Here is a 209,975-nt window from a genome sequence, read left to right as displayed (position 1 = left end):
TTCCGTGTTGTTGTCGCTCCGCGCCCCCCCCGGGCCCCCCCCCCCCCCCGCGGGGCCCCCCCCCCCCCGGGGTCCGGGGCGGAGCCCCGCGGCCTCAGCCCCGTCGTGGTTGCGCACCCGGCCGCTCAATCGCCGCGGGGGCTTGGATCGCACGCGCCGCGGAGGTCGGATACGGGTCGCCGAGCGGTCACACCGTCCCGTACAGCGCGTCGACCTCCGCCGCGTACGCCTGCTCGATCGCCTTGCGCTTCAGCTTCAGGGACGGGGTGAGCAGGCCGTGTTCCTCGGTGAACTGGTGGGCGAGGATCCGGAACGTACGGATCGACTCGGCCTGCGAGACCAGGGTGTTGGCGGCGACCACCGCGCGTCGCACCTCCGTCTCCAGGTCCGGATCGCGCACCAGGTCCGCCGGGGACATCGACTGCTTGCCGCGCATGCCGAGCCAGTGGTCGACGGCCTCGGTGTCGAGTGTCACGAGCGCCGCGATGTACGGGCGGTCGTTGCCGACGACCAGGCACTGCGCGATCAGCGGGTGGTCGCGCACCCGCTCCTCCAGCTGCTGCGGCGAGACGCTCTTGCCGCCGGAGGTCACGAGGATCTCCTTCTTGCGGCCCGTGATGGTGAGATAGCCGTCCTCGTCCAGGGAGCCCAGGTCACCGGTGGCGAGCCAGCCGTCGTACAGGGAGGCGTCGGTGGACTTCGGGTCGTTGAGGTACCCCTGGAAGATGTTGCCGCCGTAGATCCAGACCTCGCCGTCATCGGCGATGTGCACACTGGAGCCGGGGATCGCCTGGCCGACCGTGCCGTAGCGGGTCTGCTCGGGCGGGTTCGCGGTCGCGGCGGCCGTGGACTCGGTGAGGCCGTAGCCCTCGTAGATCGTGACGCCCGCACCCGCGAAGAACAGGCCAAGCCGCCGGTCCATGCCGCTGCCGCCGGACATCGCGTGCCGCACCCGGCCGCCCAGCGCGGCACGCACCTTGGAGTAGACGAGCTTTTCGAAGACCGAGTGCTGCATGCGCAGCGATGCGGAGGGGCCCGGGCCCGTGCCGAATGCTTTCGCCTCCTGCGCGTCCGCGTACTTGACGGCGCACTCGATGGCCTTCTCGAACGGCCCCGACTTGCCGTCGTTCTCGGCCTTCCTGCGGGCCGCGTTGAACACCTTCTCGAAGATGTACGGCACGGCGAGGATGAACGTCGGCTGGAAGGACTGGAGGTCGGGCATGAGCGCGGATGCCCGCAGCTCCGGCTGGTGGGCCAGCTTCACGCCGCCGCGGATCGTAGCGATCTCCACCATCCGCCCGAAGACGTGGGCGAGGGGCAGGAAGAGCAGCGTCGACGGGGTGCGGTCGCGCTTGGAGGAGAAGACCGGCTCCCAGCGCGTGATCATCGTGTCGGCCTCGTACATGAAGTTACCGTGCGAGATCACACAGCCCTTGGGACGGCCCGTGGTGCCGGAGGTGTAGATGATCGTGGCCGTCGACTCGGGGGTGATCGCCCGGCGGTGCCGGTGCACCGTCTCGTCGTCGATGTGGGTGCCGGACGCGGTGATCTCGTCGACGGCGCCGCCGTCGAGCTGCCACAGGCGGTGCAGTTGGGGCAGCCGCCCTATGACCGTGGCGACGGTCATCGCGTGGTCCTCGTGCTCCACGATCGCCGCCGACACCTCGGAGTCGTACAGCATCCAGAAGACCTGCTCGGCCGAGGACGTCGGGTAGACGGGGACGACCTGGGCGCCGATGGTCCACAGCGCGAAGTCGAACAGCGTCCACTCGTAGCGCGTGCGCGACATGATCGCGACGCGGTCGCCGAACCGGATGCCTTGCGCGAGCAGGCCCTTGGCGAGGGCCATCACCTCGTCGCAGAACTGGGCCGCGGTGACGTCCTGCCACTTCTCGTGGCGGTCCTTACGAGCCAGGGCTATATGTCCCGGTGTGTCCAGGGCATGGTCGAACACGGCGTCGGCCAGGCCGCCGACCAGCGGCGCCGACGCCACAGGGGGATTGGTGAACTCACGCAAAGTTGCTCCTTGTGGCGCTCCGCACAGCGTCGGTGACGGTACCCGACCTCGGGCCCCCGTGGGAGTGCCTGCGGAGGGCGGAAGGTGCGCGGAATTTGCACAGGTCAGACGTTTATAACGGCCCACAACGGGTGGAGCTGGGCAGAATACTTACGCCGCAGTAAGTTTCGGGAGCGTAATCTCCCGGGCCTCTTCACGGCCCTCCATCGGATCTGTGCAAAGAGGTCACCGCCGACCGGCGTCCGAGTCTTTTAGACGGAGTAGTCGGTTCCGGTGGACGCTACCACTGTGCCTATCGCGCACTCCGGTGCAGCCGGTCCCCGCCCGCCAGGATCGCCTGCGCGAGCGCCCGCGCGGGCTCGCTCTCGTCCCGGGTCGCGCTGCGCACCACGAAGTCGACCTCGCCAAGCTCCGGAAGGCCCGCCCTGTCCGGCACCCGCACGAGGCCCGGCGGAATGAGGCCGCGCGAGTGGGCCATCACGCCGAGCCCGGCCCGCGCCGCCGCGACAAGCCCGTTCAACGAACCGCTCGTGCAGGCGATCCGCCACGCCCGCCCGTGCCGCTCAAGGGCCGCAAGGGCCAGCGCGCGCGAGATCCCCGGCGGCGGGTAGACGATCAGCGGGACGGGGCGGTCCTGGTCGATGCGGAGCCGCTCGGAGCCGATCCACACCAGCCGGTCGTGCCACACCGACTCGCCGCGCGGATCCTCCGGGCGCCGCTTCGCGAGCACCAGATCGAGTTTGCCCGCGTCCAGCTGCGCGTGCAGCGTCCCCGACAGCTCGACCGTCAACTCCAGGTCCACTTCGGGGTGTTCGGCCCGGAACGACTCCAGGATCTCGGGCAGCCGGGTCACCACGAAGTCCTCCGACGCCCCGAACCTGAGCCGGCCGCGCAGCCGCGTCCCCGTGAAGAAGGACGCCGCCTGCTCGTGCACCTCCAGAATCCGCCGCGCGAATCCGAGCATCGCCTCCCCGTCCTCCGTCAGCTCCACGGAGTGCGTGTCCCGCGTGAACAGCGTGCGCCCCGTCGCGTCCTCCAGGCGCCGCACATGCTGGCTCACGGTCGATTGCCGCAGGCCGAGGCGGCGCGCGGCCTGCGTGAAGCTCAACGTCTGCGCGACGGCGAGCAGGGTCCTGAGCTGTCCGGGGTCGTACATGCCACGAACCGTACCCCCGCTCATCACGCGACGCGATGACAGTCAGAGCGGTATGCAGGATTCCCGATCAAGAACAAGGAGGGGACTATGGAGAGGGCACGACGTGAACCGAGAGCAAGGAACCAATGAAACGCCTGACCTGGCCGCGCTGGATGCCGATCGACCCGTACATCCTGGCGTTGATCGCGACAGTGGGCCTCGCCGCACTGCTCCCGGCCCGAGGGGCCGCCGCCGACGTCGCGTCCGGCGCCTCCACCGCAGCCGTAGCCTTCCTCTTCTTCCTCTACGGGGCGCGCCTTTCGACCCGTGAGGCGATGGACGGACTGCGCCACTGGCGGCTTCACGTCGCCGTCCTCGCCTGCACGTTCATCGTGTTCCCGCTGCTCGGCCTCGCGGCCCGCGGCCTGGTCCCCGTACTGCTGCCGCAGAACCTCTTCGAGGGATTCCTCTTCCTCACCCTCGTCCCGTCGACGATCCAGTCGTCCATCGCCTTCACCTCGATCGCGCGCGGCAACGTCCCGGCGGCGATCTGCGCGGGCTCCTTCTCCTCGCTCGCCGGCATCGTCCTCACGCCGCTGCTCGCGGCGGCACTGCTCGGCAACAGCGGCGGCGGTTTCTCCGCCGACTCGGTCATCAAGATCGTGCTCCAGCTCCTGGTGCCGTTCCTCGCGGGCCAGTTGCTGCGCCGCTGGGTCGGCGGCTTCCTCGCCCGCCACAAGAAGGTCCTCGGCTACGTCGACCGGGGCTCGATCCTGCTCGTCGTCTACACCGCGTTCAGCGAGGGCATGGTGCAGGGCATCTGGCACCAGGTCAGCGCGGTCCGCCTCGGCGGACTCCTGGCCGTCGAGGCGGTGCTGCTCGCGATCATGCTGACGGTCACCTGGTACGGCGCGAAGGCCCTCGGGTTCAACCGCGGCGACCGCGTCGCCATCCAGTTCGCGGGCTCGAAGAAGTCCCTCGCCGCGGGGCTCCCCATGGCGAGCGTGCTGTTCGGCGCGCACGCCTCGCTCGCCGTGCTGCCGCTGATGCTCTTCCACCAGATGCAGTTGATGGTGTGCGCGGTCATCGCCAAGCGCCGCTCGAAGGATCCGGAGGAGCCCGAAGTCACCGGGACGCTGGAGGACCGAGCCGAAGAGACACGAACCGCGGTCGGTACAGCGACACGTTCCGGCTGAGCTCCGCCTGTGCGGCGGCGGGCGCGGCGTCCAGCCAGTTGACGTCATAGCTCAGGACGAGCCGGCCGCCGCCGCTCAGCGCCGGGTGCGCCTGCGGGTTGTACGCCGCCGTGCGCGAGGGCTTCGCCCCGTCGCGGGGGAGGGGCGGCGTGAACGCCTTCGCGGGGCCGTGCCAGGGCCCGGTCGGTGAACAGGCCCAGTACGAGGTGACCTTCGTCAGCCCTTCCGGGCCCGCCGCCGTCGTGAACAGGACGTACGTTCCCGCGTCCCGCACCACCGAGAAGGCGGTGCCCACGCCGCGGCGCCCGCCGTCGCCCAGGACCGGCGCGGCGCGCGTGCCCCACCGCTCGCCGTCCCAGTACCGCCACGCCCGCGCGTCGCCGAGACGCCCTCGCGGAACCCTCGCCACGTACGCGCGATGCACGGCCTTCTGCCCGTCGTCGGCACCGAAGACATAGGTCCAGCCCTGGTGGTCCACGGTCGTCGTCCCGTACAGCACGCGCCGCGCCGGATCCCGCACCTGCCGCTGGTCGAGGACCTGCGTGATGCCTTCGAGCCGCAGGTCGGGCAGCGACAGGGTGGCCACCTCGGTCGCGTTCGGAACCCCATAGACGTACGGTCCCGTGCCCTTGGCCCGCGTCCACAGCAGCACCCGTACGACCTGCCTGCCGCCGCTCTCCTCGACGTGCGCGGCGACCGGCCAGCGCCACTCGCCGGCGGCCGTGTCCGGGAACAGCGGCGCGGCCACGGTCCGGTCGAGGCGTCCCGAACGGTCCGTCACCACCCCGGAGTTACGGACGAAGGGCGCCTCGGCGGTCCGCCAGGGGTGCGGCTGTCCGGCCGGGTTCGGGGGCTGGTTCACGGCGCCCAGATAGGTGTCGGAGAACAGCCACAGCAGCCGCCCGTCCGGCAGCCGCACGGAGTGCGTACCGTCGCCGCCGGTCCAGTCGTCGAGCCGCGTCGCGTCGTCACCGTAGCGGGCGAACGCGCCGGTGAGGCGGTTGTCCGCGGACCACGAGGTGACACCGCGGGGCGCACAACGCTCGTCGTCCTCCCGGTCGGGGAGGGCGACGAGCGTGATCAGTACGAGGACGAGCGCGGCGAGCAGGGCGATCAGCGGCGCCCGTCTCCCGCGCCGCGTCGATGCCCGCTCATGGCCCCGCATGCGCGGCGGCTCAGCTGGGTGTGGCCGCGGCGTGCAGGGCGATCCGGTCCTCACCCGCGTACACGTTCATGGAGCTGCCCCGCAGGAAGCCGACCAGGGTCAGGCCCGTCTCGGCCGCGAGGTCCACCGCGAGGGACGAGGGCGCCGACACCGCCGCGAGCACCGGGATGCCCGCCATCACGGCCTTCTGTGCCAGCTCGAACGAGGCGCGGCCCGAGACCATCAGGATCGAGCGGGACAGCGGCAGCTCATCGTTCTGCAGGGCCCGGCCGACGAGCTTGTCGACCGCGTTGTGCCGCCCCACGTCCTCCCGGATGTCGACGAGTTGCCCCTCCTCGTCGAAGAGCGCCGCCGCGTGCAGCCCCCCGGTCCGCTCGAAGACGCGCTGGTCCGCGCGGAGCCGGTCGGGGAGCGAGGAGAGCAGCTCGGGCGCGATCCGGAGCGGGGGAGTGTCGGCGATCGGGAACCGGGCCGTGGTGCGCACCGCGTCGAGGCTCGCCTTGCCGCACAGGCCGCACGACGAGGTCGTGTAGACGTTGCGCTCCAGGGTGATGTCGGGCAGGACGACGCCCGGCGTGGTCCGCACGTCGACCACGTTGTACGTATTACTGCCGTCCTCCGTGGCGCCCGCGCAGTACACGATGTTCTGCAGGTCGTCGGCGGATCCCAGGACGCCCTCGCTGACCAGGAAGCCGGCCGCGAGCGGGAAGTCGTCGCCCGGGGTGCGCATGGTGATGGCGAGCGGCTTGCCGTTCAGTCGGATCTCCAGCGGTTCCTCGGCGACCAGGGTGTCGGGCCGCGTGGAGACGTGTCCGTCCCGTATCCGGATCACCTTGCGTCGTTCCGTGACTCGTCCCATGTCCCGATACGTCCTCATCGCTGCTGTGGTGGTGGCCGGTGTGCGTCCGGTCCCATTCTCCTGTACCGGACCCGGACGGACGCCGTCGCCTCCATGCCGCCACTGGGCGGGATATTGCCTACAGTATGGAAGCCGTCACCTTCGTCGACAAGGTGCTGGGCAAAGGGGGTTCCCAACTGCCTTGTCGCTGCCATACGTTCGGGATCATGAGGCCCCCCGTCGCGCCGGCCGGCTGGAGCCGCTGGCTCGTTCCCCCCGCCGCGCTCTCCGTCCATCTCTCCATCGGCCAGGCCTACGCCTGGAGCGTCTTCAAGCCGCCCCTGGAGTCGGCGCTCGGGCTGAGCGGCACGCAGAGCGCGCTGCCGTTCCAGCTCGGCATCGTGATGCTCGGCCTCTCGGCCGCCTTCGGCGGCACGCTCGTCGAGCGCAACGGGCCGCGCTGGGCGATGACCGTCGCGCTCATCTGCTTCTCCTCCGGCTTCCTGCTCTCCTCGCTGGGCGCCGCCACGGAGCAGTACTGGCTCATCGTGTTCGGCTACGGCTTCGTCGGCGGTATCGGCCTCGGTATCGGCTACATCTCGCCCGTCTCCACGCTGATCAAGTGGTTCCCCGACCGGCCCGGCATGGCCACCGGCATCGCGATCATGGGCTTCGGCGGCGGTGCGCTGATCGCGTCCCCGTGGAGCGCCCAGATGCTGGACTCCTTCGGCGCCGACAGCGGCGGCATCGCGCTCGCGTTCCTGGTGCACGGGCTCGCGTACGCGGTGTTCATGACGCTCGGCGTGCTGCTCATCCGCGTTCCGAGGCAGCCGGCTCCACAGGTGCGGCAGGGTGAGGGCGCCGGGCAGGTCGCCGTCAGCGGCCCGCAGGTCTCCGCGAAGCAGGCGATCCGTACGCCCCAGTTCTGGTGTCTGTGGGTCGTCCTGACCATGAACGTGACCGCGGGCATCGGCATCCTGGAGAAGGCCGCGCCGATGATCACGGACTTCTTCGCCGACACCAGCACCCCGGTGTCCGTGTCCGCCGCCGCGGGTTTCGTGGCGCTGCTCTCCGCGGCGAACATGGCGGGCCGCATCGGCTGGTCCTCCACCTCCGACCTCATCGGCCGCAAGAACATCTACCGCGTCTACCTCGGCGTGGGCGCCCTGATGTACCTGTTCATCGTCCTGTGGGGCGACTCGTCGAAGCCCCTCTTCGTGCTGTGCGCCCTCGTGATCCTCTCCTTCTACGGAGGCGGCTTCGCGACGGTCCCCGCGTATCTGAAGGACCTCTTCGGTACGTACGAGGTCGGCGCCATCCACGGCCGGCTGCTCACCGCCTGGTCCACGGCGGGGGTCCTCGGCCCGCTCATCGTCAACTGGGTCGCCGACAGCCAGGAGAGCGCGGGCAAGCACGGCGCCAATCTGTACGGCCTCTCGCTCATGATCATGATCGGCCTGCTGGTCGTCGGCTTCGTCGCCAATGAACTGGTACGTCCCGTGCACGCCCGCCACCACGTAGTCCCCGCCCCCAGGGAGCCCGCAGATGACATCGACGACGCCGCCACCGCCGCCGGAGACCGCAAGGAGCGCGCCTGAGCGGCGCGGCCTGATCGCCATCGCCTGGCTGTGGGTCGGGCTGCCGCTCGCGTACGGAGTGTACGAACTGGTGCAAAAGGCCACACAGTTGTTCACCGGGTGAATTCGCGTGACCGGCCCGGCGGCTCCAGCAGAACTCTCCAAGTGAAACGGCACTTTCCTGTCACTGGCCGCCACCGGTTACTCGCGAGTCGCTGACCAGACTGGAGGATCCGCAGCTCACGAGGGGGCCTCCATGGTCGGTTCGCGCATTGTCGGCATCGGGCACCACCAGCCCGCCAAGATCCTCACCAATGAGGAACTGGCGGGCATGGTCGACACCGATGACGAGTGGATCCGCAGTCGAGTCGGCATCAGGACCCGGCACATCGCGGGCCCCGACGAGCCCGTCGACGAGCTCGCCGCGCACGCCGCCGCCAAGGCGCTGGCCGCGGCCGGCCTGACAGCGGACGAGATCGACCTGGTCGTCGTCGCCACCTCCACGGCCGTGGACCGCTCCCCGAACATGGCGGCCCGCGTCGCCCACCGCCTGGGCATCCCGTCCCCGGCCGCGCTCGACCTGAACGTCGTGTGCGCGGGCTTCACGCACGCCCTCGCCACCGCCGACCACACGCTGCGCGCCGGGGCTGCGACGCGCGCCCTGGTCATCGGCGCCGACAAGATGTCCGCCGTCACCGACTGGACCGACCGCTCGACGTGCGTCCTGGTCGGGGACGGGGCGGGCGCCGTGGTCGTCGAGCCGTGTGCCGAGGGCGAGGAGCCGGGGATCGGCCCGGTCCTGTGGGGCTCGGTCCCCGAAATGGGCGACGCCGTACGCATCGAGGGCGAGCCGGCCCGCTTCGCCCAGGCGGGCCAGTCGGTCTACCGCTGGGCCACCCGCTCGCTGCCGCCGCTGGCCCGCGAGGCCTGCGCGAAGGCGGGACTCGAACCGGCGGACCTCGCCGCGGTCGTCCTCCACCAGGCCAACCTGCGCATCATCGAGCCCCTCGCGGAGAAGATCGGAGCCGTGAACGCGGTGATCGCGCGGGACGTCGTCGACTCCGGCAACACCTCGGCCGCGAGCGTCCCGATCGCCCTGTCGAAGCTCGTCGAGCGCGGCGAACTGGTCAGCGGGGCGCCCGCGTTGCTCTTCGGCTTCGGCGGCAACCTCTCGTACGCGGGCCAGGTGGTCCGCTGCCCGTGACCCGGCGTCGGACCCCGGTGTACGGAAACAGAGTGTGACGAGGCCAACTCGCCCTAGCCGTAGCGATTGCGCTCGGTAAACTGTATTCCAAAGCCAATCCGTCGGAACTCGATCCGCCGGAGACGGCCTGCCGGATGCCGAAGCTCAGGAGGGGGACCGCGATGTTGTCCACAGGACTGCCGCAGGGGGCGGTGCCCAAGCTGGAGCGCCCCGGACCGTTGCGCGAGCGGGTCTACGAGGCGCTGCTCGAACTGATCACGACCCGGGCCCTGCAGCCCGGCCAGCACCTCGTCGAGAGCGAACTCGCCGGCCACCTCGGGGTCTCCCGCCAGCCGGTGCGCGAGGCGTTGCAGCGGCTGAACACCGAGGGCTGGGTGGACCTGCGTCCGGCGCAGGGCGCGTTCGTGCACGATCCGACCGAGGAGGAGGCCGACCAACTCCTCAGCGTCCGTACGCTGTTGGAGGCCGAGGCCGCCCGGCTCGCGGCGGCCAACGCGGGCAAGACCGGCATCGGCGAGCTCGAGGCGCTCTGCGCCAAGGGCGAGCAGGCCGTCGCCGACGGGGACGTGGACCTGGTCGTCGCCACGAACGCGGCGTTCCACGCCAAGGTCATGGAACTCGCGGGCAACGTGGTCCTCGGCGAACTCGCGGGCCAGGTCGACCGCCGGGTGCGCTGGTACTACCAGCCCGTCGCCCGCCAGCGCGGCAAGCAGTCCTGGATCGAGCACCGGCAGCTGATCGAGGCGATCTCGGCGCGCGACGAGGCGAAGGCGACCGCCGTGATGCGCGCCCACACCGAGCACACCCGCGAGACGTACCACCACCGCGACGAGGCCTGACACCGGCGGGACTTCGCCGTTCCCGGTGCTCAGGCACCACGCCTCTGCGTCTACGCTGCTCGCGGGAACCGTCGGTCAGGGGGCCGACGGCATGGGGTGAAGGCGTGGGGGCGAGTACCGGTGGACGGCACGCATGAGGTGTTCCAGGCGCTGCGGGCGGACGATCCGACGACGGTGGGCGGATACCGCCTGGCCGCCCGGCTCGGCGCGGGCGGCATGGGCCGGGTCTATCTGTCGCACACCAGGGGAGGCCGGCCGGTCGCTCTGAAGGTGGTGCGCCCCGAACTGGCCGACGACCCCGCGTTCAGGCGGCGCTTCGCCCGGGAGATCAAGGCGGCCCAGCGGGTGCGGGGCGCCTACACCGCCGAGCTGATCGACGCCGACGCCGAGGCGGCACCCCCCTGGCTGACCACGCTGTACGTGCCCGGCCCCTCCCTCGCGGCGGCCGTCGCCCGACGCGGGCCGCTCCCCGTGCCCGCCGTGCTGTGGCTGATGGCCGCGGTGGCCGAGGCGTTGCAGGCCATCCACGGCGCGGGCATCGTGCACCGTGACCTCAAGCCGTCGAACGTCCTGCTCGCCGCGGACGGGCCGCGGGTCATCGACTTCGGCATCTCCGTCGCCGCCGACCTGACGTCGAGCACGGTCACCGGATCCGCCGTCGGCACGCCCCAGTTCATGGCGCCGGAGCAGGCCATGGCGGGGCGGGTGAGCAGCGCCACCGACGTGTTCGCCCTGGGGCAGACCGCCGCGTTCGCGGCCCTCGGCGCGCCGCTGTACGGGGAGGGCCAGTCGGTCGGCGTGCTCTACCGGATCGTGCACGAGAGACCCGATCTGTCCGTGCTGCCCGAGGAGTTGCGGCCGATCCTCGACCGGTGCCTCCAGGCGCGGCCCGAGGACCGGGCGACGCCGGAAGAGATCGTCGCGTGGTGCCGGCGCAGCCTGGGCGGCGGCGCGAGCCCCGCGGTATGGCGGGAGTTCGCCGGGTCGAACGTGCCGGTTCCGCCTCCGTCGGTCGCCACCGTGCCGGACCCGGCGGCCGCCGCGGTCACCGTCCGGGCCGCCGCCTCGCCGCCGCTCGCCCCGACGCTGCCGGACCCCGCGCAGGTGTTCGCGCCGCCGCCCGAGCGGCCCCCGACGCCGCAGGAGCGGCGTGCCCGCCGGCGCAGAACGGCTCTCGTCGCCACGGCGATGACGGCAGGAGTGCTGCTGACCGCCGGACTGGCCTGGTTCGTGGCCGACAGCCCGGGCGGCACCCGCGACCGGGAGGCGTCCGGGTCCCGCAGCACGTCGGGCACATCCGGCACGACGCGGACCGGGGACGCCTCGGGCGCGTCCGGGAGCCCGTCCGCCGCCGCGTCCGCGCAGGTGGCCGACTCCGAGGACGGGGCGGCGGACTCCGGGACGGAGACGGCCGGTGCCTCGCCGTCCGCCTCGGGGCCGCCGCGGGCGGAGGCCTACGCCGGGCGGTGGCTGGACGAGAAGTACTCGCTCAGCACCCGTGACCCGGAGGAGCGCAAGACCGGCGGCAAGGGCGACATCCGCTTCGTGTGCGAGGACGTCGGCTGCGCCCTGGAGAGCGACACCAGTGTCTTCACCCTCCTCTACGACAAGCCGGGCGCCGACCGCGACGCGTGCAGCCTCGCCGTCACCGGCCAGAAGAGCCACCGACTCCCGCTGGCCGCGGCCGCGGGCGGCAGCGAGATCTGCGTCAAGAACTCCGCCGGGGACATCGCACTGCTCGTCGTGCAGACGAAGTCGACCGCCCTGTGGGACAAGCCGGGCATCAGCTTCCTGACCGCCGACGTCACGCTGTGGCGGGCGCCGAAGACGTAAGCGGTGGAGGAACAGGCTTTGTCCTGTGACCGGAGAAAGTCATGGGCAATTCCCGCGCAACTTCTTCCCGCGCCGGGTCGGCGCTGCTACGTTCCCCATCGAAAGACGAACACGAGCACACGGCACCACCACCCAAAGAGGCCCGAAGCGGCGGGGAGGGGCACGTGAGACGTATGACGGCTCGACCCGCCAACGCGCACCAGGCGCGACTGCTGCGGCTGCTGCGCGACGCAGGCCCCAACTCCCGCGCCCAGCTGGGCGATCAGGTGGAACTGTCCCGGTCGCGGCTCGCCGTCGAGGTGGACCGGCTCCTGGACACCGGACTCGTGGTGGCCGACGGACTCGCCGCCTCGCGCGGCGGCCGCCGCTCCCACAACGTCCGGCTCGCCCCCTCGCTCCGCTTCCTCGGCGTGGACATCGGCGCGACCTCGGTCGACGTCGCCGTCACCAACGCCGAGCTGGAGATCCTCGGCCACATCGCCCAGCCCATGGATGTACGCGAAGGTCCCGTCGCGGTCTTCGAGACGGTCCTGGCCATGGCGGCCAAATTGCGGGCCTCCGGGCTCGCCGAGGGATTCGACGGCGCGGGCATCGGGGTACCGGGGCCGGTGCGGTTCCCCGAAGGTGTGCCGGTCGCGCCGCCGATCATGCCCGGCTGGGACGGCTTCCCGGTCCGCGAGGCGCTCAGCCAGGACCTGGGCTGCCCCGTCATGGTCGACAACGACGTGAACCTGATGGCGATGGGGGAGCAGCACGCGGGCGTCGCCCGGCAGGCGAGCGACTTCCTCTGCGTCAAGATCGGCACCGGCATCGGCTGCGGCATCGTCGTCGGCGGCGAGGTCCACCGCGGCACCACCGGGTCGGCCGGCGACATCGGGCACATCCGGGTCGACCAGGACGGCCGGCAGTGCGCCTGCGGCAACAAGGGCTGCCTGGAAGCACACTTCAGCGGCGCCGCGCTCGCGCGTGACGCCGAGGCGGCGGCTCGCGACGGACGCTCCGCGGAACTCGCCACCCGCCTGGAGAGCGCGGGCCGGCTCACCGCCGCCGATGTCGCGGCGGCCGCCGCGGCCGGCGACACCACCTGCCTCGAACTGATCCGTGAAGGCGGCAACCGCACCGGGCAGGTCATCGCGTCCCTCGTCAGCTTCTTCAACCCGGGACTCGTCGTCATCGGCGGCGGTGTCACCGGGCTCGGCCACACCTTGCTGGCCGCCCTTCGTACCCAGGTCTACCGCCAGTCACTCCCGCTGGCGACCGGCAACCTCCCCATTGTCCTGGGGGAGTTGGGGCCCACCGCCGGAGTGACCGGCGGTGCCCGACTGATCAGCGATCACCTGTTCTCACCCGCGTAAGCCCAGCCGCTCCACGCTGTTCCACGCACACCCTGTACGGCGCTCAGCACCGCCCTGCCCTGAAACCGGTCCGCACCCGCCCCGAGGGGAACCGTCATGGGACCCGATACGGCCACCGCACCACCACCGCTGCTCACCATGTCCGGCATCACCAAGTCGTTCCCCGGCGTGCGCGCCTTGGACGGCGTCGACCTGGAGGTCCAGGCCGGGGAGGTGCACTGTCTGCTCGGCCAGAACGGCGCCGGGAAGTCGACTCTGATCAAGGTCCTCGCCGGGGCACACCAACCCGACGACGGTGTCATCACCTGGCGCGGCGAACAGGTCGCGCTGCGCTCGCCGATCGCCGCGATGCGCCTCGGCATCGCCACCATCTACCAGGAACTCGACCTGGTGGAGGCCCTGTCCGTGGCCGAGAACGTGTTCCTCGGGCACGAGCCGACCTCCGCCGGATTCGTCGTGCGGGGGCGCGAGGCCCGCACCGGGGCGGCCGCGCTGCTGCGGCGGCTCGGGCACCCGGAGATCGACCCCGAGCGGCTCGTCGGCGACCTGCCCGCCGCCCATCAGCAGATCGTCTCCATGGCCCGCGCGCTCTCCCACGACGTACGGCTCATGGTCATGGACGAGCCGTCCGCGGCGCTCGACCCCGACGAGGTCGAGAACCTCTTCCGGATCGTCGGCGACCTGACCGCCGAGGGCGTCGCCGTCGTCTACATCTCCCACCGCCTGGAGGAGATCCGCCGCATCGGCGACCGCGTCACCGTCCTCAAGGACGGCCGGGCGGTGGCCGTCGGCCTGCCCGCCGAACAGACCCCGACCCGCGACATCATCTCCCTGATGACGGGCCGCAACGTCGAGTACGTCTTCCCGGACCGGCCCAACACCGGGCCGCACACGGAACCCGTCCTGAAGGTCCAAGGCCTCACACGCACAGGGGAGTTCGCACCGCTCGACCTCGACATCCGCCCCGGCGAGATCGTCGGCCTCGCCGGACTCGTGGGCTCCGGCCGCTCCGAAATCCTGGAGACGATCTACGGAGCACGCAAACCGACGGCAGGTCAGATCCAGGTCGGCGGACGGTCATTGCGCACCGGCAGCGTCCGCGCCGCCGTCCGCGCGGGGCTCGGACTCGCCCCCGAGGAACGCAAGGCGCAGGCCCTGCTGATGCTCGAATCGGTAACCCGCAACGTCTCCGTCTCCTCCATGTCCCGCTTCTCGTACGGGGGTTGGCTGGACCGCGGCCGGGAGCGCGAGGCCGCCCTCGGCGCCACCCGGGAACTCTCCCTGAGCCCCGACGACCCCTCCGTGCCGGTGCGTACGCTCTCCGGCGGCAACCAGCAGAAGGCGGTGCTCGCCCGCTGGCTGCTGCGCGGCTGCCGGGTGCTGCTGCTCGACGAGCCGACCCGCGGCGTCGACGTCGGCGCCCGCGCCGAGCTGTACGCCGTGATCCGCCGCCTCGCCGACGAGGGCCTCGCCGTCCTCCTCGTCTCCAGCGAGGTCCCCGAGGTCCTCGGCCTCGCCGACCGGGTCCTCGTCCTCAGAGAGGGCCGCGTGATCCACGAGTCCCCGGCCACGGACCTCGACGAACACGCTGTCCTCGACCTGGTGTTGGAGGGCGCCCGATGACCCCCGACACGGTTGGTACACCGGCCCGGCGGCGTGGGGAGACCGGGCCTGCGGGACGCGAGGTATCGCACTCCGCGAGGCGCTCGTCATGGCGCACGGAGCCCGGCTCCGCGAGTCCGGCGGAGCCCGGTGCGGCGTCCGGTTCTGCGGGGCGGGACGTGCTTCGTGGGGTGTCTGGGGCCGTGCGGTGGGTTGTGCTCCGTGCGGTGGCCGATGCCGCGAGGCGACCGGCATCCCGCGCGGTGTCCGGTTCCGCGAGGCGACCCGCGCTCCGCACCGCGACCAGGTCCGTGACGCGACCCCCGCTCCGCACCGCGACCAGGTCCGCGACGCGACCTCCGCCCCGCCCGACGAAGACGCCCCACCGAGACCACACCACCCGCCCCCGAAGGGACCTGGCGTCATGACGCACCCCGCACCCGCCGCCAGCCCGGCGGCCCCCGAGGCCGCTCCGGCCAAGAGTCGTCCCCGTGTTGTCCGGATGGACGTTCGTACGCTCTCGCTTCTCGGTGTTCTCGCCGCCCTGGCCGTGATCGGTGGCATCACGCAGCCGGACTCCTTCCTGGACACGGACAACCTCCAACTCGTCCTCACCCAGGCCTCCGTCATCGGCGTCGTCACCGTCGGCATGACCTTCGTGATCATCTCCGGCGGGATCGACCTCTCCGTCGGCGCGATCGTCGCCCTCGCCGGTGTCTGGGCCACCACCGTGGCCACCCAGGAGTACGGCTTCGTCGGTGTCCTGTTCACGGCGATCCTCGTCGGCGTCGGCTGCGGCCTCGTCAACGGCGTGCTGATCGCGTACGGCGCCATGGTCCCGTTCATCGCCACGCTCGCGATGCTCGCCTCGGGCCGCGGCCTCGCCCTCCAGATCACCGACGGCAAGACCCAAATGGTCACCGTGCCAGGGGTGTTGAAGCTCGGCGAGCGCGACTGGTACGTCCTCGGGATCCCGCCCCTGGTGATGGTGTTCGTCGCCGTCACCGTGATCGGCTGGCTGATCCTGAACCGCACCACCTTCGGCCGCCGCACCGTCGCCGTCGGCGGCAACGCCGAGGCGGCCCGCCTCGCCGGCATCGACGTGCGTCGCCAGCGCCTGTACCTCTACTTGCTCTCCGGACTGTGCTGCGGCATCGCGGCCTTCCTGCTCATCGTGCTCTCCGGCTCCGGCCAGAACACCAACGGCAACCTCTACGAACTCGACGCCATCGCCGCCGCCATCATCGGCGGCACCCTGCTCACCGGCGGACGCGGCACCATCGTCGGCTCCGTCCTCGGCGTCCTGATCTTCACCACGATCCAGAACATCTTCGCGCTGAACAACCTGCAGAGCGACGTCCAGCAGATCGCCAAGGGCGCCATCATCGTCGTGGCGGTCCTGGTGCAGCGGCGCACGGCCAGCACTTCCCATTGAAACGCGGAAAGGGACACGCCATGCCAGAGACAACGAGCCGCCGAGGACTGATCTTCGGCGCGGCCGCGGCCGTCACCGCGGGCGGACTGCTCACCGCCTGCACCAGCAACGAGCCCAGCGACAAGAGCGACGACAAGAAGGCCGCCGACCAGCCGGCCGCCGACGACAAGAAGGGCAAGCAGGTCACCATCGGCTTCGCTGGCCCGCAGGCCGACCACGGCTGGCTCAACGCCATCAACGACAACGCCAAGGAACGCGCCAAGAAGTACGCGGACGTCACCCTGGAGACCACCGAGGGCTCCAACGACACCGCCGCGCAGATCGGCCAGGTCGAGACCCTCATCAACAAGAAGGTCGACGTCCTCGTCGTACTGCCCGCCGACGGCAAGGCGCTGACCCAGGTGGGCCTGAAGGCGATGCGCGCCGGCATCCCCGTCGTGAACCTGGACCGCATCTTCAACACCCCGCAGGCGTACCGGTGCTGGATCGGCGGCGACAACTACGGCATGGGCCTGAGCGCCGGTCACTACATCGGCGAGCAGCTCAAGGACAAGAAGAACGCGAAGGTCGTCGAGCTCGCCGGGCTCGACAACCTCGAACTCACCAAACAGCGCTCCGAGGGCTTCGACGCCGCCCTGAAGAACTACCCCAACATCGAGAAGGTGGCCCGGCAGGCCGCCGAGTTCACCGTCGAGTCGGGGCAGGCCAAGATGGCCCAACTCCTCCAGGCGCAGAAGGGCTTCGACGCCCTGTGGAACCACGACGACGACCAGGGCGTCGGCGCCCTGCGCGCCATCAAGCAGGCCGGCCGCGACGACTTCCTGATGGTCGGCGGCGCGGGCGCGCTCTCCGCCTTCGAGGAGATCAAGCAGGACCGGGGCGTGCTGAAGGCCACCGTCCTGTACCCGCCGACGATGGCCGCCTCCGCGATCGACCTGGCCCGCGCGCTCGGCCAGGGCAAGGGCATCAGTGGCATGGCCGAGTTCGAGATCCCCGCCCACCTGACCCTGTACTCGGCCGTCGTCGACAAGAAGAACGTCGACCAGTACATGCCCACCGGCTTCAAGTGAGCCCCGCCCGTACGGCGCATCCCCCCAACACCGCGCGGACGAGGAGGACTTCTGCATGGCAGGCAGCAACGGACACGACGGGGCGAGGCCCGTCCTGGGTGTCGGCATGGTCGGGTACGCGTTCATGGGCGCCGCCCACTCGCAGGGCTGGCGCACCGTGGGCCACGTCTTCGACCTGCCGCTCACGCCCGGACTCGCCGCGATCTGCGGTCGTGACGCCTCGGGGGTGCGCGCCGCGGCCGACCGGCTCGGGTGGGCCGCGGCCGAGACCGACTGGCGGGCGCTGATCGCCCGGGACGACGTCGACCTCGTCGACATCTGCACCCCGGGCGACAGCCATGCCGAGATCGCCGTCGCTGCCCTGGAGGCCGGAAAGCACGTGCTGTGCGAGAAGCCGCTCGCCAACTCGGTGGAGGAGGCGGAGGTGATGGCCGAGGCCGCCGAACGGGCTTCCGAGCGCGGCCAGTTGGCGATGGTCGGCTTCAACTACCGGCGCGTGCCGGCCATCGCGCTGGCCCGCGGCATGGTGGCGGAGGGCCGCATCGGCACACTGCGCCACGTCCGTGTCCACTACCTCCAGGACTGGCTCGTCGACCCCGCCTTCCCGCTCACCTGGCGGTTGCAGAGGGCGCACGCGGGCTCCGGCGCACTCGGTGACCTCGGCGCGCACGCCGTCGATCTCGCGCAGTACCTCGCTGGTGAAGCCGTGACCGGCGTCTCCGCGCTCACCGAGACCTTCGTCCGGGAGCGCCCGCTCCTGGACGGGTCGTCCTCCGGGCTGTCCGCGGCCGGGGGCGGCGACGCCGGCACCGGGCCCGTCACCGTCGACGACGCGGCCCTGTTCACCGGCCGGTTCGCCTCCGGCGCCCTCGCCTCCTTCGAAGCCACCCGGTTCGCGACCGGCCGCAAGAACGCGCTCACCATCGAACTCAACGGCTCCCACGGCACGTTGGCCTTCGACCTGGAGCGCCTCAACGAGCTCTCCTTCCACGACCACACCGAACCCGCCGAGCGTGCCGGGTTCCGGCGGATCCTCGCCACCGAGCCGGGACACCCCTACCTGGAGGCCTGGTGGCCGCCGGGGCACGGCCTCGGCTACGAGCACACGTTCACCCACCAGGCCCGCGACCTCATCACCGCCATCGCCGAAGGAGCCCAGCCACGGCCGTCCTTCGCCGACGGACTCCAGGTGCAGCGCGTCCTCGCGGCGGTCGAGGAGAGCGCCGCCAAGAACTCCGTCTACACCCCGGTTCCGGCCTGAGAGCCAGCGACCAGAGAGGAGCCACCCATGCCCCGCCCGTTCACCCTCTTCACCGGTCAGTGGGCCGACCTGCCGCTCGAAGACGTGTGCCGCATCGCCCGCGACGCCGGCTACGACGGCCTCGAACTCGCCTGCTGGGGCGACCACTTCGAGGTCGACAAGGCCCTCGCCGACCCCGGCTACATCAAGGGACGCCACGCCCTCCTCGACAAGTACGACCTCAAGTGCTGGGCCATCTCCAACCACCTGGTCGGACAGGCCGTCTGCGACGCCATCATCGACGAACGCCACGAAGCGATTCTGCCTTCCCGCATCTGGGGGAACGGAGAGGCCGAGGGCGTCCGCCAACGGGCCGCCGCCGAGATCAGGGACACCGCCCGCGCGGCCGCCGCCTTCGGCGTCGACACCGTCATCGGCTTCACCGGGTCGGCCATCTGGCATCTCGTCGCCATGTTCCCGCCCGCGCCCGAGTCGATGATCGAGCGCGGCTACGAGGACTTCGCCGAACGCTGGAACCCCATCCTCGACGTGTTCGACGCCGAGGGTGTCCGCTTCGCCCACGAGGTCCACCCCAGCGAGATCGCGTACGACTACTGGACCACGCACAAGGCGCTCGAAGCAGTCGACCACCGCCCGGCCTTCGGCCTGAACTTCGATCCCTCCCACTTCGTGTGGCAGGACCTCGACCCGGTCGGCTTCCTCTACGACTTCCGCGACCGCATCCTCCACGTCGACTGCAAGGAGGCCCGCAAGCGCCTCGACGGCCGCAACGGCCGGCTCGGCTCCCACCTCCCCTGGGGAGACCCCCGCCGTGGCTGGGACTTCGTGTCCGCCGGGCACGGCGACGTCCCCTGGGAGGACGTGTTCCGCATGCTCCGATCCATCGACTACTCCGGGCCGATCTCCGTGGAGTGGGAGGACGCGGGCATGGACCGCCTCCAGGGCGCCCCAGAGGCGCTGACCCGCCTGAAGGCGTTCGACTACGAACCACCCACGGCGTCCTTCGACGCCGCGTTCAACAGCTGAGACGGAGGTCTCGGCCGCGCGACCCCACCCGGCGGTCGCGCGGCCGGTCAGCCATGCCCGAAACCCGCTTTGTCCTGAAGTAGGAAAAAGCTCAACTCTTAGACGTACAAGGTCTGTTCGAGCGGGACAAACACAGCTAGCGTCCTCCCCCGAACGTACGCACGCCACACACATGGCACTCACGGCACAGATCCCTCCGGGGCGACGGCGCGCCCCGGCGTATCGCACGACCCGCCCCTCTGTCCGGAGGAACCCGTGCACAGGAAACGCCTGAGAACCCGCAACGCACTCGCCCTGCTCACCGGCACCCTGCTCGCCGCCGCCTCGCTCACCTTCTCGGCGGCGGCGGCCCCCGCGCCCGTGGCCGGCGCGGCCGCGGCCGAGGACTTCCAACAGGTCACCCTCGCCAAGGGCGCCGAGGAGGTCGGCGAGCCGATGTCGCTCGCCGTCCTGCCGGACCGCAAGGTCCTGCACACCTCGCGCGACGGCGTGCTGCGCCTGACCGACGAGAACGGCACCACCAAGATCGCCGGCAAACTCGACGTCTACAACCACGACGAAGAGGGCCTCCAAGGCGTCGGCGTCGACCCGAACTTCAGCGAGAACCGCGCGATCTACCTCTACTACGCGCCCCCGCTGAACACCCCGGCCGGCGACGCCCCCAACGAGGGCACCGCCGCCGACTTCGCACCCTTCGACGGCGTCAACCGCCTCGCGCGCTTCACCCTCAACGCGGACGGCACGCTGAACAAGGAGTCCGAGAAGAAGGTCCTCGACGTCCCGGCGACCCGCGGCATCTGCTGCCACGTCGGCGGCGACATCGACTTCGACAAGGAAGGCAACCTGTACCTGTCGACCGGCGACGACTCCAACCCCTTCGCCTCCGACGGCTACACGCCCATCGACGAGCGCGGCAACCGCAACCCGGCCTACGACGCCCGGCGTTCGTCCGGCAACACCAACGACCTGCGCGGCAAGATCCTCCGCGTCAAGGTCGCGGCCGACGGTTCGTACACCGTCCCCGACGGCAACCTGTTCGCGCCCGGCACCGACAAGACGCGGCCCGAGATCTACGCGATGGGCTTCCGCAACCCGTTCCGGATGAACATCGACAAGCCCACCGGCATCATCTACGTCGGTGACTACGGGCCCGACGCGGGCACCGCCGATCCGAACCGGGGACCCGCGGGCCAGGTCGAGTTCGCCCGCGTGACGAAGCCCGGAAACTTCGGCTGGCCGTTCTGCACCGGCAACAACGACGCCTACGTCGACTACGACTTCGCGACGGGGACCGCCGGCGAGAAGTTCGACTGCGCGGCGCCGAAGAACACCTCGCCGCACAACACCGGCCTCACCGACCTGCCGCCCGCGCAGGCCGCCTGGATCCCCTACGACGGCGGCTCCGTCCCCGAGCTCGGCTCGGGCTCCGAGTCCCCGATGGGCGGCCCCATCTACCGCTTCGACGCCGCCAACACCTCCCCGGTGAAATTCCCCGAGGCGTACGACGGCGACTTCTTCGCCGGCGAGTTCGGCCGGCAGTGGATCAAGCGGATCGAGCAGGACGCCGACGGCAAGGTCACCTCGATCAACCCGTTCCCCTGGACCGGCACCCAGGTGATGGACATGGCCTTCGGCCCCGACGGCGCGCTGTACGTCCTCGACTACGGCCTCTCCTGGTTCGGCGGCGACGAGAACTCCGCCCTGTACCGCATCGAGAACGCCACCGAGGGACACTCGCCGACCATCGACGCCAAGGCCGACAAGACCTCCGGGCAGGCGCCCCTGAAGACGCGCTTCACCTCCACGGGCTCGGACGCCGACGGTGACGCGCTCACGTACTCCTGGAACTTCGGCGACGGCACCACCGGAACCGGCGCCTCGCCGAGGCACACCTACAAGAAGAACGGCACCTACACCGCGACCGTGACCGCCAAGGACTCCACGGGCCGCACCGGCAGCGCCGACGTGCACCTCGTCGTCGGCAACACCGCGCCCAAGGTGACCCTGGAACTGCCCGCCGACGGCCAGCTGTTCACCTTCGGTGACAAGGTCCCCTTCAAGGTGAAGGTCACCGACCCGGAGGACGGGGCCATCGACTGCTCCAAGGTCAAGGTCACCCACGTCCTCGGCCACGACAGCCACGGCCACCCGATCACCTCGGCCACCGGCTGCTCCGGCACCCTCCAGACCAGCGCCGACAGCGAACACGACCCGAACGCCAACGTCTTCGGCGTCTTCGACGCCGAGTACACCGACAAGGGCGCGAACGGCCAGCCGGCGCTGACCACCCACGACCAGCACGTCACCCAGCAGAAGCACCGCCAGGCCGAGCACTACGGCGACTCGAAGGGTGTGTCGGTCGTCAGCCACGACGCGGCCAACGGCGGCAAGGCCGTCGGCACCATCGAGAACGGCGACTGGATCTCCTTCAAGCCGTACGCGATCGGGAACGCCAAGTCCCTGAAGGCGCGCGTCGCCTCGGCCGGCAGCGGCGGCACCCTGGAGATCCGCACCGGCTCCGCCACCGGCCGCCTCGTCGGCAGCGCCAAGGTCGCACCGACCGGGTCCTGGGAGACGTACGCCGACGTCACCACGGCCATCAGCAAGCCGCCCACCAAGAGCACCACGCTCTACCTGGTCTTCAAGGGCAAGGGCGGCAACAACCTCTTCGAGATCGACGACTTCACCTTCACCACGAACTGAGAGGAGCAGGACAGCATGCGCACCTCCGTAAAGCTCGGCCTCGCGACGGCCGCCGCCGCCCTGCTCATCGGCGGGCTCACGGCCCCGGCCACCTCGGCGCCCCAGGGCGCCGAGGTGGCCGGGGCCCGCGACCGGGTCCTCGTGTTCTCCAAGACCGCCGCGTTCCGGCACGACTCCATCCCCGAGGGCATCGCGGCCCTGAAGGAACTCGGCGCCGCCGACCGCCTCGCCGTCGACACCACCGAGGACGCGACCGCCTTCACCCCGGGCAACCTCGCCCGCTACAAGGCCGTCGTCTTCCTCTCCACCACCGGCGACGTGCTCGACGCCGCCCAACAGAAGGCGTTCGAGGGCTACGTCGCCAAGGGCGGCGGCTACCTCGGCGTGCACGCCGCCGCCGACACCGAGTACGACTGGAGCTACTACGGCGGCCTCGTCGGCGCCTGGTTCCAGGGGCACCCGGCGATCCAGCCGGCCACCGTCCGCGTCGAGGACCACCACCACCCGGCGACCCGCGGTCTGCCGGACGCCTGGCAGCGCACCGACGAGTGGTACAACTACCGCTCCAACCCGCGCGACAACGACCGTCCTGTCCACGTCCTCGCCTCGCTCGACGAGACGACGTACTCCGGCGGCACCATGAAGGGCGACCATCCGATCGCCTGGTGCCAGAACTTCGGCGGCGGCCGCGCCTTCTACACCGGCGGCGGACACACCAAGGAGTCCTACACCGACCCCGCGTTCCGCGGCCATCTGCGCGGCGGCTTGCAGTACGTCACCGGGAAGGTGGCGGCCAACTGCCGCCCGAACACCGGCTACCGGGACATCTTCAACGGGAAGTCCCTCGACGGCTGGAAGCAGGCCGGACCGGGAAGCTTCGCAGTGGATCCCTCGAAGGGGACTCTCAACTCCAAAGGCGGCATGGGCCTGCTCTGGTACCAGGCCAAGGAGCTGAAGTCGTACTCCCTGAAGCTCGACTGGAGGATGGCCAGCGCCGGCGGGGACGACAACTCCGGCGTCTTCGTGGGCTTCCCGGCCTCCGACGACCCCTGGTCGGCCGTCAACAAGGGCTACGAGATCCAGATCGACGCCACCGACGCACCAGACCGCACCACCGGCGCGATCTACTCCTTCCAGTCCGCCGACCTCGCGGCCCGCGACAAGGCCCTGAAGCCGCCGGGGGAGTGGAACTCCTACGAGATCAAGGTGCGGGGCGAGCGCCTCCAGGTGTTCCTCAACGGAGTCGAGGTCAACGACTTCACCAACAAGGACCCCGAGCGGAGCCTGACCGACGGCTACATCGGTCTGCAGAACCACGGCGACTCCGACCAGGTGTCCTTCCGCAAGATCCGGCTGAAGGAACTGTCCACGGCCACCACCGGGTCCGCCACGGGCGCACTGCCCGGCGCGGGCGACTAGGACGGCGGCGGGCGAGGGACGCCGGACCCCCGCCCGCCGCCTTGCCCCGCCCCTGGCGGGGCGCCGAGCAGGTTCGTGTACGGCTTCGCGCTTGGTTTCACGCAATACGTCACGCTCGACCAGGAGGCTGCCCATGTCCGACGGTTCCCTCTCCTCCTTCTCCTCCCCCCTCCAGTCCTCCGCGGGCCGACGGTTCGGCGTGTGGCTGGTCGGCGCACGCGGCTCCGTCGCCACCACGGCGATCGCCGGCTGCGCCGCCGTCGGCGCCGGACTGCATCCGCCCTCCGGGATGGTCACGGAGACCGAGCCGTTCACCACGGCCGCCCTGCCGCCCCTGACGTCCCTCGTCTTCGGCGGCCACGACACCCTCGACTGCCCGCTGCCCAAACGCGCCGAACAGCTCGCCGCCGGGGGAGTGCTGCCGCACGGACTGCCGGGAGCCGTGCACGGCGAACTCGCCGCCGCCGACCGGGAGATCGCACCCGGCGGGCCACTCCCCGGCGACGGACGCACCCAGGACGAGCTGATCGCCGCCTTCACCGCCGACATCCAGGCTTTCGTACGACGCCACGCCCTCGCCGGAGCCGTCGTCGTGAACGTCGCCTCCACCGAGCCGCCACCACGCGGCGACGACCTCCCGGCCAGCTCCCTGTACGCGGCGGCGGCCCTGCGCGCCGGTTGCCCGTACATCAACTTCACCCCCTCCACGGGACTCCACCACCCCTCTCTTCAGCACGCGGCCCACACCGCGGGCGTCCCCTTCGCCGGCCGCGACGGCAAGACCGGGCAGACGCTGCTGCGGTCCGTGCTCGGCCCGATGTTCCGCAAGCGCGCGCTCGACGTGCGCGCCTGGTCCGGCACCAACCTCCTTGGCGGCGGCGACGGCGCGGCCCTCGCCGACCCCGCCGCGGCCGCCGCGAAGAACGCCGGCAAGGAACGCGTCCTCGCCGACACCCTCGGCGCCGTCCCGCAGGGCGAGGTCCACATCGACGACGTCCCGGCGCTCGGCGACTGGAAGACGGCCTGGGACCACATCGCCTTCGACGGCTTCCTCGGCGCGCGGATGACCCTTCAGACCACGTGGCAGGGGTGCGACTCGGCTCTCGCCGCGCCCCTCGTCCTCGACCTCGCGCGCCTGCTGCTGCGTGCCGCGCAGGCCGGACTGACCGGCCCCCGGCCGGAGTTGGGCTTCTACTTCAAGGATCCCGACCCCGGGGCGTCCGCCGACCTGGACCACCAGTACGAGGCCCTGCTCTCCTTCGCGGACCGCCTGCGGGACGGTGCGGCGTGAGCGGGTCGGCTGCCGCCGGGGTCGGCGTGCCGGGAGGGCGGGGTCGCGCCTGGGTCGAACTCCTGCGTCTCCCAGCCCTGTTCACCGTGCCCGGCGACGCCTTGGCCGGAGCGGCCGCCATGGGCTCCCGCCCCACCCGGGGCACCCTCCTGGCCGTCGGCGCCTCCGTCAGCCTGTACGCGGCGGGCATGGCGCTCAACGACTGGGCCGACCGCGACGAGGACGCCCGCGACCGCCCGCACCGCCCGCTGCCCTCCGGCCGCATCCGGCCCACCCACGCCCTGGCCGCGGCGGGGGCGCTCACCGGCACCGGCCTCGCCCTGGCCTGCCGGGCCGGCCGGACGACCGGCGCGGTGGCCACGGCGCTCGCGGCGACGGTGTGGGCGTACGACCTGCACCTCAAGGGCACCGCGGCGGGCCCGGCGGCAATGGGCGCGGCCCGCGCCCTCGACCTGCTGATGGGGGCGACGGCGACAGCCCCGGCGGGGACGCGTGGCGTCCCGGGCCGGGCCGCCCACGCGGCTACCGCTCGGGCGGGGGCAGGCGGCGGCGTGGAGTCGATGCGTGTGGGGGCCGCCGGCCGGGCGGGGGTGTCCGGCATCGGGGGCCTGCTTCCCGTCGCGGCTGCCGCCGTGGCGGGGGCGCGTGGCGTCCTGGGCCGGGCCGTTCCCGTGGCTGCCGTCCGGGCGGGGGCAGGCGGCGGCGTGGAGTCGATGCGTGTGGGGGCCACCGGCCGGGCGGGGGTGTCCGGCATCGCGGGCCTGCTTCCGGCCGCGGCTGCCGCTGTGGCGGGGGCGCGTGGCGTCCTGGGCCGGGCCGTTCCCGTGGCTACTGTCCGGGCGGGGGCAGGCGGCGGCGTGGAGTCGATGCGTGTGGGGGTCACCGACCGGGCGGGGGCGTCCGGCATCGCGGGGCTGCTCCCCGTCGCGGCTGCCGCCGTGGCGGGGGCGCGTGGCGTCCCGGGCCGGGCCGCCCCCGCGGCTACCGTCCGGGTGGGGGCAGGCGGCGGCGTGGAGTCGATGCGTGTGGGGGCCGCCGGCCGGGCGGGGGTGTCCGGCATCGCGGGCCTGCTTCCGGCCGCGGCTGCCGTCCGGGCGGGGGTGTCCGGCATCGGGGGGCTGCTTCCCGTTGTGGCTGCTGCCCGGGCGGGGGCGCGTGGCGGCTTGAGCGCGGCCCGTGCCGGGGTCACCACATCGGCGGGGACCCTCCGCCCCCTGGCCCCGGCTCTCACCGCCGCCGCCACCCTCGCGGTCCACACCACTGCCGTCACCACCGTCTCCCGTACTGAGGCCCAGGGCGGGTCGAGTGTCGGCCCGTTGAAGGCGCTGGCCGTAGGTGGCGCCATCGCCGCGACGCTCCTCACCGCGCGGGCGGGGCGGCCGCTCCCGGAGGAGGCCCTGCTCGCGTCACCTACTCGCTCCGGACGGGGCCGGCCCACGAGTCCCGCCCCGATCACCGTCGCGGTCCCCGCCGCCGTGTACGCCGTCACCGCCCTGCGACCCCTCCTCCACGCCGCCCTCAACCCCTCACCCCCGCTCACCCAACGCGCCGTCGGCGCCGGCATCCGCGCGCTCGTCCCGTTGCAGTCCGCCCTGTGCGCCCGTTCCGGAGCCCCGGTGACCGCGCTGGCGACCCTCGTCCTCGCCCCACTCGCCCGCCGCTTCGCGAAGAAGGTGAGCGTCACATGACCGCCACCGGAGCCGAGCGGGTTCCGCCGCGCTGGGGCTACGGCACCAACGGGCTCACCGACCTGCGCCTCGCCGACGCCCTCGGCCTCCTCGCCGACCTCGGCTACGACGGCGTCGGGCTCACCCTCGACCACATGCACCTCGACCCGCTCGCCCCGGACCTCGCCGCCCGTACCCGCGAGGTGGCCCGTGCCCTGGACCGGCACCGGCTCACGGTCACCCTGGAGACTGGCGCCCGTTACGTTCTCGACCCGCGCCGCAAACACGGCCCCTCCCTTCTCGACCCGGACCCCGACGCCCGCGCCGCCCGTATCCGACTGCTCGTCCGGGCCGCCAAGGTCGCCGCAGATCTGGGCGCCCACGCGGTGCACTGCTTCAGCGGCGTCACCCCCGACGGCACCGACCCGGACACCGCCTGGAAGCGCCTCGCCGCGGCACTCACCCCCGTACTGGAGGCCGCCGACACCGCCGGCGTCCCTCTCGCCATTGAGCCCGAACCCGGCCATCTCCTCGCCACGCTCGCCGACTTCCACCGGCTGCGCCGCGATCTGGGCAGCCCCGAAGGGCTCGGTCTGACCCTCGACATCGGGCACTGCCAGTGCCTGGAGCCGCTGCCTGTCGCCGACTGCGTCCGCGCGGCGGCGCCCTGGCTGCGGCACGTACAGATCGAGGACATGCGCCGGGGCGTCCACGAGCATCTGCCCTTCGGTGAAGGGGAGATCGACTTTCCGCCCGTGCTCGACGCCCTCGCCGCCACCGGCTACCGAGGCCTGACCGTCGTCGAACTGCCCCGGCACTCCCACGCAGGCCCTCAATTGGCAGCCCGGTCCATCGACTTCCTGCGCACCGCGACCCGGCAGGCACCGCGAGGAGGCACACCATGACGTACGGCAACAGCACCGGCACCGGAACCGGCGCCCTCCCGGCCCTCCGCACCGTCCGCCAGCGCCTCGACGCCGCGCTGGACGCCACCGCCCGCGCCTGGCTGCACACGGCGCTCAACGACGCGGCCGACCGCACCGCCATCGCGGCCTCATGGGAGTTGCGGTTCGCCGAAGCAGGCCGCCGCACCGGCGACGACCACGCGGACGCCGCCCGGCTCCTGCTGCTGCACGCCGCCCGCGCCGACACCGCCACCCTCACCGCGCTGTACAACCAGGGCACCGCCGCCGAACGCCGCGCCGTACTGCTCGCCCTGCCCCACCTGGTGGCAGGCCCCGACGCCGTCCCCCTGGTCGAGGACGCCCTGCGCGCCAACGACACCCGCCTCGTGGCCGCCGCCGTCGGACCGTACGCCGCCACACACCTGCCCGCCCATCCGTGGCGGCACGCCGTCCTCAAGTGCCTGTTCACCGGAGTGCCGGTCGACACCGTGGCGCGGCTGACCGACCGCGCCCGCGGCGACCAACAACTCGCCCGCATGCTGGGCGACTTCGCCGACGAACGCACCGCCGCCGGGCGCCCCGTCCCCGACGACCTGCACCGCGTCCTAGCCCTCACGAACGGCCGGGCCGATCCCCACGGCAAGGAGTCCTGATGCGCATCTTCGACCCCCACATCCATATGACCTCGCGCACCACCGACGACTACAAGGCGATGCACGCCGCCGGGGTGCGGGCCCTGGTGGAGCCCGCCTTCTGGCTCGGCCAGCCCCGCACGTCGCCCGCCTCCTTCTACGACTACTTCGACTCCCTCCTTGGCTGGGAGCCCTTCCGCGCCGCCCAGTACGGCATCGCGCACCACTGCACGATCGCCCTCAACCCCAAGGAGGCGAACGACCCGCGCTGCACCCCCGTCCTGGACGCGCTGCCCCGCTACCTCGTGAAGGACAACGTCGTCGCCGTCGGCGAGATCGGCTACGACTCCATGACCGCCGCCGAGGACACCGCGCTCGCCGCCCAGCTGCAACTGGCCGCCGACCACGAGCTCCCCGCCCTCGTGCACACCCCGCACCGCGACAAGCTCGCCGGGCTGCGCCGCACCCTCGACGTCGTCCGCGAGTCCGCGCTGCCCGTCGAACGCGTCCTGATCGACCACCTCAACGAGACCACCGTCAAGGAGGCCAAGGACTCCGGCGCCTGGCTCGGCTTCTCCGTCTACCCGGACACCAAGATGGACGAGGAGCGGACAGTGGAGATCCTGCGCGTCCACGGCCCGGAGAAGGTCCTCGTCAACTCCGCGGCCGACTGGGGCAACAGCGACCCGCTCAAGACCCGCAAGGTCGCCGACGCCATGCTCGCCGCCGGCTTCACCGACGACGACGTCGACCGCGTGCTGTGGCGCAACCCGGTCGCCTTCTACGGGCTCAGCGGCCGCCTGCGACTCGACGTCCCCGCGACGGAACCCGCCACCCACGAAGGCAACTCGATCCTGCGCGGCGGTGAGTGACCCATGCGCTTCCGGCACCCCGACGGCTCCACCGTCCACCTCGCGTACTGCACCAACGTGCACCCCGCCGAGACCCTCGACGGCGTCCTCGCCCAACTGCGCGACCACTGCGAACCCGTGCGCAAACGCCTCGGCAGGGACCGCCTCGGCATCGGCCTGTGGCTCGCCAGGGACGCCTCCCGCGCCCTGGTCGCCGATCCTACGGCGCTGCGCGGACTGCGCACCGAACTCGACCGGCGCGGCCTGGAGGTCGTCACCCTCAACGGCTTCCCCTACGAGGGCTTCGGCGCCGCGGAGGTCAAGTACCGCGTCTACAAGCCGGACTGGGCCGACGAGGAGCGCCTCACCCACACCGTCGACCTGGCCCGGCTGCTCGGCGCCCTGCTGCCCGCCGACGCCACCGAGGGCACCGTCTCCACCCTGCCGATCGCCTGGCGCACCGCCCACGACCCGCAGCGCGCCGAACGGTCCCGCGCCGCCCTGCGCACCCTCGCCGAACGCCTCGACACCATCGAAGAGCTGACCGGCCGCTCGATCCGCGTCGGCCTGGAACCCGAACCCGGCTGCACCGTCGAGACCACCGCCGACGCCATCGGCCCCCTCACCGACATCGCCCGCACCGACCGCATCGGCCTGTGCCTGGACACCTGCCACCTCGCCACCTCCTTCGAACAACCCGACGCCGCGCTCGACGCCCTCGCCACCGCCCGCATCCCCGTCGTGAAGGCCCAGCTCTCCGCCGCCCTCCACGCCGAACACCCCCACCTCCCCGAAGTCCGGGCAGCGCTCGCCGCGTTCGACGAACCCCGCTTCCTGCATCAGACCCGCGCCCACGCCGACGGCACCCTGCACGCCGTCGACGACCTCGGCGAAGCCCTCGCGGCCGACGCGAACGCCCTGCCGCAGGGCGTGCCCTGGCGCGCCCACTTCCACGTCCCGCTCCACGCGGCCCCCGCCGCGCCCCTCACCTCCACGCTCGATGTCCTCAAGGCCACGCTGACCCGCCTCGTCGGCGGCGCCCGTCCGCTCACCCGCCACCTGGAGGTCGAGACCTACACCTGGCAGGCCCTTCCGCCGGCCCTGCGCCCGCGCGGACGCCAGCAGCTCGCCGATGGCATCGCCGCGGAACTCGCCCTGGCGCGTGACCTGTTGACCGACCTCGGCCTCAAGGAGCTGCCATGACCTCCGGTGGTTCGTCGGATACCCAGGGCGGCACCGCTCCCACGCCACGGGGCTCCGCCCCGGACCCCGCTGCTCAATCGCCGCAGGGGCTTGAAGACGCGCAACTGCCGCAGGGGCCGGAGATGCCCACACCCCTCCTCGTCCTCGACGTCGTCGGCCTCACCCCCCGACTGCTTGAACACATGCCGCACCTCGAACGACTCGGCCGGGCCGGGGCCCGCGCCCCGCTCGGTACCGTGCTGCCCGCCGTCACCTGCGCCGCCCAGTCCACCTTCCTGACCGGCACGACGCCCGCCGAGCACGGCATCGTCGGCAACGGCTGGTACTTCCGGGAACTCGGCGACGTGCTGCTGTGGCGCCAGCACAACGGTCTCGTCGAAGGCGACAAGCTCTGGGACGCCGCCCGTCGCGCCCACCCCGGCTACACGGTCGCCAATATCTGCTGGTGGTACGCCATGGGCGCCGACACCGACATCACCATCACCCCCCGTCCCGTCTACTACGCCGACGGCCGCAAGGAACCCGACTGCTACACCCGGCCCCCGGCCCTGCACGACGAACTCACCGACAAGCTCGGCACGTTCCCCCTGTTCCACTTCTGGGGTCCGGGCGCCGATCTCGTCTCCAGCCGGTGGATCATCGACGCCACCCGCCATGTCCTGGCCACCCGCCACCCCGACCTGATCCTGAGCTACCTCCCGCACCTCGACTACGACCTGCAGCGCTACGGCCCCGACGACCCGCGCTCCCACCAGGCGGCCGCCGACCTCGACGCCGCCCTCGCCCCGCTCCTGGACGACGCCCTCGCCGAAGGCCGCACCGTCGTCGCCCTGTCCGAGTACGGCATCACCCGCGCCGACCGCCCCGTCCACATCAACCGGGCGCTGCGCCGCGCGGGACTGCTGGAGGTGCACACGCAGGACGGCATGGAGTACCTCGACCCGATGGCCTCCCGCGCCTTCGCCGTCGCGGACCACCAGATCGCGCACATCTACGTACGCCGACCCGAGGACCTCGACGCCACCCGCGCGGCGCTCGCGGAGCTGCCCGGCATCGAGCAACTCCTCGACGACGAGGGCAAGAAGGCGCACCAGCTCGACCATCCGCGCTCCGGTGAACTCGTCGCCATCGCGGAGGCCGACGCCTGGTTCACGTACTACTACTGGCTCGACGACGCGCACGCGCCCGACTTCGCGCAGCTCGTCGAGATCCACCGCAAACCCGGCTACGACCCGGTCGAACTCTTCATGGACCCGCTCGACCCCTATGTGAAGGTCAAGGCGGCCACCGCCCTCGCCCGCAAGAAGCTCGGCATGCGCTACCGCATGGCGGTCGTCCCGCTCGACGCCTCGCCTATTCGCGGCAGCCACGGCCGGCTTCCGGCGAGCGACGAAGAAGGTCCGCTCATCCTGTGCTCCACCCCCCACGCGTTCTCCGGCCGCGTCGCGGCCACCGAAGTGAAAGCCCTGCTCCTCGCCCTGGCAGAAGGAGCAGTTACAGAGAGTGAAGCACAAGCCACTGACAACGCCCGGGCCCTGAGCCCGGAATCACCGGATCGAAGGAAGACACCGTGACCGAACTCCACCGCACCTCCAGCCCCACTCCCGGCTCCGACCAGGCACTCAGCCCCGACGAGGCCCTCAGATCCCGCCTCGGCATCAACCGCCGCCGCTTCCTCAGCACCTGCACCGCGGCGGCCGCCGGCGTCGCCATCGCCGCTCCCGTGTTCGGCGCGGCGCCCGCACTCGCCCAGCCGGGGAAGGGCTCCTCCGGCGGCGGCCACGGCACCCGGCTGATCCCCGCCGGCAAGCGCGGCATCATCCTCTACACCGTGCGCGACGCCATCGGCCGCGACCCGCTGAGCAGCAACCTGCCCTCCGGCTTCCGCGAGGTGTTCAAGGAGCTGGCCCGCTACGGGTACAAGCAGGTGGAGTTCGCGGGCTACGGCCAGCACGCCAACGCCCCCGGTGGGGCGAACCTGGAGTCCGTCGCGGGCGCGAAGCTGCTGCGCTCGTGGCTCGACGAGTTCGGCCTGCGCGCCCAGGGCAACCACGGATTCATCCCCTCGTCCTGGCCGCTCACCCAGGCCGACACCGACCGGTTCAAGCAGCACCTGGAGATCGCGAACATCCTCGGTATGGACCACATGGGCACCGGTGGCGACCCCACCGGCAGCTCGTACAAGGCGGACTGGGACGTCGCCGCCGACAAGTGGAACGCGCTGGGGCGGATCGCGGACCGCGCGGGCCTCAAGCTCTACACGCACAACCACGACGGCGCGTACGGATTCCTCATCGACGGTGGGCCGCTCGACGACCAGGGAAGGCCCACCCGCAGCTCCGGCATCCGCAAGCTCGAGTACTTCCTGCGGGTCAGCGACCCGAAGTCGGTGTGGCTGGAGATGGACATCTTCTGGGCGCACGTGGCCCAGTACAAGTTCCACACCTACACCGCGCACGACGGCTCCACGCGGGAGAAGGTCTTCGACCCGGCCGCCCTCGTCGTCGCCCACAACGCGCGCTATCCGCTCTTCCACGCGAAGGACGGCACCCGCAATGACACCAACGGCATGGGTTACGACATGGTGCCCTTCGGCGAAGGTGTCATCGACTACCGGAAGTTCTTCAAGCGGGTCGGCGCCCGCAACTACCACAACCCCATGGTCGAGCAGGACAACGCGCCCAGCGCCACCGACCCCGCCCAGTCCCTGACCCACGCCCGCATCGGCTACGACAACCTCGCGGCCCTGCGGAAGTAGCGCACACTCAGCACACCAAACACACCACATGAGTGGGGCCCGGCCATCAAGGCCGGGCCCCACTCAGCTCTTACCGACGCACTTTACGTGATCATGTCAATGGCGATCATGTCAGCGACACCGCCTTCTCGTTCCGCCCCGGCTGCCGCAGCAGCAGCGCCACGAGCGCCGACAGCATGGAGATCCCGCCGGCCAGCGCGTACGCCCCGTTGTAACCCCAGGCGCCGACCACCATCGAGCCGAGGCCGCCGCCGAACAGGCCGCTGATGAGCTTCCCGCTGTACACCAGGCCGTAGTTGGTGGCGTTGTAGTTCTCCCCGAAGTAGTCCGGGGTCAGCGCCGCGAACATCGGGTAGAACGCGCCGCCACCGAAGCCGGACAGGAACGCGAAGACCAGGAACAGCCACTCGCTGCGCATGTCGCCCGCCCAGATGATGCCGAACTGGGCCAGGCCGAGTACGACGATCACGAGGATCAGGCTCGACTTGCGGCCCCACAGGTCGGACATCCAGCCGACCACCGCGCGGCCGACACCGTTGATGACCGCCATGACACCCATCGACGACGCGGCGACCAGTGGACCGAAGCCGACCTCCTTGGCGAAGTCGACCTGGAAGGAGATGCCGAAGATCGACACACCTGCCGTCAGGACCAGGCTCAGCCACATCAGCGGCAACTGGCCCGTCTTGATGGCCTCCATGGGGGTGTACTGCTTGACGGCGGGCGGGTTCTTGGCGAGGGCCGTCTCGCTCTTGCTGTCGCCCCCCTTCGCGAGAGGATCGACCTCCGAGGGCCACCAGTTCCTCGGCGGGTCCCGGAAGAAGAACGCACACACCAGCACCACGACCAGCACGTACGCGCCGATCATGTCGAGCACCCGGTGGTAGTTCGAGGTGTCGAAGGCGTAGTTGAAGATGAAGATGAACGGAAGCGAGCCGTAGGCGAAGCCTCCGTTGACGAAACCTGTCCTGCCGCCTTTGCGTTCGGGGTACCACTTGCCGACCATGTTGATGCAGGTCGCGTACACGAACCCGGAGCCGAGCCCGCCGATCACGCCGAATCCGACGATGGCCAGCCACACGTTGTGCAGGTGCGACAGGGCCAGGAATCCGAACAGGCACATGAAGGCGCCCACGTACATGGCGCGCCGGGCCGGCATGATGCCCTTCTCCCGCAGCCAGCCGGCCGGGAACGCCACACCTGCCTGGAAGAACACCCAGACACTCAGGATCCAGAAGGTGTTGGACTGCGACCAGCCGTGCGCCGAGGACAGCGTGTCCTCGGCGGACCCGTACGCGTACTCGAAGACGCTGATGGCCATCATCGCGGCCCATGGCAGATACACCATGAACTTGCGGGAGTGGCCGAGGATGTCCCGGTCGGTCTCGCCGACGCGATAGATCCGGCCGTGCTCGTCGGTGATTTCTCGGTACCGGCTCCCCGCAGCCGGTGCCGTATTACTAGCGGAGACAGGTTCCGCCGTCATATCAAGCCATCTCCTCACCAAGGGGGTGTGGGTTGGGGTGGACCCCACGCTTCTTGGGCCTACCGGGCGGGGACAGGAAGATGGCCACGAAGCCGGCGAAGAACGAGATGCAGCCGGCCAGGATGAACGCTCCCGAGTGTCCCCAGGCACCGACGACGACGGACCCCATGCCCGCGCCCAGCCCTGAGACGAGCTTTGAGCTGTAGACCATGCCGTAGTTGGTGGCGTTGTTGTTCTCACCGAAGTAGTCCGCGGTCAGGGCCGCGAACATCGGGAAGATCGCGCCACCGCCGAATCCGGAGATCGCGGAGAAGACCAGGAACATCGCGAGCATCTGCTCCGACGCCGACCAGATGATGCCGAACTGGGCGAGGCCCAGGATGACGCAGACCGCCAGCAGACACTGCTTGCGGCCGTACCGGTCGGAGAGCCAGCCGATGACACCACGACCGGTGCCGTTCACGACCGCCTTGAGTGACATCGCGGTGGCCACGATGCCGCCCGCGAAGCCCGCTTCCTTGCCGATGTCGACCTGGAAGGCGATGCCGAAGATGTTCACACCCGACGTACAGGCCAGGCAGAACCACATCAGCGCGACCCGACCGGTCTTCCATGCCTCCATGGGGGTGTACTGCTTGACGGCCGGCGGGTTCTTCTCCAGCGACCGGCGGGCCCGCGGGTCCTCCGGAGGGTTGAGCGGGTCGATGTTCGCCGGCCACCAGTTCTTCGGCGGGTCCTTGAAGAAGGAGCCCGCTACGGCGACCATCGCGGCGAGCAGGACACCCACCGAGACCAGCACCCAGCGGAAGTTGGTCAGGTCCATGAACCCGGTGAACAGGAACACGAACGGCACGGACCCGTAGGCGAAGCCGCCGTTGACGAATCCGGTCTTGCCGCCCCTGCGCTCCGGGTACCACTTGCCGACCATGTTGACGCAGGTCGCGTACACCATGCCGGCGCCCATACCGCTGAAGACACTGAAGCCGATGTAGGCGACGATGACATGCGGTGCGAAGGCCAGCGACAGATAGCCGAGGAACGTGCCCACGGCGCCGAGCATCATGGCCCAGCGGGCCGGCAGTTTGCCGCTCTCGCGCAGCCTGCCCGCGGGCATGGCCACGGCCGCCTGGAAGAACACCCAGACGGTCATCATCCAGAAGATGTGTCCGCTGTCCCAATGGTGTGCGGTGTGCAGGGTGTCCTCGGCGGACGCGAACGCGTACTCCGCTGACGAGATGCCCATCATGCCCACCCAGGGCAGGATGACCATCCACTTGCGCCCGCGACCCATGATGTCGATGTCGCTCTCGCCAACGCGGTACATCCGGCCGTTGGCGTCCGTCACCTCCCTGTAGGGGACGGAACTCGGCAGATCGGTTGTTGTCATGTCGATCGTTTCCCTTGCGTCGAAAGATCTGGGCAGCGCCCCCTGTCCACATTTCTTTCGTGTGCGCACGGGTCCTGGGTCCGGTCGGCGCACACCGCCGACCGGACCCGCAGGTCGACTACGTCATCGACCGCCCCCCAACTTCCCTGCCGCGCGGGCCCACTTGTACTTCGCGCCGAGCACCGCGACGGGCTTCTCCGTCGTGTACGGGTACGCGACGACACCCCGGTCGAAGAGGTACTGGCACGCCTCCTCGACCTCGACGTCGCCGGCCAGCGAGGCCACCACGGGCTTCTCGATCCCGCGCTCCCGGAACTCCTGGACGACGCGCGCCGTCACCTCCGCGAACACCATGGGCGGGGTGACGATGGTGTGCCAGTAGCCGAGCACCAGCGAATGGATCCGCGGATCCTCAAGACCGAGCCGGATCGTCGCCTCGTACGTCGACGGGGGTTCGCCGCCCGTGATGTCGACGGGGTTGCCCGCGGCGCCGAAAGGCGGGATGAACTTCCGGAACGCCGCGTCCAAGTCGGCCGGGATCTCCATCAGTTCGAGCCCGTTGTCCATCACGGCGTCCGAGAGCAGCACACCCGAGCCACCGGCCCCGGTGATGATCACGACGTTGTCGCCCTTGGGCGTCGGAAGCACCGGCAGCGCCCGCGCGTACTCCAGCATGTCGTTGAGGCCCGGCGCCCTGATGACACCGGCCTGCTTGAGGATGTCGTCGTACACGGCGTCGTCGCCCGCGAGCGCGCCCGTGTGCGAACCGGCCGCCTTGGCGCCCGCCGCCGTACGCCCCGCCTTCAGGACGACGACCGGCTTCTTGGGCACGGTCTCGCGCGCGGCCGTCACGAACGCGCGCCCGTCCTTGAGGTCCTCCAAGTGCATCGCGATGCAGTCGGTGTTGGGGTCCTCGCCGAACCACGTGAGCAGGTCGTCCTCGTCGAGGTCCGACTTGTTGCCGAGCCCGACGATCGCCGAGACACCCGTCTTCGTGGTGCGCGCGAAGCCCAGGATGGCCATGCCGATGCCACCGGACTGGCTGGTGAGGGCGACGCCGCCCTTCACGTCGTACGGCGTGCAGAACGTGGCGCACAGGTCCTGCCACGTCGAGTAGTAGCCGTAGATGTTCGGCCCGAGGAGGCGGGTGCCGTAGCGCTCGGCGATGGCCACGATCTCGTCCTGGAGCTCGTGCTCGCCGGTCTCGGCGAACCCGGAGGGGATGAGGACCGCGTTCGGGATGCCCTTGCGGCCGACCTCCTCCAGGGCGGACGCCACGAACTTGGCGGGGATCGCGAAGATCGCCACGTCCACGTCGCCGGGCACGTCCGTGACACTCTTGTACGCCTTGCGGCCAAGGATGTCGTCGGCCTTCGGGTTCACCGGGTGGATCTCTCCGGAGAAGCCGCCGTCGATGAGGTTGCGCATCACCGAATTGCCGATCTTGCCCTGCTCGTTGGACGCGCCGATCACGGTGATGGACGACGGCTGCATCAGCCGCCGCATGGAGACCAGGATCTCCTCGCGGCTGTAGGTGCGCCGCTGCTTCGGCGCGCCCTCGGCGAGGATGACGCGGATGTCGGCGGCGAGCGCGCCCTTCGGGGTCGCGATCACCGGGTTGAGGTCGACCTCGGCTATCTCGGGGAATTCCGTGACCAGTTGGGACACTCGGCGGATCTGCTCGGCCAGTGCCTCCCTGTCGACGCCCTTGGCGCCGCGCACTCCGCGCAGCACCTCCGCGGCCTTGATCGAGTCGAGCATGTCGAGGGACTCGTCCGGCGTCACCGGCGCGAGCCGGAAGGTGACATCCTTGAGCACCTCGACGAGTACGCCGCCGAGCCCGAAGGCGACGATCTTGCCGAAGGTCGGGTCGGTGACGGACCCGACGATGACCTCCTGGGTGTCGGGCCCGGTGGGCAGCAGTTCCTGGACCTGGATGCCGGTGATGTGGGCATCGGCCGCGTACGCCCGCGCGTTGTCGACGATCCGCTGGTACGCCTCCCGTACGGCGGCCTCGCCCTCCACCCCGACGATGACGCCGCCGGCGTCGGTCTTGTGCAGGATGTCGGGCGACACGATCTTGAGGACCACGGGTCCGCCGAAGCGGGCCGCGGCGGTCACCGCCTGGTCGGCATCGGTCGCGAGCTCCTCGCCGGGGACGGCGATGCCGTACGCGTCGGCGATCACCTTCCCCTCGGGCGCGGTGAGCGCTGTACGTCCCTCGGCCCGTACGGTGTCGAGCAGCGCCCGTACCTTGAGCTCACGTTCCTCGGCCATCAATCAGATCACTCCGTTCGACTTGAGCAGACGCAACTCTTCGTCCCCGAGGCCGAGTTCACCGATGAAGACCTCCGCGTTGTGCTCGCCGAGCAGCGGGGAGGAGGTGACGTCGACGGGGGAGTCGGAGAGCTTGAGAGGGGAACCGACGGTCTTGAACGAGCCGCGTCCCGAATGCGGCACTTCGACGACCATCTCGTTGGCCACCAGCGACTGGTCCTCGATGATCTCCTTGGTGGAGAGGATCGGGCCGCAGGGGATGTTGTGGGCGTTGAGCTGGTCCAGGACCTCCCACTTGGGGAGCGTCGAGGACCACTCCTCGATCAGCTGGAACATCTTGTTCAGCTTCGGAAGCCGCGCCTCGGGCGTGGCCCAGTCGGCGTCCTCGGCGAGTTCGGGCCGCCCGATCAGCTCGGTGAGCGGCTTCCAGCCGACGGGCTGGACGATGACGTAGACGTAGTCGTTGGGTCCCCCGGGTGCGCACTTGACGGCCCAGCCGGGCTGTCCACCGCCGGAGGCGTTGCCGGAGCGGGGGACCTCGTCGCCGAAGTCCTCGTTTGGGTACTCGGCCAACGGCCCGTGTGTCAGGCGCTGTTGGTCGCGCAGCTTCACGCGGCACAGGTTGAGAACCGCGTGCTGCATGGCGACATTGACGCGCTGCCCGCGTCCGGTGTTCTCGCGCTGGAACAGGGCGGCGAGGATGCCGGCGACGGTGTGGATGCCGGTGCCGGAGTCGCCGATCTGCGCGCCGGTCGCGAGCGGCGGTCCGTCCTCGAAGCCGGTGGTGGCCATCGAGCCGCCCATGGCCTGGGCGACGACCTCGTACGCCTTGAAGTTGGTGTAGGGGCCGTCGCCGAAGCCTTTGATGGAGGCGTAGATGATGCGGGGGTTGATCTCCTGGATGCGGTCCCAGGTGAAGCCCATCCGGTCGACGGCGCCGGGGCCGAAGTTCTCCACCAGCACGTCGGAGCGGCGGATCAGTTCGGTCAGCAGCTCCTTGCCGCGCTCCGTCTTGGTGTTCAGGGTGATGCTCCGCTTGTTGCAGTTGAGCATCGTGAAGTAGAGGGAGTCGACGTCCGGGATGTCACGCAGTTGCTTGCGTGTGATGTCACCGGTCGGCGCCTCCAGCTTGACGACGTCCGCACCCAGCCACGCCAGCATCTGCGTGGCGGATGGGCCTGACTGGACATGGGTCATGTCCAGGACGCGCACACCCTCGAGTGCCTTGGTCACGAACGACTCACCTCGCTACTGGTCCACGGTCGGTCAACCGGCGGCTCGTACATTGCATACAGTCGCCGAATACTGTATGAAAACTGGTATCCCGCATTGAGTGGGTGGTGTCCAGGGGGCGTGCAGCACTTTTCCTTTCCGTAGCCGAAACAGGGGCTGAAGCAGGAACTGAGACAGGAGCCGCAAAATGGACCTGTACGAACACCAAGCGAGGGACCTGTTCGCGGAGCACGGCATCCCCGTCCCGCGGGCCGAGGTCACCGAATCCGCCAAGGAGGCACGCGAGTTCGCGCGCCGACTCGGCGGCCGCGTCGTCGTCAAGGCGCAGGTCAAGACGGGCGGGCGCGGCAAGGCGGGCGGCGTCAAGCTCGCCGCGGACCCGGCCGCCGCCGAACTGACGGCGCGCCAGATCCTCGGCATGGACATCAAGGGCCACACCGTACGAAGGGTGATGCTGGCCCAACCGGTCGACATCGACAGCGAGTTCTACGTCTCCTACGTCCTCGACCGCGCGGCCGGCACCTTCCTCGCCATCGCCTCCGCGGAAGGCGGCATGGATATCGAGGAGGTCGCCGCCACCCGGCCCGAGGCCGTGGCCCGGATCCCCATCGACCCGGCCGTCGGTGTCACCTCCGCCGTCGGGGCCCGCATCGCCGAGGCGGCCGGGCTCCCACCGCAGACCGTCGACGTCCTCGTACGCCTCTGGGACGTCCTCACCCGCGAGGACGCCCTGCTCGTCGAGGTGAACCCGCTCGTGCGCACCGCGCAGGGACAGATCCTCGCGCTCGACGGCAAGGTGACACTCGACGACAACGCCCGTTTCCGCAACGCCCGTTGGGGAGAGCGGGAAGCCACGCACGAGGAACCGCTGGAGGCCCGGGCGGCAGCAAAGGGGCTCAACTACGTGAAGCTCGACGGCGAGGTCGGCATCATCGGCAACGGCGCCGGGCTCGTCATGTCCACCCTCGACGTGGTCGCGGGCTGCGGCGCGAAGCCCGCCAACTTCCTCGACATCGGCGGCGGCGCCTCCGCCCAGATCATGGCGGACGGGCTCGACGTCATCCTCTCCGACCCGGCCGTGAAGTCCGTCTTCGTCAACGTCTTCGGCGGCATCACCGCCTGCGACGCGGTCGCCGATGGCATCGCCTTGGCCCTGGAGCACGTCCAGCTGACCAAGCCGCTCGTCGTCCGCCTCGACGGCAACAACGCCGCGCGCGGCCGGACCATCCTCGAAGAGCGCGCGCACCCGCTGGTCGTGCAGGCCACCACCATGGACGGCGCCGCCCGCCGGGCCGCCGAACTCGCCCTCGCCCCCAACCCCCTTTAAGGAGCCGGGACATGGCCATCTACCTGACCCACGAGAGCAAGGTCCTCGTCCAGGGCATGACCGGCGCCGAGGGCATGAAGCACACCCGCCGCATGCTCCAGGCGGGCACGAACATCGTCGGCGGCGTCAACCCCCGCAAGGCCGGGCGCAGTATCGACCTCGAAGGGCGCGACGTCCCGGTCTTCGGCGGCGTCGCGGAAGGCATGGCGGCCACCGGAGCCGATGTCACCGTCGTCTTCGTGCCGCCCGCCTTCGCCAAGGACGCCGTGACCGAGGCGGCCGACGCGGGCATCCCGCTCGCCGTCGTCATCACGGAGGGCATCCCGGTGCACGACGCCGTGACCTTCCAGGCGTACGCGAAGCAGCGGGGCACCCGCGTCATCGGCCCCAACTGCCCGGGCCTCATCTCGCCCGGCGCCTCGAACGCGGGCATCATCCCCGCCGACATCACCAAGCCGGGCCGCATCGGACTCGTCTCCAAGTCCGGCACCCTCACCTACCAACTCATGTACGAGCTGCGCGACATCGGCTTCTCGACGTGTGTGGGCATCGGCGGCGACCCCGTCATCGGCACCACGCACATCGACTGCCTCGAAGCGTTCGAGGCCGACCCCGAGACCGAACTCATCGTGCTCATCGGGGAGATCGGCGGCGACGCGGAGGAACGGGCCGCGGCACACATCCGCGAGCACGTCACCAAGCCCGTCGTCGGCTACATCGCCGGATTCACCGCGCCCGAGGGCAAGACGATGGGCCACGCCGGCGCCATAGTCTCCGGGTCCTCGGGTACGGCAGCGGCCAAGAAGGAGGCGCTCGAAGCGGTCGGCGTCAACGTCGGCGCCACGCCGACGGAGACGGCGCGGCTCGTTCTGGACCGCCTCGCCGACGGGCAGTGACGCTTCTCATAGGCGCCAACTGGCCATCTACGTACGTCCTTTGGCATACGGGAGGTGTCCGCTGGGCACCTCCCGTCCACAGCACCACCAGCCATCAAGTACCCCGCCCCGACTGTGCACCGTGAGCGGAGACACACCACCATGGCAACCACCCTCAAAGCGAACACCTCCTGGTCCGACGCCTGGCAGCGCTGCCTCGCCGTCGCCCCCGAGGCCTTCCGCGACGACCGCGTCCTGAACCTGTGGAACGGCGCCTGGCAGGCCGACGGCCGCGCCCTGCCCGCCACCAGCCCCATCGACGGCAGCCCCATCGCGGGCCCGCCCCGCCTCGACGCCGACACCGCCCACCAGGCCGTCCGCGCCTCCCTCGACCAGCACCGCGCCTGGCGGCACATCCCGCTTCCCGAGCGGCGCGCCCGCGTCGCCGCGACGCTCGACGCCCTCACCCAGCACCGCGAACTCCTCGCCCTGCTCCTGGTCTGGGAGATCGGCAAGCCGTGGCGGATCGCGCAGGCCGACGTGGACCGTGCCATCGACGGCGTCCGCTGGTACGTCGACGGCATCGACGACATCCTCGGCGAGCGCACCCCGCTGGCCGGGCCCGTGTCGAACATCGCCAGCTGGAACTACCCGATGAGCGTGCTCGTGCACGCCATGCTGGTCCAGGCGCTGGCCGGCAACGCGGTCATCGCCAAGACACCGACCGACGGCGGTGTCTCGTGTCTCACCCTCGCCTGCGCGCTGGCCGCCCGCGAGGGCATCCCGGTGACCCTCGTCAGCGGCAGCGGCGGGCAGCTCTCCGAGGCGCTCGTGCGGGCGCCGGAGATCGGCTGCGTGTCCTTCGTCGGCGGCCGGGACACGGGTGCTGCGGTCGCCACCGACGTCGCCGACCTCGGCAAGCGGCACATCCTGGAGCAGGAGGGCCTCAACACCTGGGGCATCTGGAACTTCACCGACTGGGACAAGCTGACGGCGGCGATCCCCAAGCTCTTCGACTACGGGAAGCAGCGCTGCACCGCCTACCCCCGGTTCGTCGTGCAGCGCGAGGCCTTCGACGACTTCCTCGCCGCGTACCTGCCCGCCGTACGCACCCTGCGCGTCGGCCACCCGCTGGCCGTCGAGCACCCCGAAGACCCGTACCCGGCACTGGACTTCGGGCCGCTGATCAACGCGGCGAAGGCGAAGGAGCTGCACGACCAGGTCGCGGAGGCGATCGACCGCGGGGCCGTCCCGCTGCACCGCTCCACGGCGGACCCGGCGCTGTTCCTGCCGGGCCAGGACACCAGCGCGTACGTGCATCCGGTGACACTGCTCGGGCCGCCGCCGTCCTCGCCGCTGCACCACGCCGAGCCGTTCGGCCCGGTCGACACCATCGTGCTCGTCGACACGGAGGCGGAACTCCTCGCGGCGATGAACGCGTCCAACGGCGCCCTCGTCGCCACCCTGTCCACCGACGACGAGGCGACGTACGAGCGTCTCGCGCCGCAGGTCCGGGCGTTCAAGGTCGGCCATGGAAAGCCGCGTTCGCGCGGGGACCGGGACGAGTTGTTCGGCGGGTTCGGGGCGTCGTGGCGCGGCGCGTTCGTGGGTGGCGAGCTCCTGGTCCGCGCGGTCACCGAAGGGCCGTCGGGGGAGCGGCTGCCGGGCAACTTCCCCGAGTACCACCTGATGCCCTGACACAGCTGCGGCGGGGTCCCGCGCGGCGCAGGGGGCGCTCCCCGCCGCGGCTGGACCCCGCCGCCGTGCCGCGGGGCGAGTTCTCGCCCGCCCCGCGCACACGATGTGTCGACCGGATACTGTGTACAGGCTGGGATAGCCCTCGGCAAGAACTACGACAATCCCCGTGCGAGAAGCGGGGGTTGAGACACCGTGGACGCAGGACGGAAGGGGCCCCGATGTTGCCGACCGCAGGACTGCCGCAGGGTGCGGTGCCCAAGCTGGACCGGCCGGGGCCGCTGCGCGAGCGGGTCTACGGCGCGCTCCTCGAACTCATCATCACGCGCACCCTGCCGCCCGGCGCACACCTCGTCGAGACGGAACTCGCGGCGCAGCTCGGGGTGTCGAGGCAGCCCGTACGGGAGGCGTTGCAGCGGCTCAGTACCGAGGGGTGGGTCGATCTGCGGCCGGCGCAGGGCGCGTTCGTGCACGAGCCGACCGAGGACGAGGCGGACCAGTTGCTGAGGGTCCGCCAGCTGTTGGAGACCGAGGCGGTGCGGCTCGCCGCGGGAAAGGTCGATGCCGCCGCCGTCGCTGCGCTGGAGGAGCTGTGCGAGGCGGGGGAGCGGGCGGTCGCGGCGGACGACGTGGAGGCGGCGGTGGCGCTCAACGCGCAACTGCACGGCTCCGTCATGGAGTTGGCGGCGAATGAGGTCCTCGCGGAGCTGGCCGCGCAGGTCGACCGGCGGGTGCGCTGGTACTACACGCCGGTGGCGCGGCAGCGCGGCCACCAGTCGTGGGCCGAGCACCGCGAGCTGATCGCGGCGCTCGCGGACCGGGACGAGGTCCGGGCGGCGAAGGTCATGCGGGCGCACACCGAGCACACGCGCACGTCGTACCACCAGCGGGCGAGGTAGCCGCCCGCGCCTCCGGGGGTGGGCGAATGCTGCCCTCAACGATTGCATACAGTCGACGAATACTGTATGAAGAGTGATATCTGCGCCGACCTTCTAACTCCGAACGGACCAACGAGAGGTGGGGTGTCGATCATGACCAAGGCTCTTGAGGGCGTGCGTGTCCTCGACATGACGCACGTTCAATCCGGCCCGTCGGCAACGCAGTTGCTGGCGTGGCTGGGTGCGGACGTCGTCAAGCTGGAGGCGCCGACCGGTGACATCACACGCAAGCAACTGCGTGACATCCCGGACGTCGACTCCCTTTACTTCACGATGCTCAACTCCAATAAGCGGAGCATCACCCTGAACACCAAGAGCGAGCGCGGCAAGGAGATCCTCACGGAGCTGATCCGCCGCTCGGACGTCATGGTGGAGAACTTCGGCCCCGGTGCCGTCGACCGGATGGGCTTCACCTGGGACCGCATCCAGGAGATCAACCCCCGCATCATCTACGCCTCCATCAAGGGCTTCGGCGACGGCCCGTACACCAACTTCAAGGCGTACGAGGTCGTGGCGCAGGCCATGGGCGGCTCGATGGCCACCACCGGCTTCGAGGACGGACCGCCGACGGCCACGGGGGCGCAGATCGGTGACTCGGGCACGGGAATCCACACCGCCGCCGGCATTCTCGCGGCGCTGTTCCAGCGCGAGAGCACGGGCCGTGGGCAGCGGGTCAATGTCGCCATGCAGCACGCGGTGCTCAACCTGTGCCGCGTGAAGCTGCGCGACCAACAGCGCCTGACGCACGGGCCGTTGGCCGAGTACCCGAACGAGGACTTCGGCGACGAGGTGCCGCGTTCCGGCAACGCCTCCGGCGGTGGACAGCCCGGCTGGGCCGTCAAGTGCGCACCCGGCGGACCCAACGACTACGTCTACGTCATCGTCCAGCCGGTGGGCTGGAAGCCGATGGCCGAGCTGATAGGCCGACCGGAGATGGCGGACGACCCGGAGTGGTCGACCCCGGAGGCACGCCTTCCGAAGCTGGGCAAGATGTTCCAGCTGATCGAGGAGTGGTCCTCGACGCTCCCCAAGTGGGAGGTCCTGGACCAGCTCAACGCCCACAACATCCCCTGCGGCCCGATCCTCTCCACCAAGGAGATCATCGAGGACTCATCCCTTGTGGCCAACGACATGGTCGTCGAGGTCGAGCACCCCCGACGAGGCTCGTACACGACGGTCGGCAACCCGCTCAAGCTCTCCGACTCACCGACCACCATCTCCGGCTCCCCGCTCCTGGGCGAGCACAACAGTGACATCTACGCCGACGAACTCGGTCTTGACGCGGCGGAGTTGGCGCAGCTCGCCGAGCAAGGTGTCATCTGAGATGGACGGCTCCGTGGTCGACCGCCTCGTCGAGGCGAACGAACGCTACGCCGCCGCGTTCGCCGATCCCGGCATGGACGCCCGGCCGGTCCTTGAGGTGGCCGTCGTCGCCTGCATGGACGCCCGGATCGACCTGCACGCCGCGCTCGGACTGGAACTCGGCGACTGCCACACCATCCGCAACGCGGGCGGTGTGGTCACCGACGACACCATCCGCTCGCTGGCCATCAGCCAGCGCGCGCTCGGCACCCGCAGCGTGGTGCTGATCCACCACACCGGCTGTGGCCTGGAGTCGCTGACCGAGGAGTTCCGGCACGAGCTGGAACGTGAGGTGGGGCAGCGGCCGACGTGGGCCGTGGAGGGCTTCACCGACGTCGACCAGGATGTGCGGCAGTCCCTGCGGAAGGTGCGCACATCGCCCTTCCTGCCGCACACCGACGCCGTCCGCGGATTCGTCTTCGACGTACGGACGGGGCGGTTGCGGGAGATCAAGGCGCAATAGGTGGCTTCCAACTCGGCGCCGTATCAGTGCAGTTCATGTAACGCTTCATATGTCGCTCACGAGGGGGTCGCCCCGTGTCGTACCGCACCGCACTCGCTCACGTCCTGACCGGCGCTGTCGCATCCGGCGGCGAACCGGCCCGCACGCAAGGCAGGTTCCCCCGGTCCGGCGTCACCGCGCTCGGCCGCGCCGGCCTGCTCGGGCTCACCGTCACCCCCGAACTCGGCGGAGGTGGAAGGGGGTTGGCAGAGGCCGTCGAAGTCGTGGAGCACGTCGCGCGCGTCTGCCCGGCCGCCGCGACCGTGCTCCGCTCGCACTACGCTGCGGTGGCCGTCGTCGAGGCGTGCGGGGGCGCCTGGGTACGCGCCGAGATCGCCGCCGGGCGCCATCTGTGCTCGCTCGCCCTGGACGCGGACGGACCCGATTCGGCGGCGCGCCGAACCGGCGAGGTCGTCACCCTCCGCGGCCGTAAGCGCCAAGTGGTCGCCGCGGGCGAGGCCGACAGCTACGTCTGGTCGAGCGGTCCGACCGGGACCGTGCCGGGCGGATGCAGCCTGTGGCTGGTACCGGCCCACGCCCCCGATCTGTACGTGCCGGCCCGGGCGGCGGGCCCTGGACCGAGCGGCAGCGCGACCTCGACGGTCTGCGCCGACCCCGTGCGCGTGCCCGCCTCGGCCCTGCTCGGGGAGGACGGGGACGGCGAGCGGCTCGTGCGGGACCTCGTGCTGCCGTGGCTGACCGAACTGTCCGCCGCGACGGACGTCGTGTCGGGCGAGGGGGCCGTGCTCGTGGCCTCGTGAACATCGGCCCGGTGTACGGAAGTCGGTCGATCGGCTCCGCTCGATTTCGTCCCGCTCCTTTACACCGGGCTTCTGTATACAGAAGTCTGTATGGGGTAGTGCTGGGGTCTCTGGCACCCGCGTCGGAGGCCCGCATGACGGAAGGCGGAGCGATCATGACGACCAGCGGGACGGACGTGTCGGTCGAGAGCGTGGTCAGGAGGGCGGCGTCCGCGCACCGTGGCGAACGCGGCGCGCTGCTGCCCGTACTCCACGCCGTGCAAGCCGAGTTGGGGTGCGTACCGCAGGAGGCGATCCCCGTCCTCGCCGACGAGTTCAACCTCTCGCGGGCCGACATCCACGGAGTGGTGACCTTCTACCACGACTTCCGCGGTGAGCCCGCGGGCCGCTCCACCGTCCGCATCTGCCGCGCCGAGGCCTGCCAGGCCCTGGGCGCCGACCGCCTGGTGAACCACGTACGGGAGTCGGGCCTGACGGTCGGCGAGACGAGCGCCGACGGAAGTGTCACCGTCGAGCAGGTCTTCTGCCTCGGCAACTGCGCGCTCGGCCCCTCGGTGGAGGCGAACGGACGCCTGCACGGGCGCGTGACCCCGGCCCGGCTCGGCGCGATCCTCAACGGGACGGTGTGAGAGGTGACTTCCGGAAACATGACGACTGTCTACGTTCCGCGTGACGCGGCGGCCCGATCCGTCGGCGCCGATGAGGTGGCGCATCAACTCCAACTCGCGGCGATCGAGGGTGAGTTGGGCGTGGACATCGTCCGCAACGGCTCCCGCGGACTCCTCTGGCTCGAACCCCTCGTCGAGGTCGTGACCCCCGAGGGCCGCATCGGTTACGGCCCCGTCACCCCCGACGACGTCCCTGGCCTCCTCGCCGCCGGAATGCTCGACGGCGCGGACCACCCGCTGCGGCTCGGCCCGGTCGACCAACTCCCATGGCTGGCACGCCAGAACCGTGTCACCTTCGCCCGCGTCGGCATCACCGACCCGCTGTCACCCGAGGACTACGAGACCCACGGCGGCCTGCAAGGGTTGCGCGCGGCCCTGGAGATGGCACCCGCCGACGTCGTCACCGAGGTCACCGACTCCGGCCTGCGCGGCCGCGGCGGCGCGGGTTTCCCCGCGGGCATCAAATGGAAGACGGTCCTCGACTGCGAGACCGGCCCCGACGGACTCAAGTTCATCTGCTGCAACGCCGACGAAGGCGACAGCGGCACCTTCGCCGACCGCATGGTCATGGAGGGCGACCCGTTCCTCCTCATCGAGGGCATGACGATCGCCGCTCACGCCGTCGGCGCCCGCGAGGGCTACCTCTACATCCGCTCCGAATACCCCGACGCCATCGCCACGATGGGTGCCGCGATCGACATCGCGCGCGGGCGCGGCTGGCTCGGCACCGGCATCCTCGGCACGTCGCTCGACTTCGACCTGCACATCCGCGTCGGCGCCGGCGCGTACATCTGCGGCGAGGAGACCTCCATGCTGGAGAGCCTGGAGGGCAAGCGCGGCATGGTCCGCCCGAAACCCCCGATCCCGGCCATCGAGGGCCTGTTCGGCAAGCCGACCGTGGTGAACAACGTCCTCACCCTCACCACCGTCCCCGTCGTCCTCGCCGACGGTGCCAAGGCGTACCAGGACCTCGGTGTCGGCCGCTCCCGCGGCACCCAGGTCTTCCAGCTCGCCGGCAACATCAAGCGCGGCGGCATCGTCGAGACAGCCTTCGGCATCACCCTGCGCGAGCTGATCGAGGACTACGGCGGCGGCACACTCAGCGGCCGCCCCGTGCGCGCCGTGCAGGTGGGCGGGCCGCTCGGCGCGTATCTGCCCGAGGAGCGGCTCGACCTGCCGATGGACTACGAGGCGCTCGCCGAGGCCGGGGCGATGCTCGGGCACGGCGGCGTCGTCGTCTTCGACGACACTGTGGACATGGCGGCGCAGGCCCGCTTCGCGATGGAGTTCTGTGCCGAGGAGTCCTGCGGCAAATGCACTCCCTGCCGGGTCGGTTCGGTGCGCGGCGTCGAGGTCATCGACCGGATCGTGGCAGGTGAGCAGCGGGACGAGAATCTCGCGCTGCTGGAGGACCTGTGCGAGCTGATGACCGATGGTTCACTGTGTGCGATGGGCGGTCTGACGCCGATGCCCGTACGCAGCGCGCTCGCGCACTTCGCCGACGACTTCGTCGCACGCGGCGACCGCCGGCTCCTGGAGATCCACCCCGTACAGCGGGGCAACACTCGAACGGAGGGCCAGGCATGACGCTTCTGAAGGAACCCGACTTCGGCACTCCACAGCGCCCCGGAGCGGCCACGGTCTCGGTGGAGATCGACGGACAGCAGGTCACCGTCCCCGAGGGCACGTCCGTGATGCGGGCGGCCGCCGAGGCCGGCATCGACGTACCGAAGCTGTGCGCCACCGACAGCCTGGAGGCCTTCGGCTCCTGCCGGCTGTGCGTCGTCGAGATCGACGGCCGGCGCGGCACCCCCGCGTCCTGTACGACGCCGTGCACCGACGGCATGTCCGTGAAGACGCAGACACCGAAGGTGGCCAAGCTCCGCCAGGGTGTCATGGAGCTGTACATCTCCGACCACCCCCTCGACTGCCTCACCTGCCCCGCCAATGGTGACTGCGAACTCCAGGACATGGCAGGAGTGGTGGGCCTGCGGCAGGTCCGCTACGGCTACGAGGGTGCCAACCACCTCGACGCCGAGAAGGACACCTCCAACCCGTACTTCGACTTCGACCCGTCCAAGTGCATCGCCTGCTCGCGCTGCGTGCGCGCCTGCGACGAGGTGCAGGGGACGTTCGCGCTGACCATCGAGGGGCGCGGCTTCGACTCGAAGGTGTCGGCGGGGGCGGGGGAGTCGTTCATGGACTCCGAGTGCGTGTCCTGCGGCTCCTGCGTCCAGGCCTGCCCGACGTCAACTCTCCAAGAGAAGTCGGTAGTTGACCTCGGCATGCCGACGCGCTCCGTGATCACCACCTGTGCGTACTGCGGTGTCGGATGCTCGTTCAAGGCCGAGCTGCGCGGCGACGAAGTCGTCCGCATGGTCCCCCACAAGGACGGCGGCGCCAACGAGGGCCACTCCTGCGTCAAGGGCCGCTTCGCCTTCGGCTACGCCACCCACCCCGACCGCAAGCTCAAGCCCATGGTCCGCGACAAGATCACCGACCCGTGGCGCGAGGTCGAGTGGGACGAGGCGATCGGCACGGTCGCACGCCGCTTCCGCGAGATCCAGGGCCGGTACGGTGCGGGCGCCATCGGTGCCATCTCCTCGTCACGCTGCACCAACGAAGAGGTGTACGTCGTCCAGAAGATGGTCCGCGCCGCCTTCGGCAACAACAACGTCGACACCTGCGCCCGCGTCTGCCACTCACCCACCGGCTACGGCCTCAAGCAGACCTTCGGCGAATCGGCCGGCACCCAGGACTTCCGCTCCGTCGCCGAGGCCGACGTCATCATGGTCATCGGCGCCAACCCCACCGACGGACACCCGGTGTTCGCGTCGCGGATGAAACGCCGGCTGCGCGAGGGCGCCGAGCTGATCGTCGTCGACCCGCGCCGCATCGACCTGGTGCGCACCCCGCACATCGAGGCGCGGCACCACCTCCAGCTGCGCCCCAGCACCAACGTCGCCGTCGTCAACGCGATGGCGCACGTCGTCGTCACCGAGGGCCTCACCGACGCGGACTTCGTCGCGGATCGCTGCGAGGGGTACGAGGAGTGGGCCGAGTTCGTGGCCCGCCCCGAGAACAGCCCCGAGGCGACGGAGGAGATCAGCGGCGTACCGGCCGCCGAACTGCGCGCGGCGGCCCGCCTCTACGCGTCCGCGGACAACGGCGCGATCTACTACGGCCTCGGTGTCACCGAGCACAGCCAGGGCTCGACGATGGTCATGGGAATGGCCAACCTTGCGATGGCCTGCGGAAACATCGGCCGCGATGGCGTAGGTGTGAACCCTCTTCGCGGGCAGAACAACGTACAGGGCTCCTGCGACATGGGCTCCTTCCCGCACGAGCTGCCCGGCTACCGGCACATCTCCGACGACGCGGTGCGCGGCGTCTTCGAGAACCTGTGGGGCCGGGAGCTGCTGCCGGAACCGGGCCTGCGCATCCCCAACATGTTCGACGCGGCCATCGACGGGGACTTCCGCGGCCTGTTCGTGCACGGCGAGGACATCGCGCAGTCGGACCCCAACCTCCAGCACGTCACGGCGGCCCTCGAAGCCATGGAACTCGTCGTGGTCCAGGACCTGTTCCTCAACGAGACGGCGAAGTTCGCCCACGTCTTCCTGCCCGGCGCCTCCTTCCTGGAGAAGGACGGCACATTCACCAACGCCGAACGGCGCGTCAACCGCGTGCGGTCGGTGATGCCGCCCAAGGCGGGCAAGCACGAGTGGCAGATCGTGTGCGAGATCGCCACCGCCATGGGCTACGCCATGGACTACGACCACCCCTCGCAGATCATGGACGAGATCGCGTCGGTCACCCCGACCTTCGCGGGTGTCTCCTTCGACCTCATCGACAAGCTCGGCAGCATCCAGTGGCCGTGCAACGAGGAGGCCCCCGAGGGCACACCCACCATGCACGTCGACGCGTTCACGCGCGGCAAGGGCAAGTTCGTTGTCACCTCGTACGTACCCACCAACGAACGCAGCACCCGACGCTTCCCGCTGGTCCTCACCACGGGCCGCATCCTCAGCCAGTACAACGTCGGCGCGCAGACCCGCCGCACCGGCAACGTCGCCTGGCACCCCGAGGACATTCTGGAGGTGCACCCGCACGACGCGGAGGAGCGCGGCATCACCGACGGCGACCTGGTCACACTCTCCAGCCGCGTCGGCGCCACGTCCCTGCACGCGCAGATCTCCGACCGGATGCCACCGGGCGTCGTCTACACGACCTTCCACCACCCGGTGACGGGCGCGAACGTGGTGACGACGGAGAACTCCGACTGGGCGACCAACTGCCCGGAGTACAAGGTGACAGCCGTGCAGGTGGGTCTCGCACCGAAGGCCGAGGCGGAGGCCGATGCGGAGGCCGCTCGCGAGGCGGCGGACGAACTCGTCACGGTGGTGGACTGACATGGCACACACCGTCCCGGCGGAGCGCCGGATGGCGAACGACATCGCCGCGCACCAGGGACATCTGCCGGGAGCGGCCGCGGCGGAGGCGATCGCGGGACACCTCACCAGGTTCTGGGACCCGAGGATGCGGGAGCGGCTCTACGTGCTCGTGGACGACGGAGCGGAGGGGCTCGACCCGCTCGTGGTCGCGGCCGTGAAGCTCATGCGCTGACACCGTCCTCCCGGCCACCTTCCCAGCGGCCGCCGCGCGACAGGGCACGCGCGGCGGCCGCGCCCACTCGTACCCACTGATTCCCCATGTCGTCCGTTCCGTGTGCTGTGCGGCGCGCGGCCGGCGACATGTGCGTACCTCCACACCCTCGAATCCAGGAGGCACCACGATGAAGATCGCAGTTGTCGGCGCCGGAGCCATCGGCGCGTACGTGGGCGCGGCCCTGCACCGCGGCGGCGCGGACGTGCACCTCGTCGCCCGCAGGGACCATCTGCGCGCCATCCAGGCCGAAGGCGTCCGCGTGCTCAGCCCGCGCGGCGACTTCACCGCCCACCCGCACGCCACCGACGACCCGAACGAGATCGGCCCCGTGGACTATGTGTTCCTCGGCCTCAAGGCACACTCGTACCCCTCGTGCGGTTCGCTCGTCGCGCCGCTGCTCGGCGAGCACACCGCGCTCGTGGCCGGGCAGAACGGCATCCCGTGGTGGTACTTCCACCGGCTGGCGGGACCGTACGAGGGCCGTCGCATCGAGGCCGTCGACCCGGGCGGCGCGACGAGCAAGGTGCTGCCGCCCGAGCGCGCGATCGGCTGCGTGGTGTATCCCGCCACGGTCATCGAATCGCCGGGCGTCATACGGCACTTGGAAGGCACCAGGTTCTCCATCGGAGAGCCGGACGGCAGCATCTCGCGACGCTGTACGGACCTGAGCGAGGCCATGATCGCGGGCGGCCTCAAGTGCCCCGTGGAGCGGAACCTGCGCGACGACATCTGGATCAAGCTGATGGGCAACGCGGCCTTCAACCCGATCAGCGCGCTGACCCGGGCCACCATGGTCGACATGTGTCAGCACCCACTGACCCATGCCATGGTCGCCCGTGTCATGGAGGAGATCCTCGACATCGCCGCCCGGGTCGGCTCGACGCCCGCGATCTCCATCGAGAAGCGGCTGCGCGGCGCCGAGGGTGTAGGCGCCCACAAGACATCCATGCTCCAGGACCTGGAAGCGGGCAAACAGCTGGAACTGGACGCCATCGTGACGGCGGTCGTCGAGATGGCCGACATCACCGGCGCCGAGGCACCCACGCTGCGTGCCATCCACGCGGCGACCGACCTATTGGCACGCACCGTGTCGCCGTAGCACGCTACTGATGAAGATCACGTGGCAGAGGAGACGTACATGCTGTTCCGGCAGTTGGAGTACTTCGTGGCGGTGGCCCGCGAGCGCCACTTCGCACGCGCCGCCGAGTCCTGCTACGTCTCGCAGCCCGCGCTCTCCGCGGCGATAGCCAAGCTGGAGCGCGAGCTGAACGTCACGCTGATCAACCGCGGCCACAACTACCAGGGCCTCACCCCGGAGGGCGAGCGCCTGGTGGTGTGGGCGAAACGGATCCTCGCCGAGCAGGACGCGTTCAAGGCCGAGGTCGCCGCAGTCCAGTCGGGCATCACCGGCACCCTTCGCCTCGGCACCGACCCCACGGCGTCCACGACCCTCGCCCTCCCGGTGGGCGCGTTCTGCTCGGCGCACCCCTTGGCGAAGGTCCAGGTCCGCTCCCGCCTCTCCACGAAGGAGCTCCACCGCCAGCTCCGCGACTTCGAACTCGACGTGGCGATCGCCCACTTCGACCCGGACGACCAGGAGGGCCTGCAAGTGGTCCCCCTCTACCAGGAGCGCTACATGCTCCTGGTCTCCGACGACCAGTTCAAGTCCCGTACGGAAAGCCTCACTTGGGCGGACGCGGCGCAACTGCCCCTGGCGCTGCTGACGCCCGACATGCGCATCCGCCAGAACATCGACAAGGTCTTCGCCAACAAGGGCCTGGAGGTCACCCCCCAGGTCGAGACCGACTCCATAGCCTCCCTGTACGCACATGTGGGCGGCGGCGAATGGGCGAGCGTCGTGCCCCACACATGGCTGCGCGCGATGCCCGTGGTCGGCCGCACGAGAGCGCTGCCGCTGATCGACCCGGAGGCCGGCGCCCAGGTCTCGGTGGCGATCCACGCGGGAACGCCGGGCTCGGTGGCGGCGAGAGCGTTCGTGAGCGCGGCGACGGCACTGAACCTGGACGAGGTCTTCGGCCGGAGGGTCCCGGGCCGGGTGGGAAGTTCAAGCCCCTGCGGCGATTGAGCAGCGGGGTCCGGGGCGGAGCCCCGATCTTTTGACGCGCTCGGCAGCAGAGGCCGGCAAATCCCCGATCTTTTGAAGCCCCGCCGGCGATTGAGGCGCGGGGCCCGGGGCAGAGCCCCGCGACGTCAACCACCCCGCCCGCCAACTCACCCGTACCGCTCCCGCACCGCCAACCGATCCAACCCACCCTGCGCCGTCCGCGGCAACGCCGCCACAAGCACGACCCGATCCGGCACCGCGACCGCGGCCAACCGCCCCCGGCAATACCGCAGAATCTCCGAAGGACTCCCGCCCTCCTCACCCCGCAAGACCACCACCGCATCGACCCGCCCCGCCACCGCGAACACCGCCGCCTCCGCCACCGCCGGACACCCGGCAAGCACGTCCTCCACGTACTCGGGCGAGATCTTCCGCCCGCCCCGCACGATGAGGCTCTCGATCCGCCCGGTCAACGACAGATACCCGTCCTCGTCGAGCGACCCCAGATCCCCGGTGCGCAACCACCCCTCACCCGCGACGGTCGGCCCCGACACCCACACCTCCCCCCGCACCCCGGCCGGACACACCCTCCCGTCCTGGTCGACGACGCGCAGCCGCACCCCCGTCGCCCGCCCCACCGTGCCGTGCTTGAGCGGCCCGCGCTCCGGAAGCGGCTCGCTGGCGATCTGGTGCGATGCCTCGGTCATCCCGTACGCGGACAGCAGCGGCGCCCCGAACATCCGCTCAAGGGCCCGCTGGCTCGCGGCGTTGAGCGGCGCGCCACAACTGCGTACGAAACGCAGCGGAGGCGGCGCGCCCAGGTCGCCGGTCTCCGAGGACCGGTCGAGCAGCGCCTCATGGATCGACGGCGCCGCCGTGAACCAACTCGCCCCCGCCGCCCGCAGATCCGCCCAGAACGTCTCCGCCGAGAACCTCCCGCCCGCGGGCAGCAGCACACACCCCCCACTGGCGAGCGTGGACAGCAGCGAGGCGAAAAGCCCGTGCCCGTGGAAGAACGGCATCACCGCGACGGTCGCGTCCTCTGGCCCCAACGCGTAGGTGGCACAGAAGGTGTTGACGGACGCCGCCACGTTGGCGTGCGTGAGCGACACCATGCGGGCGCGGCCCGTGGCACCAGCGGTGAACAGGACGAGCGCGTCCTCCGCCCCCCTACGTCGCCCGCCACCGACGCCCGTGATCCCGTCGGCGTCGAACACGGCTTCCGCGCCCAACGCCCTTACCCGCAGGCGCAGTTCAGCATCCGAAAGCGCCGGATCCAGGGGAGCGGCCACCACCCCCGCGCGGGCCGCACCGAGCAGCGCGGCCACGAAGTCGACGGTGTTGCCCGCGACGAGCCCGAGCACATCACCGGGCCGCAGACCCGCCGCGGCGAACCGCTCCGCCTCCCGGTCCGCGAGCGCGCCCAACGCCTCGTACGACAGGGGTGTCCGCTCCTCTGCACTCCGGCCGGTGACGACGAGCGCGGGAGCGTGTGGCCGCACACGCGTCTGCCGGTCGAGGAGATCGGCGAGTCCCGTGACGGTCAGGGCCGACGTGGCCATCCCTTCCACCTCCCCTCACCAGCGAGCGTGCGGTCAGCGGCCGCGCACGTCCAATACGCACTCACGAACACCCGATAGCAACCGCTTATGAAGGCCGAACGCCCAGCCCCAGCAGGGGATTTGGTACGCGCTTGACTCTCGATAGACGCCATTTATCGCCTGGAAGCCGATGGGTCTTGGACGGGAGGCCGAAGCCTGCCGAAGGTGTGAACAGGAGACCCGTCCAAGGAGGAACTCGGATCATGACCGCTGACTCGACCGCTGACCGAACCGCCGAGGCCGCGGCAGGAGCCGATGCGCCGGCCGAGCTCACCGACGGCTACCACCTCGTCGTCGACGCCCTGAAGAAGAACGACGTCGACACCATCTACGGCCTGGTCGGCATCCCCATCACCGACCTGGCTCGCCTCGCGCAGGCCGAGGGAATCCGCTACATCGGCTTCCGTCACGAGTCCAACGCGGGCCACGCCGCCGCGATCGCCGGCTACCTCACCAAGAAGCCCGGCATCGCCCTCACCGTCTCGGCCCCCGGCTTCCTCAACGGCCTGGTCGCCCTCGCCAACGCCACCACCAACTGCTTCCCGATGGTGCAGATCTCCGGCTCCAGCGAGCGCCACCTCGTCGACCTCAAGCAGGGCGACTACGAGGAGATGGACCAGCTCGCCGCCGCCCAGCCCTTCGTGAAGGCCGCCTACCGCGTCAGCCGCGTCGAGGACATCGGCCGCGGCATCGCCCGCGCCCTGCGCACCGCGGTCTCCGGCCGCCCCGGCGGCGTCTACCTCGACATCCCGGCGGCGGTCCTCGGCGCGGTCATGGACAAGGACGAGGGCGCGCGAACCCTCTCCCGCCTGGTCGACCCGGCACCGCGCCAGCTGCCCGCCCCCGAAGCGGTGGACCGCGCGATCGACCTCCTGGAGAACGCGGAACGCCCCCTGATCGTCCTCGGCAAGGGCGCGGCCTACGCACAGGCGGACGACAAGGTCCGCCACCTCATCGAATCGACGGGCATCCCCTACGTACCGATGTCGATGGCGAAGGGCCTGCTCCGCGACGACCACCCGCAGTCGGCGGCCACGGCCCGTTCCCTCGCCCTGAAGAAGGCCGACGTCGTCATGCTGGTCGGCGCCCGCCTCAACTGGCTGCTCAACCACGGCGAACGCGGCTGGAACCCGGACGCCAAGTTCATTCAGGTCGACATCGAGGCCAAGGAGATGGACTCCAACCAGCCGATCGCGGCCCCGCTCGTCGGCGACATCGAATCCGTCCTCGACCAGCTCGCCGACCGCACCAAGCCCGGCCAGATCACGGCCCCCACGGCCTGGCGCGAGGAGCTTGGCGACCGTTCCGCCCAGAACGTCGCCAAGATGGCGAAGCGCCTGGAGGCCGACCCGCACCCCATGCAGTTCATGGGCGCGCTCAAGGCCGTCCGCGACGTCGTCCACCAGCACCCGGAGACGTACATCGTCAACGAGGGCGCCAACACCCTCGACATCGCCCGCAACGTCATCGACATGCACCACCCGCGCCGCCGCCTCGACTCCGGCACCTGGGGCGTCATGGGCATCGGCATGGGTTACGCGATCGCGGCAGCGGTCGAGAGCGGCGGAGCGCCCGTGGTCGCCATCGAGGGCGACAGCGCCTTCGGCTTCAGCGGCATGGAGCTGGAGACGATCTGTCGCTACAACCTCCCCGTCGTCACCGTGATCATGAACAACGGCGGCGTCTACAAGGGCGACGAGACCATCGCGGGCCTTCCCGCCCCCACCACCCTCATGAGCGCCGCCCGCCACGACCAGATGATCGAGTCCTTCGGCGGCAAGGGCTACCGCGCCACCACCCCCGCCGAGATCACGGCCGCCCTCACCGAGGCGATCGCCTCCGGCGGCCCGGCGCTCATCGACTGCGTGATCGACCCGTCGGCCGGCACGGAGAGCGGCCACATCGCCCACCTGAACCCGAAGGGCATCGGCATCAAGAAGTAGGAGGTCCGGCCCCGTCCGGGGCGGCCCGATACGCAGGTGAAAGCCACTCCGAAACCTTGGTATTGTTGAGGTGTCGCCGCGGGGAACGCCCCGCGCCAAGCGATGCACACCTTGTCCGGGTGGCGGAATGGCAGACGCGCTAGCTTGAGGTGCTAGTGCCCTTTATCGGGCGTGGGGGTTCAAGTCCCCCCTCGGACACTCACAGAGTGCCGGTCGAGATTCGTCTCGACCGGCACTTTTTGCGTTTCCGGACGTTTGTGCTGGTCCGACGGGGGCAGGCGCGGCTCTGAGTCTCCTGTATCGCTTTTCAACCTTTCACAGGTCAAAGAGAATAGAGGTCGGTGTGTCCTCCAGACTGGTGGCCGAACACCTGCACATGGTGTTCGGCAGACGACCCGATGAGGCCGTGGAGAAGCTCCGCGGCGGTGCGGACCGCGAGGAACTGCGCGCCGAAGGAACCACGGCCGCCGTGATCGACGCGTCGTTCACCGTCGAGCCCGGCCAGATCTTCGTCGTCATGGGCCTGTCCGGCTCGGGCAAGTCCACGCTGCTGCGGATGCTCAACGGCCTCCTGGAGCCGACGTCGGGGCAGGTGAAGTTCGACGGTGAGGACCTGACCGCCCTGGCCCCCAAGGAACTGCGGGCTGTCCGCTCGCACAAGATCAGCATGGTGTTCCAGCACTTCGCGCTGTTCCCGCACCGCTCTGTGATGGAGAACGCGGGGTACGGCCTGGAGGTGCAGGGCGTTCCGCGTGCCGAGCGCGAGGAGCGGGCGGTCGAGGCGCTGCGTCTGGCGGGTCTTGAGGGGTGGGAGAAGTCCTTCCCCGACGAGCTGTCCGGCGGTATGCAGCAGCGTGTGGGTCTGGCCCGCGCGCTGGCCACCGACGCGGATCTGCTGCTGATGGACGAGTCCTTCAGTGCGCTGGACCCGCTGATCCGGCGTGACATGCAGGACCAGCTGCTCGAGCTGCAGAAGACGCTGAAGAAGACGATCGTCTTCATCACCCACGACCTCAACGAGGCCATGCGTCTGGGCGACAACATCGCGGTCATGCGTGACGGGCGGATCGTCCAGATCGGTTCGGCCGAGGACATCCTCGTCACGCCGGCCAACGACTACGTGGCCTCCTTCACCCAGGACGTCGACCGTTCCCGCGTGCTCAGCGCGCGGGCGATCATGGCGGAGCCGGGGGAGGGCTACGACATGGCCGAGGCCCCGGCGAAGGTCCATGAGGACACACCGATCGCCGAGCTGTTCACGCCGTGCTCGACGAGCGAGATACCTGTCGCCGTCGTCGACGACGAGGGCGAACTCCAGGGTGTGGTGCCGCGCGAGCGGCTGCTCGCCGTGCTCGGTGAGCCGATGAAGACCGTCGAGAACGGTACGAACGCTGAGGCCGCCGGCCTCGTCGAGGACGAGTCGGCGGAGAAGGTGAACGCCGGTGCCTAGGATTCCCTTCGGTGACTGGGTCAATGACGTCGTCCAGTGGATGCTCGTTCACCTGGACTGGCTGTTCGGCTTCTGCGAGAGCATCTTCAACGGTGTCTACGACGGCCTGACCGAACTCCTCCAGGCCCCCGAGCCCCTGCTGCTGGCGGGCATCTTCGCCGTCATCGCGTTCTGGCTGCGCGGCACACTGGGGGCCGTACTGGCCTTCGTCGGGCTCTGGTTCATCCAGAACCTGGAGCTGTGGGACAAGGCGATGGAGACCCTGTCCCTCGTCCTCGTCTCGACCCTCATCGCGCTCATCATCGGTGTGCCGCTGGGTATCTGGGCGGCGCGCTCGAACCGGGTCAGCAATCTGTTCCGTCCGGTCCTCGACCTGATGCAGACGCTGCCGGCGATGGTCTACCTGATCCCCGCCATTCTGTTCTTCGGCTCGGGTGCGCCGGCCGGTATCGTCGCGACGCTGATCTTCGCGGTGCCGCCGGGCGTGCGCATGACCGAGCTGGGCATCCGGCAGGTCGACAAGGAGCTGGTGGAGGCCGCCGACGCCTTCGGTACGACGCCGCGCAGCACCCTGTTCCGTGTGCAGCTGCCGCTCGCCCTGCCGACGATCATGGCGGGTGTCAACCAGGTCATCATGCTGGGCCTGTCGATGGCCGCGATCGCGGGCATGGTCGGCACCGGTGGTCTCGGTGGCGCTGTCAACGAGGCCATCGGCCAGCTCAACGTGGGTCTCGGCGCCGAATCGGGCATCTCGATCGTCATCCTGGCGATCTACCTGGACCGTATGACCAGCTCGCTGGGTCAGCAGGTCTCCCCGCTGGGCCGCCGCGCGCTCAACAAGCTGCGGGTCGCGCACGGCCTGAAGATCTGGTCGTACCGTCCCCGTCCGGCGGTCGCCGTGGTCGGTGTCGTCGTTCTCGCGCTGGTCGCGGGCGGCATGGGCATGTTCGGCCAGAACAACGCCGCCACCTCCCCGGCCGCCACGTCCACGAACGTGGGCCAGGGCAAGAAGATCTCCATCGGCTACATCCCGTGGGACGAGGGCGTCGCCTCGACGTTCCTGTGGAAGGAGATCCTGGAGCAGCGCGGTTTCGAGGTCGAGGCCAAGCAGTTCGACGCAGGCCCGCTCTACACCTCGCTCGCGGGTGGCACGGTCGACTTCCAGACCGACTCCTGGCTGCCGGTCACGCACGCCGAGTACTGGAAGAAGTACGGCAAGGATCTTGAGGACCTGGGTTCCTGGTACGGCCCCACGTCGCTCGAACTGGCGGTGCCTTCGTACATGAAGGACATCAAGTCCATGGAGGACTTGAAGGGCCAGGCGGACAAGTTCGACGGCAAGATCACCGGCATCGAGGCCAGCGCCGGTGAGACGGCGCTGCTCAAGAGCAAGATGCTCAAGGCCTACGGCCTCGACAAGGAGTACAAGGTCGTCGACAGCTCCACGCCGGCGATGCTGGCCGAGCTGAAGCGTGCGTACGCCAAGAAGAAGCCGATCGTCGTCCCGCTGTGGTCGCCGCACTGGGCGTACAACGACTACAAGCTCACCAAGCTCAAGGACCCGAAGGGTGCCTGGGGCAAGGGCGACGGCATCCACTCGCTGGCCCGCAAGGGCTTCGGCAAGGACTTCCCCGAGGTCGACAAGTGGGTCAGGGACTTCAAGCTGAGCGAGAAGCAGCTCACCAGCCTCGAAGCCGAGATCAACAAGTCGGGCAAGGGCAGGCAGCAGGACGCCGTCAAGGCGTGGCTGAAGAAGAACCCGGGCATCGTCGACGAGCTGGCCCCGGTCAAGAAGCAGTCGACCCCGGCCGAGGCCAAGCGCCCGGTGAACGTCGCGTGGTTCCCGTGGGACGAGGACGTCGCGGTCACCTTCCTCTGGAAGCACGTTCTGGAGAGGCGCGGCTACAAGTTCAACCTGAAGCAGATGGACGTCGGCCCGGTCTACACGGGGCTTTCCACCGGTGACCTGGACGTCAACTTCGATGCCTGGCTGCCGTATACGCAGAAGAGCTACTGGGACAAGTACAAGAGCAAGGTCACGACCCTCGGCTCCTGGTACGGACCCACCTCACTCGAGATCGCGGTCCCTTCCTATGTGAAGGGCATCAAGTCGGTCGAGGATCTCAAGGGCAGGGCCAAGGAGTTCAACGGCAAGATCGTCGGCATCGAGGGTGGCACCGGCACGATGGACATCCTCACGAAGGACGTCGTGCCGGGCTACGGCCTCGACAAGGAGTACAAGGTCGTCAACGGCTCCACGCCGGCGATGCTCGCCGAGCTGAAGCGCGCGTACGCCAAGAAGGAGCCGATCGCGGTGCTCCTGTGGACCCCGCACTGGGCCTACAGCCAGTACGACCTGACCAAGCTGAAGGACCCCAAGGGGCGCTTCGGCAAGGGTGACACCATCCGCACGGTCACCAGCAAGGCGTTCACCAAGCAGTACCCGCAGCTCACGAAGTGGTTCGACAAGTTCAAGATGAGCGAGGACGAGCTCGGCACGCTGGAGATCGAGATCAACAAGCGGGGCCAGGGCCATCAGGCGGAGGCCGTCGCGGCGTGGGTGAAGAAGCATCCGGAGGTCGAGGAGCGGATGACGGCGCCGTAGGGATGCCGGGTGGCACCGCATAGGTGCTGGTGAAGGCCGCTTCGAGAGCTTGGTAAGGTTCTCTTCGTCGCCACGGGGGTCAACCCCGGAAGCGGCCATCACCTTGTCCGGGTGGCGGAATGGCAGACGCGCTAGCTTGAGGTGCTAGTGCCCTTTATCGGGCGTGGGGGTTCAAGTCCCCCCTCGGACACGTTCAGTGAGCCTGTGGCTCCGCTGAGGGTCCTGGTCGAGAGTCATCTCGACCAGGACCTTTTTGCTTTCCGGGGTGGTGGGGCAGGGGCAGGGCAGGCTCGCCGGACGGCCCGATGGCAGGGAAAGCGGATGCAGTACCGTCGGGCGTATGACCAGGTCGACCCTCCCCGCTGGACGCCAGCGCCCCAGTGGCGCCTTCGGGCCCGTCCGTGACGAAACGCGGAACACCCGCATCATCGAAGCGGTCCTGGACCTGATCGCCGAGAGCGGTTACGCGGATCTCACCATGGCCGCGGTGGCCGCGCGCGCGGAGGTGGCGAAGGCCACCGTCTACCGTCGCTGGGCCTCGCGCGAGGACCTGGTCGCCGACGCTCTGGAAAGCCTCATGCTCCCGGTCGCCGTCCCGGCCGAGGTGACGGCCGCCGGGACGCTGCGCGAGGACCTCATCGCCACGCTGATCCACAGTTCCGCGTGCCTTCAGCCCCACGGGCGTCGCTTCTCGGCCGTGCTGGCCGCCGCCACGGCCTCTCACCCCCAGATCGCCGACACCCTGCGTGAGCGGTACATCGCAGGGCAGCGTGAGGGAATCGCCGCCTGCCTTCATCGCGCCCAAGAGCGCGGCGAGATCACCGCGGATCGGGTTGAGCTTCTGCTGGCGCCGGGCAGGCTGGAGATCGCCGCAGTCGTCGGGGTGACGGTCCTGCAGCAGGAACTGCTCGGAGCCGTTCTCGACGTCGACGGGATGGCCCGCCTGGTGGACCAGGTGCTGCTGCCCCTCGTCGGCGGCGCCCCCACAGCCTGAAGCCTTCCGGTCGGCTACCGGCCGGCCTCCGCTCGGACGGATCGCCAACTAGGTACACCCGAGACTCGATACTGTACGGTCTTTAGTGAGCGGGTCTTCGTGCCCGTGCGTCCGACAACACGTGATCATTCGAAGGCAAGGTGCGCCATGGCAGGCAACGACAAGGCGAAGGTGCTGGTCACCGGGGCGACAGGGATGCAGGGCGGCGCCGCCGTCCAGGCACTCCTGCGCGCGGGACACCCCGTGACCGCGTTCGTGCGCAACCCCGCGTCGGCCCCCGCCCAGGCGCTCGCCGGGCAGGGCGTCGCCCTCGCGACCGGGGACATGGACGACCTCGCGTCCCTGGAGGCTGCCAGCGCCGGACACGACGTGGTCTTCTCCATGCAGATGCCGGGCGGCGACCCGGCCGATCCCGGCGCCGAGCAGCGGCACGCCCGCAACATCGCTGCCGCGGCCCAGCGGGCCGGCGTCAGGCAGATCGTCCACACGTCCGTGTCCGCGACCGGATGGCGCAGTCAGCACCCGGACATCAAGGACTTCTCCCCTGCGACGATGGTGTACTGGGACGGCAAGGAGGCCGCGGAGGAAGCGGTCCGGCAGTCGGGCCTGGAGCACTGGACCATTTTCAAGCCCGCCTTCTACATGGAGAACTTCCTTGGGGCCAGGCAGGACTTCATGTTCCCCGAGCTGTCTCAGGGCGAGCTGATCACCGCGACGAGCCCGCAGACCGTGCTGGCGCTCATCAACGCGGACGACTTCGGAGCAGCCGTCGCTGCCGCCGTGACCGATCCCGCAAAGTTCCACGAAGCCGAGATCGAGTTCGCGAGCGACGCGCTGACGCACCCCGAGATCGCCGACGCCCTCTCCAAGGCCGCCGGCCGCGAGATCACCGCCGTCTCCATCTCCCGGGAGGAGCAGGAGCAGCGCCACAGTGTCATGGCGGACAGCCAGGTCTGGAACGACCTCGTCGGCTACCCGGCACGCCCCCACCATGCGGCCCGCTACGGCCTGACCACGACCACCTTTGAGCAGTGGGCAGCGAAGCAGGACTGGACCGTCCCGGCCGCCTGAACTCAGGCCCCCGCGTCCAGATCCACGTCCACGTCCAAGTGCTCCGCCTCGTCCCAGAATTCCGGGTCCGCCTTCTGGAGGCGGGTCGCGGCGTGCTTCATGTGGCGGCGGGCCGCCGTGCGGGCCGCCTTGGGGTCGGCGGATTCGACGGCCGTGAGGATCGCCTGGTGTTCCTGGCGGACCGCCTCGAAGAAGTCGTCGCGGCGGGCCTCGTTGGCGCGGGTGACGCGGATGCCGCCGCGGGAGACCTCGCCGAGGTAGTGGACCGTGGAGACCAGGACCGGGTTGCCCGTCGACTCGGCGATGGAGCGGTGGAAGGCGAGGTCCTCGTCCGTGCCGTCGCCGCCCGCCGCGACCGCTGTGTCGATCGCGGCCAGCGCGGCCCGCATCCGCACGATGTCGGCCGGCTGCGCGCGGGTCGCCGCGAGATGGGCGGCCTCCGCCTCCATCGCGCGGCGCACCTCGACGATCTGGAGCACCTTCGCCAGCGTGCCCGGTGACTCGGCACCGGCCTCCAGATCAAGTGGACGGATGCGGCGGGGCAGCACGAAGACGCCCCTGCCCTGGCGGGGTTCCACCAGGCCCGCGTTGCGCAGCCGCGAGACCGCCTCGCGGATCACCGTGCGGCTCACGCCGAGCTGCTTGACGAGCTCCACCTCGGTCGGCAGCTTGTCGCCCTCCGTGAGCCGCCCCGACTCGATCTCCTGGGTGAGCATCGCGGCCACGCGATCGGCGAGCCGCACGGGCCCGTCCACCTTGTTGAACATGGCGTCAGTCTATCGACGTGGCCGTGGGGACCTCGGCGGTGACCGCGGCCGGATGGTCGGCGACGTACTGGCGGATCACCGACGCGAAGTCCGGGTCCGGGGCCAGGCCGAGGGCCGCTGCGCGGGTGTTGTCGAAGGACGCCGGCCACGAGCCGACGATCGCCTCGACCGCCGGATCCGGAGCCACCGTCACCAGGTCGGCCACCGCGTCGCCCGCCACCTCACGCAGTGTGTCCAGCATCTCGGCGACCGTGACCGTCAGGGCGGGCAGGTTCACCGGCATGTTGCCGGTCAACTGGCCTTCCTCCGCGCCGCGTTCGGCCTGCGCGATCCGCAGGATGCCCTCCACCGTGCGACGCGGGGAGGCCAGCGCCACCCGCGTCCGCGGGCTCACCGGGCAGGCCGCCGGGAGGCCCGCCAGCGGTTCGCGGACCACGCCGGACAGGAAGCCGGAGGCCGCCGCGTTCGGCTTGCCGGGGCGCACCGACACCGTCATCAGGCGGGTCACGCGGCCGTCCACGTATCCGCGGCGCGTGTACTCGGCGACCAACTGCTCGCAGATCCGCTTCTGCACGCCGTAACTGGACTGCGGCGTGGGCAGCGTCGACTCGCTGACCACGGGCGGCAGGGGGAGCGCCGCGTCGGAGCCGTAGACCGCGACGCTGCTGGCGAGCACGAGGCGTACGAGAGGGCCGCCCGACTCGGACTGGGCGCGGGCCGCCTGGAGGAGAGCGCGGGTCGTGTCGAGGTTGGCGGTCATGCCGAGGTCGAAGTCGGCCTCGCACTCGGACGACACCGCGGCCGCCAGGTGGATGACCACGTCGACCGGAGCCGCTGTCGAGAACAACTCCCCGAGGTGGTCGGTGAGGTCGCCCTGGACCACCTCCACCAGCGGGTCGGCCTTCAGGGGCGACTCGTCCGGGACGAACCTGTCCGCGAGCGTGAGGCGGTCGATGGGCAGGCCGTCGAACGTGCGCCGCTCCAGCAGGGCCTCGGCGACCTGGCGGCCCAGGAAGCCGAAGCCGCCCGTGATGACGATCCTCATGATGCGTGCTCTCCAGAATTGTCGTGCTCGGTACGGATGTTCTTCAGCCAGCCGAGACCCTCGCTCGTGCCGGCCTTGGGGAAGTACTCGCAGCCGATCCAGCCGCTGAAGCCCAACGCGTCGACGGCGTGCATCAGGTGACGGAGGTTCAGCTCGCCCGCGTCGGGCTCGTGGCGGTCGGGGACGCCCGCGATCTGGAGGTGGCCCACCCGGCCCGTCGGCAGGTCGCGGCGGAGGGTGGCGGTGAGGTCGCCCTCGACGATCTGGCAGTGGTACAGGTCGAGTTGGACCTTCAGGTTGGCCGCGCCGACCTCCCGTACGACCGCGTGGGCGTCCGCCTGGTGGTTCAGGAAGTAGCCCGGCATGTCACGGGTGTTGATCGGCTCGATCAGGATGTCGACCCCGGCGGGCGCCGCCTGTTCGGCGGCGTACGCCAGGTTGGTGAGATACGTGTCCCGGCACTCGGCGCGTGACATACCCTCGGGCACGAGGCCCGCCATCATGTGCACGCGCGGGCTGCCGAGCGCGGCCGCGTACTCCAGGGCCTTCTCGACGCCCTCGCGCACCTCGGACGCACGGCCCGGCAGCGCCGCGATGCCGCGCTCGCCGCCGTCCCAGTCGCCGGGCGGGGCGTTGAACAGGACCTGGCGCAGGCCGTGTTCGTCGAGGCGGGCGCGGAGCTCCCCGGACCCGTACGCGTACGGGAAGAGGTACTCGACGGCCTCGAAGCCGTCCGCCGAGGCCGCGGCGAAGCGGTCCAGGAACTCGTACTCGGGATACAGCGTGGAAAGGTTCGCCGCGAACCTCGGCATGGTGACTCCTGTCGAAGGTGGAGGGAGGTGTGCGCGTCAGCGGTTGACGACGTCCTTCTTCGTCGTCAGGACGGCCGCCGCCCCGATGACGAGCGACAGCGCCAGAACGTACATCGGGATCGCGGTCGAACCGGTCGCGTCCTTCAGTGCGCCGATCATGTACGGGCTGACGAAGCCGGCGAGGTTGCCGACCGAGTTGATCACCGCGAGGCCCGCCGCGGCCGCCGTGCCGCCGAGGAACGCGGTCGGCAGCGACCAGAACAGCGGGGCGCAGGTCAGGACGCCGGCCGCGGCGATCGACAGGGCGACGAGGGCCAGCACGGTCGAGCCGGTGAAGCTCGCCGCCATCGAGAAGCCGACGGCGCCCATGAGGGACGGGACGACGAGGTGCCAGCGGCGTTCGCGGCGCTTGTCGGCCGAGAAGCCGAAGAGGTTCATGGCGATCAGCGCGGCCAGGTACGGGATGGCGCTCAGGGCGCCGATCGCGAGTCCGCCCTTGACGCCGGTGGACTCGACGAACGTCGGCATCCAGAACGTCAGCGCGTACTGACCCATCACGAAGCAGAAGTAGATGAGGCACATCAGCCACACCTTGCCGTTGCGGAAGGCGTCGAGGGCGCGGCCGTGGACGGTCTGGTGGGTGGCGTCGGCGGCGAGTGCCTTCTCGATGACCGACTTCTCGTCGTCGGTCAGCCACTTGGCGTCGCGCACGCTGTTGTCGAGCCAGAACAGGCAGACCACACCGATGACGAGGGCGGGGATCGCCTCGACGACGAACAGCCACTGCCAGCCGCTCCAGCCGGCCGCATTGTCGAAGACGTCCATGATCCAGCCGGAGAGCGGGTTGCCGAAGATGCCCGCGACGGGGATCGCCGACATGAACATCGCGATGACGCGCGCCCGGCGCTGGGACGGGAACCAGTACGTGCAGTAGAGGATCACGCCGGGGTAGAACCCGGCCTCGGCGGCGCCGAGCAGGAAGCGGAGCACGTAGAACGTCGTCTCGCTGTTGACGAAGGCGAACGCCGCGGACACCACGCCCCAGCTGATCATGATGCGGGCGATCCAGGTGCGGGCGCCCACCTTCTGCATCAGCAGGTTCGAGGGGACCTCGAAGAAGAAGTAGCCGATGAAGAAGAGGCCGGCTCCGAGCCCGTAGGCCGCCTCGCTGAAGCCGAGGTCCGAGGACATCTGCAGCTTGGCGAAGCCCACGTTCACGCGGTCCAGGTAGGAGACCACGTAGCAGAGGATCAGGAAGGGGACGATGCGGCGGATCACCTTGCGGAACACCGCGTTCTCACGCGCGAGTTCGGGGGTGTCGGCCGTGGGGACGGTCGTGGACATGAGGGGCACTTCCTTGTGCGGCTCAGAGGCTCAGTGGTGCGGGAGCGGAGGGGGACAGGGGGAGGGGTGTCACCACGCCGCGCCGAACGTGTCTCTCAGTTCGGCGATGGCGTCGTCGGGGAGCGGTGCGGGCTTGCGGTCGGTCGTCAGCCAGAGGCGGGCCGTCTCCTCCAGCTCTTCGAGGACGGCGAGCGCGGCGGCGGCGTCCGGGCCCCAGACCACGGGGCCGAGCCGGTCGAGCAGGACCGCGCGGATCGAAGTGCCTTGCTCGGCACGCGAGTTGATCCGCTCGGTGACCAGATCGGCGACGCGCGGGTCGCCGGGCCGGTGGTACGGGATGTGCGGGACGTGCCCCACCTTCATCACGTAGTACGGGGTGATGGGTGGAAGTACGTCGTCCTGGTGCCACACGCCGGCGAGGGTGAGCGCGACCAGGTGGGTGGAGTGGGTGTGGATGACGAAGCGGGCCGTGGGGTCGGCCTCGTAGATCCGGCGGTGGAGGGTGAGTGTCTTGCTGGCGCGGTCGCCCGCGACCTGCACACCCTCGGCGTCGACGAGCGCGAGCCGTTCGGGGTCAAGGAAGCCGAGGGCCGCGTCGGTCGGGGTGATGAGGTGGCCGAGTCCTTCGTCGAGCTTGGCGCTGATGTTGCCGGCGCTGGCGTGGACGTAGCCGCGGTCGAAGAGGCTGGTGCCGACGCGGACGATCTCCGAACGGGCGTCAGCGGCGGCCGAGTTGAGGTCCTGGGTCACTGCGACTCCCCGTTGCCGAGCAGATCGAACGATGCGGTGAAGAAGTCCGGGCCGCCGAAGTTCCCCGACTTGAGCGTGATGTGCAGGGTGTCACCGTCGGCGAGCGGCGCGGCACACCACGGCACACCCGGATCGATCTGCGGTCCGATCCGCAGTCCGGTCAGGCCGAGGGCCTGCACGACGGCGCCGGAGGTCTCGCCGCCGGCGACGACGAGGCGTCGCACCCCGCGTTCGACGAGGCCCTGGGCGACGCGCGCGAGCGTCCGCTCCACCAGCTCCCCGGCCTCGGCGGCCCCGAGCCGGCCCTGCACGTCGCGTACGGCGTCGGGGGACTCGGTCGAGTAGATGAGGACCGGGCCCTCGGACGACAGGTGGGCGTCGGCGAAGGCGAGCGCCTCGGCGGCCACGTCCTCGCCCGCGGCGATCCGCATCGGATCCACGCTGAAGCCCGGCCGGCCGGTGTCGAGGAACGCGCGCACCTGACCGTTCGTCGCGGCGGACACCGAACCGGCGACGACCGCCGAGCGGCCGGAGGCGGCGGGGAGGTGGGCGGCTTCCGGGGACGGCTCGATGCCCCAGTTCGCGGGCAGCCCGATGGCGAGCCCCGAACCGGCGGTGACCAGCGGCAGTCCGGCGACCGCGGCGCCCAGGCGCACGAGGTCCTCGTTCGACACGGCGTCGACGACCGCGGCGCCGATGCCGTCCTTGCGCAGCGTGGCGATCCGCTCCGCGATGGTCTCGGGACCGGCCGCGACGGCCTTGTGGTCGATCAGTCCGACGGGCCGCGCGGTCTGCGCGTCCAGCACCGACACCAGATTGGAGTCGGTCATCGGGGTCAGCGGGTGGTGGCGCATGCCGCTCTCGGCGAGCAGCACATCACCGACGAAGAGGTGTCCCTTGAAGACGGTCCGCCCGTTGTCGGGGAACGCGGGCGTCGCGACGGTGAAGTCGGTGCCGAGCGCGTCCATCAGTGCCTCGGTGACCGGGCCGATGTTGCCGGCCGGTGTCGAGTCGAAGGTGGAGCAGTACTTGAAGTAGATCTGCTCGGCGCCCGCGGACCGCAGCCACTGAAGGGCGCGCAGTGACACCTCGACGGCCTCGGTGGCCGGGATCGTCCGCGACTTGAGCGCGATGACGACAGCGTCGGCGTCCTGTGGTGTCTCGGTGTCCGGTGCGGGTACGTCGATCAGCTGGACCACGCGCATGCCCGCGCGCACCAAGTTGTTGGCGAGGTCGGTGGCGCCGGTGAAGTCGTCGGCGATGCAGCCGAGGCGGATGGGCATGTCAGTTCTCCTTCTGGGGCGCGGGCTTCGGCGCGGGCGCGGACTCGGGCGCGGGCTTGGGCTCGGGCAGGTCGATCCCCGGGAAGATCTTGATGACCGCGCTGTCGTCCTCGCCACCGAGACCGGACGCGGAGGCCTGGAGGAACATCTGGTGGGCGGTTGCGGAGAGCGGCAGCGGGAACTTCTCGGGCCGCGCCGAGTCCAGTACGAGCCCGAGATCCTTGACGAAGATGTCGACGGCGGAGAGTGGTGTGTAGTCCCCGTCCAGCACATGGGCCATGCGATTCTCGAACATCCACGAGTTGCCCGCGCTGTGCGTGATCACCTCGTACAGCGACTCGGCCGGAACGCCCGCCTTGATGCCGAGGGCCATGGCCTCCGCGGCGGCGGCGATGTGCACGCCCGCGAGCAGCTGGTTCACGATCTTGACCTTGGAGCCGAGCCCCGCGGTGTCACCGAGCCGGTAGACCGTGGCGCTCATCGCGTCGAGCACGGGGCCGGCGAGCGCGTACGCCTCCGGGGAGCCGGAGGTCATCATCGTCAGCTCGCCGGTCGCGGCGCGGGCGGCGCCGCCGGAGATCGGCGCGTCGAGGAAGCGCACACCCAACTCGCCGAGCCTGCCCTCCAGTTGGGCGGCGAACGTCGGGTCGACGGTGGAGCACATGACGTAGACGGAGCCGGGGCGCAGCCGGTGGGCCGCGCCGCCGTCCCCGAAGAGGACCGACTCGACCTGCGCCGAGTTGACCACGACACCGACGAGGACGTCGACGTCGGCCGCCAGGTCACCGGCCGTGTCGTACGCGGCGCCGCCCTCGCGGGCGAAGCCGGCGGCCACGTCGGCGCGCAGGTCGTGGACCGCCACGTGGAACCCGGCGGCGCGCAGGCTGCGGGCCATGCCGAGCCCCATGGCCCCGAGGCCGACGACGCCTACGCGGGTCGCGGGTGCGGCCGGTGCCGGGTGATCCTGGTCGTGCATGGGTGTTGTCCGTCCCTGTCTCTCGCCGTTGGCCGGGGGCCGTGGGTCGAGGCCCGTGAGGCCGTCGAGCGCAGGTCATATGATGACCTGACGTCAACGCGGAGTACAGGGTGATGCCGGTCACAGGTGTGTGACGGTGGCGGTGATCGGTCGGTCGGCGGGTGGAGGTCAGCGGTTGTACGCCGGCATCGGGCCGCGCAGCCGGGCGCCGACCTCGTCGCAGGCGGTCAGGACGTCCTCCGGCAGCGGGCCCTGCGCGGCGGCCGCGATGTTGGCGGTGAGGTGGTCGACCTTGGAGCCGCCGAGCAGCAGGGCGTCGGTGGAGGGGCGGGAGAGCAGCCAGCGCAGGGACAGGGCGGTGAGCGGGAGGCCCGCGTCGGCCGCGATGCGGGTCAGGTCGCCCACCGCGCGGAAGAGGTCCTCGTTCCAGTACCGCTCCCGGTACATCGTCGCGACCTTCGAATCGCCGAACCGGCCGCCCGCCGGGGTCTGGGCGAAGGTGTGCCGGCCGGTGAGGAGGCCGCCGCCGAGCGGGTTGTAGACCATCGTGCGCAGCCCGGTTCGCCCGGCGAACTCGACGTACTCCTCCTCGATGCGGCGCGCGAGCAGATTGTGCAGCTGCTGCGCGACGACAGGGCGGGGCGCGCCCATCTCGTCGGCCACGCTGTTCAGTTCGGCGATCTGCCACGCCGCGTAATTGGAGACACCGAGCGCGCGCACCTTTCCGGCCTTTACGAACTCGGCGACGGTGGCGAGGGTTTCGCCGAGCGGTGTCGAGCGGTCCGGCTGGTGCAGGTAGAAGAGGTCGATGTGGTCCGTGCCGAGGCGCCGGAGGCTGCCGTCGAGCGCGGCGTGCAGACCCTCGGCGGACAGTGGCGCGTGCTCACCCTGGTCGGGGTGCGGGATGCCGGCCTTCGTGGCGAGCACGACCCGGTCGCGGCGGCCTGGCAGCAGTTCGGCGAGGATGCGCTCGCTCTCGCCGCCCGCGTAGCCGTTGGCGGTGTCCACGCCGGTGATGCCCGCGTCGAGCGCGGCGTCCAGCATCGCGGCGGCCGCCGCGCGGTCCGCGGTGTCGCCGAAGGTCATGGTGCCGAGCACGAGGCGTGACAACGGGGCGGCGGTATTGGGGAGTTGGATGCCGGGGGCCATGGTGGGGTCCTTACGGGGGGGGAGGGGAGCGTGCCGCGCGGAGGGGGGGCGGGGCGACAGGTCGCAAGGGGGGTCGGGCGTGAGCGGGCGCCGGAACGCGAGGTGGGGGCGTCGGGCACGAGGGGAGGGGGGGGCGTTCGGATGCGGGAGGGGGCGTCGGGTACGGGGGGTGCGTCGGGCGCAAGGAGGGTGCGTCGGACACGAGGGGTGCGTCGGACACGAGGGGTGCGTCGGGCACGGGAGGGTGCGTCGGGCACGAGGGGAGGGTTCGGGTGCGAGGAGGGGGCGTCGGGCACGGGAACGCTCGCATGGCTGCGCGTTGTGCGCAAGAGGTCTCGCGTGGATCGCGCATGCTGTGCCATGATTCCGGCGGGGTCGCCCAACGCCGGGCGTTCCCAGGGAGGTTGGACCCTGTGGCTTCGTCGCCCCCGCACCCGATCCCCGCCGTGCTCGCGCTCGCCGACGACCTGTCCGGCGCGGCCGAGGCCGCCCGGGCGCTCGGTGGCCCGGTCCGCCTGTCCCTCACCGCCCCGGCCGGCGACGTCGACGGGCCCGCGTCGCGCGACCTGGTCGTGGACCTGAACACTCGGCATCTTCCGCCCGCCGACGCGGCGGTTGCCGTGCGTTCGCTCCTGGACTCCGGGGGGTTCGGAGGGGCCGGTGTGTACGGACTGCTCTACAAGAAGATCGACTCGCAGCTGCGCGGCAACGTCGCCGCCGAGGCGCTCGCGTACGCCGAGGGCGCGGAGGCACTCGTCGTCGCGCCCGCGCTGCCCGCCGCCCGGCGCACCGTGACGGGTGGGGTCGTGCACGTGGACGGGGTGCCGCTGCACGAAACGAACGGCTGGCGCGCGGAACGCGCAGCGCCGCCGCGATCGGTGGCGGAGGCGTTCTCGGGGCTGCCGGTGCGGACGATCCCGTTGGAGGTCGTCCGCTCCGAACTCGCCGCCCTGGTAGCCGAGTTGAAGGGCGCGGCCGCGTCCGGCGTCCACCCCGCCCCGGACGCCGAGACCGACGCCGACCTGGACGCCATCGTCGCGGCGGCCCTGCGGCTCGGCCCCGGCTTCCGGCTGCTCGGCAGCGGCGGCCTCGCGGGCGCGCTCGGCCGGGCGCTCGCGCGGCCCGCCGTGCCCGCGCCCGTATCGGCCCCCGCGCGCGATGCGGCCCCGCTGCTCGTGGTGGCGGGGACGGCGGAGCCGGGGGTGGCGCGGCAGATTGCGCACCTGGAGACACTCGGGGTGTGTCATCTACCCCTGGACCCGGACGAGTTGGTGGCGGGCGCGGTGGCGGTGCCGGCGAACGTCGTGGTCCGCGACACCGTCCTGTCCATCGACGGGTCGGCCGGCCTACACCCCGGCGGCGGGCGCGCCCTCAGCGCGGCCCTCGCCGCGCTCGCGACCGCCTGGCCCGGCCGCCCCGACCTCGTCCTCACCGGCGGCGAGACCGCTCGCGCGACGCTGGACGCCCTCGGCGTACGGGAGTTGGACCCGGTCGACGAGATCCACCATGGCGCCGTCCACTCGCGGACCTCCGACGGTCGCAGCGTCGTGACCCGCCCCGGCAGCTACGGCGCCGAGGACTCGCTCGTGCGTATCGCGAAGGCCCTGCGCCCGCACTTGGCAGCCACCCCGGCGACGGGCTGAAACCGTCGCCGCCCGCCCCGCCCACCCTCTCCCCAGGAGTCACCCATGAGCCCCGATCTGCCCCAACTCCCGCTCATCGCCGTCACGATGGGCGACGGCGCGGGCGTAGGACCCGAGGTCGTCGTCGCCGCGCTGCTCGACGAGGACACCCTCGGCCGCTGCCGCCCGGTCGTCATCGGCGACGCGGCGCGGCTGCGCGAGGCGGCCCGCATCCTGGACCTGGAGTGCGAGGTGGCCGCGGTCGACCACCCCCGCGACGCGGTCTTCACGCCCGGCCGCGTGAACGTCGTCGACCTCGCGCTGCTCCCCGCCGACCTGCCCTGGGGTGAACTCTCCGAGGTCGCGGGCAACGCGGCGTACGAGTACGTGAAGAAGGCCGCCGAACTCGCCGTCACCGGCGACGTCCAGGGCATCTGCACGGCCCCGCTCAACAAGGGCGCCCTGCACGCCGCCGGACACATCTACCCCGGACACACCGAACTCCTGGCACACCTCACCGGCACCGAAGAGGTGTCGATGATGCTCTCCACGGAGAAGGTCAAGGTCATCCACGTGACGACACACATCGGCCTCATCGACGCGGTCGACCGCATCGAGCCGGGCCTCGTCGAGCGCACCGTGCGCCGCGGCCACGAGGCGATGGTCCGCGCCGGAACCCCGCACCCCGTCATCGGTGTCTGCGGCATCAACCCGCATGCGGGCGAGGGCGGGTTGTTCGGCCACGGCGAGGAGGCCGAGAAGATCGAACCGGCCCTGGAGAAGCTGAAGGCCGCCGGCGTGGACGCGCGTGGGCCGCTCCCCGCCGACACCGCCTTCTTCCTCGCCTCGCGCGGCGATTACGACCTCATCGTGGCGATGTACCACGACCAGGGCCACGGCCCCGTGAAGGTCCTCGGCATCGAGGCGGGCGTGAACCTGACGGTGGGCCTGCCCGTGATCCGCACGTCCGTCGACCACGGCACCGCGTTCGACATCGCGGGAACCGGGAAGGCCGAGGCCGGTAGCATGGTCGAGGCCCTTCGCCAGGCGGCCGAGATGGCCACGGCGCCCGCCGCCCCAGCGGCTTGAACCGCCCTCCGCCGCGGCGGTCCCGTCCCGCCCTCCGCCCCGGCGGTCCCGTCCCGCCTTCCGCTGCGGCGGTCCCGTCCCGCCTTCTGCCGCGGTGGTCCGGTCCTGCCTATTCCCCGGCGTCACGGGCTCGGCTGCCCTTGGCGGTCTGACCTCGCCTTCCGTCGCGGTGGTCCGGTCCTGCCTACTCCCCGGCGGTCCGGCCTCGCCCGCCCCCGGCGGCCTGACCCCGCCCTCTGCCCCGGCGGTCCGACCCCACCCACCCCCGGCGGTCCGCCCCCACCCTCCGCCCCGGTGGCCCGGCCCCACCCACCCCCGGTGGCCCGAACCGCCGCTCCCCGTACCGCCGTCGACCGCCGCCGCACCGTAGAGGACCGACCAGATGCCATCACCGAGCTCCCAGCCGCCCGCCTCCCAGCCGCCCGCCTCGCAGACACCCGTCTCCCAGCCGCCCGTCTCCCAGCCACCCGCGTCGCAGCCGCCCGTCTCCCAGCCACCCGCGTCGCAGCCACCCGCCTCGCAGACACCCGCCACCCAGCCACCCGCCACCCAGACGCAAGGCTCCCGCGCCCGCCGGGACCGCATCGTCGACCTGGCCACCACGACAGGGCTCGCCAGCGTCGAGGAACTCTCCCGGCTCTTCGAGGTCACCCCGTCCACCATCCGCCGCGACCTCGCCCGCCTCACCGCGGAGGGCCGGCTCGCCCGCACATACGGCGGAGCGATGGCCCTGTCCGCGCACCCCGAGGCCTCGCTGCGGCAGCGCACGGGAGAGGCGTACGACGCGAAGCGCGCCATCGCGCAGTGGGCGGCGCGCGTGGTGGAACCGGGCGAGACACTGCTCCTCGACGCAGGTACGACGGTCGGCGCGCTCGCCCATGAGCTGCGCGCCGTCAAGGAGTTGACCATCGCCACGACGGGCCTGACCGCGCTGCACGCGCTCGCCGACGCGGAAGGTGTGCACGTCGAGTGCCTGGGCGGCACGCTGCGCCCGCTCAGTCAGGGGTTCGTGGGCCCGCTCACCGAGGCCGCCCTGGAGCGGATGTCGTTCGACCGCGTCTTCCTCGGCGCCGACGGTGTCACGGTCGAAAGGGGCATCTGCGAGGCGGAGCTGCGCCAGACCCGCCTCAAGGAGCTCATGGCGCGCCGGGCCGACCACGTCTACGTCCTGGCCCACGGCGGCAAGCTGGGCCGCGCCCCGTTCCACGCGTGGGCGACGCTGGCGGAGGGCTGGACCCTGGTGACCGACGCGTCGGCGCCGGAGGAGCAGGTCAGGGCGTTCGAGGCGCGCGGGGTGCGGGTGGAGGTCGCGGGAGGCGGGTGACCGTACTGGCGGCCAAGTGCCGCCGCGCCGGGGGAAGTTGAGTCACAAGGGGTGCGCGGGGCCTTGCCAGCGGATCCTGTGGCGCCCTATTGTCCCGCGCAGAAAGCGCTTTCCCCCTTTTTCCGCCGGTCACCACACCGGTTGCACCGGCATGCCCGAAGCACCTGAATCAGTGCGCCGCACTGCACTGCACTGCACTGCGCTGCATCGCACTGCACCGGAAGGGAACCACGACGATGAAGTTACCCAGACCCGTCGCGCTCCGCCTCACCGCCGGCATCGGCGCGCTCGCCCTCGCGGGCGCGGCCGCGATGACACTGTCGACCACCGAGGCATCGGCCGCCGTGACCGGCATCGCCACCGGCTACGCCACGCAGAACGGCGGGACCACCGGAGGCGCGGGCGGAGCGACCGTGCGCGCCACCACCGGGACCCAGATCCACGCGGCCCTGTGCAACCGCGCGAGCGACAGCACCCCGATCACCATCGAGGTCGAGGGCACGATCAACCACGGCAACACCACCAAGGTGTCGGGCGACAGCTGCAACACGGCCGCCGGCGTCATCGAGCTCAAGCAGATCAGCAACGTCACCATCGTGGGCGTCGGAAACGGCGCGGTCTTCGACCAACTCGGCATCCACATCCGCGAGTCCAGCAACATCATCATCCAGAACGTGACGGTCCAGAACGTCAAGAAGTCCGGCTCGCCCACCTCCAACGGCGGCGACGCCATCGGCATGGAGAGCGACGTCCGCAACGTCTGGGTGGACCACGTGAACCTGCTCGCCTCGGGCGGCGAGTCGGAGGGCTACGACGGCCTCTTCGACATGAAGGACAACACCCAGTACGTCACCCTTTCGTACAGCACGCTGCGCAACTCGGGCCGCGGCGGCCTCATCGGCTCCAGCGAGACGGAACTGTCCAACGGCTACGTGTCGTTCCACCACAACCTGTACGAGAACATCGACTCCCGCGCACCCCTGCTCCGCGGCGGCACGGCGCACATGTACAACAACTACTACGTGAGCCTCAACGAGTCGGGCATCAACTCCCGCGCCGGGGCGAAGGCAAAGGTCGACAACAACTACTTCAAGAACTCGAAGGACGTCCTCGGCACGTTCTACACAACCGCGGCCGGATACTGGCAGGTCAGCGGCAACACCTTCGACAACGTGACATGGTCGAGCGCTGCGAGCGACTACAAGCCGGCCGGGCCGAACCCGACGTCGAACACCACGGTCTCGATCCCGTACTCCTTCAAGCTCGACGCCGCGTCCTGTGTCCCGGCGGTCGTGGGGGAGACGGCGGGCGCCAACAAGGGCATGAAGGTGTCGGACGGCAGCTGCTCGACGCAGACCCCCACGCCGACCCCGACCCCGACCGACCCCACCGAGCCGACACCCACCGACCCGGCGCCCACGCAGCCCTCCGGTACCAACCTGAGCATCGGCGCCGGCTCCGACGGTTCCAGCAAGGCGGACGGCACCAGCTACGGCAACGTACGCGACGGCAGCATGACCACCTACTGGTCGCCGAGCGGCACGACCGGCTCGGTCTCGGTCAAGTGGGGCACGGCCACCGCGGTCTCCAAGGCCACCATCCGGGAGACGGCGGGAGCCACGGGCCGGATCAAGGCCTGGCGAGTCATCAACGGTGACACGGGCGCGGTGCTGAGCTCCGGCACGGGCGCGGGTGTCACCTCGTTCGCCAAGACGTCGCTGAAGAAGCTCACGCTGGAGATCACCAGCGCGAGCGCGGCGCCGCAGGTGGCGGAGTTCGAGACGTACGCGCAGTAGGTACACGACAGCCCGCCCACCGGTTTCCGCACTGGTGGGCGGGCCGCGAGGCTTCCGGTCAGGTCAGCCGTGGAACGTTATGTACCCGTTGCGGTCCCGGTCGTTCGCCGACCTGGTGTACTTGTGGACGTCGGAGCGGGGTCCGGACGGCTTGTACAAATAGATGGTGTCCCCGGTGTTGTTCCATATGAAGTTGCAGTTGTCGCGGTAGACGACGTTCTTCGCGTCGGAGTCGCTGCCGTTGCCGCCGCGCAGCTTGACGTAGTCACCGGGCTGCAGGGAGTGGCTCGCGGTGAACTTGAAGCGGTTCCCGGTGGCGTCCTTCACGAGGTACCCCTTGAGGTTGACCGTCGCGGTGCGCGAGTAGTTCTTGATGGTCAGGTACTCGTTCTTGGTGTTGCCGCCCGAGCAGCGGTTGGAGTCCGGGCCCGGAGCGTCGTACTGAACGCCCCTGATCTTCAGGGCCGAGGAGTACTCGGCTGCCTGCGCGGGTGTCACGGTCGCGGCGAGCGCGGCAACGGCGGCGGTTGCGGGCAGGGCGTAGCGGTAGCGCATGAGGTTCCCCCCTCAATTGTTCTGGTGGAGCCCTGCGAGCATATGACATGTGAATGCGTCGTGACGTGCGTGTGTGGAAAATGTGTACAGGTCGGGGTGAGGTGTCAGGGCGTGCTGATCGATGCCCCGGGCCCCAGCGGTATGTCGAAGCCGTAGAAGATGCCGAGCACTGCCAGCCACGCCACCAGGAACGGCACGACGAACACCGACAACCGCGAGAGCAGGGAGCCGAGTTGGGCTTCCGGCTCGTAGCGTCTGAGGACCGTGAGGAGAAGGAAGACGTAGGGGTTGAGGGGCGTGATCATCTGGGTCGCCGAGTCGCCGATGCGGAACGCCGCCTGGGTGACCGCCGGTTCCATGTGGAGCAGCATGAAGGCCGGTACGAAGACCGGGGCCACCAGGGACCACAGCGCCGAGCCCGACGTGATGAACAGGTTCAGGACGCAGACCAGCAGGACGAACGCCACCAGGCCCAAGTAGCCCGTCAAGCCCACCGATTCGAGCAGCGCCGCCCCCTTCACCGCCAGCAGTGTGCCGAGGTTCGTCCAGTCGAAGACACCGATGACCTGTGCGATGACCAGGATGAGCACGATGTACGCGGACATGCCCGTGATCGCGTCGGCCATCATGCGCGGCACGTCCTCGAAGCGTGTGACCGCCTTGACCGTACGGCCGTAGACCGCGCCGGCCAGGAGGAACGCCACGAAGAGGAGCGGGACGATGCCGTCCAGGACGGGGGAGGGGACCAGCGCCCCGCCCTCGCCGCGCAGCGGGGAGCCGGGCAGCAGCCAGCAGGTGATGACCACGGCGGCGTAGACGAGGACCGCGAGTCCCGCGCGGAGCATGCCCCGGCGCTGGAGGGCGGTGACCTCGGTGGTGACTTCGCCCGCTTCTCCCGTCGGCTGCTCGTCCGACGTCGGCCACGGCAGTCGCGGCTCCAGGATCCGCGAGATGAGGAAGCCGCCGATGAGGGCGAGGACGATGCTCGCCGACGCCGTGTAGAAGTAGTTGATCAGGATGTGTGTCGGGGCGTCCGCGCCCTGCGGGAGGACCTGCGCGGCTTGGTGTGTGATGCCGGTGTAGAGGGCGTCGAGGGCGCCGATCGTGAATCCCGCCGCGTACCCCGCGCACACGCAGGCGAAGCCGCCGATGAGACCCGCGATCGGATTGCGGCCCGCGTTCTTGAACACCAGCGCGGCCAGCGGCGGGATCACCAGGATCGCCACGTCGCTCATCAGGTGGGCCTGCGCCGCCACGAAGGCGACCAGGTAGGGCAGGAGCCACCGAGGGGCGCGGGAGATCGAGGCGCGGACCACCGTCTCCAGGAGGCCGGTGCGTTCGGCCACGCCCACCGCCGCCATCATCAGCAGGACCGTGCCGAGCGACGGGAAGCCCGTGAAGTTGGGGATGAAGTTCTCCAGGAGCCAGACCACGCCGTCCCCGGTGAACACCCCCTGCACCGCGACCGTCTTGTCCTCGCCGGGGATCTTCACCGTCGCGTCGGCCGCCGCGAGCGCGGTGGACGCGGCGCCGACGAGGACGAACAGGCCGAGGAAGAGGAGGACCGGGTGGGGGAGTTTGTTGCCCACCCGCTCGATGCCCGACATGGCCTTGTCGATGAACCCCGCTCTGGTGGGGTCCTTCTCGGGGGCCGGGGCCTGTGTCGTCATGTCCCGAGTCCGTTCTTACGGAGTGTGCCACCCTGCGCGACGAGGACGACGTTCGCCGGGTCGGCGAGCAGCGCGATGTCGGTGAGCGGGTCGCCCTCACAGAGCACCAGGTCGGCCCGCTTGCCCGGCTCCAGGGTGCCGAGTTCGGTGTCCAGGCCGAGGAGTTCGGCGGCGGAGCGGGTGCCCGTGGTGATCGCCTGGAGCGGTGTCATGCCGAGGGCCACGAGGTGGGTGAGTTCGCGCAGGTTGCGGCCGTGCGGAACCATCGCCGCGTCCGTCCCCATGGCGATCTTCACGCCCTCGGCGATCGCCGCGGAGATGTTCTCCTTGGTGATCCCGGACCAGCGGACCTTCTTCTCGTAGTGGTACGGCTCCATGGTGGCCTTGTCGATGCCGTCGAAGACCGTGGAGAGCGTCGGGACGACGAACGTGCCGCGCTCGCCCGCGAGTTCACGGGCCTGCGCCGACATGCCGTAGCCGTGCTCGACGCTGGTGACACCGCCGCGGATGGCGTTGAGGATGCCGGCCGTGCCCTGCGCGTGCGCGGCGACCGGGCGGCCGCCGTGCCGGGCCAGCTCCTCGACGACCGTACGGATCTCGTCCTCGGTCAGGCCCTCGTCGTCGGGGTGGTCGTAGGGGCTCGACATGCCGCCCGTGGCACACACCTTGATGACATCGGCGCCCGAGCGCAGCAGCTTGCGCACCGCGAGCCGCACCTCGTCCGGGGTGTCGGCGATCTCGCCCATCCCGGAGCTCGGGTCGAAGCCGCACTCGGTGGCGAAGTCGGCGTGGCCGCCGGTGTGGCTGAGGATGCGGACCGCCGTGTGGATGCGCGGGCCTGTGGTCAGGCCTTGCTCGACGGCCGTGCGGTAGCCGGCCGGCAGTCCGCCGAGGTCGCGCACGGTGGTGACACCCGCGTCGAGGGTGGCTCGCAGCCGCTCGGCGGTGCGGAAGGTCTCGACCGTGGTGTCCTGCTCGTAGCGGCGCACCATCTGGCGCGCGGACTCGACACCGAGGTGGACGTGGGTGTCGATGAAGCCGGGGAGGAGGGCGCGGCCTCCGGCGTCGATGGTGCGTACGCCGGGCTGGGCGTCCGGCGCCGTCGCCGAAGGGCCCGCGTAGGCGATGAGGCCCTCGGCGTCGACGACGAGCGTGGCGTGCTCGACGGGGGCGGCGCCGGTGCCGTCGATGAGGCGGGCGTTGGTGATGCGGAGCGAGGAAGCCTGTTGGGAACTCATGAGCGAACACTGTCGGATTCGGCGATGACGAACACGTAAAATCGCAGGAACCCGACCCGTCCCGACGATCTGTGCAGGATTTCGGCCACTGTGAACACGCAGCATTCAGAACCTTCTGTGGCCGACCGCGCCCGGATCGACGAGCTCGATCTCTCGCTCGTGCACGCCCTCCAGGTCAACACCCGTGCCCCGTGGACGCTCATCGGTGAGGCTCTCGACATCGACCCCGTCACCGCCGCCCGGCGCTGGGAGCGGCTCGCGCGCAGCGGCGCCGCCTGGGTCGACGGGTATCTCGCGCTCGACCGTGACGAGGGGTCGGTGTACGCGCAGGTCGAGATCGACACCGGCGGGCATCTGCCGGAGGACGTGCTGACCTCGCTGGCCGCGGACTCCCGGATGCTCAGCCTCAAGCAGACGTCCGGCGGGCGCGATCTGCTGGCCATCGTGGGCGCCTCGTCGTTCGACGACCTCGCTCGGTACACCGGGGAGCGGATCTCACGGCTGCCAGGTGTGCGCGGCACCCGGATCCATGTCATCACGGCGGTGCCCTTCGAGGGCGCGCAGTGGCGGCTGCGGAGCCTCACGCCGAGCCAGCGCGCGGTGCTGCGGCCCGAGTCCCCCAGGAACACAGCCGTCGAGAGCCCCGTCCCCGACGAGCCGATACGTCCCGTCGACCGGCGCATCGCGCACGCGCTCGGCACGGACGGGCGGATGCCGCTGTCCGGCCTGGCCCGCGCCACCGGGGCGAGCACCGCCACGGTCCGGCGCAGGCTGCGTGTACTGACCGGGGGCGGACGCCTCTCGCTGCGGTGCACGCTGGCCCGGCCGCTGACCGAATTCCCCGTGTCGGCCGTCTACTTCGGGTCCGTACCCGCCGAGAACCTGGACCCGGCCGTGCAGGCCCTGCGCACACTTCCCGGCCTGCGCATGTGCAGCATCACCGCGGGCACCCACAACCTCATCCTGGACATCTGGCTGCGCACGCTCGCCGAGGTGCACACCACGGAAGCCCTCCTCAACCGCCGCCTCGCCGACCTCGGCCTGCGCATCACGGAGCGCGCGGTGGTGCTGCGCACACTGAAGCACGCCGGCCGACTGCTCGACCGGCGCGGCCACAGCGTGGGCGCGGTGCCCCTCAGATCGACTGGAGACTGATCAGGTCGACCGGAGACTGAGAGCCCGCTCCTCCGCGTCCGCATCGAAGCCCACCGGCTCCCACCGCTTCACGAGCAGCGCGGTCAGGCCGAGGACGGGTGCGCCGAGAATCACCCAGTACACCCCCGTGCCGAGGCCGGTGCTGAGGATCGGGAAGAAGAACAGCGTGAGCGTCGAACCGAGGCGCAGCACCGCCTGGTTGAAGCCGATGCTGACACCGCGCATCGACGTCGGGAAGCCGAGCGAGGCGTAGCTCATGATGTGTGCGCCGGGGCCGAAGCCCTGGGCGAACATGAACGCTCCGAGCATCAGGATGCCCGCCGTCACGAAGGCCGTGCCCGAGGGCTCTCCGATGAGCGCGAGCACGGTGATCGCCACCAGCTGGATCGCGAAGCCGAGCGACATCATCGGCCAGGCGCCCTTCGTCGACGCCCAGCGGATGCCGAGCAGTCCGCCGGTCAGCGCGAAGACGAGGTTCAGGGTGAACGACGACGCGATGGTGGTCAGCGGGCCTTGCGTCATGAGCGTGGCGATGATGATCGGCAGGCCGAACGCGACCGCGTTGTAGCCGAAGGTCTCCGCGAGGCCGACCACCACCGACTGGATGGTGCGGGTGCGGTACGGGCCCTTGAACAGGCGCGCGTAGGAGCCGAGTCCGGGTCGCCGCGGGCGCTCCGTCTTCCCCTGCACGTCATCGGGGACGTACGCATCGACTCCGTACGACTGCCGCAGGATGCTTGCCGCGCCCTCCAGGTCACCCTGGTCGGCGGCCCACGTCGGGGACTCGTTCATGTACCGGCGGCGCAGCAGCAGGACCACGAGCGCGGGGATCGCGCCGAAGCCGACGGTGAAGCGCCACAGCCAGCCCAAGTGGGCGTCGGGCAGCAGGAAGTACAGCGCCATGATGACCAGGTAGCAGCCACTGGTCGCGGCGTACCAGGCCGGTGACCAGGCGGCCGTGCGCGAGCCCTTGCTGCCCTTGCCGCGCAGCCGGGAGAACTCGGCGAGGAACGCGATGGCGACCGGGATGTCCATGCCGACGCCGATGCCCATCACGAAACGGGCACCGATCAGCGTCCACGCGTCCTGGGCCACGGCACACACCAACGCGGTGACGACGAAGAACAGCATGTTGGCCATGAAGACCCGATAGCGGCCTATTCGGTCCACGAGCCAGCCGCCGACGAGCGCGCCGATCAGCGAGCCGACGCTGATCGAGGCGGTGACGACGCCGGCCATCGTGGAGCTGAGGCCGAACTGCTTCGTGATGTCCGGCAGCCCGTACGCGAGTGAGCTGAGGTCGTACGCGTCGAGGAAGATGCCGCCGAGCGCGATGATCACGATCATCCGGGCGTGCTTGCCGCGCGCCGTACCGGAGTTGACCAGATCGGAGACGTCGGCCGCGGACCGGATCGGCACGGGTCCTGACGCCGCCTCCGCCGGCGTGGGTGAGGGCAGGGAGGAAGTGGTGCTCACGGGGGCCTTCCGGGGTGCTGGTGTGCTGCGGGTGAGGGGTGCGTCGCAGAATCGTATGCAGCCACCGGAAGAGATTCGTCCACTTGTCCGCATGCTGGTCACAGCGGTGAGCGGGCCCCGTCCTTCGACCGGGGCCCGCTCGGTGCGCGTGCTCGTCGCTCAGTGCTCGTGCTCCCCGGTGTCCGGCTTCGCACCCGGCGTCCACTTCTTCGCGGACTTCCCGTTCAGGTCCCACACCACCTTGCCGTCGCGGACGGTCAGTTGAGTGGTGAGCTTGCGGTTGCCGTCGATCCGGTAGCCGAAGCTGTCGACGTAGCCGAACTTGCCCTTGTCGAGGGAGAACATCGCCAGGTCGGCCGGGGCGCCGACCGAGAGGTTGCCCAGGTCGGAGCGGCCGACGGACTTGGCGGGCTTCCAGGTGGACGCCGCGACCACGTCCTTCAGTGGCATGCCGAGGGTGAGGAACTTGCCCATGATGTTCGGCATGTCCTTCATGCCCGCGTTCATGCTGGTGATGTGCAGATCGGTGGAGATGGCGTCGGGCGCGAAGCCCTCCTTCATCGCCTCGACGGCGACGTCCCAGCTGAAGCTGCCGCCGCCGTGCCCGACATCGAACAGCACACCGCGCTCCCGGCCCTTGTGCAGGCCCGAGTTGAGCTTGCCGTTGTCGAGCAGCTCGTTGCGCAGGCCCGAGTACACATGGGAGTAGATGTCACCGGGGCGCAGCTTCTCACCGAGGAGCTGCTCGATCGGCCGCTCGGGGTGGTTGGCGCCGAAGTCGACCATGACGGGGAGGTCCGCCTTGTCGCCCGCCTCGACCGCGTTGTCGACGGCGGCCCAGTCCTTGCCCTCGTAGTGCGCGGTCTTGATGCCGACGACGGTGTCCGGGTACTCGGCCGCCTTCTCGGCCGCGGGCCCCGGCTTCATGTCACTGACGTCCTGCTCGACCTTGGCGCCGCCCATGCCCTTGCCGACGATGTTGAGGAAGGCGAGGACGCGGGTCTGGGACCGGTCGATGATGTTCTTCTTGAACAGGTCGAAGTTGGCGGCTCCCGAGGAGCCCGCGTCCACCGCGGTGGTGACACCGGAGCGGAAGGTGAAGCCGTCGGGTGACACCCCGTTCTTGCCGTTCGCGTAGTCGTCCTCGGGGCCGGGGAACAGGTGGGCGTGTACGTCGATGAGGCCGGGAGTGAGGTACTGACCCGCCGCGTCGACCGTCTGTTTCGCGGCGGAGGAGTCGATGTCCTTCGCCACCTTCGCGATCTTCCCGCCCTTGACCGCGATGTCGCGGACCGCGTCGAGGTGGTTCTTCGGGTCGATGACGTGGCCGCGCTCGATCACCAGGTCGTAGGCCTCGGCCTGCTCCGCCGAAGGCGCCGCGGGTGCCGAGGCACCCGCCGTCGCCGCGCCGAGCACCAGCGTCAGGGCCGCCGGGACCGCCAGCCAGTGGGCCCGCTGTCTTATGTCCTGTCCTACGTTCATGAAGCCTCCCTCGTCGTTCGGTCCGGTGAGATGACCCGGGCTGGTCAGATGACGGCGATGCAGTCGATCTCGACCAGCGAGTCGCCCGGGATGCCGGCCGCCGCCGCGATCGTGGTGCGCACGCCCGGTTCGGGGCCCCAGCGGCCGAGGAAGACCTCGTTCATCCCGTCGTAGTCGTCGAGGGTGTTCAGATAGACGTTGATCTTGAGGACCTTCTTCATGGAGGAGCCCACGGACTCCAGATAGCGCTCCACCTCGTTCAGTACGTGGTCGGTGTGCGCGCGGATGTCGCCCTCGAAGTGGGCGCCGATACCGGAGATGAAGACCATCGAGCCGTACGTGACGATGGGGCTGAACAGCGGGTTCTCCGGCGGCTCCGCGCCGTCCGGGTAGTGCACCTCCTTGCGCGGCTTGGTGGGCCGGCCGTGCTGGGTGTCGGCGTCGGCCGCCGAGGCCGTGCCCGCTCCCGCCACGGCCGGTACGGCGGCGATGGCCGCCACGGCGGGGGCCCTGCGGATGAAGTCACGTCGGTTCGAGGTCACGCGTCCTCCGATGAAGGTGAGAGGGGTGAGGGGGGAAGGGTGAGGGGTGGGGCTCAGGACGTGCGGGTTGCCTTCCAACTGCCCTTGAGGTACTCGCCCAGATCGACGCGGCCGCTCATCTCGTCGCCGGAGAGCTTCCCCGTGAAGGCGTACGAGAGGGAGTCGCCGTGCTCCTCCCCGTACGAGCTGCGCACGGTCACCTCGTCGGCGCTGACGGATCCCGTGGCGGGGCGCGAGACGAAGTCGCCTCGGTGGGTGCCGGTGACCTTCGCGCCGTCCTGCTTCAGCGTCAGCTTGTGCGCGCTGGAGGCGCCGGCCGCGTAGGTGATCTCCAGGGACCAGGTGCCGCTCGCGTCGACGGAGGGCGGCTTCGGCTTCGCGGGGGCCGGGGGCGGGTTCTTGAGCCGCTTGACGATGTGGTCGGCGATGGTCTTCTCGTCGCCCGGCTCCAGCATGTACGGGGTGATGGCCAGGCCCGAGAGTGCCGGGTCCTTGCTGCTCGCCGGGTTGATGGCGATGCGTGGCTCGCCCTCCCACAGGGCGTCCACGATCGTCTGGCCGACGACGCCGCGTTTCTCGGCGTTCCAGTACAGGTTCAGGGTGGGTGTGCGGTTGGACAGGCCCTCCGGCTGGACGAGTTCGGAGGTGACGCCCGGGACCGCGGCGGAGACCCGCTTGGCGATGGTCCTCAGCCATGAGGTCCACTTCGCGTACTCGGCCTTGTGGTCGCGGCGCACCCACATCTCGACGGCCGCGAGCATGCCCATGGCCTCTTCCTTGCCGACCTTGAAGCCGCGGGCGTAGCCGTGGTGCGGCGCGCTGTGCACCCAGGCCGCGCGCACCAGGTCCTCGCGGCCGAGCAGGATGCCCGCCGACTGCGGTCCGCGCAGCGCCTTGCCGCCGCTGTACGCGACGAGGTCGGCGCCGCGCTCCAGATGGACGTTGGGGATGGTGAGGACTTCCGCGGCGGCGTCGACCAGGACCGGCACGTCCTTGGCGTGGGCGAGCTCGGCGATCGTCTTCAGGTCCAGTTCGCTCTCGTCGACGCGGGGCATCGCGAAGACGTAGACGAGCGCGGTCTGCGGGCCGAGCGCCGCCTTCATCTCCTCGCGTGTGTCGACCTCGACGACCTTCAGGCCGACGGCGCTGATGGCGGCCTCGTACACGTTCCGGGAGTGCTTGGGGATGATCGCCTCGGTCTTGGCGAAGCCGCTCAGGTCGGGGATCTGGATGTGCAGGTCCGGATTGCCGCCCGCCGTGCAGGCCGCGGACGCGTGGGTCAGGGCCGCCGAGCAGCCGGAGCTGACCATGCCGAACCCGGCGCCTGTCAGCTCGCCGAGCCGTCTGCCGACGCCGTCGGCCAACTCGTCCAGCTGTACGTACTGGCGGGCGGCCGCGTCGATGGCCTCGCGCACCTCCGGCAGGATCAGCGAACCGCTCAGGACGGTGTAGGTGCCCCGGCCGTTGATGAGGGGGCGTACGCCGATGCGCTCGTAGCCGCCCTTCTTGGCGGCGGCAGCGGTGGTGGTGGTGTGTGCGTCGGCGCCGGCGGCCACCGCTTCTCCCGCGAACAGCGGGCCGAGCGTGAGCGCCCCGCCGACCGCTGCGCTCCGCCCGAGCATCGTGCGACGTGTGACTGGGTCAGTACGCATCCGAACCCTCGACTTCCGCCTCGTTGACCGGTGTTGGACACACGCTAGGAACGTCGTCGTCCGGCGTTAAGCGCGTCGTGCTGATGCGGGTATTCGCAAGTTGGATGAACCGATCGGGGCCTCTCCCGTCAGGTCACGGGTGCCGGGTGGTGCCTCCGATGCCTCGATCTCGCGCAGCAGGGTGCGCGCGGGTGGTGTCAGTGTCCGGGTGGTGGACCAGTGCACCGCGACCCGGCGTCCGCAGGGCACGTCGAGCCTGCGTGCCACGACGCCGGAGGTGTCCGCGGTGGCGACGGCGAGGAGGTTGGTGACACCGATGCCGAGGCCGCTGCGGACCAGCGAGATGAGGGTCTGCGGCTGGTTGGTGGCCTGGACGGCGTTGGGCTCCAGGCCGCGTTCGCTGAAGGCGCGGTACGTCTCGAAGCCCATCGCCTCGGACGAGCCGAGCCGGCCGATGGTGATCAGGGGATGCGCGGCCACCGCGGCCAGCGGCAGCGGCTCCGGCAGCTCGGCCAGCAGATGGTCGGGCGGGTGGACCGCGATCAGGCCCTCCCACCACAGCGGCCGCGACTCCACCGAGGGGCCCGGCGGAGGTGCCATCGGGCGCAGACAGATGTCCACCTCGCCGCTGGCCAGCGCCGCGTCGAGCTCCAGGGTGGAGCGCTCGACCAGGACCACCTTGATGGCGGGGCGGGTACGCGCCATGCGTTCGAGGAGCTGCGGCACGAACGCCACGCTGGCGCTCGGGTAACTGCCCAGCGTCACCACGCCCCGCGCGGCGCCGCGGTACCCGGCCATCGCGGCCTCGGCCCCGGCGAGCCGGCGCAGGATGGCGCGCGCGTGCTCGGCGAGGACCGCGCCCGCGTCGGTGGGTGTCACCGGACGCCGGTCACGGTCGAACAGCGGCACCCCCGCCTCCCGTTCAAGGGCGGCGACATGCATGCTCACGCGCGGCTGGGAGCGATGGGTCAGCTCGGCCGCCGCACTGAAGCTGCCGGTGTCCACGACGCCGAGGAAGGAGACGAGCCATTCGAGACGCAGATCGGAACGGAGCATGCCTCTCGTCTACCGCCGCCCGCGCACCGCGGACCAGACAGGACCGGCTTTCAGAGGAGGGCCGATACGGTTTCCGAATAGCGTGCGGAACCGTGAACCCGCCTGTCCAGCACGCGTGTTCAGCGTGGCGCCCCCGGTGGTGCCTCGATGTGCTCGATCCAGTACTCGCGGGTCAACGCGTCCACCCCGGCCGGCGCCACCCCGCGCAGATGCACCACGTGACCGTCCGTGCCGGAGATACGGCCGTGCTTCTGCAATTGCAGGATGTGGTAGCGCTCGGGCTTGAAGCCGAGTTCGACGTCGACGGCGAACCGGCCACGGGCGTCGCGGAGTTCGCCGACCCCGGGGTCGACCTTTCCGGTGGCCTGCACGCTCAGCCACACCTGGTAGGCGAGTACCAGGAGCACCACCACCGCGATCTTCCGGAGCGTGGGACTCTTCGCGGACCTACGAAGAAGCGACGTCCTCGGTGGCACCGGCCTCAGCTCCTTCCCCTGCCAGCAGTGCGTTGACCCGGTCCACGGTGGCCCGGAACTCCGGCAACGCCACGGCGGTGTCCCAGCGCCGTGGCCGGGGCAGCTCCACGTCGACGATCTCCCTGACCCGGCTGGGGCGCCGGGAGAGCACCACGACGCGGTCGGAGAGGAACACCGCCTCGTCGACGTCGTGGGTGACGAAGAAGACCGTCGGGCGGCGGCTCTCGAAGATGCCGGTGAGGTCCTCCTGCAGCTTGCGGCGGGTCTGCGCGTCGATGGACGCGAACGGCTCGTCCATGAGCATCACCGCCGGCTCGTTGGCGAGCACGCGGGCCACGCCGAGCCGCTGCTGCATGCCCCCGGACAGTTCGTGCGGGTAGCGGTGCTCGAAGCCGCCGAGGCCGACCAGGTCGAGGAACTCCTGTGCGCGGGCGGTACGTTCGGCCTTCGGGACGCCGCGCACGCGGGGGCCGAAGGCGACGTTGCCGAGCACCGTCTTCCACGGGAAGAGCGCATGGCTCTGGAACACCACACCCCGGTCGGGTCCTGGCCCGTGCACGGGCGCGCCGTCCACGGACACCGTGCCGCCGCTCGCCTCCACGAACCCCGCGACGATGTTCAGGACGGTGGTCTTGCCGCAGCCGCTCGGCCCGAGGACAGAGACGAACTCGCCCTTCTGGACGCCGAAGGAGACCTCGTCGATGGCCGTGACCTCCTCGCCGCTGTAGTCGTCCGCGTACGCCTTGCGCAGTGCCTTGATCTCCAGAGCGGTCATCCGTCGGCCTCCAAGCCGCGTACCATTCCCCAGCGTTCGACGGTCGCCCGCTCGAACGGGGCCAGAATCAGCGCGTCGAGCGCGTACCAGAGCGCGCCGAGGACGACCATGCCGAGGAAGACCTGGCTGATGTCACCGACCCGGCGCGCGTCGAACATCATGTAGCCGATCCCGCTGGTGCCGACGATGATCTCGGCGGCCACCAGGGCCCGCCAGCCGTAGCCGAGCCCGGTGCGGATGCCGCCCGCCACCGAAGGCAGCGAGCCCGGCACGATCACCTCGGCGAACACCCGCCACCGCCCGGCCCCCAGGCTGCGCGCCGCCCGCACCAGCTCGCGCGGCACCTGCTCGACACCCGCCACGACGCTGAGCATCAGCGGGAAGACGATCGTGTACACGATCACGAAGGTGACGGCGGTCAGGCTGAAGCCGAACCACACGATGACGATCGGCAGCCACGCGATGTCCGCGATCGCCTGGAAGAACAGCAGGATCGGCCAGAAGAACCGGCGCAGCCGGCCGATCATCGCGACCGCGAAGCCCAGCGGCAGGCCGATGAGCAGCCCGAACCCGACGCCGTACGCGAGGCGGGTCAGGGAGTCGGAGAGATAGCCCGGCAGGATCCCCTTCTCCAGGAGGCCGCCGAGCGTCGTGAGCACCGTGCCGGGGCCCGCGAAGAACGACCGGGGGAACACCTCGAACTCGGCGAGCAGCCACCACAGGGCGACGACCGGTACGAACGGGCCGAGCGTGCGGACCGTGCCGCTGCGCAGCAGGCGCCGCCACACCGGCATGGTTGCCGTGGACAGTGCGGCCATCAGCGGTTCACCCCCGTCATGCCCCAGCGCTCCACCGTGCGCCGCTCAAGGGGCGCGAGCAGCAGCCGGTCCATCAGCAGCCACAGCACCCCGATGATCACCATCGAGGCGATGATGACGTCGGTGCGGAAGTACTTCTGCGCCTGGAACAGTGCGTAGCCGAGGCCCGCGCTGCCCGCGATGATCTCGGCGGCCACGAGCCCGCGCCAGCCGTAACCGAGGCCCACGCGCAGTCCGGTGACGATGCTCGGCAGGGCGCCCGGCAGCAGGATCTCCCAGAACATCCGCATCCGGCTGGTGCCCAATGAGCGTGCGGCGCGCAGGAGTTGGATCGGAATCTGGCGTACGCCCAGCATCGCGTTGTACGTCAGCGCGAAGAACATCGCGTTCCACACGATGAAGATCACCGCTCGGTCGCCGTAGCCGAACCACAGTGTCGCCACCGGGATCCACGCGATGCCCGCGAGCGCCACCGAGAACCGCAGCAGCGGCGCGAAGAACGCAGACAGGACACGGCTGGAGCCGAGGGCGATGCCGAAGGGCAGCGCGGTCACCAGCGCGAGGACGATACCGATGCCCATCCGCCGCAGGCTCGCGCCCAGATGCCGGACCAGGTCACCGCTCGACGCCATGTCACCGAGCGCCTTGAACACGTCGGTCACCTGCGGGAACACCCGCAGCGGCGTCCCCGTGACGGACACCGCCACCGACCACGCCACGACGAGCACGGCGAGCGGCCCGAGGAACCAGAGCGCGCGGCCGAGGCGGGATCCGCTGCGCTTGCGGGGCTTTCGTGCGTGGCGCGGCACGGCGGCCGCCGGACGCGGGGGAGCCACTTTCGTCGTCGGCGGGGTCACGACGGGCAGGCCTTCGTGGCGCTCGCCCGGTCGAAGCGGTAACCGCCGTCGACGGCCGCCGCCTTGGGTACGTCGGGCAGGTCCCGGAAGAGCTTCGGGTTCGCCGCCATCACCTTGAGGATCGGCTTTGGGTCGAAGTACTTGTCGACGTCGAAACCGGCCTTGACGGCGCCCTGCTCGGCGAGCAGCCGGGCCTGGGTGTCGAGCGCGAGGTAGTTGCAGGCGGAGAAACGCGGGTCGAGCTGCTTCACGTTGTGCTTCATCGCCTCCACGGCCACCGGCTTCTTCGTGCCGGGCAGCCACCGGGTCGCGGAGTCGGCCGCGTCCTCGGGGTTCTCGCGCATCCACTGGTCGGTGCGCGCCCGCGCGGTGAGGAACCGCTCGACGACCTTGGGGTGCTTCTTCGCGTACGAGGGTGTGGTGACGATGTAGCCGATGAACGGGATGTGGCCGCCGCCCCGCAGCACCTCCTTGGCGCCGTCGACCTGGTCGACGATCGTGATGGGGAACGGGTCCCAGACGATCGCGGCGTCGATGCCGCCGGTCTTGAGGGCGACCGCCATGTCCGGCGGCTCGGTGTTCACGATCTTGACATCACTGGCCTTCAGACCGGCCTCGCGCAACAGGCCGAGCAGGTAAAGGTGGTTGATGGATCCCTCGGAGACACCGATCTTCTTTCCGCGCAGCGTCTTGAGGTCCTTGCCATCGACGCCGGACTTGGCGGCCGCGACCACGGCCATCGTCTCGTCGATGCTCTTCTGGCTGGACGAGCCGGTGTAGTTGCCGACCAGGGACAGGTCGATGCCCTTCTGCGCGGCGGCGATCGCGGGCGTGCCGACCTGGATGAAGTCGACCTCGCCCGCTTGCAGCGCGTTGAGCGCGTCGACGCCGGTCGGATACGGCTGGGCCAGCTTCACATTGAGGTTCTGCTCGTCGAAGTACCCGGCCTCCACCCCGGACGGCAGGCCTATCTGGTCGACGGCGGACACATATCCGGCTGTCACGCGGGTCGGCGCCGCCGCGCCCGCGCCGGACGCACCCTCTACGGCATCGTCCACGGTGGAACCGTCGGAACACCCCGCGAGCAGCAGGATTCCCGAGCATGCCGCCACGGCGATGTGGCGTTTGGCGCGAACCATTGGCTTCTCAACTCCTCATCGGACCGGTGTGCTTGCTGACGGTGGTGGCCGGTCGGCGCCGTGGCCGTGGCGCGCGGCGTCGACGTCCTCGCGGCGCGGGATCGGGGTGACGGCGCCGGGCCCCGTCGTGGTCAGCGCCGCCGCGACCGCCGCGTACCGGGCGGCCTCCTCGGGAGTGGCCCCGGCCAGGAGGCGCGCCGCGAAGGCGCCGTCGAAGGTGTCACCGGCGCCGGTGGTGTCGACCGGGTCGACCGGGTGCGGCGGGATGCGGGTGACCGTCCCGTCGTGCGCGAGGAGCGCTCCCTGGTCACCCATCTTCAGGACCACGATCGAGGGGCCACGCCGCACGAACTCCGCGAGGACGTCGTCCGGCGCGTGCAGCCCGGTGAGCAGCCGCCCCTCGGCGAGGTTCGGCAGCGCGATGTCGCACAGCTCGACGCTGCGCCAGGCCACCGCGCGGGCCCGTTCGGCGGGCCACAGGGCGGGCCGGATATTGGGGTCGTAGCTGACCAACGTGCCGTTCTCCCTGGCGAGTTGCATCGCGTGGAAGGCCGCGTCGCAGGCGGAGGTGGAGATCGCCTGGGTGATCCCGCTCAGGTGGAGGAGGCGGGCCCGCGCGATCGCCTCCGCCGGCATGCCGGCGGGTGTGAGGCGGCTGGCGGGGGACCGCGCCCGGTAGTACGTGAAGGAACTCTCGGTCGGCGTACGGGCGATGAAGTAGATCCCGGTCCGCCCGCCCGGTTCGCGGACCACGTGCTCGGTCGCGACGCCCTCCCGTTCCCACAGCCGGAGCAAGGAGTCGCCGAAGTCGTCGTCACCGATGCGTGTGATGTATCCGGTCTCGGCTCCGGAACGGCGGGCGGCCACACAGAAGTTGGAGGTGTCGCCGCCGTACCCGACGGTGAAGGAGGTGCCCGCGCCCACTGGCCCCGGCAGACCCGTGGGCGTATTGAATTCGAGGAGCGGCTCACCCGCCGCGAGGATGTCCACCGCCGCCTCAGATCCGGTGGTACTTCGCGAGCCCGCCCTGGAGCGAGCCCGACTCCAGAATCAGAGCGGTCTGTTCGCGCTCCCGCCGCTCGATCTCCTGTGCCGCGTCGAGCACTTGAGGTACGCGGTCGGCGGGGACGCACACCACGCCGTCGCTGTCCGCGACGATCAGGTCGCCGGGGCACACCCGCGTACCGCCCATCTCCACAGGCTCGTTGAGGCTGACCGTGCGGTAGCGGCCGACGGTGGTGGCCGGCACACCACCGTGTGCGTAGACGGGGAACTGCGGGTAGTCCCGGCGGATCTCCTCGATGTCGCGGACGCCTGCGTCGAGGACGGCGCCCGCGACACCGTTGGCGACGGCGCCCGCGCTCATCAGGCCGCCCCACACCGCGACGTCGGCGCCGCCCGCCGCGATGCAGACGACACTGCCCGGCGCCGACTCGTCGATGGCTCGCAACGCGTGCTCCGGCGGGGCGGGCTCGGGCGAGGGAACCTCAAGGACGGTGACGGCCGGGCCGACGAGCTTGCCGGGCAGAACCTGGCGGATGGTGCCGGAGAGATAGCCGCGCGCTCCGAACTGCTCGACCGCGTCGGCGACGGACGCCGTGGCGATCGGGCGGAACGCCTCGATGGTCTCGGGGGAGTAGGAGTTGGCCATGCGGGATGTGCTCCTGTCCATGTCGGCGAATTCGACTGGGGCAACCGTAGGAGCGCGCTGATGGGCCGTCAGTGCTCGCTCGCGAATGCGGCTATTCGACTAGCGGATGGCGCGGGCCCGGCCGGGGTGTCCCACGGCCAGGTGGGTCCCGGCAGCCGGTCGAGGCACTCCCGCACCGCCGCGACCGCGGGTGATTCCTCGCCGGTCCGCCACCAGGTGGCGACGGCCCGCTCGCAGCCGGCGTCGCGGATCGGCACGAGGGCCACGCCCTCGGTGTCGGCGGTGGTCATGGCCAGCGCGTTGGTGACACCGACGCCGAGCCCGTGCCGGACCAGGGAGATCAACGTCTGCGGCTGGTTGGTGCGTTCGCGGATCACCGGCTGCAGGCCGAGGTTGGCGAAGGCGAGGTTCGTCTCGTACTGGCGGCTGTGTCCGTCGTCGCTCTCCCCGATGCTGATCACCGCCTGGCTCACCGTCTGCGCGAGCGCCACCTCGTGCGCGCCCGCCAGCGGGTGGTCGGCGCGGAAGACCGCGACGAGCGGCTCGCGCCACAGCACCCGGTTGGCCACCCGGTCGGAGCTGACCAGCGGGTGCAGCGGCCTGACGGCCAGATCGACGCCCCCGTCGACGAGTTGCTCGCCCAGATCCAGGCTCGGCCCCTCGTGCAGGACGAGCCGCACCCGCGGATACGCGGCGCGCAGGGCCCGCACCGCCCGCGGGTACAGATAGGCGGCGACGCTCGGATAGCAGCCGAGCCGGACCGTCCCGCACACCCCGCCCTCGGCGCTCTGAGCCATCAGGTCGAGCCGCCGCAGGATCTCCTCGGCGTGCGGCAGCAGCCCCCGCCCCTCCGGGGTGAGCGTCGCGGGCTGCACGGAACGGTCCACGAGCCGCCGCCCCACCAGGCGTTCCAGCGCGGCGATATGGCTGCTCACCCGCGGCTGCGAGCGGTAGAGCGCCTTGGCCGCGGCGGAGAAGCTGCCGTGCCGGGCGACCGCCACGAAGCTGACGATCCAGTCGATGCGGTAGTGGTGCACACTTCCGAGGTCCATGACGCCTCCAGTCACCGAGATCGACCGGAACGCTACCCTCGGTGAACCGCCAAAAGAATGGTGCGTGATCACCCCATCCGCCGCCCTTCCCGGACATCAGCGGATGAACTGCTCCACGTACTCGGCGCCGAGCCCCACCTTCGCGTAGTGCTCGCGGCACATCTCGATCTTCGTGAACGTGTCCTCGTAGCCGATCTGGACGCCGTCGTCGTCGACGTAGGCCATTGCCCCCGAGATGTTGAAGAAGGTGATCATCTCGGTGCAGTCCTCGGGCACGGCGAGCGTGTGGATCTCGCCGGGCGGCTCGTAGACGAAGTGGCCCGCCTCGGCGACCCAGTCGTGCTCGTAGTAGTGCCACTTGCCCTTGATGACATAGCCGAAGACGACCCCCGGATGCCGGTGCCGCGACACGATGCCGGCGGCGGTCACCTTCAGAAGGTTGCACCACTGACCGGTCACCGTGTTGAACATCAGCGGCCGGAACCACACGTTCGGCGCCTGGGGCACCCACACCCGTTCGTCCTCGGGCAGCGCCGCCACGGCGATCTCCGGCGGCACGACGGAGGAGACGGGAATGACCGGGCCTCGACTCTGTGACATGGCGTTACGTTCCTTTCTGCGTAAGGGAATGGGAGACGGGCGCGGATCATGCGGCGAGATAGCCGCCGTCCACCGCGAGCACGGCCCCCGTGATGAACCCGGCGTCGGGGCCCGCGAGGAACGCCACGGCGCCCGCGACCTCCGCCGGTGTGCCCCAACGGCCCATCGGAGTGCGGTCGATGATGCGGCGGCTGTTCTCCGTGTCCTCCTGAAGGGCCCGGGTCAGCGGCGTGCGGATCCAGCCGGGCGCCACCGCGTTGACCCGGATCCCCTGGTCCGCCCAGGCGACGGCGAGGGACTTCGTCAGCTGCATCACCCCGCCCTTGCTGGAGCTGTACGCGGGCACCTTGGGGCCGCCGAAGTAGCTCAGCATGGACGCGACGTTGACGATGCACCCGCCGGTGCCGGCGAGCGCCTCACGGGCCGCGACGCAACTGCGCATCGTCCCGGTGAGATTGACGCCGACGACGTCGGCGAAGACATCCGGTTCGTACTCCCGGCCGCGGGCGATCACTCCGGCCGCGTTGACCAGCACGTCGAGCCCGTCGAGCCCGTCCAGGAACGCGCCCAGCGCGTCCGCCCGCGTGACGTCGAGCTCCACGGCCCGTATGCCGGTGGGGAGTTCGCACCGGTCCGCGTCGAGACCCGCGACGACGACCTCGTCCCCGTCGGCCGCGAAGCGCCGCGCGATCGCGGCGCCGATGCCGCTGGTCCCACCGGTGACCACCACGGTCCGCCCGCCGGGCCCCGCCACCTCGTCCTGGCGCACATGTACCCCCTTCTGTGTCCGGCTCGGAAACGATCGCGAGCGCGATCGTTCCGAGTCGACCACAAGGGGTGTTCAGGCGTCAGTCGCCATACGCGGGAGGAATGAGGCCCATTCGGATGCGAGGTCGCTACGGCGTCGTGGGTGTCACCACTCCGCGAACGACCCGTCCCCGTGCCGCCACACCGGGTTGTGCCAGCTCGCCGCCGAGCCGTCCGCCGCGCGGACCGCCTTCTCGTCGATCCGGATGCCGAGGCCCGGCAGCGTGGGGCGGGCGAAATGGCCCTCGTGGAAGCGGAAGACCTCGGGGTCCGCCACGTAGTCGAGGAGCTCGGAGCCGTTGTTGTAGTGGATGCCGATGGACTGTTCCTGGATGAGGAAGTTCGGGGTGCAGAACGCCAGTTGGAGGCTGGCCGCCAGGGCGATCGGGCCGAGCGGGCAGTGCGGGGCGACCAGTGCGTCGAAGGTCTCGGCGAGCGAGGCGATGCGCCGCGACTCCGAGATGCCGCCCGCGTGCGACAGGTCCGGCTGCACGACCGCCACCCCCGACTGGAGGGCCGGGAGCATCTCCGTACGGGAGTAAAGACGCTCGCCCGTCGCGACCGGCGTCGTCGTCGACTCCACCACCCGGCCGATGCGGTGCGTGTACTCGGGCAGGACCGGCTCCTCGACGAACAGCGGGCCGTAGGGCGCGATGACCTCCGCCGCGCGGACCGCGCCCGCCACCGTGAACCGGCCGTGGAAGTCGACCGCGAAGTCCCCCTCGGGGCCCAGAACTTCGCGGGCCACCGAGGCGCGGTCCGCCATCGCGTCGAGTTCGGCGACGGTCGGCAGCCGGTTCGTACGGCCCGCGCCGTTCATCTTGACCGCCGTGAAGCCGGCCGCCGCCTGCTCGGCGATCTGGTCGCGCAGCTCGGCCGGTTCGTCGCCGCCCACCCAGCAGTAGGCGCGCACCCGCTCGCGTACGGGACCGCCCAGGAGCTGGTGCACGGGCGCGTCGTACGCCTGCCCCGCGATGTCCCACAGTGCCTGGTCGAGGCCCGCGACGGCGCTGGAGAGGACCGGGCCGCCCCGGTAGAACGAGCCCTTGGTCATCAGCTGCCAGCGGTCCTCGACGCGCAGCGGGTCCGCGCCGATCAGGAACTGGTCGGCGAGTTCGTGGACGGCCGTGCGGACGGTGTCGGCGCGCCCCTCCACGACGGGCTCGCCCCAGCCGACGAGACCGTCGTCCGTCTCGATCCGGCACATCAGCCAGCGGGGCGGGACGGCGAAGGTCTCGACTCGGGTGATCTTCAAGCCAGTTGCTCCCTTGCAGTGTGGCGCCGGGTCACTCCTTGACGCTTCCCTCGGTCAGTCCCGTCCGCCAGAAGCGCTGGAGGACGAGCATGGCGACAGCCAGCGGGATGACCGAGACGAAGGCGCCGCCGATGGTGTACTGCGTCAGCTCCGGAACCCGGTCGGCGGCCTGCTGCCAGGTGACCAGGCCGAGCGTGATCGGGTACTTCCGGTCGTCGGAGAGCATCACCAACGGCAGGAAGTAGTTGTTCCAGATGTGCACGAACTGGAAGAGGAAGACCGTGACGAGCGCCGGGGTCATGATGCGCAGCACCAGCGTCGCGAAGATCCGCTCCTCGCCCGCGCCGTCCACCCGCGCGGCCTCCAGGAGGGAGTCGGGGATGGATGCCTCCGCGTAGATCCGGCAGAGGTAGACACCGAAGGGCGAGACGATGCTGGGGATCAGGACCGCCCAGTACGTGTCCGTGAGGTGCAGCTTGCTGAAGAGCAGGTACAGGGGGAGCGCCAGTGCCGTCGACGGGAGCAGCACGCCCGCCAGGACGAACTTGAACACCGCCTCGCGGCCCCGGAACCGGTATTTCGCGAGAGCGAAGCCGGCCGCCGCCGAGAACAGTGTGGCGAGCACCGCGCCCACCCCCGCGTACAGCACGGAGTTCAGCGCCCACTGGAGATAGATGTGGCGGTCGTACGCGAAGACGTTGCCCAGGTTGTGCAGCAGCTGCGGGTTGTCGAACCAGAAACCGAAGGAGCCGTAGAGGCTGTCGTTGTTCTTCGTCGTGGCGACGATCAGCCAGTACACGGGGACGAGGAAGTAGATCGCGGCGATCGTGAGGACCGCGACCAGCACGATCCGCCCCGGCGTGACACGGCGTGGCCTGCTCGCCGGGGCCACGGGTGTGGCGGGGGGAGTCTTGACGTCGACAGCGCTCACCGCTCGCTCCTTTGCTTGCGGGTGACGAGGCTCAGGAAGCCGAAGGACAGGACCATCGCGACGACCGCGAGGATCACCGACTTGGCGGCGGCCACATAGATGTTGGCGTTGGAGAAGGCGTCGAAGTACGCGCTGAGGTTCGGCGTGTAGTCGGGGGTGACGGCCGGCGCGATCTTCTTCAGGACCAGCGGCTCCGCGAACAGCTGCATCGTCCCGATGATGGAGAACACGCAGGTGAGGACGAGGGCCGGGCGGACGAGCGGGATCTTGACGCGCAGTGCGACCTGCCACGGACCCGCCCCGTCGATCTTCGCCGCCTCGTACAGCTCCTGGGGTATGGACTTGAGCTGGGCGACGATGATCAGCATGTTGTAGCCGGCGAACTCCCAGATCACGATGTTCGCGATGGACCACAGCACGTTGTCGGGGCCGAGGAAGTCCGGCTGGAAGCCCAGGTCACCGAGCAGCTCGGAGATCGGGCTGATGCCGGGGACGTACAGGAAGCCCCACAGGATCGTCGCGATGACGCCCGGGATGCCGTACGGGAGGAAGTACGTCGCCCGCAGCGGACCCGCCCAGCGGTCGGAGATCTGGTCGAGCAGAAGAGCAAGGACGAGCGAGAGCAGCAGCATCACCGGGACCTGCACGATGCCGAAGAGCAGCACCCGGCCGAAGCCCTCCAGGAAGGCGTCCTGCTGGAGCGCGATGGCGTAGTTGTCGAGTCCGCCGAAGACGACCTTCGGGGAGCCGAGCCCGAGCGGTCCCGAACGCTCGACCTTCAGCAGGCTCTGGTAGATCGCGTAGAGCACCGGGATGATCATCGCGAAGAGATAGACCGCGAGGAACGGGCCGAGGAACATCCACGCCTTGCGGTCGGGCCTGGCACGGCGGGTGCGCCGCCGCCCTGTGGCCTTCGGGCCCGCGTCCGGGCGCGCGGGGTCGCCGGGACCGGGCTGCGCGGACTTCACGGATGATGTCGTCATCGTGCGCTCCTCGCCTTGAGTCCCTTGGCCTTGAGGTCGTCGACGAACTTGGTCTGCGCGTCCTTCAGCGCGTCCACGAACGAGCCCTTGCCCGCGAGCGCCAGCGCGAGGTTGTCCTGGATGTGCGTGAAGGACTGCGTGGTGGTCGGCGCGTACCGCCAGGAGGTGTCGACGTTGCGGTCGGAGATCTGGAAGACCTCGTTGTAGCGCTGGCCGCCGAAGAACGGGTCCGGCTTGCCGAGCGGCGTCCTCGGCAGGTCGATCTTGGCGGCCGGCCAGCCGTATCCGGCCTCGATGAGCAGCTTCATGCTGTCCGGGTCCGTGTTCAGCCAGTGCGCGACCTTCAGTGCCTCGACCGGGTGCTGGGAGCCCTGGAGGACCGCGGTGGAGGAGCCGCCCCAGTTGGAGGAGGCGTGCGCGCCCGACTCGAACTGCGGCAGTTCGGACACCGCCCACTTGCCCTTGGTGCGCGGGGCGTTGCCGCGGATCAGCGCGTCGTACCACTGCGCGCCGGGCCAGGTCACCAACTGCCCTGTCTGGAGCGCCTTGTAGAAGGCGCTCTGCGCGTCCTGCGTCTGAAGGACGAAGTGGTCGCGGACCATGCCGTCCCAGTAGTCGGCGACCTCAAGGGACTCCGGGGACGTCAGGTCGACGATCCAGGTGTCGCCCTCGGTGGTCACCCAGTGGGCGCCGCGCTGCCAGGGGAAGGAGGCGAACCACTGGGCGTTCGAGGGCGGGAAGGCCGTGATGTACGCGCCGTGCTTCTTGACCTTCTTCGCGGCGGTCCGGTACTCGTCCCAGGTCCTGGGGGCCTCGACGTCCCACTTCTCCAGGAGGTCCTTGCGGTAGAAGAGGCCCATGGGGCCGGAGGCCTGCGGGATCGCGTACGTGTCGCCCGCGAAGACACCCTGCTTCCACTGCCAGTCGACGTAACTGCCCTTGAGCTTGTCCGCGCCGTACTCGCTCAGGTTCGTCAGGCCGCCTTCGAGCATGAACTCGGGCAGCGCGTAGTACTCGACCTGGGCGAGGTCCGGCGGATTGCCGGCCTTCACGGCGGCGTGCATCTTCTGGTAGCCGCCCGAGGTGTTGGCGGGCACCATCTGCGCGACGACCTGGATGTCCGGGTTGCGCTTGTTCCACAGCGCCACCGCCTTCTGGAGCGGCACCCAGGTCCAGAGCCGGAGGGTGACCTTCTGGCCCGGCTCGCGGCCGTGGTCCTTCGTCTTCCGCGCGGCGCCGGCGGATTCTCCGCAGGCCGCCAGGGCGGGGAGCGCGGCTGTGGCGGCGGCCCACGTCAGGACGTTTCGGCGGGTGGGTGTTGGGGGCATCTGACCTCCTTGTCAGTGCGGTGTTGCGGCCGTGCGGTGTTGCGGTTGCGGGGCGCTGCCCCGGACCCCGCTGCTCAAGCGCCGCAGGGGCTTGGAACGAGTACAGCGACGCCGTAGGCCGGCAGTGTGATGTGGGTGGTGGGGGCAGAGTCCGCTGTGAGGCGGTCGCGCATCGGTGTCGGGAGGGAGACCGGCGTCTCGGTCTCGCCGTGGTTGAGGAGGAACAGGAAGCGGGTGCCCTCGTCCTCGCGCACGGTGGCCTGCACCAGGGCGGGGAGGTTCGGGAGGACGGGTGTCACGCCGGCCTCCGCGCGCGCCCGGTCCAACAGCGCCCGGAGGGCGGTTGGTTCGAGGCGGGTGCCGAGGTACCAGGCGGTGCCTTCGCCGTACGTGTGGCGGGTGACGGCGGGGCGGCCCGTCAGCTCGCCGTCCTCGAAGAGGGCGACGGCTTCGGCGCCCTCCAGGTCGATGGCCTCGGACCACAGGTCGGCGCCGCCGCTCAACTCGCCGCCCAAGGTGAGGTGTTGGCCCTCGTCGAGTGGCCAGAACTCCTCCGTGCGGATGCCGAGGAGTCGCCTCAAGTGGGCCGGGTAGCCGCCGAGTTCCACGCGGTCGCAGTCGTCGACGATGCCGGAGAAGAAGGACACGACCAGGTGCCCGCCGCCCTCGACGTAGGCCGCGAGGCGATCGGCGTTCTCCTTGCTGAGCAGGTACAGGTTCGGCACGACGACGAGCTTGTACGAGGAGAGGTCGCGGTCCGGCGGGACGATGTCGCACGGCACACCCGCGTCGAACAGGGCGCGGTGGTGGGCGAGGTTGATCTCGGTCTGGTTCAGCGCCGTGGACGGGTGTGAGTCCAGCTCCAGGGCCCACCAGCTGTTCCAGTCGGTGAGGAGCGCGACGTCGGCGGCCGAGCGGGTCCCGGCGATCTCTGGGACGGAAGCCAACTCCCGCCCGAGGTCGGAGACTTCACGGAAGATCCGGGTGTCGGTCCCGGCGTGCGGCACCATCGCCGAGTGGTACTTCTCGGCGCCGCCGCGCGACTGGCGCCACTGGAAGTAGAGGACGGAATCGGCCCCTTGCGCGACGGCCTGCCAGCTCCACAGGCGCATCCGGCCGGGCTGCTTCGGGCTGTTGCGGGGCCGCCAGTTGACCGCGCTGGGCGCCTGCTCCAGAAGCAGCCAGGGCTGCCCGCCGCGCGCCGAGCGCATCAGGTCGAAGTTGTACGCGGCGGTGAGGTGCGGAGCGTCCTCGTACGGGTCCTGGTAGTGGTCGAGCGCCATCACGTCCATGTGCTCCGACCAGGCGAAGGCGTCGACCGGCTTGTGGTTCGGCATCAGGTTCGTGGTGATCGGCACGTCCGGCGTGACACGGCGCAGGACGGCCTCCTCGGCGAGGTAGCACTGGCGCAGCGCGTCGTCGCTGAAGCGCCAGTAGTCCAGCTGTTGGGCCGGGTTGGCGAAGGTGGGTGCGAGGCGCGGCGGCAGGATCTCGTCGAAGTCGTCGTAGCGCTGCGACCAGAAGGCCGTCGACCAGGCCTCGTTGAGCGCGTCCACGGATCCGTGGCGCTCGCGCAGCCAGCGGCGGAAGTCGGCGGCCGACACGTCGCAGTGGCACTGGCGGGTGTGGCAGCCGTACTCGTTGCCGATGTGCCAGGTGTCCAGGGCCGGGTGGCCGGCGTAGCGGGTCGCGAGTCGCTCGACGAGGCGGGTGGCGTGCTCCCGGTAGACCGGGCTTGAGGGGCAGTAGTGCTGGCGGCCGCCGGGCCACTTGCGCCGGCCGTCCTCGGTCTCCGGGAGGACTTCCGGGTGCAGGCGCGAGAGCCACGGTGGCGGGGACGCGGTCATGGTCGCCAGGCAGACCCGGATCCCCGCGTCGGCGAGGTTGTCCATGACGCGGTCGAACCAGCCGAAGTCGTATGCGCCGGGCCGGGGTTCGACCTTGGCCCAGGAGAAGATCCCGGCCGTGACCATCGTGACCCCGGCCTCCTTCATCAGCCGGGTGTCCTCGGCCCAGACCTCCTCGGGCCACTGCTCGGGGTTGTAGTCGGCGCCGAAGTGGAGCATCGCACCTCACTCGATCCGTTGGAGCCGCCGATTCCGCGCGGTCTGTTCAATCCATTAATTAGGAATTAACGTGGCGGAATATATGAGCGAGAGGGGAGGGGGTCAACCCCCTTGGACACCCGAACAGTTGACGATCATTGTTCCCGGGTCACCGGAGCCAGGAGGCAGCCCATGAACGCCCCGCGCACCACCGACCGCCTCGCCGGACGCACCGCCATCGTGACCGGCGCCGCCGCGTTCGTGCCCGCCTTCGACCCCGTCGGAGTCCTGGTCAGCAACGCGGTGAAGATCGAGGTCGCCCCGGCGCACGAGACCTCGCCCGACTCCTGGAACCGCCAGCTGGGCATCGGGCCGACGGCGGATGGAGCGTGATGAAGTCCTCGGCGTGAACGCGTGTCGGGGATGGGGTGAACTCCCGGGGTACCGGAGATACTTGGCGGGCTGGGACCGGGCGAGACTTCGAGAGAACAGCAGGTAGGACATGGCGGGGTACGCGCGCCGCGGCGTGCACGGGCAGACCGTGGAGACCATCGCGCACCGGGTGCTCAGCGGCCGGATCGGGGAGGGGGCGACCCTCGACCTCGGCGCGCTCCAGGACGAACTCGGCGTCAGCCTCACCGCGTTGCGGGAGTCCTTGAAGGTGCTCGCCGCGAAGGGCATGGTCGACGCCCGGCAGAAGCGCGGCACCTTCGTGCGGCCCCGGGCGGACTGGCATCTGCTCGACGCGGACGTGCTGCGCTGGCAGTTCGAGTCACTGGACGGGGGCCTCGCGGTGGGCGCGGGCAATCCGCTGCTCGGTGACCTGGACGAGGTGCGCGGCATCGTCGAGCCGGCCGCCGTCCGGCTCGCCGCGCGCCGCCGTACGGACGACGATCTGGCCGCGCTCGACGCGGCGCTGGAGGCGATGGGGGAGGGCGGCGAGGACGGCGCGGTCCAGGCGGACCTCGCCTTCCACGGCGCCCTGCTCCGGGCCTCGCACAACGAACTCTTGGGGCGCATGGACCTGGTGATCGCCGCGGGCCTCGCCCACCGCGACCGCCTCGTGCACGGCACGGGCCGCCACCCCCGGGACCCGGTCCCCAGCCACCGCGCCGTACTCGACGCGGTCCGCGCGCGGGACGCGGATGCGGCGGAGTCCGCGATGCGTTCCCTTTTGGACCAGGCGGCGCGGGACCTGGGGCGGATCGAGCAGACCTAGCCCCTGCGGCGATTGAGCAGCGGGGTCCGGGGCGGAGCCCCGTGACGTGGCGGCGAAGGAGCCTCAGACACGTTCGATCAGCGCGCTCAGCTCGGAGAGTTCCGCCTCGGAGAGGTCCGTGAGCGGGGACCGGACGGGTCCCGCCGGATGGCCCGTCGCCGTCATGCCCGCCTTGACGATGCTGACCGCGTACCCGGCCTTGCGGTTGCGGAGCTCCGTGTACGGGAGCACGAAGTCGCGCAGGTGCTTGAGGACGGTGGCGTGGTCCCGGCCGCGGACGGCGGCGTAGAAGTCGAGGGCGAACTCCGGCAGGAAGTTGAAGATCGCCGACGAGTACGTGGTGACGCCGAGTTCGAGGTACGGCAGGGCGTACATCTCCGCGGTGGGCAGCCCGCCGACGTAGGTGAAGCGGTCGCCGAGCTTCGTGTAGATGCGGGTCATGGCGTCGATGTCGCCGACGCCGTCCTTGTAGCCGATCAGGTTCGGGCAGGACTCGGCGACGCGGGCCAGGGTGTCCGCGCTGTACTGGGCGTTGGCCCGGCCGTACGCGATGACGCCGAGGTCCGTGGCGTCGCAGACCGCCTCGACGTGCTCGGCGAGACCGTCCTGCGAGGCCTCCGTGAGGTACGGCGGGAAGAGCAACAGGCCGTCGGCGCCCGCCCGTTCGGCCGCCTGCGCGTACTCGATGGCGGTGCGGGTGCCGTACCCGGCCGGGGCGAGGATCGGGGTGCCCGCGGGCGCCGCCTGCACGGCCGCGGTCACCACCTGCTCGGTCTCGGTGGCGGTCAGCGAGAAGAACTCGCCGGTGCCGCCCGCGGCGAACAGTCCGCCGACCTCGTACTCGGCCAGTCGCTCGATGTTGGCTCGGTAGGCCTGCTCGTCGAACGCGAGGTCCTCGGCCTTGAAGTGGGTGACCGGGAAGGAGAGCAGGCCCGAGCCGATGCGGGCGCCGAGCTCTGACGGGGTGAAGGACGACATGGGTGGTCTGCTCCTGCTGAATGGCTGGGGGACGGTGAAGGGGAGGTGTGAGTACGACATTACGAGGCGTCACTCATGCGCGTCCAACACTGTTTTTGCATCCAGTGATACCGCCCGGGTATGGGACCTTCCGGCCCCGTCGAGGAGTCCGCTCGGCTACGGGCGCGCGCCCACCTCGTGCGTCGCGACCGTCCAGGCGCGGGCCTGCTCGCTCAGGGTGATGCCGAGGCCCGGCCGGGAGGAGAGGTGCATCCGGCCGTCGCGGGTTTCGAGGCGCTCGTTGAACAGCGGCTCCAGCCAGTCGAAATGCTCGACCCAGGGCTCGATCGGGTAGGCGGCGGCGAGGTGGAGGTGGATCTCCATCGCGAAGTGCGGGGCCAGTTGCAGGTTGTGGTGCTCGGCGAGCGTGGCCAGCTTGAGGAACTGGCTGATGCCGCCGATGCGCGGGGCGTCGGGCTGGATGATGTCGCAGGCGTTGGCCTTGATGAGTTCGACGTGCTCGGCGACGGAGGCGAGCATCTCGCCGGTGGCGACCGGGGTGTCGAGCGAGGCGGCGAGCGCGGCGTGGCCCTGCGCGTCGTAGGCGTCGAGGGGCTCCTCGATCCAGACGAGGCCGAACTCCTCCATGGCCCTGCCCATGCGCTGGGCGGTGGGCCGGTCCCACTGCTGGTTGGCGTCGACCATCAACGGCACGTCGTCGCCGATGTGTTCGCGTACGGCGGTGAGGCGGGCGAGGTCGGCCTTGCGGTCCGGGTTGCCGACCTTGATCTTGATGCCGCCGATGCCGTTGGCCAGGGAGGCGGTGGCGTTCTCCAGGACCTGCTCGGTCGGCGTGTGCAGGAAGCCGCCGGAGGTGTTGTAGGTCTGCACGGAGTCGCGGTGGGCGCCGAGCAGCTTGGCGAGCGGAAGGCCGGCCCGCTTGGCCTTGAGGTCCCACAGGGCGATGTCGAGCGCGGCGATGGCCTGCGTGGCGACGCCGCTGCGGCCGACGGACGCGCCGGCCCACACCAGCTTCGTCCAGAGGCGGCCGATGTCGCTGGGGTCCTCGCCGATCAGGTTGTCGGCGATCTCCTTGGCGTGTGCGAACTGCGCGGGGCCGCCGGCGCGCTTGGAGTAGCCGAAGCCGATGCCGGAGTGGCCCCCGGTGGTCTCGATCTCCGCGAACAGGAAGGCGACCTCGGTCATCGGCTTCTGCCGGCCGGTGAGCACCTTGGCGTCGCTGATCGGCGTCGCGAGGGGCAGCGTGACGGAGGAGAGCTTGATCCAGGCGATGGTGTCGAGGGTCGCCTCGCCCTGGCGGGAGGCGGCTGAGCTGACGGTGGACATGCTGGTCACCACTGCGAATCCCTGGGGGTGTGAGCCGATGGTTCCTGTTGACGCTAAGGTCGGCGATTAATCCACGTCAAACATAGTTTTTGGATGATCCAATACCTGGAGGGCATCGTTGTTCACGCTTGCGCAGCTGTCGAGCTTCGTGGCCGTCGCGGAGGAACTGCACTTCACGCGGGCCGCGGAACGGCTGCGGATGACACAGCCCCCGCTCAGCCGGCAGATCCAGCTCCTTGAGCACGAGCTGGACGTGCAGCTTCTCGACCGCACCAACCGCACGGTCCGGCTCACCCCGGCGGGCCGCGCCTTTCTCAACGAGGCGCGCACGATCCTGCGCCAGGCCGAGGCCGCCACGCTCGCCGCCCGGCAGGTGTCCACGGGGGAGGCGGGCGCCATCGCCGTCGGCTTCACCGCCGCGAGCGCCTACTCCGCGCTCGGCCCGCTGCTCGACGTCGCCCGCAGCTCCATGCCCGGCACGGAGATCGTGCTCCGCGAGAAGGTGACCCGCGACCAGCTGGAGGCCCTCACCGAAGGCTCCCTCGACCTCGGAATGATCCGCCCCTCCAGCACGGGAGCCGACCTGGAGACCCGGTCGACCACCCGCGAGGGGCTGCTCGCCGCGGTGCCGAGCGGGCACCCGCTCGCCGAGGGCGAAGGGCCGCTGCCGATGGGCGAGTTCGACGGCCAGGACGTGCTGATGTACTCGCCGATCGAGGCCCGCTACTTCCACGAACTGCTGGTCAGCATCTTCCGTGAGGCCCGCGTGCGCCCCCGCTTCACGCAGTACCTCAGCCAGGTGCACAGTCTGCTCGCCATGGTTCACGCCGGGTGGGGCATCGCCTTCGTCCCCGAGTCGGCCGCGCAGATGCGGTTTCCCGGTATCGCGTTCCGTCCGCTGGAACTGTCCGACGCGACGCCCGTCGAGTTGCACCTGGTGTGGCGCAAGGCCAACGACAATCCGGCGCTGCATGCGCTTCTGCGGTTGCTGTAGACCCCGCGCCTCAAACGCCGGCGGGGCTTGATGTGACTAGGGTCGACCGCGTACCCCTCGACGCATCAGGAGGAACCATGTCCAAGCCCCCGCTGTCCGCCGAAGCCGTCGGCATGCTTGAGCGAGCCAATCCGGCCACCGTCGCCACCCTCCGCTCCGACGGCTCGCCCGTGTCCGCGGCGACCTGGTACCTCTGGGAGGACGGCCGGGTGCTGCTCAATATGGACGAGGGGCGGGTCCGCCTGGGGCACCTGCGCCGCGACCCGCGGCTCACTCTCACCGTCCTCGACAAGGACAGTTGGTACACCCACATCACCCTCATCGGCCGGGTCGTCGAGATCCGCGAGGACAAGGGTCTCGCCGACATCGACCGGATCTCGACCCATTACGCGGGCGGCCCGTACCCGGAGCGGGAGCGTGCCCGGTTCACGGCGGTCATGGAGATCGACCGCTGGCACGGCTGGGGCGAGTTCCGCGACAGCGGCCAGGCCACGGTGTAGCGGCGGCCCGGCCGGAGGCTACGGCACCCGCGCCGTCCACTCGTCCGTGCCGAACTTGGTGCGTACGAGATCCTGGGCGCGGGCCAGTTCCTCGTCGGTCACCTTGCCCTCGGTCAGCCCGTACCGGCTCCTGAACGAGTCGATCATGCGGGAGATGACCTCCTCACGGGGCAGACCTGTCTGCCGGCGCAGCGGGTCGACGCGCTTCTTGGCGCTCTTCGTGCCCTTGTCGGACAGCTTCTCCTTGCCGATGCGCAGCACGTCGACCATCTTGTCGGCGTCGATGTCGTACGACATCGTCACGTGGTGCAGCACCGCGCCCTGCCCGGCCGCGACCCGCTTCTGCGCGGCGCCCGCGACCTTGCCGACGTCCGTGGCGATGTCGTTGAGCGGCTGGTACCAGGCCTTGATGCCCATGTCGGCGAGGGCGCCGAGCACCCAGTCGTCGAGGTAGGCGTAGGAGTCCTGGAAGGACAGGCCGGAGACGAGGGACTCGGGGACGGCGAGCGAGTACGTGATGGTGGACTTCGGTTCCGCGAACATCGCGCCGCCGCCCGAGATCCGCCGTACGACGGTCACGCCGTGCCGCTCGACGCCCTCCGGGTCGACCTCGTTGCGCAGGGACTGGAAGCTGCCGATGATCACCGCGGGGCGGTCCCACTCCCACACGCGCAGCGTCGGCGGCCGGTGGCCGAGCGCGACCTGCTCCACCATCACCTCGTCGAGCGCCATGTGCAGGACGGGGGACTGGGGCGCGTCGTGGACGAGCTGCCAGTCGTAGTCCCGCCAGTCCGTGGCCTGGGCGAGCGCGCGGCGCACCGCCGTGGCGACGCCCTCCGTGGTGAGGCCGAGCATCACCGTGCCGGCGGGCAGCGCCGCGTCGATCCGGGCGGTGAGGGTGGCGGTGTCCGCGTCGGCCGGGGCGCCTTCCAGTGCCGTGTTGATCGCGAGGAGGGCGTCGTCCGGTTCGAGGAAGAAGTCGCCCGCCACGCGGACCTGGCGCAGCGCGCCGTCCGCCACGTCCACGTCGACGACGACGAGCTTGCCGCCGGGGATCTTGTACTCGCCGTGCACGGTGTGCCGCCTTCCACCAGGTTGTCCGTCTTCGCGGACAACGCTAACCGGAGTCCGGACATTCCGGGGTACGGGCGGTCCCGCGTCGACCTCCACCGGTATTGACACTTCGTCAGATCTCCCGCATCGTCGCCCGGCATGACGGAGCCCCTCGACGACACCCCCGTCCCTGATTACGCCGCCCTGCACCGCGTCGACGGCCGCGCCTTCGTCCTGCTCGGCGCGGGCAACGGAATCGGCCGGCAGACCGCCCACGCGCTCACATCGGCGGGCGCGCGCGTCCTGTGCGTGGACGTCGACGGCGGGCGGGCCGAGGCGGTCGCGGCGCAGACCGGTGGCGTCCCGTACGTGGCGGACGTGACGCGGCGGCAGGACATGCGGGAGCTGTTCGCTTACGCGGAACGGGAGTTGGGTCCGGTCGGCGGTGTCGTCGACATCGTCGGCATGGCCCGCTACGAGGCCCTGGACGCGCTCGACGACGGCGCGTGGCAGTGGCACTTCGACCTGGTTCTGCGGCACGCCTGGCTCGCCGTTCAGTACGGGGGAGCGGCGGTGGCGGCGGCGGGCGGCGGGCCGCTGGTCTTCGTGGCGTCGGTCTCCGGGCTCACGGCGGCCCCGCTGCACGGGGCGTACGGAGCCGCCAAGGCGGGCCTGATGTCGCTGGTGCGCACGGCCGCCGTCGAGTACGGGCCGCGCGGGGTGCGGGTGAACGCGGTGGCGCCCGGCGTCGTGTGGACGCCGCGCGTCGCGGGCCTGCTCGGCGAGGAGGGTCACGCGGCCAACGCGGCGAACGCCCCGCTCGGCCGCGTCGCCCAGCCCGCCGACATCGCCGCGGCCCTCCTCTTCCTGGCCTCGCCGCTTTCTTCGTATGTGACCGGGCAGACGCTCGTGGTGGATGGTGGCGCGGGGGTCAAGTTCCCGTATCCGACGATCGGTGACACGTAAGGCGTACGCCCGTCGGTGCACACGTCGCGGGGCTCTGCCCCGGGCCCCGCTGCTCAATCGCCGCAGGGGCTTGATGTGTCCCGCTGCTCAAGTGCCTTGTTTGGTAAGGCTATTGACTAATCCCCGCACGAACCAACAAGAATCTGTTGACTCACGTTCGCTTGTGGCGAGTCATGTTGGCTTCGAGGGGATATCCGCATGCCTGCTAGCCGTAGATCCGTCAGTCGTAGATCCGTCCTGGCCGCGAGCGCGGCCGCGCCCGTCGTGGGGGCGCTCGCCGTGCCCCCGGCCCGCGCCGCGGAGGGCCGCGCGGGGAGCGTCGGCCGCCGCACCGTGGAGCTCGCCGACGGCTGGCGCTTCGCGCTGGTCAGCCCGGACGGCATCACCGACCCCACCGGGGAGTACGCCGACGCCGAGCGGCCCGGCCACGACGACGCGAAGTGGCGGAAGGTCGCGATCCCGCACGACTGGTCCATCGAGCAGACCCCCACCGCCGAGCACAACACGACGAGCGGCACCGGCTTCCTGCCCGGCGGACTCGGCTGGTACCGCAAGACGTTCACGGTGCCGAGGGCGTACGCGGGCAAGCGGATCTCCGTCGAGTTCGACGGCGTCTACATGGACGCCAACGTCTACGTGAACGGCGAACTCGTCACCCACCACCCCTACGGCTACACCGGGTTCGCCCACGACATCACCGACCTGCTCCACATCGACGGCGCCACCCCCAACCTGCTCGCCGTCGAGATCCGCAACCGCCTGCCCAGCAGCCGCTGGTACTCCGGCAGCGGCATCTACCGCAGGGCCCGCCTCGTCGTCACCGAACCGGTGCACGTCGAGCGCTGGGGCACGTTCGTCACCACGCCCGACCTCGCGGCCACCCTGAAGAAGGGCTACGCCACCGTCGACGTGCGCACCACCGTCGCCAACGCCTCGGGCGCCGCGCGCGACGTGACGGTCCTCTCCACGGTCCGCGACGCGAAGGGCCGCCGTGTGGCGCGCACCGAGTCCGCCCTCGCGGGAGTCGGCAAGGACGGCAGGACGGATCACGTGCAACTCCGGCTCAGCAAGCCGGAGTTGTGGTCCATCGAGACTCCGGGGAACCGCTACACGCTCGTCACCGACCTGCGCGTCGACGGCCGCACCGTCGACACCTACCGCACCCGCTTCGGCCTCCGGCACGCCACCTTCGACCCCGACGAAGGCCTCTCGCTCAACGGCACGCACACGAAGATCAAGGGCGTCGACCTGCACCACGACCTCGGCGCGCTCGGCGCGGCCGTGCACCCCGACGCCGTCCGACGCCAGTTGACCATCATGAAGTCCATGGGTGTCAACGCGCTGCGCACCTCGCACAACCCGCCCGCGCCCGAGGTCATCGAGGCCTGCGAGGACCTGGGCCTGATCATGCTCGTCGAGGCCTTCGACTGCTGGCGCACCGGCAAGAACACCTACGACTACGGCCGCTTCTTCGACGAGCACTCCGACGCCGACATCGCCGAGATGGTGCGCGCCGCCCGCAACTCCCCGGCCGTCCTCATGTGGTCCATCGGCAACGAGATCCCCGACTCCACCCGCACCGAGGGCATCGCCATGGCGGAGCGCCTCATCGCCGACGTCAAGGAACTCGACGGCACCCGCCCGATCGTCATCGGCTCCGACAAGTACCGCTCGCTGCCCGCCGTGGGCTCGCCCGCCGACAAGATCGTCGCCGGGCTCGACGGGCTCGGCCTCAACTACAACACCGCGGCGTCCGTCGACGCGCTGCACAAGCGCTACCCGCACCTGTTCCTCTTCGAGTCCGAGTCCTCGTCGGAGACATCGAGCCGCGGCACGTACCAGGAGCCGCAGCACCTCAACACGGGCGAGAACCACACACCTGGGAAGCGCGCCACCTCCTCCTACGACAACAACCTCGCCTCCTGGACCATGAGCGGCGAGTACGGCCTGAAGAAGGACCGCGACCGGCGCTACTTCGCCGGCGAGTTCCTGTGGTCGGGCATCGACTACATCGGTGAACCCACTCCGTACGACGTGTTCCCGGTGAAGGCGTCGTTCTTCGGCGCGGTCGACACGGCGGGCTTCCCGAAGGACATGTACCACCTCTTCCGCAGCCAGTGGGTCGACGAGCCGATGGTGCATCTGCTGCCGATGGACTGGACGACGTACGAAGACGGGGAGGAGGTGGAGGTGTGGGCGTACGCGAACGTGGCGGAGGTGGAGCTGTACCTCAACGGGCGTTCCCTGGGCGTGCGTTCCTTCGATCAGAAGAAGACCGTCGACGGGCGTCCGTATCTGGAGACCACGGAGGCCACCCACGACGACAAGACCGTCACCTCCGGGCCCTACCCCGGCAGCTATACCTCGCCGAACGGCAGCGCGGGCAAGCTCCATCTGGCCTGGAAGGTGCCCTTCGCGGCCGGTGAGCTGAAGGCCGTCGCGCGGCGCGGCGGCAAGACGGTGGCGACGGATGTGCTGCGTACGGCGGGGGCCCCGCACGCCGTGCGGCTGACGGCGGACCGGAAGTCGGTCGCGGCGGACGGGCGGGCCCTCGCCTTCGTCACGGCGGAGGTCGTCGACGCGAAGGGGACCGTCGTCCCCGACGCCGCCCGGCTCGTCGAATTCACCGTCAAGGGCGGCCACTTGGCGGGCGTCGACAACGGTCAGCAGGAGTCCGCCGAGCGCTACCAGGCCAGTACCCGCACCACGTTCAACGGGCTCGCGCTCGCGATCGTCCGCGCCGGTACCGAACCCGGCGGCCTCACCGTCACGGCGCGCGCGGACGGACTGCGCCAGGGCAGGGCGACACTGCGCGTCACGGGCCCGGCGGGGGACCCGGTCACCCCGGCCGAGCCCTTCGCCCCCGACCCGGGCCCGGGAGCCACCACGTACCCGCACGCCGACGCCAGTTACTCGGGAGCCACGAAGACACTCCCCGCCGCGATGCTCGACGGCGACCCGGCCACCCAGTGGTCCAACGCCTTCAACAAGGCCGCCACCGCCCTGCTGCCCGCCTTCAAGGGCGCGCGCCCCGAGGACTGGGTCTCGGTGACATGGGCGCAGGAACGGCGGCTCGGCCGCGTCGAGGTCTCCTTCACGGTCGACGCCACCCACTCCCTGCCCGCCGCGATCGAGGTCGCGGTCGGGGACGGTGACACGTACACCGTCGTGGACGACGCCGACATCGCCTGGGCCGAAGGCTCCGGAGAGCCCACTGCCATCACCTTCGACGCGGTACGCGGACGGTCACTGCGCCTGAGGCTGACCAGCCGGGGGCCCGGGGAGGAGAGCGGCGGCGTCGGCATCAGCGCCCTGGACACGGCGCAGTCGTGATTCCTGGCCGGGTACCTGCCTCGTACAAGGTCAACGGTTCGCAGAGAACCACGGCTTGACCGACACACGGCCGTCGGCATGTTCTACGGTTTCCGGAAGACGTCCGGAGAACTTTCGGAATGGGATCCGTACGGACATGTCGACGGAGGCAGAGGTGGGGAACGTGGCCGGGGAAGGCGCTCGAAGCAAGGCAGTCACGCGGAGCCCTGAGGGGCCGGCCAAGGTGACGATCACCGAGATCGCGCGGGAGGCCGGGGTGTCCGTGCCGACGGTCTCGCGGGTCGTCAACGGGCGCTCCGACGTATCGCCCGGCACCCGGGCCCGCGTCGAGGACCTGCTGCACCGCCACGGGTACCAGCGGCGTGCGCCCGCGTCCGGAGACCGGGCGGCGCTGCTCGACCTGGTCTTCAACGACCTGGACAGCCCGTGGGCCGTGGAGATCATCCGGGGTGTGGAGGAGGCCGCGCACGAGGCCGGGGTGGGCACGGTCGTGTCCGCCATCCATGACCGGGCGGGCGACGCGCGGGAGTGGATGACCAATCTGCGGGCCCGTGCGTCGGACGGTGTGATCCTCGTGACCTCGGTGCTCGAACCGGGGCTGAGGGACGAACTGCGGCGGCTGCGCGTGCCGTTGGTGGTGATCGACCCTGCAGGGGCTCCCGTGACGGACGCGCCGACCGTCGGCGCCACCAACTGGGCGGGCGGGATGGCCGCCACCGAGCATCTGCTGGAACTCGGGCACCGGCGCATCGGTTTCATCCAGGGGCCGCCGCGGCTGCTGTGCTCCCGGGCCCGGCTCGACGGGTACCGCGCCGCGCTCGACGTCGCGGGTGTACCGGTCGAGGACGAGCTGATCGTGCCCGGTGACTTCTACCACGCGTCCGGGTTCGCCGGCTGTCAGCAGCTGCTCGGCCTCGACGAACCGCCCACGGCGATCTTCGCCTCCAGCGATCAGATGGCGCTCGGCGCCATCGAGGCGCTGCGGCGGCGCGGCCTTCGCGTGCCCGAGGATCTGAGCGTCGTCGGTTTCGACGACCTTCCGGAAGTGCGCTGGTCGGCGCCGCCGCTCACCACCGTGCGTCAACCACTGTCGGACATGGGCAAGTTGGCCGCCCGCACCGCGCTCGACCTGGCCCGATCCGTGGAACCCGCGGCTCCGCGCGTCGACCTCGCCACGGAACTTGTGGTCCGGGCCAGCACGGCCGCGCCACGGAGCGCGCAACTCCGCTGAAGTACCCCGAGGGGTGTCAACGGCCTTTTTTGTTAAGGGCGTTGACACCCTTCTCTTGTGTCCGTAACTTCCGTGGCCATCTACCGATAGTTTTCGGATCCCTTCCGGAAGGTGCGCCATGCCAGTCATGTCATCCATGTCATCGGCCGCTCTACCCCGACGCCGCTTCCTCGGCATGGCCACCGTGGCCGGCCTCGGCACCGTCGTGCTCACGTCCTGCGGTGACTCCGACTCCGACTCGGGCGGAAAGGACGGCTCGGGTCGCACCGTCGTCGAGTGGTGGCACATCAGCACGTCCGAACCGGCCAAGAGCCGGTGGAACGCGCAGGCGAAGGCCTTCGAGGCGAAGAACAAGAACGTACGCGTCAAGGTCGTCTCCCTGGAGAACGACGCGTACAAGGCGAAGATCACCGCCCTGACCAGCTCCGGGAAGCTGCCGGACGTCTACCACACCTGGGGCGGCGGGGTCCTGAAGCAGCAGATCGACGCGGGGCTCGTCGAGGACCTCACGGACTCCGTGAAGCCCTGGATCGGCGACCTCGTCCCCGCCTCCCGCGAGGCCTACGAGTTCGACGGGAAGACGTACGGCATCCCGAACGACATCGGCGCCGTCGGCTTCTGGTACAACAAGGCGCTCTTCAAGAAGGCCAAGATCGAGGCCCCGCCCACCACTTGGGCCGACTTCCTCGACACCGTGCGCACACTGAAGGGCGCGGGCGTCACCCCGATCGCGCTGGGCGGCAAGGAGAAGTGGCCCGGCATGTACTACTGGGCCTACCTCGCGATGCGACTCGCGGGCGTCGACGGCATGCAGGAGGCAGCCGACGCCAAGGACTTCACCGGCGACCCGTTCGTCAAGGCCGGCGAGCACCTCAAGGACCTCGTCGACCTGAAGCCCTTCCAGAGGGGTTTTCTCGGCGCCGCCTACTCCTCGCCCAGCGGACAGGCCGCCACCATGGGCAACGGCAAGGCCGCCATGGAACTGATGGGCCAGTGGGCGCCGCGCGAACAGGCCGCCGCGGGCAAGGGACTCGACGACGACCTCGGCTTCTTCCCGTTCCCCGCCGTCGCGGGCGGCAAGGGCAAGGGCACCGACGTGTTCGGAGGCGGTGGCGGCTACGCACTGCGCAAGGGCGCCCCGAAGGAGTCCGTCGACTTCCTGAAGTTCTTCGTCAGCCCCGAGTCCCTGCGCAAGCTGGTCCCCGGCACCGGCATCATCCCGGTCAACAAGGAGGCCGAGAGCGCCCTGAAGGACCCCAACCTCAAGGCCGTACTGGACATGCTCAACAACTCCTCCGGCTTCCAGCTCTACCTCGACCAGGCCTACCCGCCCGCCGTCGGTCAGGAGGTCAACGACTCGGTGGCGGCCCTCATCGCGGGCTCCAAGTCCCCGGACCAGGTCACCCGTTCCATCACCCAGGTCGCCAAGAGCCAGTAAATGACGACTACTTCGACTCCGGCGAGCGAGGCACGGACGGTGATCGGCAAGGAACCGGACGGCGCGGGCCCGAACCGGCGACCGCTCGGCAACCGCGTACGGCACTGGCTGACCGCCTTCGTCTTCACCGTCCCCGCCCTCGTCCTGTTCCTCCTCCTCGTCCTCCTGCCGATCCTCTACGCGCTGTACGTCAGCCTGTTCGACTGGGGCGGCTTCGGCTCGCCCGAGGACTTCGTCGGCCTGGACAACTTCGGCAAACTCCTCGACGACCCGGTGTTCCTCGGCGACCTGTGGCGCGGCGCGCTGCTCGTCCTGCTCTCCGTCGGCGTACAGCTCCCGTTCGCCCTCGCCATGGCCGTACTGCTCAACCAGAAGCTGCGCGGGCGGGCCATCTACCGGATGCTGTTCTTCGCCCCTTACGTCCTGTCCGAGGTCATCACCGGCGTCCTCTTCGGCATGATCTTCGCGCCCGGCGACGGGCTCGCGGACAAGGTGCTCGGCGCGATCGGCCTCGACGGGCTCGGCGGCGACTGGTTCGCCGGCCAGGACACCGTCATGCCGACCCTGTTCCTCGTCATGACGTGGAAGTACTTCGGCTTCCACATGATGCTCTACCTGGCCGGACTCCAGGGCATCCCCGCCGAGCTGGGCGAGGCCGCCCGCATCGACGGGGCGGGCCCCTGGCAGCGCTTCCGGCACATCACCCTGCCGCTGCTCGGCCCGACGATCCGGATGAGCGTCTTCCTCTCCGTCATCGGCGCCATCCAGCTCTTCGACCTGGTGTGGGTGGTCACCCAGGGCGGCCCCGACCACCACTCCGAGACGATGGCCGTCACCCTCTTCCAGTTCGGCTTCAAGCGCTACCAGGTCGGCTACGCCAGCGCGATCAGCATCGCCATGTTCCTCGTCAGCCTCGTCTTCGCCCTCGCCTACCAGCGCTTCGTGCTGCGCCGAGACACCGAAGGAGCCATCACCACCATGCGAGGTGCCCGATGACCTCCCCGCCCGTGCTGCGCCGCCGACTGCGCGCTGTACCCCTGTACGTGACCGTGTGGGTGGTCGGAGTCGTGATGGTGACACCGCTGCTGTACGCGCTCGTGTCCGGCTTCAAATCCACCGACCAGCTCTCCGACAACGCCTTCGGGCTGCCGTCCCCGTGGGTCGTCTCCAACTACACCGGTCTGCTGTCCGACGGCGCGTTCTGGCGGGCCATCGGCTCTTCCACCCTGATCGCGGTCGCCACCACCGTCCTCACCGTCGCGACGGCCGCGCTCGCCGCCTTCGCGCTCGCCCGATTCGCCTTCCGTGGACGGGAGTTGCTGTTCACGCTCTTCACGATGGGCCTGATGTTCCCGTTCGCGGTGGCGATCCTGCCGCTGTTCATCCTGCTGCGCACCTTCGGGCTGCTCGACAACCCGTGGGGTGTGATCCTGCCGCAGGCCGCGTTCGGGCTGCCCATGACCATCGTCATCCTGCGCGGCTTCTTCCGGGCCATCCCCGGGGAGCTGGAGGAGGCGGCCACCCTCGACGGCTGCTCGCCCTTCGGCTTCTTCTGGCGGATCCTGCTGCCGATGGCACGGCCCGCGCTCGGCACGGTCTCGGTGCTCGCCGTCGTCACCAGCTGGAACAACTTCCTGCTGCCCCTGCTCGTGTTCAGCGACTCCACGTGGTGGACGATCCCCGTCGGCGTCCAGCAGTTCCAGGGCCAGTACGGCACCGACATCGCCCGCGTCTTCGCGTACCTGGTCCTCGCCATGGCGCCCGCGCTCGCCTTCTACGCGGTCGCCGAACGGCAGCTCATCGGCGGCATCACCATGGGCGCGACGAAGGGCTGACCGCCCCGCCACCGCCCCGCCAACGACCGTAACGCGTCCCGCACTTGAGGAGATCCATGGCTGAGGCCTGGCAGGACACCACCCTCCCCGCCCACGTCCGGGCGGCGGACCTGCTCGCCCGTATGACCGCCGAGGAGAAGACGGCGCAGTTGTCCAGCGTGTGGCTGGGCGCCTCCATCGGTTCCGAGTCCGAGGCCGCGGTGGCACCCGGACAACACACGTACGCCGCCGACAGCGCGGACCTCGACGCCCTCCTCCCGTACGGACTCGGGCACCTCACCCGCCCCTTCGGCACGGTCCCCGTCGACCCCACAGAAGGCGCCGCCCGCCTGGCCGCCCTGCAACGCCGTGTCCGCGCGGGCAACCGCTTCGGGCTGCCCGCGCTCGCCCACGAGGAGTGCCTGACCGGCTTCGTGGCCTGGCAGGCCACCGTCTTCCCGACCCCGCTCGCCTGGGGCGCCACCTTCGACCCCGCCCTGATCACCGACATGGCGCGGGCCATCGGCGCCTCCATGGGCGCGGTCGGCATCCACCAGGGCCTCGCCCCGGTCCTCGACGTCGTACGCGACCCGCGCTGGGGCCGCACCGAGGAGTCGATCGGCGAGGACCCCTACCTCGTCGGCACCATCGGCACCGCCTACGTACGCGGCCTCGAAGCCGCCGGGATCGTCGCCACGCTCAAGCACTTCGCCGGCTACTCGGCCTCGCGCGCCGCCCGCAACCACGCGCCCGCCCCGCTCGGCCCCCGCGAGCTGGCGGACGTGATCCTGCCGCCGTTCGAGATGGCGCTGCGCGAGGGCGGCGCCCGCTCCGTCATGGCCGCGTACAACGACATCGACGGCCTGCCCGCCCACGCGCACACCGGCCTGCTCACCGGGTTGTTGCGCGAGGAGTGGGGGTTCGGCGGCACGGTCGTCTCCGACTACTTCGGCATCGCGTTCCTTGAGTCCGCCCACCGGGTCGCCGCGTCCGACGCGGAAGCGGGCCGGACCGCGCTCGCGGCAGGCGTGGACATCGAACTCCCGGCCGCCCACTGCTTCGCGACGGGCGAAGGCCTCCCGCAGGAACTGCTCGACCGGGCGGCACTGCGCGTGCTCACGCAGAAGTGCGAACTGGGACTGCTCGACCCGGAGCGGGAGCCGGAGGGCGCGGGCGAGCCCGTCGACCTGAACCCGCCCCACATGCGGGAGTTGGCGGCCAAAGTCGCTGAGGAATCCGTGGTCCTCCTCGCCAACGACTCGGGCCTGCTGCCGCTCCCGGAGGCGGACGGACTACGCGTCGCCCTCGTCGGCCCCCTCGCCGACGAACAGGCCGCGATGCTCGGCTGCTACACCTTCCCGCGCCACGTCGGCGTCAACCACCCCGAACTGGCCACCGGCGTCGACATCCCGACCTTCGCCCAGGCGCTGCGCGCGGAACTGCCGGGCGCCGAGTTCGTGGACGATCCCGCGCGTGCCGACGTCTGTGTGGCCGCGGTGGGGGACCGCTCGGGCCTGTTCGGACGCGGCTCTTCGGGAGAGGGCTGCGACGCGGAAGACCTGGAACTTCCGTACGGGCAAGGTGAGTTGCTGGACGGGGTGCTCGCCTCCGGGGTTCCGACCGTCATCGTCGTCCTCAGCGGACGCCCCTACGCGCTCGGCCGCTGGGCGGACCGGGCGGCCGCCGTCGTCCAGGCATTCTTCCCCGGGCAGGAGGGCGGCGCGGCGGTCGCGGGTGTGCTGTCCGGCCGCGTCGAACCGTCCGGCCGCCTCCCCGTCGGAGTGCCACGCACCCCGGGCGGCCAGCCCGCCGCCTACCTCGCCCCGCCGCTCGGCCGGCACGGCGGGCCCAGCAATATCGACCCCACCGCGCTCTACCCGTTCGGCCACGGCCTCTCGTACACCACGTTCGCCTGGGAGACCCCGCGGTGCGAGGCCCCCGAATTCGGCACCGACGGCGAGGTGTCGCTGAAGCTCACCGTCCGCAACACCGGGCAGCGTCCGGGCACGGAGGTCGTCCAGCTCTACCTCCACGACCCGGTCGGCACCGTCGCCCGCCCCGAGGCCCGGCTCGTCGGCTACGCCCGCGTCCCCCTCGACCCCGGCGCCTCGGCCGAGGTCCACGCCACGTTCCCCGCCGACCTCGCCGCGTACACCGGAGCCGACGGCCGCCGCGTCGTCGAACCCGGCGCCCTCGAACTCCGCGTCGCCGCCTCCAGCGAACACGTCCACCACACGGTGCCGCTCACCCTGACGGGCCCGGTGCGGGAGGTGGGCCACGAGCGGCGGCTGCGCTGCGAGCTGCGGGTGAAGTGACAGCGTGAAGTGACAGCAGGGAGTGACGGTCGGGGAGTGACGGTCAGCCCTCGGCCGCCACGCCGAGGCGCGCCTGCTCCTCCTCGACGATCCGGCGCGCGATCTCCGCGTCGGACACGTCGACGGCGTCCGGCGCCGCCTCGGCCATCGAGCTGCGCCGGGCGTACGCGTCGAACAGCCGGGACTTGCCGGCGAGTATCTTCACCAGACGCTCGTCGACGTCGCCGGGGTCCAGCAGGCGGTGCACACGCACCGATCTGACCTGGCCCATGCGGTGCGCCCGCGCCACGGCCTGGTGCTCAAGGGTCGGCTTGATCTGCGGCTCGCACAGGATCACCACAGAGGCGGCCTGGATGTTGAGGCCGACGCCGCCTGCCTGTATCTGGGACACGAGGACGGCGGGCCCGGCCGTGTCCGCGAACTCATCGACGAGCAACTGCCTGCGCGCGGGCGGCACACTGCCGGTGAGCGGGCCGAACACCGGTCCGCCGACAGGGGGTTCGGTGTCGAGGGCGCCCTGGACCGCGCGGAGCACGTGACAGCGAGTCTGGCGGTCTCACGGCGTTGCGGCCCCGGGGCTCTGCCCCAGACCCCGCTGCTCAATCGCCGCAGGGGCTTGATACGACCCGGCAACCTTCCCCGCCGCCCGCGGCAACAAGACACCGGCACGTGCCACCCGGCACGGATTCCCCCACCACGTACGGAGTGCAAGAGCTGATGAGCGACACCCGTAGCAAGTCCCGGCACCGCAGACGCCGCACCGTCCTCCTCGCGGGCGCCCCGCTCGCCGTCGCCGCCGCGGCCGCCCTCGCCTACGGCGGCGGGTTCCTCGGCGCGGAGGGCGCGGACGCCGCGACGACCGCCGCAGCGTGGGCCGACGACACCGCCGACGGTTTCGCGTCCCTCGACGCGCAAGGGCAGGAGGGCACGTACGGCGGGCGCGACGGCGAGACCGTCACCGTGAAGACCCTGGCCGACCTGGAGAAGTACGCGACCGCGAGCAAGCCCTACGTCATCGTGGTCGCGGCCGAGATCAAAATGGACCCCGTCGGCAAGGAGATCAAGGTCGCCTCCGACAAGACCATCGTGGGCGCCGGCACCGCCGGGCACATCGTCGGCGGCGGCTTCTTCCTCGGGACCGGCGTGCACAACGTCATCATCCGCAACCTGACGATCCGCGACGCCTACCAGGGCGTCTGGAACGACAAGGACCACGACTTCGACGCGATCCAGATGGACGGCGCGCACCACGTGTGGATCGACCACAACGACCTGCGCAGGATGGCCGACGGACTGATCGACGTCCGCAAGGACTCGACGAACGTCACCGTCTCCTGGAACAAGCTCAGCAACGACAACAAGGCCTTCGGCATCGGCTGGACCGAGAACGTCGTCACGGACATCACCATCCACCACAACTGGATCCGCGAGACCGAACAGCGCAACCCGTCCACCGACAACGCCGCCCACGCGCACCTCTACAACAACTACCTCCAGGACGACCCGGACACCGACATCACGTCCTCGTACGGGAACTACTCGCGAGGCAGGACGAAGATGGTCCTGGAGAACAGCTACTTCCAGGGCATGAACAACCCCGTCACCAAGGACGACACCGCCACGCTCGTGCAGCGCGGCAGCGTCTTCTCCGGCACCACCGGGCGCAACGAGAGCGGCGGCAGCGCCTTCACGCCGTCGGACTTCTACGCCTACACGCTCGACAAGGCGGCGGACGTGCCGGGGCTGCTCAAGTCCGGTGCGGGGCCCAGGAGTTCCATAGGCGCCGGCACCGATGAGGTGAAGGCCGCCGCCGCGAGCACCCTGACGGTCGCCGCCGACGGCAGCGCGCAGTACAAGACCGTGCAGGCCGCCGTCGACGCCGTGCCCGCGAACAACACCGCGCGCGTGGACATCAAGGTCGCGCCCGGCACGTACCGCGGCACCGTGAACGTCCCGGCGAACAAGCCGCACGTGACGATCGCCGGCACCGGTTCGAGCCGCAAGTCCACCGTGCTCGTCGAGGGGCACGCCGCCGGGATGAAGAAGCCGGACGGATCGACGTACGGCACCTCGGGCAGCGCCACCGTCACCGTCCTCGCCGCCGACACCCAACTGCGCAACCTGAGCGTCAACAACGACTACGACGAGAGCAAGGACACCTCCATCGCCGCACAGGCGGTCGCGCTGCGCACCAGCGCCGACAAGGTGTTCCTCGACTCGGTCATCACGAGCGGCGACCAGGACACGCTGCTGCTCGACGGGGCGGGCAAGCGCGTCTACATGAAGAACTCGTACATCGTCGGCAACGTCGACTTCATCTTCGGCGGCGCCACCGCCGTGATCGACCAGTCCGTGATCACCCTGAAGAAGCGCTGGGACGGGACGTCGGCCGGTTACGTCATGGCGCCGAGCACCGCGGGCGGCAAGAAGGGACTGCTCGTCAACCGGACCACCATCACCGGCGATGTCTCCGCCGACAGCTTCCACCTCGGCCGCAACTGGCACGCGGGCGGCGACGTATCCCTCGACCCGCAGGCCACCGTCCGCGACTCCACGCTCGGCGCCGCGATCAAGGCGAAGCCGTGGACGGACATGGGCGGCTTCCCGTGGAAGGACGACCGGTTCGCCGAGTACAGGAACACCGGTGACGGGGCCGGTTCGGCGAGCGCCGACCGGCCGCAGCTGAGCGACGCGCAGGCCGCGCAGCAGGAGGTCGCGGACTGGCTGGGGGACTGGACGACCACGGCCTCCTGACGGTCTGACGGTCTGGCGGATGACGGGACTCCGCGTTGTGCGCGGCGCCGATCACCGCGTCGCGTACAACTCCTCGACGTCCTGCGCGTACGCCTCCATGACCGCGGCCCTGCGCACCTTCAGGGACGCGGTGAGCAGGCCCTGGGTGGCGCCGAACTCGTGCGGCAGGATGCGGAAGGCGCGGATCGACTCGGCCCGCGAGACCCGGGAGTTGGCACGTGACACCGCGCGTTGGATATGGCCGTGCAGCTGCTCGTCGAGGATCGCCTCCTCGGGGGCGCTGGGGGTGCGGCCCTTGAGCGCGTGCCAGCTCGCCAGGGCCTCCGGATCGAGGGTGATCAGGGCCGTGACGTAGGGGCGGTTGTCGCCGATCACCAGGCAGCCGGAGATCAGCGGGTGGGCGCGCAGCTCCTCCTCCAGGGTCTGCGGGGAGAGGCTCTTGCCGGCGCTGGTGATGATGATGTCCTTCTTGCGGCCCGTGATGACGACGTAGCCGTCGGCGTCGAGTTGGCCGAGGTCTCCGGTCGCGAACCAGCCTTCGCGCAGCGCGTTCTCGGTGGCCTTGCGGTTGTTGAGGTACCCCGCGAAGACGACGTCGCCCGCCACCCAGATCTCGCCGTCGTCCGCGATGTACACGGCGTTGCCCGGCAGCGGTTTGCCGACGGTGCCGTGCCGCACCGCGCCGAGCGGCTGCACGGTGACCGCGGCCGCCGTCTCGGTGAGGCCGTAGCCGTTGTACACGGTGATTCCGCAGCCCTGGTAGAACAGGCCGAGGTCACGGGAGAGCGGCGAGCCGCCCGACACCGCGTTGCGCACCCGGCCGCCGAGCACCGCCCGCACCTTCGCGTACACGAGGCGGTCGTACACCTTGTGCATGAGCCGCATGCGCGGTCCGGGACCGAGGCCCTCGCCCGCCGCGTGGCGCTGCACCGCCGCCGCGTACCGGATCGCGGTGCGCACGGCCCGCTCGAACAGGGCGGTGTGGCCGCCGTCCTGGGCGCTGACCCGCGCCTTGGCGAGGACGCGCTCGAAGATGTACGGGACCGCGTACATCAGCGTCGGCCGGAACGCGGCGAGCGCGGGGAGCAGCGCGCTGGGCGAGACGTCGGGCTGGTGGGCGATGTTGATGCCGCCGCGCACCGAACTGACCACCACCATCAGGCCGTAGCAGTGGGCGAGCGGCAAGAAGGCGAGCAGGGACTGCTGTTGGCCGGGCGGTGTGAGCACGGGGCCCCAGCCGACCAGGAGGTTGTCCGACTCGGAGGCCAGATTGCTGTGCGTGATGACACAGCCCTTGGGGCGGCCCGTCGTGCCGGACGTGTAGCAGATGACGGCGGTGTCCCGCGGGTCCACGGAGGCCCGCAGCTGGTGCACGTACTCGTCCCGCACCGACGCGCCCGCCTCGATCAGCCGCTCGATGCCTCCCGAGTCCAGCTCCCACAGGCGGGTCAGATCGGTGCGCGCGCCGTAGGCCGCGGCCACGGTCATCGCGTTGTGCTCGTTCTCGACGACGACACCCACGGCGTCCGTGTCGTGCAGGATCCACCGCACCTGCTCCACCGAGGACGTCGGATACACCGGCACCACCTCGGCGCCCACGGTCCACAGCGCGTACGCGATCAGCGTCCACTCGTAGCGGGTGCGCGACATCACGATCACCCGGTCACCCATGCCGACCCCGCCGGCGAGGAAGCCGCGGGCCACGGCCATCACCTCGTCACGGAACCGCGACGTGCTGACCTCCTGCGCAGGAAGGCCGTCCCGGAGCAGCGAGAACTGCGTGCGCCGCGGGCTCTCCAGCGCGGCGCTGAAGACGGAGTCGGCAAGTCCTCCCGACGCCAGTGGAGGTGCCAGGCGGGGTACCGCGAGTTGCCGCATGTGTCTGCTCATCGCTCCCTTTGGTAGGCAACCGAGTTGACGATTCAACCTGAATGCGTCGGAACGGCAAGCTACATCCAAGGGGGCCTTTTCGCCCTGGTGTTGCATAACGAATCGGCAGTCACCGGCGGTCGGCCGCGATCCCGCTTCCGATACGCTGCTCTTTTCCAATGGCATGTACACATAGAGGAGCGATCTCCGTGAAGCGGCGCCCGACCCTGGCCGGACTGACGATGCTGCTGGTGGTCGCGCTCGCGGCCTGCGGTGGTGGCACGGACACCGCGCCGTCGACACACGCGGGCGCGAAGGGCGGCGACAGCCGGTCCGTCGAGCAGCAGGACGACAAGGTGACCGGGGTGCGCGACGGGGTGCGGCACACGCTCCGCCGCACGACCCGCGCCACACGGCCGCACCTGGTGAAGAAGTGCGATACGGACACCCGCAAGGTCCGGCACACCAAGCGCAGCCACGGTCGTACGAAGACCTACTACACGACGAAGAAGGTCCGCGACTGTCACAAGGTGCGCAAGGGCACCGAGAAGTACACGCGGGTCCTGCGGGCCGAGCGCTGGTGCGTGCGCCTCGACGCCGTGGGTGGCAAGCGCGGCGCCAACGACCAGTGGTACCGGGTCAATTCCACGACCTACGGCAGGGTGCAGGGGGCCGAGGACCGGGCGAAGGTCACCATCGACCCGATCCGTCAGGGCTGCTGAGCCGGGCCCTGCTCACGTGGCGGCGACCTCCGGGATGCGCTCCTTCACCAGCGCGTAGAGGACGACCGCCACGGCCATCACCCCGGCCGCGGTGAACACACCGGCGGCCCAGCTGCCGGTCGCGTCGCGCAGCACACCGCTGACGACGGGGCTGGCCACCGCGCCGATCTCCGCGACCAGGTTGAACAGGCCGAACAGCGAACCGCGGTCCTTCTCCTCGGCCAGGTCGCCGAGCAGGCTGTGCACGATCGGCTGGAGCGCGTTGAAGAACAGGCCCGAGCAGAACAGGATCAGGCCGAGCAGCAGCAGCGACGGGTCGCCGCTGGCGACGCTGACGCCGAAGGCCACCGCGAGCACCGTGTGCACCGCCGCGCAGATCACGGCGAGGGGCTTGCGGCCCTTGCCCGCGCGCACCCGCCGGTCCGCGATCCAGCCGCCGACCGGGAAGCCGATGATGCCCGCGCCCGCGTTGAACGCCGCGGTGAGGGCCGCCGCGCCCAGGCTGCTGTGCGCGGCCTCCGCGACGATCTGCACCGACCAGAACGAGAAGAACCACAGGTTCCACATCACGGCGATGAAGCCGATGTAGATCAACCACACGTTCCGGTTGAGGAGTTGGGTGCCGCGGCCGGTCCGGACGATGCCGCGGATCACGATCGTCACCATGATGAGGAACAGCACCCCGGAGCCGACCGCCGTCAGCCAGTCCGGCCAGCGGAACTCGTCGGCGAGCAGGAACAGGCCGAGGATCGCGACCGCCGCGGGGATCGAGTAGCCGATGAGCCGCAGCGCGGGCGGGCCGAGCCGCAGCGGCCTGTCGCCGCGCCCCCGGAAGAACGCCCACGTCGCCGCGGCCACCAGCAGTGACACCACCCCGAACACGTACAGCGGCATGCTCCACGCCCGGCCGCCCATGCCCACCGCGGCGCCCCAGCCGATGAGGTGCGGGGTGGCGACGATGCCGACGGTCAGGCCGATGGACAGGCCGGACAGGACGACGCCGAGGCCGATGGTGCGGCGGGCCGCGGGCGTGTGGCTGATGACCAGGACACGGTCGTTGGAGTAGAAGACACCCTCGCCGAGCCCCGTGAGCACGCGCGCCACGACGAAGCCGATGAGCCCGCCGGTCAGGCCGGACACGAGCGTGAGCAGGCCCGCCCACAGCAGGGAGACGACGAGCATCTCGCGGTGGCCGTAGCGGTCGCCGAGCCGGCCGCCCGCGTACTGCGTGAGCATGTAGCCGGTGAAGAACATCGAGCCGATGAGCCCGCCGAGTGTCGCCGGGTTCGAGGCGTCACCGATGAAGCCCGCCTTGTTCTCGATCATCCAGGCGACGACAGGACCGGTGACGGTGCGGTCCGCGTAACTGATCAGCCAGCCGGCGAGCAGGAAGCCCCACAGGTGGGTGTGGTGTCCCGAGAAGAGCGGGCGGCTCTGGGCATCGGTGGCGGTACGTGGTGGAGCGGCGGATTCGGACACGGGTCCCCCTGGACAGTGGGCAGCGGGAAAGCGCTTGCCAAGATCGCAGAGGCATGACGGCAGGTCAACGGGTCAACGGCACCCAGTTGCGTTGCGGTTGTGTTCACCGCCGAGCGGCCAGCACGGCCGCGAGACCCTCTCGCAGGTCCTCGACGAAGGACTCGGGAACCTCAAGGGCCGGGAAATGTCCTCCCTTTTCCGGCTCGCTCCACCGGACGATCCGCCGGTACCGCTCCTGCGCCCACGGGCGCGGGCACTTCTCGACGTCCCGGGGATACGCGGTGATGGCCGACGGGACATCGACCCGGAGTTCGGGGTCCAGCGCGTTGTGGCTCTCGTAGTAGATGCGGGCGGCCGATGCGCCGGTCCGCGTCAGCCAGTAGAGGGTGACGTCGTCGAGAATTCTGTCCATGGGAATCGTCTCGAACGGGCTGTCATCGGTGTCCGTCCATTCGGCGAATTTGTCGAGGATCCAGGCGAGAAGACCGACCGGTGAATCGACGAGCGAATAGCCGATGGTCTGCGGCCGGGTCGCCTGCTGCTTCGCGTACGCCGCGCGGTGGCGGGTCGCCGTACCCATCCAGAAGTCGTGGGATTCCTCGGCCCATTCGCGCTCGACGGCCGTCAGCCCGTCCGTGGTCAGTCCGGGCGGCCCCTCCGCGAACGTGGTGTGGATGCCGAGCACGTGCGCCGGGAACCTGCCGCCGAGCACCGTGGTGATGTTGCCGCCCCAGTCGCCGCCATGGGCCAGGAACGTGCCGTAGCCGAGCCTTCCCATCAGCTCCACCCAGGCGGCCGCGATCTTCTCGGTTCCCCATCCGGTGGTGGCCGGCTTGTCGCTGTAACCGAAGCCCGGCAGCGACGGGGCCACGACGTGGAACGCCGGTGCGTCCGCGTCCTTCGGGTCCGCCAACTCGTCCACGACGTCGGTGAACCGGGCGACGCTGTCCGGCCAGCCGTGCGTCAGGAGCAGAGGCGTGGCGTCCGTGCGCGCGGACCGGCGGTGCAGGAAGTGGATGCCCAGACCGTCGATGGTCGTACGGAACTGGCCGATCCGGTTCAGGCGGTCCTCGAAGGCCCGCCAGTCGTACCCGGTGCGCCAGTGGTTCACGACCTCGACGAGGTCGGCGAGGGGGACGCCCTGTTCCCACCGGCGTGGGCCGGGAGCGGCGCCATGGACCGTCTCGGCCTCCGGCAGCCGCGCCGCGGCCAGTCGCGCGCGCAGATCGTCGAGCTCGGCGTCGGTCGCGTGGGCTTCAAATGCTTGCACGTCACCGCTGGGACGGGGCATGAGACCTCCTGGCCATCGTGGAACCGGCTAAGACGGTTCTAGCAGCTCTGCGATCCGGACGGCAACCGCCTAAGGTGGTTCCATGCGCGCTCGATTCCCTGAATTCCGCCTCGGCAAGGTGCTGGCGACCAGCTTCACGGCGACCCTGACGGAGCGTCAGGGTGAGCCCGTGGAGCGCATTCCCGCGCCGCACCGGCTCGTCGACTGGCTGGCGGTGTACGGCCTCGCCGTGGACTCCTGTACCCCTGCTCAGCTCGATCTCGCCCGGGAGCTGAGGGAGTCGATCCACGCCGCGGCGACGGCGGCCGCCACCCAGGACGCTCTCCCCGTCTCCGCCGTGCAGGTCATCAACGACCGCAGCGCCCAGGGCCGGGCCGCCGCCGTCCTGACGCCCGAGGGGGAGCGGCGATGGCGGCTCGGCTCGGTTTCCCGCGTGGAGGACGCCCTCAGCGTGATCGCCGCCGACGCGATCGGCATTATCGCGGGCGAGCGGGACGGAAAACTGGCCCTGTGCGCGTCCCCCACCTGCCGGGCCGCCTTCTTCGACACCAGCCAGAGCCGCACCCGCAGATGGTGCGACATGAACACGTGCGGGAATCGCCAGAAGAAGGCGCGCTTCCAGGCCAACCGGCGTGAAACTCCGGGGTGACGTCGGCCCGCCGGGACGTCACGCCTCCAGCTGCCGGGCCCGCCCGGCGCCCACGCCCGCGAGCCCCATCGGCACGCACAGCACCGCGAGCATCACCAGCGGCACCGTCCAGCCGCCCGTCGCGTCGTGCAGCGCGCCGAGCAGGAACGGGCCCGCGGCGGCGAGCAGATAGCCCACGCTCTGCGCCATGCCGGACATCTCCGCGGCGCGCGCCGCGTCGGGGGAGCGCAGCACGATCACGGCGAGCGCCGTGCTGATCAGCAGGCCGCAGCCGAAGCCCTGCATCAGCATCCACGCGTACGCCCCGCTCACCGGCGCCACCAGCAGGCCGAGCACGGAACCGAGGACGAGCACCGAACCTGCGAGGGAGAGGGCGACCTGGTTCGCCGACCTTCCGACGAGCGCCGTGAAGGCGAGCGAACCCGCGATGCCCGCGAGGCTCATCACGGACAGCATCCACCCCGCCTGCGCACCGTCCATGCCCTGGCTGGTGAGCATCGCCGGGATCCACGCGGCACACGCGTAGTACTGCAAGGACTGAAGCCCCATGAGGAACGTGATCTTCCAGGCGAGCGGTGAACGGCGCAGCGGCGTACGGGAGTCGGAGGCGCCGGGAGCCGTCGACGGCGGCGCGTCCGAGCGGCGCAGCTGCGGGACCCACAGGGCGAGCGCGAGCGCGGAGAGCACCGCCCAGACGCCGATCGCGCCGCGCCAGCCGAGCCCGAGCGCGTCCCCGAGCGGCACGGTCACGCCGGCCGCGAGCGCGGCGCCGCAGAACAGGGCCACCGAGTACAGGCCCATCATCAGCCCGGTGCGGCGCTCGAAATTGCGCTTGATGACACTCGGCACGAGGACGTTCGAGAGGGATATCGCCGCGCCGATGAGGACGGTCCCCGCGAACAGCGCGGGCAGGCCGGGCGCGAGCCGGAGCGCGATGCCCGCCGTCAGCAGCGCCATCATCGCGCCGAGCGCCCGTGTCATGCCGATGCGCCGCGACAGCTTCGCCGCGAACGGGGCGAGGAGGCCGAAACAGAGGATCGGCAACGTGGTGAGCAGCCCCGCGAGCGAGCCGCTGAGCCCCGTGGAACGGCGGATCGTGTCGAGCTCCGGCGAGACGGAGACGACGCCGGGCCGCAGGTTCATGGCGATCAGGAGGATCCCGGCGGCGAGGAGGGGGCCGGCGGCTCGGGCCGCGGCGGCAGGGTTCGCGGATGCGGTGGAGGCGGTTGTGGGGGCGTTGTGCGGCATACGAGCCAACGTAACATCCCATGTTTCCGTTCATCCGACCGGAAGAGTGTGGGTATAATCGCGCAAATTAGCTCAATGCGGACTGGTCCGCAGCCGCATACATGGGATATTTTTGCCCGCGTACCCCGAGCGACGAGAAAGGCCACACCGTGCCCGCACCCACCCTGGTCCAACGCACCATCGGCCGGATCGAGCGGAGCATCGAAAGCGGCGAGTGGGCCGTCGGTGACCGGATCCCGGCCGAGGGGCAGCTCGTGGAGGACCTCGGCGTGGGCCGCAACACCGTGCGGGAGGCCGTCCGCGCCCTGTGTCACACCGGCCTCCTGGAGGCCCGCCGCGGCGACGGCACGTACGTGCGCGCCGCGAGCGACCTCAACGCCGCACTCCAACGCCGCCTGCGCCGCGCCGAGTTGAAGCACATCCTCCAGATCCGCCTCGCCATCGAACGGGAGGCCGCGCCCGCCGCCGCGGCGCACCGCGGGGAGACCGACCTCGCCCGCATCCTGTCCGCGCTGCTCGCCCGGCACCGCGCGGAGGAGAGCGGGGACCCGGCCGCGTACGTCGAGAAGGACGTGGAGTTCCACCGGGCCGTCGTCGCCGCGAGCGGCAATCCGCTGATGACCGAGCTGTACGAGAGCATCGTCGAATCGGTGCGCGACAGCATCGCCTCGCTGCGCCCGAGCTGGACGCCGGAGCTGCCCGGCGCGAGCTCCCACGACGACCTGGCCGACGCGATCGCGCGCAGCGACCCGCAGGCGGCGGCCGAGGCGGCCTGGGCGCATACGCGGACCGTGGAGGCGGCGATGGAACGCATGACGGACGATCAATAACCCTTTGCACACGGTCAATTGACAGCGCTTCGCCCCCTGTCGGTGCCACCGCCACGCGCTCTACCCTGACGAGAGCCTCAACGGCCTTGAGGGGAGTCGCATGAGCGGTGACAGCGAGCGCGCCTGGAGCGACGGGCGCCGTCCCGACCCCCCGGGGTCCGGTGAACGCCTCGCGGACTGGGCGGACGGCCGGCTCGGGATCTACCAACTCGCCAAGTCCCAGATGCGCAAGGTCTTTCCGGACCACTGGTCCTTCATGCTCGGCGAGATCTGCCTCTACAGCTTCATCATCCTCATCCTCACCGGCGTCTATCTGACCCTCTTCTTCGACCCCAGCACCCAGGAAGTCGTCTACGACGGCGCGTACGTGCCGCTCAAGGGCATCAGGATGACCCAGGCGTACGAGTCGACGTTGCGCATCAGCTTCGAAGTGCGCGGCGGACTGCTGATCCGCCAGATCCACCACTGGGCCGCGCTCGTCTTCGTCGCCGGCATGACGGTGCACATGATGCGCGTCTTCTTCACCGGTGCCTTCCGCAAGCCGCGCGAGCTCAACTGGGTGTTCGGCTGGACGCTGTTGTTCCTCGGCATCATCACCGGCCTGACCGGCTACTCGCTCCCCGACGACCTGCTCTCCGGCACCGGCCTGAAGTTCGCGCAGGGCGCGGTGCTCGCGGTGCCGATCGTGGGCACGTACCTGGCGATGTTCCTGTTCGGCGGCGAGTTCCCCGGCGAGGACTTCATCGCCCGGCTCTATCCGATCCACATCCTGCTGCTGCCGGGCATCATGCTGGGCCTGGTGGCGCTCCATCTGATCCTGGTCTTCTACCACAAGCACACCCAGTTCGCGGGCCCGGGACGCAACGAGAAGAAGGTCGTCGGAGCGCCCTTCTTCCCCATCTACGTGGCGAAGGCCGGCGGCTTCTTCTTCCTCGTCTTCGGTGTGCTCGCGATCCTCGGCGCGGTGGCGACCATCAACCCGGTGTGGGCCTTCGGTCCCTACAGAACGGACCTCGTCACGACGGGCGCGCAACCCGACTGGTACCTCGGCTTCTCCGAGGGGCTGATCCGCGTGATGCCCGCGTGGGAGATCAACGCCTGGGGCCACACACTGCAACTGGGCGTCTTCATCCCGTTCACGCTGTTCCCGCTGATCCTGTCCTTCATGGCGGTGTACCCGTTCCTGGAGTCGTGGATCACGGGCGACAAGCGCGAGCACCACACGGCGGACCGCCCGCGCAACAAGCCGGCCAGGACCGGCATCGGCGTGGCCTGGCTGGCGCTGTACGCGGTGCTGCTGATCGGCGGCGGCAATGACATCGTCGCGACGCAACTGCACCTGTCGATCAACGCGATCACCTGGTTCGTGCGCGTCAGCGTCTTCGTGGCGCCCGTCCTCGCGTACGTCGTCACCCGGCGGATCTGTCTGGGGCTCCAGCGCCGCGACCGTGAGAAGGCGCTGCACGGCCGCGAGTCCGGGCAGATCAGGCGGCTGCCGCACGGTGAGTTCATCGAGGTCCACGAGCCGCTCACGCGCGCCGAGTTGTACACCCTCAACCAGCACGAGCAGCCCAAGGCCTACGAGTTGGGGCCGCGGGTCGACGAGAACGGGGTGGAGCGGAAGTTCACCGTCCGGCAGCGGATGCGGGCACGGCTCGCCAAGGCGATGTTCGGCCCTGGCACGTACGTGCCGAAGGCGACGCCCGACGAGTACCAGGCGCTGCACTCGGGGTGGCACGAGTCGGAGCGGGTGGACTGAGCGGTCGAGTGTTGATTACTTGTGCTTGAAACTCCTTGCGCGCGTGCAGAATTGCGCACAGAGTCAGGGGTGAAGATCCCGCCCGCACAGGTTCATGTCAACAGGAGGTCCCGCCTCGTGACCGCCCGCCGGCCCGCACGCCGACCCACCCGCACAGCCCTCGCCGCCCTCCTTCTCCTGGGCGGCGCCGGCCTCGCCGCCCCGCCCGTCTCGGCCGCGCCGCGCTCCGCCCCGGACTACGCGGACGTCCTCGACCTGCACGGCACCCCGAAGACCGCGCTGCCGGGTGACGACGAGGACAACAACCCCATCAGCACCTTCTCGGACCGCGGCGCCTGGCACTCCTACGCCCTGCCGGAGGCCGGGGACCGCGCCGCGTACGGCGGGTTCAGCGGGCCGCTGTACATCGCGCAGGAGTACCCGTGGTGGCTCAGCAAGTCGTTCAGCCGGATGCGGCTCACCGAGGGCGGCCGCACCCTCGATCTCGCCGCCGGGAGCACGCCCCGCTTCACCTCGCGCCCGGGGCGTCTGCTCCAGTCGTACGACCTCGGGCGCGGGCTCAGCCTCACCCTTGAACTGCGGTTCGCCACCGACCGGACGGCCCTGGTGCGCGCGGAGGTGCGCAACACCGGCCCGGCCGCCCGCACCCTCGGCGCCGGCTGGAGCGGCAGTCTGCTGCGGCCGAAGAAGGCGCCCATGCGCGACTCACCCTCCCTGAAGTCGACCGCGGACGGCGTCGGCGTCGACTTCGCCAAGGTGCGCGAGAAGTGGGACTACCTCACCGACGGCACCGAACGCTTCGAGGTCACGCACAAGGACCCCGTGCGCACGACCGTCGACGGTGACGGCTACCGGACCGAAGCCGCCTCCCCGGTCACCCTCGCCCCCGGCGCCGCGCACCACTTCGACTGGACCGAGTCCTACACGTTCACCGCCGCCGAGCGCACCCGCGAGGCCCGGCGGGCGCGCGCCGTGCTGGCCGCCCCGCAGGCGTACGCCACCGCCGGTGACGCTCGATGGCGCGGCTACGTCGCCGGGGTCACGCGCGGCGTGCCCGCCGAGCGGCGCCGCACCGCCGTGAAGTCCCTGGAGACGCTCGTCACCAACTGGCGTTCCGCCGCAGGGCAGTTGAAGCACGGCGGCGTGACACCCTCCATCTCGTACAAGTGGTTCACCGGCGGGCTGTGGGCCTGGGACAGCTGGAAGCAGGCCGTCGGCACCGCCCGCTTCGCCCCCGCGCTCGCCGAGTCGCAGATCCGGGCCATGTTCGACTGGCAGATCACCGCTGAGTCGAAGACCCGCCCGCAGGACGCCGGGATGGTCCCCGACGCCGTCTTCTACAACGACCCCTCGCGCGGCGGCGGCAACTGGAACGAGCGCAACTCCAAGCCCCCGATGGCCAGTTGGTCCGTGTGGGAGGTGTACCGCAAGAGCGGTGACCGGTCCTTCCTGCGGGAGATGTACCCGAAGCTCGCCGCCTACCAGGCCTGGTGGTACCGCAACCGGGACCACGACCACGACGGCCTCGCCGAGTACGGCGCCACCGTCGACCCCGCCAACGACTCGACCGAGGAACGCCGCCTCGCCGCCGCCTGGGAGAGCGGCCTGGACAACGCGCCGCGCTTCGACGCCAAGCTCGGCACCTCCGTCGTCGCCAACCGCGCCGCCGACGGCACGCTCCTCGGCTACTCGCTCGACCAGGAGTCCGTCGACCTCAACGCCTATCTCGCCCAGGACCAGGGCTACTTGGCGCGCATCGCCGACGCGATCGGCCGCCCCGGTGAGGCCGCCAAGTGGCGCGAGAAGTCCGAGGCCACGAACACCGCCGTACGCTCCACGATGTACGACCAGGGCGACGGCTGGTTCCACGACATCACCCTGAAGGACGGCGCTCCGCTCACCGACCGCGGCCGCGGCATCGAGGGCGCCGTCCCGCTGTGGACCGGCGCGGCCACCAAGGAGCAGGCCGCGCGCGTACGCCAACGCCTCACGGATCCCGGGGAGTTCGCCACCCACGTGCCGTTCCCGACCGTGTCGAAGGCGTCCCCGTACTTCGACTCGACGGCCTACTGGCGTGGACCCGTCTGGTTCGACCACGCCTACGTCGCGCTGAGCGGACTGCGCCGCTACGGCTACACCAAGGACGCGGACGAGCTCACCGGCAAGCTCCTCGCGGGCGCCAAGGGGCTCACCGGCGACCGCCCGATCCAGGAGAACTACGACCCGCTCACCGGTGACCCGCTCAACTCACCGAACTTCAGCTGGTCGGCCTCGCTGCTGCTGCCGATCCTGTCCGCGGAGCAATAGCGAGGGGCGCTCACGACGCCGCGTACGTCCAGAAGTCCCGCATGATCTGCGGCGGTGTCGGCCCGCCCAGCCCGAGCTGCGTCATCAGCACCGACACCGTCCCGGTCGCCGGGGTGAGGTGGGCGGACGTCCCCGTGCCGCCCACCCAGCCGTAGCGGCCCGGCACGTTGTACGGGTGGGTGCGGGTGACGTCGACGGAGCCGCCGAAGCCCCAGCCCTCCCCCTCCGTGAACAGGCCGCTCGCGGCGCGCTGTTCGGCGGTCAGGTGGTCCGTGGTCATCAGCCGCACCGAGTCCGCGGAGAGCACGGAACCGCCGCCATCGAGCAGCATCCGTGCGAACGCGTACCAGTCGTCCACCGTGGAGACGAGTCCGCCCGCGCCGGAGGGGAAAGCGGGCAGACCGCTCCACTGGCCGTCCGGGCTGTCGACGAGCTCGGCGCCGCCGTCGGGCGTGGGCACGTAACAGCTGGTGAAGCGCTCGCGCTTGGCGGCGGGGACCTCGAAGGCGGTGTCCACCATGCCGAGCGGCTCGAAGATCCGCTCCGCCAGGAAGTCCGGCAGCGAGTGGCTCGTCATCCGCGAGATGAGCACGCCCTGGATGTCCGAGCACGCGTTGTAGAGCCAGAACTCGCCGGGCTGGTGCAGCAGCGGCACCCCGGCGAGCGAGGCCAGCCAGGTGTCCGGCTCGGGCACCCGCTGCGGGTGGTGCGGGTCCATCAGCGCGAACAGCGGCTGCACGGCCGGGAGTGAGAAGTCCGAGGGGAACCCCCAGCCCGCCCGGAAGGTCAGCAGGTCCTCCACCGTGACCGGGCGGGCCGCGGGGATCACGTCCTCGATCGGGCCCGCCGGATCGCGCACCACGTTCGGCGCGGCGAGCTCGGGAAGCCAGTGCGAGATCGGCGAGTCCAGGGCGATGCGGCCCTCCTCGACGAGCGTCATGAGGGCCGCCGCCACGATCGGCTTGGTGATCGACGCGATCCGGAAGATCGAGTCGCGGGCCATCGGCGCGGTGCCCTCGGTGTCGGTGTGGCCGACGGCCGCCACCTCGACCCGGTCGCCGCGGGCCACGAGCCCCACGGCTCCCGGCACGGGCCCCTTCGATACGTGTGGTGTCAGGACGTCGGTCAGGCCGGTGCTCTCGGTCATCGGGCGGTCCTCCCATGCCTACGGGTGCGGTGGCGTGTCCGCGTGAGCGTACAGAGGGAGACCGCCCGGACCGGCTCAACTCATCGGCTCCCCGTCCCACAGCGTGTCGTGCGCGCGGTGCGCGTCGGTGAGCCCGTTCGTGAAGAAGCGCTCGTAGTACTCGCCCTCCACGTGGTGCGCCTGCAGCCAGACCCCCGGAACATGGATGGCGTCCGTGTGCGCGGGGAAGCGGCGGTGCGTGGCCAGGATGTACGTACAGATGTCGCGGGCGCACTCGATGACGCGCTCGTCGTACTCGCTGGCCTCGGCGAGATAGCGCTGGCCGTAGTCCTCCTTGTAGATGCGGGCGAAGACGTCCTTGTCGCCGTACGTGCCGCCGGTGCCGAACTTGGCGTCGGTGATCGCGTCGACCGCGTCCGACATCGAGGCGTGCGCGGGCGGGCACGCCGCGGCGATCAGGGGTTCGCCGGTCGCCGGGTCGGCGAGTCCCACCGGGTGCGAGCGCAGGTTGGCGTACTTGGGCAGCGGGACGTGCCAGCGCCACAGGTCGGCGAGGCGCCAGCGCGGCGTGACGAACGTGAAACCGAGCATCCTCCCGTACGTCTTCGTGAACTTGGGGTCGCCGAGGGCGATCGCCGGGTTGATCGTCGCGTGGATCCAGGCACCGAGGCCCATCGCCTCCGCCGTCAGCATCACCGTCTGAAGGAGGAGATCCGCCTCGATCTGGGTGCGCATCGGGCCGAGCGCGCCCAGCGGCAGCTTCAGGTCCTTGTTGAGGAACCCGTTGTCGATCCACTTCTTGACGCCCGCCGCCCGGTACAGATTGCGGTCGTCGACGAGCGTCGGGCGTGCCCCGTCCGGCTGTGTGAGCAGATACATCAGGGCGTTGATGTACTGGTGCGAGAGGTCGACGACCGGGAACAGGACGGTCGTCCCCGGCAGGTTCGACAGGAAGCGGTTCGAGTCCAGATACGCCGGGAAGTCGCGCAGCCCCTCGGCGACGTCCAGGCGGTGGTCGAGGACCTTCACCTTCGACTGCCGGGCCCGCTCGACGAGGGCCTGCGCGGTGAACGGCTCGTGCGGCGCGGGCGGCAGCTTGCGCAGGAAGTACGTACCGCTGTCGTTGATCAGGAAGAAGTGCGTGCCCTGCGCGTTGTCGGGGCTGCCGGCCGTGCGGCCCGTCATCGTCAGGTTCGGCTTGGACATGATGGGCTTGCCGTCGCGCGGGTCCTCGAAGGGACGGTCCGGCATCGTCAGACCCGTCGAGCCAGTGACGGCGATCAGCAGCGCCTCCTCCAGCTCGCTCAGCGGCTGCGGCTCGTGCTTCGAGCTGTAGCTCATGGATCCGGCCGGCACCGAGGCGCCGCGGGAGACCCGGTGGGTGCGGCGGCGCCAGATCGTCTTCAGGAGCGGGCGCGCGAGCAGGTCGTCGAGACCCTGGTGACCCGAGGACGTGTCAGCCATGCTCGCCACCGTTCTCCGCCGGATGCACGGGACGCCACGGCGCGAACGCGCTCGCGTCGCGCGGCAGCAGGCTCGCGAGGTCCGGGCAGTGCCGCAGGATCACGGACTTCATGCCGCCCTTCTCCACCCAGTCCATGCCGAGCGGCGTGTAGACCTCCGGGCGGTAGTCGACGGTGAGGAAGCGGTCGCTCTGGAGCCGCCGCGTCGCCATCAGGATGAAGATGCGGAACGCGGTGTCGGAGAAGCCGAAGCCGGTGGGCGGGTTCTCCGCGAACAGGCCGACGACCGTGTCGATCTCGTCGACGTCCCGGTACACCTCCTTGAGGCGCGCGAGGGCCTCCGGCTCCTGCGTGAGGTCCTCGAAGCGCCGGATGCGCTCCTTGTGCAGGCCCGCACGGAAGTCGTTGTAGCGGGGCACGCCGCGCCTGCGGGTGCGTACCAGGTCGACGACCGACAGGTCGATGATCTCGCCCTCGCGCTGGAAGTGGGTGAGGGACTTCGGGTAGTTGTTCAGCGTGATCGCGCCGGGATGCGCGATGCCGAACGAGTAGAGGGTGTCCGCAAGGCCCGTCTTGCGGATCTGGCTCTCGGCGGCCGCGCCCTGGATGTCGTTGAAGCCGAGCGTTTCGAGGCGCTGCCCGAAACGGTGCTCGCGCAGCTCGTAGTCGTCGGGGATCAGCGGGTGCATGCGGTAGACCGTGACGAAGTCCTCGGTCAGCGAGTACGGCGCTCCGTGGTGGTCCGGCATCGTCTTCGGGATGCCGGTCAGGGAGTGCGACTCCAGCAGCCACAGACCGAGCTGGTTCAGCCAATTCCTGGGCGCGCCCTCCCAGTTGGTCCGCAGGCCGATGTCGATGGCTTTCGTCGCGAGGATCGCCGGCGTCCACTCCACCGTATGGATCTTCGCGATCAGCGCGGAGACCACGAGCCGTGCCGTGTGGTAGATCCGCTCCTCGCTCATCGACGGGTACTCGGCGCGCAGCGCGTCGCACACCGCGTTGTGCTCACGCGCGAACAGCGTGTGCATCGAGCTGAGACCCATCCACCAGTTGTCCTTGAACCCGGTGATCGGGATGCCGGTCCGGTCGATCGGGATGTGCCCGCCGTCCAGCAACAGGCGTGCCCCGCCCTCGGGTTCGCGCAGCTGCTTCGCCGTGCTCTCGTCGCCGCCGTACACCTCGGAGCCGTCCCACCAGTGCGAGGCGGTGTTCCCGAAGAGGATCGGCGGCGTGTCGCCGGGCAGCTCGATGCCCTCGTTCTCGGCGAACCGCATCACGTTCTCCTGGGGCCCGCCAGGCGTGTTGACCCACGTCCCGCCGCCCGGCGGCAGCGGTACCTCGACCGCCTTGTCGCCCGCCTTGTAGCGACGGTGGTTGACCCAGTCGTGCACCTGGAACTGGATCCAGGCCGCCGCCAGGACGTTCAGCGAGGTCGCCGGGACGAAGCTCTCGCGCGCCAGCAGGCTGCGGCTGACCGTCACCGGATTCGGGGTGTCGAAGAGGTCGGGACGGAACACGGGCTTGAGGTTGCGGCCGAACGCGGCGCCCACCGCGCCCATCTTCGGCTCCGACAGATCGTTGTACGTGCCGTCGTAGGAGCGCTCCGTACGCAGCCGCTCGTCGACCGGGACCGGCACCGGCTCCGCCTTCGGCGGCGCCTCCTGCACATCGGTGTCGATCAGGTTCAGCCTGCGCAGCACCTTCCGCAGGAACACCAGGTTGAGCAGGCTCAGATCCACCGGCAGCCGGTGCCACGGCACATACCGGTTCAGGACGCGGAAGACGAGGCCGACGGGCGCGCCGAGGATCCGGTTCCTGAGCGGCTCTTGCGGCGTGAAGCGGGTGCCGTGCCGCTGCGCGCTGCTCGCGTGGTACGCGGCCTTGCGGGCCCGGTTGAGGTTGCCCAGCGGGCGGAACTCATCGGTGGTGTACCAGGGGTTGAACGAGAGCTCCTCGATCCGCCGCGCCGCCGAGTGGGCCTCGGCCGTCGTGATGTCCTGGCCCGGTACGGTCAGCCGGGCCACGGGGATCGGTGGCGTGATCGCCTCCTTCCACTCCACGGCGGCGTCCTCGACGGGGGTGCGCCGCTCGTCGACGTAACGCTGAACGCACAGGTCGAAGGCCACGTCGCCGCGCGAGAGGCGGCGCGCGAGCTCCCGGTGCAGGAAGTTCGGGTCGCGGCGGTCGGGACGCGGCTCGGGGCCGCCGCCCACGGCGGGCCGCAGCAGGAAGCGGACCGGCCCCGCCTCGCTCCACTGCATCGCGCCGCGGCTCCAATAGGTCTCGCGCGCAAGGCTGTTGACGGTGTGTCGGGTGGCGGCCTGGACGTTGCGGCGCATCCGGTTCGCGGTGCCGAGGCCGACGGCGATCGGCAGCTTCACGAACAGACCGAACGCCTTCTGGAGCGGATTACGGGCACCCGCCATCGCCTTGGCGAACGCCACGAACTCCCGTGCGTCGCGGGCGTGCGACACCGGGAAACCCGTCGCCAGCAGGTCGTGGCTCTGCTCGGCGGACACCTTCACGCGCACGGCGATCCCGTGCAGGTCGGGCGCCCCGTCGGGGCCGCGGATGCCGCTCGCGTTGGAGAGCCGCACGGTCACCGGATACTCGGCGCCGGGCTGCGCGAAGCCGCCGCGCAGCGCGTCCGGAAGGTCGTCGTTGAACCGCAGGCGGGCGTTCTCCACGCCGAGCGCGGCCTTCGCGTGGAAGGCGCGCTCGAAGCCCTGGGCGCCACTGGCCCGCCGGTTCGCGACCTGAACTTTCATGATCTCTCGGGCCAGGCGTTCGAACACGAGGCGCTCGGCCTCGGGACTGCCGCCCTCGTACCGCTCGTACTGCGAGGCCCGTTCCTGAGGTGCCTGACGTTCGTTCTCGGCCATCGGTTGCCGTCCCTGTCGAAGGTACGCGGAGGGGGAGGGGCAGCAACCGTATTTGCGCCGCCGGATCTGCCGCAGCGCCCGTTCCCGCCATGTGCGTGAGCGCGAACGCCCGTACGCTTCAGGGGGTTTGCCCCTGTCAGCGCGCACGGCGCGACGGACGGGCCCACACCTCGCGCAGCCCAGCCCCCTCACGCCCCACCCGCAGGCCCCGTGGATGGCCGGTCAGCGACGCCTTGACGCCGCCGTGCGGCGGTGGTGTGCTGCACAGCCCGCCGCCACGGGAGGTGCCATGCGGGACACGATCGTGCACGGACCGGCCTTCGCCGACCTGCGCCCCCTCAAGGAGGCCACGTTCGTCGAGCCGGGCAGGACCACCTTCCCCGTCCACCCCGAACTGCCGCGTGTGCTCCGGGAGGACAAGGAGCACCCGGATCCGGCGGGCGTGCTTCCGCACACGATGGCGACCCTGGCCGCGTACGCGTACGCCGGTTACGAACAAGGCAGTGACGCGCAGACCGTCGCGATGATGGCGACACGCCTCGGCCTGGAACGCAACCGGTGCCGCGTCTTCGAACAGCGGGTGGACGCGCTCTACATCGCGTCCGCCGCCTACCTGATCCAGGACGAGGACCGCCGCACCGCGATCCTCTGCTACCGGGGCACACAGCCCGAGGACATCATCAGCATCCTCACCGACGCCGATGTCCGCCCCGAGACCCTCGCCGTCGACCTGGACGGCGCCGAGTACGCGGTGCACGCCGGCTTCTACCGCAACATGCGCGCCACCCGCTACCTCGTCATCCAGGCCCTGGAACGCGCCATACGCGGCGAGTCCATCGACCCAGAGGAGAAGGGCGCCCGCGGCCCCGGCCTCGAAGCGCTCTACATCACGGGACACAGCCTGGGCGCGGCGATGGCGGCCCTGATGGCGGTCACCCTCGTCCACGAGCCCCGCTACGCGCACATCGCCCGCCGGCTGCGCGCCGTCTACACCTTCGGGCAGCCCATGCTCGGCGGCCCCGACCTGGCGCGCGCCTGCGCGGACACCGTCGACAGCAACGGCACGCACCTGCTGCGCGACCGCCTCCTGCGCTACATCTACGACCGCGACGTGGTGCCCGCGCTGCCGCCGCGCCCCGTCGGCCCCTACGCCCCGTTCGGCCGCGAGTTCCACTTCCGCAAGCCGCGCCGGGCCGTGGACGCGGTGTTCACGGCGGCGGCCGACGCGGCGGCGGAGGCGGCCGCTTTCCCCGGCGACCTCCTCAGCGGCTCGAACCCGCTGCACCGGCTGCGCCGCATGACCGCGATCCCGCGCCGCGCCCGCGAGGAGGGCTGGATCGAGCGGGTGGAACCCACCCTGCCCTACCCCCAGATGGACAGCCTCGCCGGCCTCGCGGTCGTGGCCCCCCTCGCCTTCTTCGCGGCCCGCCTCGCGCTGACGCGGACGCTCCCGTTCAAGTACTCCTTCGACGACCACGGGCCTGCGCACTACGTCAACGCGCTTGCTCCGGAAGGGGTGTTGAGCGAGTACGGGGATGTGCGGTAGCTCAGGACGCGGGGAGTCGGGCGACGATGTCGCTGGTGGCGACCGCGAGCGCCTGCTGGTCGGCGTCCGTCCAGTCGCGCTCGCGGGTGCTGTGCACGGAGAGCCAGCCGGTGAGCGCGGCGCCGGCCCGCACGGGCGACTGCATCTCGGCGCGCGCGCCGGGGCCCGGCGCCTCGCCCGCGGTGAGGTCGATGTGCAGTCCCTGCGCGGGCAGGTCGACGCGGAGGGCCGTACGGTCCGAGCCGGTCGCCGCGAGCAGCGTGTGAAGCACCGACCGGATGGCGGCGCGCATGCTGCCGTCGCGAAGGAGCTGCCCGTGACCGGTCCACGACGGGTGCGCCCCGGCCAGGTCGAGCGCCCGCCACAGCGTGGCGCTCACCGAGTCGAACACCGGGAGATCCAGGGCCCGTTCCAGCCGCTCGGCCTCGAAGGCGCCGTACACGTTCGTGCACACCACGGCCACGGCCTGCGCCCCGTCGGTGGCCGCGGCCTCGATCTGGCGGGCCACGTCGGCGGGCGGGATCCGGGCGAAGGCCTCGTTGTCGTGCTCGCCGAAGGGCTCCGCGAGCACGCACTCCAGGCCCTCCTTCGCGTACGTCGACACGATCAGATCGGCGACGTCGCGGGTGTAGGGCAGAGCCAGTCCGAGCCGGGTCACCCCGTACGCGGCGCAGGCGTCGAGCAGGGCGAGCGTGGACGTGGTCGCCGGGATACCGGTCTCCGCGGTGAGCGCCTCGGCCAGGGTGCGGTCCCGCTCGATGCCCAGCCAGGACCCCGACGTCCCGTTCCATACGAGGACGTCGACCTTGGCGTCGGCGAGCTGCCGGGCCGCCGCGAGCATCGGCTCAGGGGCGAACTGGGCATCGCTGCACGTGTCGAGCGCGATCCGGGTGACCGGCACCCGCGCGAAGTGCGCGGTGGCGAGCCCCGGGGCACCCTGGAGCAGCCCGTACGTCACCGGTTCGAGGCAGGTGTTGGAGGACGGCGTGAGCATTCCCACGCGCAGCGGAGTGTGATCGCTCATCCGGCGACGGGCCCCCTTGAGTAGGCGATTGGGCGGCAGCACCCAGTGGCACATACATGCCCACTGAGACCGCGACAGCACCAGGCCGTCACGCCATCTGCCGCCGCACCAACTCGTGCAACCGCCCACCCGTGTCCGCCAACAGCTCGGCGGGCGACCCCTGTTGGACGACACGGCCCGCCGACATCACGATCACGCGGTCCGCGTCCATGACCGTCGAGAGGCGGTGCGCGATGACCACCCGCGACGCCCGGAGGGCCTTCGTGCTGTCGATGACGATGCGCTGCGTCTCGTTGTCGAGCGCGCTCGTCGCCTCGTCGAAGAAGAGGATGCGCGGGCGGCGGATCAGGGCCTGCGCGATCATCAGGCGCTGGCGCTGGCCGCCGGAGACCGCGCCGCCGCCCGAGATCATCGTGTGCAGGCCCATCGGCATCCGCTTGATGTCCTCCGCGAGGCCCGCCATCTCGGCCGCCGCCATCGCCTCCTCCTGCGTGAAGGACTCCGCGCCACAGATGCAGTCGAGGATCGACCCGCTCAGCGGCTGGGCGTTCTGCAAGACGACGCCGCACTGGCGCCGCACGGCCGCCTGGTCGAGCGCCGAGAGGTCCTGGCCGTCGTACAGGACACTGCCGGAGGCCGGGGCGTCGAAGCCGATCAGCAGACGCAGGAGCGTGGACTTGCCGCAGCCGCTCTCGCCGACGACCGCCACGAACTCGCCCGGCCTGATGGACACGTTCACGTCGTCGAGGACCAGCGGGCCGTCGTCCGTGTAGCGGAAGGAGACGCCCCGCGCCTCCAGGGCGCCGGTCAGCTCGCCCGGCTGCGTCGCCGCCTCGCGGACCTCGGGCTTCTCGTCGAGCACCGGCTTGATCTGCTCGAACATGGGCAGGACCGCGGCCGCCGAGATCAGCGCGCCGGTCAGCTGGGTCACCGATGTCAGGAGCATCGTCACCGACGTGTTGAAGGTGAGGAAGGACGCCGCCGACATGGTGCCGCGGGCCGGGCCCGCGAGCAGCATGAACATCACGAGCGAGCACAGCGGGAGATAGACCGAGTTGAGGACCGTCGTCGCGTTCTTGATGCGTCCTGCCCTGCGCTGGAGTTCCCGGGTGCGCGCGAACTCCTTCGCCCACGCCGCGTACGCGAAGCTCTCCGCGCCCGCGACCCGCAGCTTCGGCAGCCCGCGCAGCGTCTGGAACGCCTGGTTGTTGAGCTTGTTGCCGAGCTTGACCAGGCGGCGCTGCCAGCGCAGTTCGAGCAGTCCGAGGGTGAGGAAGACCGCCGCGACCAGGACCAGCATGCCGACCGCCGCCATCGCCAGCGGGACGCTGTAGAAGAGGAGCATGACCAGGCTCATCGCGCCGACCGTCGTCGACTGGACGACGATCGGGCCGACCCCGGAGAGCAGGCGTCGAATCGAGCTGATGCCCATCGCCGCGCTCGCCAGCTCGCCCGTGGAGCGGGAGGCGAAGAACCGGGTCGGCAGTCGCAGCAGCCGGTCCCAGACGGCCGGTTGCAGGACGCTCTCGACCCGGCCCTCGATGCGCAGCACCGTGAGGTTCTGGAGCAGCATGAACGAGGCCGTCACCACACTGGAGACCACCACCGCGAGGGCGACCTGCGTGATGAGGTCGGTCTGCGCGTTGGGGACGTACGTGCCGAGGACCTGGCCGGTCGCGATGGGGACGAGCGAGCCGAGGCCCACCGTGACCAGGCCCGCGAGAAGCAGCCTGCGGATGTCGGTCGTCATCGACCGCATGCTGAAGCGCATCAGCCGCAGCGGCGTCAGATCGCCGTCGGGGAGCGGGCGGTAGAGCATGATCGCCCGCTCTTCGAAGTCCTCCGCGGAGTCCTCGTCGACGCGGGTGCGCCGGTCGCCCGCCGGGTTCACCGTCTCGTAGCCGCCGCGCCGCCACAGCAGCGCGACCGGGGCTCCGGACGAGGCCCGGTAGCCGACCAGCGGGCCCGCGTCGCGGCGCCACCAGTCCCCGGCGAGGCGGACGGGGCGGGTGCGAAGGCGGGAGGCCGTGGCGAGTTGTTCGACCGGGTCGAGGCGGTCGCTGACCGCGCCGACGTGATCGGGGTCGACGAGCTGGATGCCGGCCGCGTCCGCGACGACCTTGCAGGCGGCGTACGTGGCGTCGGCGCCCGCGTCGGCGGAGCCGCGGCGGCCGCGCTTGGTGCCCATGGACGCGAGCAGCGTCCGGTCGGCCTGCTCGCGGACGGCCTCGCCCGCCCGGATGCCGGCGGCGGCGCGGTCCTCGTGGGCGCTCTCCAGGCGCTCGATCCAGCGGTCGAGCGTGGAAAGGAGGCGCCACTGCTGGTTGACCATGCGCTGCCACAGGCCGGTGTCGACCAGCAGATCGGCCGCCGCGTCCGCCGCGTAGGCGGACCCGTACTGCACGCTGCCGGGCGCCAGTTGGGGCCACAGCACGTCGTCGTCGCCGAGAAGCGAGTCGTCCTGCGCGTCGACCGTGCGTCCGTCGAGCGGCGCCTCGAACAGGATCCGCTGACCGCGGCCGACGCCGAGCGCGAAGGCCTCCTCCAGCAGGCTCCATCCGTACGAACCGGCCGCGTCATAGGGGGCCGGCGGCGCGTACGGCAGCTCGCGCAGCGCGATGCGCCGCACCGTGCAGCCGTTCAACGGCCGCCCCACGAGGGTGTGTTGCGTGCCCTCGACGGGACCCAGCAGCAGCGTGCCCGGCTCCAGGCGGCCCAGGAAGTGCCAGTGCCCCTGGCTCTGCGCGTCGACCGCGAAGAGGTCGAGCGCGCCGCCCGCGACGAGCCACAGCACGTGCGGGCCCTCAAGGGGAAGGTTGCGCAGGTCCGTGCAGTCGACGGGGGCGCCGAGGCCGCCGAAGGCCGCCACGACTTGGTCGGAGGACGTGAACTCCGCTTGCAGGTCGGTCATGTTCAGTGCTCCTTGACCAGGTCCGCGTACGCCCCGCCGGCCCGCACCAGGTGCTCGTGGCGGCCGCGCTCGACGACCTGCCCGTGGTCGAGGACCACGATCTCGTCGCTGTCGCGCACCGTGCTGAGGCGGTGCGCGATGACGACGCAGGCGCAGCCGCGCCGCCGGATGTTGTCCATGACCGTCTGCTCGGTCTCCGCGTCGAGCGCGCTGGTCACCTCGTCGAGCACGAGGATCGAAGGGCGCCGCACAAGGGCTCGCGCGATCTCCAGGCGCTGGCGCTGCCCGCCGGAGAAGTTCCGGCCGTCCTGCTCGACCCGGCCGCGCACCCCGCCGGGGCGGCGCGCCACCACGTCGTACAGGCACGCGTCGCGCAGCGCCTCCTCCACGGCCTCGTCGGAGATCGACGGGTCCCACAGCGCGACGTTGTCGCGGACCGTGCCCTCGAAGAGGAACACGTCCTGGTCGACGAAGGAGACGGACGCCGCGAGCGCGCCCCGCGGGATGTCGTCCAGGCGCCGGTCGTCGATCCGGATGACGCCCTCCCACGGCGCGTACAGGCCGGAGATCAGACGGGAGACCGTCGACTTGCCGCTGCCGGAACCGCCCACCAGAGCGACCTGCTGACCGGGTCCGACCGTCAGTGAGAAGCCGGAAAGGAGTGGCTTGTCGAGAGGGCTGTAGCCGAACGTGATGCCGTCCAGCTCGATGTGACCGCGCAGCCTGCGCGTGCTCTGCACCTGCTCCGGGCGCGCGTACAGCTGGTCGACGGGGAAGTTCTCCACGTCCTTCAGGCGCGCCACGTCGGCGGCGAAGTCCTGGATCCGGCCCGCGACGCCGTTCAGCCGGGTGAGCGGTGCCGTGAAGCGGGTCACGAGCGCCTGAAAGGCGACAAGGAGACCCACCGACAAATGGCCCTCGACCGCCCGCATGCCACCGATCCACAGGATCAGCGCACTGTTCAGGGTCGCGAGGGTCGGCGCGACGACGCCGAGCCACGCGCTCGGCACCCCGAGCTTCTGCTGCTCCTCAAGAGTCGTCGCGTGCTGGCCCGCCCACCGCCGGAAGTAGCCGTTCTCGCCGCCGGTCGCCTTCATCGTCTCGATGAGCTGAAGGCCCGTGTACGAGGTGTTGGTCAGCCGCGCCGAGTCCGCCCGCAGCTTCTGCGTGCCCGTCGCCCGCAGCCGGATGACCACCCGCATCGCCACCACGTTCAGCAGCGCGATACCCACGCCGACCGCCGTGAGCTGGGGGTCGTAGGAGTACAGCAGCGCCGCGTACAGCAGCACCACGATCCCGTCGACGCCCGCCGACGTGAGGTCGCGGGCGAGGGTCTCGGCGACCGCGTCGTTCGACTGGAGGCGCTGCACCAGGTCGGCGGGGCTGCGCTGCGAGAAGAACGTGACGGGCAGGCGCAGCAGATGTCCGAAGAAGCGCGCGCTGCTCAGCGTCGAGGAGATGATGCGGCCGCGCAGCAGGTTCGCCTGTTGCAGCCAGGTGAGCACGGCGGTCAGCGCCACCATCGCGCCCATCGACGCGAACAGCGCACCAAGGAGCGAGGTCTGGTCGCCGATGAGGAACAGGTCGATGTACGTCTTGCTGAGGGCGGGCACCGTGGCGCCCACGCCGACGAGCAGCAGGCTCGCGAGCAGCGCGACGAACATCGTGGCGCTGGTCCCGCGCAGCCGTGCGGGCAGCGCCGTCATGATGCCCGGCTTGCGCCCGCCCGTACGGAAGTCGTCGCTGGGCTCCAGGACGAGGACGACACCCGTGAAGCTCGTGTCGAAGTCCTCCATCGGTACGAAACGGCGGCCCTTGTCGGGGTCGTTGATGTGCACGCCGCGCCGCCCGAAGCGGCGGCCCATCCCGTCGTACACGACGTAGTGGTTGAACTCCCAGAACAGGATCGCGGGGCCCTGCACGTCGGCGAGCGCGGTCGGCTCCATCTGCATGCCCTTGGCGGTCATGCCGTAACTGCGGGCCGCCTTGAGCAGGTTCGAGGCGCGCGAGCCGTCCCGCGAGACGCCGCACGCGATGCGCAGCTCCTCCAGCGGGATGTGCCGGCCGTGGTACGCGAGGATCATCGCGAGCGCCGCGGCGCCGCACTCGACGGCCTCCATCTGGAGCACCGTGGGCGTGCGCACCTTCCGGCGGCGCTTGGCCGGCGGGGGAGCGGGGCGCGCGCGGCGGCGGTCCGGGCGGTGGCCCGCGGGCGGGAGTGAGGTCGTGGTCACGGCTTCAGCCAATCCATCGGGCGCTGATCGGCGAGGTGTACGGAGCCGGAGGCGAGGGTCATGGAGGCGAGCGGATACGGCGGACCGCCCTCGGACGACCAGGCGTACCCGGACTTGGTGTCCGCCTTCGTGAGCTCGACGAGGACCGGGACCCGGGCCCCGCCCTTCGTGAACTCGCCCGCCAGCGAGCTGTCCCCGATGAAGTCGGTGACCTGCCGCTTCGTCTCGGCGGCGCGGCCGACGGCCTTGACCGTCCCGCGCAGCACGCCGTACTGCTGCGCCTGCGGCACGTTCAGGTCGACGTCGGAGCCCGCGTCCACGCTCCCCGCGCCGGTGGCGGGCACGTACAGCATCGCGAGCAGCGGATCACGCGTCGAACCGGTCTTCTCCACCGTCGCCACGTCGGAGCCGGTCGTGACGACCGAGCCGATCCGTGCGACGAGCGCCGTGACCCGGCCGGCGTCGATGGCGCGCACGGCCCGGTTGCCCCGCGCGGTCTGCACCTTGAGGATCGGCGCGCCCGCGCGCACCCGCTGGCCCTCCTTCACGTACAGGCCGGTGACCTGCCCGGTGACGGGGGTCTGCAGGACGTAGCTGCCCTGCGCGTACGTGAGGATGCCGTTCGCCTTGAGCGTCGACGACACCGAACCGGTGACGGCCCAGACGCACGCGGCGACCATCACGACGACGGTGACGGCGAGAACGAGCAGTCCCTGCGGCCGCGCGAGGCGCACGGGCAGATCGAGCTCCTCCGGCGACTGCAGTTTGGACAGGGCCTGTTGGCGGAACTGCACGGGGTCTTTCCCTTACGTTGCTTCCATGCCGGGCCGACAAGGCCCGGACGCCCCGAAAGCCCCGGGACACGAGGTCCCGAGGCTTGGGGTGCGCCGTCCGTCAGGAGGCGGCGCGGTGATCCATGGGGATGGATCAGAGACCGGCGGTGGCGCCGGAGACCAGGCCGGTGACGGCGCCGGCGTTGACGCCGGTGAGGCCCTCGACCGTGTTGGTCACGGAGGAGACCGTGCCGGCGACCGGGGCGATGCCCTCGACCGTGCCGGTGACCTGGCCGACGAGGCCGCCGACGAGACCGCCGGAGACGTTGTCGAGGTCGGCGTCGGAGATCTCAACGGTCTCGATGTGGTTGCTCATAATGAGCCGCCCTTCTTGGGTATGTCCGGGTATTTCAAAATTCGCGGAGCGCGCTGGAAATCGGTGGCTGCGAATCCCTGCGGCCGTCATGCGATGCGGAGGATCAAAGCATGTTGACGCGTCGCACAGCTAATCGGACCGGGTTCATTCATAGGGGATCAGGGAGCTCAATTACCGTCATGTGCCGGGGTGTTCACAGGCGGGTGGCATGTCCTTCACATTCTTCACGGAGAGGTATGTGAATACCCTGTGTCGCCGGACAGCAAAGGGGGACAGGCCCGTATCAATGGCGTGCGGTGCTTGTACGAGCCAATGTTTTTTTGCGAAGCTCCGTGACTGCCCTGCGCATTCGGTGTGCAGGTTTCTGGCACGCGACCGCGGCGGCGGCCAGGACGACCGGCGGCGCGAATCCCCACGGCGCGGCGGCCTCCCGCACCGCGACAGCGCAGGCCGCACCGCCGACCACGGCCAACAACCGACCGGTCACCCACAGTTGCTCCCGCCCCCGGCCCGACCCGTCGACCACCCCGGTCACATGTGTCGTCAGCGTTCCCGTGAAATAGGTCGTGGGCGCGGCCCCGGCCCCCGCCGCGATCATCGCCGCGGACTGCCCGCCCATCGCGAGCGCCGCCACCACGAGCAGCACGGTCCGCCACACACCGGCCGGGTCCCCGCCGAGCAGGCCGCCCGCCACGGCGAGGAAGCCGAGCAGCACGCACTGCGCGGCGAGGCAGGCGACGACGCGGCCCGGCCACCCCGTTGCCCGCGCCTCTCGGATGCCCCGGCACGCGAGGGCGGTGGCCGCCGCCCCCACCGCGTACCCGCCGAGCGCGTACAGCGGCGCGGCCACGTCGTGCCCCGAGCCCTGGCCCGCCGAGATGCCGAGCAGTACGAGGTTCCCGGTCATCACGCCCGCGAACACGGTGCCGAGGGCCGTGAACGCGAGGGCGTCCACGGCCCCGGAGGCCGCGGCGAGCAGAACGAGCGACATTTGGGCGCGTTTGTTCATGCCTGAACGGTAGGCCGGAAGTCGCGGCCGAAACGCTCAGCCGTCGGCGCGTCGTGCGGGGGCGGTGTGGCCTGGCTCCAGGTCCAGGGGCGCGAAGCCGAAGTCCTCCCACAGCAGCCGCGAGGCCTCCTCCGGGTACCGGGCCGTGTGCGAGGGGGCGTCGAAGACCCGGGTCCAGCGCTCGCCGGCGGTGAACGGCGCCCACCCCGGAGCGCCGTCCTTCGCGAACGCGGTCCACGCCGCGCCCATCTCCCGCGACAACTCCACGGCCTCGGGCGGCAGTTGGCCGCCCAGGAAGAGACCGCCGAAGTCCGATTCGAGCGTCCCGAAGACGAGCGGCACGTCCAGTGCGTGACTGGCGCCCATCGCGCCGTCCGCGCCGGGCGCCTCCCAGCACAGCTCATACGCGTACGCGGTCCCGCCGCCCGCCGCGTGCACCTCGGCCAGGCGCAGCGACGGCATCCGGAACAGCCAGTCGGACATGACGAGTTCGTGCAGCCGGGTCGGGCTCGCGGACGGGTACGCCGCCCGGTAGCGGACCTCGGCGTCGGGCCCGGGACCGAACCGGAGCAGCGCGTCGGTCGCCTCCTCCTCGGTCGTCTTCCCGTAGCGGCCCGCCATGATGGAGAACAGCCGGTACTCGTCCCGGTTGTGCCCGACGAGCAGTTCGACGTCGCGCGCGGCGCCGCCCGCGAGCGCCTTCCACGGGGTGGCGGGCAGCACCTCCCCGTCGACCACCGGTGAGAACGGAGTCATCGTGTGGGCGACGCGGCCCCAGCGGTCCGCGTACGAGGGCAGTGCGCGGATCAGGTCGTCGGTGGCGTCGCGCAACGCCTTCGGCGCGCACGCGGCGAGTTCGGCCGCCCCCGCGCCCGGCACCCCGAGCCGCTCCGCGATCCGCGCGCCGATGTCCCGTGCGAGGTCGAGCGTGAAGAACGTGCCCGGCACGCTCTGCGCCACCGCGCGGCGCACCAGGCCCGCCGCCGACGGCATCGCGAGCAGCGCCGCCACCGAACCCGCGCCCGCCGACTCCCCGAACACGGTGACCTGGTCCGGATCGCCGCCGAACGCGGCGATGTTCTCCCGCACCCAGCGCAGCGCCGCGACCTGGTCGAGCAGTCCCCGGTTGGCGGGCGCGCCGTCGAAGACACCGAAGCCCTCGGCGCCGACACGGTAGTTGAGGGTCACGACGACCGAGCCGCGGGCGGCGAGCGCGGAGCCGTCGTAGTGCGGCCCGTCCGTCGAACCGGTGACGTACGCCCCTCCGTAGATGTAGACCAGCACCGGAAGGCGGGCGGCGGCGCCGAGGTCGGGGGACCACACGTTGACCGTCAGCCAGTCCTCGCCCTCGGGTACGAGCCGGCCCGTGAGCCCTCCCACGAGGGACTGCGGGGGCGGCGGCCCGAAGGCGAACGCGTCGCGCACCCCGTCCCACGCGCCGACCGGCTCCGGCGCCGCCAAGTGCAGCGCACCGACCGGGGGTTGGGCGTAGGGGATGCCGCGGAACACGCTCAGCGCTCCCTGCGTGAGCCCGCGGACCCGGCCCGATGCGGTGCGTATCGGCGCGGTGGGGGTGGCCTCGGTCATACGTGTCCTCCCTGGTGGCTCGCCTGGCACCGCCCAGGGCGTCGAAGCGCTTCGACGGACTTCTGGACAGGCACCCTGCGCAAATCATAGGGTCGGCATGCCGAACGACGGGCGGCTCCCGCCGACCCCCGGCCCGCTCCCACCCCTCGGCCCCCTCGGATTCGGCTTCAGGAGAACGACATGGTCACGCTCGCAGAGGTCGCCAAACACGCCGGAGTCTCCGCCAGCACCGTGAGCTACGTCCTCAGCGGCAAGCGGTCCATCTCGGCCGCCACCCGCGAGCGTGTCGAGACGAGCGTGCGCAGGCTCGGCTACCACCCCAACGCCGGGGCCCGCGCCCTCGCCAGCAGCAAGTCCAACATCATCGCCCTGATGGTGCCGCTGCGCACCGACATGTACGTACCCGTGATCATGGAGATCGCGACGGCGGTCGCCACCGCCGCCCGCACCCACGGCTACGACATCCTGCTGCTCACCGGCGAGGAGGGCGCCCAGGCCGTGCGCCGCATCGAGGGCAGCGCACTCGCGGACGCCGTGATCGTCATGGACGTCGAGCTGGACGACGAGCGGCTTCCGCTGCTTCGCACCGCGAGCCGCCCCGCCGTCCTCATCGGCCTGCCCGCCGACACCACCGGCCTCAACTGCGTGGACCTGGACTTCGCCGCCGCGGGCGCGCTGTGCGCCGAGCACCTGGCGGGCCTCGGACACCGCGAGATCGCCGTCATCGGCGAGGCCGCCGCCGTCTACGAGCGCCGCACCGGCTTCGCCGAGCGCACGCTGACCGGCCTGCGCGAGCGCAGCGTCGAACTCGGCCTGCGGCTCCTGCACCGCCCCTGCGAAGGCAGTTACGCCTCGGTGTCGGCAACGTTGTCGCGGATCTACGACGAACGCCCCGGAACCAGCGCGTTCATCGTGCAGAACGAGGCCGCCACCGACCCGCTGCTCGCCCTGCTGCGCCAGTCGGGCCGGGCGGTCCCGGAGGACGTGTCGGTCGTCGCGGTCTGCCCCGAACAGGTCGCGCGGCACGCGTCGGTGCCGCTCACCTCGGTCGCCGTGCCCGCGCAGGAAATGGGACGACGCGCGGTCGAGCAGGTCGTCGCCCAGATCGAGGGGCGCGGCGCGGCCGAGGAAGTCGTGCTGCTCAACCCCGAGTTGACCATCAGGGAGAGTGCGGCGCAGGCGCCGCCCGCCGCATAGGATCGCCGTATCCGGTCCTGAAGCGTCAGAAAGCGAGCGTGCCTGTGCACCCGACGTATGTCCTCGTCCATGGAGCGTTCGCCAACTCCTTCTCCTTCGCGCCGCTCCAGGCGGAACTCGGCCTGCTCGGACACCGCTCGGTCGCCGTCGACCTGCCGGGACACGGCTTCGGGGCGACCTACCCGGCCGCGTACCAGGCCCCGCAGGATCCGGACGGCCTCGCCTCGACTCCTGGTGTCATCAAGGGAGTCACCCTCGCCGACAACGTCTCGCACCTGATCGGCGTACTGGAACGGGCGAAGGAGAACGGGCCCGTCGTCCTCGTCTCGCACAGCCGCGGCGGCGCCACCGCCACGGCCGCCGCCAACCGCCGCCCCGACCTGATCGACCACATCGTCTACGTGGCGTCCTGGTGCCCGGTCGACCTCACCGTGGGCGGCTACTACGCCGAACCGGAGATGGCCTCGGTCGATGCCGCCTCCCTCGGCCTCGCGATGGCGGGCAACCCGGCCGAACTCGGGCTGCTGCGCGTCAACTTCCGCACCGCCGACCAGAAGGCACTCGACGCGTTCAGGGCCGCCTTCATCGCCGACGGCACCGATGACGAGTTCCGCACCTTCCTGAACACCTTCCAGCCGGACGAGAACCTCGACGTCGGCACCGAGGACGACCGCGCACAGGCCGCGACATGGGGCCGCGTCCCGAAGACGTACGTACGTCTCGCACGCGACGCCAGCGTGCCGCCCGCCGTCCAGGACCGGATGATCCGCGAGGGCGACGCGCTGACCCCGGACAACCCCTTCCGTGTCCGCACCCTCGACAGCTCGCACCTGAAGTGGCTGGTCGACCCGGCGCCGGCGGCGCGGGTGCTCGCGGAGCTGGTCGAGCTGCTGTAACTACCGGGTATCGAGCCGGAGTTCGCGCTCAACGCCCGCGTGCAGGCGCAGCCGCCCCGCGTCGCCCGAGGGAGTCTTGAGCTCCACGTACGCGTCCCGGTCCGGCCGCACGAGCGCCGTGCACCTGCCGCCGCCCCACCGCAGATCCACCCGCGCCCCGAACCGCGTACGCAGGCCCCGCACCGCTCCCCGCCGCCAGTCGGCGGGGAGCGCCGGCAGCAACACGAGACGCTTGGGCGTGGACTGCACGAGGGCCTCCGTGACCAGCGCGGGCAGGGTGTGCGCGGCGTCCGCGTTGTAGACGTCGCGGCGCGGATAGTGCGCGCTCATCAGTGATGTGTGGAAGTAGTCGCCGGTCAGGACGTGCCGCAGGCAGTCGGCGACGCGCGGCGCGTCGCGCAGCCGGGCCGCGATCAGAGCGTGGTGCAGATGCCCGTGCGCGGAGTCGTTCTCGGAGCCGCGCAGTTCGAGCGCCCGGCGCGCCGCCTTCGCCAGGTCCGGGGTGTCGTACGGGGTGATGTCGTGGTGCGGCCACACCGGGTACAGATGGCTGAGGTGCCGGTGGTCGTAGGCGTCGTCGAGGCCCGGCCACGCCCACTCGGCCAGCGCGCCTTCGTCGTTGACCCGGTAGTCGGGGAGCCGGTCGGCCAGCGCCGTCCAGCGGTCGCCGTCGGGGCCCGGGTGCCAGGCGGCGGCGGTGCGCAGCGCGTGCCGGGCCGCCGCGATGTCCATGGTGGCATTGACGGTGCCCCAGCTCGCGTTCGCGGGCCGGTTCTCCGGGGAGTACGAGGGCACGATCGCGATCCGTCCGTCGGGGCCGGTCCGCGTCAGGAAGTCCTCGTAGAACACGGCGAGTTCGGTGACGGCGGCCGCCAGCCAGGCGGGCCGCTCGCCGGTGGCCTCGGCCTGTTCGAGCAGCGGCGTGAGCAGCCAGTCGGCTCCCGCCGTCCACAGATGCATCGGGTACGCGCGCTGGTAGTGGTACGCGTGTCCCGACTCGCCGTCGGTGTGCGCGGGCGCCACGATGCCGCGGGCGCCGAAGACGAGCCGTGCGTTGTCCCGCCAGTGCGCCAACTGGCCCTGAATCAGCGCACCTTGGGCGTCGACCGTCTCGGGGAGGGCGCAGGCGACCGCCGATGACGTCTGGAGGTTCAGGTTCGCGTCCGTGGTGAACGCGCCCGACCATGCCGTGTCCCACTCGCCGGTCCACAGTCCGGTCAGCCGGGGCGGCAGCGCGCCCGAGGAGCTGAGCAGGTGGTAGCGGCCGGCCGCGAACAGCCGTTCAAGGAGGGCCGGGCTCGACGGGTGCGATACCAACGCGCTGCCAGGCAGGCCGCGTTGCTGACGCGGAGCGTCGAGGTCGAAGGTGACCCGCTCGTAGGCGGGACGGTGCAGGGCCTCGTGCCGGGCGAGGAGGGCGTCGTACGTCGCGTCGGTGGAGCCGCCCGGGTCGAGCAGGTCCGCGAGCGCCCCCGCCTCGCTCGCCGTGTCCAGCTCCCCGACGTGTCGGCGCACCCGCGTCAGGAGCAGCAGCCCGCTCGCGCCCTCGACGCGCAGGCCCGTGCCGCCCACCGACGTGCGCCCGCCCCGCACCAGCGCGAGCGTCACCCCGGTGTAGCCGAGGTCGCTGTCCGGGTAGCCGCAGCGCAGCGTGAGCCGGGCGCCGTCCGGGGTCAGGACGACGCCGCGGCCGACGCCGAGCCCGACGGGGACGCCGCTCAGCCGTGGGTCGAGTGCCACCTCGCCGTCGAGCCCGGCGCCGGTCACGTACTGCACGACCACGTCGTCCGCCCGCGACACGAACACCCGCGAGGCCCAGGCGCCGCACCGCGCCCGCGCCACCCCCGTCGCGAAGTCGACCGCGCGCCGGTAGCCGCGCCCCACCCCGTCTCCGCGCACGAAGCGCACCTGGAACGCCGGATGGAACGCGCGCACCCACCGCAGCGGCCGCCCGTCCGTGAACCGCTCGGCCGCCGTCACATCACCCGCGAGCAACTGGTCCTGAAGCAGCGGGAGTTCATGGGCGAGCGCGGGCGGCCCCGGCTGCGGGCCACCGTCCGGGCGGACCAGGCTGTGGTGAGTGACGACGACCCGGTCGTCGTGCGGATCACCGAAGACCAGCGCGCCGTGCCGGCCGTTGCCGCTGAGGTAGGCGTCCTCCCAACGGCCGGCGGGCGCGGTCTCCCAGGTGCCGTGGGGGTGCTCGGGGATCACCGGGGCGCCGTGCTGCCCGGCACCGCGCCGGGCCCGACACCCGGCACTGCCCCCGGCTCGACGCCCGGTGTCGCGCCCGGTCCGGCGCCCGGTGTCGCGTCCGGTCCGGCCGCCGGTTCGGCCTTCAGTACCGCGACGCCGAACCGGCCGAGCGTCACCGATTCCTCCACCCGCGCCCCGGTCAACAGATCCCGCCCGCCCTCCGCCAGCGCGAGCGTCACCTCCTCCCTCCCGTGGTTCAGCAGAAACAGCAGTTCCCCGCGACGTACGGCCTCCACTCCTGCGGGGAGGCCGGTCAGTGGAGGCCGTACGCCCGCTTCGAGGGCCGCGTCCGCGAGCAGCGCGCGCAGGTCCTCCGGTCGCGGGAGCGTGGACAGATAGCGGGCGCGCCCGCGGCGCAGGGCCGCGGGCAGGCCGTCGAGTTCGCCGCCGCGGTAGGCCGCGGTGACCTCGGCGTCGGCCGCCGCCGTCAGCTCCTCCGACCACAGCGTGCCGGTGAACGCGCCGCAGTCAATGGTTTCGGCGGGCTCCAGCGGCCACCACTCGTGCACGGTGCTGATGCCGAGCAGCTCACGCAGCCGGGCGTCCATGCCGCCGGGCCGCACCCGGTCGTCCGCGTCGGCGATCCCCGTGAAGAACCCGCACACGAGCGCCCCGCCCCCGCGCACGTACGCCACCAGGTTGTCGATCGCCGCGTCCGTCAGGAGATACAGCTGCGGAACGACCACCAACTCGTAGGCGGACAGGTCGTGTTCGGGGTGGGCGAAGTCGGCCGTGAGGTGTGCCTCCCACAGCGCCCGGTGCCAGGCACGCACCACCTCTTCGTATGTGACATGCGCGGACGGTCTGCCGTCCTGGCCTCCCGCCCACCAGGAGTGCCAGTCGTGCAGCACGGCGATGTCAGCCGTGAGGCGCGTGCCTGCGACCGCGGGGCCCAGCCGGTCGAGGTCCGCCCCGATCTGCTTGACCTCCGCGAATGAGCGGCCCGCCGCGCCCGCGTGGCCGAGCATCGCCGAGTGGAACTTCTCGGCGCCCTGCCGGGACTGGCGCCACTGGAAGTAGCAGACCGCGTCGGCGCCGCGCGCCACGGACTGGAGGGAGAGGAGGCGGTTCAGGCCGCGCGGCTTGGGGGAGTTGACCGGGCGGAAGTTCACCGCTCCCGCCGCCTGCTCCATCACCATCCAGGGCCGGCCGCCCGCCTGGCCGCGCGTCATGTCGGCGAGCATCGCGTTGTACTGCCCGGCCAGCGGATCGCGCGGATCCGGGTACACGTCGACGGACACGACGTCCTCGTGCCGCGCCCACTCCCACGCGTCCTGCCCGGTCCACAGCGGCATGAAGTTGGTCGTCACCGGGATGTGCGCGGGCGTGTGGCGGCGGACGAGATCGCGCTCGGCGACGTAGCACGCGAGAAGTGCGTCCGAGGTGAAGCGGCGGAAGTCGAGGAGCTGCGTCGGGCCGCGCAGGTACTGGGCGCGGCGCGGCGGGATCACGTCACCCCACGTGTCGATGTGCTGGCCCCAAAAGGCGGTTCCCCAGGCCGTGTTGAGCGCGTCCAGGGTCTCGTACCTCGTGCGCAGCCAGTCCCGGAAGGCGCGTGCGGACTCGTCGCCGTAGTCGAAGGTGCAGTACTCGTTGTTGATGTGCCACATGCGCAGGGCCGGGTGGTGTCCGTAGCGCCGGGCGAGATCCTCGGTGATCGCGGCGGCGTGGCGGCGGTACGTGGCGGAGGAGTGGGCGAAGTGCTGGCGCGAGCCCCACCACACGGTGTGCCCGTCCTCGTCGCGCGGCAGCGTGTCCGGGTGCAGGCGCCCCAGCCAGGGTGGCGGGGACGCGGTCGGGGTGGCGAGGACGACACCGATACCGTGCGCGTGCAGCAGGTCGAGGAGCCGGTCGAGCCAGCCGAACTCCCTTGCTCCTGGCCGGGGTTCGAGCCTCGCCCACGCGAAGACCCCCACGGTGACCGAGTTGACCCCGGCCTCCTTCATCAGCCGGACGTCCTCGGCCCACACCTCCTCGGGCCACTGCTCGGGGTTGTAGTCACCGCCGAACAACAGACGGCCCTCCGGCGCGATGCTCACCCCTTCACCGCCCCGATGAGCATCCCCTTCTTGAAGTGCCGCTGGACGAAGGGGGAGGCGACCGCGGCCGGCGCGAGCGCCAGCACCATCATCGCCATCTGGAGCCCGAGCGCGGACAGTTCACCCGCGTTGACCGCCTGGCTCAGCCCCGTCGGCAGCGCCGTGTTCTTCTGCACGAGCTGCATCAGCACGTTCTGAAGCGGCAGTTTCGTCGGATCGTCGATGTAGATCATCGCGTTGAACCATGCGCTCCAGTACGCCACCGCGTGGAACAGCGAGATGACGGCGATGACCGCGCGGGACAGCGGCAGCACGATCGTCCACAGGATCCTGAGGTCGCTGGCCCCGTCGATGCGGGCGCTGTCCGTCAGCTCCTGCGAGATGTTCATGAAGAACCCGCGCAGCACCAGGATGTTGAAGACGCTCACCGCGCTCGGCAGGATCAGCGCCAGATAGCTGTCGGTCAGTCCGAGCGTCTGCACCAGCAGATACGTCGGGATGAGCCCGGCGCTGAAGAACATCGTCGTCAGCAGCGCCATCAGCAGCGCCCGGTGCGCGAACGAGCCCGGCCGGGAAAGACCGTACGCGGCGAGGACCGACACCCCCATCGAGAACACGGTGCCGACACCTGTCACACCGAGGGAGACCAGCATGGCCCGGCTGACCTGGCCGCCGCTGAGCAGTTCCTGGTAGTTGACGAAGGTGATGGCCTCGGGCCACAGCACCAGACCGCCCGCCGCGTCGATGACATGCCGCGGCGACAGGCTGGTGACGATCACCACCCACAGCGGACCGAGCACGGCGACGCAGCACACCGCGAGGACGAGGCCCTTGGCGCCGAGGCCGGCCCTGGTCGGCGGCTCCTCCCACACCGGGCGCTCGGGCGCCTGCCACTGCGCGCGAGGGCGCGAACGTTCGACGGTGACGCTCATTTCTTGTCCACGCTCATTTCTGTGCCGCCCTCACTTCTTGTACACGCCTTGCTCGCCGAGCAGATGGGCGAACTTGTTGGCCGCCAGGACCAGACAGATCCCGACCACGCCCTTCACCAGGCCGACCGCCGCCGCATAGCTGAAGTCGCCGTGCTGGATGCCGGTACTCCACACGTACGTGTCGAGCACTTCGGAGGCGCCCGCGCCCACCGCCTTGCGTTGCAGCAGGATCTGCTCGAAGCCCACGGTGAGCGCGTCGCCGACACGCAGGACGAGCAGCAGCGCGATCACCGGGCGCAGCGCGGGCAGTGTGACGTGCCACATGCGGCGCCACCGGTTCGCGCCGTCCATGGCCGCCGCCTCGTACAGCTCGGGACTGACGGAGGCGAGGGCCGCGAGGAAGACGATGATGCCCCAGCCGGCGTCCTTCCAGACCATCTGCGCGGTCAGCAGGTACTTGAAGATCCCGGCGTCCGTCATCAGGTCGAAGCCGTCGACGCCGTGGTCCTGGAGCAGCTGCGCGATCAGCCCGGCGCCGCCGAACATCTGCTGGAAGACGGTGACGACGAGCACCCACGAGAAGAAGTGCGGCAGGTAGAGGATCGCCTGCGACAAGGCACGCACCCGCGGCCTGACCACGCTGTTGATGAGCAGCGCGAGCGCGATCGGGACGGGGAAGAACAGCAGCAGTTGGATGACGAAGAGGACGAGGGTGTTCTGGAGCGCGTCCCAGAAGTCCGAGTCCTCGACCATCTTCTGGAACTGTTCGAGGCCCACCATCGGCGAGTGCAGGATCGCGGTGACGCCGTTGGTGGAGACGTACGGGTTGTAGTCCTGGAACGCGACGACGTTGCCGAGCAGCGGCAGGTAGTTGAAGACGAGCAGCAGGACGATGACGGGCACGGTCATCAGGATCAGCGTGCGGTCGCGGCGCAGCCGGATCCGCCAGGTGACGCCCCGGCCCGCCTTGCCGGAATCCGCGGAGTCGCCGGAGCCGGTGGTGTCTGCGGTGTCTTCGGCGGTGGCGGCCCGGGGCGGGCGCTGGGTGTGCAGCGCCATCAGGACGCGCCGCCGTTCTCGCCGTTCTCGTCGAGCAGCTTCTTGTACCAGTCGCGGAGCTTGTCCCCGCCGCGCGACTTCCAGTCGCTGATCGCCTGCTGCACGTCGCCGAGCGACTTGTTGCCGCGGACGTAGTCGTCCTCCAGCTGTTCGAACTTGTCCTCCAGGGTGGCGTAGCGCGAGGGCTCGACGATCGTCATGCCGTAGAACGGCGACTTGGTGACGAACTCACCCATCCGCTGCTGCCACTCGCACATCGCCCTGGTGATCTCGGGCAGGTCGGGATAGGCGAAGAAGGGGGCCGGGCCCGACAGCATCTGCCAGGCGCTGACCACCTGCGCGTTGCCCTTCTTGGTCTTCGTCGGGACGCCGTCCTTCAGCGTGAAGTGGGTGCCCTCCTCGCCGTAGTAGGCGAGCATGTGCTCCTTGGTGCCTACCGGCGCGGCGGTGTAGTTGGCGGCGGCGAGCACGTTCTTCACGGTCTCCTTGGACGCGTTCTTGCGGACGAACGCCCACACGTTCGCCGGGGTGCCCGCGTACAGCTTCGGGTCGCCGCCGTCGTGCCCGAAGATGTCCATCGCGGCCATCTCGAAGTCGGGGAACGCCTTGCTGCCCTGCATCTCCGCGCTCTTGCCGTACCAGTAGGCGATGTCGGCGTTGCACATCATGACCTTGCCCGCGGTGAAGCGGAGCAGGCCGTCACCGGTCTGCGCCTTGGCGTCGGGGTGCACGACCCCGGCCGCGTACAGCTTGCGCGTCCACGCCAGGGCTTCCAGGTACTCGTCGGACTCCAGGCGCTTGACGAGCTTCTTGCCCTCCAGCTTCCAGCCGAGCGCCTTCTCGCTGCCGCCGAGCGAACCGAAGAAGTTGAAGGCCGACCACTTCATGTCGTCGCAGCCGTACACCCCCGCCTTCTTGCTGGTCATCTCCTTGGCGAGGTCGAGGAACTCCTGCGCGGACCTCGGCGGCTCCCAGCCCTTCTTCTCGAAGAGGTCCTTGCGGTAGAAGGGCGCGATGTTCGGGATGTACGCGTAGGGGTACGGGATGCCGCGCAGCTTGCCGCCGAAGATGCCGCGCCGCCAGGCGTCCTGCGGGATCGCCGCGAGGTTCGGGTAGTCGCGCACCTTGCTGCCCGCCAGATACGGGCCGAGGTCCATCATCTTCGCGACGAGCGCGGCGGGGATCTTCCCTGACAGCTCCCAGCCGGGCACGATCAGTACGTCGGGCAGCGAGCTGGAGGCGAGCACCGCGCCGATCTTCTCGCCGTAGGTGTTGCCGTCCTGGTTCTGCCAGCTGACCCGCACACCGGAGGCCTCGTTGAGCGCGGTGTAGTACTCGCAGTCGGCCTTCGGCGGCGGCCCCCAGAACGGGGCCATGATCTTCACCTCGGCCCCGGTGCCGAGCTTCTTCGGCACCGACGTCTCCAGCTTCGCCAGGTCCACCTTGCTGGTGAAGCCGACGCAGGACCCGTTCTTCGACGCGATGTCGGGCGTGCCGATGGAGCGCGCCGCGTACGTCGGCAGGAGCTTCTTCGCCGACTTCCCGGAGGTCGTCCCCTCGCCCGTCTCGGCGGCGCCCCCGCACGCGGAGAGCAGGGGCACGCCGCCGGCCACTGCCGCGGCGGCGACCGCGGTGGAGGCGAGGAAGCTTCTCCGACCGGGGCCGGTGGAGGGGGAGTTCGGCGTCATGGGAGCAACCCTTCGGGGATTACGCGGGGATTACGCGTCGCGCAGATGTCGAAGCGCTTCGATGTTGCCGCGACATTAAGGGAGCGCTCCCACGGTCACAAGACGCGTGCGCCACATTCCTGAACGCGCTTTTGTTTCCCCGTACTTGACACCTGGTCACCGCAGTACCGAGCATCGAAGCGCTTCGAAGCTGCTCTGCTCTCCCCGAGTCCACCTCCGACTCCATCTCCGGCCAAGGGACGCGAACGTGACCGAAAGAACTCCACTCCCCTCCGGCTCGACCGTCCCCGACGGCAAGCGCGTCGACGAGCTGCTCGACCAGCTCTCGCTCGACGAACGCGTCGCGCTCCTGCACCAGTTCACGCCCGGCTCCCCGCGCCTCGGCCTTGCCGCGTTCCGCACCGGGCAGGAGGCGCTGCACGGCGTCGCGTGGATGGGGGAGGCCACCGTCTTCCCGCAGGCGGTCGGCCTCGGCGCCACCTGGAACGACGCGCTGCTGCACCGGATCGGCGGGGCCGTCTCCGCCGAGGTCCGCGGCATGCGGCGGCGCGACGACCGGGTCGGCCTGAACGTCTGGGCGCCCGTCGTGAACCTGCTGCGCAACCCGCTGTGGGGCAGGAACGAGGAGGGCTACGCCGAGGACCCCCACCTCACCGCCGCCATCGCCACGGCGTACACCCGCGGCCTGCGCGGCGACCACCCCGCCTACTGGCGCACGGCCCCCGTCCTCAAGCACTGGCTCGCCCACAACAACGAGACGGACCGGGACACCTCCAACGCCTCGGTACGCCCACGGGTGCTGCACGAGTACGACCTCCGGGCGTTCAAGCGGCCCGTGGAGGCGGGCGCCGTGGCCGGTGTCATGCCCGCCTACAACCTCGTCAACGGCCGCCCCAACCACGTATCGCCGTACCTGCGCGAACAGTTGCGGACCTGGACCGGCCAGGAACTCCTCGTCTGCTCCGACGCGGGCGCGCCCAGCAACCTCGTCGACTCCGAGCGCCACTTCGCCACCCACGAGGAAGCCGTCGCCGCCGCCCTGCGCGCCGGCGTCGACAGCTTCACCGACCACGGCACCGACTCCTCGGTGATCGTCGGGCGGCTGCGGCGCGCGTACGACCAGGGGCTGATCCCCGAGGCTGACATCGACGCGGCCGTGCGCAGACAGCTCGAAGTGCGGGCCCGGCTCGGCGAGTTCGCCGACGCCGACCCTTTCGCCGAGGTCCACGACTTCGACACCGACACCCATCGCGCGCTCGCCCAGGAGGCCGCTGAGCAGGCGATCGTGCTGCTCAAGAACGACGGCCTGCTGCCGCTCGAAGGACACACCCGGATCGCCGTCGTCGGCCTGCTCGCCGACGAGTGCAAGACGGACTGGTACAGCGGCACCCTCATCCGCCGCTCGACACCCCTCGACGGGCTGCGGGAACGCTTCGGCGCCCAGCGCGTCACGTACGCGGAGGGGGTGGACCGGGTGCGGCTGCGGTGCGCCGAGGGGTGGGTGTGTGTTCCCGAGGACTCGGGCGCGGTGGACGACCGGGAGGCGATCGCCCTCGACCCCGCGCTGATCGCCGGTCGGACCGACCTGCCCCCGCTCCACGTCTCGCCGTCCGCAGAAGGCACCGAACTCGCCCTCGTCGACTGGGGAGCCGGCGTCCTCACGCTCCGCGCGCCCGACGGCCGCTACCTCTCGGTCGCCGCCGACGGCCACGTCCGGGCCTCCGCCGAGCGGCCGGGCGGCTGGGTCGTCCAGGAGACGTACACGCTCGAACCGCACGGGAACGGTCACCTCCTGAAGCACGCCGGGACGGGTCGGTACGTGTCGGTCGCCGCCGGCGGCCTGAAGGTTGCCGACCGGGGCACGGTTTTCGAGATCGACGTCGTGGAGCGCGGCGCCGACGCCGTGGCCAGGGCCGCCGCCGACGCGGACGTGGTGCTGGTCTTCGCGGGCAACGACCCGCACATCAACGGCCGCGAGACCGAGGACCGCACGACCCTCGAACTCCCGCCGCACCAGGATGAGTTGTGGCGCACCGCCCGCGCCGCCAACCCGCGCACGGTCCTCGCCCTGGTCTCCTCGTACCCGTACGCCGTTCCCGACGCGCACGCCGAACTGCCCGCCCTTCTGTGGACCGCGCACGGCGGCCAGGCCGCGGGCCGCGCGCTCGCCCGCGTCCTCGCCGGGGACATCAGCCCTGCGGGCCGGCTCCCGCAGACTTGGTACGCCGCCGACACCGATCTGCCCGGCCTGCTGGACTACGACATCATCGGCTCGCGCCAGACGTACCTCTACTTCGAGGGCGCCCCGCTCTACCCGTTCGGACACGGCCTGTCCTACGCGCGGTTCACCTACGACGCGCTGTTCGTGGCCCGCCCGGACGACACGTCGGTGGAGGTCACCTTCACCGTCACGAACACGGGCCCGCGCACGGCCGACGAGGTGCCGCAGCTGTATCTGCGCGCGGTGGACGCCGCCGTGCCGACCCCGCGCCGCCAGCTCGCCGGACACCGCCGTGTCACCCTCGACGCGGGGGCCTCGGAGCGGATCACCTTCCGCGTTCCGGTCGCCGATTTCGGCCACTGGGACGTCGCGCGCGGCCGCTGGAGCGTCGCCACCGGACCGTACGAACTGCTCGTCGGCGCCTCCAGCGCGGACATCCGCCTCACCGAAACCCTGCATGTCGACGGCGAAGGGCCCGCGCCCCGCCCCGTCCTCGCCGACGGCCTGGACGCGGCGACGTACGACGAACAGCGCGGCGGCACCGAGATCGTCGACCGCACGCGGACACACGGCGACGCCGTCACCGGCGAGGGTGAACTCCTCTACAGGGACTGCGACTTCGGTGCGGATGGTGTCTCGGTCGTGCGCCTGGACGTCGCGGGCGCGGGGGTCGTGGACATCCCCGACGGCTGCCGCGTCGAGGTGCCCGCGACCGGCGGACCGTACGACTACGTCACCGTCGACGCCCCTTTCGCCGCCACCGGAGTGCGTGATCTGCGCGTCCGGCTGGGCGGTGGTGTGCGGCTGGCGCGCATCACCTTCGCCGCGCGGGGGACCGGTGGGTGAGGGCGTGGGGGCGGGGGTGACACCACATCCCAGACGTGAGTAAGGTGAGCCTTACCTAAGTTTGGAGTGGAGATGGTCAACCCAGTGGCGCACCAGGAACTCACCCCCGCCGAGCGGGCGCGGACGATCCTCGCCGCGGCCGACACCTTGACCCTGACCCTGACCACCACCGGGTCCCGGCTGCGGCTCGACTGCGTGGGGCTCTACGCCGTGGACGCCGCGTCCCGGCTCATCCTGCTCGACCCCGCCGACCCACGGCTGACCGAGGCGCTCGCCACGGCGCCGCACTCAGGACTCGCCGCGTACGCGGAGTTCACCGACGTGGCCCCCGTCGTCGTACGCGACCGGGTGCGGGCCCGCCTCGCCTTCAGCGGACGCCTCGGGGGCGCGGGCCCCGACACCCTGGTGTTCCGTCCGGCGCGTGCCGCCTTCGCCGAGGACGACTCGGTGCGCGTCCTGGACGTCACGGAACTCGCCGCGGCGGCGCCCGACCCGCTGGCCGGGGTCGAGGCGGAACTGCTCTCGCACCTGGATACGGGCCACGCGGACCTGCTCGTCCAACTCGCCGAAACCGTCGGCGGGTCGGACCTGTCCGACGTGGCGGACATCCGGCCCGTACGCCTCGACCGCAGGGGCCTCGTCCTGCGCCTCGAACGCGTCGCCGAGGAGTACGACGACGTCCGCATCACCTTCCACACCCACGCGATCGGCCCCCACGAAGTGGGCCACCGCATCCAGGAACTCCTCGACGTCGCGGCCGCCCGCGCCCACCGCTGAACGGAGGCGCCATGCAGCGCGGCAACATCACCGCCACCCGCGTCAAGCCCGAGTCGGCGCGGCCCCTGCGCCTGCACGTCCTGCGGAGCGTTCGCCTCTCACCGCACTTCGCCCGCGTCACCCTCGGCGGCGACGACCTCGCGCACTTCCGGCCGATGGGCTACGACCAGTGGTTCCGCCTCTTCCTCCCGTCAGGGCCCGACGCGGACGCCTCGCTCGGCCGGGTCCCGGACCGCCTGACCACGGTCAGCTATCTGAGACTCCTCGGCGGCCCCAAGGAAACCCGCCCCGTCCTGCGCAACTACACGGTCCGCGCCCATCGCGCCGAAGGCCCCCAAGGCCCGGAACTGGACGTCGACTTCGTGCTCCACGGCCACGGCGACGAGTCCGCGGCAGGTCCCGCCGCCACCTGGGCGCGAAACTGCGGGCCCGGCGACCCGGTCGTCCTCGTCGACGAGGGCACCGGCTTCAACCTGCCCGATGACACCCGCCAAGTCGCCCTCGCCGCCGACGAGTCGGGCCTGCCCGCACTCGCCGGCGTCCTCGCCTCGCTGCCCTCCGACACCACGGGCTGGGCCGTCGCGGAAGTGCCGACCTCCGAGGACCGCCAGAAACTCACGGCGCCGCCCGGCGTCGAGGTCGTGTGGGTCGACCGGGGAGACACGGCCCCGCCGGTGCCCGGCGCGGCCGCCCTGGCCCGAGCCGCCCAACTGCCGCTCCCCGGTGGCCCGTTGTACGGATGGGCAGTGGGGGAGTCGGGGCTCGCCACCGGGCTGCGTAGGCACTGGGTGGCTCAGGGCGTACCGAAGGACCGCATCATGTTCTGCGGCTACTGGAAACACTGAGCGCCTGCGTCTGCGCCTCCTTGGCGCGTTGCAGCTCCTCCAGAGCCGCCGAGATCGGAGCGGGTCCTCGGCCGGATGCGGTGAGGCGCCGGTACCGGTCGCGCAGCGCCATGTACGCGGCGGCCGGGAGTGCGCGGCGCAGCACGGGGGCCGCGACCTTCGTGACACCGTGCAGCGGGTGGTGGTGGGGCGCGGTCCCGTGCCGCCCGGGCGCGGTGGGCTTCTCCTCGGCGCCCGGCACGGAGAGTTTCACCCCGGGCAGGCGCGGCGAGCTGAGCCAGCCGCCCACGTTCAGGCGCAGGCACACGTGCCACGAGCCGGGTGCCAGCGGTCCGGATATGTCGTCGACGCCGGCGGGGTCGATGGCGCACTCCGTCGTCCAGTGCATCTCCCACAGGTCGGGGTCCGCCGCGTGCTGCGTGGGCTGCCACGTGGAGGTCCCGGTGGTCACCACGAGCTCGGTACCGCCCGCCTTGTGGTGCACGAGGCCCTGTGCCTTGGCGTGCGTGAGCGGCCGGGTGAAGTCGAGCGCGTCGTCGAGCCCCGGTAGACCGTCGAGGGCGGCGGGGGGCTGCCACGTCCACCGCACCCGCCGTTTGCCGGACGGCGTCTCGTGCACTGTGCGGCGGAACAGCAGCGGGGTGCTCTCGCCCGTCTCCGGGTCGGTCCGCACCAGCGACGTGCGCGTGCGGACGTGGAGCACGCCGTCCCGCCGGACCGCCTCCTCGACCTCCGGGCGGTGCCCCACCTCGCTCTCGAACCGGGTGTAGGCGTGGATGCCCTCGTGGTCGCCGGCCCGGCACAGGTGGGAGAGCACGCGCAGCCGCTCCGGCAGATGGCGGTCGACGTCGGCGGGCAGTTCGGCGGCGAGCCCGATGACCTCCTGCCGCCAGGCCGCGCGCCGCTCCTCGTCCTGACCGAGGAAACCCTTCCCGGTGAGCCGTTTCAGCGCCTTGCTGCCGTACCAATTGGCGGTGAACCGGTGCCGCAGCTCGTCGTCGGACACACGGGTGTCGGGGGCGTGCAGCAGGGCGATGATGCGCCGCACCGAGCCGATATAGGGGGCGGGCTCGATGGGCGTGTAGCTGATGTTGTGCTTGCCGTTGCGGTGCCGCACCCAGTGGTAGGTCGTGTAGTCCGGCACGGCGCTGACCTGCTTGGCCAGCAGATAGGCACGCAGCGTGAACAGATGGTCCTCAAGCCGTACGGGGCCCTCCTCGAAGCGCAGCGCGTGGTCGAGGAGGAACTGCCGGCGGAACAGCTTGTGGACGGTCATGCTGCCCAGCAGGACCGGGTTCTCGCGCAGCGACCCCCGCTCCAGCGGCCTCGCGAAGGGGGCCCGCGGGGCGCCGCGTCCGTGTCCCGCCATGCGCCCGATCACGATGTCGGCGTCGGTGTCCTTGGCGCGCGCGTAGAGCCGCTCCAGCGCCTGCGGGGCCAGCCAGTCGTCATCGTCGACGAAGTGCACGTACTCGCCCCGCGCGCGGGCGACGCCGGTGTTGCGGGGACGTCCGGGCCAGCCCGAGTTGGTCATCGGGATGACGCGCATATTGTCCTCGCCGGCCAATTCCCTTTCCAGGAATGCGACCGTGTCGTCCGTGGATCCGTCGTCGACGTAGAGGACTTCGAAGTCCGTACGGGGCATGGACTGTTTCCGCAGTGCGGTGAGGCCCGCCATGACGTCTTCGCCGGTGTTGTGGGTCGGTATGACGACCGTGACTTTTACGAGGGGCACAGAGGTGAGGGGCATAGAGGTGTCAATCCGTTCGCCCGGAACAGTTCCGAGGAGAGGGCTCGTGACCTGGCTGCACTCCCATGGTCACCCCGCGGTGTGAATTTCGCACGAAATGCGGATGATCACCGCTTCGAGTGACCTGGGGTCGGGCCGTACCAGGGTTCCGGGCCATGTCTGCGACGGTGTCGGCCATGGCTTCTCTGTACCGGACACTGCTGAACGGCCTCGCTCGGACCGGGGCCCAGGTGATCGACCTCGCTCCTGGAGCGACGGTCCTCGTGCACCGACGGAATGGAAAGTGGACCAGTACCGACTTCGGCGGCGGCGTCCATCTCGTCGTGGACCAGGGGAAGTCGGACATGCCGGAGCGGGACTTCCAGAAGGCGGCGTCCGACTATCTCTGCAGCCGCCACGTCGCCGAGATGCTCGACTACTACGGAGTGAACTGCGTATTCGACGTGGGTGCCAACGTCGGACAGTACGGAAAGCGTCTCAGGCAGTTCGGATACAAAGGCCGCATTGTATCGTTCGAACCCGTTCCGCGCTTCCTGGAGAAACTGCAGAAGCGGGCGGAGGGCGACCCCGACTGGCACATCTTCCCGTGCGGTCTTGGCCGTACGGACGAGCTCCGCCCCATGCACGTCGAGTGGAACACCATGAACTCGCTGCTGTCCCCGAGCGACTACGGGAACGCGGCGTACAAGCGGTTCACGAAGGGCCAGACGGAGGAGATCCAGGTCTGCCGCCTCGACGGCCTCATGGACCAGGCCCTCGCCGGCATCCGGGACCCCCGCCCCTACCTCAAGATGGACACGCAGGGCTATGACCTGGAGGTCTTCGCCGGGGCGGGGAAGCGCGTCGACGATCTCGTGGGCCTGCAGTCGGAGGTCGCGCTCCTGCGGCTCTACGCGGACAGCCCGCGCATGGAAGAGGCCCTCGCCGAGTACGAGGGCAGCGGGTTCGAGGTCACCGGCATGTACCCGGTGACCCGCGAGAAGCACACCGGCCGGGTGATCGAGTTCGACTGCGTGATGATGCGCACGGGCGCGGCCCCGGTGCCGGACCCGGAGGAGCGGCAGAGCGCGGCCGCGGGCTGAGCGCTCTCAGCGGTCGAGCTCCCGGTGCGCGCTCTCCGGGAGCCGCAGATACACCACCGAGGACACGAGGCACAGCACGGCGACGTACCACGGGAAGAAGCCACTGTGCCCGAGGTCCTTGAACAGCGTGCCCATGTACGGCGCCGTGCCGCCGAACAGCGCCACCGTCAGCGAGTAGGGGAACCCGATCCCGGCCGCCCGCACCCGCGCCGGGAACACCTCCGCGTTGACCGCCGCCGAGATCGAGGTGAAGCCGGTGAGCAGCACCATGCCGGCGCACTGCGCGAACAGCAGCGAGGCGAACGAACCCGTCAGCGAGTGCAGCAACGGCACGCTCAGCAGCGCGAATCCGAGCCCGAAGAACAACAGCAACGGCTTGCGGCCGAAGCGGTCGGAGAGCATCCCGCCGACCGGCTGCAGCAGCGCGAAGAACGCCAGCGAGATCGTCCCCGCGGTCAGCGCCTGTGACTTGTCGATGTCCGTGTTCAGCTCCGCGTACGTCGGCAGGTACGAGGTCCACGTGTAGTACGCGAGCGTGCCGCCGGCCGTGATGCCGCAGATCAGCAGCGACTGGCGCGGGTACTGGCGCAGCGCGTCGAAGAGCCCCGGCCGCTCGTGCACCTCGCTCCGCGTCTCCTGCGCCCCCTGCCGGATCCAGAACCCGACAAGGCTGAGCACCGCCCCCGCGAGGAACGGCACCCGCCACCCCCAGCCGTCCATCTGCCCCTCGGCGAGCGTGGCGACGAGCATCGCGGCGACACCGGACGCGATCAACTGCCCGATGGACGTGGACACATACTGGAACGACGAGAAGAGTCCGCGCCGCCCCGGCCCCGCCGACTCCACGAGAAACGTCGTCGACGCCGCGAACTCCCCGCCCACGGACAGCCCTTGGAGCAGCCGGGCGAGCACCAGAACGACGGGCGCGAGCACCCCCACGGACGCGTAGGTAGGCGTGAGCCCGACCAGCAGGCTGCTCCCGCCCATCAGCAGAATCGTCACCGTCAACGCGGCCCGCCGCCCGCGCCGGTCGGCGACGGCCCCCATCAACAACCCGCCCACGGGCCGCATGAAGAAGCCGACCGCGAACACCGCGAAGGTGGAGAGCAGCGGAACGAGCGAGTTGTCGGCACTCTTCGGAAAGACCTGGTCGGCGATGTACGTCGCCAGGAAGGTGTACGCGTACCAGTCGTACCACTCGACGGCGTTGCCGACGGAGGCGGCGAGGAGTTGGCGGAGGGGGTGTGCGGGTGGGGCCGCGGTCTTGATCGTGTCTGTCATGATCCTGACGCTAACCTCGAAAAGCCCCAGCTCACACGCGGTTTGACGGAGTCGAGACATTCGACGCGGCCGGCAAGCAACGCAAGGTCCAGCACACCTGCTGGTGGTGCCGGACCGCTGCCGGCCGGCGTCTCGTCGGCTCCGCGGGCCCTCGTGACGACACGGACACACCGTCAGGAGTGGTGGTTCCTGCGTCGAGTGTGGCCGAGTCGGGTGAGTACCGCGCCGAACCCGACGAGGATCGCTGCGCCCAGTCCGAGAAGAACTCCTGTCCGTGTCTTGTCGGATCCGGTCTCGGCCAGGTGAGGGGGCTCCCCTGTTGAGGTCGTCTGTGAGGGTTCCGGGGTTGCGGTGGGGCCCGGGGTGCTGCTCCCCGAGGGGCTGGGGCTCGCGGTGGCAGTGTCGGACGGTGACGGTGACGGTGTCGGGTCGGCGGGGGTGTCGCCACTGACCTGGCTCGACACCGGGTAGGTGACTCCGTCCTCGTCCGCGGTCAACGAGACGGTACCGGCGAAGTGGCCCTCTGTTGTCGGCGTCCAGGTCAGCTCGATCGTGCAGGACTCCCCAGGGAGCAGCGCGGCATCGAGATCGCAGGTTCCCCCGGTCCGGGTTACGCCGGGGGGCAGGGTGAGGGGGATGCCGTCGAAGCCGTCCACCGCGGTGCCGTTGTTCGTCAGGGTGAGAGTCGTGGTCCCGCTTTCGCCGACCTCGACGGTCCCGAAGTCCCCGCCTGTGAGTGTCACGTCGCCGGGGGAGCGGCTGATCGCGCCCGCTTGAGTCGTGTGGGTCTGATCGAGGGCTTGTGCCGCGGTGGGCGTCGTGATCGCCATGGCGCAGCCGATGAGGACGGGGGTGACGAGGCGCATTCTGTGGCGGTGCGGGGACATCCAGATCTCCCAAAGGTGGGGTGGTGTGTCCCGTAAGTCTCATAAGGCATCTAAAAGGAATGGCACATTACACTACAAGTGGGCGATTCGGCTCTGCTGGATAGGGCGAACGCGTCGATGAGTCGGGTGGGCGAGGGCCGGGCAGTTCGGGCTCCGAGGCGGCGTTTCGCGAACTCTTCAAGCGAAGCCGACCCGTTAGCCTCGCAGGTCAGTCAGGTCCGCGTCACTGAGGCTGAGATCGTTTGCCGCGAGGTTCTCCTCCAGATGCTCCAGAGAGCCGGTGCCCGGAATCGCCAGCACCGTCGGCGAGGTCGCCAGCAGCGAGGCGATCGCGACCTGCGCCGTGGTCGCGCCCAGGCGTGCCGCGACCTTGCCGAGCCGTTCGGCGTCGAGCGGGCCGCTGCCGACTCCGCCGCCGAGCGGGAAGTACGGCACAAACGCGATGCCCGCTTCCTCGCTTTCCGCCAGCAGGGCCGAGTCACCGCTGTGCTGGTTCTGGACCGCCGCGACAGGCGCGATCGCCCGGGCCTCGGCGAGCTGAGCGCGGTCGACGTTACTGACGCCCAGGTGTCGGATCAGCCCCTGCGCGCGGAGGTCGGCCAGGACCGCGAACCGTTCGGCGATCGACTCGTCACCCGGCCCGGTCACCCCGCCGACCCGCAGATAGACCAGGTCGAGCCGGTCGAGACCCAGAGAGCGCAGATCCGCCTCGACCAGGCCGCGCAGCTGATCAGCCGTCGCCTGCCCGCTCGGCACACCGTTCGGTCCGGGCAAAGGCCCCACCTTCGTCGCGATCACCAGGTCGTCACGGTAGGGGGCCAACGCCGTACGGATCAGCTCGTTGGCCCACACCGCGTCCCTGCCGTAGAAGCCGGCCGTGTCGATGTGGTTCACGCCCAGCTCCACAGCCCGGCGGAGCACCGCGATGCCCGTCTCGGGATCTCGCGCGGGACCGGCGAAGGTGCCCATCGCCAGGCGCATCGCGCCGAAGCCGAGCCGGTTGATCGTCAGCTCTCCGCCGAGGGAGAAAGTCTTGGTCGTCATGACGGTCATGGTGTCCGCCGCCACGAAGCCCAGCGAGCTCGTGGCAGCTTGCTGCCAGACTGGCGGGATGCGGAACGAAGAGGTGTTCTCAGTGCGAGGAGACGCGGAGTTGATCGCGCGCGCAGGTCATCTCTTCGAGTCCGCGCGGACCGAGTTCCTGTGCGCCGCACGGGACCTCAAGACATGGTCGAAACCGGGCACCAGGGCCGCGGTCCGGAATCGGATGCGCGCTGCGCATCCCGCCGGCTTCACCCCTCGGAAGCTGCTCAGCCCTGTGGCACTCGCCGACGAGGAGGCCCGCGCGCATCTGCGGCTGGTGCGCAGCAAGGGCGCTCTCGTGCGGATCAGCCGTTCGCCGCTGCCGCACGAGACGATCCTCATCGACCGGCGGGTGATGATCCTTGCCGGCCAGGAGACCCCCACTGGCCGCGAGTACACCGTGACGAACTCCCAGATCCTGGTCGACGGAGTTCACTCGCTGTTCCGGGCGACCTGGGACGCCGCCGTCGATCTCGAGACCTATCTGCGCAGCGACGTCCCGCACCTCGATGCCGACGGTCGCATGATTCTCAAAGCCCTCGCTTCAGGCCTCACCGACGCATCGGCGGCCAAACGGCTCGGCCTCTCACTGCGCACCTACCGGCGACGTGTGGCCGAGCTGATGGCCGAGCTCGAGGCCGACTCCCGCTTCCAGGCCGGGCTGCGTGCGGGCGAGTTGGGGTTGCCCCGCTAGTCCTGACAGGCCCTAGAACCAGCTGTGCGACCTTGGCCTCGGGGAGGTCGATGGGCGGATGCGGACAGGGACGGGTGGGGCCGCGGTCTTGATCGTGTCTGTCATGATCCTGACGCCAACCGCGAGAAGCGCCTGTTCACGAACGGTTTGCCGCAGCCACTCGCGCGTAGGCGATCACAGCCGTCGTCACCAGGCACGGAGCCGGCGGAACCATCTCGACGCGCAGGGTGCCCCGCGTCGCGTCGTAGTCGATGCCCTCGGACTCGAACGTGCCCTTGCAGACGCTGCGTTGCGGGATCGTGAAGGCGGTGGTCACGTTGCCGGTGACCGGTTTGCCGTCCAGGGGGCGGGCGAGGGTGATGTCGAGGACCTCCTTGGTCGCGGCGTCGGACGAGCAGAGCAGATGGGTGGCGTCGGTGAAGTCGCAGCCCTGGATGTTCGTGACCGGCTTGTCGAGCGATATCTGGCCGGCCTGGGGGAGGTTGGCGCCGGGGCCGGGCGCGGCGGCGTTGAGGACCGGCGTGGGGAAGACCTGGAGGTGCTCCCGCGTGCCCCATTCGCCGGACACCAGCCACTGCTCGTCGGGTGACACGGACGCGAACGAGTTGTTGAGCAATTCGCCCGGGTCGAGGGCGTGTTCGTAGGTGGTGCGCTTCCCGGCCGGGGTGGTCACCGCGAACATCTTCTTCGTCGCGCTGTCGCGGCCCTGGTACGCGTCGAAGGTGTGGCCGCCCGCCACGTCCGGGTCGCCCACGTGCGTCCAGCCCGCGACGCGCAGGGGCAGCGGGACCGAGCCGAGGCCGCGGAACAGGAGCGTCCCGTCCGCGCGGGACGCCAGGCCCTGGCTGCCCGTCAGTGAGTTCACGTGCGCGGTGCCGGTCTCGGTCCATGTGGGCGCGGCGGACGCCGTGGTCGTGCCGAGCGTCAGGGCGCCCAGGGCGGCGGCGAGGGTCAGTGCGGAGCGTCTTTTGTGCCGCTTCTTGTGCCGGGTCATGAAGGTCACCCTGCCCCATGGCCGGGGCGCGCAGGGGGTGTTCGGACAGGGTGGCGGATTGTCGCCGTACGTCCGCGCTCGGAGATGTAAAGGGTTGTAAAGGCGCCGTATAGGTGGAGTGACCACAAAGCCCCCTGCAATGCCCGGTCATTACCTGGCTGACGTTGTGTCATCACGCAGCGTGTCGGAATGAACTCCCCGGGGGTGTGACGCGTCTTACCCAAAATGAGACCGAGAAATACGCTGGAGGTATGACGCCGGAGAGTCACCATGCGCTTGACTTGGCGCACCCCCAACTAGGAGAGCTCATGCGACCGTTCGCACTGAACTATGCCCGCCCCACGCGAGAGGCAGAGGTCAGGGCGCCGTATATGTACGACGCGACACTGCAGTTGAACGTACTGGCCGACGGCGCAGTGGCGGCGCGCGACTACGCAGTGTTGCGGGAGTTCGCGGCCACCACCTCCACCGCGGGTTCGAAAACCCATTTCGACGACTGAACGGCCCTGCGGAAATGACCGTGCTGATCCTGACGAGTGAGCAGGATGTGACGGCCGACATGGCCGTCGTCGAATTGAACGCCAATGGAATCCCCGTCCTGCGGCTCGACCCCGCCGAACTGCCCGGCGGCGTCGGTGTGTCCGGCGAGTTCGCGCACGGCGCGTTCCACGGCCATCTCTCGGTCGGTGGCCGGGTCGTCAGCATGGGCGGTCTGCGCTCGATCTGGGTGCGCCGCCCAGGTGTGCCCGCCGCCCACGCGGAAGCCGCGTCGCCCTGGCTCACCGAGGAGTCATCGCAGTCCCTCTACGGGATGCTGCGGTGCACCGAGGCGCGCTGGATGAACCACCCCGACTCCGCCCGCCAGGCCCGCCACAAGCCGTGGCAGTTATGGCTGGCACGCGCCTGCGGCCTCCCGGTGCCTCCCACGCTGATCACCACATTCCCGCGCGCCGCCCGTGAGTTCGCCGTGCGCCACCCCGACCTGATCGTGAAGCCGGTCTCCGGCAAGCACCCCGACGACGCCGGGCTCGCCGTACCGACCACGCGCGTGCGCCCCGGCGAGGACTACCAGGACGTCGCGAACGGACCGACGCTGTTGCAGCGCCGGGTGCGCAGGGCCGCGGACATCCGCCTGACCTGCGTGGGCGACCGGCTGTTCGCGGCGCGCGCGGCGAGTTCGCCGGACGCCGACGACGCGCGGCACGGCGAGGAGGCGACCGTGGACGACGTACGCTTCGACGCCGCCGCGGGCCCCTGGCGCCCGATATCCGTGCCCCGGAGCGTCGCGGACGCGGTGCTGACCTATCTGACCCGCGCCCAACTCGCTTACGGGGCGTTCGACTTCGCCGAGGACGCCGACGGCATCTGGTGGTTCCTGGAGTGCAACCAGTCCGGCCAGTTCGGCTTCATCGAGATCGAGACGGGGCAGCCCATCGGCCGCGCCGTCGCCCAGTGGCTCGCGGGCGACCCCCTCGGGCCCGTGTCCGCGGACGGCGAGGACGGCGAACGCGCCCTCGGCGGCGCGGAGTGTGGCTGACACGACTCGCCGATGATCTTTACGGCCGGTGCACGGCGGGGTACGAGATGAGTGGCCGACCGCAGGACACCGTGCAGAGGGAGCCCCACCGTATGACCGACGCCATCGCAGTCACCAGGCAGGGAACCCTGCGCGGCCGCACCGAGGGCGGCATCGCCGCCTTCCTCGGAGTGCCGTACGCCGCCGACCCGTTCGGCCCGCGCCGCTTCGCCGCGCCCGCGCCCGCCGAGCCGTGGACCGGGGAGCGCGACGCCACGCGGTACGGGCCGACCGCGCCCAAGGCCCCGTACGCCCCGCCGTTCGACGCGCTCATCCCCGAGACCAGCCAGGACGGGCCCGACTGCCTCAACCTGAACATCTGGACCCGGGAGCCGGGCCCCGGCGCCGGCCTCCCCGTCATGGTGTGGCTGCACGGCGGGTCCTTCTCCAACGGTTCCGCGAACTCCTCCGGCTACCGCGGCGACGCCTTCGCGCGCGACGGCGTCGTCTTCGTCGGCGTCAACTACCGCCTCGGGGTGGACGGATTCCTGCACCTGCCGGGAGCGCCCGACAACCGCGGGCTGCTCGACATGATCGCCGCGCTGGAATGGGTGCGCGACAACATCGCGGCGTTCGGCGGGGACCCGGACCGGGTGACCGTGTTCGGGGAGTCGGCGGGCGGGGTGGCCATCGGCCGGCTGCTCGTCGAGCCGCGCGCCCGCGGCCTGTTCCGGCGCGCCATCCTGCAGAGCGGGGCCTGTCACCACTTCGTACGCCCCGACACCGCGCGCCGTATCGGGGAGCGGATGGCGGAGCGGCTCGGCGTGCCGCACACCGCGGAGGCGTTCGCGGCGGTGCCGCTGCCGGAACTGGTCGCGGCGCAGGGCGCGTTGTCGGACGAGTTCCGCCAGCGGCCCGACCCGGCGGTGTGGGGCGACGCGGCGCTGAACGGGATGGTCTTCGAGCCGGTCGCGGACGAGCGCACACTGCCGGGTCCCGACCTGGGCGTGGACATCCTCGTCGGCAGCAACCGCGAGGAGAACCGGCTCTACATGGTGCCGACCGGGCGCTTCGCCAGCATCAGCGAAGGGCGGGTGAAGCGCGGAGCCGAGGCCTTCGGCGCCGACCTCGCGGGGTACGAGGCGAGCCGGCCGGGCGCGAGTCCCGGCGAACTCCTCGACGCGATCGTCACCGACTGGTTCTGGCGGATCCCGGCCGTGCGGCTCGCCGAGTCCGTGCCGGGCTCGCACGTCTACGAGTTCGCCTGGCGGTCCCCGCAGTTCGGCGGCGAGCTCGGCGCCTGCCACGCCCTGGAGCTCGGCTTCGTCTTCGACCACGTCGACGACCCGGACTACGCGGCGCTCGCGGGCGAGGACGCCCCGGCGGACCTGGCCCGTGCGATGCACGGCGCGTGGGTCGCGTTCGCCGCGTCCGGGGACCCGGGCTGGGCCGCGTACGACCCGGCGGGGGAGAGGGCGACCATGGTGTTCGACGCGGGCGTCTGCCGCGTCGAGGCCGACCCGCGGGCGGCCGAGCGGGAGCTGTGGGAGGGCGTGCGCTGAGGGCTGGATTCATGCCCGGTATGGCGCGATAGTGTGCCCCGGTGACGACGCATTCGAACACCCCTGCAGGTTGGTACCCGGACCCCCAGGGAGTGCCCCAGACCCTGCGGTGGTGGGACGGCGCCCAGTGGACCGAGCACACGCACGCCGCGCAGACGCAGGCCCCGGCGCCGCAGCAGGCGCAGGCCGCCGGGGTGCAGCGGCAGGTGCAGCAGCAGGCGGGAGTCGCCGGGGCCGGGCAGGGCGGTGGCACGCTGTTCACCGAGCCGGTCCTCGTGGTGAACCAGAAGGCCAAGCTGATCGAGCTGACGAACGAGTACAGCGTCATGGATCAGCACGGCAACCAGCTGGGCTCCGTCGTCCAGGTCGGCCAGAGCGCCATGAAGAAGGCGCTGCGCTTCGTCGCCAGCGTCGACCAGTTCATGACGCACCGGCTGGAGATCCGTGACGCGTACGGGCAGCCGCAGATGGTGCTCACGCGGCCGGCCAAGTTCATCAAGTCACGGGTCGTCGTCGAACGCCCCGACGGCTCGCCGGTCGGTGAGATCGTCCAGCAGAACGCCATCGGGAAGATCAACTTCGCGATGAACGTGAACGGGCAGCAGGTCGGCGCGATAAAGGCGGAGAACTGGCGGGCCTGGAACTTCGCGATCGTCGACCACGCGGACAACGAGGTCGCCCGCATCACGAAGACGTGGGAGGGGCTCGCCAAGACGATGTTCACGACCGCGGACAACTATGTGCTGCAGATGCACTATCAGTTGCCGGAGCCGTTGTTGAGCCTTGTCGTGGCGACGGCTCTTACCGTGGATACGGCGTTGAAGCAGGACTCCCGCGGGTTTGGCTGAGCCTCTACGGGGTTGCGGTCACGGGGCTCTGCCCCGGACCCCGCGCCTCAAACGCCGGCGGGGCTTGACTGGTGTGCGTCAGCAGCATCACGCCGCCCGTTGCCAGGATCGCGCCCGCCGCGGCAAGGCCCCAGCCTGCCGCGCCGCCCTGTAGGCGCTCGCCCAGCAGCATCAGGCCGATGACCGACGCCGCCACCGGGTTCGTCAGTGTCACCATCGCGAGGGGTGCGCCGAGGCCGCCCCGGTAGGCCGTCTGCGAGAGCAGGAGGCCGCCCGCCGCGAAGGCCGCGACCAGGAGTGCCACCGCGATCACCCGTACGTCGAGCAGCGGGCCCGTGCGGTCGGTGACCGCCACCGTCACGGTCTGCGTGAGCGCGGACGCGACGCCCGACGCGACCCCGGAGGCGGTGGCGTGCCGCAGGCCCGGCTTCGCGCCGCGACGCGAGAGCACGCCGATGAGCGCTGCCGTCACCGCGGCCACGCCGAGCGCCTCGGGCAGCGAGAGCGTGTCGTCGGGGGCGGGGCCCGACGCCGTCACGAGCAGCGCGCCCAGGCCCGCGAGCGTGAGGGCCGTGCCCCGCCACTCGCCGGCCGTGACGTGCCGCCCCGCGACCCGTGCCCCCAGCGGCACCGCCGCGACGAGGGTGAGCGCGCCGAGCGGCTGGACCAGGGTGAGCGGCCCGTACTTGAGCGCGGCGACGTGCAGCAGCGCGGCAGCGGCGTTGAGCCCGACCGACCACCACCAGGCCCCCGTCCCGAGCAGCCGCAGCACACCCGCCCCGGACGTGGCGGCGAGCCGTTCCTGGGCGACGGCAGCGGCGGCGTAGGCGACGGCGGAGACGAGGGAGAGTGCGACGGCGAGAAGTGTGGCGGTCATCGTGCCGCTCCGCGCGTGGCGGTCAGCTCGACCGGTATGTGTGTCGGCGTCGACGCGGCGAGCACATCGGCGGCCGTGAGTGCGTCGGGCGGCGTACGGAACGTGGCCGGAGCCGGCGTCCACGGTGTCGGCGTGCGCCGGGAGTCGATGATGTGCGGCGCGGTCGCGGTCGTGGGGGCAGGCACCGGGAACAGGTGACGCCAGAAGCCGGTCGCGTCGATGGTGCGCGGCAGCCGGATCACCGCGAGCGCGGCGCCGAGCAGCAGTGTCGCCACGATCGTGTCGAGCCAGTAGTGGTTGGCGGTGCCCACGATCACGAGCAGCGTGAACAGCGGGTGCAGCAGCCACAGCAGGCGCCACCGGGAACGCGTCGCCGCGACCAGGCCGATCGCGACCATCAGGGCCCAGCCGAAGTGCAGCGAGGGCATCGCGGCGAACTGGTTGGCCATGGTGTCCGTCGCCGGCTTCGCGGCGTAGACCGAGGGGCCGTACACCTGCGCCGTGTCGACGAGGTGTGCGGCATGCAGCATCCGCGGCGGGGCCAGCGGGAACGACAGGTGCAGCACGAGCGCCGCCGCGGTGAGCGCCGCGAGCACGCGCCGCGTCCACAGGTAGTGGCGCGGGCGTCGCAGGTACAGGAAGACGAGCAGCGCGATCGTGGCCGGGAAGTGCACGGACGCGTAATAGGTGTTCGCGATGTGCACCAGGGTGTCGCTGCTCAGCAGCGCGCCTTGCACCGCGCCCTCGCCGGGCAGGTGCACGGCGCGCTCGAAGCTCCACACGCGGTCGGCGTTGTGGAAGGCCTCGGCGGTGTGGCCGTTGGCCAGCTGCCGCCCGAGCTTGTAGACGAGGAAAAGTCCCACGACCAGCAAGAGCTCGCGTATCAGGGGTGGCCGGACTGTGTGCCGCTCCGGGCCCCGTGTGTTCCCGTTCATCGATACGCCAGTGTACCGATACGTTGGCGTACCGGTACACTGGCGTATCGATAGGCCGGTGTGATCTCATCGACACTGCCGCCGACGAGGAGTGAGGGCCATGACGACGCGAGAGAAGGCCACCGAGGCCAGCGAGGCCGCACCCATCGCATCGCGCCGCTCGAAGATCAGCCCCGAGCGGGCCCAGGAGTTCCTCGACGTGGTCCTCGACCAGCTGCGCGAGCAGGGATACGGGGCCCTCACCATGGAGGGCGTCGCCGCGGAGGCCTGTTGCAGCAAGTCCACGCTGTACCGGCAGTGGAAGACGAAGCCGCAGCTCGTGGCCGCGGCGCTGCGGGCCGGACGCTGCACCAAGTTCTTCACGGGCGACACGGGTACGCTCGCCGGGGACCTCGTGACCGCCGCGCGCAACGCGGCGTCGCGGGCCAAGCCGGACACCGTGCTCGTGCAGGCCCTCGGGCACGCCGCCCTCCAGGACGACGAGCTGAAGGGCGCCCTGCGCGAGGCGCTGATCGAGCCGGAGCTCGCGTCGATCGACGCGATGGTGGAGCGGGCGGTGGCGCGCGGCGAGATCGCCGCGGACCATCCCGCGCTGCCCTACCTGGCCGCGCAGCTCTTCGGAGTCATGCGCAGCCGACCGATCCTGGAAGGGCGCGAGGCCGACGCGGACTATCTGGTCCGCTTCGTCGAGAGCGCGCTGGTTCCTGGACTGGGCCTGACCCTGGAGGGTCGGGCCACCTGAACGGGAGGCCGCCGGTCGCAGGGATGACCGACCGGCGGTCTGCCCGCGCCGCACCGTGGGGACGGGGGCGGCGCGCACCCCCGGCCGGGCGGGTTCCTCCTTGAGCGGAGGGGGACCCGCCCGGCCGCATGTGTGCTTAGGGCGCGGTGGCGCTCAGACATTCTTGCCCGTGTCGCCGTCGCCGGTGACCGCGGCCTTCTTGATGCCCTTGAGGATCTTGTCGATGGCCGTGGCGTCCGGGCCCTTCGCCTTGTCCGCCGCGGTGTGCGGGACGTCGATGCCGGCGCGCAGCACGACGAGCTTGGCGGGGTTGGCGGGCGAGGGGAAGGCGGCCGACTCCACCCACGCGTCGACGCCCGACTTCGTCTCGACGCTCCAGCGGACCCGGTAGCCCTTCTGCCCGGCGACCGTGACCGCCTTCGCGAACAGCTGCTCGTGCCCCGTGATCCCCTGGTAGGTCTTGCCGCCGTAGGACGACTTCGCGTTCTTGGCGATGTCCTCCTTCGCGGCGGCCTTCGCCGTCTTCGCGTCGAGCTTGAGGCGCTCCGCCGACGCGGTGGACGCGCCGCCCTTCACACAGACGTCGCCCTTCGAGTTGGGGCAGGCGTACGGGCCGACCGTGATGCCGGCGGCGCCCGCGCCGTCGGTGCCGGTCCAGTCCTTGATGACCGGGATCGCGACACCGTTGCCGACGTCGGTGGCGAAGCCCTTGTCGAGCGGCGCCCGCGGCGCCTCGGGGGCCGGGCTCTCGCCTTCGCCGCCGGGGGCGCCGGGGCCTTCGGGGTTCGTCTCCTTCGGTCCCTGCGACCGGGAGTCCGCCTTGTCGTTCCCGCCGTCGCCGCCCGATGTGAGCGCGTAGACACCGGTGCCGATCCCCGCGAGCACCACCACCGCGATCCCCGCGGCGATCGCGATGCGCCCTCGGCCGTGCGACTTCGGCGGCAACTGGCCGGGATGTCCCGGGTAGTTCGGGTAGGTGGCGATGGCGGTGGCGGGCCGGGTGCTGTCGGTCCAGCGGGCGCCGTCCCACCAGCGTTCGGTGCGCGGGCCGTTGGGTATCTGCCCCGGGTCGGGGTACCAGCCTGCGGGAGTCTGCGACGTCATGGACGGAACAGTATGAGGCCCGCCTGAAAAGGCGATGAGAGGGTCCGCCCATGCCGTCGGGATCGTTACCGGGGTCCCATCTCCGGCCAAATGTCACCGGCTGCCGCGACGCCCCACGAAGGCAGGGTCCCGCGGACTACTCTCGTGACCAGTACGTCGATCAACCCATGTGATCGGCTGCGACCGACGCGGGACGACAACGGGAGGCTGCGGGATGACCCAGGGACGGCACGCCGACGCCGCGCCCTCCGGCTCTCATCTGCGGGACAGCTCGCATCTGTGGGAGCGGGAGTCCGAACTGGACGTCGCGGCGCGCGCCCTCGACGAACTGCACGGCGACTCAGCGGCCTCGGGCAGCCTCATCGTCTACAAGGGAGAGGCGGGCATCGGCAAGACCGCCCTGCTCTCCCGCGTACGCGAGATGGCGGCGGGCCGAGCCACCGTGTGGTCGGCCCGGGGCGGCGAGACCGTCACGTCCGTCCCCTTCAACGTCGTACGCCAACTCCTGCAGCCCGCCCTCATGGCGCTCTCCGAGGACGAGGCCCGCGAATACTTCGGTGACTGGTACGACATCGCGGGCCCCGCCCTCGGCATCGCGGAGCCCACCGGGCGGCAGGCCGACCCGCAGGGCGTGCGCGACGGACTCGTGGCCGCCGCGTCCCGACTGGCCCGCCTGCACTGGCCGTTGGTGCTGCTCATCGACGACGCGCACTGGGCCGACGTGGAGACCCTGGAGTGGCTCGCCGCGTTCGCCGAGCGGCTCGACGACCTGCCGGTGATCGTCGTCGTGGCGCAGCGCGAGGCCGCGGACGAGCGCGCCGCCACCTGCCTGGACGCGGTGACCGCCGCCGCCCGCCCCGGCGTCTCCCAGCTGAGCGCCCTCACCCCCGACGCCACCGCGGGCCTGACCCGCGCCACGCTCGGCGCCCACGCCGACGACCCGTTCTGCCGCGAGGTGTGGGCCGTCACGGGCGGAAACCCGTACGAGACAGTCGAGTTGCTCGCCAAGGTCCAGGACAGTGAGCTCCAGCCCGACGAGAAGGCCGCCGTCGAACTGCGGTCGCTCAACCGGTCCGCCCGCGGTCGCGGCCTCGTCACCCGGCTCGAAGGGCTCGGCACCGACGCGACCCGGTTCGCCTGGGCCGCCGCCATCCTCGGCACCCGCATCGAACCGGGCCTCGCCGCGCTGCTCGCCGGCATGAACCCCGAGCAGGCAGGCCGCTGCGCCGAGCACCTGCGCACCGCCCGCATCCTGACCGACACCGTGTCCCCCGGAGCGGGGTACGGCGCCACCGACACCCTGGAGTTCGTCCACCCGCTGATCGCCTCCGCCGTGTACGACGCGATCCCTTCGGCCACCCGCACCGCCATGCACGGCCAGGCCGCATGGGCGGTCACCGCCTCCGGGCACGGCCCCGCCGCCGCCTCCCGGCACCTCCTCGAAGTGCACCCGGACGACGACCCCGAGCTCGTCGAGCAGCTGCGTGCCGCCGCCCGCGAGCACCTCGCCGTCGGTGCCCCCGCCGCCGCCCGCCGCTGCCTGGAGCGCGCCCTCCAGGAACCGCCGCTGCCCGAGACGCGGCCGCACGTGCTGTACGAGCTGGGCTGCGCCACGCTGCTCACCTCGCCGTCGACGACCGTCGCGCACCTGCGCTCCGCTCTCGACTCCGAGCCCGGGCTCTTCGGCGAGCACCGCGTCGACGCGGTGTGCCGTCTCGCCCAGGCACTCGTCCACACCAACCGGCTGGACGACGCGCTCGCCGCCATCGACACCGAGACCGCCCGGCTGGAGGAGGGGCACCAGCGGCTGCGCCTGCGGGCCACCCGTCTTTTCTGGGAGTGCATCTACGCCGGCGAGCACGATCCGCAGGACCGTTCCCGCAGCCTTGCCGAACTCGCCGGCCGGGTCACCGGGCGCGACAACCCCGAGCGCGTCCTGCTGATCCTGCGCGCCTTCGACATGATGAACCGCGGTGAGAACGCCGAGGAGGTCGCGGAACACTGCGACCGCTCCCTGGTCAACGGACGCCTCGCCCCTGGCCTCGGCTGGACCGACCCCGAGTGGGGCTTCGAGATCCTGATCGCGCTCGGCCTGTCGTACCTCTTCTCCGACCGCCTCGACCGCGCCGAGAGCCTGTTCGCGGAGAGCATGCGGGCCTACGAGACCGCCGGCTGGAGCGGCGGACACCTCTCCCTCGCGCACGCCTTCGTCGGATACGTCCACCGCAGGCGCGGCCGGCTCAACGACGCGGAAGCGTTCCTGCGGGAGGCGCTGCGGCTGGCCGACCGGGTGGGCCACGGACTGCCCATGCACTGGGACGCCGCCGCCATGCTCATCGACACGCTGCTCGCCCGCGGCAAGCCCGACGAAGCGCTCCGGGTCGCCGACCGCTACGGCTTCGCCGCGCCCTACCCGTCGATGATCCTGCTGCCCGACGCCCACTCGGTGCGCGGCCGTCTGCTGCTCGCCGTCGGCCGCACCGAAGAGGGCATCAACGAACTGGAGACCGGGGGCAAGGTCGCCCTGGCCCGCGGCGGGCACAACACCATCGTCGCGTCGTGGGCCGGCGACCTGGCCCTCGCCCTCGCCGACACCGACCCGCGGCGCGCCGCCGAACTCGCCGCCCAGGCCCGGGTCCAGGCCGAGCGCTTCGGCACGGACACCGCGATCGGTGAGGCGTTGCGGGTCGCTGCCGCGCTGGCCACGGGCCGGGAACAGCTCACCCTGTACGCGAAGGCCGTCACGTACCTCGAAGCGTCTCCCTGCGCGTACGAACACGCTCGGGCGAGAGTCGAGTACGGGATCGCCGCGCGGTCGCTGTCCGAACTCAACCGCGGCTTGCAGCTGGCCCGTTCGTGCGGGGCGGAGGCGCTGACGGCGCGGGCCCGCGAGGTGCTGGAGACGGGGCGCGGGCTGCGCTAGAGCCCGTACGGCTTCAGGATCCGGTCGAGTTCGGTGTCGAGGCGGTCCTGGACCTCGCGGTCGTACGTCTCCGCGTGCGCGAGCGTCGGCTGCTCGCCGTCGAAGAACCCGGCGGTTGCCTCACCGCCCAACTCGCCCACGGCCAGGGCCAGTACGCCGGCCGCGCCGTCCTCGACGGTGTTCAGCGGGCCGACCCCGGCCTCCCGGACCATCGCCGTGTCCATGTACGTCGCCGGGTGGATGACGTTGACGTGGATGCCCGTGCCGGACAGTTCGCGGGCGAGGGCGAAGGTGTGGGCGGCGAGGGCGAACTTGGCGCGGCAGTACGCCTCGGTGCCGCTGTAGTCGCTGGTGAACTCCAGGTCGTCGAAGTCGAGCGGGGCCTGGCCGAGGGAGCCGCAATTCACCACGCGGGAGGGCGAGTTGGTCTGGAGCGTGGGCAGCAGGGTGCGGGTGAGGGCGACCGGGGCGAGCAGGTCGACGGCGAACCGCAGCTCGTGCCCGTCGGCACTCAGCTCGCGGCCCGTGCCGGGAGCCCCGGTGCCGACGCCGGCGTTGTTGACGAGGACGTCGAGTTCCGGGTGGGCGGCGGCGACGCGGGCGCCGAGGTCACGGACCTGCGCCAGGGAGGCGAGGTCGGCGACGAACCCCTCGGCGCGCCCGCCTTCGCACAGCTCGCGGACCAACTCGTCCGTACGTTTCCGGTCCCGGCCGTGGGCGAGCACGGTGTGCCCGCTGCGGACGAGCTCGAAGGCGAGGTACCGGCCGAGGCCGGAGGTGGCACCGGTGATCAGGATGGTGGACATGCGTCCAGGCTAGGGGCCACGGAGTGCGGGTGGTGTGGCCCCCTGGACGTACGACTGTCGTGGTTACGTCAGACCAGGCCCTCCTCGGCGAGTACGCGCTGGGCGACGCCGAAGGCGGAGTTGGCGGCGGGTACGCCCACGTACACGGCGCACTGCTGCACCACCGCCCCGATCTCGTCCGGGGTGAGACCGTTGCGCAGGGCGGCGCGGACGTGCATGCCGAACTCGTCGAGGTGGCCGTGGGCGACCAGCGCGGTCATCGTGATCATGCTGCGCTCGCGGCGGCTCAGCGTCGGGTCGGTCCAGATCTCGCCCCACGCGTAGCGCGAGATGAAGTCCTGGAACCGGGCCGTGAACGGCGTCTGCCGAGCCTGCGCCCGGTCGACGTGCGTGTCCCCGAGCACCTCGCGGCGCACCTCCATACCGCGCTTCACGGACTGCCCGAGGTGGGTGCGCAGCAGCCCGACGACCGCCTCCGGCCGTTCGGCGGGGGCGAGGTGCGAGGCCCCGGCCAGCTCGGCCAGTTCGGCGTTCGGTACGGCGTCGGCGATCTCGCGCAGGTGGGCAGGGGGTGTGGCGGGGTCCTCGCGGCCGGCGATCAGGAGGGTGGGCACGGTGATGCCGGGGAGGCGGTCCCTCAGGTCGAACGCGGCGAGGGCGTCGCAGCAGGCGGCGTAGCCCGCGGGGTCGGCGTCCCGGTTGTCCTGCACGAGGCGTTCCACGCGGAAGCCGGGGGTGAACCAGCGGGAGGGCGCGGTTTCGGCGACGGGGCCGGTGCCCTCCTTGCGGACGAGAGCGGCCCGCTCCTCCCAGTTCTTGGCGCCGCCGAAGTGGGAGGAGGAGCAGATGACGGTGAGGCTGGTGAGGCGTTCCGGGTGGTGCGCGGCGAGGTGCAGGCCGACGGCGCCGCCGAGCGAGACGCCCGCGTAGGCGAACCGGTCGATGCCGAGGTCGTCGGCGAGCGCGAGGACGAGGTCGGCGAGGTCTCCGACGGTGGCGCCGGGTTCGATCAGGCCGGCGTCCGACCCGCCGTGACCGGGGAGGTCCCACCGTACGACGCGGTGGGCGCTGGACAGTTCGGGCGCGACGTCGTCCCACAGGGCGAGGCTCGTCCCGAGGGAGGGCCCGAGGACGAGCGGCGGCGCGGTGGGCGAGCCCTCTTCGTGGTGATGGAGACGGGGTGCGGTCATGGGTGGGCTCCCGGTGGGTCGTCGAGGGGCGACTTGAGCTGGCGGGGTGTCTGTCGTCGTCGGGTGTCGGTCGTACGTGGCTGGGCGCGCAGTTCCCCGCGCCCCTGAAGGGGCGCGGGGAACTGCGCAAGCGCAACCCCGGGTGGCGTGTCGTCGGGTCAAGTGGGGCGGATCCCACCCACCCCACCCCCACCCACGCGCCCGCAGGGATTTCGGGAAGGGGCGGGGTGGGGGAATGTCATTGGCGCGTCAGCGCCCGGTCCACCAGCGCGCCCGCCGCGCCGACGTATCGCGACGGATCGGTCAGGTCGGGAACGTTCACGTCGGCGTCCTTGATGGCCGGTTCCGCCGCGAGAACGTCCGCGAGGGAGACGCCCTCCTCCCGCGCCCGCCGCGACGCACCCGCCAGAAGTTCCTTCGCCGGGCCGCGCCCGAGCACCCCGGCCAGCTCCGCCGAGAGCCGCTCCGAGACGATCGCCCCGCCGGTCGTCGACAGGTGCGCGCGCATCACGTCCGCCCGGACCGTCAGGCCGTCGACCAGTTCAGCGGTGTCCCGGGCCGCGCCGCCCACCGTCCGCAACAGCTCCCGCAGCGTGGTCCATTCGGCGTGCCACGCGCCCGCGGGGCGTTCGTCCTCCGCGGGCAGCGAGGCGTACAGCGTCGCGGCGAGCGCGGGGGTGCGGCGGGCCGCGGCGGCGATGAGGGTGGAGCGGACCGGGTTCGCCTTGTGCGGCATCGCGGAGGAACCGCCGCCCGCGCCCTCGGCCAGCTCGCCGATCTCCGTACGGGAGAGGACCAGCACATCCGCCGCGATCTTGCCGAGCGCACCCGCCGTGAAGGCCAGCGCCCCCGCCAGATCCGCCACCGGGGTACGCAGCACGTGCCACGGCAACTCGGGCTCCGTCAACCCCAGTTCACGCGCGTACGCCGCCACCAGGGCGACCGGGTCGTCCGACCCGTACGCCCCGAACGCCGCCAACGTGCCCGCCGCACCGCCCAGTTGAACCGGCAGCGCCGCGCGCACGCCCCGCAGGCGGTCCCGCGCGTCGAGCACCAGCGAACGCCAGCCGGCGGCCTTGAGGCCGAACGTCGTCGGCACGGCGTGCTGGGTGAGCGTACGGCCGGGCATCACCGTGTCACGGTGGGCGGCGGCGATCCGCGCCAACACGCCTTCCGTACCCACGAGTTCATCCAGGATCGCGTCCAGCGAACGCGCCGCCACCAGCATCAGCGCCGAGTCCAGGATGTCCTGGCTCGTCGCGCCCCGGTGCACGTAGGGGGCATGCTCGGCGGGCACCGCGGACGTGAGGTCCGCGACCAGCGGGATGACCGGGTTGCCGCCTCCGCGCGAGCGGCGCGCGAGGTCCCGCACGTCGAAGCGCTCGGAGTCGGCCACCGCGGTGACGGCGTCACCGGCGGCGGTGGGCGCGAGGCCGAGCGAGGACTGCGCCCGTGTGAGGCCCGCCTCCGCGTCCAACAGCGCCTGTAGGAAGGCCTCTTCGGACGTGGTGCGCTCGGTGGGCGCGCCCTCGCTGCCGGGGTCGAACAACGTCACGTGAACTCCAGGAAGACCGTCTCGCCCTCGCCCTGAAGGCGGATGTCGAAACGGTACGTGCCATCGGCCTGCGGCTGTGCGATCAGCGTGTCGCGGCGCTCGGGGTCGACCTGCGCCAGCACCGGGTCGGACGGCAGGGCCTCGTCACCGGCGAAGTAGATCCGCGTGTAGAGGTGGTGGAGCAGGCCGCGGGAGAAGATCACCACGGCGAGGTACGGCGCCGAGTCGCCCCGCGCGCCGGGGCGCAGCGTGCGTACGGCCCAGTGACCGTTGGCGTCCGTCTCGATGCGGCCCCAGCCGGTGAACTCCACGCCGTTGCGGCCCAGGTAGCCGCCGGTGAACGGCTGGCGGCGCATCGAGCCGTCGACGGTGGAGGCGTTGCCCTCGGGGTCAGCGCCCCAGACCTCGACGAACGCGTCGGGGACGGGGTCGCCGTTGCCGTCGTACACGTAGCCGTGCACGGCGACCGTGGCCGGGTGGCCGACCGGGGCGATGTCACCGCCGCCCTCGAAGGGCAGCGCGTAGCCGTACCAGGGGCCGACCGTGTGCGAAGGGGTGGGCAGCACGGACTCGGGATTATTGATGTCGATCTTCGTCATGGCTGGTCAGCGACCTTCTTCCATCCAGGTGGCGTTCGGGCCGTCGAGGACGATGTCCCACTGGTAGCCCATCGAGAACTCCGGAACCGACTTCTCGTGCACGTACGTGGCGATCAGCCGCCGGCGCGCCGCGTCGTCGGTCACCGACTGGAGGATCGGGTCGTACGGGAACAGCGGGTCGTTCGGGAAGTACATCTGCGTCACCAGGCGCTGGGTGAACGCCGAGCCGAAGACGGAGAAGTGGATGTGCGCGGGGCGCCAGGCGTTGGTGTGCTGGGCCCACGGGTACGGGCCCGGCTGGACGGTCGTGAACTTGTACCAGCCGTCGCCGTCGGTGAGCGTCCGGCCGACACCCGTGAAGTTCGGGTCGAGCGGCGCGTCGTGCACCTCGATCTTGTGCGCGTAGCGTCCTGCCGAGTTGGCCTGCCACAGCTCGATCAGCTGACCGCGCAGCGGCCGCCCCTCGCGGTCGACGAGCCGGCCCTCGACGGTGATGCGCTCGCCGATGGGCTTGCCCGGGTGCTGGATCGTCAGATCGTTGTCGATCCTCGTGATGTCGCGCTCGCCGAACGCGGGAGCGGTCAGCTCGATCAGCTCCGGGTCCTTGGCGACGTCGATGTTGATCGGCGGCTGCTTGGGGTGCCGGAAGGTGGAGGAACGGTATGGGGCGTAGTCGCGCCGCGGGTGGTGCTCGACCGGCGCGCCCTCGGCTAGACCCTTGTAGTAGGCCTCGCGATGGGCGGCGATCTCCGCGTCGATGTCGTGCTGGGTGAGAGCCATGGGGGGCCGGACCTTCCTAACGTTCCAGGACGAGGGCGAGGCCCTGGCCCACGCCGATGCAGAGCGTGGCGACGCCGACGCCGGAGCCCTTGCGGGCGAGCTGGTGGGCGACCGTCCCGGCGAGCCGGGCGCCGGAAGCGCCGAGCGGGTGGCCCAGCGCGATGGCGCCGCCCTGCGGGTTGAGGACCGCCGGGTCGAACTCGGGCCATTCGGCGACGCAGCCGAGCACCTGCGCGGCGAACGCCTCGTTCAGCTCCAGTGTCGACAGGTCGGCGAATCCCTTGCCCGCCTTGGCGAGCGCCCGGTTCGTCGCCTCGACGGGCGCGAGCCCGAAGTAGTGCGGGTCGATCGCGGAGAGACCGGTGGCGGAGATCCGGGCGAGCGGCTCGCGACCGGTGGCCTTCAGGCCCTCCTCGTCGACGAGGAGCAGCGCCGCGGCGCCGTCGTTCAGCGGCGAGGCGTTGCCCGCCGTGACCGTGCCACCGTCCTTGCGGAAGGACGGCTTGAGCTTCGCCATCGCTTCGAGGGTGGTGGTCGCGCGGACCGATTCGTCGGCGTCGACGACCGTCGGGTCGCCCTTGCGCTGCGGGATGGTGACGGAAGCGAGTTCGGCGTCGAACAGGCCGTTCTTCTGTGCCTCGGCGGCCTTCTGGTGGCTGGCGAGCGCGAACTCGTCCTGCTGCTCGCGCGTGATGTGGTGCTTGTCGGCGATGAGTTCGGCCGACTCACCGAGCGGGACCGTCCACTGCGGCTCCATCTTCGGGTTGACCATGCGCCAGCCCAGCGTGGTGGAGAACAGTTCGGTGCTCGCGGCCGGGAACGGCTTGTCGTTCTTCGGCAGCACGTAGGGCGCGCGCGTCATCGACTCGACGCCACCGGCGACGGCGATGGACGCGTCGCCGATCGCGATGGCGCGGGCCGCCTGGATCACGGCCTCAAGACCGGAGGCGCACAGCCGGTTCACGGTCACGCCCGGGACGGACGTGGGCAGCCCGGCGAGCAGCCCCGCCATGCGGGCCACGTTGCGGTTCTCCTCGCCCGCGCCGTTGGCGTTGCCGAAGTACACGTCCTCGATCCTGGACGGGTCCAACTGCGGTGTACGGGCGACCAGTTCACGGATCGCGTGCGCGGCGAGGTCGTCCGGGCGGACGGCCGCGAGGGCGCCGTTGTAGCGGCCGATGGGGCTGCGTACGGCATCGACGATGTAGACGTCCTTGACGCGGTTCACTGCACTGCTCACTTGGCGGCCTCCGGGACGCGTACCTTCGCCGCGGTCTTCTCGACGACTTCGTCGGCGGTGACGCCCGGCGCCAACTCGACCAGTTCCAGGCCGCTTTCGGTCACGTCGAGGACGGCGAGGTCGGTGATGATGCGGTCGACGCAGCCCTTGCCGGTGAGCGGCAGCGAGCACTCCTCGACGATCTTCGGGGAGCCGTCCTTCGCGGTGTGCGTCATGGTGACCAGGACGGTACGGGCGCCGTGGACGAGGTCCATGGCGCCGCCGATGCCGGTGATCATCTTGCCGGGCACGGCCCAGTTGGCCAGGTCGCCGCCCGCCGACACCTGCATGGCGCCGAGCACGGCGACGTCGATGTGGCCGCCGCGGATCATCCCGAAGGAGAGCGCGGAGTCGAAGAACGAGGCACCCGGCAGGACGGTGACCGTCTCCTTGCCCGCGTTGATCAGGTCGGGGTCGACCGCGTCGTCGGTGGGGTACGGGCCGGTGCCCAGGATCCCGTTCTCGGACTCCAGGATCACCTCGACGTCACCGCCGAGGTAGTTGGGGATCAGCGTCGGCAGGCCGATGCCGAGGTTCACGTACTGTCCGTCGCGCAGCTCGCGGGCGGCGCGGGCGGCCATCTCTTCTCGTGTCCAGGCCATGGCTAGTTGCTCGCCTCCGAAACGGTCCGCTTCTCGATGCCCTTGTCGGCGGACTGCTCCGGCGTCAGGGCGATGACGCGCTGCACGAAGATGCCCGGCAGATGTACGGCGTCCGGCTCGATCTCGCCCGGCTCCACCAGTTCCTCCACCTCGGCGATCGTGATCTTTCCGGCCTGCGCGGCGAGGGGGTTGAAGTTCTGCGTGGACTTGTTGAAGACGAGGTTGCCGTGCCGGTCGCCCTTGGCGGCGCGGACGAGCGCGAAGTCCGTGCGGATGCCGCGCTCAAGGACGTACTCGACGCCGTCGAACTCCCGCACCTCCTTGGGCGGCGAGGCGAGGGCGACCCCGCCGTTGCCGTCGTAGCGCCAGGGCAGGCCGCCGTCGGCGACCTGGGTGCCGACGCCGGCCGGGGTGTAGAAGGCGGGGATGCCCGCGCCGCCCGAGCGCAGCCGCTCGGCGAGCGTGCCCTGCGGGATCATCTCGACCTCGATCTCGCCGGCCAGGTACTGGCGCCCGAACTCCTTGTTCCCGCCGATGTACGAGCCCGTGACGCGGGTGATCCGCCCGGCGCTCAGCAGGACGGCGAGGCCGGAGTCCATGGCGCCGCAGTTGTTCGACACCACCGACAGGTTCCCTGTGCCCTGCTCGTACAGCGCCTTGATCAACACGTTCGGCACGCCGCTCAAGCCGAACCCGCCGACCGCGAGGGACGAACCGTCCCCTACGTCGGCGACGGCCTGTGCGGCCGTGGCGACAACCTTGTCCATCCCTGCCGGCCCTCTTCTCCGCGAAGTGCTCACGAGTAAACATGAAGTGCTCAGCGCACTGAGCATTTTCTGGATGTCGCTCACGTTGCCACTGGGTGTGTGAACCGTCAAGAGTTCCCAGGGAAATGCGCGAATGGACTCGACAAGCGGCTGCGGCTTGCCGGATCCTTGCTCAGTGCACGGCCGTGTTCAGCGGCGTACTGACTGCAGACGGAGGACCGCCATGGCCGCGGTGGATCTGACCACCCATCCCGGGCATCTCGCCCGGCGGCTCCAGCAGGCGCACTATCTGCTGTGGAACACGATGGTCTCCGAGGAGATCACGTCGCCGCAGTTCGCGGTCCTCAACGCGCTGGTGGCCGAGCCGGGCCTGGATCAGCGCACCGTGGGGGAGCGGGTCGGCCTCGACCGGTCCACCATCGCGGAGGTGGTCACCCGGCTCACGCGGCGCGAACTGGTCGACAAGGTCCGTGACCCGCAGGACGGCCGTCGCTGGTTGCTCCGTCTTACGCCCGGGGGGTTGCGCACGCACAAGAAGCTGGCCGTGCGGACGGCCCGGATGAACCAGATCTTCCTGGCGCCGCTCGATGCGGCCGAGCGGGGGGTGTTCTTCGACCTGATCCAGCGGGTGTGCGACGAGGCGGAGGGCCTTCGGTATCCGGGTGAGGTGGAGGTGGCGGGGGCCTGAGCTTCCTGTTGCGCCCACCCGGCGTTGCGGCCTCGGGGCTCCGCCCCGGACCCCGCGCCTCAATCGCCGGCGGGGCTTGATTGTGCGGGCTTTGTCGCCGACGGGTCGAGATTTCAAGCCCGCTGCCTCGATCATCGGCGGGGATGGGTATTGCTATTTCAAGCCCCTGCGGCGATTGAGCAGCGGGGTCCGGGGCGGAGCCCCGAGGCCGTGACCACGGCTGGGCGCTAGCGTTCGGTCAGGATGACCCACACGGGGCCCGGGGTGAACGGAACGCTGAAGGTCGTACCGTCCGTGGGGGTAGGGCGGCGCCACGTCGCATCGTAGGCCCGGCCACCCCGGAGGACGCGCGCCCGGCCACCCCCGACCGTCCGCGACAGCGGCGACGTGTTGCCCGAGCGGTCGTGGAAGCGGGACGGTTCAACGTCGACGTACTGGACGACGACCGTCGGGGCGCCGAGCCGCTTTCCGGTCGCCGTCGTCGCGGCGCGTCCGTCCATGGACACCAGCCAACGGCCTTGCTCCGCCGACCAGTTGAAGGTGAACCTGGCCGCGGGGAACCGCACCGTGTGCTCCGTCTCCGCCCGACCCCCCTTGGGCGCCCGCTCGGCGAACTCGAACCCGGCCGCCGTCCCCGCGTGCACCCCTGCCGCGGGATCACCCAGCTTCGCGGGCCGCAGATACAGGTTGTGCGGCGCGGGCCTGTCCGAGCCCCGGAAGAACGCGGCGCCACCCTCGCCCGGCGGCACCGCCCGCAGCGGCGCCGCGTCGATCGAGGGCCGCAGCGCGCTCTGCGCCCCCGAGTACGCCAGCGTCGGCCGGTCGAACTGGCGCAGCAGCTCAAGATCGGTCTCACGGGCGCTGCGCACCGGCCCGACCACAGCGGGCAGCCGCGAGCCGAACACCGCCATCAGCCGGCTGAGTCCGGCCTCGACCTGCTCCACGTACACGAGGTCGGCCTCGTCGAGCCCGGTCTGCGGCCGCGCCGCCCCCACGTTGTCGATCTTCACGGCGAGCAGCGGCGCACGCGCCGACTCCGAACTCCCGTCCCCGGGTAGCCGACTCGCCGTACACGCCGAGGCGAACATCCCGAGAGCCCCGACCACGACCGCACGCCTGCGCATCTCGTCCACGCCTCATGGATACCCACGGGCTCACCCGGCTCACTCCGGGGGAGCGTGTCCGGCCGCGAGATCGTTCCGACCGGGGGAAGGGAGGGACGCGCTGGTGCGGCCATGGGCACCAGACCGGAGTGCCGGCCGGTACGGCGCCCCCGCCCGGTCCCCCCACGCAGCGCCCCCGTCACACGCTCAGCGCAGCACATCCGCCAGGTCGAACCGCACCGGCTCCTCCAACTGCGCGTACGTACAGCTCTGCGGTGTGCGGTCCGGGCGCCAGCGGCGGAAGCGGGCCGTGTGGCGGAAGCGGGCGCCGTTCTCCATGTGCTCGTAGGCCACCTCGGCCACCAGGTCGGGGCGCAGCGGGATCCAGGAGAGGTCCTTCTTGCCGGTCCAGCGGCTGGTGGCGCCCGGCATCCGCCTGCCCTCGTGCGCCGCCTCGTCGGTCCACGCCGCCCACGGGTGGCCGTCGGCGGGGTCCATGCGCAGCGGGTCCAGCTCGGCGATCAGCTCGGTGCGGCGCTTCATCGTGAACGCCGCGCAGACCCCGACGTGCTGCAGAGCGCCCGCGTCGTCGTACAGACCGAGGAGGAGGGAGCCGACGACCGGGCCGCTCTTGTGGAAGCGGTAGCCGGCGACCACGCAGTCCGCGGTCCGCTCGTGCTTGATCTTGAGCATGACGCGTTCGTCCTGCCGGTAGCGCAGGGTGAGCGGCTTGGCGACGACGCCGTCGAGGCCCGCGCCCTCGTACTGCTCGAACCAGGTCTGGGCGAGTTCCGCGTCGGTGGTGGCGGGCGCCAGGTGCAGCGGGGCCGAGGCGTTCGCGAGGGCCTGTTCCAGGAGCGGTCTGCGGTCGGACAGCGGCAGCTCGACCGTGGACTCGGAGCCGAGCGCCAGGACGTCGAAGGCCACGAACGACGCCGGGGTGCGCTCGGCCAGGGTCTTCACCCGGGAGGCCGCCGGGTGGATCCGCTCGGTGAGCGCGTCGAAGTCGAGCCGCCCGTCCCGCGCGATCACGATCTCCCCGTCGAGCACGCAACGCTCCGGGAGCCGCTCGGCGAGCGCCGCGACCAGCTCGGGAAAGTACCTGGTCAGAGACTTGGTGGTCCGACTCGTGAGCTCGATCTCCGGCCCGTCGCGGAACACGATCGCCCGGAAGCCGTCCCACTTCGCCTCGTAGTGCAGCCCGGCGGGGATCTTGGCTGCGGACTTGGCGAGCATCGGCTTGACCGGCGGCATCACGGGGAGATCCATGCCCCGATTCTGTCTTCTACGGTGATGTATCGCCCGGTATGCGCGTTACGTCCTTTCGGCCTAGCGTGAGCGCATGGGCGGCAAGGGCGCGGCAGTGCAACTGGAAGCGGGCGGTCGGACGGTGCGTCTGTCCAGCCCCGACAAGGTGTTCTTCCCCGACGGCGGGAAGGTGACGTACACCAAGCTCGACCTCGCGAACTACTTCCTCGCGGTCGGCGACGGCATCCTGCGCGCCCTGCGCGACCGGCCCACCACCCTGGAGCGCTACCCCGAGGGCGTGACCGGCGAGTCCTTCTACCAGAAGCGAGCGCCGAAGAACCTGCCCGACTGGATCCCGACGGCCACGATCACCTTCCCCTCGGGGCGGACGGCCGACGAGATGTGCCCCACGGAGATCGCCGCGGTGATCTGGGCCGCCCAGTACGGCACCCTCACCTTCCACCCCTGGCCGGTGCGCCGCTCCGACCCCGACCACCCCGACGAACTGCGCATCGACCTCGACCCGCAGCCCGGCACCGACTACGCGGACGCGGTGCACGCCGCCCGCGAACTGCGCTCCGTGCTCCACGACTTCGGCGGTCTGCGCGGCTGGCCCAAGACCTCCGGCGGACGCGGACTGCACGTCTTCGTGCCCATCGAGCCGCGCTGGACGTTCACCGAGGTGCGCCGCGCCGCGATCGCCTGCGGCCGCGAACTGGAGCGCCGCATGCCGGAGTTCGTCACCACGGCGTGGTGGAAGGAGGAGCGGGGCGAGCGCATCTTCGTCGACTACAACCAGACGGCCCGCGACCGCACCATCGCCTCCGCCTACTCGGTACGCGCCCGCCCGCACGCCCCCGTCTCCGCCCCGCTCTCCTGGGACGAGGTGGGCGACGCGCTGCCCCGCGACTTCGACATCGTCACCATGCCGAAGCGGTACGCCGAACTCGGCGACGTACACGCCGACATGGACAAGGAGAGGTTCTCCCTCGACGCCCTCCTGGAGCTGGCCGACCGCGACGCGAAGGACCGCGGCCTCGGCGACCTGCCGTACCCGCCGGAGTACCCGAAGATGCCGGGCGAGCCCAAGCGGGTGCAGCCGAGCCGGGCCAGACACGAGGACTGACCCGGCTGGGCTCACTGAATTACAGGGTGACTCAGAGCTCCTTCACGCGGATGTCCCGGTACGAGATGACGTCCGTCGTGCCGTGCACCTGGAGTCCGACGTACCCCTCGGAGTAGCGCCGGCCGTCCGTGCCCGGGTCGTCGCCCCGCGGGGGTTCGAAGACCTGGCCGCCGGTGTTGTCGAACTCGTTGATCAGCACACCGTTGCGGTAGATCGAGAAGTGCTGGTCCACCACCTTGATCTCGTAGTCGTTCCACGTGCCCTTCTGGGTGACGCCCGCGCCCGCGAGGCCGACCCGGTCGAAGCCGTAGACCGAACCGGTCTTGTACATGTCCCCATCGGGCTTGTCGAGCACCTGGATCTCGTGCCCGTACTTGATGGCGACCCACTCCGGACGTGACTCCTCCGGGTTGTCGTGGACCTGCGGGAACCGCACGAACACACCGCCGTTGGCGTTGCCCGTGCCCGGCGCGTCGTCACGCCACTGGAGCTTCAGCGAGTAGTCGCCGTACTTGCGCTGCGGGAACCACAGCATGCCCATGCCGTCGACGGTCGTGCTGCTGGTGATCGAGCCGTCGGCATTGAGCGCGAACTTGCCGCCGCCGACCTGCTCCCACTTCGCGAACTGCTCCTGCGTGCCGTCCAGGATCTTCTTGTAGCCGTCGGTCTGGCCCGGCGTGCCGATCGGGGACTGCCGCGCCGCCTTGTTGATCGTGTTGTACTCGCGCTGGACGACGACGCCCTCCTTGAGGAGCTTGTCGGTGACCGTCTTCACGTGTTTCACGAACAGCGCGTGCGACGTCCACTCCTTCTCGTCCTCGATCAACTCACCGATACGGCATCGGTTGTTGGTGACCCGGTTCGGGATACCGGTGTCCGTCGTACCGACGAAGACGGTGGAACGCTCGTCCAGCTCCGGGCAGTTGGGAGCGGGAACTCCGCCGCCCGAGGCCACCGCGAACACGAACGTCTGCGCCGCGGCGGCGTTGCCCGCCTTGTCGCTCGCCCGGTACGCCACGGAGTGGGCGCCCACCCGGTCCACCACCACGGGGGCGGTGTACGCGAGATAGGGCCCGCCGTCGAGCGAGTACTCGACCTTGTCGACGCCCGACATGTCATCGGTCGCCGTCACCGTCAGCTTCGCGTTGTTGATGTACGCGCCGTCGGAGTTCTTGTCCCCGCCGACCGCCAGCGACACCGTCGGAGGTGTCTTGTCCTGGACGGGCGGCGCCACGACCTTGAAGTCGACGGACTTCTCGGCGGCGGCGTTGCCCGCCTTGTCCGCGGCCCGGTAGCGCACCGTGTACGTGCCCGGGTCGTGGACCATCACCGGGGCGGTGTACGGCTGCCAGGCGCCGTCCGAACCGACCGCGTACTCGATGGTGTTGACCCCGGAGCCGGTGTCCGACGCGGTGACCGTCACCGTGGCCATGCCGACGTACGCGCCGGTGTCGTCCTTGTCGCCGGTCACCGTCGCAGAGGTCTCCGGTGGCGTCTTGTCGTCCGTCGGTGGCGCGACCACCGTGAAGTCGAGCGACTTCTCGGCGGCGGCGTTGCCCGCCTTGTCGGTCGCCTTGTACTTCACGGTGTGCGCGCCGACCTGGTCGACGACCACCGGCGCCGTGTACGGCGTGTACGCGCCGCCGTCCAGGGCGTACTCGATCCTGTCGACGCCCGAACCCGCGTCGGTCGCGGTGACCGAGACGGACGCGGACCCGACGAACGCGCCGTCGGCGTTGGTCTGCCCCTCGGCCTTCGCCGAGGTCTCCGGCGCGGTCGTGTCGTCACCGCCGCCACCGTCCGTCACCACTAGGGTCCCCGCCATGCTGGCGTGGCCGGGGATCGTGCAGTGGTAGCGGTACGTGCCGGGGGAGAGGGTGACCTCGGCCGTGTGCTTGCCGCCCTGGTCGTCGTTCGGATTGGCCAGGATGTTCAGCGGCACATCGTTGTTGTACTCGGGATCCGACACGTCGAAGGTCAACGTGTGCGGCATCCCCGTGGTGTTTCCGGTCGCCGCGCTGTTCTCGAAGACGATCGTCGCCTTGCCTGCGACCGCCGTCTGCGGCGCCGACGTGTACTTCGTGATGTCGTCGCCGGCCGTCCAGGTCAGCACCTGCTCCGCGGCGGGCTCCGTCTGGCTGTACGCCGGCATGGTGCCGCTCAGGCCGAGGCACATCAGCAGGGCCGCGAGCAGCGCGGTCAGCATTCTCCGTCTACGCATGGGTCAGCCCTTCCTGGCCAGCTGATCGGCCGCCGGGGTCGCTCCGCCACCGGTGTAAGTGACCTTCCACAGCGCCGACTTGGCGTCGGAGGTGAAGAAGCCACGCCCGTAGTCGAGGACGTACAGCGCACCGTCGGGACCGAACTTCCAGTCCATGAGGTTCTTGATGCCGTCGTTGCCGATCGGAATGATCTTCTTCAAGGACTCGGAGTGGACCGGGATCGATCCGTCGCCGTGCGTCTTCGGGTCGGTGAGGACCGCGTTGCGCGGCTGGTCGGCATCGTAGAAGTCACCGACGAACCACTTGCCGTCCCAGTAGCCCGGCCACTTGTCCGCGTTCGGGACCGACGCGTCGTAGCGGTAGACGGGCCCGTCCATCGCGGCCTGGCCGCCGCCCTTGAGCCACGGCAGCAGGTACTTCGCCTCGGACTGCTTGTACGAGGGCACGCCGTTGGCGTCGCGCGGGAAGTCCGGAGCGCCGCCCTGCGGCGAGTACCAGATGTTGTTCCCGGTGACCGGCGGCAGGTTGACGAGACCGTCGTTGTTCGGCGACTCGTTCTTCGGGTGGTCGCAGTCGTACCAGCCCAGCGGCTTGGTCGGGTCCGGCAGATTGCGGTCGCGGTAGGGCTGCTTGTTGCCCATGCAGTAGGGCCAGCCGCGGTTGCTCGCCTTGGTGATGACGGCGAACTGGTCGTACTTGGCCGGACCCCAGGTCGTCGACGGCTCACCGGCATCCGGGCCGACCCACCCCGCGTACAGGGTGTCCGTCTTCGTGTCGACCGAGATGCGCGCCGGGTTGCGCACACCCATCACGTAGATCTCGCCGCGCGTCTTGCCGCCGCCCTCGGCGTCCTCCTTGCCGGTGAAGAGATTGCCCTCAGGCAGGGTGTACGTCCCGTCGGCCTCCGGGTGGATCCGCAGGATCTTGCCGTTCAGGTTGTTCGTGTTGCCCGCGGTGCGGCGTGCGTCGGCGAACGAGACGCCCTTGTAGTTCGGCTGCGGGTTGTTGCCCGAGTAGCCGTCACTGAACTGCGAGGAGTTGTTGTCACCGGTGGCGATGTACAGGTTCCCCTTGGAGTCCCAGGCCATCCCGCCGCCAGCGTGGCAGCAACTGTGCACCTGCACAGGCCACTTGAGCAGGACCTTCTCGCTGCTCAGGTCCAGCTTGTCCGTGCTCGGGTCGAGCGTGAAGCGCGAGACGCGGCGCTCGGCCAGCTGCTTGTCGCGGTCGAGCTGCGAGTGCGGCGTGTAGTGCAGATACACGTACCCGTTCTGCTCGAATTCCGGGTCCAGCTCGATGCCGAGCAGCCCCTCCTCGACCTTGACCAGCTCGTCCCCGCCGCCCTTGTTTCCGAAGACGGTCAACTCCCCGGCGAGAGTCACCTTCTTGGTCTTCGGGTCGTACACGTGGACCTGACCCTTGCCCTTGCCGACGTCGGGGTTGTTCCAGTCGGTGATCACCGGCTGGGACGAGTCCGCGCCGCCGCGGCCGATGTACAGCACCCGGCCGTCGGGCGCGGTGACCAGCCCGTGGGGCTCGCCGATCTGGTCGTTCTGACCGGGCTGATTGGCCTGGGTCAGGCGCTCCGCCTTGTAGTTGGCGTTGATGGCGGCCTTGCAGTCGGCGCGCACGAGACGCGTCGTCCACAGCAGCGCGCCGCGCAGATGGTCGCGGAAGTCCACCTCGTCGTACGAGGAGACGGTGCCCCCCATGCCGGTGTAGAAGGACCGGCCGCCGTCATAGTCACGGCACCAACTCACCGGGTGGTCCGCGCCGTTCGCGCCCTCGCCCGGCTTGTACGTGGACTCGTTGACCCGCGCGACCGTGTGCACGTCGCCGGACGGGTTCTTCGACCAGTTCAGCCACTGATCCGCGCGCTTCCACTGCACCGGCAGGCCCTTGGTCGCCGGGTTCTGCCGATCGCCGACCTCAACGGTCGCTCGCTGCGCGGTAGTTGGCGACGACGCGGCGGGCCGGGCCCCGATCAGACCGGTGAACCAGTCCGAGTACGGCTCGGCGCGGGCCGCGTCATGGACGCCGACGAAACCGCCGCCCGCCTCCATGTACGCCTCAAGGCCTGCCTCCTGGTCGGGGTCGAGGACGTCGCCCCCGCCGGTCAGGAAGGCGACCGAGTTGAAGCGCCCCAGCTTCGTGGCGTTCGTGAACACGGAGGCGTCGTCCGTCGCCGTGATCGTGAACCGCTGGGCCTCGGGCCCGGACCGGCCGATCTTCTCGATCGCCTCGATGCCCGCGTTGACCGTGGGCGACTCGTCGCCGCCGGCCGCGGACCCGTAGAACACCAGGACCCGCACGTTCGCGCCGCCGGGTGGCGACTTGACGGACATCGTTGTCGGGGACGGCTCCGGCGCCGGGTGCGCGCTGGCGACCGGGCCGCTCAGCAGCCCGGCGGCCAGGGTTCCCGCGGCGACCCCGGCCGCCCAGACACGTGCACGTCTGGTTCTGCTCGCTCTGAACTCTCGTACGGGTAACGGACTTTGACGCGACAACCGCCGCATGTGTTCACCCATCCCTCGTCGGACACAGCAACAGCGCGGTGGAAGCTAGACCCCTTTTCGCGGTCCGCCAATAGGTATGACCGGGATGACGCAAACTTTGTCCTGAGTGTGGATAAACGAAGATCGTGTGGCTACGGTGCCCATCGCGACGTGAAAATCCTTACGAGGATGGGGAGTTGGCCGTGGCAGAGCACGACGAACCTCGCGACGAATCGACGCAGGCGAGTGAACGGGACCGACGCGCGCTGACCCGGCGCATGATGATCGGCGGCGCCGTGGCGGCCACGGCCGGGGTGACATCGTTGTCCATCGGGGCGTCGGCGGGACCGGCCGCAGGCGCGGACACCCCTGCGCGCACCGCGCCCGCGGGCGGCGAGGTCAGACGCCTCACGCTGTACGCCGAGAAGCTCGCGGACGGTCAGCTCGGCTACGGCTTCGAGAAGGGCAAGGCGTCCATCCCCGGCCCGCTGATCGAACTCAACGAGGGCGACACGGCGCACATCGAGTTCCACAACCTCACGGACGTCGACGTGAGCCTTCATGTGCACGGCATGGACTACGAGATCTCCAGCGACGGCACCCGGATGAACCGCAGCCACGTCGAACCGGGCGGCACCCGCACCTACACCTGGCGCACGCATGCGCCGGGCCGCAGGACGGACGGCACGTGGCGGGCCGGGACCGCGGGCTACTGGCATTACCACGACCATGTCGTCGGTACCGACCACGGCACGGGCGGGATCAGGAAGGGCCTGTACGGCCCGGTGATCGTGCGCCGAAAGGGCGACATCCTGCCCGACCCGGGGAAGACCTTCACGATCGTCTTCAACGACATGACGATCAACAACAAGGCGGCCCATGAAGCCCCCAACTTCGAGGCCACGGTGGGCGATCGCGTCGAGATCGTGATGATCACGCACGGCGAGTACTACCACACCTTCCACATGCACGGTCACCGTTGGGCGGACAATCGCACGGGCCTGCTCACGGGCCCCGACGACCCGACCCAGGTCCTCGACAACAAGATCTGCGGCCCGGCGGACTCGTTCGGGTTCCAGATCGTCGCGGGGGAGGGCGTCGGGGCCGGGGCGTGGATGTATCACTGCCACGTCCAGAGCCACTCGGACATGGGGATGGCGGGCCTGTTCCTCGTGAAGAAGGCGGACGGGACGATCCCGGCGTACGACGCGCCGCACCACTGAACACCATGCCGAAGCGGTACGCCGAACTCGGCTACGTACACGCCGACATGGAGAACGTGCCTACAGCGACGCGGCCCGGTGCGTCACCCGACCGCCGAGCACCGTCAACTGCACCGGCACCTCGTGGAGTTCGGTCGCCGGTGCGGCGACCGGATCCACGGCGAACGCCGTGAGGTCCGCCCGGAACCCGACCGCGATCCGCCCCGCGGTCCGCTCCTCGCCGGCGGCGTAGGCGGCGTTCACGGTCATCGCCCGCAGCGCCTCCATGCCGGTCAGGGCCTGCTCAGGCCCGTGGGGCGGCAGCGCGAGATCCCGGCTCGGCCGACGGTGCCGCGCTCCGGCCAGTACACCCAGTGGCGGGTACGGAGCGATCGGCCAGTCCGAACCGAGCACCACCGTCGCCCCCGCGTCCCACAGGTCCCGGCAGCGCCAGGCCCGCGCCGCCCGCTCCTCGCCGAGCCGCCGCGACCAGTTGTCGCTGTGGTCGGCGCGTGTGAAGTCGCAGCAGTGCGTGGGCTGCATCGACGCGATCACCCCCAGCTCGGCGAACCGCCGCACCGTGTCGTCCGGCACCGTCTCGATGTGCTCGACACGATGCCGTACGTCGCCCGGGGCCGCGGCCCGCGCCTTCGCCACGGAGTCGAGCGCGTGCCGCACCGCCGCGTCACCGATGGCGTGCGTCGCGGTGGGCACACCGGAACGGTGCAGCGAGGTGATGACGTCGGTGTACGCGGCTGGGTCCGGCCAGAACGCATGCGTGGACTCGCCGTGGCAGTCGGGGCGCTCCAGCCACGCGGTGCCGTTGTCGATGGTGCCGTCCATGAACAGCTTGACCCCGTCGACGGACCACAACTGGCCTCCCCGTTCCTCCAGTTGAACCAACCGGCTCACGGCATCGGCGTCCGCACCCGGCTGACACCACGGCGCGACCCGCAGCCGCACGGCAAGCTCCCCGGCAGCGTCCAACTCCTCGTACAGCTCAAGGCTGTCACCGTTGGCGTCCATGGCGTGCCCACCGGTGAGCCCGCTCGCGGCCATTGCCCGCAGCGCCCGTCCGAGCCGTTCGCGACGCTCCGCCCGGGTGGGCTGCGGCGCGGCTCGCTCGACCAGTTCGCACGCGGCGTCCTCCAGGAGCAGCCCGGTGGGCCGCCCCGCCGTGTCGCAGACGATCTCGGCGGCCTGGTCGAAGGCGCGGGGACCGTCGATCCCGGCGAGTTCGAGGGCGCGGGCGCTCGCCAACAACGAATGCCCGTCGAAGAGTTGAAGCGATGCGGGCACTCCGCCGAGTACGTCCTCCACTGCCGCCGCCTCCACGGCCCGCTCCCCGAACACATTCGGGTCGAGCCCCCAGGCGTGCAGCCAGGCACCGTCCGCGAGCGACTCCTTCGCGCGCCCGAGTTCGGCGCGCACGTCATCGAGGCTCACGCACCGTGACAGGTCGCCCCCGGCGGTGAGCTCGGCCCCGGAGGCGGGATGGGTGTGCCCGTCGACGAGCCCGGGCGTCACGACGGCGCCCTTGAGGTCGACGGTGACGGTGCCGGTCCCGGCGAGCGCGCGTATCTCGCGGTCGTCACCGAGCGCGGTGATGACGTCGTCGCTGACGGCGAGCGCGGTGTGCGGCCTGCCGCCATCGACCGGATCGAGAATCCGGGCGTTGAGAAGGATCAGGTCGGGCTGCTGCATGGTACGGATCTCCTTAAGGATGGTTCGGCCGCCCCGGCCGACGTCGGCATACGGTCCGAGGAATCAAGCCCTGCTGTCGACGCAAGGCGCGGACAATAAAGCCCCGCCGGCGATTGAGGCGCGGGGTCCGGGGCAGAGCCCCGAGGCCGCAACCCCCTCGCCGGTCTACGAACCCAACGCCCCCTCCCGGAGGCCAAGTTCACGCTCGGCGACCCGAAACGCCATCCGAGCCACCCCGGCCGGCAGGCCCTCCGCATCGCCGACCGGGTCCGCCCCCAGCCCGTCCAGCACCACCAGAATCTGCATCGCCACGACCTCCGGATCACCGGTCCGGAACTCCCCGCGTTCCACGCCTTCCGCGATGAGCGCCGTGAGCCGCCCCCGCCACGCGTCGCCCTGCAGCGTGACGCGCACCCGTAGCGAGTCCCGGTACCGGCTCAAGTGCCGCGCGTTGATCCACAACTGGCTGATGTCGTCCCACGCGGGCCCGGAGGTCCGCGCGAGAAACCCGGCGAGCCGCTCCACGGTCGACGTGTCCCCACCCCCCTCGGGGAGAAGCGCGTCGAGCTCACCCGTCGCCGCGCTCCCGAACGCCTCCGCCACCAGTTCCTCCGCCGAGGGGAAGTAGTGGCTCACAAGGCCCGGGCGCACGTCCAGATCCTCACCGATGCGCCGCAGCGTAATGCACTCCAGACCTTCGGAAAGCGCAATCGAGGCGGCCTTCGCAACGATTTCCGCACGTCTGACGGCCGGAGATTTTCGGATTCGCTTGCGCTCAACGCTTGACGACATGCCCGTCACGCTATTGAGTGTGCGACCAATAAGCAAGCAGGTGGCACGAGACCAGCACCCCCCGGAGGGCCCCATGGCGTCCACGCTTCCCGACCCGTCTCCAGACACGGGCGGCACGGGAGAAAGCACCACAGACACGCCCCTCGTCGACCCCCATGTGACAGCCACCCGTATCGAGACCCATGGCATCGACCACATCCCCGACTCCGAACGCCATGGCAGAGCCCGCGAGTTGTTCTCCGTCTGGGCCGCGGGCGGCATCAACTACCTGAGCCTGGTGGTCGGCGGCGCCCTGGTCCTGATGGGCCTGAACCTGTGGCAGGCCCTCGGCGTGCTGGTCGTCGGCAACCTGTTCTGGATCCTCACCGGCTGGCTCTCCGTCTCGGGCCCCGCGGCAGGCGCCCCCAGCGAGGTCATCACCCGCGCCCTCTTCGGGGTCATAGGAAACCGCGTGAACAACGCGATCGTCGGCTGGGTGATCTCCGTCTGCTACTTCGCGCTGAACCTGGCGGCCGCGGCCGTCGCCGCGTTCTCCCTGGTCGCGAAGGTCGGCATCCCGGTGAACACCGGCGTGAAGGCCGCCGTCATCGTGGTCATCGCGGCGCTCACGCTCACCATCAGCGTCTACGGCCACGCCCTGATCATGAAGCTGTACCTGCCGATCGCGCTCGTCCTCGCCGCGGCCTTCGCCGTCGTGGCCGTCGTGATCGTCCAGCATGCCGACTTCGGCTACGTACCCGAACACCACCTCACCGGGGTCGACCTGTGGGCGACGGTCCTCGCGGGCGTCACCCTCATCGCGGCCGGCCCTCTGTCGTACACCACCAGCGCCGACTTCTCCCGCTATCTGCCGCGGACGACACCGAAGCGGTCGATCGTCGGATGGACCGCGCTCGGCGGCTTCCTGCCCGGCGTGGTGGTGTCCGGCATGGGCGTGCTCGCCGCCACGACCGTCGACATGACCGACCCGCAGGCGGCCCTGGAGAAGATCCTGCCCGGCTGGTTCGCCCCGGTCTTCCTGCTCGCCCTGGTCCTCGGCACTGTCGCCCTCAACGCCCTGACCGCCTACAGCGCGGGCCTCGCCCTACAGGCCGTCGGCCTGCGCATCCGCCGCTCCGTCAGCGTCCTGTTCGACGGCGCGGCCGCCGTCGCCCTGACCCTGTACGGGCTGCTGATCTCGAACTTCCTCGACACCGTCAACAACGTCCTGGCGCTGACCGTCGTCCTGCTCGGCCCGGCCATGACGATCTACGCGACCGACATCGTGCTGCGCCGCAACCGCTACGACGGACCTGCGCTCACCGACGAGTCGCCCGGCAGCCCGTTCTGGTACCGCGGCGGCGTCAACTGGGCCGGCGCGCTGTCCCTGTTGGCGGGTGCCGCGCTGTCCGCACTCTGTGTGGACACCCTCTACTTCACCGGCCCGATCTCCGCCGCCCTCGGCCACGTGGACCTCGCGCTGCCGGTCGGCATGGTGGTGTCGTGCGTCTGCTACACGCTGACGATGCGCCGCTCGGTGGCACCCCGGAACGTGACGACCCCTTGACGCGATCCACCCGCATCCCGCACAACCCGCTCTGGACAGCGCCTACCGGGAAGTAGAGCATCGGTGCCACCTGCACATGGCATTGATCATCGAGGGAGCCGCGTTGAGCAAGGACCGTACGTACGACTACGTCATCGTCGGGGCCGGATCCGCCGGATGCGTGCTGGCCGGGCGGCTCTCCGAGGATCCTTCCGTCAAGGTCGCCCTCGTCGAGTCGGGGCCGCGCGACCGGAAGACCGAGATCAGGATACCGGCCGCGTTCCCGAAGCTGTTCAAGACGCCGTACGACTGGAACTACTCGACGACCAAGCAAACCGCCCTGGACGACCGGGAGTTGTACTGGCCGCGCGGACACACGCTCGGCGGCTCCTCCGCCATCAACGCCATGATGTGGGTGCGCGGCCACCGCGCCGACTACGACGCCTGGGGTGAGGCCGCCGGATCCCCGTGGTCGTACGACGAGTTCGTGCGCTACTTCCAGCGCGCCGAGCGGTGGCAGGGCAACCCGCGCGAGGACTCTGTTTACGGCACGGCCGGGCCGCTGCACATCTCGCCGCCGCGCCACCCGAACCCGACCACCGCCGCGTTCCTCGACGCCTGCCGCTCCCAAGGGCTGCGTGAGCTAGAAGAGTTGAACCAGGACGACCACTCCGGTTTCGCCCTGACTCCACTCAACCAGTACAAGGGTCGCCGCTGGAGCGCCGCCGACGGCTACCTCAAGCCCGCCGCGCGCCGCCCCAACCTCGACGTCTACACCGACGCCCGCGTCACTCGCATCGACTTCGACGGCAACCGCGCCGCCGGCGTCGTCGCCTCCGGGGTCTCCGCCGGCACTCTGCGCGCCACCCGCGAGGTCATCCTGTCCGCAGGTGCCATCAACTCGCCGCAGTTGCTGCAACAGGCGGGCATCGGCGACCCGGAGACCCTCGCGGAGGCGGGCATCGACACCTTCGTCGCCTCGCCCGACGTCGGCCGCCACCTCCAGGACCATCTGATGTACCCGCTCAACGTCCGCGCCGCGAAGCCGATCTCGCTCACCGGCGCCGACTCGCCCGCCAACATCGCCCGGTTCCTGCTCGGCGGACGCGGACCGCTCACCTCGAACGTCGGCGAGGCCGTCGCCTTCCTCGCCACCAGGCCCGAACTCGCCGCGCCCGACATCGAGTTGGTCTACGCGCCGGTACCGTTCGTGAACCACGGCCTCGAAGCGCCGACCGAGCACGGACTGACCCTCGGAGTGATCCTGCTCCAGCCCGAGAGCAGGGGCCGGATCACTCCGGCGGGCCGCGACGCGCGGCCCCGCATCGACCCGGGCTACCTGGCCCAGGACGAGGACGTGCGCACGCTCGTCGCCGGTGTGCGCCGCGCCGAGGAACTGCTCGCCCAGAGCGCGCTGGCCGCGCACCACACCGAGCCGATGGCCGGCTACCCCGGCGTCGTCGACGACGAGGCGCTCACCCGGTCGGTGCGCGCCAGCGCCGAGACCCTCTACCACCCGGTCGGCACCTGCCGGATGGGCTCCGACGAGGGCTCGGTCACCGACCCTCGGCTCCGCGTGCGCGGCACCGAGGGCCTGCGCGTCGTCGACGCCTCCGTCATGCCGCGCATCACCCGCGGCCACACGCACGCGCCCACGGTCGCCCTCGCGGAACGGGCGGCGGACCTGATCCGCGAGGACTCCACCAAGTAGCCCTGTTCCTCGGGGAGTTACGAAGGGGTTACGACCCCACGCTCACCGTGAACCGGCGCGGGTTGCCGTCGTGCGCCGCGCCGGACACGTCCGGCTGTCCCTCGGCCTGCACGTCGTCGTACGGGAAGGCGTAGCCGATGGGAGAGTTGGCGTGCACGATGCGCGACCAGTGGTTGGTCGTCGCGTCCTGGTAGTAGTCGCCGGACGTCAGGCCGTTGGGCTGCTCGGGGTGCGTGAGCATGATGCTGCGGTTGAACCCGGCGGCGAGGCGGGACAGGATGCCCTTCTTGTCGTCGGAGTCGCCCGGGTTGTTGGCGAACGGCCCGTGGTTGCAGGTGAAGACGTCCTTCGAGGCGGGCTTGGTGAAGGTGTGGCCGCCGTTGAAGGTGAGGGTGTCGCCGCTGACCCGGCCCGTGAACACACCGCGCCCGCCCTGTAGGTCGATCTTCAGGTCGGTCGAGGCGTACTTCTCCCACACCTTGTCGATGTAGGCACCCCACACGTCGCGGAACGGCATCTCGTCCGGCTTGTCGAAGTACGGCGCCATGAGGTTCTGCGGGGAGATCGCGCGCAGCACCTTGCCGTCCTCGCCCTTGATGACGAGCTTGTCCCAGGGCTGCCCGTCCTTGGCGGCCTGCGCCGCGAGGTCCGCGGCGATCTTCTCGATGGCGCCGTCGGGGAACGGGGCGACGGTGTGGGTGGCGTCACCCTCTAGCTTCAGCCCGATGGGCAGGGCCGTGACCAGGTCGACGTAGCTGATGTTGGAGTACAACTGCTCGGAGTTGAAGGTGAATTCGGCGAACGCCCAGGTCTTGCCGTAGTTCGCGTCCTCCTTCGTGGCGAAGGCGGGCTCGACCAGCGAGGGGCCGGGGTTGAGGAAGAAGTCGAGCGTGTCGTCGCGGACGAAGTAGACGCGGGCGCCGTACATCCGGGGCAGCGTCACGACCTTCGGTTCCGAGCCCGCGGCGCCGAGCGGAATGGCGCAGTCGACGGGCAGTGGGGTCTGCGGGGCGCTCGGCGACTCGGGGTGGTAGACGCTGCCGTCGGAGCGCAGCAGCACCCAGTTGCCGGTCCCGTCCTCGTGGCCGGTGACGTAGGCGCGCACGGTGCCGCTCAACGACTTGTTCTGC

Annotated in this window: 165 protein-coding genes, 2 tRNA genes and 2 pseudogenes (1 of these 169 cut by a window edge); 83 read left to right on the top strand and 86 right to left on the bottom strand. The window is 70.7% G+C overall.

Annotation, left to right across the window (positions count from 1 at the left end):
- Positions 1–187: 187 nt before the first annotated feature.
- Both ACFYWS_RS29895 and ACFYWS_RS29890 read right to left on the bottom strand, forming a co-directional pair.
- On the bottom strand, positions 188–2,017 hold the full coding sequence (locus ACFYWS_RS29895; protein ID WP_389281551.1) for an AMP-dependent synthetase/ligase: 1,830 nt from the start codon (positions 2,015–2,017) through the stop codon (positions 188–190).
- A 292-nt stretch (positions 2,018–2,309) separates the two neighbouring features.
- Complete coding sequence (locus tag ACFYWS_RS29890) at positions 2,310–3,173, bottom strand: LysR substrate-binding domain-containing protein (RefSeq protein WP_389281550.1); 864 nt, start codon at positions 3,171–3,173, stop codon at positions 2,310–2,312.
- Between the two features lie 125 nt (positions 3,174–3,298).
- Between ACFYWS_RS29890 and ACFYWS_RS29885 the strand changes: the two genes are divergently transcribed.
- On the top strand, positions 3,299–4,348 hold the full coding sequence (locus tag ACFYWS_RS29885) for a bile acid:sodium symporter family protein (protein WP_389281548.1): 1,050 nt from the start codon (positions 3,299–3,301) through the stop codon (positions 4,346–4,348).
- Here the strand turns inward: ACFYWS_RS29885 and ACFYWS_RS29880 are convergent.
- A complete protein-coding gene (locus ACFYWS_RS29880) occupies positions 4,278–5,513 on the bottom strand; it encodes a DUF4185 domain-containing protein (RefSeq protein WP_389281547.1) in 1,236 nt (411 codons plus the stop codon). The two genes, ACFYWS_RS29885 and ACFYWS_RS29880, sit on opposite strands and share 71 nt — an antisense overlap.
- 10 nt (positions 5,514–5,523) lie before the next feature.
- On the bottom strand, positions 5,524–6,372 hold the full coding sequence (gene fdhD / locus ACFYWS_RS29875; RefSeq protein ID WP_389281545.1) for a formate dehydrogenase accessory sulfurtransferase FdhD: 849 nt from the start codon (positions 6,370–6,372) through the stop codon (positions 5,524–5,526).
- A 206-nt stretch (positions 6,373–6,578) separates the two neighbouring features.
- Between fdhD and ACFYWS_RS29870 the strand changes: the two genes are divergently transcribed.
- From ACFYWS_RS29870 to ACFYWS_RS29770, 21 genes and pseudogenes are all read left to right on the top strand, one after another.
- Entirely contained in the window at positions 6,579–7,949 is a 1,371-nt protein-coding gene (locus ACFYWS_RS29870) for an OFA family MFS transporter (protein ID WP_389281543.1), read from the top strand.
- A complete protein-coding gene (locus tag ACFYWS_RS29865) occupies positions 7,897–8,052 on the top strand; it encodes a hypothetical protein (protein WP_389281542.1) in 156 nt (51 codons plus the stop codon). The genes ACFYWS_RS29870 and ACFYWS_RS29865 overlap by 53 nt, the downstream gene beginning before the upstream one ends.
- Positions 8,053–8,184: 132 nt before the next feature.
- On the top strand, positions 8,185–9,132 hold the full coding sequence (locus tag ACFYWS_RS29860; RefSeq protein WP_389281541.1) for a beta-ketoacyl-ACP synthase III: 948 nt from the start codon (positions 8,185–8,187) through the stop codon (positions 9,130–9,132).
- Between the two features lie 161 nt (positions 9,133–9,293).
- On the top strand, positions 9,294–9,971 hold the full coding sequence (locus ACFYWS_RS29855) for a GntR family transcriptional regulator (RefSeq protein WP_389281539.1): 678 nt from the start codon (positions 9,294–9,296) through the stop codon (positions 9,969–9,971).
- A 120-nt stretch (positions 9,972–10,091) separates the two neighbouring features.
- The gene (locus ACFYWS_RS29850) at positions 10,092–11,804 is read left to right on the top strand and encodes a serine/threonine-protein kinase (RefSeq protein ID WP_389281538.1); all 1,713 of its coding nucleotides are present in this window, start codon (positions 10,092–10,094) and stop codon (positions 11,802–11,804) included.
- A 173-nt stretch (positions 11,805–11,977) separates the two neighbouring features.
- Positions 11,978–13,159, top strand: coding sequence for an ROK family protein (locus ACFYWS_RS29845; protein ID WP_389281536.1), 1,182 nt, complete (start codon positions 11,978–11,980; stop codon positions 13,157–13,159).
- Between the two features lie 138 nt (positions 13,160–13,297).
- On the top strand, positions 13,298–14,782 hold the full coding sequence (locus tag ACFYWS_RS29840; RefSeq protein WP_389281594.1) for a sugar ABC transporter ATP-binding protein: 1,485 nt from the start codon (positions 13,298–13,300) through the stop codon (positions 14,780–14,782).
- 481 nt (positions 14,783–15,263) lie between these two features.
- A complete protein-coding gene (locus ACFYWS_RS29835) occupies positions 15,264–16,196 on the top strand; it encodes an ABC transporter permease (protein WP_389281593.1) in 933 nt (310 codons plus the stop codon).
- Between the two features lie 20 nt (positions 16,197–16,216).
- Positions 16,217–17,266, top strand: coding sequence for a substrate-binding domain-containing protein (locus ACFYWS_RS29830; RefSeq protein WP_389281535.1), 1,050 nt, complete (start codon positions 16,217–16,219; stop codon positions 17,264–17,266).
- Between the two features lie 55 nt (positions 17,267–17,321).
- Positions 17,322–18,527 (top strand): Gfo/Idh/MocA family protein, encoded by a 1,206-nt coding sequence (locus ACFYWS_RS29825; protein ID WP_389281533.1) that lies wholly within the window; start codon positions 17,322–17,324, stop codon positions 18,525–18,527.
- Between the two features lie 27 nt (positions 18,528–18,554).
- Entirely contained in the window at positions 18,555–19,553 is a 999-nt protein-coding gene (locus ACFYWS_RS29820) for a sugar phosphate isomerase/epimerase family protein (protein WP_389281532.1), read from the top strand.
- A 255-nt stretch (positions 19,554–19,808) separates the two neighbouring features.
- On the top strand, positions 19,809–22,256 hold the full coding sequence (locus ACFYWS_RS29815) for a PQQ-dependent sugar dehydrogenase (protein WP_389281530.1): 2,448 nt from the start codon (positions 19,809–19,811) through the stop codon (positions 22,254–22,256).
- Positions 22,257–22,271: 15 nt separating this feature from the next.
- Positions 22,272–23,675 (top strand): ThuA domain-containing protein, encoded by a 1,404-nt coding sequence (locus ACFYWS_RS29810; RefSeq protein WP_389281529.1) that lies wholly within the window; start codon positions 22,272–22,274, stop codon positions 23,673–23,675.
- A 133-nt stretch (positions 23,676–23,808) separates the two neighbouring features.
- Positions 23,809–24,966: an inositol-3-phosphate synthase gene (locus ACFYWS_RS29805; RefSeq protein WP_389281527.1), complete on the top strand. Its 1,158-nt coding sequence runs from the start codon at positions 23,809–23,811 to the stop codon at positions 24,964–24,966.
- On the top strand, positions 24,963–26,654 hold the full coding sequence (locus ACFYWS_RS29800) for a UbiA family prenyltransferase (protein WP_389281525.1): 1,692 nt from the start codon (positions 24,963–24,965) through the stop codon (positions 26,652–26,654). The genes ACFYWS_RS29805 and ACFYWS_RS29800 overlap by 4 nt, the downstream gene beginning before the upstream one ends.
- Positions 26,651–27,538: a sugar phosphate isomerase/epimerase family protein gene (locus tag ACFYWS_RS29795; protein ID WP_389281523.1), complete on the top strand. Its 888-nt coding sequence runs from the start codon at positions 26,651–26,653 to the stop codon at positions 27,536–27,538. Before ACFYWS_RS29800 ends, ACFYWS_RS29795 begins: the two co-directional genes overlap by 4 nt.
- Positions 27,535–28,191, top strand: coding sequence for an EboA domain-containing protein (locus ACFYWS_RS29790; protein WP_389281521.1), 657 nt, complete (start codon positions 27,535–27,537; stop codon positions 28,189–28,191). The genes ACFYWS_RS29795 and ACFYWS_RS29790 overlap by 4 nt, the downstream gene beginning before the upstream one ends.
- Positions 28,191–29,042 (top strand): TatD family hydrolase, encoded by an 852-nt coding sequence (locus tag ACFYWS_RS29785; RefSeq protein WP_389281519.1) that lies wholly within the window; start codon positions 28,191–28,193, stop codon positions 29,040–29,042. Before ACFYWS_RS29790 ends, ACFYWS_RS29785 begins: the two co-directional genes overlap by 1 nt.
- Before the next feature lie 3 nt (positions 29,043–29,045).
- Positions 29,046–30,224, top strand: coding sequence for a metabolite traffic protein EboE (gene eboE, locus ACFYWS_RS29780; protein WP_389281517.1), 1,179 nt, complete (start codon positions 29,046–29,048; stop codon positions 30,222–30,224).
- 122 nt (positions 30,225–30,346) lie between these two features.
- Positions 30,347–31,708 (top strand): annotated as a pseudogene (locus ACFYWS_RS29775) (alkaline phosphatase family protein); the annotation flags it as partial.
- 173 nt (positions 31,709–31,881) lie between these two features.
- A complete protein-coding gene (locus ACFYWS_RS29770) occupies positions 31,882–32,982 on the top strand; it encodes a sugar phosphate isomerase/epimerase family protein (RefSeq protein ID WP_389281591.1) in 1,101 nt (366 codons plus the stop codon).
- 106 nt (positions 32,983–33,088) lie between these two features.
- On the opposite strand, the gene ACFYWS_RS29765 is transcribed toward ACFYWS_RS29770, so the two are convergent.
- From ACFYWS_RS29765 to frc (ACFYWS_RS29750), 4 genes are all read right to left on the bottom strand, one after another.
- Positions 33,089–34,468, bottom strand: a complete 1,380-nt coding sequence (locus ACFYWS_RS29765; protein WP_389281515.1) for an OFA family MFS transporter — start codon at positions 34,466–34,468, stop codon at positions 33,089–33,091.
- 1 nt (position 34,469) lies between these two features.
- Positions 34,470–35,855, bottom strand: coding sequence for an OFA family MFS transporter (locus ACFYWS_RS29760; protein WP_389281513.1), 1,386 nt, complete (start codon positions 35,853–35,855; stop codon positions 34,470–34,472).
- Between the two features lie 123 nt (positions 35,856–35,978).
- Positions 35,979–38,132 carry an acetate--CoA ligase family protein gene (locus ACFYWS_RS29755; RefSeq protein ID WP_389281512.1) on the bottom strand — a complete coding sequence of 718 codons (2,154 nt, stop codon included), beginning with the start codon at positions 38,130–38,132 and terminating at the stop codon, positions 35,979–35,981.
- Positions 38,133–38,135: 3 nt separating this feature from the next.
- Positions 38,136–39,365 carry a formyl-CoA transferase gene (gene frc, locus ACFYWS_RS29750; protein WP_389281511.1) on the bottom strand — a complete coding sequence of 410 codons (1,230 nt, stop codon included), beginning with the start codon at positions 39,363–39,365 and terminating at the stop codon, positions 38,136–38,138.
- 187 nt (positions 39,366–39,552) lie between these two features.
- Between frc (ACFYWS_RS29750) and sucC the strand changes: the two genes are divergently transcribed.
- From sucC to ACFYWS_RS29685, 13 genes are all read left to right on the top strand, one after another.
- Positions 39,553–40,692 carry an ADP-forming succinate--CoA ligase subunit beta gene (gene sucC, locus ACFYWS_RS29745; RefSeq protein ID WP_389281509.1) on the top strand — a complete coding sequence of 380 codons (1,140 nt, stop codon included), beginning with the start codon at positions 39,553–39,555 and terminating at the stop codon, positions 40,690–40,692.
- Between the two features lie 11 nt (positions 40,693–40,703).
- A complete protein-coding gene (sucD, locus tag ACFYWS_RS29740; RefSeq protein WP_389281507.1) occupies positions 40,704–41,588 on the top strand; it encodes a succinate--CoA ligase subunit alpha in 885 nt (294 codons plus the stop codon).
- Positions 41,589–41,729: 141 nt separating this feature from the next.
- A complete protein-coding gene (locus ACFYWS_RS29735) occupies positions 41,730–43,265 on the top strand; it encodes an aldehyde dehydrogenase family protein (protein ID WP_389281506.1) in 1,536 nt (511 codons plus the stop codon).
- Between the two features lie 221 nt (positions 43,266–43,486).
- Positions 43,487–44,161 carry a GntR family transcriptional regulator gene (locus ACFYWS_RS29730; protein WP_389281589.1) on the top strand — a complete coding sequence of 225 codons (675 nt, stop codon included), beginning with the start codon at positions 43,487–43,489 and terminating at the stop codon, positions 44,159–44,161.
- Between the two features lie 132 nt (positions 44,162–44,293).
- On the top strand, positions 44,294–45,523 hold the full coding sequence (gene frc, locus ACFYWS_RS29725; RefSeq protein WP_389281505.1) for a formyl-CoA transferase: 1,230 nt from the start codon (positions 44,294–44,296) through the stop codon (positions 45,521–45,523).
- 1 nt (position 45,524) lies between these two features.
- The gene (locus ACFYWS_RS29720; protein ID WP_389281504.1) at positions 45,525–46,025 is read left to right on the top strand and encodes a beta-class carbonic anhydrase; all 501 of its coding nucleotides are present in this window, start codon (positions 45,525–45,527) and stop codon (positions 46,023–46,025) included.
- Positions 46,026–46,099: 74 nt separating this feature from the next.
- Positions 46,100–46,825, top strand: a complete 726-nt coding sequence (locus tag ACFYWS_RS29715; RefSeq protein WP_389281503.1) for an acyl-CoA dehydrogenase family protein — start codon at positions 46,100–46,102, stop codon at positions 46,823–46,825.
- Between the two features lie 134 nt (positions 46,826–46,959).
- Positions 46,960–47,454: an NAD(P)H-dependent oxidoreductase subunit E gene (locus ACFYWS_RS29710; protein ID WP_389281501.1), complete on the top strand. Its 495-nt coding sequence runs from the start codon at positions 46,960–46,962 to the stop codon at positions 47,452–47,454.
- A gap of 18 nt (positions 47,455–47,472) precedes the next feature.
- Entirely contained in the window at positions 47,473–49,080 is a 1,608-nt protein-coding gene (locus tag ACFYWS_RS29705; protein ID WP_389281500.1) for a formate dehydrogenase beta subunit, read from the top strand.
- Positions 49,077–51,905, top strand: coding sequence for a formate dehydrogenase subunit alpha (gene fdhF / locus ACFYWS_RS29700; RefSeq protein ID WP_389281498.1), 2,829 nt, complete (start codon positions 49,077–49,079; stop codon positions 51,903–51,905). The genes ACFYWS_RS29705 and fdhF overlap by 4 nt, the downstream gene beginning before the upstream one ends.
- A 1-nt stretch (position 51,906) precedes the next feature.
- Positions 51,907–52,119, top strand: coding sequence for a formate dehydrogenase subunit delta (locus tag ACFYWS_RS29695; protein WP_389281496.1), 213 nt, complete (start codon positions 51,907–51,909; stop codon positions 52,117–52,119).
- Between the two features lie 169 nt (positions 52,120–52,288).
- A complete protein-coding gene (locus tag ACFYWS_RS29690; RefSeq protein WP_389281494.1) occupies positions 52,289–53,260 on the top strand; it encodes a 2-dehydropantoate 2-reductase in 972 nt (323 codons plus the stop codon).
- Between the two features lie 39 nt (positions 53,261–53,299).
- Positions 53,300–54,247 (top strand): LysR family transcriptional regulator, encoded by a 948-nt coding sequence (locus ACFYWS_RS29685; RefSeq protein ID WP_389281587.1) that lies wholly within the window; start codon positions 53,300–53,302, stop codon positions 54,245–54,247.
- A gap of 146 nt (positions 54,248–54,393) precedes the next feature.
- Here ACFYWS_RS29685 and ACFYWS_RS29680 read toward each other — a convergent pair whose 3' ends face one another.
- Complete coding sequence (locus ACFYWS_RS29680; protein WP_389281493.1) at positions 54,394–55,788, bottom strand: AMP-binding protein; 1,395 nt, start codon at positions 55,786–55,788, stop codon at positions 54,394–54,396.
- Between the two features lie 242 nt (positions 55,789–56,030).
- Here ACFYWS_RS29680 and oxc point away from each other — a divergent pair, with 242 nt between their 5' ends.
- The 7 genes from oxc to ACFYWS_RS29645 all read left to right on the top strand — a co-directional run bounded on the left by oxc (position 56,031) and on the right by ACFYWS_RS29645 (position 63,890).
- Positions 56,031–57,770, top strand: a complete 1,740-nt coding sequence (oxc, locus tag ACFYWS_RS29675) for an oxalyl-CoA decarboxylase (RefSeq protein ID WP_389281492.1) — start codon at positions 56,031–56,033, stop codon at positions 57,768–57,770.
- 113 nt (positions 57,771–57,883) lie between these two features.
- A tRNA-Leu gene (locus ACFYWS_RS29670) sits at positions 57,884–57,968 on the top strand.
- Between the two features lie 178 nt (positions 57,969–58,146).
- Positions 58,147–59,220 carry a glycine betaine/L-proline ABC transporter ATP-binding protein gene (locus ACFYWS_RS29665; RefSeq protein ID WP_389281585.1) on the top strand — a complete coding sequence of 358 codons (1,074 nt, stop codon included), beginning with the start codon at positions 58,147–58,149 and terminating at the stop codon, positions 59,218–59,220.
- A complete protein-coding gene (locus ACFYWS_RS29660) occupies positions 59,213–61,825 on the top strand; it encodes an ABC transporter permease/substrate binding protein (protein WP_389281490.1) in 2,613 nt (870 codons plus the stop codon). The genes ACFYWS_RS29665 and ACFYWS_RS29660 overlap by 8 nt, the downstream gene beginning before the upstream one ends.
- A 105-nt stretch (positions 61,826–61,930) precedes the next feature.
- Positions 61,931–62,015 (top strand) — tRNA-Leu (locus ACFYWS_RS29655).
- Positions 62,016–62,165: 150 nt separating this feature from the next.
- Positions 62,166–62,819 carry a TetR-like C-terminal domain-containing protein gene (locus ACFYWS_RS29650; protein ID WP_389281488.1) on the top strand — a complete coding sequence of 218 codons (654 nt, stop codon included), beginning with the start codon at positions 62,166–62,168 and terminating at the stop codon, positions 62,817–62,819.
- Positions 62,820–62,966: 147 nt separating this feature from the next.
- Positions 62,967–63,890: an NmrA/HSCARG family protein gene (locus tag ACFYWS_RS29645; RefSeq protein WP_389281486.1), complete on the top strand. Its 924-nt coding sequence runs from the start codon at positions 62,967–62,969 to the stop codon at positions 63,888–63,890.
- 2 nt (positions 63,891–63,892) lie between these two features.
- On the opposite strand, the gene ACFYWS_RS29640 is transcribed toward ACFYWS_RS29645, so the two are convergent.
- The 8 genes from ACFYWS_RS29640 to ACFYWS_RS29605 form a co-directional block, all read right to left on the bottom strand.
- A complete protein-coding gene (locus ACFYWS_RS29640) occupies positions 63,893–64,657 on the bottom strand; it encodes a FadR/GntR family transcriptional regulator (RefSeq protein WP_389281484.1) in 765 nt (254 codons plus the stop codon).
- Positions 64,658–64,661: 4 nt separating this feature from the next.
- On the bottom strand, positions 64,662–65,702 hold the full coding sequence (gene denD / locus ACFYWS_RS29635; protein WP_389281483.1) for a D-erythronate dehydrogenase: 1,041 nt from the start codon (positions 65,700–65,702) through the stop codon (positions 64,662–64,664).
- Positions 65,699–66,514, bottom strand: a complete 816-nt coding sequence (otnI, locus tag ACFYWS_RS29630) for a 2-oxo-tetronate isomerase (protein ID WP_389281481.1) — start codon at positions 66,512–66,514, stop codon at positions 65,699–65,701. Before otnI ends, denD begins: the two co-directional genes overlap by 4 nt.
- 36 nt (positions 66,515–66,550) lie before the next feature.
- The gene (locus ACFYWS_RS29625) at positions 66,551–67,858 is read right to left on the bottom strand and encodes an MFS transporter (protein ID WP_389281479.1); all 1,308 of its coding nucleotides are present in this window, start codon (positions 67,856–67,858) and stop codon (positions 66,551–66,553) included.
- Positions 67,859–67,927: 69 nt separating this feature from the next.
- Entirely contained in the window at positions 67,928–68,608 is a 681-nt protein-coding gene (locus ACFYWS_RS29620; RefSeq protein WP_389281478.1) for an aldolase, read from the bottom strand.
- Complete coding sequence (gene otnK / locus ACFYWS_RS29615; RefSeq protein WP_389281476.1) at positions 68,605–69,891, bottom strand: 3-oxo-tetronate kinase; 1,287 nt, start codon at positions 69,889–69,891, stop codon at positions 68,605–68,607. The genes ACFYWS_RS29620 and otnK overlap by 4 nt, the downstream gene beginning before the upstream one ends.
- A gap of 1 nt (position 69,892) precedes the next feature.
- Positions 69,893–70,867: an L-threonate dehydrogenase gene (gene ltnD / locus ACFYWS_RS29610; RefSeq protein ID WP_389281475.1), complete on the bottom strand. Its 975-nt coding sequence runs from the start codon at positions 70,865–70,867 to the stop codon at positions 69,893–69,895.
- Between the two features lie 168 nt (positions 70,868–71,035).
- Positions 71,036–72,016, bottom strand: a complete 981-nt coding sequence (locus tag ACFYWS_RS29605; RefSeq protein ID WP_389281473.1) for an aldo/keto reductase — start codon at positions 72,014–72,016, stop codon at positions 71,036–71,038.
- Between the two features lie 413 nt (positions 72,017–72,429).
- On the opposite strand from ACFYWS_RS29605, the gene ACFYWS_RS29600 reads away from it, so the two are divergent.
- The 4 genes from ACFYWS_RS29600 (at position 72,430) to ACFYWS_RS29585 (ending at position 77,847) form a co-directional block, all read left to right on the top strand.
- A complete protein-coding gene (locus tag ACFYWS_RS29600) occupies positions 72,430–73,659 on the top strand; it encodes a four-carbon acid sugar kinase family protein (RefSeq protein WP_389281471.1) in 1,230 nt (409 codons plus the stop codon).
- A gap of 45 nt (positions 73,660–73,704) precedes the next feature.
- Positions 73,705–74,727: a 4-hydroxythreonine-4-phosphate dehydrogenase PdxA gene (pdxA, locus tag ACFYWS_RS29595; RefSeq protein ID WP_389281469.1), complete on the top strand. Its 1,023-nt coding sequence runs from the start codon at positions 73,705–73,707 to the stop codon at positions 74,725–74,727.
- Positions 74,728–75,109: 382 nt separating this feature from the next.
- Entirely contained in the window at positions 75,110–76,051 is a 942-nt protein-coding gene (locus ACFYWS_RS29590; RefSeq protein ID WP_389281467.1) for a DeoR family transcriptional regulator, read from the top strand.
- Positions 76,052–76,287: 236 nt separating this feature from the next.
- Positions 76,288–77,847 carry a pectate lyase gene (locus ACFYWS_RS29585; protein WP_389281466.1) on the top strand — a complete coding sequence of 520 codons (1,560 nt, stop codon included), beginning with the start codon at positions 76,288–76,290 and terminating at the stop codon, positions 77,845–77,847.
- A gap of 63 nt (positions 77,848–77,910) precedes the next feature.
- Here ACFYWS_RS29585 and ACFYWS_RS29580 read toward each other — a convergent pair whose 3' ends face one another.
- From ACFYWS_RS29580 to ACFYWS_RS29570, 3 genes are all read right to left on the bottom strand, one after another.
- On the bottom strand, positions 77,911–78,402 hold the full coding sequence (locus ACFYWS_RS29580) for a lamin tail domain-containing protein (RefSeq protein WP_389281465.1): 492 nt from the start codon (positions 78,400–78,402) through the stop codon (positions 77,911–77,913).
- 104 nt (positions 78,403–78,506) lie between these two features.
- The gene (locus ACFYWS_RS29575; protein ID WP_389281463.1) at positions 78,507–80,072 is read right to left on the bottom strand and encodes an AbgT family transporter; all 1,566 of its coding nucleotides are present in this window, start codon (positions 80,070–80,072) and stop codon (positions 78,507–78,509) included.
- Entirely contained in the window at positions 80,069–81,310 is a 1,242-nt protein-coding gene (locus ACFYWS_RS29570; RefSeq protein WP_389281462.1) for an amidohydrolase family protein, read from the bottom strand. Before ACFYWS_RS29570 ends, ACFYWS_RS29575 begins: the two co-directional genes overlap by 4 nt.
- A gap of 117 nt (positions 81,311–81,427) precedes the next feature.
- Here ACFYWS_RS29570 and ACFYWS_RS29565 point away from each other — a divergent pair, with 117 nt between their 5' ends.
- Positions 81,428–82,465, top strand: coding sequence for an Lrp/AsnC family transcriptional regulator (locus tag ACFYWS_RS29565; RefSeq protein WP_389281460.1), 1,038 nt, complete (start codon positions 81,428–81,430; stop codon positions 82,463–82,465).
- Here the strand turns inward: ACFYWS_RS29565 and ACFYWS_RS29560 are convergent, their stop codons facing one another.
- The 20 genes from ACFYWS_RS29560 to ACFYWS_RS29465 form a co-directional block, all read right to left on the bottom strand.
- On the bottom strand, positions 82,466–83,941 hold the full coding sequence (locus ACFYWS_RS29560) for an MFS transporter (protein WP_389281458.1): 1,476 nt from the start codon (positions 83,939–83,941) through the stop codon (positions 82,466–82,468). It abuts the gene before it with no gap.
- 159 nt (positions 83,942–84,100) lie between these two features.
- Positions 84,101–85,423 (bottom strand): amidohydrolase/deacetylase family metallohydrolase, encoded by a 1,323-nt coding sequence (locus ACFYWS_RS29555; protein WP_389281456.1) that lies wholly within the window; start codon positions 85,421–85,423, stop codon positions 84,101–84,103.
- A gap of 44 nt (positions 85,424–85,467) precedes the next feature.
- Positions 85,468–85,965, bottom strand: a complete 498-nt coding sequence (locus ACFYWS_RS29550) for a RidA family protein (protein WP_389281454.1) — start codon at positions 85,963–85,965, stop codon at positions 85,468–85,470.
- A gap of 53 nt (positions 85,966–86,018) precedes the next feature.
- A complete protein-coding gene (locus ACFYWS_RS29545; RefSeq protein ID WP_389281453.1) occupies positions 86,019–87,617 on the bottom strand; it encodes an aminotransferase class V-fold PLP-dependent enzyme in 1,599 nt (532 codons plus the stop codon).
- Between the two features lie 66 nt (positions 87,618–87,683).
- Positions 87,684–88,673 carry a LysR family transcriptional regulator gene (locus tag ACFYWS_RS29540; RefSeq protein ID WP_389281451.1) on the bottom strand — a complete coding sequence of 330 codons (990 nt, stop codon included), beginning with the start codon at positions 88,671–88,673 and terminating at the stop codon, positions 87,684–87,686.
- A 119-nt stretch (positions 88,674–88,792) separates the two neighbouring features.
- Positions 88,793–89,083, bottom strand: coding sequence for a hypothetical protein (locus tag ACFYWS_RS29535; RefSeq protein ID WP_389281449.1), 291 nt, complete (start codon positions 89,081–89,083; stop codon positions 88,793–88,795).
- A gap of 37 nt (positions 89,084–89,120) precedes the next feature.
- Positions 89,121–89,924, bottom strand: coding sequence for an ABC transporter ATP-binding protein (locus ACFYWS_RS29530; protein ID WP_389281448.1), 804 nt, complete (start codon positions 89,922–89,924; stop codon positions 89,121–89,123).
- Positions 89,921–90,742 carry an ABC transporter permease gene (locus ACFYWS_RS29525; protein ID WP_389281446.1) on the bottom strand — a complete coding sequence of 274 codons (822 nt, stop codon included), beginning with the start codon at positions 90,740–90,742 and terminating at the stop codon, positions 89,921–89,923. The genes ACFYWS_RS29530 and ACFYWS_RS29525 overlap by 4 nt, the downstream gene beginning before the upstream one ends.
- Positions 90,742–91,599: an ABC transporter permease gene (locus ACFYWS_RS29520; RefSeq protein WP_389281445.1), complete on the bottom strand. Its 858-nt coding sequence runs from the start codon at positions 91,597–91,599 to the stop codon at positions 90,742–90,744. The genes ACFYWS_RS29525 and ACFYWS_RS29520 overlap by 1 nt, the downstream gene beginning before the upstream one ends.
- Entirely contained in the window at positions 91,596–92,738 is a 1,143-nt protein-coding gene (locus tag ACFYWS_RS29515; RefSeq protein WP_389281443.1) for an ABC transporter substrate-binding protein, read from the bottom strand. The genes ACFYWS_RS29520 and ACFYWS_RS29515 overlap by 4 nt, the downstream gene beginning before the upstream one ends.
- A 15-nt stretch (positions 92,739–92,753) precedes the next feature.
- A complete protein-coding gene (locus tag ACFYWS_RS29510) occupies positions 92,754–93,728 on the bottom strand; it encodes a sugar kinase (protein WP_389281441.1) in 975 nt (324 codons plus the stop codon).
- Between the two features lie 7 nt (positions 93,729–93,735).
- Complete coding sequence (locus tag ACFYWS_RS29505) at positions 93,736–94,410, bottom strand: RraA family protein (RefSeq protein ID WP_389281440.1); 675 nt, start codon at positions 94,408–94,410, stop codon at positions 93,736–93,738.
- 47 nt (positions 94,411–94,457) lie between these two features.
- Complete coding sequence (locus ACFYWS_RS29500; RefSeq protein WP_389281439.1) at positions 94,458–95,441, bottom strand: LysR family transcriptional regulator; 984 nt, start codon at positions 95,439–95,441, stop codon at positions 94,458–94,460.
- A 96-nt stretch (positions 95,442–95,537) separates the two neighbouring features.
- A complete protein-coding gene (locus ACFYWS_RS29495) occupies positions 95,538–96,041 on the bottom strand; it encodes a 2,4'-dihydroxyacetophenone dioxygenase family protein (RefSeq protein ID WP_389281437.1) in 504 nt (167 codons plus the stop codon).
- A 46-nt stretch (positions 96,042–96,087) separates the two neighbouring features.
- Positions 96,088–96,810 carry an SDR family NAD(P)-dependent oxidoreductase gene (locus ACFYWS_RS29490; protein ID WP_389281435.1) on the bottom strand — a complete coding sequence of 241 codons (723 nt, stop codon included), beginning with the start codon at positions 96,808–96,810 and terminating at the stop codon, positions 96,088–96,090.
- 144 nt (positions 96,811–96,954) lie between these two features.
- A complete protein-coding gene (gene dgoD, locus ACFYWS_RS29485) occupies positions 96,955–98,103 on the bottom strand; it encodes a galactonate dehydratase (protein WP_389281433.1) in 1,149 nt (382 codons plus the stop codon).
- Positions 98,104–98,134: 31 nt separating this feature from the next.
- Positions 98,135–99,034: a carbohydrate ABC transporter permease gene (locus ACFYWS_RS29480; protein WP_389281432.1), complete on the bottom strand. Its 900-nt coding sequence runs from the start codon at positions 99,032–99,034 to the stop codon at positions 98,135–98,137.
- Positions 99,031–99,894: a carbohydrate ABC transporter permease gene (locus ACFYWS_RS29475; protein ID WP_389281583.1), complete on the bottom strand. Its 864-nt coding sequence runs from the start codon at positions 99,892–99,894 to the stop codon at positions 99,031–99,033. The genes ACFYWS_RS29480 and ACFYWS_RS29475 overlap by 4 nt, the downstream gene beginning before the upstream one ends.
- Before the next feature lie 119 nt (positions 99,895–100,013).
- A complete protein-coding gene (locus ACFYWS_RS29470; protein ID WP_389281430.1) occupies positions 100,014–101,345 on the bottom strand; it encodes an ABC transporter substrate-binding protein in 1,332 nt (443 codons plus the stop codon).
- A 74-nt stretch (positions 101,346–101,419) separates the two neighbouring features.
- Complete coding sequence (locus ACFYWS_RS29465) at positions 101,420–103,411, bottom strand: beta-galactosidase (protein WP_389281428.1); 1,992 nt, start codon at positions 103,409–103,411, stop codon at positions 101,420–101,422.
- A gap of 171 nt (positions 103,412–103,582) precedes the next feature.
- On the opposite strand from ACFYWS_RS29465, the gene ACFYWS_RS29460 reads away from it, so the two are divergent.
- A complete protein-coding gene (locus ACFYWS_RS29460) occupies positions 103,583–103,783 on the top strand; it encodes a hypothetical protein (RefSeq protein WP_389281426.1) in 201 nt (66 codons plus the stop codon).
- Between the two features lie 109 nt (positions 103,784–103,892).
- On the top strand, positions 103,893–104,609 hold the full coding sequence (locus ACFYWS_RS29455; RefSeq protein ID WP_389281425.1) for a FadR/GntR family transcriptional regulator: 717 nt from the start codon (positions 103,893–103,895) through the stop codon (positions 104,607–104,609).
- A 63-nt stretch (positions 104,610–104,672) separates the two neighbouring features.
- On the opposite strand, the gene kdgD is transcribed toward ACFYWS_RS29455, so the two are convergent.
- Positions 104,673–105,587, bottom strand: a complete 915-nt coding sequence (gene kdgD, locus ACFYWS_RS29450) for a 5-dehydro-4-deoxyglucarate dehydratase (protein ID WP_389281424.1) — start codon at positions 105,585–105,587, stop codon at positions 104,673–104,675.
- 156 nt (positions 105,588–105,743) lie between these two features.
- Positions 105,744–106,913 carry a mandelate racemase/muconate lactonizing enzyme family protein gene (locus tag ACFYWS_RS29445; RefSeq protein WP_389281582.1) on the bottom strand — a complete coding sequence of 390 codons (1,170 nt, stop codon included), beginning with the start codon at positions 106,911–106,913 and terminating at the stop codon, positions 105,744–105,746.
- Between the two features lie 118 nt (positions 106,914–107,031).
- Between ACFYWS_RS29445 and ACFYWS_RS29440 the strand changes: the two genes are divergently transcribed.
- Entirely contained in the window at positions 107,032–107,907 is an 876-nt protein-coding gene (locus ACFYWS_RS29440) for a LysR substrate-binding domain-containing protein (protein ID WP_389281423.1), read from the top strand.
- Positions 107,908–107,984: 77 nt separating this feature from the next.
- On the top strand, positions 107,985–108,407 hold the full coding sequence (locus ACFYWS_RS29435; RefSeq protein ID WP_389281421.1) for a PPOX class F420-dependent oxidoreductase: 423 nt from the start codon (positions 107,985–107,987) through the stop codon (positions 108,405–108,407).
- Positions 108,408–108,425: 18 nt separating this feature from the next.
- On the opposite strand, the gene ACFYWS_RS29430 is transcribed toward ACFYWS_RS29435, so the two are convergent.
- Positions 108,426–109,481 carry a biotin/lipoate A/B protein ligase family protein gene (locus ACFYWS_RS29430; RefSeq protein WP_389281420.1) on the bottom strand — a complete coding sequence of 352 codons (1,056 nt, stop codon included), beginning with the start codon at positions 109,479–109,481 and terminating at the stop codon, positions 108,426–108,428.
- Positions 109,482–109,619: 138 nt separating this feature from the next.
- Between ACFYWS_RS29430 and ACFYWS_RS29425 the strand changes: the two genes are divergently transcribed.
- From ACFYWS_RS29425 to ACFYWS_RS29395, 7 genes are all read left to right on the top strand, one after another.
- On the top strand, positions 109,620–110,426 hold the full coding sequence (locus tag ACFYWS_RS29425) for an SDR family NAD(P)-dependent oxidoreductase (protein ID WP_389281418.1): 807 nt from the start codon (positions 109,620–109,622) through the stop codon (positions 110,424–110,426).
- A 198-nt stretch (positions 110,427–110,624) separates the two neighbouring features.
- Positions 110,625–113,759, top strand: a complete 3,135-nt coding sequence (locus ACFYWS_RS29420; protein WP_389281416.1) for a glycoside hydrolase family 2 TIM barrel-domain containing protein — start codon at positions 110,625–110,627, stop codon at positions 113,757–113,759.
- 163 nt (positions 113,760–113,922) lie between these two features.
- Positions 113,923–114,990, top strand: a complete 1,068-nt coding sequence (locus ACFYWS_RS29415) for a LacI family DNA-binding transcriptional regulator (RefSeq protein ID WP_389281580.1) — start codon at positions 113,923–113,925, stop codon at positions 114,988–114,990.
- Between the two features lie 136 nt (positions 114,991–115,126).
- On the top strand, positions 115,127–116,428 hold the full coding sequence (locus ACFYWS_RS29410; protein WP_389281579.1) for an extracellular solute-binding protein: 1,302 nt from the start codon (positions 115,127–115,129) through the stop codon (positions 116,426–116,428).
- Entirely contained in the window at positions 116,429–117,424 is a 996-nt protein-coding gene (locus ACFYWS_RS29405; RefSeq protein WP_389281415.1) for a carbohydrate ABC transporter permease, read from the top strand.
- On the top strand, positions 117,421–118,263 hold the full coding sequence (locus ACFYWS_RS29400; RefSeq protein WP_389281413.1) for a carbohydrate ABC transporter permease: 843 nt from the start codon (positions 117,421–117,423) through the stop codon (positions 118,261–118,263). The genes ACFYWS_RS29405 and ACFYWS_RS29400 overlap by 4 nt, the downstream gene beginning before the upstream one ends.
- 56 nt (positions 118,264–118,319) lie before the next feature.
- Positions 118,320–120,557, top strand: coding sequence for a glycoside hydrolase family 3 N-terminal domain-containing protein (locus ACFYWS_RS29395; RefSeq protein ID WP_389281411.1), 2,238 nt, complete (start codon positions 118,320–118,322; stop codon positions 120,555–120,557).
- Between the two features lie 43 nt (positions 120,558–120,600).
- Here ACFYWS_RS29395 and ACFYWS_RS29390 read toward each other — a convergent pair.
- Positions 120,601–121,092: pseudogene (locus tag ACFYWS_RS29390) on the bottom strand (C-terminal helicase domain-containing protein); the annotation flags it as partial.
- Positions 121,093–121,274: 182 nt separating this feature from the next.
- Between ACFYWS_RS29390 and ACFYWS_RS29385 the strand changes: the two are divergent.
- Positions 121,275–123,311: a pectinesterase family protein gene (locus tag ACFYWS_RS29385; RefSeq protein WP_389281409.1), complete on the top strand. Its 2,037-nt coding sequence runs from the start codon at positions 121,275–121,277 to the stop codon at positions 123,309–123,311.
- Positions 123,312–123,362: 51 nt separating this feature from the next.
- On the opposite strand, the gene ACFYWS_RS29380 is transcribed toward ACFYWS_RS29385, so the two are convergent.
- On the bottom strand, positions 123,363–125,189 hold the full coding sequence (locus ACFYWS_RS29380; protein WP_389281577.1) for an AMP-dependent synthetase/ligase: 1,827 nt from the start codon (positions 125,187–125,189) through the stop codon (positions 123,363–123,365).
- 200 nt (positions 125,190–125,389) lie between these two features.
- Here ACFYWS_RS29380 and ACFYWS_RS29375 point away from each other — a divergent pair, with 200 nt between their 5' ends.
- The gene (locus ACFYWS_RS29375; protein WP_389281408.1) at positions 125,390–125,902 is read left to right on the top strand and encodes a hypothetical protein; all 513 of its coding nucleotides are present in this window, start codon (positions 125,390–125,392) and stop codon (positions 125,900–125,902) included.
- 12 nt (positions 125,903–125,914) lie between these two features.
- Here the strand turns inward: ACFYWS_RS29375 and ACFYWS_RS29370 are convergent, their stop codons facing one another.
- Together ACFYWS_RS29370 and ACFYWS_RS29365 are read right to left on the bottom strand one after the other, a co-directional pair.
- On the bottom strand, positions 125,915–127,381 hold the full coding sequence (locus ACFYWS_RS29370; protein ID WP_389281406.1) for an MFS transporter: 1,467 nt from the start codon (positions 127,379–127,381) through the stop codon (positions 125,915–125,917).
- A gap of 103 nt (positions 127,382–127,484) precedes the next feature.
- Entirely contained in the window at positions 127,485–128,672 is a 1,188-nt protein-coding gene (locus ACFYWS_RS29365) for an epoxide hydrolase (RefSeq protein ID WP_389281405.1), read from the bottom strand.
- Positions 128,673–128,754: 82 nt separating this feature from the next.
- Here ACFYWS_RS29365 and ACFYWS_RS29360 point away from each other — a divergent pair, with 82 nt between their 5' ends.
- Positions 128,755–129,321 (top strand): CGNR zinc finger domain-containing protein, encoded by a 567-nt coding sequence (locus ACFYWS_RS29360; RefSeq protein ID WP_389281403.1) that lies wholly within the window; start codon positions 128,755–128,757, stop codon positions 129,319–129,321.
- 18 nt (positions 129,322–129,339) lie between these two features.
- On the opposite strand, the gene ACFYWS_RS29355 is transcribed toward ACFYWS_RS29360, so the two are convergent.
- Positions 129,340–130,569 carry a CynX/NimT family MFS transporter gene (locus tag ACFYWS_RS29355; RefSeq protein WP_389281402.1) on the bottom strand — a complete coding sequence of 410 codons (1,230 nt, stop codon included), beginning with the start codon at positions 130,567–130,569 and terminating at the stop codon, positions 129,340–129,342.
- Positions 130,570–130,718: 149 nt separating this feature from the next.
- On the opposite strand from ACFYWS_RS29355, the gene ACFYWS_RS29350 reads away from it, so the two are divergent.
- From ACFYWS_RS29350 to ACFYWS_RS29340, 3 genes are all read left to right on the top strand, one after another.
- Positions 130,719–131,399: a FadR/GntR family transcriptional regulator gene (locus ACFYWS_RS29350; protein ID WP_389281400.1), complete on the top strand. Its 681-nt coding sequence runs from the start codon at positions 130,719–130,721 to the stop codon at positions 131,397–131,399.
- A gap of 100 nt (positions 131,400–131,499) precedes the next feature.
- Positions 131,500–133,158 carry a cytochrome bc complex cytochrome b subunit gene (locus tag ACFYWS_RS29345; protein WP_389281398.1) on the top strand — a complete coding sequence of 553 codons (1,659 nt, stop codon included), beginning with the start codon at positions 131,500–131,502 and terminating at the stop codon, positions 133,156–133,158.
- Positions 133,159–133,275: 117 nt separating this feature from the next.
- A complete protein-coding gene (locus ACFYWS_RS29340) occupies positions 133,276–135,465 on the top strand; it encodes a trehalase family glycosidase (RefSeq protein ID WP_389281396.1) in 2,190 nt (729 codons plus the stop codon).
- 10 nt (positions 135,466–135,475) lie between these two features.
- On the opposite strand, the gene ACFYWS_RS29335 is transcribed toward ACFYWS_RS29340, so the two are convergent.
- The 3 genes from ACFYWS_RS29335 to ACFYWS_RS29325 form a co-directional block, all read right to left on the bottom strand.
- Positions 135,476–136,612, bottom strand: coding sequence for a serine hydrolase domain-containing protein (locus ACFYWS_RS29335; protein ID WP_389281394.1), 1,137 nt, complete (start codon positions 136,610–136,612; stop codon positions 135,476–135,478).
- Positions 136,613–136,687: 75 nt separating this feature from the next.
- A complete protein-coding gene (locus ACFYWS_RS29330; protein WP_389281393.1) occupies positions 136,688–138,076 on the bottom strand; it encodes a hypothetical protein in 1,389 nt (462 codons plus the stop codon).
- On the bottom strand, positions 138,069–140,957 hold the full coding sequence (locus ACFYWS_RS29325) for a peroxidase family protein (protein ID WP_389281391.1): 2,889 nt from the start codon (positions 140,955–140,957) through the stop codon (positions 138,069–138,071). Before ACFYWS_RS29325 ends, ACFYWS_RS29330 begins: the two co-directional genes overlap by 8 nt.
- A gap of 289 nt (positions 140,958–141,246) precedes the next feature.
- Between ACFYWS_RS29325 and ACFYWS_RS29320 the strand changes: the two genes are divergently transcribed.
- Positions 141,247–142,503: a lipase family protein gene (locus tag ACFYWS_RS29320; RefSeq protein ID WP_389281389.1), complete on the top strand. Its 1,257-nt coding sequence runs from the start codon at positions 141,247–141,249 to the stop codon at positions 142,501–142,503.
- Position 142,504: 1 nt separating this feature from the next.
- Here the strand turns inward: ACFYWS_RS29320 and ACFYWS_RS29315 are convergent, their stop codons facing one another.
- From ACFYWS_RS29315 to ACFYWS_RS29285, 7 genes are all read right to left on the bottom strand, one after another.
- Positions 142,505–143,527 carry an aspartate/glutamate racemase family protein gene (locus ACFYWS_RS29315; RefSeq protein ID WP_389281387.1) on the bottom strand — a complete coding sequence of 341 codons (1,023 nt, stop codon included), beginning with the start codon at positions 143,525–143,527 and terminating at the stop codon, positions 142,505–142,507.
- A gap of 88 nt (positions 143,528–143,615) precedes the next feature.
- Positions 143,616–146,438 (bottom strand): NHLP bacteriocin export ABC transporter permease/ATPase subunit, encoded by a 2,823-nt coding sequence (locus ACFYWS_RS29310; protein WP_389281385.1) that lies wholly within the window; start codon positions 146,436–146,438, stop codon positions 143,616–143,618.
- Positions 146,439–146,440: 2 nt separating this feature from the next.
- Positions 146,441–148,672, bottom strand: coding sequence for an NHLP family bacteriocin export ABC transporter peptidase/permease/ATPase subunit (locus ACFYWS_RS29305; RefSeq protein ID WP_389281384.1), 2,232 nt, complete (start codon positions 148,670–148,672; stop codon positions 146,441–146,443).
- The gene (locus ACFYWS_RS29300; RefSeq protein ID WP_389281382.1) at positions 148,669–149,466 is read right to left on the bottom strand and encodes a DUF2118 domain-containing protein; all 798 of its coding nucleotides are present in this window, start codon (positions 149,464–149,466) and stop codon (positions 148,669–148,671) included. Before ACFYWS_RS29300 ends, ACFYWS_RS29305 begins: the two co-directional genes overlap by 4 nt.
- Positions 149,467–149,599: 133 nt before the next feature.
- Positions 149,600–149,821 carry a type A2 lantipeptide gene (locus tag ACFYWS_RS29295; protein ID WP_389281380.1) on the bottom strand — a complete coding sequence of 74 codons (222 nt, stop codon included), beginning with the start codon at positions 149,819–149,821 and terminating at the stop codon, positions 149,600–149,602.
- Positions 149,822–150,104: 283 nt separating this feature from the next.
- The gene (locus ACFYWS_RS29290; RefSeq protein ID WP_389281379.1) at positions 150,105–150,830 is read right to left on the bottom strand and encodes a YoaK family protein; all 726 of its coding nucleotides are present in this window, start codon (positions 150,828–150,830) and stop codon (positions 150,105–150,107) included.
- Between the two features lie 36 nt (positions 150,831–150,866).
- Positions 150,867–152,417 carry a carboxylesterase/lipase family protein gene (locus ACFYWS_RS29285; RefSeq protein WP_389281377.1) on the bottom strand — a complete coding sequence of 517 codons (1,551 nt, stop codon included), beginning with the start codon at positions 152,415–152,417 and terminating at the stop codon, positions 150,867–150,869.
- 180 nt (positions 152,418–152,597) lie between these two features.
- On the opposite strand from ACFYWS_RS29285, the gene ACFYWS_RS29280 reads away from it, so the two are divergent.
- Positions 152,598–153,614: a LacI family DNA-binding transcriptional regulator gene (locus ACFYWS_RS29280; RefSeq protein WP_389281376.1), complete on the top strand. Its 1,017-nt coding sequence runs from the start codon at positions 152,598–152,600 to the stop codon at positions 153,612–153,614.
- 44 nt (positions 153,615–153,658) lie between these two features.
- Positions 153,659–154,510, top strand: a complete 852-nt coding sequence (locus ACFYWS_RS29275; protein ID WP_389281576.1) for an alpha/beta fold hydrolase — start codon at positions 153,659–153,661, stop codon at positions 154,508–154,510.
- Here ACFYWS_RS29275 and ACFYWS_RS29270 read toward each other — a convergent pair whose 3' ends face one another.
- The 5 genes from ACFYWS_RS29270 to ACFYWS_RS29250 are packed head-to-tail and all read right to left on the bottom strand — an operon-like array spanning position 154,511 to position 162,484.
- Positions 154,511–156,721 carry a glycoside hydrolase N-terminal domain-containing protein gene (locus ACFYWS_RS29270; RefSeq protein ID WP_389281574.1) on the bottom strand — a complete coding sequence of 737 codons (2,211 nt, stop codon included), beginning with the start codon at positions 156,719–156,721 and terminating at the stop codon, positions 154,511–154,513. It abuts the gene before it with no gap.
- Entirely contained in the window at positions 156,721–158,805 is a 2,085-nt protein-coding gene (locus ACFYWS_RS29265; protein WP_389281374.1) for a beta-galactosidase, read from the bottom strand. The genes ACFYWS_RS29270 and ACFYWS_RS29265 overlap by 1 nt, the downstream gene beginning before the upstream one ends.
- Positions 158,802–159,737 carry a carbohydrate ABC transporter permease gene (locus ACFYWS_RS29260; protein ID WP_389281372.1) on the bottom strand — a complete coding sequence of 312 codons (936 nt, stop codon included), beginning with the start codon at positions 159,735–159,737 and terminating at the stop codon, positions 158,802–158,804. The genes ACFYWS_RS29265 and ACFYWS_RS29260 overlap by 4 nt, the downstream gene beginning before the upstream one ends.
- Before the next feature lie 30 nt (positions 159,738–159,767).
- On the bottom strand, positions 159,768–160,796 hold the full coding sequence (locus ACFYWS_RS29255; protein WP_389281371.1) for an ABC transporter permease: 1,029 nt from the start codon (positions 160,794–160,796) through the stop codon (positions 159,768–159,770).
- Positions 160,796–162,484 carry an extracellular solute-binding protein gene (locus ACFYWS_RS29250; protein WP_389281370.1) on the bottom strand — a complete coding sequence of 563 codons (1,689 nt, stop codon included), beginning with the start codon at positions 162,482–162,484 and terminating at the stop codon, positions 160,796–160,798. The genes ACFYWS_RS29255 and ACFYWS_RS29250 overlap by 1 nt, the downstream gene beginning before the upstream one ends.
- Before the next feature lie 247 nt (positions 162,485–162,731).
- On the opposite strand from ACFYWS_RS29250, the gene ACFYWS_RS29245 reads away from it, so the two are divergent.
- The 3 genes from ACFYWS_RS29245 to ACFYWS_RS29235 all read left to right on the top strand — a co-directional run bounded on the left by ACFYWS_RS29245 (position 162,732) and on the right by ACFYWS_RS29235 (position 167,173).
- Entirely contained in the window at positions 162,732–165,551 is a 2,820-nt protein-coding gene (locus tag ACFYWS_RS29245) for a glycoside hydrolase family 3 C-terminal domain-containing protein (RefSeq protein WP_389281369.1), read from the top strand.
- A 72-nt stretch (positions 165,552–165,623) separates the two neighbouring features.
- Positions 165,624–166,328 carry a DUF2470 domain-containing protein gene (locus tag ACFYWS_RS29240; RefSeq protein ID WP_389281367.1) on the top strand — a complete coding sequence of 235 codons (705 nt, stop codon included), beginning with the start codon at positions 165,624–165,626 and terminating at the stop codon, positions 166,326–166,328.
- Positions 166,329–166,339: 11 nt separating this feature from the next.
- Positions 166,340–167,173 carry a siderophore-interacting protein gene (locus ACFYWS_RS29235; RefSeq protein ID WP_389281366.1) on the top strand — a complete coding sequence of 278 codons (834 nt, stop codon included), beginning with the start codon at positions 166,340–166,342 and terminating at the stop codon, positions 167,171–167,173.
- Here the strand turns inward: ACFYWS_RS29235 and ACFYWS_RS29230 are convergent.
- Positions 167,145–168,923, bottom strand: a complete 1,779-nt coding sequence (locus ACFYWS_RS29230) for a glycosyltransferase family 2 protein (protein ID WP_389281364.1) — start codon at positions 168,921–168,923, stop codon at positions 167,145–167,147. The two genes, ACFYWS_RS29235 and ACFYWS_RS29230, sit on opposite strands and share 29 nt — an antisense overlap.
- 176 nt (positions 168,924–169,099) lie before the next feature.
- On the opposite strand from ACFYWS_RS29230, the gene ACFYWS_RS29225 reads away from it, so the two are divergent.
- The gene (locus ACFYWS_RS29225; protein WP_389281362.1) at positions 169,100–170,005 is read left to right on the top strand and encodes an FkbM family methyltransferase; all 906 of its coding nucleotides are present in this window, start codon (positions 169,100–169,102) and stop codon (positions 170,003–170,005) included.
- 6 nt (positions 170,006–170,011) lie between these two features.
- Here the strand turns inward: ACFYWS_RS29225 and ACFYWS_RS29220 are convergent, their stop codons facing one another.
- The 3 genes from ACFYWS_RS29220 to ACFYWS_RS29210 all read right to left on the bottom strand — a co-directional run bounded on the left by ACFYWS_RS29220 (position 170,012) and on the right by ACFYWS_RS29210 (position 173,217).
- Complete coding sequence (locus ACFYWS_RS29220) at positions 170,012–171,286, bottom strand: MFS transporter (RefSeq protein ID WP_389281360.1); 1,275 nt, start codon at positions 171,284–171,286, stop codon at positions 170,012–170,014.
- Between the two features lie 173 nt (positions 171,287–171,459).
- Positions 171,460–172,173, bottom strand: a complete 714-nt coding sequence (locus ACFYWS_RS29215) for a choice-of-anchor D domain-containing protein (RefSeq protein ID WP_389281359.1) — start codon at positions 172,171–172,173, stop codon at positions 171,460–171,462.
- Between the two features lie 195 nt (positions 172,174–172,368).
- Entirely contained in the window at positions 172,369–173,217 is an 849-nt protein-coding gene (locus ACFYWS_RS29210) for an oxidoreductase (RefSeq protein WP_389281357.1), read from the bottom strand.
- Positions 173,218–173,284: 67 nt separating this feature from the next.
- Here ACFYWS_RS29210 and ACFYWS_RS29205 point away from each other — a divergent pair, with 67 nt between their 5' ends.
- On the top strand, positions 173,285–173,950 hold the full coding sequence (locus ACFYWS_RS29205; protein ID WP_389281572.1) for a DNA-binding response regulator: 666 nt from the start codon (positions 173,285–173,287) through the stop codon (positions 173,948–173,950).
- Between the two features lie 136 nt (positions 173,951–174,086).
- Here the strand turns inward: ACFYWS_RS29205 and ACFYWS_RS29200 are convergent, their stop codons facing one another.
- Positions 174,087–174,944 (bottom strand): hypothetical protein, encoded by an 858-nt coding sequence (locus tag ACFYWS_RS29200; protein ID WP_389281355.1) that lies wholly within the window; start codon positions 174,942–174,944, stop codon positions 174,087–174,089.
- A 308-nt stretch (positions 174,945–175,252) separates the two neighbouring features.
- On the opposite strand from ACFYWS_RS29200, the gene tgmA reads away from it, so the two are divergent.
- The 4 genes from tgmA to ACFYWS_RS29180 all read left to right on the top strand — a co-directional run bounded on the left by tgmA (position 175,253) and on the right by ACFYWS_RS29180 (position 178,870).
- A complete protein-coding gene (tgmA, locus tag ACFYWS_RS29195; protein WP_266715696.1) occupies positions 175,253–175,444 on the top strand; it encodes a putative ATP-grasp-modified RiPP in 192 nt (63 codons plus the stop codon).
- 14 nt (positions 175,445–175,458) lie between these two features.
- Entirely contained in the window at positions 175,459–176,481 is a 1,023-nt protein-coding gene (tgmB, locus tag ACFYWS_RS29190; protein WP_389281353.1) for an ATP-grasp ribosomal peptide maturase, read from the top strand.
- A 92-nt stretch (positions 176,482–176,573) separates the two neighbouring features.
- Entirely contained in the window at positions 176,574–178,022 is a 1,449-nt protein-coding gene (locus tag ACFYWS_RS29185; protein WP_389281352.1) for a carboxylesterase/lipase family protein, read from the top strand.
- Positions 178,023–178,063: 41 nt separating this feature from the next.
- Positions 178,064–178,870, top strand: a complete 807-nt coding sequence (locus tag ACFYWS_RS29180) for a phospholipid scramblase-related protein (protein ID WP_389281350.1) — start codon at positions 178,064–178,066, stop codon at positions 178,868–178,870.
- A 4-nt stretch (positions 178,871–178,874) separates the two neighbouring features.
- Here ACFYWS_RS29180 and ACFYWS_RS29175 read toward each other — a convergent pair whose 3' ends face one another.
- Together ACFYWS_RS29175 and ACFYWS_RS29170 are read right to left on the bottom strand one after the other, a co-directional pair.
- Entirely contained in the window at positions 178,875–179,747 is an 873-nt protein-coding gene (locus ACFYWS_RS29175; RefSeq protein ID WP_389281349.1) for a DMT family transporter, read from the bottom strand.
- Positions 179,744–180,682 carry a phosphatase PAP2 family protein gene (locus tag ACFYWS_RS29170; RefSeq protein WP_389281348.1) on the bottom strand — a complete coding sequence of 313 codons (939 nt, stop codon included), beginning with the start codon at positions 180,680–180,682 and terminating at the stop codon, positions 179,744–179,746. The genes ACFYWS_RS29175 and ACFYWS_RS29170 overlap by 4 nt, the downstream gene beginning before the upstream one ends.
- Positions 180,683–180,782: 100 nt before the next feature.
- On the opposite strand from ACFYWS_RS29170, the gene ACFYWS_RS29165 reads away from it, so the two are divergent.
- Positions 180,783–181,424, top strand: a complete 642-nt coding sequence (locus tag ACFYWS_RS29165) for a TetR/AcrR family transcriptional regulator (RefSeq protein WP_389281347.1) — start codon at positions 180,783–180,785, stop codon at positions 181,422–181,424.
- Positions 181,425–181,577: 153 nt separating this feature from the next.
- On the opposite strand, the gene ACFYWS_RS29160 is transcribed toward ACFYWS_RS29165, so the two are convergent.
- Positions 181,578–182,528, bottom strand: coding sequence for a DUF2510 domain-containing protein (locus tag ACFYWS_RS29160; RefSeq protein ID WP_389281345.1), 951 nt, complete (start codon positions 182,526–182,528; stop codon positions 181,578–181,580).
- 214 nt (positions 182,529–182,742) lie between these two features.
- On the opposite strand from ACFYWS_RS29160, the gene ACFYWS_RS29155 reads away from it, so the two are divergent.
- Positions 182,743–185,451: an ATP-binding protein gene (locus ACFYWS_RS29155; protein ID WP_389281344.1), complete on the top strand. Its 2,709-nt coding sequence runs from the start codon at positions 182,743–182,745 to the stop codon at positions 185,449–185,451.
- On the opposite strand, the gene ACFYWS_RS29150 is transcribed toward ACFYWS_RS29155, so the two are convergent.
- The 8 genes from ACFYWS_RS29150 to ACFYWS_RS29115 all read right to left on the bottom strand — a co-directional run bounded on the left by ACFYWS_RS29150 (position 185,448) and on the right by ACFYWS_RS29115 (position 193,029).
- Positions 185,448–186,257, bottom strand: coding sequence for an SDR family NAD(P)-dependent oxidoreductase (locus ACFYWS_RS29150; RefSeq protein WP_389281343.1), 810 nt, complete (start codon positions 186,255–186,257; stop codon positions 185,448–185,450). The genes ACFYWS_RS29155 and ACFYWS_RS29150 overlap by 4 nt on opposite strands.
- A 68-nt stretch (positions 186,258–186,325) precedes the next feature.
- Entirely contained in the window at positions 186,326–187,447 is a 1,122-nt protein-coding gene (gene pcaD / locus ACFYWS_RS29145; protein ID WP_389281341.1) for a 3-oxoadipate enol-lactonase, read from the bottom strand.
- A 238-nt stretch (positions 187,448–187,685) separates the two neighbouring features.
- Positions 187,686–189,002: a 3-carboxy-cis,cis-muconate cycloisomerase gene (gene pcaB / locus ACFYWS_RS29140; protein ID WP_389281339.1), complete on the bottom strand. Its 1,317-nt coding sequence runs from the start codon at positions 189,000–189,002 to the stop codon at positions 187,686–187,688.
- Positions 188,999–189,601 (bottom strand): protocatechuate 3,4-dioxygenase subunit alpha, encoded by a 603-nt coding sequence (gene pcaG, locus ACFYWS_RS29135; protein WP_389281338.1) that lies wholly within the window; start codon positions 189,599–189,601, stop codon positions 188,999–189,001. The genes pcaB and pcaG overlap by 4 nt, the downstream gene beginning before the upstream one ends.
- 6 nt (positions 189,602–189,607) lie before the next feature.
- Entirely contained in the window at positions 189,608–190,381 is a 774-nt protein-coding gene (gene pcaH / locus ACFYWS_RS29130) for a protocatechuate 3,4-dioxygenase subunit beta (RefSeq protein ID WP_389281337.1), read from the bottom strand.
- A gap of 16 nt (positions 190,382–190,397) precedes the next feature.
- A complete protein-coding gene (locus ACFYWS_RS29125) occupies positions 190,398–191,609 on the bottom strand; it encodes a thiolase family protein (protein ID WP_389281571.1) in 1,212 nt (403 codons plus the stop codon).
- A gap of 8 nt (positions 191,610–191,617) precedes the next feature.
- The gene (locus ACFYWS_RS29120; RefSeq protein ID WP_389281335.1) at positions 191,618–192,262 is read right to left on the bottom strand and encodes a CoA transferase subunit B; all 645 of its coding nucleotides are present in this window, start codon (positions 192,260–192,262) and stop codon (positions 191,618–191,620) included.
- Positions 192,263–192,264: 2 nt separating this feature from the next.
- Complete coding sequence (locus ACFYWS_RS29115; protein ID WP_389281333.1) at positions 192,265–193,029, bottom strand: CoA transferase subunit A; 765 nt, start codon at positions 193,027–193,029, stop codon at positions 192,265–192,267.
- A 223-nt stretch (positions 193,030–193,252) separates the two neighbouring features.
- Between ACFYWS_RS29115 and ACFYWS_RS29110 the strand changes: the two genes are divergently transcribed.
- Positions 193,253–193,717 (top strand): MarR family winged helix-turn-helix transcriptional regulator, encoded by a 465-nt coding sequence (locus ACFYWS_RS29110; RefSeq protein ID WP_389281332.1) that lies wholly within the window; start codon positions 193,253–193,255, stop codon positions 193,715–193,717.
- 227 nt (positions 193,718–193,944) lie between these two features.
- On the opposite strand, the gene ACFYWS_RS29105 is transcribed toward ACFYWS_RS29110, so the two are convergent.
- Together ACFYWS_RS29105 and ACFYWS_RS29100 are read right to left on the bottom strand one after the other, a co-directional pair.
- Positions 193,945–194,841, bottom strand: a complete 897-nt coding sequence (locus ACFYWS_RS29105; protein WP_389281569.1) for a DUF3048 domain-containing protein — start codon at positions 194,839–194,841, stop codon at positions 193,945–193,947.
- A 186-nt stretch (positions 194,842–195,027) separates the two neighbouring features.
- Complete coding sequence (locus ACFYWS_RS29100; RefSeq protein WP_389281330.1) at positions 195,028–196,089, bottom strand: ATP-dependent DNA ligase; 1,062 nt, start codon at positions 196,087–196,089, stop codon at positions 195,028–195,030.
- A gap of 73 nt (positions 196,090–196,162) precedes the next feature.
- Between ACFYWS_RS29100 and ligD the strand changes: the two genes are divergently transcribed.
- On the top strand, positions 196,163–197,194 hold the full coding sequence (gene ligD / locus ACFYWS_RS29095; RefSeq protein WP_389281328.1) for a non-homologous end-joining DNA ligase: 1,032 nt from the start codon (positions 196,163–196,165) through the stop codon (positions 197,192–197,194).
- A gap of 31 nt (positions 197,195–197,225) precedes the next feature.
- Here ligD and ACFYWS_RS29090 read toward each other — a convergent pair whose 3' ends face one another.
- Both ACFYWS_RS29090 and ACFYWS_RS29085 read right to left on the bottom strand, forming a co-directional pair.
- The gene (locus tag ACFYWS_RS29090) at positions 197,226–199,400 is read right to left on the bottom strand and encodes an OmpL47-type beta-barrel domain-containing protein (RefSeq protein WP_389281567.1); all 2,175 of its coding nucleotides are present in this window, start codon (positions 199,398–199,400) and stop codon (positions 197,226–197,228) included.
- A gap of 18 nt (positions 199,401–199,418) precedes the next feature.
- Positions 199,419–201,932: a ThuA domain-containing protein gene (locus tag ACFYWS_RS29085; protein ID WP_389281327.1), complete on the bottom strand. Its 2,514-nt coding sequence runs from the start codon at positions 201,930–201,932 to the stop codon at positions 199,419–199,421.
- A 257-nt stretch (positions 201,933–202,189) separates the two neighbouring features.
- On the opposite strand from ACFYWS_RS29085, the gene ACFYWS_RS29080 reads away from it, so the two are divergent.
- Entirely contained in the window at positions 202,190–203,134 is a 945-nt protein-coding gene (locus ACFYWS_RS29080; RefSeq protein ID WP_389281566.1) for a multicopper oxidase domain-containing protein, read from the top strand.
- A gap of 60 nt (positions 203,135–203,194) precedes the next feature.
- On the opposite strand, the gene ACFYWS_RS29075 is transcribed toward ACFYWS_RS29080, so the two are convergent.
- On the bottom strand, positions 203,195–204,817 hold the full coding sequence (locus ACFYWS_RS29075; protein ID WP_389281326.1) for an amidohydrolase: 1,623 nt from the start codon (positions 204,815–204,817) through the stop codon (positions 203,195–203,197).
- 165 nt (positions 204,818–204,982) lie between these two features.
- Entirely contained in the window at positions 204,983–205,609 is a 627-nt protein-coding gene (locus tag ACFYWS_RS29070) for a TetR/AcrR family transcriptional regulator (RefSeq protein WP_389281564.1), read from the bottom strand.
- A gap of 73 nt (positions 205,610–205,682) precedes the next feature.
- Here ACFYWS_RS29070 and ACFYWS_RS29065 point away from each other — a divergent pair, with 73 nt between their 5' ends.
- Together ACFYWS_RS29065 and ACFYWS_RS29060 are read left to right on the top strand one after the other, a co-directional pair.
- On the top strand, positions 205,683–207,155 hold the full coding sequence (locus ACFYWS_RS29065) for a purine-cytosine permease family protein (protein WP_389281325.1): 1,473 nt from the start codon (positions 205,683–205,685) through the stop codon (positions 207,153–207,155).
- A 76-nt stretch (positions 207,156–207,231) separates the two neighbouring features.
- Complete coding sequence (locus tag ACFYWS_RS29060; protein WP_389281324.1) at positions 207,232–208,845, top strand: GMC family oxidoreductase; 1,614 nt, start codon at positions 207,232–207,234, stop codon at positions 208,843–208,845.
- A 28-nt stretch (positions 208,846–208,873) separates the two neighbouring features.
- On the opposite strand, the gene ACFYWS_RS29055 is transcribed toward ACFYWS_RS29060, so the two are convergent.
- Positions 208,874–209,975, bottom strand: partial view of a glycoside hydrolase family 64 protein gene (locus ACFYWS_RS29055; protein WP_389281562.1) — the 3' portion only. 119 nt of this gene lie beyond the right edge of the window; the window shows 1,102 of its 1,221 coding nt (coding positions 120–1,221); the start codon falls outside the window, past its right edge; it ends in the stop codon at positions 208,874–208,876.

Origin of the sequence: Streptomyces sp. NPDC002795 (assembly GCF_042888725.1) — a bacterium.
Lineage (GTDB): Bacteria > Actinomycetota > Actinomycetes > Streptomycetales > Streptomycetaceae > Streptomyces.
This window is presented reverse-complemented; position numbering and strand designations above follow the sequence as displayed.

Coding starts and splice junctions, on each gene's coding strand:
- ACFYWS_RS29890 (WP_389281550.1), bottom strand. CDS start 3,173: ATGTACGACCCCGGACAGCTCAGGACCCTGCTCGCCGTCGCGCAGACG.
- ACFYWS_RS29885 (WP_389281548.1), top strand. CDS start 3,299: ATGAAACGCCTGACCTGGCCGCGCTGGATGCCGATCGACCCGTACATC.
- ACFYWS_RS29880 (WP_389281547.1), bottom strand. CDS start 5,513: ATGCGGGGCCATGAGCGGGCATCGACGCGGCGCGGGAGACGGGCGCCG.
- fdhD (WP_389281545.1), bottom strand. CDS start 6,372: ATGGGACGAGTCACGGAACGACGCAAGGTGATCCGGATACGGGACGGA.
- ACFYWS_RS29870 (WP_389281543.1), top strand. CDS start 6,579: ATGAGGCCCCCCGTCGCGCCGGCCGGCTGGAGCCGCTGGCTCGTTCCC.
- ACFYWS_RS29865 (WP_389281542.1), top strand. CDS start 7,897: ATGACATCGACGACGCCGCCACCGCCGCCGGAGACCGCAAGGAGCGCG.
- ACFYWS_RS29860 (WP_389281541.1), top strand. CDS start 8,185: ATGGTCGGTTCGCGCATTGTCGGCATCGGGCACCACCAGCCCGCCAAG.
- ACFYWS_RS29855 (WP_389281539.1), top strand. CDS start 9,294: ATGTTGTCCACAGGACTGCCGCAGGGGGCGGTGCCCAAGCTGGAGCGC.
- ACFYWS_RS29845 (WP_389281536.1), top strand. CDS start 11,978: ATGACGGCTCGACCCGCCAACGCGCACCAGGCGCGACTGCTGCGGCTG.
- ACFYWS_RS29840 (WP_389281594.1), top strand. CDS start 13,298: ATGTCCGGCATCACCAAGTCGTTCCCCGGCGTGCGCGCCTTGGACGGC.
- ACFYWS_RS29835 (WP_389281593.1), top strand. CDS start 15,264: ATGGACGTTCGTACGCTCTCGCTTCTCGGTGTTCTCGCCGCCCTGGCC.
- ACFYWS_RS29830 (WP_389281535.1), top strand. CDS start 16,217: ATGCCAGAGACAACGAGCCGCCGAGGACTGATCTTCGGCGCGGCCGCG.
- ACFYWS_RS29825 (WP_389281533.1), top strand. CDS start 17,322: ATGGCAGGCAGCAACGGACACGACGGGGCGAGGCCCGTCCTGGGTGTC.
- ACFYWS_RS29820 (WP_389281532.1), top strand. CDS start 18,555: ATGCCCCGCCCGTTCACCCTCTTCACCGGTCAGTGGGCCGACCTGCCG.
- ACFYWS_RS29810 (WP_389281529.1), top strand. CDS start 22,272: ATGCGCACCTCCGTAAAGCTCGGCCTCGCGACGGCCGCCGCCGCCCTG.
- ACFYWS_RS29805 (WP_389281527.1), top strand. CDS start 23,809: ATGTCCGACGGTTCCCTCTCCTCCTTCTCCTCCCCCCTCCAGTCCTCC.
- ACFYWS_RS29795 (WP_389281523.1), top strand. CDS start 26,651: ATGACCGCCACCGGAGCCGAGCGGGTTCCGCCGCGCTGGGGCTACGGC.
- ACFYWS_RS29790 (WP_389281521.1), top strand. CDS start 27,535: ATGACGTACGGCAACAGCACCGGCACCGGAACCGGCGCCCTCCCGGCC.
- ACFYWS_RS29785 (WP_389281519.1), top strand. CDS start 28,191: ATGCGCATCTTCGACCCCCACATCCATATGACCTCGCGCACCACCGAC.
- eboE (WP_389281517.1), top strand. CDS start 29,046: ATGCGCTTCCGGCACCCCGACGGCTCCACCGTCCACCTCGCGTACTGC.
- ACFYWS_RS29765 (WP_389281515.1), bottom strand. CDS start 34,468: ATGACGGCGGAACCTGTCTCCGCTAGTAATACGGCACCGGCTGCGGGG.
- ACFYWS_RS29760 (WP_389281513.1), bottom strand. CDS start 35,855: ATGACAACAACCGATCTGCCGAGTTCCGTCCCCTACAGGGAGGTGACG.
- ACFYWS_RS29755 (WP_389281512.1), bottom strand. CDS start 38,132: ATGGCCGAGGAACGTGAGCTCAAGGTACGGGCGCTGCTCGACACCGTA.
- sucC (WP_389281509.1), top strand. CDS start 39,553: ATGGACCTGTACGAACACCAAGCGAGGGACCTGTTCGCGGAGCACGGC.
- sucD (WP_389281507.1), top strand. CDS start 40,704: ATGGCCATCTACCTGACCCACGAGAGCAAGGTCCTCGTCCAGGGCATG.
- ACFYWS_RS29735 (WP_389281506.1), top strand. CDS start 41,730: ATGGCAACCACCCTCAAAGCGAACACCTCCTGGTCCGACGCCTGGCAG.
- frc (WP_389281505.1), top strand. CDS start 44,294: ATGACCAAGGCTCTTGAGGGCGTGCGTGTCCTCGACATGACGCACGTT.
- ACFYWS_RS29720 (WP_389281504.1), top strand. CDS start 45,525: ATGGACGGCTCCGTGGTCGACCGCCTCGTCGAGGCGAACGAACGCTAC.
- ACFYWS_RS29710 (WP_389281501.1), top strand. CDS start 46,960: ATGACGGAAGGCGGAGCGATCATGACGACCAGCGGGACGGACGTGTCG.
- ACFYWS_RS29705 (WP_389281500.1), top strand. CDS start 47,473: ATGACGACTGTCTACGTTCCGCGTGACGCGGCGGCCCGATCCGTCGGC.
- fdhF (WP_389281498.1), top strand. CDS start 49,077: ATGACGCTTCTGAAGGAACCCGACTTCGGCACTCCACAGCGCCCCGGA.
- ACFYWS_RS29695 (WP_389281496.1), top strand. CDS start 51,907: ATGGCACACACCGTCCCGGCGGAGCGCCGGATGGCGAACGACATCGCC.
- ACFYWS_RS29690 (WP_389281494.1), top strand. CDS start 52,289: ATGAAGATCGCAGTTGTCGGCGCCGGAGCCATCGGCGCGTACGTGGGC.
- ACFYWS_RS29685 (WP_389281587.1), top strand. CDS start 53,300: ATGCTGTTCCGGCAGTTGGAGTACTTCGTGGCGGTGGCCCGCGAGCGC.
- ACFYWS_RS29680 (WP_389281493.1), bottom strand. CDS start 55,788: ATGGCCACGTCGGCCCTGACCGTCACGGGACTCGCCGATCTCCTCGAC.
- oxc (WP_389281492.1), top strand. CDS start 56,031: ATGACCGCTGACTCGACCGCTGACCGAACCGCCGAGGCCGCGGCAGGA.
- ACFYWS_RS29665 (WP_389281585.1), top strand. CDS start 58,147: ATGGTGTTCGGCAGACGACCCGATGAGGCCGTGGAGAAGCTCCGCGGC.
- ACFYWS_RS29650 (WP_389281488.1), top strand. CDS start 62,166: ATGACCAGGTCGACCCTCCCCGCTGGACGCCAGCGCCCCAGTGGCGCC.
- ACFYWS_RS29645 (WP_389281486.1), top strand. CDS start 62,967: ATGGCAGGCAACGACAAGGCGAAGGTGCTGGTCACCGGGGCGACAGGG.
- ACFYWS_RS29640 (WP_389281484.1), bottom strand. CDS start 64,657: ATGTTCAACAAGGTGGACGGGCCCGTGCGGCTCGCCGATCGCGTGGCC.
- denD (WP_389281483.1), bottom strand. CDS start 65,702: ATGAGGATCGTCATCACGGGCGGCTTCGGCTTCCTGGGCCGCCAGGTC.
- otnI (WP_389281481.1), bottom strand. CDS start 66,514: ATGCCGAGGTTCGCGGCGAACCTTTCCACGCTGTATCCCGAGTACGAG.
- ACFYWS_RS29625 (WP_389281479.1), bottom strand. CDS start 67,858: ATGTCCACGACCGTCCCCACGGCCGACACCCCCGAACTCGCGCGTGAG.
- otnK (WP_389281476.1), bottom strand. CDS start 69,891: ATGCCCATCCGCCTCGGCTGCATCGCCGACGACTTCACCGGCGCCACC.
- ltnD (WP_389281475.1), bottom strand. CDS start 70,867: ATGCACGACCAGGATCACCCGGCACCGGCCGCACCCGCGACCCGCGTA.
- ACFYWS_RS29605 (WP_389281473.1), bottom strand. CDS start 72,016: ATGGCCCCCGGCATCCAACTCCCCAATACCGCCGCCCCGTTGTCACGC.
- pdxA (WP_389281469.1), top strand. CDS start 73,705: ATGAGCCCCGATCTGCCCCAACTCCCGCTCATCGCCGTCACGATGGGC.
- ACFYWS_RS29590 (WP_389281467.1), top strand. CDS start 75,110: ATGCCATCACCGAGCTCCCAGCCGCCCGCCTCCCAGCCGCCCGCCTCG.
- ACFYWS_RS29585 (WP_389281466.1), top strand. CDS start 76,288: ATGAAGTTACCCAGACCCGTCGCGCTCCGCCTCACCGCCGGCATCGGC.
- ACFYWS_RS29580 (WP_389281465.1), bottom strand. CDS start 78,402: ATGCGCTACCGCTACGCCCTGCCCGCAACCGCCGCCGTTGCCGCGCTC.
- ACFYWS_RS29575 (WP_389281463.1), bottom strand. CDS start 80,072: ATGACGACACAGGCCCCGGCCCCCGAGAAGGACCCCACCAGAGCGGGG.
- ACFYWS_RS29570 (WP_389281462.1), bottom strand. CDS start 81,310: ATGAGTTCCCAACAGGCTTCCTCGCTCCGCATCACCAACGCCCGCCTC.
- ACFYWS_RS29555 (WP_389281456.1), bottom strand. CDS start 85,423: ATGAACGTAGGACAGGACATAAGACAGCGGGCCCACTGGCTGGCGGTC.
- ACFYWS_RS29545 (WP_389281453.1), bottom strand. CDS start 87,617: ATGCGTACTGACCCAGTCACACGTCGCACGATGCTCGGGCGGAGCGCA.
- ACFYWS_RS29540 (WP_389281451.1), bottom strand. CDS start 88,673: ATGCTCCGTTCCGATCTGCGTCTCGAATGGCTCGTCTCCTTCCTCGGC.
- ACFYWS_RS29530 (WP_389281448.1), bottom strand. CDS start 89,924: ATGACCGCTCTGGAGATCAAGGCACTGCGCAAGGCGTACGCGGACGAC.
- ACFYWS_RS29525 (WP_389281446.1), bottom strand. CDS start 90,742: ATGGCCGCACTGTCCACGGCAACCATGCCGGTGTGGCGGCGCCTGCTG.
- ACFYWS_RS29515 (WP_389281443.1), bottom strand. CDS start 92,738: ATGGTTCGCGCCAAACGCCACATCGCCGTGGCGGCATGCTCGGGAATC.
- ACFYWS_RS29505 (WP_389281440.1), bottom strand. CDS start 94,410: ATGGACAGGAGCACATCCCGCATGGCCAACTCCTACTCCCCCGAGACC.
- ACFYWS_RS29500 (WP_389281439.1), bottom strand. CDS start 95,441: ATGGACCTCGGAAGTGTGCACCACTACCGCATCGACTGGATCGTCAGC.
- ACFYWS_RS29495 (WP_389281437.1), bottom strand. CDS start 96,041: ATGTCACAGAGTCGAGGCCCGGTCATTCCCGTCTCCTCCGTCGTGCCG.
- ACFYWS_RS29475 (WP_389281583.1), bottom strand. CDS start 99,894: ATGTTCCTCGGCCCGTTCCTCGCGGTCTATCTCTTCGCGATGATCATC.
- ACFYWS_RS29470 (WP_389281430.1), bottom strand. CDS start 101,345: ATGCCCCCAACACCCACCCGCCGAAACGTCCTGACGTGGGCCGCCGCC.
- ACFYWS_RS29465 (WP_389281428.1), bottom strand. CDS start 103,411: ATGCTCCACTTCGGCGCCGACTACAACCCCGAGCAGTGGCCCGAGGAG.
- ACFYWS_RS29460 (WP_389281426.1), top strand. CDS start 103,583: ATGAACGCCCCGCGCACCACCGACCGCCTCGCCGGACGCACCGCCATC.
- ACFYWS_RS29455 (WP_389281425.1), top strand. CDS start 103,893: ATGGCGGGGTACGCGCGCCGCGGCGTGCACGGGCAGACCGTGGAGACC.
- kdgD (WP_389281424.1), bottom strand. CDS start 105,587: ATGTCGTCCTTCACCCCGTCAGAGCTCGGCGCCCGCATCGGCTCGGGC.
- ACFYWS_RS29445 (WP_389281582.1), bottom strand. CDS start 106,913: ATGTCCACCGTCAGCTCAGCCGCCTCCCGCCAGGGCGAGGCGACCCTC.
- ACFYWS_RS29435 (WP_389281421.1), top strand. CDS start 107,985: ATGTCCAAGCCCCCGCTGTCCGCCGAAGCCGTCGGCATGCTTGAGCGA.
- ACFYWS_RS29425 (WP_389281418.1), top strand. CDS start 109,620: ATGACGGAGCCCCTCGACGACACCCCCGTCCCTGATTACGCCGCCCTG.
- ACFYWS_RS29420 (WP_389281416.1), top strand. CDS start 110,625: ATGCCTGCTAGCCGTAGATCCGTCAGTCGTAGATCCGTCCTGGCCGCG.
- ACFYWS_RS29410 (WP_389281579.1), top strand. CDS start 115,127: ATGTCATCGGCCGCTCTACCCCGACGCCGCTTCCTCGGCATGGCCACC.
- ACFYWS_RS29405 (WP_389281415.1), top strand. CDS start 116,429: ATGACGACTACTTCGACTCCGGCGAGCGAGGCACGGACGGTGATCGGC.
- ACFYWS_RS29400 (WP_389281413.1), top strand. CDS start 117,421: ATGACCTCCCCGCCCGTGCTGCGCCGCCGACTGCGCGCTGTACCCCTG.
- ACFYWS_RS29395 (WP_389281411.1), top strand. CDS start 118,320: ATGGCTGAGGCCTGGCAGGACACCACCCTCCCCGCCCACGTCCGGGCG.
- ACFYWS_RS29385 (WP_389281409.1), top strand. CDS start 121,275: ATGAGCGACACCCGTAGCAAGTCCCGGCACCGCAGACGCCGCACCGTC.
- ACFYWS_RS29380 (WP_389281577.1), bottom strand. CDS start 125,189: ATGCGGCAACTCGCGGTACCCCGCCTGGCACCTCCACTGGCGTCGGGA.
- ACFYWS_RS29365 (WP_389281405.1), bottom strand. CDS start 128,672: ATGCCCCGTCCCAGCGGTGACGTGCAAGCATTTGAAGCCCACGCGACC.
- ACFYWS_RS29360 (WP_389281403.1), top strand. CDS start 128,755: ATGCGCGCTCGATTCCCTGAATTCCGCCTCGGCAAGGTGCTGGCGACC.
- ACFYWS_RS29355 (WP_389281402.1), bottom strand. CDS start 130,569: ATGCCGCACAACGCCCCCACAACCGCCTCCACCGCATCCGCGAACCCT.
- ACFYWS_RS29345 (WP_389281398.1), top strand. CDS start 131,500: ATGAGCGGTGACAGCGAGCGCGCCTGGAGCGACGGGCGCCGTCCCGAC.
- ACFYWS_RS29335 (WP_389281394.1), bottom strand. CDS start 136,612: ATGACCGAGAGCACCGGCCTGACCGACGTCCTGACACCACACGTATCG.
- ACFYWS_RS29330 (WP_389281393.1), bottom strand. CDS start 138,076: ATGGCTGACACGTCCTCGGGTCACCAGGGTCTCGACGACCTGCTCGCG.
- ACFYWS_RS29325 (WP_389281391.1), bottom strand. CDS start 140,957: ATGGCCGAGAACGAACGTCAGGCACCTCAGGAACGGGCCTCGCAGTAC.
- ACFYWS_RS29320 (WP_389281389.1), top strand. CDS start 141,247: ATGCGGGACACGATCGTGCACGGACCGGCCTTCGCCGACCTGCGCCCC.
- ACFYWS_RS29315 (WP_389281387.1), bottom strand. CDS start 143,527: ATGAGCGATCACACTCCGCTGCGCGTGGGAATGCTCACGCCGTCCTCC.
- ACFYWS_RS29310 (WP_389281385.1), bottom strand. CDS start 146,438: ATGACCGACCTGCAAGCGGAGTTCACGTCCTCCGACCAAGTCGTGGCG.
- ACFYWS_RS29295 (WP_389281380.1), bottom strand. CDS start 149,821: ATGAGCAACCACATCGAGACCGTTGAGATCTCCGACGCCGACCTCGAC.
- ACFYWS_RS29290 (WP_389281379.1), bottom strand. CDS start 150,830: ATGAACAAACGCGCCCAAATGTCGCTCGTTCTGCTCGCCGCGGCCTCC.
- ACFYWS_RS29285 (WP_389281377.1), bottom strand. CDS start 152,417: ATGACCGAGGCCACCCCCACCGCGCCGATACGCACCGCATCGGGCCGG.
- ACFYWS_RS29280 (WP_389281376.1), top strand. CDS start 152,598: ATGGTCACGCTCGCAGAGGTCGCCAAACACGCCGGAGTCTCCGCCAGC.
- ACFYWS_RS29260 (WP_389281372.1), bottom strand. CDS start 159,737: ATGAGCGTCACCGTCGAACGTTCGCGCCCTCGCGCGCAGTGGCAGGCG.
- ACFYWS_RS29255 (WP_389281371.1), bottom strand. CDS start 160,796: ATGGCGCTGCACACCCAGCGCCCGCCCCGGGCCGCCACCGCCGAAGAC.
- ACFYWS_RS29250 (WP_389281370.1), bottom strand. CDS start 162,484: ATGACGCCGAACTCCCCCTCCACCGGCCCCGGTCGGAGAAGCTTCCTC.
- ACFYWS_RS29240 (WP_389281367.1), top strand. CDS start 165,624: ATGGTCAACCCAGTGGCGCACCAGGAACTCACCCCCGCCGAGCGGGCG.
- ACFYWS_RS29235 (WP_389281366.1), top strand. CDS start 166,340: ATGCAGCGCGGCAACATCACCGCCACCCGCGTCAAGCCCGAGTCGGCG.
- ACFYWS_RS29230 (WP_389281364.1), bottom strand. CDS start 168,923: ATGCCCCTCACCTCTGTGCCCCTCGTAAAAGTCACGGTCGTCATACCG.
- ACFYWS_RS29225 (WP_389281362.1), top strand. CDS start 169,100: ATGGCTTCTCTGTACCGGACACTGCTGAACGGCCTCGCTCGGACCGGG.
- ACFYWS_RS29220 (WP_389281360.1), bottom strand. CDS start 171,286: ATGACAGACACGATCAAGACCGCGGCCCCACCCGCACACCCCCTCCGC.
- ACFYWS_RS29215 (WP_389281359.1), bottom strand. CDS start 172,173: ATGTCCCCGCACCGCCACAGAATGCGCCTCGTCACCCCCGTCCTCATC.
- ACFYWS_RS29210 (WP_389281357.1), bottom strand. CDS start 173,217: ATGACGACCAAGACTTTCTCCCTCGGCGGAGAGCTGACGATCAACCGG.
- ACFYWS_RS29205 (WP_389281572.1), top strand. CDS start 173,285: ATGCGGAACGAAGAGGTGTTCTCAGTGCGAGGAGACGCGGAGTTGATC.
- ACFYWS_RS29200 (WP_389281355.1), bottom strand. CDS start 174,944: ATGACCCGGCACAAGAAGCGGCACAAAAGACGCTCCGCACTGACCCTC.
- tgmA (WP_266715696.1), top strand. CDS start 175,253: ATGCGACCGTTCGCACTGAACTATGCCCGCCCCACGCGAGAGGCAGAG.
- tgmB (WP_389281353.1), top strand. CDS start 175,459: ATGACCGTGCTGATCCTGACGAGTGAGCAGGATGTGACGGCCGACATG.
- ACFYWS_RS29185 (WP_389281352.1), top strand. CDS start 176,574: ATGACCGACGCCATCGCAGTCACCAGGCAGGGAACCCTGCGCGGCCGC.
- ACFYWS_RS29175 (WP_389281349.1), bottom strand. CDS start 179,747: ATGACCGCCACACTTCTCGCCGTCGCACTCTCCCTCGTCTCCGCCGTC.
- ACFYWS_RS29170 (WP_389281348.1), bottom strand. CDS start 180,682: ATGAACGGGAACACACGGGGCCCGGAGCGGCACACAGTCCGGCCACCC.
- ACFYWS_RS29165 (WP_389281347.1), top strand. CDS start 180,783: ATGACGACGCGAGAGAAGGCCACCGAGGCCAGCGAGGCCGCACCCATC.
- ACFYWS_RS29160 (WP_389281345.1), bottom strand. CDS start 182,528: ATGACGTCGCAGACTCCCGCAGGCTGGTACCCCGACCCGGGGCAGATA.
- ACFYWS_RS29155 (WP_389281344.1), top strand. CDS start 182,743: ATGACCCAGGGACGGCACGCCGACGCCGCGCCCTCCGGCTCTCATCTG.
- ACFYWS_RS29150 (WP_389281343.1), bottom strand. CDS start 186,257: ATGTCCACCATCCTGATCACCGGTGCCACCTCCGGCCTCGGCCGGTAC.
- pcaD (WP_389281341.1), bottom strand. CDS start 187,447: ATGACCGCACCCCGTCTCCATCACCACGAAGAGGGCTCGCCCACCGCG.
- pcaG (WP_389281338.1), bottom strand. CDS start 189,601: ATGACGAAGATCGACATCAATAATCCCGAGTCCGTGCTGCCCACCCCT.
- pcaH (WP_389281337.1), bottom strand. CDS start 190,381: ATGGCTCTCACCCAGCACGACATCGACGCGGAGATCGCCGCCCATCGC.
- ACFYWS_RS29120 (WP_389281335.1), bottom strand. CDS start 192,262: ATGGCCTGGACACGAGAAGAGATGGCCGCCCGCGCCGCCCGCGAGCTG.
- ACFYWS_RS29115 (WP_389281333.1), bottom strand. CDS start 193,029: ATGGACAAGGTTGTCGCCACGGCCGCACAGGCCGTCGCCGACGTAGGG.
- ACFYWS_RS29110 (WP_389281332.1), top strand. CDS start 193,253: ATGGCCGCGGTGGATCTGACCACCCATCCCGGGCATCTCGCCCGGCGG.
- ACFYWS_RS29105 (WP_389281569.1), bottom strand. CDS start 194,841: ATGCGCAGGCGTGCGGTCGTGGTCGGGGCTCTCGGGATGTTCGCCTCG.
- ACFYWS_RS29100 (WP_389281330.1), bottom strand. CDS start 196,089: ATGGATCTCCCCGTGATGCCGCCGGTCAAGCCGATGCTCGCCAAGTCC.
- ligD (WP_389281328.1), top strand. CDS start 196,163: ATGGGCGGCAAGGGCGCGGCAGTGCAACTGGAAGCGGGCGGTCGGACG.
- ACFYWS_RS29090 (WP_389281567.1), bottom strand. CDS start 199,400: ATGCTGACCGCGCTGCTCGCGGCCCTGCTGATGTGCCTCGGCCTGAGC.
- ACFYWS_RS29085 (WP_389281327.1), bottom strand. CDS start 201,932: ATGCGGCGGTTGTCGCGTCAAAGTCCGTTACCCGTACGAGAGTTCAGA.
- ACFYWS_RS29080 (WP_389281566.1), top strand. CDS start 202,190: ATGATGATCGGCGGCGCCGTGGCGGCCACGGCCGGGGTGACATCGTTG.
- ACFYWS_RS29075 (WP_389281326.1), bottom strand. CDS start 204,817: ATGCAGCAGCCCGACCTGATCCTTCTCAACGCCCGGATTCTCGATCCG.
- ACFYWS_RS29070 (WP_389281564.1), bottom strand. CDS start 205,609: ATGTCGTCAAGCGTTGAGCGCAAGCGAATCCGAAAATCTCCGGCCGTC.
- ACFYWS_RS29065 (WP_389281325.1), top strand. CDS start 205,683: ATGGCGTCCACGCTTCCCGACCCGTCTCCAGACACGGGCGGCACGGGA.
- ACFYWS_RS29060 (WP_389281324.1), top strand. CDS start 207,232: ATGGCATTGATCATCGAGGGAGCCGCGTTGAGCAAGGACCGTACGTAC.